We start from the raw sequence: 230,686 nt of genomic DNA on the forward strand, positions 1-230,686 counted from the left end.
ATGATATGCCGAGTAAAATCCCGATGGCGATCAATATCGGAAAACAAACTAAAAAAATAGTTTGGCAGAATATTATTTTGGCTTTTGCAATCAAAGCAATTGTACTTGCTTTGGGAGCGGGAGGATTGGCAACGATGTGGGAAGCTGTTTTTGCCGATGTGGGAGTTGCATTATTGGCTATTTTAAATGCTGTAAGAATTCAACGAATGGAATTTTAAATTTATCTCTCGCAGATTGCACAGATATCGCAGATGATTGCGCATATTTTCTTTTATTAAAAATTAAAACATAAACATCTGCGCAATCAGCTAAATGTGCGAGAGAAAAAAATATCTGTATTATCAATCAGAAAAATGACTTTCATCATAAATCAATCGTAAAAACAAAATTCAGTAGTATATTTGTAGAAGAGAATTGATTGTTGAAGTTTTTCATTTCCATATTTATTATTTTCACGATTGCAATACGTCCGGTTTTGCCATTGATTAATTACGCGGTAAATTATGATTACATCGTGAAAAATCTTTGTGAAAACAGAAATGTTGCTCAATCAACCTGTAAAGGAAAGTGCTACGTTGAAAAAGAATTGGCAAAAACGGAGAAGCAATCCAACAACAATCAAAATATAAAAATCACTGGATTAGATGTATTTTTATCTAACGACATTCTTTCACTTTTTGGTAAAGATAAGTTGGAAACTCTCATGAAAAATCCAAATTCGGATTACATCAATTCTCATACTTCGGAATATTTCTCCAGAATATTTCATCCTCCTTTAGCTTAAATTTTATTTTAAACTAAATTCTTAGTTTGTTGTTTTTGCAAGTATTCTGTATTTGCTAAGTGTTAACGCCATTGCGAACGAAAGAAAAGTATTTTGGATTATAAAATCCTAGTGGGCTTTGCGTTTAAATAAAACAAAATCAATAGAATTAGTTTAAAATCTATCAATTTTCATTCAATACTAGTATTAATTTCAATTTAAAATTAAAATGAAATCAAAAATTATTTTAACGGCATTATTGTCAGTTTCATTAATGGCCTGTGCTCAGGAAACGCCTAAAGTAAAACATAAAAAATCAACTCCGTCTGCAAAATCAGGTACAAAAACAGTGAAGTTTGCCAATGCTGTAGATCCTATTTGTAATATGCCGACAGAAGCAGATATGAAAGATACGGCAGTGTATAAAAATAAAACGTACGGTTTTTGCAGTGCTTACTGTAGAGACGAATTCAAAAAGAATCCTGAAAAATATGCCAAAAAATAAAAATAAAGTCAAAGCGAAAAACAAAATAATCATTCCTTTGGCGGTTATGGCTTTGCTTTTCTTAGGGATTGGTGTAGGAATGGGATATTTTAAAAAGAACCTGTACACCGTAATGAAAGTTCCGGATTTTCAGCTGACGGATCAGAATAATAAGAAAATAACCAATAAAGAGATGCTTGGAAAAGTATATCTGGTAGAATTCTTCTTTAGTAAATGTCCAACGATTTGTCCGGTGATGAATACCAATATGAGAGCGATTGAGGATGAAATCAATAATCCCGATTTTGGAATTGTCTCCATTAGTATAGACCCGACAAATGATACTCCTGAATTGCTGAAGGAACATGCGAAAAGAATTGGAGTAAAATCTCCGAACTGGCATTTTCTGACGGGGGATAGAGATTATATTGGGAAATTGGCAGATCAGTTTAATATCTACGTTGGGGATAAAGAAGATGAAGGCGAAAGCTTAAACCACAGCGGGATGATTGCTCTTGTTGATAAAGAGGGAAATATCCGTTGCCGATACAATAAAGATAATATGCCGATTCTTTATTACTCAGGGCTCAACTATGGAGATCCGGAAGGAAAAACACCACAATTGACGGGGAAATACCATCCGGATAGAGAAATACTCATTGAAGATATCAAGAAGCTATTAAAGTAATAACAAACACCTAAAAACAAAACGTTATGAAGATTATGAAAATTGCTGCTTTAAGTGCAGTATTTGCGGCGCAGTTTGCGTTTGGACAGTTTAAGCAGACGGCTTTACCGTACGCTTATAATGCGTTGGAAGGAAATATTGATGCGCAAACAATGGAAATTCACTATTCAAAACATGCAGCAGCGTATGTGTCAAATTTGAATAAAGCCATTGCAGGAACGCCACAGGAGAAGCAGACCCTGTTTCAGATTATGTCGAATGTTTCAAAATTGCCACCTGCGGTGAGAAATAATGCAGGAGGTCACTACAACCACGAATTATTCTGGACGGTTTTAACCCCTGAAAAAAATACACAACCCTCTGCAAAATTGGCAAAAGCCATCAATGATGCTTTCGGAAGTATGGAGGCATTTAAAGAAAAGATGAGCAAAGCAGGAGCAGACCGTTTTGGTTCAGGATGGGCTTGGTTATCTGTGGATAAAAGCGGAAAATTATTCGTTTCGTCAACCCCAAATCAGGACAATCCTTTGATGGATGTAGTGGAAGAAAAAGGAACCCCGATTTTCGGAATTGATGTTTGGGAACACGCTTATTATCTGAAATATCAGAACAAAAGAGCAGATTATTTGACAGCGATCTGGAACGTAACGAACTGGAAGGAAATCAGCAGAAGATACGAAGAAGCGATCAGCAAAAAATAATGATTGAATGAACTTAATTTGCAGCATATTTCTCACTTTATTTGTGGTATTCAGGCCCCTGATTCCACTGGTGGAATATGCTGTAAATTATGATTATATCTCTGAAGTATTATGTATCAATAAAAGTAATCCTGAGCTTCACTGTAACGGAAAATGTTACCTGGGCAAAGAAATTGCGATAACGAATGATACGGATTCTTCCCCTTTAAATAAAACAAAAAACTCAGGACAGAAATTACTGGATATTTATGTTCTTCCTGAAATTACCGAAATCGACCCGACAGAAAGCGCTTTCTTTTCAAATTCTGATTTTCTTTACGAAACCGCGTATTCCTTTCTGTTTTTACAACACATTTTCAGACCTCCGGTTGTTTAATTTTTTGTAACCACAAAAGATACAAAAGCTTTTATAGCCTTGTTAATAATTCGTTTCTAAGCTTATCTATTAAAGATAAAAGCTCACAAAAAAAAGAAAATCTTTGATTTTCTTAAAACTTCAGTGTGCTTAATCAGTAGCATCTTTTTACTTAAAATATTATATGCTTGAGTAAAAAAGCTTTTGTGACTTTTGTGGTTATACATGAATGATTTTTCATTCAACTTACTTTCTATTAAAAATTTCAACTTAAAAAATCAACAATGAAAATCTATAAATTTTTGTCATTATCCCTTATTGTCTTTACTTTTCTCACTTTTATCTCCTGCCGTAGCAACGATGAAGACGATTCATCCACAGATACAAAAGGAAATCTTCAGCTCAAATTTGAGAATGGGTTTAATAATCTTGGGGATATTGTTTTGAATCAGACGATACAAACGTCTTCACAAGGACAAAAGCATCAGTTTTCCAATATAAAATATGTGATCAGTAATATCAGTCTGATCGATGAAAACGGAAACGAATTTAAGTATAATGAAAATAATCCCGATAAAGGCGCCTTCATTATCGATCAGGATGATGCCGTTGCAGGAATTATCTACGTTAATCTCAATGAAGTTCCCAAGAACAATTATAAAAAAGTAAAATTCGGGTTGGGAATCAGCCAGAATGCTTATTTGCTAGGACAGGACGGACAGGCCGAGTTTTGGAATAAAGCCAAACAAAAAGGAATGTCGTGGTCATGGGCGGCAGGATATGTTTTCGTAAAACTGGAAGGAAAGTTCGGAACAACTTCTCCCGATACAGAATTCATGAACCATACCGGAAATATGGGAAATGTAACGGCCAACGGAACTCCGGATCTTTACCGGGAAATTACGTTGAGTCTTCCGACAACAGCCAGAGTAACCGGTCAGATTACCCCTTCTGTTCATATTTTGGCCGATCTTAATCAATATCTGAGTGGAGAAACTCCGTTGGTTTTAAGCTCTGCGAATGATATGATGATGGGTTCTAACCAACATTTAGTGAATGTGACGAATAATCTAACGAAAATGTTTAAAGTAGATCACGTTCACAATGATTAAAATAATGAAAACAGGTTTATTGCTCTTATTCTTTCTAAGTTTTATATCGTGTTCAGATGAGGTGATGGAACCGTTGGAAAAAGATGAGGCGTACAATCTCTCGTTTCCTTCTTACTTTCCGGAAATGACCTTTGACACTTCGGGAAATCCTATCACAAAAAACGGAGTGGAGCTGGGGAGAAAGCTATTCTACGAAGGAAGACTTTCGCGGAACAATACCATTTCCTGTGGCTTCTGTCATATTCAGGAAAACGCTTTTACCCATCACGGACACACCGTGAGCCACGGAATAGACGACAGAATAGGCATACGGAATGCACCACCGGTTCAGAATATGGCTTTTTTAAAAAGATATATGTGGGACGGAGTGATTCATAACCTGAATGAACAGCCGATCATCCCGATCACCAATGAAGATGAGATGGATAGCTCGATGCCGGAAGTAGTATCAAAATTGAGTTCGGATGCCAAGTATAAAAAACTCTTTAAAGCGGCTTATGGGGATGAGACCATTACAGGAGAAAGAGTGCTGAAAGCATTATCTCAGTTTATGGCTGCCATGATCTCCGCAGACTCCAGATATGACAGGGTAAAACAGGGAAAAGAAAGTTTCTCTTCAGAAGAAGCACAGGGAATGAGTTTATTTCAGCAGAAATGTGCTTCCTGTCACAGTGGAGAGCTGTTTACGGATGAAAGCTTCAGAAATACGGGAATGTATTACAATACACAGTTTAAAGATGCAGGACGTTACCGCGTAACGCTTGATCAGAATGACTGGATGAAATTCCGGGTACCAAGTTTACGAAATATAGAATATACGGCGCCTTATATGCATGACGGAAGATTTTACACGTTGGATGCGGTTCTTAATTTCTACTCAGATAATGTAGAAGACAACGCAAATCTTGATCCGCAGCTGAAACAGAACGGACATCTGGGAATTGCCATGACCACACAGGAAAAACAATTAATCATTGCTTTTCTGAAAACGCTTTCGGATAAAAATTTTATCTCTAACCCCAAATTTGCAGAATAAATGAAGAAGATATTTTTAATGATAAGCTTATTGCTATTGAATCTATTTCAGGCTAAAGCAATGAATGACAGCCTTTATATTTCCCATCCTTTTAATCCTATGGTTTTTGATGACTGTGATGCCTGTGGTTGTGCCGCAGGAAACGGCTCGTCCGGTTTTGAATCTTTACTGAATCCCCAGTTTGTGGGGATCAAATATTTTGCCCAGCATTACAAAGCGAAGGAAAATCTGTTTGTAAAAGACTTAACACAGGATCAGTATTTCAATACCATTCAGCTTTGGGGTAAAATTCCTGTGACGAAAAAACTGAGCGTGTATGCAAGTCTGCCGTTTCATTTTCATGAAAAGAAAACCTTGCAGGGCAATATCAATATCAGCGGAATCGGAGACCTGAACCTGATGGGGATTTATCAGTTTCTGAATTCAAAAGAGAATATTCACCAGCTGAACGGTGGAGTTGGGGTGAAAGTTCCGTTTGGAAAATTTGATGAGAAGGGAATTTCGGGTGTCAATCCGAGTTTTCAGCTGGGAACGGGAAGCTGGGATTATCAGATGGTGCTGAACTATAAATTTCAGAAAAATAAAGTCGCTGTTTTGCTAAATACGGATTACACGGTAAAAACTGAAAATAAAAAATATTACCGTTTCGGAAACCAGTGGAATTATGCGGCAACAGGATTTTATCAGCTCTTTGGAAATGATAGAATGATCTTCTCCGGAAAAGCGGGTTTGCAGGGTGAAGTGTATGACCGGAATAAACAGTTTGATGAGGTTTTGCCCAATACAGCAGGAAGTGCTTTGTATGGGAAATTGGGATTTGAGGCTTCCTATAAAAAATTCAGTCTGGGAAGTGAATTGATGCTTCCTGCGTATTCACATTTGGCGGGAGGGGATATTGAAGCGAAGTCGCGTTTCAGTGTTTTCCTGAATATCGGGATTTAGCTGAATTATTTCAGGATGAACGGAATAAACAGTTTGATGAAGTTTTGCCCAATACGGAGGAAGTGCTTTATAGGGAAAATTGAGATCTGGCTGAATTATTTTAAACGCAAAGATTTTATTTAAAGGTCTTTTTATTGAAGTGAGCAAAGAGAAACAGCGATGCTGTTTGATGAAGCTATGTCTATTGTGTACGCTTCATCGAATCCATTTTAAATGGATTCATTCTTTGCTCCCTCAAAATATCCAGAACAGAAATAAAGTCTTTGCGTTAAAAAAGAGAATAAAGCAAATTAAGATTTATGTTTATTTAATTGAAAATCATAGTGTTAAATTTAATTTTGATGCTGTGATTTATTTTCTATCTTTGCCGCAATCTGGTGAGCCATAAAAAGCGCTTAAAAGGGAATCCGGTGAAAATCCGGAACAGACCCGCTGCTGTAAGCTCCACAAAACAAGTTTTTGATAAGTATATCCACTGTTTTTTAATGGGAAGGATTTCAAAAACGGAGTAAGTCAGAAGACCTGCCAGAAGATTTAACGTTTGACGCTTTCGTGGAATAAAGCTTAGGACATCATTGATTCTGTGCAGTATACAGCTGTACTTTGTCGTTGTATTCTTATATCCATTAGCGTCATCATTATTCGAAATGAGCTAATGGTGACAACATTTTTTACATCTCAACTTCAGAAGGTTGTTTTCGCAGTTTTTGTGTTAACATCATCTCTTATATTTTCACAATCTAAAAAAGATACGGTGAAGGAACAGTCGATTGTTCCCGTACATCTTCAGAAAAAGAACTTTAAAGAACTTCTTCCCGCCCAGACATTGGCAGGAGAACAGCTTGAAAGACTGAACAGCCAGTCTGTAGCCGATGCACTGCGTTATTTTGCCGGAGTTCAGATCAAGGACTACGGAGGAATCGGCGGGCTGAAAACGATCAATATCCGGAGTATGGGAAGTCAGCATGTCGGGGTTTTCTATGACGGGATAAGAATCGGTAATGCTCAAAACGGTATCGTGGATCTGGGAAGATTTTCTCTGGATGATCTGGAAGAGATTTCTCTGTATAATGGTCAGAAAAGTGAAATTTTTCAGCCGGCAACCGATTTCGGTTCTTCGGGGTCGATTTATTTGCAGCCTAAGATTCCCAGCTTCAAAGGGAACAGAAAGACGAATCTGGTTGTTAAGTTTAAAAACAGTTCGATCGATCTTTTTAACCCTTCTTTCCGTTTAGAGCAGAAAATTTCAGATCAAATTTCGGCAAGCTTCAGTTCCGAATTTCTTCAGAGTGACGGTATTTATAAATTCAGATATAAAAAGAAATATCCTGACGGTGCCGTTGCGAATGATACGATCGCCAAAAGATTTGACTCTGATATAAAATCTAAACGTTTTGAAACCGCCCTCAACGGAAAAATGAAAGACGGCGAATGGTCTGTAAGAGGATATGGATATCTGTCTGACAGGGGAATTCCGGCTGCGATTGTTAACAACCGTTTCGGAGGTCGCGGACAGCGTCTTACGGATGAGAACTATTTTGTTCAAGGAAGTATCAGAAAAAAAATATTCCCCAAATTCGAAACTCAGCTGAAGGCAAAATTTGCTTACGATTATACTTTTTATGCCGATACGCTTTCTAAGGAAACGGCTTATCCGGTTCGTAATACCTATATTCAGAAGGAACTCTATGTTTCTTCTTCCAATTTGTATTCGATCACTAAAGATTGGGATGTAAGTGCAAGTGCCGATTTTCAGTATAATACGCTGGATGCGGATCTTTATAATTTTTCTTATCCGGTACGCTATACTTCTCTGGTTGCGTTTGCAACAAGATATCAGATCGGAAGATTAAAATTCCTTGGGAGTATTCTGGGAACTTTTGTACATGAAGAGGTGGAAATCAATTCTAAATCTCCTGATAAAAGGGAATGGACACCTGCTGCTTTTCTTTCTTATAATCCTTTTAAAGCCAAAGATTTTACGGTCAGAGCTTTTTACAAAAGGATTTTCAGGATGCCGACTTTCAATGATCTGTATTATACGGTTATCGGTAATGTTGCGCTTAAACCTGAATTTACTAATCAGTATGATGTAGGTTTTACGTATGAAAAGCAATTTAAGAGTGGAATCTTAAAACTACTCTATGCCAAAGCCGATGGTTATTTTAATAAAGTAGAAGATAAAATAGTTGCTTTTCCTACAGGAAGTCTTTTCCGTTGGCCGATGATCAATCTCGGGGATGTTGAAATTATAGGAACCGATGTTCATGTTCAGGCCAATCTTGAGCTAGGCAAGGTGACTTTGAAGCCACAGATCAACTATACTTTTCAGAGTGCAAGAGATTTTTCGGACAGACTTGAATCTTATTTCGGAGATCAGATTCCCTACACACCGTGGCACAGCGGAAATTTTGTCATGATGGCAGATTATAAAGACTGGAGTTTCAACTACAGTTTTATGTATGTAGGAGAGCGTTACGACGGGCAGCAGAATAATATCCAGTTCAATCATATCCAGCCTTGGTACACTCATGATCTTTCTGTTCAGAGAAAAATAAAATGGGGTGAACATTTCATTAAAGCAAGTTTTGAAGTAAACAATGTGCTGAACCAATATTATGATGTGGTCAATAATTACCCGATGCCCGGAAGAAATTTTAAACTGATTGTAAGCTTTACATTATGAAAAAATTAAATTTTTATCTGCTGATCATTGCCTTGTTTTCATTAATGTCTTGTAGAACGGATGAATACATTCCGCGTGAAGAAGTTGTGGCAGGTCTTGCACAACCGGAAAATACAGCAATCAAAGGATTCTATGTGCTGAACGAAGGAAATATGGGAAGCAACAAATGTACGCTTGATTTCTTTGACTATACAACAGGAACCTATCACCGGAATATTTATGCAGAGATCAACCCGACTGTGGTAAAGGAGTTGGGTGATGTAGGAAATGATATTCAGATCTACGGAAGCAAATTGTATGTGGTCGTGAATGTATCCAACAAGATTGAGGTTATGGATGCCAAAACTACAAAGCGTATCAAGACCATTCCATTGCAGAATTGCAGATACATGGTGTTCAAAAACGGAAAAATGTATGCAAGTAGTTATGCGGGTCCGGTTGACATCAATCCTAATGCACCGAAAGGAAAAGTGGTGGAAATCGATACTGTTTCCCTTTCTATACAACGTGAAGTGACGGTAGGTTATCAGCCGGAAGAAATGGATATTGTGGGGAATCAGTTATTCGTTGCCAATTCCGGAGGGTATATGGTTCCGAATTATGATAAAACTGTTTCTGTCATCGATCTTACTTCTTTCACCGAAACCAAAAAAATAGACGTTGCCATTAATCTTCACCGTCTTAAAAAAGATAATTACGGAGATCTGTATGTAAGCTCGAGAGGGGATTATTATACCGTTCCTTCAAGCTTATATTTAGTGGATGCAGCCACCGGAGCAATCAAAAAAGATTTTCATGTCTCTGTAAGTGAAATGACGATCGTAAACGACAAGCTGTATTACTACGGAAACGAATTCAATTATAACACCCATACCTACACAAAAACTTTTGGAATTATAGATGTGAAAACGGAACAAATCATTTCCAATAAGATTATTGATCAGGAATATGTGGATGCTATAAAATCACCTTACGGAATTGCCGTAAATCCCATTACAGAAGATATTTACCTTACCGATGCCAGAAACTATGTGTCGACAGGATATGTCTATTGCTTCGATAAATACGGACATTTTAAATGGAAAACCGAAGGCGGGAATATCCCTGCGCATTTCTCCTTTTTATACAAATAACCAGCATTGAAATATGAAACGAAATACAACAAAATTCTTAAAAATAACTTTTGCTTCACTTGCTTTTGCGAGTGCAGTCGTAGCCTGTAAAAGTGATAATGATGAAGATGATTCCGAATTTATGGGTCTGAAAGAATCCTATACGATCGACCGTTTTAAAGTATTGAATATAGATCCTAAAGTTGGCGGAAATTTTACCTGGAGCATCAATGATTCTATTATTTCTCAGGACTCTCAATTAGAATTTATCAGTCCGGTAGTGAAGACTTATCCTCTTACCTTAAAGATTGAATCCAACGGAAGTACCAAAACGTACAATTCAAAAATTATCGTTAACCATGAAGCAGGAAATTTCAGTAAATATATTTCTAATGTTTTCGATTTCCGTCCGGCGGTTGGTCAGTTCATGAATGAAATTCCTGAATATATAAACGGGGATACTTCGGATAAAATGCTTCAAAAAGCTAAAGCTTCTCTGGTAGGAGAGAACTCTTCTATGATCTCTTTGGGAGGTTTCGGAGGATATGTGACTTTTGGCTTCGATCATACCATTCCGAATATGGAGGGAAGAGATTTTAAAATCCTTGGAAATGCATTTTGGGGAAATGATGCCAATCAACCCCGTTCAGGATCTTGCGAACCGGGAATCATCATGGTTGCCTATGACCGTAATAAAAATGGAAAGCCCGATGAAGACGAATGGTACGAAATCGCGGGAAGCGAATATTTTAAAAACACAACTGTAAAAAATTACACCATCACTTATTATAAACCCAATGAAAACAAAACGCCCGTTCCCGGAAGTGAGTTTTGGCAAACCGATGTAGAATATCTGAAATGGGAAGATAATCTGGGGAATTCAGGATATAAAACGAAGAATACCTTCCATGCTCAAAGTTACTATCCACAGTGGCTTTCGGGGACTTCTTACGCGCTTACTGGAACAAAACTTCTGAACAATTTTTATGATCAAAGCGGAACGGGCGCTTATTGGGTTGGGAAATCCTATGATTTCGGATATGCAGACAATGCTCCGAATAATGATGAAGCCTCGAATATTGATATTTCGTGGGCGGTTGACAGAAACGGAAAATATGTAAAACTTCCGGGAATTGATTTTGTGAAAGTCTATACAGGAACGAATCAGGAAGCGGGATGGCTGGGCGAAGTTTCTACGGAAGTTGCTGGAGCTTATGACCTGCATTTTAATTAAAATTCAACAATCAAAATATTTATAATACCTCAAAAAATGAAAAAGTTTTACCTTTTAACAATACTTTTTCTGTTCGCATTTTTTACGAATGCCCAGATAAAAGTACAGGGAGTCCCCCGAAATGACATTCAACAGAATTCCGGTAATAAGAATCTGACAGCTAAAAATGCTGCGACCATCAACTTTTCCGATATCCAGTATTGGGTAGGAACTGGAACCAACGAAGCAGCTTTTGTCGTACAATGGAACGACAGCAAAAATCCTGATGCTTTGGTTTGGGGATTCAGATGGAACGGAACGGCAACCGGTGAAGATATGCTGAAAGCAATTGCCAGTGCAGATCACCGATTCTTCTCTCTGCTTTATCAGGGAACCCAATTTGGAACAGCTATCGGAGGTTTAGGTTTTGATTTAAACGGAACCGGAACCAATGCTCTTTATAAAAGTGGAAATACAACGTACCCTTATTATCCGGTTGGAGGAATTGTCAATACTACTTCTTACGATTTTGATGATTATACAGCTGCAGATGCTAATGATCACTGGCAATCGGGATGGACAACCAACGGATATTGGTCGTATTGGGTAAAAGATCCTACCGATCCGGATTTCGGATATTCGGGAGTTGGGGCAACAGGAAGAACGTTGGTCAACGGTTCTTATGACGTTTGGAATTATAATCCGTCATTCAATTCTGAACCTATTGCTACTACTTTTACTCCGGTTTCACCTTATGTGGCTTCAACTAACTTTACAAGTGGATATTTCATGGTAAATGAAGAATGGTTTGGTCATACCAACGGTTCTGTAAATTTCATCGATAGCAATGGAAATGTAAACTACAGAGTCTACAGCAATGCTAATAACAATCACGCTTTTGGTGCAACTACCCAATACGGAACTATTTATGGAGATAAATTTTATTTTATTTCAAAACAAGCAGCAGATGGAGGAGATACGCAATATACTCCTGGTGGAAGATTAGTTGTTGCCAATGCTCAGACAATGCAGAAAATTGTAGGATTTAATACGATCGGTGGAGGAGACGGAAGATCTTTTGTTGGAGTAAACGAACACAAAGGATATATCGGAGCTTCTACAGGAGTTTTTACTTTTGATATAGATAATATGACGGTTGGAACTTTAATTCCTACAACGGGAGGGGGAAGTGCTTATGCAGGACAGATCGGAAATATGATTAGAACCTCTCAATATGTATTTGCGGTAAAACAGACTACAGGAATTTTGGTCATTAACCCAAATACAGACATGGTGGTTGCAACGATTGCCGGAGCTTATCATTCAGTGGTTCAGGCGAAGGACGGAAGTGTTTGGGCAATTCAGGATCAGAAGTTGGTAAATATCAATACATCAACTTTTGTAACGACCACTTACAATATTCCTACGACAAAGTATCTAGGATCTTGGGGAGCTTGGAATGCGGGAAGCTTTACGGCAAGTAATCAGAACAATACCTTATACTGGATCAATTCTGTCAACAGTTTCGTTTCAGGAATTCAGATTGTAAAATTTGATGTAACGAATAAAACCTTTAACGAAAGTTTTGGTGTACTTCCAGGACAAACAGGAACGTACAAGCAGATTCCTTACGGAGCAGGATTGAGAGTAAATCCTGTAACTGATGAAATCATTGTGAATACAACAGAAAGCGGTTACGGAGCACATTATCAGAAAAACTGGATCCATACGTATGACAGTAATACAGGAGCGATCACCAATACAAAATCTTTAAATGATTACTACTGGTTCCCTGCGATGGCAGTATTCCCGGATAATACATTGCCTACGATTAAGAACACGCTTCCTTCACAAGTAAGTGCTAATTCTGTAACAACAATAGATTTGAAAAACGAAATTTCCGATACGGATAACTTATCGGCAGCAATCGTGAAAACAGTAAAATCAAACAGTAATTCTAGTATTGTCTCTGCAGTAATTAATGCAAATGACGAACTGGTAATCACTCCGCTGGCAAACGGAACATCAGATATTGTTGTAAGTTTTAATTCAAACGGAAAACTGGTTGAAAAAATAATAACAATCGCAACTACAACTTCTGTGTTGGCAACTACTGAAGTGAAAAAATTAGAATTCAGCATCTATCCGAATCCGGTGACTGATATTCTGAATATTCATACTCAAGAGAAAGTTTTAAACATTTCTATGTATGATATGTCTGGTAAATTGGTTAATGTACAGTTCAGCAATGGACAGGTAAAGGTGAGTATGCTTCCTAAAGGAATGTATCTCCTAGTTGCAAAAACCGATAAAGCAGTCTATCAGCAAAAAGTGATTAAAAACTAAATCTTAAGTAGCATATCCTATTTTTTGTTGACCTCCACCTATTGTCTTTGGTGGAGGTTTTTTATTAAATTAACCACAAAAGATATTTATACAAATACTATCAGAGAGTGAAAGCTCTCAAAAGAATAAAAATTAAAGATTTTTAAAAGCTTTGGCGTTCTTTTTTAGCTCAATGATAAACGATAAAATCTTTTGTGCCTTTTGTGGTTAAATAAACAGTTTAAAAAGGTTTATTTCTTAAGATTAGGTAACAATGCCGTGATGATTCCCATTAAGGGTAAAAAAGCACAGATTTTAAAAATATATTCAATACTCGTGTCGTCTGCAACCGCACCCAATACGGCAGAACCAATTCCTCCCATTCCAAACATAAACCCAAAGAATAATCCGGCTACCAATCCTATTTTGTTAGGTAAAAGATCCGTGGCAAATACTAGGATGGCAGAAAATGCTGAAGCAATAATTAACCCGATGATAACGGCAAAAGCGATTGTCCAGAATAATGAAAGATAGGGTAGGCAAAGCGTAAATGGAGCTGCTCCCAATATTGAAATCCAAATGATTTTCTTTCTTCCGTATTTATCGCCTAGTTTTCCTCCTAAAATTGTTCCTATTGCAACGGCTGCAAGAAACATGAATAAATACAACTGGGAGTCTTTTACCGAGATGTGAAATTTATCGATCAGGAAGAACGTAAAATAATTCGTCATTGATGCCAGATAAATATATTTCGAAAAAACCAATGCCAATAAAATCGTAATTGAAAAAATAACTTTTTTACGGGAAAGATTGATATGGATAATATCACTTGGATGTTTTGCCGATTTTTTAAGACTTAATCTTTCCGCATACCAATTTCCTATTCTCCAGAGAACGACTATTCCTATAAATGCAGCGATAGCAAAAAGTCCGACATAGCCTTGACCCAGCGGAAGGATAATTAAAGCCACCAATAAAGGTCCAATGGCACTTCCTGAATTTCCACCGACCTGAAAGATCGATTGTGCCAAACCTTTTTGTCCGCCGGAAGCTAACTGAGCAACTCTGGATGCTTCAGGATGAAAAATAGACGATCCCATTCCGATTAATCCGACAGCGATTAAAATCACGTAATACTGATGAGCTGCTGCCAACAATAACAAACCTGCCATAGAGAATCCCATTCCAATAGCCAGTGATCTTGGATTGGGTTTCTTGTCCGTGTAAATTCCGACAAATGGCTGTAGAATTGAAGCCGTGAGTTGGAATACCAATGTAATAATTCCAATCTGAGCAAATGATAAATTAAATTCCCCTTTCATAATCGGGTAGAGGGATGGAATGGTAGATTGGATGAGGTCATTTAAAAAATGTGAAAAACTGATCATAAATAAAATTGGGTAGACAATTTTAGTTGTGTCAATTGTTTTTGTAGTAATATTTTCCATAATAAATTTGTAATTCATCAGGTCATCTGATGAATTTTGTTAAAAGTTTAATGTTTAATAAACCTGGTCAACAATTTGTTGAGCAATAAATGCTGCTTCTTCCGCATTTTGAGTTTCTATAGCTAAATAAAGACGGTGGTGAATATTCTGAGAAACAATAAAAGATTCTGTGTCATTGTGACGACTTTCAAAAGATCTCAAAATATGTGAACTTGCGATGGTATAGATTTCCTGTAAAAGAATATTACCACAAGCTTCTGCAATAGCTACGTGAAAATTAATATCCGCCTGATAGCATTCTGATACTTTATTTTCTTCTGCTAATGTATTTCTTTGATCCAGATAGGTCTTAATGTTTTTTAGCTGCTCATCATTGCGGTTTATGGCTGCTTTAGCGGCAATCTTAGCATCCAGTAAAGAACGGACTTCCTGTACATCTTCTATCTGTGCTTTATCCATCTGAGATTCCAAAGACTCATGAATGGTATTTGAAACCACAAAAGTTCCCACACCTTGTTGTACATCCAATATCCCTTTGATCGAAAGTATTTTAATCGCTTCACGAATACTCGAACGACCAACGCCATAGATTTTCATTAATTCAGGTTCAGTAGGCAATTTTTCACCCACGACAATTTCGCTATTGACGATTCCTTCAGTTAATCGATCTGCTACTTCCTGTGCTAATGTTTTTCTTTGGATCTGCATATGCATATGTTTAATACATCATATCATCTGATGAGTTGCAAAGGTATATATTTAAATTCAATTTCTTTTAATCTGGGAGAAAATTTTTAATGATTAAAGATTCTATTGAATTTTTTCCAATTAATTTTATCTGTATTAATGAAGGTTTAAAGAGTAGGTACAATAAAAAAGAGATTCAAAAATGAATCTCTTTAAGTAGCCCGTAGGGGAATCGAACCCCTCTTACCAGAATGAAAATCTGAGGTCCTAACCGATAGACGAACGGGCCATCTACCAAACTGTAAAATGAATTACAGGGTCAGTGTTTTGTTTTTATAAGTTTCAACTCTTATATCAATTACTCGGTTAGTAGTAATTAATTTTAGTAGCCCGTAGGGGAATCGAACCCCTCTTACCAGAATGAAAATCTGAGGTCCTAACCGATAGACGAACGGGCCAACTATATTTATTAAGCTAGTTTATTAACGTGCTTAGTTAATTTGCTTTTCAAGTTAGCAGCTTTGTTTTTGTGGATAATGTTTTTCTTAGCTAATTTATCCAACAAAGAGATAACTTTTGGCAATTGCTCTGCAGCAGCAGCTTTATCGTCCTCATTTCTCAATACTTTCATTGCTGTTCTAGCAGTCTTGTGATAGTATCTGTTACGAACTTTTCTAACTTCGTTTTGTCTAATTCTCTTTAATGCTGATTTATGATTTGCCATATCGTTCAAATGTGAGTGCAAAAGTATAAACTTTTTTTTTATCTACCAAATTTATTTTTAAAAATTTTAAAATATTTTTTGGTTTTTCAAATTTATCCTCTCGCGAGTTAATATATATCTTATTTGGTAGCCTATAGGGGAATCGAACCCCTGTTGCAAGAATGAAAATCTTGAGTCCTAACCACTAGACGAATAGGCCAAATTTTGAGGTTGCAAAAGTATAAATAAACTTCTAAACTTCAAAATTATTTTTTAAACTATTTGTAAACTTTCTGAATGACAGTGTTTTTAATTCCTTTCTTTTCAAGATCCTTCTGAAGTTTTACAGCGCCTTCCAAAGAATCTTCTTTTCCGTAGGTGTAGTAGAATGTTCCGTTGGTTTTGGTTCTTTCCACATCTTTCAGAGACTGAAGAATGAATGAATTACTGCTCAGTTTGTCAGAACCTACATACAGTTCAATAGTATAATACCCTGTGCTTAATTTCTGATTAGGCATAAATCCGACTGCGTATGCGTTTTTAAATCCGGCATCTTTAGCGGTTTTTAGGTTGATGTCTTTAATTGAAGCCATATTCGTAACTCCATAGTAGTATTTGTAGATACCGCCTTCTTTGATGGTCAGAATATAATTAAGTCCTTTTAAAGCAGGATCATCCTCATTATATTTTACAGAAGAAGTAATCAGAAGTATTCTGAAATCATTTTTAAGGGCTACTTCGGCTGGTTTTTCTGGTTCCGGTTTTTTTACAAGAGTACCTGAAGATGTTTTTCTGTCGACTGCTTTCTTGTAATCTATGATCGCTTTGTAAATATTTTCTGCCGTTTCCATTTGTCCTTTTTCAGAATATAAAAAAGCGGCGTCGTCATAATTGTTAACAAATCCGGTTTCAATTAAGATGGAAGGCATGGCACTTCTTCTTAAAATGTGTAGGTTTTCCTGTTTTACTCCACGAGAGAATCTCCCCGTTTTGGCAAAGTTATCTTCCACAAAGGTTCCTAGGATAAGACTGTTTTCAAGATATTTACTTTGTTGTAATTTAAGGGCAATCAATGATTCCGGTGAAGAAGAATCATAAGAAGAGAATGTTTCTTTATCTTTTTCATCCAGATAAATCACATTGTTTTCTTGTTTGGCTACTTCTAGATTTTCTCTGTTTTGAGCAGGTCCTTGTACAAAAGTCTCGGTACCTCTTGCCGTAGCAGTTTTACTCGGAGATGAGTTGACGTGTACAGAAATGAATAAATCTGCCTTACTTCTGTTGGCAGTATTTGTTCTATCCGTTAAAGACGGATACTCATCAATCTTACGGGTATAAATGACTTTGAAATCTTTATTTTTTTCAAGCATTGCTCCCAGTTTAAGAACGATGCCGAGCGTAACGTCTTTTTCTTGTACAAGACCTATATCAGAGTAATTTCTATTGGCTCCTATATCGCTTCCACCGTGACCAGCGTCTAAGACTACGGTGAATTTTTTTTGAGCAAAGGAAAAGTTGAAAAGGAGTATCGCAAGAAATGCTAAAATTATTTTAAAATTTTGTTTGTACATCTTACAGTTTTAAAAATTATATTAATTTTGAACCTTAATTATATAACATAAAATTGGCCAAAACCGTCTCCAAAAATATATTACAAATTTTAATTATCCTAATTTTTAACAATTTTTTAGCACAGAAAACGCCTGAAAAATTGCCTAGAAGTGCGGTTAATGATACTATTATCCAAAAGGATACCATTGTTGTAAAAAAAGAATCTTTAGATGATGTTCTGAGAACAAAAGCTGATGAAGAGCGATCAGATCCTCAGAATAAAATGACCTATCTATTGAGAAATGCCCAGGTGAAATACCAGGATATGCAGATCGATGCGGATTATATTTCGATAGATCATAATAGAAATCTTATTTACGCAAGAGGGAAACAAGATGCTTCCGGGAAGATCATAGAAAATGTGATTACCAATCAGGGCGGTAAAACATACGAAACGACCGAGTTTAGTTATAATACAAAAACAAAACAGGCTATTGCCTATAATGCACGTACAGAGGAAAGTGAAGGGGTAATTATAGCGCAAAAGACAAAAAAGTACAGCGATACTGTATTTGCGATGAAAAACGGTGATTATACTACCGATGATTTTTTTATCAAGAAAAAAGATACATTGCCCGATTATAAAATGAGGGCTTCCAATATTAAATTAATTAAAACTAAAAACAATTCTCAGATTGTAACAGGGCCAATCAGAATGTATATTGAGGAGATTCCTACTCCGCTTATCATGCCTTTTGCAATTCTTCCATTCTCTTCTAAAAGATCGGCAGGGATATTAATTCCTAGTTTTGGAGAACGACAGGATGTAGGGTTCTTTTTAAATGGTATTGGATATTATCAACCGATCGGAGAGCATTTCGATTTGAAAGTTTTAGCAGACATTTATACAAAAGGAAGCTGGAACGTTCGTCCGGAGATGCATTATCTTAAAAAATACAGATACTCAGGAAGTTTCTCCGCAGATATAGGAAAGACAATCAGAGGGATAAAAGGGCTTGATAACTACAGTGAAACAGGGACTTATAGAATTGCCTGGACTCACACGCAGGATACAAAAGCAAATCCTTTCTTAACATTTTCTGCTTCGGTAAATGCTACGAGTGAAACATTTTATAATAATACCGTCAACAATAATTATATAATGGATCAGAGTGTGTTGAGAACACAGCAGAACTCTACGTTGACATTAACTAAAAGATTCCTTAAACTTCCGGTTACCATTACGGGAACGGCTTCATATTCTCAAAACTTTGCAACAGGGCTTGCGGATTTAAGATTGCCGCAAATGAACGTAGCGGTAAATCAGTTTTATTTATTCAAGTCAAAAACGGGAATGAGAAGTGGGCTTCTTGAAAATATTACGGTGAATACAAGTTTGAACCTTAATAACTATGTTCAGACGGATAGCGGAGAATTGTTTAAAAAAGAAATGTGGGATAAAATGGAGACTGGTGTAAAAAATAATATTACGCTGGGAACTAATACTACTTTTGCAAAATATTTTACGTTCAGTTTAGGAGCTAATATTGATAATGCATTAACGACTAAAACGCTTACCAGATATTATGATCCGATTGAAAATGAAGTTGTAGACCAGATTAATAAGAAGGTAGCAGGATTTTCTACTTTCTCAACGACAGCGAGTATTCAGACTACATTGTATGGACAGGCCAACTTTAAAAAGGGTTCTACTATTGAAGCAATAAGACATATGATGACGCCGAGTATAGGATTTACTTATTCACCGGATTTTGGAGACTCTAAATATGGGTATTACAAAAACTATTATACGGCCAATGGAGCACTTACTCCATACTCAATTTTTGAAAAAGGAATTGTAGGTTCTCCGACTACAGGAATGGTAGGAGCGCTTGGTTTTAATATTGGAAACAATATTGAAATGAAAGTGAAATCAAAAAGTGATTCTACAGGAGTAAAAAAGATAAAAATATTTGAATCATTAAGCCTTTCAGGGAACTACAACTTTGCGGCAAAAGATCACCCTTGGTCGATTCTTACGATCAACGGACAATCATCTTTTTTTAATAGCAAGTTGAGCGTAAATACAAGTTTATCTTTAGATCCATATAGAATTTTATTTGCACCGGGAGAAGAGACAGGGATCAGAACTGAAGAATTTGGACACTTTAGCTTACAAGGTTTCAATGTGCAGATGTCTTATCCTTTAAGTAGTGAAATCTTTGGTGGAAAAGATGAAAAAGGTAATAAAGAAGACTATTCGAAAAAATACTCTTCCAAAGGAGAGATCCGAAATGAAGTGTATTATTTTGATGATGATAATTATTCCCGTTTTGAGCAGCCTTGGACATTGAATGTGAGTGCGAACTATCAATACTCAAAAGGATTATCCAGGACACCAACTAAAATGGCTTCGGTAGGACTAGACGGAAGTATTAAATTAACGCCATATTGGAACATTACCGGAAGTACTCATTACGATATGGTGACGAAAGATCTTGCCTATACCCGTATTGGTTTTTCAAGAGATCAGAGAAGTTTTACCATAAACTTTAACTGGGTTCCTTTTGGACAGTATAAAGTATATGACTTCTTTATCGGGATAAAAGCGAACATCTTAAGTGATGCATTAAAGTATAAAGACAGAAGCTTTACACAACCAAATGCACCTTTCTAAGATAGAAATGATATTGGATAAGAGAAATAGAATATAAATTTTATATTTGCACCCAAAATAAATTCTAATGAAAAAAATAATCAACACGGTGAATGCTCCTGCAGCTATCGGTCCTTATTCACAAGCTAACTTTGCAAACGGAGTTTTGTATATCTCTGGTCAGATCCCTGTAGATCCTGCAACGGGTAAATTGGTAGAAGGAATTGAAAAAGAAACGCATCAGGTAATGAAAAACCTTGAAGCTATCCTTACTGAAGCAGGAATGACATTTAAAAATGTTGTAAAAGCAACAATCTTCCTTAAAAGTATGGATGATTTTGCGGTAATGAATGATATTTATGCTTCTTATTTAGACGCAGACAGCTATCCTGCTCGTGAGACGGTTCAGGTTTCTTGCTTGCCAAAGAATGTTGATATCGAAATTTCTATGATTGCACATCAGGACTAAGAATTAATGAACTTTTTAAGAAATACATTGGCGGTTATTGTAGGGCTCGGAATTGCGGGGCTTATTATTACTCTTGGTATAAGAGTGTTTCCACAATGGGTTACTTTCGAGGCTTTTGCTCCGTTTGAGCATTGGCAAAGATTTCTTCAGAGCATGCAGGATAATAATGCGTTCTTCGGTTTCCTTTTGTTTATTTCCGGTTTAGGAACAACAGTAGGAGGAGTAGCAACGGCAATTATCGTTAAATATGCAAAAGTAGCTTATGCTATTCTTATTGGTTTCATTATGCTGTTTATAGCGATGTTGGATGTTATTGTTTTTCCATATCATCCTACATTTTATAAGATTTCGATTTTTCTTACCTTTTTCCCATTCTCTTGGATTGGAGGAAAGATTGTTGAAGTTTTTTATGAACGAAATAAGAAAAAAAGGGTTGCTGAAAAAATGAATAAATCATAAGTAGATAAAATAAAAAACCGCTGCAGTTTGCAACGGTTTTTTTTCTTTAATAAAGAGAATGTTTGAATTGATGGAAGTGTGTTTTTAACGCAAGAATGATGCTTTATTCAGCAGTATTTTAGAAGATAAAAGCAAAGAAAATTTCCTTCATAAAGCTTGAACATACGCTTCATCAAATCAACTCGTTGATTCTTCTCTGCTCACTTCATCTTAATTGTATTTTAAATAAAACTTTGCATTAAAAAGCGTTTGGGTTTAAATAAAAAAGACGCTACAAATTTATTTGTAGCGTCTTTTTTGATATGAAGTTTAAGTTTAGTTCTTCAATTAAGGCATTTTAAAGCCTCTTGTGTAAATCTGTCCGTAAGCATCCACAAATTTCACCTGTACATTTCCTGAATATTTATCAAGGATTTTCTCAACATCTTTTTGTGAATTGATCGGTTTACCATTGATTTCGATAACGATATAATTATCTACAATTCCGATTTTGGCAATCTCACTTCCTTCAGTTACATTTTTAGCAACAACACCACTGTTTAATCCATAGTCTGTTTTAAATCTATCACTTAAAGGTTCAAACTCAGCTCCGATTCTTTCGGTAACACTAAGGTCGGCTTTTGTTCTTGTAGAAGTACCTCCTTTTTGGTCTCTAAGAGTTGCTGTAGTTACATTTTCCTTACCGTTTCTTACATAAGTTACCTGTACTTTATCTCCAGGTCTTTTGCTTCCGATTGCTGCAGAAAGATCAGCGAAATCTGTAATCGCATAAGTGTCAATTTTAGTGATGATATCTCCTTTTTTGATACCTGCATCTTCCGCACCGCTATTTTCTCCGAATCCGGTAACATACATTCCTGATCCAGCCTTAATATTGGTTTTCTGATCCTTATTGTAAGCTGCTACCAATTGATCGTTAGAAAGGTCTATGGTTGTTACACCAAGGAATCCTCTTTGTACAATACCGAATTTCTTAATGTCTTCAACAATTTTTCTCGCTAAGTTCGCAGGAACAGCAAAGCCATATCCCTGATAATAACCGGTCGTAGACTGGATTGCTGAGTTAATACCAATAAGGTCACCGTTTGTATTTACTAAAGCTCCTCCTGAGTTTCCTGGGTTAATAGCGGCATCCGTCTGAATGAAACTTTCAATTGGGTTGGCTGCTTTCCCTTGTGAACTTAAAATTCCGATTCCTCTTCCTTTAGCAGAAACGATTCCTGCAGTTACGGTTGAATTTAATCCAAGTGGATTTCCTACCGCAAGAACCCATTGTCCTACATCGATATTATCAGAATTGGCAAAATTTAAATAAGGCAATCCTTTTTCTTCGATTTTTAATAAAGAAATATCCGTATTAGGGTCAGTTCCTACCAATGTTGCGATATAGGACTTTTTGTTACTTAAAACTACTTCAAGTTTATTTGCTCCGGCCACAACGTGGTTGTTGGAAATGATATAGCCATCCGGCGAAATAATTACCCCTGATCCCATTCCTGATGGCATATTGTCAGGAGCCTGTTGCTGCTGTTTTTGTTGACCTCTTCCATTTTGAGGACCAAAGAAGAAATCAAAAAGATCCTGCTCTGAGGCTCTGCTCGTAGATCTTGATTGATAATTCTTGATGGTAACGACTGCTGGAACAGTTGTTTTCGCTGCTTTTACAAAATCTTCACCTACTGCTGCAGAATTCATTCCCGCAAAAGAAACGTTTGAAGCCGATTTTGTGAAGTATGATTGATCTCCGTTATTGGAATCATGATTGAAATATTGTAATGCTCCAACGGTAGTAGCTCCGGACATAACGCCTACTACTGCAAATGGTAATAGTTTTTTTAAAGTACTCTTCATTGTATATCTTTCTTAATTATTTATATTATTTATCTTTTCGTTTTATTGTAAACAAATTTAATGCTAAATAGGTATGCAATTGGTATTAAATGTTTCAGTTTTAACTAAAATTTAACTACAATAACATTATTTTATGTGTTATGTGGTAATTATTTGCCAGTATTAACTAATCTTAAAATTTTATTAAACGCCAATATGGCATATTGTAAGATAAATAAAGACATCTAAAAGTTAAATTGAAATAGTAATCAATAAAATTTCGTTCCAAAATCTATTGTTATTACATGAAATTCCCTTGATATTAATCATTGAGGAATCAAAGGTGTTTAATTTTAAAATGTTTACCTTTGCAGAAATTTTTCTCACTTAAAACGTTTATAGCATGCAACTGTACAACACCTTAAGCGCAGAAGAAAGAGCTCAACTTATTGATGAAGCTGGTAAGGAACGTCTTACATTGTCTTTCTATGCGTATGCCAAAATTGAAGATCCCAAAAAATTTCGCGATGATTTATTTATAGCCTGGAATGCCCTTGATGCATTAGGTCGTATTTATGTTGCTCACGAAGGGATTAATGCTCAAATGAGTGTTCCTGCGGATCAATTTGATGCATTTCGCGAGACTTTGGAAGTATATGACTTTATGAAAGGCATTCGTTTGAATGTAGCCGTTGAGCAAGACAACCACTCTTTTTTAAAATTAACCATTAAAGTTAGACACAAAATCGTTGCAGACGGGTTGAATGATGAGACTTTTGATGTTACCAATAAAGGAATTCACTTAAAAGCACAGGAGTTTAATGATATGCTTGATGATCCGAATACGATTGTAGTGGACTTTAGAAATCACTACGAAAGTGAAGTAGGGCATTTTGAAGGGGCGATTACTCCGGATGTAGAAAATTTCAGAGAAAGCTTACCTATTATCAATGATCAATTACAGGATTTTAAAGAAGATAAAAACTTGTTGATGTATTGTACAGGGGGAATCCGTTGTGAAAAGGCGAGTGCTTATTTCAAGCATCAAGGTTTTAAAAATGTTTTCCAATTAGAAGGCGGAATTATTGAGTATACCCGTCAGATCAAAGAAGAAGGAATAAAAAGTAAATTCATCGGGAAAAACTTTGTATTCGATCATCGATTAGGAGAAAGAATTACGGATGATATTATTTCACAATGTCACCAATGTGGTAAACCTTGTGATAATCATACGAACTGTGCCAACGATGCTTGTCATTTATTATTTATCCAATGTGATGAATGTAAAGCGATCATGGAAAATACCTGTTCTACAGAATGCCACGAAACAATTCATTTGTCTTGGGATGAACAAGTTAAATTGAGAAAAGGACTTCAGGTGGGTAACAAAGTATTCAGAAAAGGGAAATCTGATGCTTTGAAATTCAAAAATTCAGGAGATCTGTCTACGCAAACTTTGGCAAAGGCGGCACAGGCAGAAACAAAAGATATCCGTCAGAAAATTAAAGTTAAAAAGACTTTGATCGGAAAAGCTGAACATTACTATTCAAAATCAAAAATTGCTCAGTTTTTAATCGAAAACAAAGAGCTTTCAGTTGGAGATAAAGTATTAATTTCCGGACCAACAACAGGAGATCAGGAAGTTACAATTACTCAGATTTTTGTGAACGGAGATTTCAGTGATACGGCAAAAGTGGGAGATCAAATTACTTTTGAATTGCCTTTCAGAGTTCGTTTGTCAGACAAATTATACAAAATTCTAGAAGCTTAAAACGCATAACTGCTATGTTAAAAGCCGAGCTTAGAAAAAAATATACCCAAAAAAGAAAAGCCTTGTCTACTGATGAGGCTTTCTTGTTATCTGAAAAAGTTTTTGAAAATTTCATTGCTTATTTCAATCCTAAAGAAGGAGAGAAAGTGCATGTTTTTATCCCTATTCTGGAAAGAAAGGAAATCAATACGCAACTATTCATTGATTTTTTTTTAAAGCAAAAGATTCGTGTTTTTGTACCTAAAATTGTGGAGAATAAACTGATTAATATTGAAATTTTTGCAGATACATTATTTGAAACCAGCAATTGGGGAATTCCGGAGCCTGTTTCTAATGAAGATTCCGGAGAAACATTTTTTCATTACGTAATCACTCCGCTTTTATATTGCGATGAGAAAGGCAATAGAGTAGGCTATGGAAAAGGTTTCTATGATGGTTTCTTTGAAAATACTTCAAAAGATGTAAAAAAAATCGGAGTTAATTATTTTAACCCCGATGAGAATATCGATGATGTCTGGGAAAATGATATTCCGCTAGACTATTTGGTAACTCCTACTGACGTGCTGTCCTTCGGTAAAGGTTTAGAATAGAAATCTAGAAAATAGAATTTAAATTCCTTTTTAAATTTCACCGGTGCAGATTGTAAAATATACTGTGCGTTTTTCTCAAATACTCCTATAGATTTGTTCTTGCTGTCGAAATATTCAACACTGAATTTTGCAAAATCTAAGGTGTCTTTCTTGTGAATATCTTTATAAACTTCCAGATTGTTTACTTTCACCGTTTTTACCTTTAAGCTATCCAATTCATGGAATAATCTTTTGAAGGTAAGACTGTCCGGTTTTTTGAAATAACTTCCCATTTGAGAGTAAATAACAGTGTCGATTTCGGTGTCTTTATTTCCGGAGAGATAAAGCGTAGAAAGATCCAACAATTCCTGAACTTTTTGTTTGGTAATGAAATTAATAGCCTGTGCGCTATCCATCTGCACCGCAGGATATGTCTTTCTGTTGTTACTGTTTCTTAATTTATCTAAATCGCTTACTTCTGTGTTTTTTTTGTTACATGATGCTAAACTAAAAAGCATTACTGCCAAAACTAAAAGATTATTTGTTATTTTCATCTGTATTAGCAATTTTAAATTTAATAGATACTATTTTCCCTTTTTCTCTTTTCATCTCAATTACGCTTAGGTTTTTAAGAGAAGTGGTAGGAGTGGTTACTAGAGTGATATATTTCTGCTTGTCTAACGTTTCAATACCGTAGGTTGCGTTGTCGTAAACCTGATAAATAATAGCGTTGTTGCTAATCAAATTATCTAGCTGCTTACGTTTTTGTTTTAAAAGTTCTGGATTTCCATTGGCGTCTTTTATGGAAAAATAATTAACCGCCATTTTGTAATCATCAGGTTTCAGTTCGATCATCTCTTCTTCCGGTGCATTCTCCAGATTTCTGTTGACTTCCAGATCCTCATAGAAAGGAGCACTTATCTGTAATTTCAGATTTTTATCCTTAGTAGAATAGCGAAAACATTCACCAGGCTTTATTTTATAAAGAATAGGAGATTCATTTTCTTTGATGACTTTGATCTCAATAGTGTTCATGACAGAAACGGCACGATCTGCATCCGTGAAACAATAAGTATAAGTTTTTTGAAAAATTGCATCCTTGAATCCAAGTAATCCAGTGATAAGGATCAAAATGGATGTAATTATTGCCCAAGCATTCTTTTTGAAGAAGTTTTTCTTTGGTTTCTGAACTTCCAGATCGGAAGGTTGTGAAATTTGCTTGTTTTTATTAATTAATTGATTATCAGTATTTGATTTTTGTAAATCACCAGTTTTTGGAGTGTTAGACTCTGTTTTTTCAGGTGAAATTTCCAGTTTTGGTAAATTAAGTGACGCGGAGATTGTTTTTTCCAATTCTTTAGTGTCATCTTCACTCAAATCTTCATCGTCTGTGAGTAATTCTCCGGCAAAAAGATGTTGCTTTTTGAAATCGTACCAAGACTCGTAACCCGTATAAATACTCAATAAATTGAGCATATCGATTCGGGGAAGTTTAGTGACAGGAGAAGTTTTGAAATAAGTATAAAAAGACTTTTCGCTGATGTTGCCTTTTGCTTTTTTGCGAAGATCTTCCTGGAAATATATGATGTCAATACCCTTCCATTTTGAAATATCATCAAAAGAAGGGGTGTGTTGTTCTAAATATTGAGCCTGTACGTCCTTTTTTAACTGCTCAAAATGCAATAGATCTAAATCTGTCAATTTTCGTTTAAATGATTAAGTTGTTGAAATTCAGTTGTGTTTATTTGTAAAATTGTTTTACAAAAGTATTACAATTATTTTTCATACACAAATTTTCTATCTACTCTACCTTTGTCTTGTTCAAATAACAGAACAGAAAAGAGTTTTATAAAACAATATTAACAAAATTAAATTTAATTTATTATGAAAAAGTCATTATTCGTAGCTGCTATCGCTGCTATTTCTTTGGTTGCTTGTAAAAAAGGTGAAGCTACAACTACAACTACAGATTCTACTGCTGTAACTACAGATTCTACTGCAGTTGCTCCTGCTACAGATTCTACAGCTGTTGCTCCTGCTGCTGATTCTACAGCTACTAAAGCTGCTGATTCTACAGCTACTACGACTACAACTACTGAAGTTAAAAAAGAAGAAGTTAAGAAATAATTCTAACTTATCTTACAATAAAAGAACCGCCTCAGAAATGAAGCGGTTTTTTTATTGTTTAAAATTGATGATTACGTTTTTTAAATCATCTTTTGTCTTAATGCTTCGTAGCAGGTAATGGCAACAGCATTACTCAGGTTTAAGGAATCAATACTTCCGCTCATAGGAATTAAAGTATTTTGTCCTTTCTGATACCAAAACTCACTTAATCCTGAATGTTCTGTCCCGAAAATTATAGCTGACCTCTGTGTGAAGTCTCTCTGTGGGAGATTTGCTGCATTCTCGTCCATAATAGTTGTATATATATTGAACTGATTTTTCTCCAAGAATTCCAGTGTTTTCTGGTTTTCTGACTGGAATACATTCATGCCGAATAAACAGCCTACACTTGATCGGATAACATTTGGATTGTAAAAATCTGTTTTCCCGTCAGAAACAATCAATGCGTCAATTCCGAAAGCTTCACAGCTTCTTAAAATAGCACCCAAATTTCCGGGCTTTTCTATACCTTCTACGATAATGATGGTAGAATCTTTTTTAGGAGTGAATGATTGCAGATCTTCATCTTTAGTTTTGTAAATACCGATGATTCCTTCGGAACTTCCTCTGTAAGCTATTTTTTCATATACCTTTTCATTCACAAAGTGGATTCTTCCATTGGGAGTTTTTCCTTTGAAAATACTTTCACAGATATAGAATTCTACAGGTTCGAAATTGAATTTCTGAGCCCTTTCATTTTCCTGATCACCTTCGACAACAAAAACATTCGATTTTTTTCTGTGACGGTTATCTGTAATCAGTTTGGTTAGACCTTTTATTTTTTCGTTTTGAAAACTTTCTATCATATTGTTTAAGATTCTAATGGATGTTGTGAGTTGTCAATCAAACTTTGTGGAAGTTCTTTTTTATTTTTAATTCCTAAAGATTTCAGTTTTTGTGTCTGAACGATTAAATTGTCGTTTCCTGTGTATAACTGCTTGAAGGCGTCATTGTAAACATTTTTTGCTTGATCAATATTTCGGCCTACTTTTTCAAGATTTTCCACAAAGCTGGAGAATTTATCGTAAAGTTTTGCTCCGCGTTCTGCAATTTCAATAGAATTTCTGTTTTGGTATTCTCTTTTCCAAAGATCGGCAATGAGTTTTAAAGAGGTGATTAAATTACTCGGATTTAATAGTAAAATTCTTTTTTCATAAGCAAAATTCCATAGGTTTTGATCTGCTTGCATAGCTGCAATATAGGCTGGCTCACTTGGAATGAACATCATGACAAAATCCAAAGATTTACCGTAATCGTCATATGCTTTTTGGCTCAGCTGTGTAATGTGATTCTTGATGGAATTTAAGTGCTGATTGATCTTTATCTGATAGATTTCAGCGTCAGTTTCATCTACCAATTCCGTGAAAGCGGTTAAAGAAACTTTAGAATCGATAATGACGTTTCTTTCATCCGGATATTTTACAACGGCATCGGGACGCATCTTTTTACCCGAGAATTCTGAGAAAAGAGCTTTGTTGTCTTCGTCACGAAGCTCATGCTCAAGGAAATATTCACGTCCTTTTACCAATCCTGATTTTTCTAAAATACTTTCCAGGATCATTTCGCCCCAGTTTCCCTGAGTTTTACTTTCTCCTTTTAATGCTTTCGTTAATTTTTTAGCATCTTCGGAAATTTGCTGATTGAGTAAGGCGAGTTCTTTTACTTTTTCGGCCAAAGAAAAACGTTCTTTGTTTTCCTTTTCATAGGCTTCATTGACTTTGTTTTTAAGATCGTTGATTTTTTCCTGAAAAGGTTCAAGAATCATTTTTAAATTGTTTTGATTTAAAGAAGTGAATTTCTCACTTTTCTCTTCTAAAATTTTATTGGCTAGGTTTTCAAACTGTAATTTTCCTTCTTCCTGAATTTTTGAAATTTCTTCTTTTTGAGTCTCCAGAGAGCTTTTTAGATTCAGATTTAAAGCTGAAAATTCTGCATTTTTAGCAATAAGATCTTGTTTTTCAGTTGAAAGCTTTTCAATTTGATTAGCTTGAACAGAAAGGGTTGATTTTTGATTTTCAAGTTGTGACTGAATAGAATTGTATTCTGCAGATATTTTTGTGAATTCACTTTTGAGATCATTTAAAAGATCGGTTTGAAGCAAATAAGAATCTTTTTCCTCTAAGAGTTGAGTTTGAATATTTTGATTTTTTTCCTGTAAGTTCTCAATTTCTGAAGAGAATTTGATGTTCTGATGTGCAATTTCATCATGAGAAGTTCTGGAAACCATCGAAGATTTCATCATAAAATAAAGGATGATGCTTCCTAAAATTCCTCCAACAATAAATCCGATTATCAAATAACTCATTTCCATTGCCCAAAATTACAAAAAGAAAAGTAAAATATATTTGTTTGAATTTTCTTAAGTATTTTTTGTGGATTGCAAAATTTCTATGTTTTTAACAACATCTGTGCTTTCACATTTTTTTAATTCTTTTAGTAAAACAGGAGTAAGAATTTTCGGGCTTAAAATTTGAGTAGCAACTTTTGCTGCGGCGTAATCTACAATTCCAATAACAGATTCTCTTAAAAAGTTGGGTGTGTTTGAAGCGATTACGGCTGTTGCCCAAGATGTGTCTCTTGCTTTGGAAATAGCAAAATCTAAAATAACATTGTCTTTGCCGTTTGATATTTTATCGATTAATTCTACCGGATAACAGATTTTATTTAAAGAATCCTGAACTTTTTGATTGATGGAAGCGATGACATTGTTGATGTTTTCAAAGTCCTTTTTCAGAGGAGTGATTTTTCTGTATGACATTATAGAGGCAGCGGAAATTCCCAAATCTAAATTGATGTGAGCATTCATTCCAAGGAAGATATGTTGTAGAATAAGAAGATCCTTGTTTTTTGTTGCTTCAAAAGCTAAAAACCATGCGTTGGTACATTTTTTACCTTTTTGGTAGTTTTCCCAGGCTTCAAGATATCTTTGAGCGAAAGCAATATCCAATACAGTCATTCTTGGATTATCTTCAAATTTTTTCTGCTGTATTCCTTTCAGAACCTGAGCGGTCATAATTCTGTACGTACAGGCAAAATATCCGGCTGGACTTTTGTTTTCTTTACACCAAATGATGATTTCGTCTAATTTTTTAAGAACTTCTTCAATGGTTTTCATATTGGTTTTGTTTTTATAAATATAATAAAACCTCACAGATTTTTATGAGGTTTTAAGAAGGTTAATTCCTGTTTGAAAATTATTAATTAATTGAAATTATAAAAAACAAAAAATTTAAAACTGTTGCTAAAAAAGTTGCGATAAAAACAGCTAGATTATCTCTGGTTTTCTTTGTAATCAAGCGGATGATAAAATAATTAATGATGTAAGCTGGAATAAGAAGAAAGAAATGGAATACTATAAGTGCGTTGATAAAATAAATAAGCAAAGTAATAACTAAGGAGCTGATAATTGATGAAACAATTATTCCTACGAAACTTTTAAGTATAGTATCCGAATCAACAATTAAATTTTCAATATTTTGCTGAATGTGTGTGTATTTTGTTTCTACGAGAATTTGAATTTCTTTTTTAGAAATCAATTCTGAACTTATTAATGAAAAGCATTCCTGTTTTGAAGATTTATTTAAATAATGTTGATGGATTTCTCTAATGATTCTGTTTCGTTCATTTAATAAGGTTTTCTGATTTTCAATTTTAGTCTGAAAATCTTTGATAGAACCTCTCGATGTAATTTCCTCTAAAAGCTCTTTTGTTGCTTTACCTTGATAGTCAATTTGATTATTGTAAGATTCTATCAAATCTTGGTCAGAGAATTTGCTGTAAAATCCCATTTTTAAGGATTTTCTTTAGAAATCTCAGTATGATGTTTTAAATACATTGGCAAAGCAGCCGATCCATACCAAGGGAAAATTTCATACCCAAAAACTCCGGCTTGAACAGCTGGATCAGATTTTACCCATTGCTCAGCTTCTTCTTTTGATTTGGTGTTAAAGATGAACATTCCTTCAAAATTTTGTTTGTTGTCTTCTCTGAATGGTCCTGCAACGATAATCTTTCCTTCGTCTGCTAATTTCCCAATGTTGGTCATATGTCCTTTCATTAATTCGCCCATTTTAGCTTTGTCTTCAATTTTGGTAGTTCCGGTTGTCAGCATTACAATAGTATACGCTTTCATACCATATTTATCAGCTCCTAAAGAATCTGCAAGTTTTTGGTTGAAACTTGTTTTTGAATTATTAGAATCACCATTTTTTCCGGGCGCTCCGGGTTTTCCATCTTGCCCCTTTGTGTAAGTGATACAAGAGGTTAAAGTGAAAATAACTGTAAGGTAAAGTAATAAATTTTTCATTTGGTTCAGTTTTTAATCTTTTATTCTCAAAAATTCTTTTGCCAATTCAATCATTTTAGGATCTCCTGTGTATTTTCCATGTTCGTCAGACAGTTTTACTGTTGGGATCCATTCTTTATTTGGTGCTTGTACGCCAATAAGTTTCATTACAATATTCATAGGTTTCAACCCTACATCATTGGTGAGGTTGGTTCCGATACCGAAAGATATTCCAATTTTTCCTCTGCAGTAATTGGTGATTTCTTCTACTTTTTCCAAATTTAAAGCATCAGAGAAAATGATATATTTAAACAAAGGGTTTATTCCGTGCTTTTGATAATGAGCAATGGTTTTATCTGCAAATTCCAATGCATCACCGCTGTCATGACGAACTCCATCGAATAATTTTGCGAATTTTTTATCAAACTGTTGGAAGAAAACATCTGTAGTATAAGTGTCGGAAAGGGCAACTCCTAAATCTCCTCTGTAAACATCTACCCAATGTTCCAGTGCTAATTCGTTGGCCATTTTAAAACCGTATTCAGCTGCATGAAACATAAACCATTCGTGAGCGTGGGTTCCGATTGGTTTTACTCCGTATTTCATTGCGAAATGTACATTCGAACTTCCGATAAATGTTGAATCTTTTTTCTGATTGAGCGCTTCCATTACTAAATTCTGAACTTTGTAAGAGTGTCTTCTTCTTGTTCCGAATTCTGCGAAATTGACTCCTAGATTAGTTAATGATTCTGCTTTCTCGGCGGTTTTGCTTATAACGGTTTCGTTAGAATCTCTTTCCATGTGATTCATCTCATAATGAAGTTCACTGATGAGAGCTAATAAAGGCACTTCCCAAAGTATAGTTCTATACCAAAGTCCTTCTACAATTACGGAGAGGTCACTTCCGGTCTGAACAATTTTTACTTCGGATGGGTCGTAATGATAGCCTTCAAGGAAATCAAGGTAGGGAAGATCGATGTATGGGCAGGTGAGTGCCATGAATTTTTTCTCATCTTTTGTCAGTTTAAGTTCGGCCATTTTATTTACGGCTTCTCTTAATGCTACATCAAAACCTTCCGGAAACTCATGTTTACCTCTATTAATGAATTCATACTTTACAATAGAGCTGGGAAATAATTTCACGACAGCATTCTGCATTGTTATTTTATAAAAATCATTATCTAGAATAGAGTTTAATCGTACATCGTGCATAATTGTGTTGTTTTAACGCAAATTTACTAATTAAAAATAAAAATCGTCTAAATGTAAGACGATTTTTTGTAATATTTTTAGGTTTTTGAATGGGTTATTTCCCTAAATAAGAATTATACATCCAAACTTCTTTTTCCTGTTCGGTGATGTAATCGCTCATCTGAGAGTTTGTACCTTCATCTCCTGCTTTGTCTGTAATGTCTAAAAGTTCTCTTTGAAGGTCAATGACTACTTTAAATGAATTTAAAATGATTTCTACACTTTTAGTTCCGTCACTTACTTCCTGGCTTTCTTTAATGGTTGCAACTTTTAAGTAGTCTGAATAATTATGTGCAGGTGTTGCGCCTAATGTTAGAATTCTTTCAGCAATTTCATCTATTTTAAGAACTAAACTATTGTAAAGCTCTTCAAATTTCGGGTGTAGCGTGAAAAATTGTTCTCCTTTAATATTCCAATGAGAACCTCTTGTATTTTGATAAAAAATAGAATAATTTGCCAAAAGAATATTTAATTTTTCGGCAATTTTTTTACAATCGGCTTCTTTTAGTCCAATGATACTTGCGTTTTTCATAGATTTATTATTTATATATGGCAAAGGTAGAAAATACTGTGCCGAACTGTGGTTGAATCTAATAGATGTTGGCTATTGCAGGTTTTCTTAAAATAATTTGAATAATTTTTCTTATTATTGCCCGAAACGATGATGTATCAAATATGCTTAAATATAAAATCTTAGCCGTACTTTCTGTTGTTATTTATTTTTTTCAACCGTTTTTTATTGCGAATGGAGGAATTGGAGCAGATAGTTTGTCCTATTTTGAAATTGCTACAGATTTACCTTATCCTGAAACTAATTTATTTCCGATTGGCTATCCTGTATTGTTAAGATTGCTTTATGAATTTTGTAATGACTATTTCTTAGCATCAAGAATATTAAGTCTTTTGTTTACCATGATTATTTTAGGATTTTCCTATTATAAAAGATTTTATTTTAGAGAAAGTGTTTTGCTGTTTACAGGGAAAACACTTTTTTTTGTTTTTATCCAGGCGATGTCTGAAGGGCCATTTATTTTCTTTTTGTATTTCTTGTTTTATTTCTTGCATGAACTTTTTCAAAATGATAAAGGGAAGTATGCTAATGCTCTGTATGCTTCTTTAATGCTGATTAGTATGCTTTTGATAAGGTATTCCGGAGTGTATATCTTTTTAGGCTTTCTTATTGCGATTGTATTGCTTTTCAGTAAAATAAAGAAAACGAATTGTTTTAAACCTATATTGCTTTTTGTGTTCTTTTCCGGGGTGGGAATAACAAGTTATTTGTTATTTAATTATTTATATTTTGGCAGTGTAGTAGGGGAGAACGAAAGAGCACTTCCTGAAAGTGGTCTTTCTATTTATACGATAAGGAATATTTTTGGATTGGTCAATTTGGTGAATCCATTTATAGGGCTTAAGCCGGCTTCTGTTAGCTTACCAAGTATGATTTTTCAATTGTTAATTTTTATTCTGGACGTTGGGTTAATTGTTTATTTATTCAAATATTATAAAAAAGCAAAGGCGGGGCGGTTGTATTTTTTTCATGTTATATTATGGATAACAGCCTTAGTGTACGGAATCTGTTTGTGGGTGTCGGGCTGGTTTCAACAAATAGAGGAAATGAATGTTCGAATGATGGCTGCGGCAAATATTTGTATATTTTTTTCATTCCTGATTTTATATTTCGAGAATGAAAGCTCAGATAAATGGATATGGAGAATTGCTTGCTTGTTTTTTGTGTTTCATACATTATATAATTTAAAAGATCCCGGAGACTATTTGAAAAATAGGAGTATTATTAAATCTCAGATGTTCAAGTTTAAGGATAAAAAGTATTTATATAATGATGAGAAGAATTTGGTAACCAAAACTACATATCACTTTCCTCTTATTCGTAAATCTTTTGAATATAAACATACTAATAAACAGAAAGGAAGCTTGAAAGAGAGTGTTGCTGGTTCCTTGAATCCTAAAATAAAATGGTTGCTAAATGATACTGTGAAGATTAAGTCAAAGGTTTTATATACATCACAGCTGAAAATAGATTAAATAAATTAATTATTCAAATTCATTTAATTTAAAAGGATTCAAGAAAGAAAAGATTCGATATCTGTAGCTTGTAAATTAATATTTCTTCATAACTACTTGTTAATTAAAAAAATATTACTATTTTTGCACCCTAAAATAAAAAGCAATTAAATGCCTACTATTCAACAATTAGTAAGAAAAGGAAGAGCCACGCTTGCCAAGAAGAGCAAATCGGCTGCCCTTGATTCTTGTCCACAAAGACGTGGTGTATGTACGAGAGTATATACTACTACACCTAAGAAACCTAACTCTGCACTTAGAAAAGTAGCGAGAGTAAGACTTTCTAACGGTAAAGAAGTTAACGCCTATATCCCGGGCGAAGGACATAATCTTCAAGAGCACTCGATAGTATTGGTTAGAGGCGGAAGGGTGAAAGACCTACCGGGAGTACGTTACCACATCGTAAGAGGTGCATTAGACACTGCAGGTGTAAATGGAAGAACTCAGAGAAGATCTAAGTACGGTGCTAAGAGACCTAAACCAGGACAAGCTGCTGCAGCTCCTGCAAAAGGAAAGAAAAAATAATCATTAAATAAGGTACAGAAGCAATGAGAAAGACGAAAGCGAAAAAAAGACCGTTGTTACCAGATCCAAAGTTTAATGATCAATTGGTAACGAGATTCGTAAACAATTTAATGCTTGACGGTAAGAAGTCAATCGCATTCAAAATTTTCTATGATGCATTAGATATCGTAGAAACTAAAAAAGGAGAAACTGAGAAAACAGCCCTTGAAATTTGGAAAGATGCATTAACAAACGTTATGCCTCACGTAGAAGTACGTTCTAGAAGAGTAGGTGGAGCTAACTTCCAGATTCCTATGCCAATCAGAGCTGATAGAAAAATTTCTATGGCAATGAAATGGTTAATTAGCTACTCTAAAAAGAGAAATGATAAGTCTATGGCTTTGAAATTGGCTAATGAAGTTGTAGCTGCTTCAAGAGAAGAAGGTGCTGCTTTCAAAAAGAAAAGTGATACTCACAAAATGGCGGAAGCTAACAAAGCGTTTTCACACTTTAAATTCTAATCTGAAATGGGTAGAGATCTTAAATTTACAAGAAATATTGGTATTGCTGCGCACATTGATGCAGGTAAAACTACCACTACAGAAAGGATTTTATTCTATACAGGTGTAAACCACAAAATTGGAGAAGTTCATGATGGTGCTTCTACAATGGACTGGATGGAGCAGGAAGCAGAAAGAGGTATTACTATTACTTCTGCTGCAACTACTTGTTCTTGGAACTTTCCAACAGACCAAGGTAAAAAATTACCTGAAACTCAACCTTACCACTTCAACATTATCGATACACCGGGACACGTTGACTTCACAGTAGAAGTAAACAGATCTTTGAGAGTATTGGATGGATTGGTATTCTTATTCTCAGCAGTAGATGGAGTAGAGCCTCAGTCTGAAACAAACTGGAGACTTGCTGACAACTACAAAGTTGCTAGAATGGGATTCGTAAACAAAATGGACAGACAAGGTGCTGACTTCCTTAACGTGGTAAACCAGGTTAAAGACATGTTAGGATCTAATGCAGTTCCAATCGTTTTACCAATCGGTGCTGAAGAAGATTTCAAAGGTGTAGTTGACTTAATTAAAAACAGAGCGATCATCTGGGATGAAGCTGGACAAGGTGCTACTTTCGAGGTAGTTCCAATTCCAGACGATATGAAAGATGAAGTTTTAGAATACAGAGAGAAATTAGTAGAAGCTGTTTCTGAATATGACGAAACTTTGATGGAGAAATTCTTCGAAGATCCGGATTCAATTACAGAAGAAGAGATCAATGCTGCATTGAGAGCTGCTACTATCGATTTATCCATTATCCCAATGACTTGTGGTTCTTCGTTCAAGAACAAAGGAGTACAGTTTATGTTGGATGCAGTATGTAAATACTTGCCTTCTCCATTGGATAAAGATGATATCAAAGGTACTGACCCAAGAACTGACGCTGAAATCACAAGAAAACCATCTGTAGATGAGCCTTTCGCAGCTTTAGCATTTAAGATTGCTACTGACCCATTCGTGGGAAGATTAGCATTCTTCAGAGCTTACTCTGGAAGACTAGATGCAGGTTCTTATATCTTGAACACTCGTTCAGGTGATAAAGAAAGAATCTCTAGAATCTATCAGATGCACGCTAACAAGCAAAATCCAGTAGAATATATTGAAGCTGGTGATATTGGTGCTGCTGTAGGATTCAAATCTATCAAAACTGGTGATACGATGTGTGATGAGAAAAACCCTATCATTCTTGAATCTATGGTTTTCCCTGATCCGGTAATTGGTATCGCTGTTGAGCCTAAAACTAAAGCTGACCAAGATAAAATGGGTAACGCTCTAGCTAAATTGGCTGAAGAAGATCCAACGTTTACGGTAAGAACTGACGAGGCTTCTGGACAAACGATCATCTCTGGTATGGGTGAGCTTCACTTGGATATCATTGTAGACCGTATGAAGAGAGAGTTCAAAGTTGAAGTAAACCAAGGACAACCTCAGGTAGAATACAAAGAAAACTTAACAAGAGTTGCCAACCACAGAGAAGTTTACAAAAAGCAATCTGGAGGTAAAGGTAAATTTGCTGATATTGTATTTGAATTAGGACCTGCAGACGAAGGTAAAGTTGGTTTAGAATTCATCAATGAGATCAAAGGTGGTAACGTTCCTAGAGAATTTGTTCCTGCAATTGAAAAAGGCTTTAAAGCTGCAATGAAGAACGGTCCTTTGGCTGGTTTCGAAGTTGAAGGTATTAAAGTTACTCTTAAGGATGGATCTTTCCACGCGGTGGATTCTGATGCTCTTTCTTTCGAAATGGCTGCAAAATTAGGATTCAAAGAGGCGGGACGTGCTGCTAAGCCAGTAATCATGGAGCCTATTATGAAATTGGAAGTTGTAACTCCAGAAGAATATATGGGTAACATCATTGGTGACCTTAACAAGAGAAGAGGTACAATCAGTGGACAAGAAGAAAAGAACGGTGCCGTTGTAATCAAAGGTTCAGTTCCATTATCTGAAATGTTCGGATATGTTACTACTCTAAGAACACTTTCATCAGGAAGAGCTACTTCTTCTATGGAATTAGAGAAGTATCAAGCTACTCCTCAAAACGTTGCTGAAGATATTATTGCTAAAGCAAAAGGTTAATTTTTAAAGTACAAGAAATGTCACAAAGAATCAGAATAAAACTAAAATCTTACGATTACAACTTGGTAGACAAGTCTGCTGAGAAAATCGTAAAAACGGTAAAGGCTACTGGTGCTGTTGTAAACGGTCCAATTCCATTGCCAACGAATAAGAGAATCTTCACTGTGTTGAGATCTCCGCACGTAAACAAGAAAGCAAGAGAGCAGTTCCAATTATCAGCTCACAAGAGATTGATGGATATCTACTCTTCTTCTTCTAAAACTGTTGATGCTCTAATGAAATTAGAACTTCCTTCAGGAGTTGACGTAGAAATTAAAGTGTGATAATTGAGCCTTTGGCTTATCATATTATATAAATCCCTTTTCGAAAGAAGAGGGATTTTTTGTTGATGTGATATTATTAAAAATAGGTTATAATATTTTACGATAGGTATTGGAACAAGTATATTTGGAGGAAATTAATTAGTACTTAAAATATATAATAAAAATCTATGAATAAGCCATTGTACTCATTTCTATTTTTTCTTTTAAGTTTTACTTTTTATTTATCACAAAGTCCAAATAATCTTGAATATTTATTTGATGGTGATGTAAAACTAGAGAATACAGTAGAAGAAATATTTCCGGTAGGAAATACGGATAATGGCTTATTCGTAGTAATAAATATTAAAGATAAAAATTATAAATTTTTGATAGATACAGGAGCTTCTGTTTCTGTACTTGATGACCAAACTTTTAAAGATATAGTTGATTCCAAGAAAAAGATAATTAAAATTCAAGATTTTGTAGGAAATGAAGAAGGAAAAGATTTGTATTATCTTGATTTTAAAATTGGAAATAATCAATTCTCAAATTTTGCTTTTACTAAATTTGATATGACCAAACTTTTTAAAATTAATTGTATAAAATATGACGGAATTTTGGGAGCCAATGTGCTTAAAAAGCTAAATTGGAAATACGTAAAAAAAGAAGATAAATTATTTTTTTCTCAAACTCCTTTTCCCTATGATGGTTATAATAAGCCTGTTCAATTGCAATGGTATGGAAGTGTCCCAATTGGTGAACTCAAAATCAATGAATATAAATTTTTAGCACTTATTGATACAGGATATTTCGGAACGATTATTATACCTGAACAGGTTTATATAAAAGAATTTAGTTTTGGGTCCCATTATAATTTGGTGAGAGGAAAAGCAAATAATAATACCATTTATACCATAAATGGAGGACAAGATATAGAGTTAAGAAAAGAAACTGATATTGAGAATCTTAGTTTAGGTAATTATGATTTTAGTAAATATGAGGTTATTGTAGCAGAAATGAAACCGAATATAGGTAACAGAGTAATTTTAGAAAATGGTTTTATTTTTAATTTTTTTAAAAATGAGATTGCATTTGGAATAAGTGAAGAAAAGAGCAGGTTTACTTCACTGCCGAAAATAAAAATTTGTAAGTCAGAAACTAATAAAAATCAAATAGAACTATGTTTTTTTTGGAAAGAATCGGCAAATAAGACGCTTAAACTTCACGATCAGGTTATTAAGATTGATTCAATAAATACAACAAATGTAGATCATGATCAATATTGTAATATTTTGGACTATTTAAATAGTAAAAAGAATCAAATAAAAGTAACTTTTAAAAGAGGTAATAAGGAGTTTGATTATATTTTAAATTAATACTATTGTTATTTAATTTTTAAAATAAATCCATGTTTCCTTCAGGTGTAGACGTTGAAATTAAAGTGTGATAATTGCACACTAATGATTATAAAAAATCCGTTCCTTTTTGGGACGGATTTTATTTTGTCTTTAATTCATGTTTTCATAATTTTCAGCTTGAAGACTCAGGATCCAATTTTATTTTTACATTGATTAAAAATAAAAAATTGAAAGAGACGTATAATACAGTCGGGTTTATAGAAACATATTATATCGAAAGGGATAAAGCAATGAAATATGAATAACCAACCCATACAATTGACTCAAGCTCTGCCAACTTCGGCGGAGTTTTTGATGTTGATACTCTGCTAAAACTAATACAAATGGCTACATCAGATAAAAGCGTTTTTGAAAAATTTTCCGATTGGGCAACCCGATTTACCGGAAGTCCATTTGCTTTCATAGGAGCTACACTCATCGTAGTGGTATGGGCAGCTTCCGGACCTGTTTTTGATTATTCCGAAACATGGCAGTTGGTGATCAATACAGGGACAACTATTATTACATTTTTAATGGTGTTCCTGATTCAAAAATCACAGAATAAAGATTCAAAGGCTATTCAAATAAAGTTGAACGAATTAATTGCAGCCAATGAAAAAGCAAGTAACCGGATTGTAGATATTGAAGACCTTACAGAGAAAGAACTTGATCAGCTTCATTGTTATTACGAAAGATTGTCTCAGTTTGCCAAAGAAGATGCTGACATTCACACTTCCCACTCAATAGATGCGGCACAAAGAAATCAGGATTATAAACATGAATTTTTCAAAAGGAAACATGAAGAGTGGCTGCAGAAACAACAGCAAAAAAATATCTAGATTTTTCATTGGGAAAATTTTTATCTTTAATTATCCAAAATTATAAATATGAAAATCTATTCCATTTTATGTTCTCTAATCACCTTATCCCTTTCCCCCACAGTTGTAAAAGCACAGGAAAAGAATGAAGAACAAATTATTTTTTCCAATGTTCGTATTTTTGATGGGAATTCCCCGACACTTTCAAAACCCCTTAATGTCTATATTAAGGAGAACAAAATCGAAAAAATTGATGCTAAACCTATTGCCGTAAAAGGAAAAGTAATTAACATTAACGGGAATGGCAAAGTTTTAATGCCTGGCCTGATTGATGTGCATGTACATCTTACCTTTGGTGCCTTGACCATGGAGCAGATGATGTCTCCGGATTTCAATATGACTACAGCAATGAAGGAGGTTGGGCAATCTGCTGAAGCGACTCTGATGCGTGGGTTTACGAGTGTAAGAGATGTAGGAGGTCCTATATTTCCACTGAAAGCAGCTGTTGATAAAGAGCAGATAAAAGGACCGAGAATTTGGCCTTCCGGAGCCACTATCAGTCAGACATCGGGGCATGGAGATTTTAGAACACCGGATGAAAAATCCAGGAGATTTTTTGGAAAGCCCTCCAGAGCTGAAGAGTTCGATGCTACTTTTATTGCCGATGGGAGAGATGAAGTGCTTACAGCAACTCGTGAGAACTTAAGATTCGGAGCCAGTCAGATCAAGGTAATGGCAGGAGGTGGAACTTCATCTATTTATGACCCGGTAGATGTTACGCAATATACTCTTGATGAAATGAAAGCTGCAGTAGATGCAGCTGAAGACTGGGGAACTTATGTCACTGTACATGCTTATACACCGAGAGCCATAAAAAGAGCCATCGATGCGGGAGTAAAATGTATTGAGCATGGGCAATTATTGGACGAATCAACGTTGAAGCTGATGGCGGATAAAGGAATCTGGCTAAGTACTCAAAATCTGTTGGAGTCTTCTCCTGAAATGGCAGAAATGCGAAGAGAAAAAAGAAAGCCTGTTATTGAAGGTCAGAAAAAGCTATGGCCAATGGCAAAAAAGCTTGGAGTAAAATTGGCTTGGGGAACGGATTTTCTTTTTGAACCTGAATTAAATAAAGAACAAAATGAATACATTCTAAAATTAAAGCCATGGTTTAATAATGCTGAAATACTGAAAATGGTCACCCATGATAACGGAGAACTTTTACAGCTGTCGGGTTTAAGAAGTCCATATCCTGGAAAAATTGGTGTGATAGAAGAAGGAGCATTGGCGGATGTCTTATTGGTAGATGGGAACCCGATCGAAGATTTATCAGTTATTGCAAAACCCGCTAAGAATTTTTTAGTGATTGTAAAAGATGGGAAGATATATAAGAATATTATAAAGTAATTTCAACGAATCATTTAAAAAGACATGAAGAGTGTCACAGAAAAATAAAAAAAAAAGGAATCAATTTGATTCCTTTTTTATTTTAAAAACTACTTCATAAAGTAACCGAAATAAGAACAGCTTCCCAAGAGGTTTTTCGAGGTTTCTGTATTCGCATACTGTGTTTTCAGTAAGGCAAAGTAAGTTCTGTATTTTTGGTTTTTAATATTATCCAGTTCTTTTTGGTGAGCATCTGTTTTTTCAGACCATTTAGGATCAGAATAATCAATGTTCGCTTGGTTTTTGGCTTCATACTGATAGTATTTTCCCTGTTCGGCACTTGCCATTTGGAAGAGTATTCTGGCTTTCTCTTCTTTTTTTGTGGAAAGATTCAATGCTTTTTTATAATAATTAATAGCCAAATCAAAATTATCAGGTTCAATGAAAGACCTGTCTAAGAAATTTTTATAATAATACTGATACGGATTTTTCTGTTCAGTTTGCCAGAAGTCATATTTTCCTCCGTTGCTGTTGTCAATATCCATCACGAACAATTCTCTGTAGTAACCCAAAATAGAAGTATTGTACAAAAGATTTCCTATCAGCTGATTGGCTTTTGCAGATTTCTCATCTTTTCCGGATCCTATTTTCTTAAGCTGAATTAAAGCATCGGCAAGTTGCAGTTTATTCATCTTAGGTTTAATAAAAGGAAATGCGGTGTAGTTTTCATTTTCCATACTTTGATCATCCGGACTACCAAAACTTTCCCAGACATTGTGCCCGAAAACATAATCGGAAATGTTATTGAAACCATCATAGTTGGTTCCGTTATACACTAACTTCTCGTATTTCCCGGTTGTCGGATTATACTTCTCATAATCCTCCCTCGGAATTCCGGCGAAACTCTGTGCTTTCTGATAATAAGATTTCGCTTTCTCAAAATCAGCAGTTCTCATGGCTCTGTCACCATAAATCGTGGCGAAAAACGCTTCAATATTACCTACGTTATCCATATTCTTAGCAATGATTTGTTGCTCGAACTGAGTTTTATTCGGTTTTCTATAGAAATCTTCTACACTCTTTACCAAACTCGAATTCGGATTGTATTGTAAGTCAGAAAGTTTATTATTCATCAGGAACGATTTTCCATCTTCTCCCTGAAGGAAATAGCGATTGGCTAAAACATCTTTCAGAAAATCAGCTGTTGAAGGAACAGAACCATAATAATCATATTCATTAGTATTCGTACTGTCTTTTTTTACTTCTTTTTCCATAAAATACTCTGCATAATCTTTCATGAGATGATCTTCATATTCTGCGTCTATTTTAGGTTGAGAAACAATATCATTCAGCACTTTCATTCTCTTGATCTGTTCAAGATATTCCGGATTGTTGGTTTTAATATCTTCTAAAATTTTGGTACTCTCTTTATAGTCTTTTTTCAAGAATTTCAGATAAGCATCTGCAATCTGCCAATATTCATCACTGGATTTCTCTTTGGTCTTATTGGTGAATTTTTCCAGATCATCCAAATAGTCTTTGGTCTTTTCATCATACCAATAATTGTTTTTTGTGAAAACAGGAATTCTGTTTGGGTTTTCCAATAAATCATCATCACTTTGGTCAGCTTTGTTTTCAGTTTTATCTTTATCAGACTCCGAGCCGCCAAATAGATTTTTAAAAAAGCGCACAATTTTCTGCCAGAAAGAAAGTTTCTCTTCTTTCACCACCGGAGCTTCTGATGAAGTTTTATCAGTTGGATTTTTCTGAACAGTAGTATTCTTATTGTCGGAATAATAATAAATCGGAAGATAGCTTCTTTCAAGTTCATTGATGCTTCTTACTGCCATCACTTTCAGGATTTCAGAATTCGGATCAATCTCAAACATCTTTTCCATGATCGGAATCGGATTGTTGAAATCTTCATATCCTAAAAGAAAATAAGCCATGTTTTTCTCTTCATTCGTTCCTGCTCTTTTCATAATATTATTAAAAGATGCGGTATCCGAAAGCTTCATAGAGACAAACGCAGATTCCTTACGGTTTTTACTGTTCATGAAAACCTGAAAGAAATTCCAGTTGGCGTCGGAATTCATTTCCAATCCTCTTTGTGCTCCCGCAAGTTGATCAAGAGCCATAAAATAAGGCGCGCCTTTCAGTTGAATCGGCTGAACATATTTTTTGAAAGCGAGTGTCGCTGCATCGTAATTTCTTGTGTAATGATTGAAACGGACAAGTTGGTACCCGTATCTTTGTTTGATTTCAGGATTCCTTGCAGCATTGTATAATGAAGTTAATGCTGCAATTGTTTTATTGTAATCAAGATTCGTAGCATTCTTATCATTGCTGCTCCCGTTGTAGTAAAATGAATTTTCATTCTCTACAAAATTGATACTCATATAAGGCTCCAGATATTTAGCTTCAATTAAGTAATCAATTGCTTCCTTGTATTTCTGGTAAAATCCAAATCCTAGTTTTTTCAGTAAAGGATTATTTGGAGTTCCTTTTTTTAAATCATTAAGATCATTCAGGCTGATCTTATGAACAAGATAATCTGTTTCTGAATAAGAAAGCTGATTATTGAAGAATTTTTTCCAGGAATCTATATTTTCATCTGGAATCAACCCCTGTTTGTACTGATCATAAAATCGGGTAGAGTAACTCAGCAGAAAAGGTAAATATGATTTGTCCTTAATAATACTCTGTGTAAATAAGTTGAAATATTCATAATCCGGATCAGACCATGCACAGGCGTTTGATTTTGTATAAAAAAGCGCCAAAACGGAGAGTGAAAGAATATACTTTTTCATTATAATGTGGTGTTTTTTAATGTTGATTTTAAAAATTAAAATCCTGATTGTATACAAATTTACTATCTAATTGATAATATATAATGTTAAAATTATGGATTTTGTTTTGAAGGAAGTCAACGACTTCTTTGAATTGGTCATCAGAAATCTCTTCAACTTTTATGGTAAAGCCTTTATTGAGATAATGCCCGAAATAGAAACCATCTTTCAGAACTTCGGCCGTGTTCTCTGTAATCTTTTTGAAATTAGGGTTATTAAGATCTTTTTTAGATAAAGCATTAATCAGTTTATGCTTTTCCAAATGATTGGTAACAATTCCCCACGAATAAATAGGAAGAGCAACTTCAATTTTTTTGATGGGATATTCATCAATTTTTGAAAGATAGCTTTTCAAAATACTGACATCCAGAATAGAATTCTTATCAGAATTTTCCAATGGCGAAGAAGTGGAGTAGCACATGAGGTAGACTTTTTCTACGGGAGGAATTCCTGTCTGGCTTTTATCTTTTACCTGATGAAGCCGGAGTGTGCAGGTAATTTCTTTCCCTGATATTTTTTTTAATTCTTTTAAAAATTTAAAATAATCATCCCGTGTTCCGGCAGTCCAATCACAGTCAATCTGGATTTCATTATTTGTGATAAAATGATATTCGGCAATTTTCTTTTGAATAAGGTTGTGTACACTTTTGGCCAGGAAAGCGGTTTCGTCTTTTTTAATGTAAAGAAAAGTGCGGTTGGTGATAAAAACTGTTGGGACAATCTTCTTTCCAGTTTCAAAACTTTTGTCTTTTGTAATAACGCCTACAGGCTGAAACTTATTATCAATTTTATCTACATCAAAAAAACGGGTATATAAATAAGGCGATGGAGATTGATTCAATGTTTTCTTTTCGGTTTCATTTAAAGCAAGCCTTGTTTTCCAGTAATAAAAACCATAGGAATGATTTTCCTTCTTACTGCAGGAAGCGATAAAGAAAAATATAAATAAAAGTTTTACTATTTTCATTATTTGTATAGTATTCCTTCGCATTCACAACTTGAGTTATCTGATTCTTCTGCAGAACAGCAATCCTCAGACTTCATGATTTTTCCGGCATCATCAGTAAAATATATTTTATCTTTATTAAACTTGAAATCCCATTTTTCATTAAATTTTTTAAAATGTACTTTCATTACTCCCGTATGATATTTTCCTACATTAATATCTTCTGAAGTTTCCGTACCGTCTGCCTGATTTACCTGTACATATCCGAAATGGACATCACCGTTTTTCTTTACATCAACATAATAAGCCGGAGTTCCGCTTCCGCTAAATCCTTCCAGAATATTAAAACTTCTTTTCCCTGTAAACGGTACTTTGGTCTGAGCAAATGATAATGTGCCAATGCACAGAATGAATAAATAAAATAGTTTTTTCATCTTAAATTTTTTTCAAAATTAAAAATAACTCAGCAAAAATTAAACCGTAAAATCACGGTGATTGCTTTTGGAAAAGGACTTTTAGCTAATTCCAAAAAACAAAAAAACACCTCAAAAAGAGATGGTTTATGAATTACTAACAATTTGTATTTAAAATACCGTTGCTGCCAACTGTATTCTTGCAAACTTATTCGACGGATTCCACATGGCCATCATAGCAACCGGAAGGCTGTAATGATCCGTAATTTTTAAAGTTTTGGTAGCCTTTACTCCAACGTTTACAATATCAAAGCTGTTTTCCCCGTTTCCGTAAAGAAATTTTTTGTCATTTAAAGCAAAACCTGCTCCTACAAAAGCATCAAGATTTACTTTTTTATCTTTAATTACTGGATAGCTTGCCTGAACGTATGTTGAATATTTATTCTTTTTATAGCTTCCATCCGGTTCCAAAACAACTTCTCCTGCATTGGCTCCCCCGTACAACATGATGTCTGCTTCAATATTTAAAGGAAATGAGGCACCGAACGTATAATTCGTTCTCAAGTCAATAATATGAGCCGTTTTTCTGTTGGAATAATTAAAAATATCATCCGAAGCAATGGCTGTATTGATGTTTCTTGAATTAAACAGATCCCATAATCCGATGTAAAATCTTCCGTTGGAAAACTGTATATAATAATTGATTTCTTTGTAATGGGTGTTGTCTTTGTCATCTGCCAAAGCTGAAGCTCCCCAAATTCCGACTTTCCATTTTTTATCTTTATCCAAAGCGTAGGAAAGATTTCCCATTACAACAGGTTTATCCGTAATAATTAAACCTCTCCAAAGGTGATTGTTTTGAATATTTGCTGTGAAATCCAATCTGCTGTCTTCCTTTTCTTCGGTATTTTCCTGGGCAAAAAGATTCCCTGTGCCTAATACAATCAGGCATATATAAAAGAGTTTTTTCATTGTTTAAACTGTCGATTAAGTTATGAGGCAGTAGAGTATTGCTGCAAGAGCAGCTCCGATGATTGGTCCTGTAATGGGAATCCAGGCGTAGCCCCAATCACTATTTCCTTTTATGGGAAGAATAGCATGCATAATTCTTGGTCCAAGATCTCTGGCCGGATTGATGGCATAACCTGTTGTTCCTCCTAAAGACAAACCAATTGCCCAAACTAAAAGGGTAACAGGTAGAGCACCAACGCTTCCTAAACCTATTTTTGCGGTAGGATCATTATGTAAAGTAACACTTGGATCTGCAAAATGGAAAATCACAAATACCAAAACGAAAGTTCCGATAATTTCACTAATAATATTGGAAAGCGGTTTTCTGATCGCGGGACCTGTACTGAAACAAGCCAATTTTGCACCTTCATCTTCTGTGATGGCAAAATGGTCTTTATTAAACAGCCAGACAAGGAAAGCTCCCAACATGGCACCAATCATTTCTCCTGCGATATAAGTAGGAACCAGATCCCATGAGAATTTTCCTGCAAAGGCTAATCCTAAAGTCACGGCTGGATTCAAATGCGCTCCGCTGACGGGTCCTGCAACCGTTACGCCAACGAAAACGGCCAAAGCCCAAGCTGTGGTAATCACGATCCATCCGGAATTATTTCCTTTGGTATCTTTCAAAACAACGTTTGCCACTACGCCGTTTCCTAAAAGTATCATCAGCATGGTGCCGATTATTTCTGCTACAAATGGAGTCATAGTTTTAATTTTGTTTTATATGTGATTAATCTTCAATCCAGCTTTGAGAACGCTGAACCGCTTTGTTCCAGGTGTTGACCATTTTATCAACTGCTGCTCTTTCCAATTGTGGATGGAAATCTTTATCAACGATCCATTGAGATTTAATTTCATCAATACTTTCCCAATATCCAACGGCAAGTCCGGCAAGGTAAGCTGCTCCCAATGCTGTTGTTTCCAATGTTTTTGGTCTTGTAATTTTAAATCCGAAAATATCTGACTGAATCTGCATTAAAATATCACTTGCAGAAGCACCACCGTCTACTCTTAATTCTAAACTTTCTCTTCCGGAATCTGCTTCCATTGCTTTTACAATATCATAAACCTGAAAGGCAATTCCTTCTAGAGTTGCTCTTGCGATGTGCCCGTCTGTTGTTCCACGAGTTACGCCAAAGATGGTTCCGCGAGCGTACTGGTCCCATTGAGGAGCACCTAGACCTGTGAGAGCAGGAACAAAATACACACCACCGTTATCATCAACAGATTGTGCTAAAGCATTTACTTCTTCTGCCGACTGAATCAATTTTAATCCATCTCTCAACCATTGAATTGCGGCACCGCCTACAAATACGCTTCCTTCCAAAGCATAGTTGACTTCTCCATTAATTTTCCAGGCAACGGTTGTCAATAAATTGTTTTTTGATGCAACGGCTTCAGTTCCTGTATTCATTAAAAGGAAGCAGCCGGTTCCGTACGTGTTTTTTACCATTCCGGGAGTCGTACACATCTGTCCAAAAAGTGCCGCCTGCTGATCTCCTGCAATTCCTGCAATCGGAATTTTTGTGGAAAATAGAGTAGTGGCTGTTTCTCCGTAGATTTCACTGCTTTGCTTCACTTCCGGTAAAATCGCCCTTGGAATATCAAATAATTCCAATAAATCATTATCCCAATCCAAAGTATGGATATTCAAAAGCATGGTTCTGCTTGCATTCGAAACATCGGTAATGAACATTTTTCCGCGTGTAAGTTTCCAGACTAAGAAAGTATCAACTGTTCCGAAACACAGTTGTCCGACTTCTGCTTTTTCTCTTACACCTTCTACATTATCTAAAATCCATTTTAGTTTTGTTGCTGAGAAATAAGCGTCTAATACCAGACCGGTTTTTTCTTTAATGGTTTCAGCATGACCTTGTTCTTTTAATTCATCGCAATATTTCGCAGTTCTTCTGTCTTGCCATACAATTGCGTTGTAAACAGGTTCTCCTGTTTCTTTATCCCAGACGACGGTAGTTTCACGCTGATTGGTAATCCCGATGGCAGCAACTTCTCTTCCGGAAATTCCGGCTTTGGCAATTACTTCCGCCGCTACGGAAACCTGAGAAGACCAAATTTCATTAGGATCATGCTCTACCCAACCCGGGGTAGGAAATATTTGTTCAAAACTTTTCTGAGAAACAAATTCTATTTCTCCGCTGTGATTGAATAAAATGGCTCTTGACGACGTTGTACCTTGGTCCAGAGCGAGAATTAACTTTTTACTCATGCTATGATAGTAATTAAGATTAAATGGATCTTGGAGAGTAAGGAGTCAATAAGTATCCTCTCGCCAATTCGATAAACTCATTTTCCTGTTCACGTGCCCATTCTTCAGAATGTCCGTTTTCTTTTGCGATGATGAGAGCAATCTTATGCGCACTGTCGATTGCTGCTCTTGCATCTAAAAATAAAAGTCGGACTCTTCGTGCTAAAACATCTTCAATGGTTTGCGCCATTTCGCTTCGGATAGCCCAAATTGCTTCCGCGACTGTGAATGGATGATCAGGGTGTATCTTTTCTGAAAATTCAGGATTGTTTTGCTGTAGTTTTTTAATCTCCGGAATATCTGCTCCGTAAACATATAAATGATTGGTTCTGTCAACTGTTTCTGGTTTCACATTTCCATGAATCGAAAGATGTTCTGTCTTGGAAGTCGTAGTTCCTAAGTTGTGAACTTTCATTGCTTTATCAATGGTGTCTTCTGCCATCTTACGATAAGTTGTCCACTTTCCTCCGATAATGGAAACCAATCCGGTGTCGGAGGTTACCACTTTATGACTTCTTGAAACTTCTTTTGTGCTTTTGCTTCCGTCTTTTGGAGCAGCAAGAGGTCGAAGTCCTGCGAAAACAGATTTTACATCTTCGCGCGTTGGTTTTTTAGCTAAATATTGTCTTGCTGTATTTAAAACGAATTTAATTTCATCTTCCAAAGCTCTCGGCTCGAAACTTTCGCTTTCCAACAAAGTATCGGTTGTGCCTACCAAAGCTCTGTCATGCCACGGAACGACAAATAAAACTCTTCCGTCTGACGTTTTCGGAATCATGATCGCGTCGTCACTTTTTAAGAAAGATTTATCCAAAACCAAATGAATTCCCTGACTTGGAACTACGAATTTTCCATGTTTCGGATTATTCATATTTAATATGTCATTCGTGAAAACTCCGGTAGCGTTGATAACCACTTTTGTTTTGATTTCGAACTGCTCTTTTGTGAACTGGTCTTCTGCAACAACTCCTGTGATGATATTGGAATCATTTTTAATTAAATTAATCACTTTAATGTAATTAACTACAGTTCCTCCTTTTTCGGTAATTGTCTGTGCTAAATTGATGGCCAGTCGTGCATCATCAAACTGTCCGTCCTGATAGACCACTCCGCTTGCCAAACCTTTTTGTTCGATAGTAGGAAGTTTTTCAGCGGTTTTCGATTTGCTGATGTATTTTGTTCTTCCCAAACTTAGCTTTCCGGCAAGGAAATCATAAACAGAAAGTCCTATTTTATAATAAATTCCTCCCCACCAAGTATAATTTGGGATAATAAAAGATTGGTTTTTAACAACATGTGCTGCGTTTTTTGCCAGTAAACCTCTCTCTTTTAATGCTTCTTTTACCAAACCGATATCTCCTTGTGCTAAATATCGTACTCCTCCGTGTACCAATTTGGTACTTCTGCTGGAAGTTGCTTTCGCAAAGTCATGCGATTCCAACAGTAACGTTTTAAATCCTCTGCTTGTAGCATCTAATGCCGAACCTAAACCACTCGCTCCACCACCTATTATAATGAAATCCCATTCTTTGACGGTTGTTAATTTGCTGAGTTCTTCGTTTCGTTTCATAATATTTCGTTATGTTTCGTTTCCAAATGTATAAATTAAAATCGAAACCAAAAAGAAAATAAATGAAATTTTTCGAATCAAAATAAAAATGGTATTTTTGATGAAACGAAACAAAATGGAAAAATTACTGCCGAGACATAATGATATATTGAAGGAACTGGATCATAATGATCATGTTCTTGTGCAGGATTTGTGTGAAAAGTTTAATGTTTCGTCGGTTACGATTCGAAAGGACTTAAACTATCTCGAAAGTTTAGGACTGCTTTTCCGAAATCATGGGGGAGCAAGTAAGCACGTAAGATATGCTTATGAAAAAAACGTTGATGAAAAAGAAAGTATTAATGTAGAAGCGAAACAGAATATTGCGAAAGGGGCTTTGTCTTTAATTCAGGAAAATGATTGTATTATTCTGGCTTCCGGAACAACAATGCATTATTTAGCAAGGATGCTGGTGAATTTTGGTCCGCTAACGGTTTTGACCTCTTCTTTGCGTGTTGCAATTGAACTTTGCAATAATCCTAACATTAATATTATACAACTGGGAGGGGAAGTAAGAAAAAGCTCGACTTCAATTGTGGGGTCTATTTCTGAAGGTATTCTGAAGCAGTTTTCGTGTAATAAATTATTTCTTGGGGTTGACGGAATCGATATGGATTTCGGGATTAGTACCTCCAATGCTGCAGAAGCTCATTTGAATCAATTGATGATCGAGTGTTCTGATAAGGTTGTCATTCTTGCAGACTCTTCCAAATTAAATAAAAAAGGCTTCGGGAAAATTGCCGATCTGGATAAAATCGATTATCTCATTACGGATAATGACATTTTAGAAGAAGATAAAAATAACCTTGAAGAAATTGGAGTAAGTGTAATTGTTAAATAAAAATCAACTTATTTTTAAATTTTCCGTAATTCAAAAATATTTCCACTAAAATTTAGTCTCATTTTTCCTAAAATTACCTAATTGATTAAAAATCAAAATATTTTGCATTAAATATTTGTAGGTTTGAAAATTATTCATACATTTGCACACTCATTTTAGGGGCGTAGTATGCCTATATCAAAAGTAGAAATTACTTCAGACCTCCGAAAAATGGTGATAAATAAAGGATAAATTTTATTATAACATAAACAATGTCAGGTATTATTGGTAAAAAAATCGGTATGACGTCTTTGTTTAACGAAGAAGGAAAAAACATTCCTTGTACAGTTATTCAAGCAGGTCCATGTGCGATTTTACAGGTCAGAACCTTAGAAGTTGACGGTTATTCAGCTGTTCAATTAGGTTTCGATGACAAGAGTGAGAAGAACGTTGGTAAAGCGTTAGCTGGTCATTTCAAAAAGGCTGGTTCTACTCCTAAAGCTAAATTAGTAGAATTCCACGATGGATTCGCTGAAGCAAAAGTAGGAGAGGAAGTGAAAGTTGATCTATTCATCGAAGGTGAATATGTAGATGTAACTGGTACTTCTAAAGGTAAAGGTTTCCAAGGTGTTGTTAAAAGACACGGATTTGGAGGTGTAATGCAGGCAACTCATGGTCAGCACAACAGACTTAGAGCTCCAGGTTCTATCGGTGCTGGTTCAGACCCTTCAAGAGTATTCAAAGGGATGAGAATGGCTGGAAGAATGGGAGGTAAGCAGGTAACTGTTCAAAACCTTCAAGTATTAAAAGTGGATCAAGAACAAAATCTTTTAGTAGTAAAAGGTGCTGTTCCGGGAGCTAAAAATTCTTATGTAATTATCAGAAAATGGAACTAGTAGTATTAAATACATCAGGAAAAGAGACCGGAAGAAAAGTAACTCTAGACGAAACAGTATTCGGAATTGAGCCAAATCAGCACGCGGTTTACTTAGAAGTTAAACAGTACCTTGCTGCACAAAGACAAGGGACTCATAAAGCAAAAGAAAGAAGCGAAATTACTGCTTCTACTAAAAAACTTAAGAAGCAAAAAGGATCTGGTTCTGCTAGATATGGTGATATCAAATCTCCAACTTTCAGAGGTGGAGGTAGAGTATTCGGACCAAAACCAAGAGACTACAGATTCAAATTGAACAAAGCTCTTAAGAGATTAGCTAAAAAATCTGTTTTATCTCAAAAATTGAGAGACAACAGCATTAAAGTATTAGAGGCTTTCAATTTCGAAACTCCTAAAACTAAAGAGTTTATCAACATCAATAACGCTTTAGGATTCGAAGGTAAAAAATCTCTTTACATCTTAGATGAAGCAAACAAAAATGTTTATTTATCTTCAAGAAACTTACCTAAGACTAAAGTTCTTACTTACAACGAAATTAGCTCTTATGACCTAATCAATGCAGGTGAGATCGTATTCTTAGAAGGTGCTATCGAGAAATTCCAAGAAAATTTAAAGAAATAAATCATGTCAGTTATTATTAAACCAGTTATCTCAGAAAAGGCTAATTACCTTACAGATTTGAGAGGTTCTTATTCTTTCTTAGTAAACACTAAGGCGAATAAAATCGAGATCAAAAAGGCTGTTGAAGCAGCTTACGGTGTAAAAGTAGCAGACGTTAACACAATGATTTATGCTCCGAAGGTTTCTTCGAAATACACTAAAAAAGGTCTTCAAGTAGGAAAGACAAACAAATTGAAAAAAGCGGTAATCAAACTTGCTGAAGGTGAGGTTATCGATATTTTTGCTGTAAATTAATTATTAATTATAAATAATAGTAATGTCTGTTAGAAAATTAAAACCTATCACCCCGGGACAGAGATTCAGAATTGTTAACAATTTTGAGGAAATTACTACCAACAAACCAGAGAAATCTCTAACAGTTGGTATTAAAAAGTCAGGTGGACGTAACCAAACAGGTAAAATGACCATGCGTTACACCGGAGGTGGACACAAAAAGAAATACAGAATTATTGACTTCAAAAGAAACAAAGCAAACGTTGAAGCAACTGTAAAATCTGTAGAGTATGATCCAAACAGAACTGCATTTATCGCTTTACTAGAATACGCAGACGGAGAGAAGAGATATATCATCGCTCCAAACGGTATCAAAGTTGATCAAAAAGTAGTTTCAGGTGAAAGCGTTGAACCAAATGTTGGTAACGCAATGAAGTTGAAAAACATTCCATTAGGTACTGTAATTTCTTGTGTTGAAATGAAGCCTGGTCAAGGTGCAATTTTAGCAAGAAGTGCTGGTTCTTCAGCTCAACTTACTTCAAGAGACGGAAAATATGCAATCATCAAATTGCCTTCAGGAGAATCTAGAATGATCCTTACTGAATGTTATGCAATGATTGGTTCAGTTTCTAACTCTGATCACCAATTAACTGTATCAGGTAAGGCTGGTAGAAGCAGATGGTTAGGTAGAAGACCAAGAACTAGAGCGGTAGTAATGAACCCTGTAGATCACCCAATGGGAGGTGGTGAAGGACGTTCTTCTGGAGGTCACCCAAGATCTAGAAACGGTAAACCATCTAAAGGTTACAAAACTAGAAAGAAAAACAAAGTGTCTAACCGTTACATCGTATCTAAAAGAAAATAATTATGGCAAGATCACTTAAGAAAGGACCGTTCATTCATCATACTTTAGATAAGAAGGTTCAGGCAAATATAGAAGCTAACAAGAAAACAGTTATCAAAACTTGGTCTAGAGCATCGATGATCTCTCCAGACTTCGTAGGGCAAACTATTGCTGTACACAACGGGAAATCTTTTATCCCTGTTTACGTTACAGAAAACATGGTTGGTCACAAGTTAGGCGAATTTTCTCCAACAAGATCTTTCAGAGGTCATGGTGGTAACAAAAACAAAGGAAGCAGATAATCATGGGATCAAGAAAACAAGATAGCGCAATCGCAAGAAAAGAAGCTAACAAGGACGTTGTTAAAGCTTCATTAAACAACTGCCCATCTTCTCCAAGAAAAATGAGATTAGTTGCTGATATCATTAGAGGAGAGCAGGTAGATAAAGCTCTTTACATCCTAAAATATTCTAAAAAAGAAGCATCTAACAAGTTAGAGAAATTACTTCTTTCTGCTATGGCAAACTGGCAGACTAAAAACGAAGGTGCAGACATCGAGGAAGCAAACCTTATCGTTAAAGAAATATTCGTGGATAGTGCAAGACAATTGAAGAGACTGAGACCAGCTCCACAAGGTAGAGGGTACAGAATCAGAAAAAGATCTAACCACGTTACATTAATCTTAGGTAATAAAGAAAACTAAATCAAGGTATGGGACAGAAGACAAATCCAATTGGTAACAGATTAGGTATCATCAGAGGATGGGATTCTAACTGGTTTGGTGGAAACGATTATGGAGACAGAATCGCTGAAGACTACAAAATCAGAAGATACCTTGAAGCTAGATTATCTAAAGGTGGTATTTCAAAAATTTATATTGAGAGAACACTTAAATTAGTAACAGTTACAATCACTACTGCTAGACCGGGACTTATCATCGGTAAAGGAGGTCAGGAAGTTGATAAATTGAAAGAAGAGTTGAAAAAACTTACTGGTAAGGATATTCAAATCAATATTTTCGAAATCAAAAGACCTGAACTTGATGCAGTACTAGTAGCTGATAGCATTGCTAAGCAAATTGAAAACAGAATCTCTTACAGAAGAGCTGTTAAAATGGCAATGGCAGGTACAATGAGAATGGGTGCAGAAGGTATCAAAGTTCAAATCTCAGGAAGATTGAATGGTGCTGAAATGGCAAGAAGCGAATCTTTCAAAGAAGGAAGAATTCCATTGTCTACTTTCAGAGCGGATATCGATTATCATATCGGTGAAGCGTTAACTCAATACGGTAAGTTAGGAGTTAAAGTTTGGATCATGAAAGGAGAAGTTTACGGTAAAAGAGAACTTTCTCCACTAGTGGGACAACAGAAGAAAGGGCCATCAGGAGGAGGAAACAGAGAGAGAGGCGATAGAGATAACAGAAAACCAAGAAGAAACAATAATAATTAAAAATTTTAGATCGAAAATTTTGAATTTTAAATTGCCGTTACTTTTTTAAAATCTAAAATCTAAAATCTAAAATCTAAAATTTAGAAAATTATGTTACAACCAAAAAGAACCAAATTCCGTAGAGTTCATAAGATGAAGATGAAGGGGATTGCTCAAAGAGGTAATCAACTTGCTTATGGAACTTTCGGAATCAAAGCAACAGAAGGTGCTTGGATCACTGCAAGACAAATTGAAGCAGCTCGTATCGCTGCAACAAGATATATGAAGAGAGAAGGTCAGCTATGGATCAAAATCTTCCCAGATAAGCCAATTACTAAAAAACCAGCGGAAGTACGTATGGGTAAAGGTAAAGGTGCTGTGGAATATTGGGTAGCTGTAGTAAAACCAGGTAAAATCATGTTCGAAATCGGAGGAGTTCCTTACGAAGTAGCGAAAGAAGCTCTTAGACTTGCGGCACAGAAATTACCAGTAGTTACTAAATTCGTAGTTGCTAACGATTTTGTTAAACCTCTATAATCTTTGAATACAATGAAAAAAGCTGATATTAAAAATTTAAGCGCGGGAGATATTCAAACTCAGTTGACTGAAGCTAAAGCTCAATACCAAAAATTGAAATTGGCTCACAAAATCAGCCCAATTGAAAACCCGATTCAAATCAGAGATTTGAGAAAGACAATCGCAAGATTAAACACAGAGTTAACTAACAAACAATAATTTCATTTTACAATGGATAGAAATTTAAGAAAAGAAAGAATCGGAGTGGTTTCCAGCAATAAAATGGAAAAGACTATTGTTGTTAGTGAAACGATGAGAATCAAGCACCCGATGTACGGTAAATTCGTATTGAAAACGAAAAAATATACTGCACACGACGAGAACAACGAATGTAACGAAGGAGATACAGTTTTAATTTCTGAAACTAGACCTTTGAGCAAGAACAAAAGATGGAGATTAGTAAGAATCATTGAAAAAGCTAAGTAATAATGTTACAAACAGAATCAAGATTAAAAGTTGCTGATAACACAGGTGCTAAAGAAGTATTGGTTATCAGAGTTCTGGGAGGAACCAGAAGAAGATATGCTTCAGTTGGTGATAAAATCGTTGTTACTATCAAAGATTCTACACCATCAGGAAACGCTAAAAAAGGTCAGGTATCTAAAGCTGTAGTAGTAAGAACTAAAAAAGCAGTGAGAAGAAAAGATGGTTCATACATCAAATTCGAAGACAATGCTTGTGTATTACTAAACGCAGCGGGAGAAATGAGAGGAACTCGTGTTTTCGGACCAGTTGCTCGTGAGTTGAGAGACAAAGAATATATGAAAATCATTTCATTAGCTCCTGAAGTACTTTAATATTTAAAATTTTAAAAAAAATGTCAAAGTTAAAAATAAAAAGAGGAGATAACGTAATCGTAACTACAGGTAAGAAAGGTCTTAAAGGTAGTACTGGTGAAGTTATTGAAGTGATCAAAAAAGAAGGAAGAGACCCTAGAGTAGTTGTTGCAGGACTTAACATCATCAAAAAGCACGTTAAGCCTTCAGCTTCAAATCCTCAAGGAGGAATCGTTGAAAGAGAAGCTTCTATTCATATCTCAAACGTAGCTTTAGTTGGAAAAGACGGAAAAGCTATCAAAATCGGTTACAAAATCGAAGGAGATAAAAAAGTAAGAATCAACAAAAAAACGGGTGAAACTTTATAATTTTAAATAACACATGGAATATATAGCAAGACCCAAAAAAGCATATAAAGAAACGATTGTTCCAGCAATGATGGAAGAATTCGGATACAAATCAGTAATGCAAGTACCGAAACTTGAGAAAATCATTTTATCTCAAGGTTTAGGAGACGCTACTGCTGATAAAAAGATCATCGATTATGCTGTTGAAGAATTAACAAACATCACTGGTCAGAAGGCTGTAGGTACTATCTCTAAGAAAGACGAAGCTGCTTTCAAATTGAGAAAAGGTATGCCTGTAGGTGCTAAAGTTACTCTTAGAGCAAACAAAATGTATGAGTTCTTAGATAGATTAACTTCTTCTGCATTGCCACGTATTAGAGATTTCTCTGGTATTAAAGCTGACGGATTTGATGGTAGAGGTAACTATAACTTAGGTATCACTGAGCAAATCATCTTCCCTGAGATCGTAATCGACAAAGTGAAAAAAATCCAAGGGATGGACATCACTTTCGTTACTACTGCGAAAACAGATAAAGAAGCAAAAGCATTATTAACTCACTTCGGTTTACCATTTAAAAAGAACTAAGAAATGGCTAAAGAATCAATGAAAGCGCGTGAGCGCAAAAGAGAAGCACTAGTTGCTAAATACGCTGCTAAAAGACAAGCTCTTAAAGAAGCTGGTGATTACGAAGGACTTCAAAAATTGCCTAAAAATGCTTCTCCTGTAAGATTACACAACAGATGTAAACTAACAGGTAGACCAAGAGGATACATGAGAACGTTCGGTATTTCCAGAGTAACTTTCAGAGAAATGGCAAACAACGGTCTTATCCCGGGAGTTAAAAAAGCTAGTTGGTAATAATTACTAATTAAAAAATCGGAACAATTAAGTTGTTCAGATACTAAAGATAAAAAATATCAGACCGAAGATTTCTGAAGTCTGATATTTTACTCTTCAAGTCTTTGCAAAACTGATTGTTCTTTAACCAATAATTTATAAAGAAAAATGGTAACAGATCCAATTTCAGATTTCCTAACTAGAGTAAGGAACGCACAAAGCGCAGGCCACAAAGTGGTGGAAATTCCTGCATCAAAAATCAAAAAGGAGATTACTAAGATCTTATTTGATCAAGGGTATATCTTAAACTACAAGTTTGAAGATAGCGCTGTTCAAGGAACGATCAAAATCGCTTTGAAGTACGATAAGCAAACTAACAAACCAGCTATTAAGTCTATCCAAAGAGCTTCTAGACCAGGTTTGAGACAGTACAAAGGTTCAGCTGAGCTTCCAAGAGTACTAAACGGTTTGGGTATTTCTATCATCTCTACTTCTAAAGGAGTAATGACTGACAAGAAAGCTAGAGAAGAAAAAGTAGGTGGTGAAGTAATCTGCTATGTTTATTAATTTTTAATCAAAGGAAAATGTCAAGAATTGGTAAAGCAATTATAACAATTCCAGCAGGAGTTACAATCACTGAAAATAACGGTGTGGTAACTGTAAAAGGTCCTAAAGGAGAACTTTCTCAGGAGCTTACAGCAGGAATTACTATAGAACAGAAAGATGGCGAACTTAACGTTAACAGACCATCTGATACTAAACAACACAAAGCGCTTCACGGTTTATACAGAGCGCTAATCAACAACATGATTGTTGGTGTAAATACAGGTTTCGAAAAGAAATTAGAATTAGTAGGGGTAGGATACAGAGCTTCTCACGCAGGTCAAAAACTTGAGTTAGCTTTAGGATTCTCTCACGGTATCGTACTAGAACTTCCAAACGAAGTGAAAGTTGATACATTGACTGAAAAAGGTAAAAACCCAATTATTACTTTAACGTCTCACGACAACCAACTTCTAGGGATGGTAGCTGCAAAGATTCGTTCTTTCAGAAAACCTGAACCATACAAAGGAAAAGGTGTGAAATTCGTAGGGGAAATTGTTAGACGTAAAGCTGGTAAATCTGCTTAATAAATTATAAGTATTATGGCATTAAGTAAATTAGAAAAAAGAATAAGAATAAAAAGAAGAGTAAGAGGGAAAATCTCTGGATCTTCTGAATTGCCAAGATTATCTGTATACAAAAGTAATAAGGAAATTTACGCTCAGTTAATCGACGATAACAGTGGAAAAACTTTAGCTTCTGCTTCTTCTAGAGAGAAAGGAGTTGATGCTAACGGAACAAAATCTGAAGTTTCTGCTGCTGTAGGTAAAGCTATTGCTGCTAAAGCTATCGCTGCAGGAATTGAAAATATTGTATTTGATAGAAACGGATTCGTATATCACGGGAGAATTAAAGCTCTAGCTGATGGTGCGAGAGAAGGTGGACTTAAATTCTAATCATTAAATTTCGGAAATATGTTAGGACTAGATAATATAGAAAGAGTAAAACCGGGAGGATTAGAACTTAAAGATCGTCTCGTAGCTGTTAACAGAGTAACAAAAGTAACTAAAGGAGGTAGAGCTTTCGGATTCTCTGCTATCGTAGTTGTAGGTAACGAAGAAGGAGTTATCGGTTACGGATTAGGAAAATCTAAAGAGGTTGCTTCTGCAATTGCTAAAGCAGTTGAAGACGCTAAGAAAAACCTTGTGAAAGTTCCTGTAATGAACCACACAATCCCTCACCAAACTACTGCTAGATACGGTGGTGCAGATATCTTCTTAAGACCTGCTTCTCACGGTACAGGGCTTATCGCCGGAGGTGCGGTAAGAGCGGTACTTGAATCTGCTGGTATTCACGATATCCTTTCAAAATCTAAAGGATCTTCTAACCCTCACAACGTAGTGAAAGCTACTTTCAAAGCGTTATTAGACATCAGAAGACCTGAAGAGATCGCTAGAATGAGAGGAGTTTCTCTAACTAAAGTGTTTAACGGTTAATAATAAGACAATGGCAACAATTAAAGTAAAGCAAGTAAGAAGCGCTATTGGAAGAACAAAAACCCAAAAGAGAACGCTTGAAGCATTAGGATTAAAGAAACTTCACCAAGTTGTAGAACACGAAGCTACTCCTTCTATCTTAGGAATGATAGCTGCAGTTAGTCACTTACTTGAAGTTCAAAAATAATTTTTAAAATAATTTTAAAATGAATTTAAACAACATAAAACCAGCTGCAGGATCTACTTTCAATTCAAAAAGAATTGGTAGAGGTCAAGGTACTGGAAAAGGAGGTACTGCTACTAAAGGTCACAAAGGACAGAAAGCAAGAGCTGGTTATTCTCAGAAAATCGGTTTTGAAGGAGGTCAGATGCCTTTACAAAGAAGATTACCGAAATTCGGATTCAAAAATGTAAACAGAAAAGAGTTTAGAGGAATTAACCTTGATACAATCCAAACTTTAATCGAGAATAAATCTATCACTGGAGATATTACAAGAGAAGTAATGATTGAGAACGGATTAATTACTAAAAACGAATTAGTGAAAATTATGGGTAGAGGAGAGTTGAAATCTGCGGTTTCAATCTCTGCTGACAAATTCACTAAATCTGCTGAAGAGCTTATTGCTAAAGCAGGTGGAAAAGCAATTACCTTATAATAGTAACTAATGAAAGAATTTATACAAACATTAAAAAATATTTGGAGCTTAAAGGAACTTAGAGATAAAATTATCTTTACTTTAGGTATTATCCTTGTGTATAGATTCGCATCTTATATCTCTTTACCTGCAATTAACCTTGCAGAAGTAGGAGATCTCTTAGAGCATTATAAAAATCAAGGCGGTAACAAGCAAGGAGCAGGTCTCCTTGGCTTGCTTTCGTCGTTTACGGGGGGAGCTTTCAGCCACGCTTCCGTAATGGCGTTAGGAATCATGCCTTATATTTCTGCTTCTATTATTGTTCAGTTGATGGGGATGGCTATTCCTTATCTTCAGAAACTTCAGAAAGATGGAGAGTCAGGTAGAAATACATTGAATCAAATTACTAGATGGTTAACGATCGGGGTTTGTCTTGTACAGGCGCCATCTTATTTAACTTCTATTACTCAATTGTTTTTACCTTATGCTCAGTTCTCGTCTGCATATTATGTAGAGCCAAATTCTATTATGTTCTGGTTACCAAGTATTGTAATCTTGGTAGGTGGTTCAGTATTCGCAATGTGGTTGGGTGAGAAAATCACCGACAAAGGTATCGGAAACGGTATTTCTATCCTTATTATGGTGGGAATCCTTTCAAGATTACCAGAAGCATTCGTACAGGAAATGGCAGTGCAGAACGGAAAAGGAGGAATGGGATCTATCATGATCCTTATTGAAGTAATTTTCTGGATGTTAGTTGTTCTATTGGCAGTAGTACTATCTGTTGCTGTTAGAAAAATTCCAATTCAGTATGTAAGCAGAGCTCAAGCAAGAGGAGGTGTAAACAGAAATCTTATGCAAGGAGCAAGACAGTGGATTCCATTGAAAGTTAATGCAGCCGGTGTAATGCCGATTATCTTTGCTCAGGCATTGATGTTCGTACCTGGTTTATTAACGAAAGTAGATGAGTCTAACACTTTTCTTGCAGGTTTCAAGAATGTTTTTAGCTGGCAGTACAACGTATTGTTCGCGCTATTAATTATTATCTTCTCGTTCTTCTATACTGCGATTACAATTCCGGTAAACCAAATGGCTGATGATTTGAAGAGAAATGGAGGTTTAGTACCGAAAGTAAGACCCGGAAAAGAGACCGCTGATTATTTAGATGATATTTTATCAAAAATTACCTTGCCTGGTGCAATATTTTTGTCTATCTTTGCAATCCTTCCGGCAATTGTGCATGGAACCTTTGTTCAGACAGATGCGTTCGCCCTATTTTTCGGGGGAACATCACTATTGATTATGGTGGGAGTAATTTTGGATACCGTTCAACAGATTAATACATATCTGCTGAACCATCATTATGATGGCTTAATGCAGTCTAAATTATCAAGAACGACTGGATATTAATTTATGGCAAAACAAAAACATATTGAACAAGACGGCGTTATAACGGAAGCACTTTCGAACGCTCAGTTCCGTGTAGAACTAGAGAATGGGCATATACTTATTGCTCATATTTCTGGTAAAATGCGAATGCATTATATTAAACTTTTGCCTGGTGATAAGGTGAAATTAGAAATGTCTCCCTATGATTTAACAAAAGGGAGAATCACATTTAGATATTAAAAACAATCTGCCAAATGGAGCGTATGTTCCATTTGGCTATTGTTAAAAAATAAATACTATCAAAATGAAAGTAAGAGCATCAATTAAAAAAAGAAGCGCTGATTGCAAAATCGTACGCAGAAAAGGTGTACTATTTGTAATCAACAAGAAAAACCCAAAATTTAAACAAAGACAAGGCTAAAATTAAATTATGGCGAGAATTTCAGGTATTGATTTACCAAAAAACAAAAGAGGCGTTATCGGTTTAACTTACATCTACGGAGTTGGAAGAAGTACTTCTTCTGAAATCCTTAAAGCTGCCGGTATCAGCGAAGACAAGAAAGTCAACGAATGGAATGACGATGAATTGGCTGCAATCAGAACTTATATCTCAGAAAACGTAAAAGTAGAAGGAGAACTTAGATCTGAAGTGCAATTGAACATCAAGAGATTGATGGACATAGGATGCCAACGAGGAATACGTCACAGACTTGGATTACCTTTAAGAGGCCAGAGAACGAAAAACAACTCTAGAACCCGTAAAGGAAAGAGAAAAACTGTTGCTAACAAGAAAAAAGCTAGTAAATAATCGTTAGGAATTATGGCAAAACAAACTAAAGTAGTTAAAAAAAGAAAAGTAAAAGTTGAAGCTATTGGTGAAGCGCATATTCAAGCTTCTTTCAATAACATCATCATTTCTTTAACAAATAAAAACGGAGAGGTTATCTCTTGGGCTTCTGCCGGTAAAATGGGATTCAGAGGTTCTAAAAAGAATACTCCATTTGCTGCTCAAATGGCAGCTGAAAATTGCTCTGCTGTAGCTCACGAAGCTGGTTTAAGAAGAGTAAAGGTGTTTGTGAAAGGTCCAGGTGCAGGTAGAGAATCTGCTATCAGAACTATTCACAATTCAGGAATTGAAGTTAGCGAAATCGTTGATGTGACTCCAATGCCACACAACGGATGTAGACCACCAAAAAGAAGAAGAGTTTAATTTTTAGAATTTACCCATTATGGCAAGATATATTGGACCTAAAACTAAGATTGCTAGAAAGTTTGGTGCTGCAATCTACGGAGATGATAAAAACTTCGAAAAAAGAAAGAACCAACCGCCAGGACAACACGGTCCTAACAAAAGAAGAGGTGCTAAAAAATCAGAATATGCAGTTCAGTTAGCTGAAAAACAAAAAGCTAAATATACTTACGGTATTTTAGAAAGACAGTTTGCTAACCTATTTGATAAAGCACACAGAAGTAAAGGTGTAACAGGTGAAGTTCTATTGCAACTTTGCGAATCAAGATTGGATAACGTAGTATACAGATTAGGTTTTGCTAAAACTAGATCTGCTGCTAGACAGTTAACTTCTCACAGACACATCACAGTGAATGGAGAAATTCTTAATATCCCTTCATATTTGGTAAAAGCTGGTGATGTAATCGCTGTAAGAGAAAAGTCTAAGTCTCTTGATGTTGTTACAAACGCATTAGCTTCTAAATCAAATTATGAGTGGTTACAATTCAACGATGAGAAGAAAGAAGGTACCTTCATTTCTGCTCCTGAAAGAATCCAAATTCCGGAAGACATCAAGGAGAACCTTATCGTCGAACTTTACTCTAAATAATTTTTTAATCAAATTTTTGCTCAACCCAATAATATGGCAATTTTACAATTCATAAAACCCGATAAAGTAATTTTACTTAACTCTGATGAATTTAAAGGTCAATTCGAATTCAGACCTTTAGAACCAGGTTTCGGGCTTACAATAGGTAATGCTTTGAGAAGAGTGTTGCTTTCTTCTCTGGAAGGATATGCTATTTCATCTATCAAAATAGAAGGTGTAGAGCACGAATTTTCAACTATTCCAGGAGTAATCGAAGATGTTACCGAAATTATTCTTAACCTTAAGCAGGTAAGATTAAAAGCTACAGCAGAAAACCAGGCTAATGAGCAGGTAGTTGCTAAAGTTTCGGGGCAAACAGTGATCACTGCCGGAGATTTAGGAAAAGCGATCAGCGGATTTGAGGTGTTAAACCCGGATCTATTAATCTGCAACCTAAATTCTGATGTTACTTTCGAAATTACTTTCAATATTGAAAAAGGTAGAGGATATGTTCCTTCAGAACAAAATAAATCAAACAATGCACCTGTAGGTACTATTGCTATTGATTCTATTTTTACGCCAATTAAGAAAGTACAATATAGCATTGAAAATTATCGTGTAGAGCAAAAAACAGACTACGAAAAACTTGTATTAGATATAGAAACTGACGGATCTATCAGTCCTCAGAATGCTTTGACAGAAGCTTCTAAGATATTAATTTATCACTTCATGTTGTTCTCTGATGAGAGAATCACTTTGGAGACTGAAGCAGTAAAAGCATCTATCCAATATGATGAGGAAACTCTTCATACAAGACAACTACTTAAGTCTAAATTAGCAGATATGGATCTTTCTGTAAGAGCCCTTAACTGTCTGAAAGCAGCTGAAGTAGAAACTCTTGGAGAATTAGTTTCTTACAGTAAGTCTGATTTGATGAAATTCAGAAATTTTGGTAAAAAATCTTTGACAGAACTAGAAGAATTAGTGCATTCAAAAGGTCTTAACTTCGGTTTCGACGTTGCAAAATATAAGTTAGACGCTGATAAATAATTAATAATGAGACACGGTAAAAAATTCAATCACTTAGGAAGAACAGCTTCTCACAGAAGTGCTTTACTTTCTAATATGGCTTGTTCTCTAATTGAGCATAAAAGAATCAACACTACTGTAGCTAAAGCGAAAGCTTTAAGAGTATATGTTGAACCTCTATTAACAAAAGCAAAAGAAGATACTACACACAACAGAAGAATTGTTTTTTCATATCTTCAAAATAAAGAAGCAGTTACTGAATTATTCAGAACTGTAGCTCCTAAGATCGCTGAGAGAAATGGTGGTTATACAAGAATCATCAAAACAGGATTCAGACCAGGTGATGCTGCTGATACTGCTCTTATCGAATTAGTAGACTTCAATGAGCTTTACAACCCTAATGCTGAAGAGAAGAAGACTACAAGAAGAAGCAGAAGATCTACAACAGCTACTAAGAAAGAAGCTGTAGTTACTGAAGCTCCTGTAGTAGAAGAAAAAGCTGCTGAAGCTGATTCTACAGAGGAAAAAACTGAAGAATAATATTCATTCAGATAGAAATAAAAAACCGTTCAGATTTCTGAACGGTTTTTTTATGCTTTAGATTTTGGTTTTTGCCAGCTCAATAATATTATTGCCCTGATCCAAAATAAGACTATCTTTCTTTACAGTGGCTTTCATATCCATTTTCTCATAAGTTGTCTCGTTTCCTTTGGATTCAACTTTATTTAGGATGAAAGTTTTATTGTTACTTCTTATGCTGACTGTGTTTTCTTTGTAGTTGAAGACAACCTTTACCAAAGTTCCATCAGTCGCTTTATACACATAATCCGTTTTTAGGCTTTTCTTTCCGTTGATGTCCGTATTATAATTGATTGTAGAATCAACTTTTCCGTTGTCAGCCAATATAGTAGTTGAATCGTCTGCTTTTAATACATTTTTATTTCCACCGTCATTCTTTTTACAATTTACAACTAATAGTGCAATAGCCGGAATTGCCATGATTAACCCTTTTTTCATAATTTTTATTTTTAATGTTTAGATACCTAATTGTTTTCTTATGGTAAGAGATTTTTTGTTAAATTTAATAAAAACAAAAACTAAACCAATACCCGAAAACTCAAAACTTTAATATTACCCAAACGTGTAATTGTTTCAGTTTTGTTTTCTGTTGAAATTTGTTCTAAACAAAATTGCAAAATATGAGTATTTCCATAGCAATAGTAGAAGATGAAAAAAACTACAACAATGCGTTGAAGAAGGTCATCGATTATCAGGATGACATGAAAGTTATTGCCCAGTTTTTTGATGGAAATGATGCCTTGAAAAATCTTTCCGATATTTCTCCGGATGTGGTGATGATGGATATTCAATTGCAGGATATGCTCGGAATAGAAATCATTGAAAAATTGCGAAAGGAAATGCCAAAGACACAGTTTATCATGTGTACAAGTTTTGAAGATGATGATAAAATTTTCAATTCTCTAAAAGCCGGAGCAACCGGTTATCTTATTAAAGGAGAAAGCATGGATAAAATACTGAGTTCCATTCGCGATGTCTATAATGGAGGTGCCCCCATGAGTTTTGCTATTGCCCGTAAAGTATTGAACCATTTTGAAAGAGAATCATCCGAAATAAAAGGTTTTGATGAACTCACGAGTCGCGAAAAAGAAATTCTTGAACTTTTATCGCTAGGCCTTCTTTACAAAGAAATCGCGGATAAAACATTTATCAGTATCGACACGGTAAAAAAGCACGTGGGAAATATCTACAGAAAACTTCACGTCAATAATAAAGTGGAGGCTATTAATAAATTTAACCATTTTAAAAACTAAGAACCATGGACAAAAATGATTTAAACTCAGTCGTTGATATGAACGAAGGGAATCGCACCCATAATCCCAATAGAATTGATTGGAAAAAAATGAAAGTGTATGAACAGGTCAACGATAAAGAAGCTGACTTTGATGTTTACAAAAAAAATGGAGGACAGAAAGGAAATTGGGGAGATCCCGTAACAGGTAATATGGCTGGGGAAGATGGTTTCCAAATGAATCGGGAATATTATTCGGCAGTTTCCGATCACTACGAGAAGCATTTATTTATAACGGGTAATGTAATGCGTGATCTTTTTGAAAATAATGAAAGTGTAAATGTATTTTTAGGAGAAGATAATCAAGGCTTACTTTTCATGTCTCAGGATATTGCTAATGGAAATTATTTTATCATTAGTAACCGTGAATCAAAAATAGAAATTACTGAAGAAGAGTTTTTAAACTATAAATCTGCTTATGATGAAGGTTTAAAATCAATCTTAGATGAATATATTCAGGCAAAACGAAATGATGGGTCTGCTCGTAATACAAAACGATTTGTTTTAGGAAACATTGTTTATAACGAATTGTTAAGACAGCAGGAAATAAATACGGCAGCAGATATTGTTATTTCCTTTTATCCAGCGATACATATGAGAGATATTATTTCAGAAGATATTACTTTATCATACAGAAACAGATTCACATTTATTATGATATTGGAAAAACGTGAAGGAACACAGTTAACTCCAATAGTGGATACAGGCGTTTTTGACAGAAACGGACTTTGTCCTCCTCCGAATGAATCAAACTGTTAAAAAATGAGTTTGCTAGATACTTTATATTATATAGTTATCTTAACGAGTTTAGCTGTTTCCATAGTTTTTAAAAAATTATGGAAACACTATTTTTGGCTTTACTTTGCTGTAACAATAATTATAGAGCTTCTTGTACTGTGTAAAGCTCCCTTTATTACATCAAGAATTTACAATTATTTAGATCTATTTTGTATTGGCTATTTTGGCTTTATTTTTTTTCGAGAACTAAAAAGAGATAAAATCATTAAAATAGCATCCATCTCATGTATTGTTTTAGGAATTGTATTCATGTTTTTTTCCCAAACACATTATTCCATATTAACTGGTTTTTTATATTCTATCTATTTGATTTTCGTGTCCTTGTTTTGGTTTTACAGAAAAATATCAGATGAAAATAGAGAGAATAATATGTTGAGACTTGCATTTTTTTGGATAAGTAGTTCTTTATTACTCTGGGCTATATTTTATATTTTCAGGATGTTCCCAATGTACTTTTTTGTCGTGTCGGATTTAGAATTTTCAAATATGCTGAAAACCATATTCCAAATCGCTACTATTGTTTCTTATATGATTTTTTTTAAAGGTTTAATGTGTGAAAAATGAAAGAATTACCCTTTGAAATAAAATTTATATACCTTACAGCTATCGTTATCATGATATGCTTTGTCATTTTTATTGTATTTGTTATTCTCATGTACAATAGAAAACAACTCCTTTTCTTAAAAGAAAAACAACTCAAAGAATCCGAATATCAAAACCAGCTTCTTCAAAAAGAACTTGAAAAACAAAAGTCAATAGAGAAAGAACGGGAAAGAATTTCTCATGATATGCACGATGATCTTGGGGCCGGAATTTCAGCACTAAAACTTCAGGCAGAATTTTTAAAACAACGAGCTGAAGATGAAGATTTAAAAAGTGATATCGATGAACTGTTAAAAACCTCCGAAGAAATGAATCTTTCCATGAGGGAAATGCTATGGAGTCTGAATTCAGGAAATGATACCTTAGGAAGCTTCGTTGATTATTCAAAAATGTATGCCTATAATTTTCTTAAGAAAACAAAAATTCAGTTGAGTACAGAAAATGAAAATGTAGTTTCGGAAACAATGATTTCTACAGAACAAAGACGAAACTTGTTTTTATGCTTAAAAGAAGCTTTGAATAATGCCTATAAACATAGCCTGTCTACTCAACTAAAGCTTTCGTTTATTCAGAAAGACAAAGAATTTATCATGAAAATTTCAGACAATGGAATTGGAATTAATCATGAAAAATCCGAAGGAAATGGACTTCGAAATATGAAACGGAGAATGCAGGAACAAAACGGACATTGTGAAGTTACAACTGAAAACGGAACTCATTTGTTTTTCAGGATAAATTTATAAGAAGACTACATTCTAAATAAAAGCAGCATCATAAAAATGATGCTGCTTTTTTGTTATAAGAATCACCCTTTCGTGTAATTGACATGGTTTCTTAATAAGCGGAACTTTGAAGTAGAAAATTAAAAACTAGTAACCATGAAAACTACAATTGAAAACACGTTTGATGACTTCAAGACGGCATTAAATAACAACCCGGCCCTTCAGGAACAATTTAGAGAAAATCCTGTTAAGGCTGCAGAAAATCTGGTGACTACAAATCCAAAAGATACAGATTACTGGATATACAGGATTATTGTAATAGCACTAGGATTAGCTGTTTTAGGTATTATAACCGGTTTGATCCTTATTACTCTAAGTAACCTTCGTTTTGATACCCAGTTGATTACCATTTTTACAGCCATTTCATCGGGTGCAATAGGTGCTTTAGCAGGTCTTTTAGCGCCTTCACCAAGTAAACAATAAATAAACTAATAATATAAAAAATAATAATCATGAAAAAAGATATTAGAATAGAACCATTACATGGAAATGTGAGTGTTAATATTAAAATTACAGGTTTAATTGGAGCAGGATATTATTTGGATGTTTTTGAGAAAAATAGCAACAATGTTGTTTTTAGCTATTCTGGGACGAACGTTTTTGATTATGATGATATGCGAGTTTTGCCAAATTCATCTGATATGAACCTAGGTAGAGTTCTGATGTTGAATACAACTGTAGTTTCAATTGATGATAATCAGGACGAAGAAAAAAAATTCACAATACGTCTACAAATTATTCAGAACGGAAATATTGTTGATGAAGCAGTGATTTCGGATAAAATTAAAAAGCAGCATAAAAATTTTTTAACATTAGTAAAACTCATTTGAAAATGAAAACAATAATAATTTTAGTACTGTTGTTTCCCATATTTGCTTTTGCTCAGATTCCATCTGATAGTCTGGTTAAAAATTATAAATTAAACTTTGCGCTTCCGGATAATCCCGCATTTAAAGCATTAGGAACAGAACCGAGTAATATTTTAAGACCTTCAGTAGCTCAGGATTTTTCTTTTGTCTCTTCAGAGTTCTTCAATGGTAAAAATTTAGTTATTCCCGATTCTTTCGGAGTTGAAGTAAGTCCAATATTACTAATGAATACGGAAAAAATGACCTTAAGTGATTTCAGAAAACATAATGTATTTAAGACATCGCGTTTTTCTTTAGGAACATTCAAAGATTCTTTAAAAACTAGAAACATATCTTTAGGATATAGAATAACAGTAATTAACAAGGGAGACTTACGAACAGATACTAAAGTTTTAAATGAATTTCTTGTGAATGCTGAGGAAAGAGCAAAAAAACGTGCAGAATTAATGAAAAGATTTATGTTTGAAAATAAACTTGTTTCCTCAAATCTTACTAAAGATGATATTCAAAGAATGGAAGATTATGTAAATCTTAATATTGATGAAACGGAAGAAGAATTTGAAAATAGATTGGAAGAATTCAAAAAACAATATAAAAATAATAACTGGAATGCTCAAAAGCTTGATTTTGCAGCTGCAATTGTAGGACAGTCACCGGATTCTTTATTATCAAATGTTTCCTTTCGGAATTTATCGGTATGGGGCACATATGCAATACCAATTAAAAAATTCGCTCAAATATTATTGGGTATGAATTATCAGTTAAATAGTATCCAGGATAAAGATTATCATTCTATCAGTTTATCAAATAGAAATTATTTTGGAAGTAACAGAATTAAATTCTTTTTTGAAGAACAGTTAAAATATGATAAATTTCTGGGTGAAAAAACAAACCTTCTTTTAAACGTTGGTGCAGAAGCAAATTTAAATAAAGGATTTTGGATTGATTTAAATGCAGGGCTTACAAAAAATTACAATAACAATACATCAGATTTTGTCTCTCAGTTAAGATTTAGGTATACTCTGCCTGAATAAATTTGAATAAAATATTATTTCAACCACCTTTAATAAAATTTTAAGGTGGTTTTTTATTTAAAACAAAGTTTTTTTTAATGTAAAAATAGAAAAACTTGCTTTTTACATATATGGACAAACGGATCATTTAAATTAACTAAAATTTAACTTGGAATAAGCAGATAAATTCCCTCTCTATTGCCTCTAAAAGTTAAAAATTAACTAAATTTGTCTGAACTATAAAATAAACAAAAATGAGTTACATTTCTTACATAGAAGCGAGACAAATTTTGGATTCAAGAGGTAATCCTACAGTTGAAGTAGATGTATTTACAGAAAGTGGTGCGATGGGTCGTGCTGCGGTACCTTCTGGAGCATCTACCGGAGAACATGAAGCAGTTGAATTGCGTGATGGTGGTTCAGAATGGATGGGGAAAGGTGTTTCTAAAGCTGTAGAAAATGTAAGAGAAGTAATTGCTCCTGAATTGGTAGGTCTTCCGGTTTTTGATCAGAACCTTATCGATCAGATCATGATTGATCTTGACGGAACTAAAAATAAAGGAAACCTAGGTGCTAATGCTATTTTAGGAGTTTCTTTGGCTGCTGCTAAAGCTGCTGCAACAGAATTAAGATTGCCATTATACAAATATGTAGGAGGAGTAAATGCAAATACACTTCCGGTTCCAATGATGAACGTAATCAACGGAGGTTCTCACTCAGATGCTCCGATTGCTTTCCAGGAATTTATGGTAATGCCGGTAAAAGCAGATTCTTTCTCTCACGCATTGAGAAAAGGAACTGAGATCTTCCATAATCTTAAATCTATTCTTCACTCAAGAGGTTTATCTACTGCAGTAGGTGATGAAGGAGGTTTTGCTCCTACATTTACAGGAACAGAAGATGCTTTGGATACTTTGCTTCAGGCAATTGAAAAAGCAGGATATAAGCCAGGTGATGATGTGATGATTGCTTTAGATTGTGCGGCTTCAGAATTCTACAAAGACGGAGTATACGATTATAGAAAATTCCAGACTCCGGATGCGGCTCAGTTTACAAGCAGCGAGCAGGTTTCTTACCTAGCTGAATTGGCAAACAAATATCCGATCATTTCTATCGAAGATGGTATGCAGGAAAATGATTGGGAAGGATGGAAAATGTTAACTGAAAAAATCGGTGACAGAGTACAGCTTGTGGGTGATGATTTATTCGTAACGAATGTAGACAGACTATCAAGAGGAGTAAAAGAAGGAATTGCAAACTCAATCCTTGTAAAAGTAAACCAAATTGGTTCTCTTTCTGAAACAATGGCTGCAGTACAGATGGCTCAACACAACAAATTTACTTCTGTAATGTCTCACAGATCTGGTGAAACTGAAGACTCTACAATTGCTGACTTAGCGGTAGCAATGAACTGTGGACAAACCAAAACCGGTTCTGCTTCAAGATCTGATAGAATGGCTAAATATAACCAGCTATTAAGAATTGAAGAAGCTTTAGGTGATACTGCAATTTTCCCAGGATTAGAAGCATTTAAAGTAAAAAGATAATTGAATTTATAAATAACGGCAAGCGAAATTTTTTGTTTGCCGTATTTTGTAATAAGTAGTATATTTAGAAAAAATTATATAAATAATGTCAGACAACAAAGTAATATTGAATTACGCAGGTAATTCATATGAATATCCAATTGTAGACAGTACAATTGGGGACAGAGGAATAGATATTTCAAAATTAAGAGACCAAACAGGTCTTATCACTCTAGATCTAGGGTACAAAAATACCGGAGCAACACTTAGTGATATCACTTATCTTGACGGAGATAAAGGAGAATTATTCTACAGAGGATATCCTATTGAACAAGTTGCTGATAAATCAAACTTCACAGAGGTAATGTATTTGTTATTGCACGGTGAGTTGCCAACTCAGAATCAGTTCAGTGCATTCGACAACAATATCAAAAAATATAACTTTGTAGCAGAGGAGATGAAAAAAATCATCGATGCTTTCCCTCGTTCTGCTCACCCAATGGGAGTTTTATCTTCTTTAACATCTGCTTTGACGGCTTTCAATCCTAAGGCAGTAAATGTAAACTCAAAAGAAGAGATGGATCATGCTGCTGAATTGATGATTGCTAAATTCTCTCATCTTTGTGCATGGACTTACAGAAAAACTTTAGGTTTACCACTTAACCACGGAGATAATAGCTTAAACTATGTTGAGAACTTCTACAAAATGGCATTCAGAATGCCAAACCAGGAGTTTGAAATCGATCCGGTTGTAGTTGGAGCTTTAGACAAATTATTAATTCTTCACGCAGATCACGAACAAAACTGTTCTACATCTACAGTAAGAATGGTAGGTTCTGCTCATACAGGTCTTTTCGCTTCTATTTCTGCAGGGGTTTCTGCACTTTGGGGACCACTTCATGGTGGAGCAAACCAAGCGGTTATCGAAATGCTTGAATTGATCGAAAAAGACGGTGGAGATGTTAACAAATGGGTAGCGAAAGCAAAAGATAAAAACGATAGCTTCCGTTTAATGGGATTCGGACACAGAGTATACAAAAACTTCGACCCAAGAGCAAAAATCATCAAGAAAGCTGCTGATGATATCCTTAACGCATTAGGAATTCAGGATAAAGCTCTTGATATTGCAATGCAATTAGAAAAAGTAGCTCTTGAAGATGAGTACTTCGTAGAAAGAAAACTATATCCAAACGTAGATTTCTATTCTGGAATTATTTACAGAGCATTAGGAATTCCTACAGAAATGTTTACAGTAATGTTTGCATTAGGAAGACTTCCGGGATGGATTTCTCAATGGAAAGAAATGAGATTGAAAGGAGACCCAATCGGAAGACCAAGACAAGTTTACCAAGGAGCTCAACAAAGAGATTATATCGATATTGCTAACAGATAATCGAGCTTTCAAATATAAAAATCCCAAAGTAAAAACTTTGGGATTTTTTTTATTAAGAAACTAAAAATTTCTTTTTCTTAAGATCTTTAACGAATCTTTTTCAGAGCTATAAATCACATCTCCGACATCTCTTTTCTGAAATTTGATGGCCTCACTTGTACTTTTGTGTTTTACTTTATGATCAAGTTTCCCATCTTTATTATAAAACTTCCACGTCCTGACATTCTGCCCTAAATAATACCTTCCGCTTTCCATTAAAATCCCATTTTTATAGTATTGTTTATATTTTCCATGATTTTGAAAATAGAGAAGACTGTAAGTTTCTTTAATGCTTCCATCGGGGTAATAAGTAGTAGTATGTATTTCATTAGTATCTTTTATATGAAGATGAGTTTCTTTAAGATTTCCCATACTGTCTGTTATTTTCCATAATCCTATTTTATGACCATTATTGTCATATAGCCCTTCTTCAAAATAATCATCTACAGCGCGTCTCCATTTTCCGGTTTCATTTCCGTCTAAATTATAATTTCCATATTCTATTTGTCTGCCAAGTGGATCAAGCTTCTGAAAAAGACCAATATTTTTACCGTCTTTATAGTACCAAATACTTTGAGTTTTTCCATTTTCGTAAAAAGACTTCCATACACCATCTTCTTTATCATTAATGTATTTCCCGACAATAAAAAGCGTCCCATTTTCATTATATCTTTTCCAAAGCCCTTCTTTCTTTCCATCAATACGTACCCCGGTTTCAGAAATACTTCCATTATAGAAATAAAAAGTCCAGATTCCGGTAGATTTACCATTAGCAATTGTACCTTTGGTTAATAATTTACCATGTTCATAACCAAGCCATTCACCATTTTCAATACCGTTTTGATAATCTTTTTCTAGAGACAATTCTTCATTGATATCATAGAACTGCCATCTGCCTTCCCTTTTTCCATTTCTTTCAAAGCCTTTTTCCCTCAACCGACTACTGTAATCATATATTTTTCTTTCTTTTAAGTCCTGACTATGATAATTTTTCATCATAATCAAAAAAATAAAAAAAGTAAAATAGACTCTCATATTATGTATGGATAAAAAAGTTAATTCGTTTTTGTTTCACTTAAATTTAAATGCTTGCTGCTGAAAAAAGATATGAAATATTAGACGAATTTTATATAAAATTAAGGTGGAAATAATAGGTTGATAAATAAATATCTGAAAAATCTCATGGAACTAATAGTATAAACTGTGTTTTTGAAATTAACATGAGTAAACAACTGTATTTAAGTCAATTCATAGTTAAAATTAAATTCGGGCTGAAAATATTTGAAAAGTTTCGCAAATACAGACCTTTACTTATATTTGTAGCATTGCATAAATCTTTATGAGACTAAATATAAAAAATGAAACGGGAAGGCTAAAATCTGTAGTTCTTGGACAGCCTAATTCAATGGGAGCTGTTCCTACCTTGGAAGAAAGCTATGATGCCAAATCTTATTATACGATAGAGCATAATATGTACCCGAAGGAAGCAGATATTATTAATGAAATGAATGCTTTTGAAGCAGTCCTGAAAAAATACGATGTAGAAGTTCTGCGCCCGGAAATCATTAAGGATTATAATCAGGTATTTGCCAGAGATGTAGCGTTTGTGATAGATGATAAAATGATCATTTCAAATGTAATTGCCGACAGAGCAGATGAACAGGGAGCTTATAAAAAAGTGTTTGAAAAAGTGGCTTGGAGAAAGATTATCAATCTTCCAGAAACGGCTCATATTGAAGGAGGTGATGTGATTGTCTGGGACGATTTTATCTTTATAGGAACTTGCTTTAGCGAAGATTACAGAAGCTATAAAACAGCAAGAACTAACGAATATGCCATCGAAATTCTTAAAGAATATTTTCCTAAAAAAAGAATTATCGATCTTGAATTAAAAAAGAACGATAAAGTTCCCTATGAAGGAATTTTGCATCTGGATTGTACTTTTAACCCAATTGGAAAAGATAAATGTATCATTTATAAAGATGGTTTTGTAGACGAAAGTGATTATCGACTGATCATAGATATTTTTGGTGAAGAGAACTGTTTCCATGTTACTGCTGAAGAAATGTTTGAGATGGTTCCCAATGTATTCTCAATTTCACCGGAGATTGTGGTTTCAGATAAAGCATTTGCAAGAATGAATAATCATCTTAGAAATGAATGGGGAATGACTGTGGAAGAGATTCCTTACCGAGAGATTTCTAAAATGGGTGGTTTGTTGAGATGTTCGACAATGCCTTTAGTAAGAGAATAATAGTGTTGAAGAACAGAAGGTAATTCAAAATCAAATTAAAATGCAAACAACAGATACCGTATTAATGATAGAGCCGATTGCGTTCGGTTATAATGCAGAAACAGCAAAAAATAATTATTTTCAGATTGAGCAGACAGGTTCTGATATTCAGTCTAAAGCTTTGGCTGAGTTTAATACTTTTGTAGGAAAACTAAGATCTAAAGGAATTAATGTTATTACTATAAAAGATACGCTAGATCCACATACTCCGGATTCTATTTTTCCAAATAACTGGGTGAGTTTCCATAAAGATGGGAAAGTGGTGCTATATCCGATGTTCGCTTCAAACAGAAGAGTTGAGAGAAGAGATGATATCATAGAAAATATCCAGAATCAAGGTTTTGAAGTAACTGAAATCGACGACTGGTCATTTCCGGAAACTCAAGGACACTTTTTGGAAGGAACGGGAAGTATGATTTTCGATCATGATAATAAAATTGCTTACGGCTCAGTTTCTTTAAGATTAGATGAAAATCTATTCAGAGAATTTTGTGAAAAATACGGCTTTACACCGGTCGTTTTCCATTCGTATCAAACGGTGGGAGAAGAAAGGCTTCCGATTTATCATACCAATGTTATGATGTGTGTAGCTGATAAATTTGTTGTCATTTGCCTAGACTGTATTGATGATAAGCAGGAAAGAGAAAATGTGGCTGAAACCATTAAAAACTCAGGAAAAGAAATCATTGAAATTTCTGAAGAACAAATGCAGCAATTTGCAGGAAATATGCTTCAGGTTCAAAATAAAGAGGGTGAAAAGTTTTTGGTAATGAGCCAGACTGCCTATCAGTCTTTAAATTCAGATCAGGTAGCTGCAATAGAGAAATATTGTGAAATTATTTATTCAGATCTGAATACCATTGAAGTAAATGGAGGAGGTAGTGCACGCTGTATGCTAGCTGAAGTTTTCTTACCGAAAAAATAATTTATATTTGTGTAAAATATAATAATCAATTGGAATCATCAACCAGTAAAGGTTTACATATTCTTCTGACTTTGGAAACGGAGTCAGAAGCTTTGTTATTAGACAGTAACGGTTTTTTGGAATTTACTAAAAGCATTCTTGCGACAAAAGACGTGGAAATTGTAGGAGTTACAAATCATGTTTTTGAAAATCAGAGTTTTACTTCTGCTGTTTGTCTTAAAGAATCTCATCTTTGCATTCATACCTGGCCGGAATTTAAACAATTAACTTTTGATATATTTCTATGTAATTACTTACAGGATAATACGGAAAAGGTTGAAAAAATTGCCGATGAAGTTGTAGGATATTTTAAAGCTAAAACCATTCAGAAACACAAAATTTATAGATAAAATGCATTACGTTTGCCCGGTCTGTAAAGTTGAAAATAAACATGAGCTTACATTTTCCATTCAGGAATATGTGTGTAAATCCTGTTCAAATCTTATCAGTACTGATAAAAATATTGTCAGACAAGTAGTAAAAAAGCCCATTGAAAATGTAGTTCTCGAGACAGGTCAGAAAGGAATTATTGATGGGGTAGAATATAATGTTGTTGGAATTGTTATTCGAAAATACGGATCACATACTTTTTGGAGAGAGTATTATTTAAAAGATACCAAAGGAGAAGATGCTTTTTTAAGTGAAAGTGATGGACATTGGGTTTTGTTGCACTCGATTAATAAAGAGGATGTAAATACAAAGTCGGGGAATACCATATTTGCTGAGTACAAATCTAGAAGATATCGAAGGTATGAAACTACAGAATGTACCATTCATGCAGCAGCAGGTTTCTTTGAAGATCAACTGGATTTTGGAATTGCCACTTACAAAGAGTATGTAAATGGTTTCCAGATGATTTCTGTAGAAAAATCAAAAGGGAGTATTCAATGTTTTTTCGGAGAACATATCTCGAAATATAAAGTAAAAAGGGCTTTTAATATTTCTAACCTGCCTAATTATTCAGGAATTGGGATTGTACAGCCGTTTTATGTCAATTTTAAACAAGCTTTGAATATCATGGCTATTGCAGCTTTGATGGTTTGCTTAGTCCAATTATATGTCGTGGTTTCAAGAACCAACAAAACGATTTTCTCACAGGAAGTAAATTTTGCAGATGTAAAAGACAAAGAATTAGTGAGTAAAAGCTTTGAGCTTTCAGGAGGTTCCGCACCCTTGAAAGTCGCAGTATCTTCTGATGTTGATAATTCATGGGCAAATGTGGGGTTAGGCTTAGTGAATGAAAGGACTAATGAAATTACTTTTGCTTCGAAAGATATTGAACAATATCATGGGTATGAAGATGGTGAAAGCTGGAGTGAAGGAAATAAAAACGAAGAATTTAATTTCTGTGGGGTGGCTCCGGGAAAATATCACTTCTTAGTTTCTGCCGAAAGGCAAGAACCTTTACAGACCTTTGCTGTATCTTCATTCCTTTCTTCAGATGGTCAATTGTCTTTATCAAGAGATATGTATGGAACAATTAATGTTACCAACAATAATACTGCGACAACAACGGCTTTTGGAGATTCAAAACTCATAAAAAAAGATACGGTAAGCGAACTTGGAAGATTGGTTTATCAAACTTTGGGAAAAGCAGATATAGACTCTTTGTTAAATGCGAATGCTTCTTTAGGGATTTCAGATTCTGTTCTTTCAGATAACAAATCCGTAAAAATAAAAGCGGAATGGTTTCCCGTTTCCTTCTGGAATTTCGGAATTATTCTGGTACTGATTATTGTATTCGTAGGAGCATGCTATTTCGGAAGAAGAATGTTTGAAAGATCAAAATGGTTTAACAGCTCAAATTCACCTTACACCTATTCATAAAAATGATAACTATTATTAACTATATAAAAGAAAATTGGATTCTGTGTCTTATCGGAGTTTTTTTTATAGGGTGGTTTACCTATCTTACTTTCGATGGGAATCAGTTCTGTGACTGTGAAAAAACAGAAACCTATCGCGACGGAACCACAAGAAGACATCACTCCTCTGGAGTAGGATATTACAGATATTATCACAAATAAAAATATAAACTATGGATCAAATAAACCTTTTACCCATCATAAACTCTGTGATTTACTCGTTTTTAGGAATCGCAATTTTACTTGTTTGTTATCTAATCATTGAGAAATTGACCCCGGAAAAAACCTGGCAGGAAATTGCCCGAAATGGAAATACAGCGATAGCAATTGTTTTCGGAGCTTTTATCATCGGAATTTCAATTATTATAAGCGCGGCCATCCATGGATAATAAAAAGAGGATTCCTCTTGAGTTATTATTAATGTTTTCAGTGTTTGTCATTGCAACTTGCGGACTCATTTACGAATTGGTGGCAGGAGCTTTGGCAAGCTATCTTTTAGGGGATTCTGTAAAACAGTTTTCCTTCATCATCGGAGTCTATCTTTTTTCGATGGGAGTAGGATCATATTTTGCAAAATTCATTAAAGGAAATTTAATAGATAAATTCATAGAAATTGAAATTTTAGTCGGAATTATCGGAGGAATAAGTTCTGTGGTTTTATTTATTCTGTTTAATACCTTAGCTCATTTTGAAGCCGTTCTGTATCTTTTTGTCTTCTTCACAGGATGTTTAGTCGGAGTAGAAATTCCGCTTTTGATGAATATTTTAAAAGACAGAGTTCAGTTTAAAGATTTAGTTTCAAATGTTTTTGCTTTCGATTATATTGGGGCTTTATTGGCTTCAATTTTATTTCCTTTGGTGTTAATTCCTAATCTGGGAATTGTAAAAACACCCTTGTTTTTTGGGCTCATCAATATTTCGATTGCGATATTTTTATGTTTCTATCTTCAAAAAGAACTATCAAAGCCTTTTTCTTTAAGAATAAAAGCGATCGGAGCATTTATCCTGCTTGTTGTTCTTTTCGTCTTTTCGGACAAGATACTCTCATTTTCCGAAGAGAAATTATATGGTGAAAATGTAGTTTACACTAAAAGTTCTCCTTACCAAAGAATTGTTTTAACAAGAAACAACCGGGAGTTCAGATTATATTTAAATAATAATTTACAATTCTCTTCCGTTGATGAATATCGCTATCACGAAGCTTTGGTTCACCCTGCAATGTCGATGGCAAAAAAGATCGATAATATTTTGATTTTGGGAGGAGGGGATGGTTTTGCCGTTCGTGAAGTTTTAAAATATAAAGACGTTAAAAATATCACCCTTGTTGATTTAGACGGAGAAATGACCAGATTTTTCAAAAATAATGAAACGATGCGTCAGTTAAATCAGCGATCTTTATCTAATCCTAAATTAAAAGTAATTAATAAAGACGCTTACATTTGGGTAAAAGAAAACACGAAAAAATATGATGTGATCATTATTGACTTTCCAGATCCTTCCAATTACAGCTTAGGAAAACTCTATTCTTTGCAGTTTTATAAAGAATTAGAAAGATTGACTACTTTAGATACTAAGATCGTAGTACAAACAACCTCTCCTTATTTTGCACCAAAATCTTTTTGGTGTATTGAAAAGACAATTAATCAGATTTTTCCGTTTACTTCGGCGTATCATACTTATGTTCCTTCTTTCGGAGAATGGGGATTTTCAATGGCTTCTTTTGAACCGATTAATAATAAGATTTACAGAAAAATTCCCGATTTAAAATTCTACGATTACAATTTCTCACAATTTTCCTATTTTACCAAAGATATGAGAACCAAAGATATTGAAGTCAATCGTCTGGATAATCAAATTTTAGTACGTTATTTCGATGAAGAGTGGGGGAAAGTACAGTAGAAAGGATTTCCTTAAAACAATAGCTTTAGGGAGTCTTATGCTTCCTTTCTTACAGTATTGCAGTAAGAAGGGGAAATCATTATTGCTCAAAATTACCGGAACCAATCATATTCTTGGGCATCAACTCTGGGCAAAAGATTTTCCTAAACCATCAGAAGAAATTCATACAAAATATCTCATTGTAGGTGGAGGGATTTCCGGACTTTCGGCATGTCGTTTTTTGAGTCAAAACAATGAGAGTGATTATCTTTTATTGGAGATGGAAAATCATTTAGGCGGAAATTCGTCAAGCGGACAAAATAAGTTTTCAAAATTTCCATTGGGGGCTCATTATTTACCATTACCCAATAAGGAGAATACAGAAATTATAGAGTTCCTCCGAGAATCTGGAATTTATCAGGGCAATGATGAAACAGGAGAACCAGTTTTAGATGAATATCAAATGACTTTTCCTCAACAGGAAAGATTGTTTTTCAGGAACTCCTGGCAAAATGATATTGTTCCGCAAAATGGAATTTCCCCAGAAACGAAAAAAGAATTTGAGGTCTTTTTCAAAATGATGGATCAGTTTAAAAATAAAAAAGATTCGGTAGGGAGGTATTGGTTTTCGATTCCGGTTCAGGATTCAAGTCAGGAAGATGAGGTTTTGCAATTGGAAAAAATTATTTTTAAAGATTGGCTTGTACAGGAAAATTTTAAATCTGAAGAATTACTCTGGCTGTTAGATTATTCCTGTCGTGATGATTATGGTTTGGGAATTGATTATGTTTCGGCTTGGGCAGGAATTCATTATTTTGCAGGAAGAAAAAATAACTGGAGCAAAAAATACAAAGAGCAGGTTTTCACTTGGCCGGAAGGGAATGCCCGATTAACAAAGCATTTTTCAATATATACAGAACAGAAATCTTTACCGAATCATTTAGTTTTTGAGGTTAAAATAAATAATAATGTTGAGGTGCTGAGCTTCGATAATATTCAGAAAAAAACAAAAAAAATCATTGCAGAAAAAGTGTTGTTTGCAACACCACAATTTGTGAATGAAAGAATTTTTAATCATAAAAGAGCAAGTGATTTTCATTATGTTCCTTGGCTTTTGACAACTATTACTTTAAAAAATGAATTTGGAGGTGATGAGGAATTGGCTTGGGATAATGTGATTTTTGGTTCCGATGGATTGGGATATATTTACGATCAGCATCAGAATATCGAACAAATTATGGGGGAGAAGGTAATTACGTATTACCGGAGTTTTTCGACCAATGACTGTAAAAAAGCCAGAAAAAAATTATACGCTTTAAAAGAAGATCAACTTAAAACGTTGGTGTTGGATGATTTGAAAAAAGCCCATCCGTTAATTGAAGATTTTATCATTGAAATGCAGCTTCACAAAATAGGGCATGCAATGATTGCGCCTGTTCCTAATCAGATTTTTGGGAATCTTAAGGCTAAAGAACCCATTGATGGAAAAGTTTTCTTTGCCCATTCTGATCTCTCGGGAATTTCAATTTTCGAAGAAGCTTTTTATCAGGGATTAAGAGCGGCAAGTCAGATGATATAATATCGGCTGACCATAAAATATTGGACATTCATTTATGAAACAACCTTGGATACATAATGCAAAAATAGATGGCTGGTTTATTCTGTCACCACCTTTTTTGATTTTGCTGATTATTTTTCTTTTTCAAAAACAGGTTCAGGGATTGGAAAATCATTTTTCTTTTTATACCTGGCTTTTTTTGATTGTTTTTGTTGATGTTGCCCATGTGTATTCCACTTTATTTAAAACCTATTTTGTAAAAGCAGAAGTCAATAAAAGAAAACTTTTATACTATGGAATGCCTGCTTTAAGTTGGATTTTAGGGTTGCTTTTATATCAATTCGGAAGCTTGACTTTTTGGTCTGTTTTAGCTTTGGTTGCGGTCTTTCACTTCATTCGTCAGCAATATGGCTTTATGAGAATTTATGCAAGATTTGAACCTAATCATTGGAGCAAAAGGATTGATGAGGTTGCTGTATATTCAGCGACAATTTTTCCCATGTTATATTGGTTTAAAACACCAAGAGCCTTTACATGGTTTGTTGAAAATGAGTTTCACTGGCTTCAGAACTTACCGAATTATACACAATGGATCACGGTTGTATACTTTATGATTTTAATGGTTTGGATTTTAAAAACAGTGTTTGAAATTTTCAAAACAGGGCAATGGAATATTCCTAAAATTGCTTTAATTGTAGGAACATATTTGTCATGGTATTTTGGAATTGTGTATTTTAATAATGACTTACTTTTTACTTTCTTAAATGTGGTTTCACACGGGATTCCCTATGTTGCATTGATTTACATTCGGGAAATTAAACAGAAAAAAAGAACGGAGCTTAATAAGCTTTCTATATTTCAATCTACTTTCGGAATATTTTTGTTTGTTGCCGTTATCATTGCCTTTGCATTCTTTGAGGAGTTTTTGTGGGAAGTTTTGGTGTGGAACGAGCATTTTTCATTGAATCTCAGTCTTTCAGGACGTTGGTTTCAGTTTTTAGTTCCATTATTGGTTGTTCCGCAACTCACACATTACTTATTAGATGGCTTTATTTGGAAAAACACCAAAAAAGTTAACTAATTTTGTCCCATAAATTAAAACGTATGAATATGCAGAAGCTCTTTCTTTCATTAATGGTGCTGTTTGGAATATTGGGTGTAAAAGCCCAGCAAAAAACATTCTGTAATCCCATCAACATCGATTACGGATATACTCCGTTTGAAGTTTTTTCAAAACAGGGGAAACACCGTGCTACTGCCGATCCGGTAATTGTCAATTTTAAAAATAAGTTGTTTCTTTTTTCGACCAATCAGGAAGGATATTGGTACAGTGATGATATGCTCGACTGGAAATTTGTAAAAAGAAAATTTCTAAGGGATAATAAATATACCCATGATCTGAATGCTCCTGCAGTTTGGGCAATGAAAGACACGTTATATGTTTTTGGTTCTACCTGGGAACAGGATTTTCCTATCTGGAAAAGTACAAATCCGACAAAAGATGACTGGAAAATAGCAGTCGATACCTTGAAAGTAGGAGCTTGGGATCCAGCCTTCCATTACGATGAAGATAAAAACAAATTGTACCTGTATTGGGGATCAAGTAATGAATGGCCGTTATTAGGAACTGAGATCAAAACAAAAACATTACAGTCGGAAGGATTTGTAAAACCTATTTTAAGATTGAAGCCTGAAGATCACGGTTGGGAAAGATTCGGGGAATATAATGATAATGTTTTCTTACAGCCTTTCGTAGAGGGAGCCTGGATGACAAAGCATAACGGAAAGTATTATATGCAGTATGGAGCTCCTGCAACTGAGTTCAGTGGATATTCTGATGGAGTGTATGTAAGTAATAATGCTTTAGAAGGTTTTGAATATCAGCAGCACAATCCGTTTTCGTATAAACCGGGAGGTTTTGCAAGAGGAGCGGGACATGGAGCAACTTTTGAGGATAATTACAAAAACTGGTGGCATATTTCAACAATTTTCATTTCTACTAAAAATAATTTTGAAAGACGTTTGGGAATTTGGCCGGCTGGATTCGATAAAGATGATGTCATGTATTGCAATACCGCTTATGGTGATTATCCGACCTATCTTCCACAATATGCACAAGGAAAAGATTTTTCAAAAGGATTATTTGCAGGCTGGATGTTGCTGAATTATAATAAACCGGTTCAGGTTTCATCAACATTGGGAGGATATCATTCCAATTATGCGGTGGATGAAGATATTAAAACCTATTGGAGTGCAAAAACTGGTAATTCAGGAGAATGGTTTGAGACAGACTTAGGAGAAGTTTCTACCATTAATGCCATTCAAATCAATTATGCAGATCAGGATGTTGAGTTCATGGGTAAAACCTTAGGGAAAATGCATCAGTATAAAATCTACGGTTCAAACGATGGAAAAAAATGGAATGTGATTGTAGACAAAAGCAAAAATACAAAAGACGTTCCTCACGATTATGTAGAGCTTGAAAAACCTGCAAAAGCAAGATTCTTGAAAATGGAAAATCTGAAAATGCCGACCGGAAAATTTGCATTGAGCGGTTTCAGAGTATTTGGAAAAGGAGCGGGAACAGTTCCTCCAAAAGTTCAGAATTTTGTTCCGTTAAGAGCTGATCCAAAAAAATACGGTGAGAGAAGAAGCATCTGGATGAAATGGCAGCAAAATTCCGATGCAGACGGATATGTGATTTACTGGGGGAAATCTCCGGATAAATTATACGGAAGCATCATGGTGTATGGTAAAAACGAATACTTCTTTACCGGAGCCGACAGAACAGACACTTACTATTTCCAGATTGAAGCTTTCAATGCCAATGGAGTTTCGGAAAGAACGGAAGTTTTTAAGTCAGAATAAATTAAAAAATAAAAACGCTTTGATTATTTCAAGGCGTTTTTGTTTTTTCATAATATTAAAACAAAACCCGCCAATTTCTCGACGGGTGGTTGTACAAAATAATTTATATGAAGAATGATTGTGTATTATCGTGTTCTGCTTTTGATGGCATCTGAAGCGCTCTCAATATTTCTTACTTTTTTCACTTTTTGGTTTCCGAAATTGTAAGTAATACTGAATGTTCCTCCTCTTCTGAACTGGTCGTTTCTTACATAGTTGTAGTTTCCGTTTGCTTGATAATCTTCGATTTCTACGATGTTGGTTCTTAAAACATCGGTCAGATTCAATGCAAAAGTCCAGTCATTCCAGTTTTTCTTTAAACTTAGATCTAAGCTCATTAGATTTTTAAGAAGCCCCAATTCAATCTGCTGCTTGTCTACGAAGAAATAATTTACTCCTAAAAACCATGTTTTCTTTTTATCTAATCTGATGGTGTTGTTGGTTTGGATGACAATACTCGTTGAGCTTACTTTATTTTCGTAAGTTGGAAAAACATCTCCTGAAGTTGGATCTACGCTTAAACTTCCGTCATTTATATTTCTTTGAACTCCAATATTAAAATTGGTAGTCAGATATTGATTAAAGAATGATCTTTGAACTCCTACCATTGCAGACATTTCCTGCTTGTCACCAAAATTGGTTCGGATATATCTCAATTGTTTATGCTTATCCATAATAGGTTCATTAGTAATAGGATCAAAAACAATATCTCCGTTGGCATCTCTTCTTGGTTTCAGAATATCTCTTTGTAAAGGAACTTGTGTAATAACATCTTTAAACAATGAATGACTTAAGATCAAGAAATATGAGTTTTTAAACATATAAGTCAGTTCCTGATTGTAGGTTGAAGAAGCTTTCACAAATGGATTGTTTTGGGTGTAATTATCTTCGGTAAGAATATTTCTTACAGGATTAAGTTCCCAAAAGCTAGGTCTTCTCATTCTGCTAGAAAACGCATACGAAATATTGTTTTTATCATTGATAGCATAATTTAAACTTACATAAGGAAGCAAATTATTGTAGTTTCTTTCAATTCTTCTGTATTCAGGAGCTGCATTGTCAGAAGTTCCTAAACTATTGGTGATCTCATATCTTGTTCCAATTTTTCCTGAGAATTTATCAGAGAATTTTTTTTCTGCAGTTAAATAAAATCCATAAATGTTTTCATCATATACAAAATGATTAGGATTAAATTCGGGATCTTCACCCTCTCTATAAGTATCGTTCTTGGTATCATTATCGGTTTTTGTTTTGTTATAATTTCCACCGATTGATAGGGTAAAGTCATTTTTAAACTTCTGAATATAATCTACCATTCCGGAGAAATTATTGATTTTCTGAGGGAGATTTTGATAAATAGTCTGTGCTGGATCTACACTCAGATTATTTCCTAAAGCATCGGCATAAAAAGTTTTGTTGTCTGTAAACTGGAACCTTTTATAATTAAGATATGCTGCATTTAGGTTTAATTTACTTCCCAAAGAATCCGTTTTTAACTCATAATTTAAGTTGACAGAATTGTTGTAAGAACGCGCATCTTCTTTATTTCTCGAATTAGTATAATTGATATTGTATTGGTTAGTATCTGGATCTAAAGAACGTATTGTGTTGAATAAACTTACTGTTGAATTATAACTTTTATTAGCTGAAGAATTCCATGTTAAGCCCAAATTACTCTTTTCTGTTAGCTGATAATCAATATTCAGATAGCCTCCAATAAATTTATTAGGGTCGTCAACATTTCCTGTAGATTGATTGGAGGAGGAATCGTTACCATTTCTTAAAATATATTCTTGCGCATCAATATTCTCTCCACCATTTAAATTAGCACTAATTCCCAGTTTATCTTTTCTGTAGTTTACTGAAAAACTAGCAGAACTTGCATTATATTTATTTTGAGAGTTGGCCATTCTCATATTACCATTCAATCCATCACTCATTTTCTTTTTCAGGATAATGTTGATAATACCGTCTGAAGACTCTACCTGATATTCACTTCCCGGAACAGTAATCACTTCAATCTTCTGAATATTTTCTGCAGGCGTATTCTTTAGAAATTGCGTCAAAGATTCTGCATCCATATTGGTTTTTCTACCATTGATGTAGATCAGAGCATTATTTTTTCCTGCAATCTTCAGAGCCTTATCATCAGTTGTAGAAAGAAGAGGGGTTTGTTTCAAAAGATCAAATGTTGTATTTCCCTTCGCTACAGGAGAAGCAGCTACATCGTACACAAAACGGTCACTTTGTTTTTTGAATACTTGTTTTTTTAAAGTAACAGCTTCTATATTTTGAGTCTTTGCAGTATCCTGCTTTTTCTGTTGGGCGAAAGTTAATCCGCTGAAAAATAGGGCTGCGATGAGAATGGGCGTTTTCATAATTATATTATTTAGAGTGATTTTAATTTTAATAGCTTGTATTTGTTATTATTTAACATTGCAAAGATATATAATAAATTAAGTATTATGCAATACAAAGTACTATAAATGTTTTTGAATTAATTTTAACTATATGGTTTTCAATAGTTAAAATTTTAGTTTAATTTTTTAAATTCTTTGATTATCTATATAATAAGACAACTGTACCATAGATTTTGTTACAGTTAATAAGATGGAAAATGAAAAAAATATTTAAATAATAGAAATATCTCTGAAAATAGTATAAAAGTTTCACTAGAAAAATTAATAATTTAGTTTGATTTTTAAATTAATAACATATGAGGAAATTTTACTTTTTATTTTTAATGTTATCATTAGTATTTTCATGTAAAGAGGAGTCTTTCGTGGAAATGGGTAACGAAACTGCAAATCCCCAATCAAACTATAATTTTGGGAATACTGCTCAAAAGAACTTTCAGGGAATGGTTCTTGATACCAATGGACTTCCGATTTCAGGAGCAACGGTCACCATTGGTGCAAATACGGTGACAACAAATCTTAAAGGTTTTTTTACCTTTAAAAATGCTTCGGTAAAAGAAAACTTTGCCCATGTAAAAGTTACAAAATCAGGGTATGTAAATGCTTCCCGAGTTGTAGTTCCGACAAACGGAATGAATCAGGTAAACATTATGATGATTCCTGTAACAACAACTTCTACGATTTCTGCAGGTTCTACATCTACCGTTTCATTGCCAAACGGAACAAAGGTGAAGTTTGATGGAAGCTTTAAAGATTCTAATGGAAATGCTTATTCAGGAAGTGTAAATGTTGCTTTATTCCATTTGGCTCCCTCCAATAAGTATTTAAATGAACTAATGCCGGGTTCTTTCTTGGCAACTAATGCTGGAGGAAATGCTCGTGTGATGGAAACTTTTGGAATGCTTCATGTACAATTAACCGGAAGTGGGGGACAAAATCTTCAGATCGCAAATGGGCATACAGCAGAAATTACAGTTCCTGTAGATGCCACCCAAACAGCTACTTCACCCAATACGATTCCATTATGGTCGTATAATGAAGATACAGGAATGTGGAATGAGGAAGGTACTGCGACAAAGATTGGAAATGTATATGTAGGAACGGTAAGTCATTTTTCCTGGTGGAATTGTGATGTACAATTTACACAGGCAACGATGAAGGTGACTTTAAAAAATGCAGCAGGGTCAGTTTTGCCGAGTATTAAAGTAACTTTAAAAAGAAGCTCTCAAGCCTACGAAACGTATGGGATGACAGATAATACAGGAGTGGCTTCAGGAATTGTCCCTGCAGGTGAAATCCTTACTTTAAAAGTTTATGATGTTTGTGGTAATGTAATTTATACTTCTAATGTGGGGCCTTTTTCTGCAGGAGTATTGACAACTCTTGCAGATATTACAGTAAACCCACCTTCATCAACGAATTATACTATTCAAGGGAGTCTGAAAACCTGTTCCAATACGGATGTTACAGACGGATATGTGGTGTTGAAGTCAGTGGGAACTAATTCAAATTATTTTAATTACCTCTCAGTTCCGGTTAATGCGAATGGAAGTTTTACTTTTAATACCTATTCATGTACAACTAATCCTCAATTTATTTATGAGGCGTTCGATTATGCGAATCTTAAAACAACGGGTGAAATTACTTTTACAGCATCGACAAATAACGTAAACTTGGGAAATATTTCTGTTTGTAACTCAACTATCGAATTTGTAAGTTATAAAATAGACAATCAACCTGTTGTGTATCTTATTGTTTTTGCCAATGCACAATGGTCTGGTCCTTCATCTACTCCTAATACGTTATCTAATCAACTCTCTGTATTCGCTGCAAATGGACCTGCGGTACCGCTTTTTCAAATGACACAAAATAATATGATGGGAGTAGCTGGAAGCTTTACCACTGATTACTCTATTAATCTCAGCTCAGTAATAATTACTCCAAGTAATGGAAACTTGATTAATACAATCTCTACATTTGGATCTGTAGGAGGTTATATTGATTTTAATATTACGGGTACTTTTACAGATGCCTCTGGAATCCATACGGTTTCTGCTTTAGGACACGTTAGAAGAACCTTATAATCACGATTAATAAATAAAAAAAGGACTTTGAAAAAAGTCCTTTTTTTATTTATTCTCTATCGAAACGAGCTAGTTTTTTATCAATCCAGATGGTAGCAAAAGGAAAGAAAGCAGAGATGAGTGAAAATACAAAGTCTTCATCATCCCAAACAAATATTTTCCTCATAGAAGGTAAAAATATAAGATATATTGTAAAAAACAATCCGTGAATGCTACCAATAGTGCTTATGTAAACAATAGGAAGTATACCTGTAGGATCTACACGAATCCAAATCATAGCTGAAAAAAGAAAAAACCAAGACAGTGCTTCAGCTAAGCAAATTCGTTTAAACCATCTAATAACCTGTTCTTGGGTATATTTTGCGAAAAATTTTTCGAGAAATTCCATTGTATAATTTATCTAACTTCTATTTATAAAAACTGCTGCCATCCAAATAGTCAAAAACTTCTGGAGGAAGCATAGGTCTTACGTTTTTATTTTCTTTAATCATATTGCGGATTTCAGTAGCAGAAAGCTCTATGATAGGTGCTTTAATTAAAGAAATATTTTCATGCTGCTGATATTCGTATGTTTTTGCTTCACTTTCAGAAACTCTTGGATAAACTATGATGTGATAGTTTTTAATTAAATAATCCGCGTTTTTCCATTTATGAAGACTTTTTAAGTTATCTTCTCCCATGATTAAACTGAAAGAATACTTCGGATACTTTTCATTAAGATAGGCTAAAGTATCAACGGTATAACTCGGCTTTGGAAGAGAAAACTCAACATTCGAAGCTTTTATATTTGGATAATTTTTAAGAGCCAGTTCCACCATATCAAGTCGATTGTGATCATTGAGCAATGTCTTCTTATCTTTAAAAGGATTTTGAGGACTTACAACAAACCACACCTCATTCATATCTGAATTTTCTAAAATATAATTAGCAAGAATCAGATGACCAATGTGGATAGGATTAAAAGATCCAAAGAAAAGACCAACTTTTTTCATGGTACATGGAGTGATTAATTATCTCTGAACTTTACGTCTTTAATATTTAAATAGTGGGTTACATTACCTTTCCAATGGTTTTCTTCCAAAGTAAAGGCGATATCAAAGTTTTTATTTTTAAACTCTTCTGCAAATTGTCCCAGTTTAAAGCCTACACATTCGATATTTCTGTTGGTAGAATCCTGTCTAATATAAAATTTAAGATGATTATTATCTTTCCCCATTGTTTTTAAATAACCGGAAAGCTTCTGGTTACTCATCGAAAATATAGGTTTCATATTGTGAGGTCCGAATGGAGCTAACTTTCTATGAAAGTTGATAAACTCACGATTGATATCTTCAATCTGAACTTCAGTATCGATACTTATAGATGGTTCTTTTTGATGCTCCTGAATCTTTTCCGAAACTATTCTTTCAAACTTTTCTTTGAAAGCTTCAAACTTTTCTTTTTCCATTGATAAACCTGCAGCGGCGTGATGTCCTCCAAATTTTAAGAAAAATTCAGAACACATATCCAAGGCTTCATGCACATCAAAATCGGAAACAGATCTTGCAGAAGCTACCATTTCTCCATTATTTCCGTCAGTAAAGACTAGGGTAGGTTTGTAGTAAGTTTCAATCAGTCGGGAAGCAACAATTCCTATAACGCCTTTGTTCCATTCAGGATGATACACAATCGTACTATGTTTTGCTTGTTGCTGAGACTCTATAATCTGATTAAGCGCAGAAAGAGTAGAATTCATATCAAGTTCTCTTCTTTCATCGTTGAGGTTCATAATGTCACTTACAATTTGATGCGCATGCTTCAAATTATCTGAAACCATAAGCTCTACAGCAGCTTTTCCATGAGAAATCCTTCCTGCGGCGTTTATTTTGGGAGCAATTTCAAAAACAATATTTGAAATTTCAAAGTGTGATAATTTATCTTCAGGAATTAATAATCTTAAACCTAAATTTCTAGTTTTACGTAAAACTTTAAGCCCCATTTTTGCCAGAACTCTATTTTCTCCGGTCATGGAAACAATATCGGCTGCAATAGAAATTGCCAGTAGATCTGTTAATTCAAATAATTCTGCTTCAGGAATTTTATAAATGGTATTTAATCCCTGACAAAGTTTAAAGCCAACTCCACAACCCGAAAGTTCTTTAAAAGGATATCTACAATCATTTCTTTTAGGATCAAGAACAGCCACTGCGTTTGGGATTTCCTCTCCCGGTAAATGGTGATCACAAATGATAAAATCAATATCCAAACTCTGGGCATAGCTTATCATATCTAAAGCCTTGATTCCACAATCGAGAGCGATGATTAACGAAAATCCGTTTTCTTTAGCGAAATCAATTCCTTCTGTTGAAATTCCATACCCTTCAGAATTTCTGTCGGGGATATAATAATCCAGATATTTTTTTTCAACGATTTTACTAAGATAAAGGTACATCAACGCAACAGCCGTAGTTCCATCTACGTCATAATCACCATATACCAATATTTTTTCACCATTTTCAATAGCGGTAGCAATACGCTCAACAGCCTTTTGCATATCGGCCATTAAAAACGGACTGTGAATGTCATTGAGATTAGGTTTGAAAAATTCTCTGGCTTTTTGATAATTGTCAATGCCTCTAAGAACGAGAAGTTTAGATTCAAAAGTCCCAAAACCAAGTGACGAACTTAATCTGTCTACAATATCTTCATCCGGTTCGGGCTTGTAAATCCATTTTTGACTCATTTCACAAAAATAGGGAATTATATTTAAAACTAAGATTTATTGTTGAGAGTGGCATTAAAAAAAAACCGTTCAGATGATGAACGGTTTTAATTATTTTAAGAATACATTTTCTCTCTTAATTCTTTGACTTTTTTATCAGCAAGATATTCGTCATAAGTCATTTCTCTATCAATGATTCCGTTTGGAGTCAACTCGATGATTCTGTTACAGACAGTTGAAAGCATTTCGTGGTCATGAGACGCTAACAAAAGATTTCCTTTGAAATTAGACAATGAATTGTTCAACGTTGTGATACTTTCAAGGTCTAAGTGGTTCGTTGGTTCATCTAATAAAAGGATGTTTGCTTTCTGAAGCATCATTCTACTGAACATACATCTCATTTTTTCACCTCCTGAAAGTACTTTACAAGATTTCAACGCTTCATCACCTGAGAAAAGCATTCTTCCTAAGAATCCTCTTACAAATTCTTCGTGACGCTCTTCATCATTTTTAGTGAATTGTCTCAACCAGTCAACCAAGCTCAAATCTTCCTGGAAGAAGTTTGTATTATCTAAAGGCATGTGAGATTGGTTTGTTGTAACTCCCCAAGCAACAGTTCCTTTGTCTGCCTCAACATTTCCAGCTAAAATTTCGAAAAATTCTGTAATGGCCAATGAATTTTTAGACAAGACAGCAACTTTATCTCCTTTTTTAAGGTTCAAATCGATGTTTGAGAACAATAATTCTCCATCTTTTGTTTTCTCAAGACCCTTTACATCTAAAATCTGATCACCCGCTTCTCTTTCCATTTCGAAAATGATGGCAGGATATCTTCTTGAAGATGGTTTAATATCATCGATGTTCAATTTATCGATCATTTTCTTTCTTGCTGTAGCTTGTTTAGCTTTTGCAACGTTTGAACTAAATCTTGCGATGAAGTCCTGAAGTTCTTTCTTCTTTTCTTCTGCTTTTTTGTTAGCTTGAGCTCTTTGTCTTGTTGCTAACTGTGAAGCTTGATACCAGAAAGAGTAGTTACCTGTGTAAAGGTTTAATTTAGCATAATCCAAGTCACCGATGTGTGTACAAACCGTATCCAAGAAGTGACGGTCGTGAGATACAACAATTACGGTGTTTTCGTAGTCTGCCAAGAAATCTTCTAACCAAGAAATTGTATCAATGTCAAGGTCATTCGTAGGTTCATCTAGAATAAGTACATCAGGATTTCCGAAAAGCGCCTGAGCCAAAAGAACTTTTACTTTGTCTTTGTTCTCTAGTTCGCTCATCATTTGCCAGTGCATGTCATCTTTAATACCAACGTTTGAAAGCATGGTCTGTGCATCAGATTCTGCAGTCCAACCTCCCATTTCATCATAGATTACACCTAGTTCACCAGCTTTAATTCCATCTTCGTCAGAGAAATCTTCTTTTGCATATAATGCATCCATTTCCTCTTTTATCTCGAATAGTTTCTTGTTACCTCTTAAAACAGCTTCAAGAACATTATATTGATCAAATGCAAAGTGATCCTGCTCAAGAACAGACATCCTTTTTCCGGGTTCCAAAGATACATTTCCAGTTGTAGGATCCTGCTTTCCTGTTAATATTTTAAGGAATGTAGACTTTCCTGCACCATTTGCTCCGATAATCCCGTAGCAGTTTCCTTTCGTAAACATAATGTTTACCTCGTCAAAAAGAACTCTTTTCCCGAATTGTAAAGATAAGTTAGATACTGTTAACATATAGTTTTGTAAATTTGGCGCAAAAATACGAAAAGAATTTGGGTATTTCGTAATAATGTAATAGTCAAGTTTTTAAATATGGGGTATTTTTTATATATTTCATTAATCAAATTTAATAAAATGCAGGGTCTGGATTAGACCGCTTAATGAATTTATTAAGTATAGCTATATTAAATTCTTACATCATCTCTTATATACGATCTAAAAATGAAGATTGAAAAAACAGTCAATATATTAAATAAAAGAGCCAGATTTGAATACGAAATCCTCGAAGAATTTGAGGCTGGAATGGTTTTAACAGGTACAGAGATAAAATCTTTACGATCATCTAAAGCTTCCATTACCGAATCGTTCTGTCAGTTTATTGATCGGGAATTATATATTATTAATATGATGATTGACGAATATAAATTGGGAACTTTTTATAATCATAAAACAAAAAGGGAACGGAAATTGCTCTTGCACAAAAAAGAATTGCAAAAACTCGAGAAGAAATTAAAGGATGTAGGAAATACAATCATACCTTTAAAATTATATATCAATGACAAGGGAAAAGCCAAGGTCTTAATTGCCTTAGGAAGAGGGAAAAAACTCTTTGATAAAAGGGAAAGCATAAAAGATAGAGAAAATAAACGAAACCTAGATAGAATATTAAAGAAAAGTTAAAAATCATCCAAAAAACTTTGTATATAAAGAAAAATTATATTTATTTTGCATTATCAATTATTTAATCATTTAATTCTATGAAAAATCTAAAATTAGGAATTTCAGCATTGGCGCTTACTGTTGCTTCTACTGTGTTCGCTCAGACGACCAACAACCCTTGGTTGATCGGAGTAGGTGCTCATGCAGAGAACCACTTGGCACAGAGAAATAACTTCAGTAATACGTTCGCTGCTCGTAATTTGACGAAGACAATGTTCAATATGAACAACTTCTCTATTACTCCACCATTGTCTAAGCTTACTGTAGCTAGAAATGTTGGTAAAGGTTTAGTTATCGACTGGCAAACTTCTGTAGGAAATGTTGAGAACAAAAGACTTAACATGGGTAAAGAATTCATGTTAATGACAGGTCTTGGTTTCCAAGCTCACGCTGCAGGTCTTTTATGGAAGAATGAAGATTCTTGGTTCGATCCATATTTAAGAGTTGGTGCTAACTACTTGAGACACGACTATACATCTCTTTCTTTCCCAAGAACAGATGCTAACGGAGAAACTGTAGTAAATGGAGAAAATGGTAATGAACAAGGTAAAGCAAACCACTTTACAGTTTCTACAGGTGCAGGTGTTAACTTTTGGGTAACTAAAAACTTCGGTTTAGGTGTTCAAGGTGACTATGTTTCAACTCCTGGAGATAAAGCAAACTATGCTAACTTCTGGCAAGCTTCAGCATCATTGAACTTTAGATTTGGTAACAGAGATAGAGATAAAGATGGTATCTTAGATAAAGATGATCTTTGCCCAGATACACCAGGTTTACCAGAATTCCAAGGATGTCCTGATACAGACGGTGACGGTATTCCAGATAAAGACGATCAGTGTCCAGAAGTTGCTGGTCCAGTTGAAAACAACGGTTGTCCTTGGCCAGATACAGATGGTGATGGTATTATCGACAAAGATGATGCTTGTCCTACAGTAGCAGGTCCTGCTGAAAACAACGGTTGTCCTTGGCCAGATACAGATGGTGACGGTATCTTAGATAAAGATGATGCTTGTCCTACAGTTCCAGGTTTACCAGAGTATAACGGTTGTCCAAAACCAGCTGATCCAACTTATGTTACTGTAACTAAAGAGTTGAAAGATATCTTATTTGATTTCAACAAAGCTACAATCAGACCTGAGTCTAGTGGTAAATTAGATAAAGCTGCTCAAATCATTAAAGAAGCACCAGCTGAAAACTTTGTTATCGTTGGTATGACAGATGCTAAAGGTTCTGCTGCTTACAACTTGAACTTATCAAGACAAAGAGCTGCTTCTGTAGTTTCAGCTTTAGAAGCTAGAGGAGTTAATCCAACAGTATTGAAGTCTATCGGTATCGGTTCTCAAGAAGCTACTGTTCCTGCAACTGCAACTGATGCAGAAAGACAAGCTGACAGAAAAGTTATCGTAAGAGCTATCTCAGGTGCTGAGTGGGAAACTTACAAGAAAAATGACATTACTGTAGCTAAGCCAACTAAAAAAGCTCCAGCTAAGAAAGCTCCAGCTAAAAAGAAAAAATAATTAATTTTTCTAAATAATAAATACCTCCAATTTTTTGGGGGTATTTTTTTTTCGTTGACTTTTAATTAATTTTGTGGAAAATTTAAAATAAAAATGGGAAGAGCGTTTGAATATAGAAAAGCTTCTAAAATGGCCAGATGGGACAAGATGGCCAAAACTTTCTCTAAAATAGGTAAAGACATTGCTTTGGCAGTTAAAGCAGGAGGAACTGATCCTGAATCTAATCCGGCATTGAGAAGATGCATCCAGAATGCGAAAGGAGCAAATATGCCTAAAGACAATGTGGAAAGAGCAATCAAGAAGGCAAGTGGTGCAGATGCGGAAAACTACGAAGAAGTTACTTATGAAGGCTACGGACAAGGTGGTGTTGCTTTTTTTGTAGAATGTACTACAAACAATACAACAAGAACAGTTGCTAACGTAAGAGCTGTTTTCAATAAGTTTGATGGAAACCTTGGAAAGAATGGTGAATTAGCATTTATTTTTGATAGAAAAGGAATTTTCACCATCGATTTAGCTCAAATTAAAATGGACTGGGATGATTTTGAAATGGAAATGATCGACGGTGGAGCAGAAGATGTGGAAAAAGATGAAGAAGAAGTAATGATTACTACTGCTTTTGAAGATTTCGGATCTTTATCTCACAAACTGGATGAACTGGGTATAGAAGCAAAAAGCGCAGAATTACAGAGAATTCCAAATAATACAAAAGAAGTAAACGAAGAGCAGTTCAAAGCAAATATGAAAATGCTTGAGCGTTTCGAGGATGATGATGATGTACAAAACGTATATCACAACATGGAAATTACAGAAGAGTTGATGAACTCTCTATAAAAAATAACATAGCATTCATATACAGTTAATTTTCAATTAGTTTCTTTGCATAAAATCATCTATGAAGAGAAACATTGAATTGGTTGTCATTTCGGATGTTCATTTGGGGACTTATGGATGTAAGGCTAAAGAATTATTAAAATATTTGAATTCCATTCAGCCTAAAACTTTAGTTTTGAATGGAGATATCATAGATATTTGGCAGTTCAAAAAGTCTTACTTTCCTAAACCTCATTTAAAAGTCATCAAGAAAATTCTTTCTTTGGCTACAAAAAATACTGAAGTATTCTATATTACCGGAAATCACGACGAAATGTTCCGGAAGTTTACAGATTTCGAGCTAGGTAAATTAAAAGTCTGTAATAAAATCTGCTTAGACATAAACAACAAAAAAACCTGGATTTTTCACGGAGATGTCTTCGATGCATCAGTACAGCATTCTAAATGGATTGCAAAACTGGGCGGGAAAGGCTATGATTTACTGATTGTAATCAATAATGTTGTAAATTGGTTTTTGGAGAAAATGGGTAGAGAAAAATACTCGTTTTCCAAAAAAATTAAAAATAATGTAAAAAAAGCAGTCAAGTATATTGGAGATTTTGAATTAACGGCTTCTGAGCTTGCCATCGACAACCATTATGATTATGTGGTTTGTGGTCATATTCATCAACCTCAGATTCGTGAAGTGGTGACTAAAAAAGGATCTTGTACTTATCTTAATTCCGGAGACTGGATAGAAAATCTTTCTGCTTTGGAGTATAACGATAATGAATGGAAGATCTTTTATTACGAAGAGCACAAGCATTTGCTAACAGATGACGAAACGGAAGAAATTCAAGATATTCCTAATGAAGAGCTTTTGAAACTGGTAACCAATTTTTCTAAATGAGAATATTATATGCATTTCAGGGAACAGGAAACGGACACGTAGCAAGAGCACAGGAAATTGTTCCTATCTTAAAGAAATACGCACAGGTTGATACATTGATCAGTGGGCATCAATCGCAATTAAAGGCTGATTTTGATGTTAATTTTCAACATAAAGGTATTTCGTTGCTTTACGATAAAACAGGTGGTTTGTCGTATAAGAAAACGTTTTTTGATAATGATTTTTTTAAAGCGATAAAAACGATCAGAGAGATTGAACTTTCACAATATGATTTAATCATCAACGATTATGAACCTTTAACGGGTTGGGCATGTAAACTGAAAAAACTTCCGATGATTGAACTCAGTCATCAAGCTTCAATGTTGTTTAAAGAAACACCTAAACCTGAAAAGAAAGATTTCTTTGGAGATTTGGTTTTGAAATATTACGTTCCAAGCGAACGAAAAATCGGTTTTCATTTTGAAAATTATCACCCGCAAATTAAAAAGCCTGTTATCAGAAAGAAAATAAGAAATCTTAATCCCGATAAAAAAAGGTTTTATTTAGTCTATCTTCCAAGCTTTTCAGATGAAAACATTATTAAAGTTTTAAAACAGATTCCTGTAGAATGGAAGGTGTTTTCTAAATACACAAAACTTCAGTTCAGAGAAAATAATGTTGAAGTTTTCCCGATTGATGAAATTCAGTATTTGAAATCTTTCGAAAATTGTGACGGAATTCTTTGTAATGCGGGATTTGAAAGTCCGGCAGAAGCTCTTTTTATGGATAAGAAATTATTCGTTATTCCTATTCATAATCAATATGAACAGGAGTGTAATGCTTGTGCATTGGACAAAATGGGAATTCCTAATTCAAAAGTTTTACAGCTTGAAGAAATAGAAAAATGGGTGAATGCCGACCAACATCTGAAAGTGGATTATCCGAATGATATTGAAGAGATTTTGGTGAATGAGGTTTTAGTTCTTTAAAAAAATATCTTCCACATCATTCATTCTCATCATTACAGATCTTGCGTAAGAACAGTGAGGATAGACTTTCCAGTTGTTTTCTCTTGCAAATTTTATGGCTTCTTCTACCAGAAATTTTCCCATTCCACGACCTTCAAATTCAGGGTGAACCAGTACGAAAGAAATGATGAATTTATTTTCTTCAGGGAAAATAGTGTAGGTCAGTCTTCCGATTTCTTTAGTTTCATTGTTCAAGGTAAGAACTCCACCGTTTCCTGATTTATTGTTTTCGAATCTCATAATCTAGGTTTTAATGATATGTAAAAGTACAAAAACCACACCGATGGTGTTTTGATGTAGATCAAGAAAAGAAGATGAGTTGTGAATGGTCAATTCGTTTAACTTGTCAATTTTAAAATTGAATTAAAAATTCACAATTCACTTACGAAGTAAAATTCACAATTGATATTAACTGTCTTTTCCGGTATAATAATTATAATCCTTAATGATAATTCCTATAAACTGCCTTTCAGTCATTTTCGGATCTGTTTCCAGTTTAAGAATGCTTTTTATTTTTTCGGAAAGTTTATTAATGATATGTCTGTCGTCTATTCTTAATGCCTTTTGATAATTGTCTTTAATGATTCGCATATCGTTGTCACTTAAAGCAATTACCTGTGGAAAAGAGGGAATGTAGTCTTCTTGTATATTTTCAAGAATGGTATGGGAAATGTTGATGCTGTTTTTAAGGGAAATAACCGCGGTTCCTGAAGCAATATCACCCAACCGCTGATTATTTTTAGAAATAATCATAGAAATAAGACCAATGACTCCTACAAATAAAGTGTCTACAATTCTAAATACCCAACGAATCATATAATCGCCAAAACTTGCTTGATATCCATCAATTTTTACCACTCTTATTTTTAAAGCTTTTTTACCGGGAGTTTGTCCTTCCATAAGACTTTCTAAAACTAAAGGATAAATATATACAGGAAAAGTAATGGCGATATAAATTGCCATTTGAGACCATTGATCAAGCCCATCCAACAAATAGCCTAAATCCAGAACGTTGAAAAATAAATAAAAGATAACGATCACATAAGCAATTTTTATCAACAAGTCGATGATAAAAGCAAGCATCCTTTCGCCCACGCTCGCAACATTAAAATTAATATTGACATTTTGTGAGGTATTAATCGCAATTTGAGACATATTTTTTATTATTTTAGCTTTACAATTATGAGAGAAGTTTATTTCATTAAACAAAATAAAGAAAAATGGTTTGGAATTGAGCAGGTTATTCAGGGGAAAATAAAAAAAAATCCGGACGACCTTTCTTCGCTGTACATTAATCTCATCAATGATCTTTCTTTTGCACAAACTTATTATCCTAAAAGTAATACAACGGTTTACTTAAATCATCTCTCTTCTCAGATTTATCAGAAAATTTATAAAACTAAAAGAGTAGAAGAAAATAGGATTACCTATTTCTTTAAAACCGAGGTTCCTCTTTTGGTGTTTCAATACAGAAGGTATCTTTTGTATGCGTTCCTCTTTTTTATTCTTTTTACTTCTATGGGAGTCGTTTCGGCTATTTATGATAAAGATTTTGCCAATATTATTTTGGGAGAAGACTATGTCAATATGACCATTGAGAATATAAAGAAAGGAAATGCGGTAGGAGTGTATCAAAGCGGTTCTACATGGGGAAGTACTATCGGAATTATTTTCAATAATATCGGAGTTGGGGCAAAACTTTATTTGTACGGTATTTTTGGTGGAGTAGGAACTTTGTTTGCTTTGTTGTCAAACAGTATTATGTTGGGTTCTTTTCAGTATTTCTTTTCAGAATATGGAGCTTTACAGGACAGTGCAAGAGGAATCTGGCTTCACGGAGTTTTTGAAATTTTTTCAATGGTTGTTGAGGCAATGTGCGGTTTGATTTTAGGAGCTTCTATTTTATTTCCAAAAACGCTTTCTAGGTTCAATTCCTGCAAAATAGGATTTAAAGATTCATTTAAAATATTTCTGAGCACGGTTCCTTTTACGATATGTGCCGGAATTATTGAAGGATATGTAACGAGACATGCTTTGAAGATGCCTTTGATTTTGAATATCATTATTATTTTCGGTTCACTGGCGATCATAGGAGGGTACTATTTTGTGTATCCGTATATTGTAAATAAAAAAATTAACAAACACATACATGATGCAGTTTTATAAAAAAAGAGACTTTGGAACTTTCATAAGTGACAGTTTTTCTTTCTTTAAGCTTTATGGTAAAAATTATTTCAAAAATTATATTTTACTGAACGGTCTGCTTCTTATTTTGATGGTAGTCGTTTTTATTTTTGGTTTTAAAGAGCTTTTTGGGCAGATTTTAGGATCAAATATAAGTGGAGATAGTTACTACTTCGAAAATTATTTTGAAGATAATCTGGGGATGTTTTTTACAGTCGGAGCGATTACGTTTGTACTGTTCATGATTTTGATGATCATCAATTATCTCTATCCTGTTTTTTATTTAAAAAGATTGGCCGCTGGTGAAACTAAAATCAGAACCGATGATATTTTAGGTGATTTTAAACAACATTTGAAAAAAATAATCATCCTATGCCTAGGAATGACTTTTATAATGGTGCCGTTGTCATTCATTATACTCGGGATTTCTTATGCCCTTATGTTTATAATAATAGGCTTTTTTATTATGCTTTTGGTGGCTCCTACAATGTTTAATGTGATTACATTTTTGATGTATGATTATTTCAATTCAACGAGAGGGTTCTTTGAAAGTTTAAGCTATTCGATAAGAACTCAGTTTTCATATGCTAATGCAAGAGAAGGCTCTCCTTATTGGAAATATTGGGGAAGTACTATTGTGATCTCCATTATTTTGTACATCATTTCGATGATCTTTACGACCATTCCGATGATTATATTTTTTGCTTCACTAACCACGAGTGCTCCGGATGGAAATTTTGAGCAGAATCCTCTTGGAAGCGGATTTGGAGTGCTGTTTTTTATACTTTACGCAATATCGGTATTGGTTTCGTTTTTTACCTCAAATATGCTTTATGTCAACTCAGGATTGATGTATTATGACAGTAGAACAGATCTTCATCAAAAAGTAGAATTGGCAGAAATTGATACGATCGGAATTAATGAATAAAATCATTCTTTTTTTTCTCTTTATTACGTCAGGTTTTTCTTTTGCACAGGAAAGCGAACCTTCGGCTACCATTGAAACAGTAGTGGTAGATTCTTTAAGTGAAGAACATTATAAAGGAATGAACCGTGCAGATTCCGTATTGCTGAAAAAGCCTGTTACGGAAAATACGGTGTACCCAAAGAAAATTAAAGAAAATATACAGTCGAGATATAAAGGAAGTGAATTTGACTATTCCGTATCAAAACCCAGAGAATCTTTTTGGGAAAAACTTCAGCGTAAGATCATCAGATTGATAGAAAGTATTTTTGGGAAAACAAGCTTAAGCAGTTCAGCAAAATTTACGGATGTTTTAATCCGTTTGTTTGCCATTGTTCTGGTAGGATTTCTATTATATTTCATTATTAAATATTTACTGGGGAAAGATGGCCGCTTTATTTTCGGCAGAAAAAACAAGAAACTGAATATTGCAGAAAAAGAACTTCATGAAAATATTCACGAGATCAATTTCCCGGAAAGTATCGCGCAGTTTGAAAACAATGGAGAATACCGTTCAGCCATTCGATATCAGTTTTTATATATCCTAAAAAAGCTGAGCGACAAAAAAATCATCGTCTGGAATCCTGAAAAAACTAATAAAGATTACGTAGCCGAATTAAAAGATCAGCATCTGAAAAATGAATTTTCAAAACTCTCTTATATCTTCGATTATGTGTGGTATGGTGAATTCGGGATCGATAAAGAAGATTATTCCAGATTCAAGCAACAATATCAATCTTTCAAACTGTAATTAATTTTAAGAGAAATGAACAAGACTTTCAAAATATATGCTTTGGTATTCATCATTATTATGGTGATATTGGCATTGCTTGAAGTAAACAAAAAAGAAGTTACAGATTGGCGCAAGAATTTTGATGTAGATGAAAAGTCTCCTTTCGGTCTCTTTGTTTTTAACCATGAAAGTAAAGATCTCTTTAAAGGGAAGCTTAAAAAAGTGGATGTTTCCGCCTATGAATACTACAATCAGAATAAAAATAAACCTGCCCATAATATTCTCGTAATCGAAAGTGAAATCGATATGGAATCCTGGAAAAAAATAATGGATCAGGTTTCTAAAGGTTCGGATGCGATGATTATTGTAAGCCATCTTCCCAAACCTGTTTCAGATAGTATTGGGTATTATAATTCTCAGATTTCTTTTGAAGAAGAAAATTATATAAAGCTTACCGATAAAAAATACCAGGGAGATTTTATTCATTTAGACAAATTTCCTTCTGGAAGAGGCTTTTCTTATATAAAACCTGAGATTGAAGTTCTTGGGAAAACCGTTGAAAAAAATAATACAGATCAGGCAAATTTCATTAAAGCAAAATTTGGAAAAGGTACCTTTTATGTACATTGTGAGCCCTTGTTTCTCACCAATTATTATTTGCTGAAAAAAGGAAATGTAAAATATTTTCAGGATGTATTTTCTTATCTTCAGGATAGAGATACACTTTGGTTTGTAGAAAGCAATACCAAAGAATCACGATTCTTCATGAGATTTATCCTGTCAAAACCTGCGTTGAAATATGCATGGTGGATATTTTTAGGAGGACTGGTGTTATTTATTTTCTTTAATGCAAAAAGAAAACAGAGAATAGTTCCAATAGTAGAACCATTAAAAAATACGTCGGCAGAATTTGTAAAAAGCATAGGTAATTTATACCTACAGGAAGGAGATTTTCATGATATGATGGCTAAAAAAGCACAGTACTTTTTAAATAAAGTAAGGCTTGATCTTTTAATAGATACTCAGAATTTGGATGAGGATTTTGCGAAAAAACTTCATTTAAAAACCGGGAAACCTGTAGAAATGATTAATGAGGCAATTACGCTGATCAAAAAAGGACAAGATCCTTATGCTAATGTAATGAAGGAAGATCTTGCAAGAATGAATAAGCTGTTAGATGAAATAATTAAAATATAACAAATCTAGTAATCTGATACTATAACAATGTTGTTGTCATTCTGAGCAAAGCGAAGAATCTTATTGCGAACGGTTATATTATTAGATTGAAAAACATAATAGTATGGATAATTTTGAAAACCCAAATTTAGACAATCAGACTTCTATACATCTTGAAAAAAAAGAAGGGGATTTTCAGTCGCGTTTAGACATGATCGAACTTCGTGCGAGTTTAGAGAAAGTAAAAACTGAAATCGCTAAAGTGATTGTCGGTCAGGAAGACATGGTAGAACATCTTTTGGCAGCATTATTGTCGAACGGGCATGTTCTTATAGAAGGAGTTCCGGGAGTGGCAAAAACCATTACGGCAAAATTACTGGCAAAAACGATCGATGTAGATTTCAGCAGAATTCAGTTTACTCCGGATCTGATGCCTTCAGATATTTTGGGAACCTCTGTTTTCAGTGTGAAAAATTCAGAATTTGAATTTAAAAAAGGTCCTATTTTCTCCAACTTTGTTCTGATTGATGAGATCAACAGATCACCGGCTAAAACACAATCGGCTCTTTTTGAAGTAATGGAGGAAAGACAGATCACCATGGATGGAACCCGTTATACAATGGATGAGCCATTCTTAGTTGTGGCGACTCAAAACCCTATTGAACACGAAGGGACTTACAGGCTTCCCGAAGCGCAGCTGGATCGTTTCCTTTTCAAGATCAATGTAAAATATCCGAACCTTGAGCAGGAAATAGCGATCATTAAAAACCAGCACGAAAGTAAAAAAGAAGATAAAACAGAAGTTGTAGAACGCGTCATTACAGCTCAACAGCTTAAAAACTATCAGCATTTGGTAAAAGAGATCATTGTAGAATCTCAGCTCATAGAATATATTGCTAAAATCATTATCAACACCAGAGAAAATCAGTTTTTATATTTAGGAGCTTCTCCAAGAGCAAGTTTAGCATTACTGACGGCTTCAAAAGCTTTTGCTGCACTGAGAGGAAGAGATTTCGTAACTCCGGAAGACATCAAAGAGGCAAGCTATGCCGTATTGAGACACAGGGTGATTGTTTCGCCTGAAAGAGAAATGGAAGGATTGACTGCCGATGAAATTATCAGACAGATTTTAGAAGGAATAGAAATTCCTAGATAGGTAATAGAAATTTAATCAATGAATAAAATTAAAATTTTACTACTCTTTGTTCTGGCAACTTTAACTTTTAGTTGTCAAAAGGGATACAAACAAGAGTATAAAATATTTGATGAATTCAATAAAAAGAATGAACGAAATAAAGGATGGTTTCCTTCAATTATTTATAATGATGCAACTGAATTGAGGAATGTCTCGTATTTAGATCCTTTATGTGCATTTGGAAAATTTAATTATAAAAAGTCGGAATTTTATGATTCAATTTTCTCAGCAAATGATAAAATTAGTTTTGAATTGTTTAACAATAAAGTTGAACAAAATGTAAAACTAAAACCAAATTGGTTTTTAGATTTAGAACAACTTGACAAATCAAATGTTGAGGTAATTAAAAAAGAAGAATTTTACATATTGAAAAATAATAAAGAGAAAACTATATATTTTATTCTTTCAAACTAATTCCTAAAAACATTAAGACCTGCAACCTCACAAATGAAAAACCTATACATCAATACACGATTTTTCTTCACACTCATCGGAGTGGGGATGATCTATGTTTTTGCATTTTTCTTTCCTTTTCTGATGATTCTTGCACATACTTTGTTGTTGATCTGTTTTCTGGCGGTGATGGTAGATTACCTGTTTGTTTTTAATAAAAAAGAAGGTGTTCAGTCACAGAGAATATTGCCCGAGAAATTATCGAACGGTGATGAAAATCCTGTAAAAATTGATATTAAAAATAATTACAGATTTAAAATTTATGTCAAAGTGATCGATGAGATTCCTTTTCAGTTTCAGAAAAGAGATTTCATGATCGAAAAAAGTATTGACACAGGCAGAAATTCATTTTTTGAATACATTTTAGAGCCTAAAGAAAGAGGAGAGTACAGCTTTGGAGCCCTAAATATTTTTGTTTCTTCCCCTTTAGGGTTGGTTGCCAAAAGATTTACCTTTCAGAAAGATGCGATGCTTCCTTCCTATCCGTCATTTATTCATTTAAGAAAATATGAATTGATGGCACTTCAAAACGAGTTTTTATTGGGAGGAATCAAAAAAATAAGAAAACTGGGACATACCATGGAATTTGAGCAGATCAAAGAATATGTTCCCGGAGACGATGTAAGGACTATCAACTGGAAAGCGACTTCCAAAGCCAATCGATTGATGGTGAATCAGTTTCAGGATGAAAAAGCGCAACGTATTTTTATGCTAATCGATAAAGGAAGAACAATGAAAATGCCGTTCAACGGATTAAGTCTTCTTGATTATTCGATCAATGCAACAATGGCTTTATCACATATCATTCTGAAAAAGGGAGACCGAGCAGGCATGATGACTTTCTCTAAAAAGGCTGAAAACAGAGTGGCTGCAGATAATAAATCCGGACAGCTCAAGAAAATTTCTGAAGCTTTATATAACGTTAAAACAGATTTCTTTGAAAGTGATTTCAACAGGCTGTATCAGGATGTGAAATTTTCTCTTAACCAAAGAAGCTTGGTTTTACTGTTTACCAATTTTGAAACATTGGACGGGCTGAACAGACAGCTAAAATACCTTCGTGGAATTGCTAAAAACCATTTGTTGGTTGTAGTGTTCTTTAAAAACTCCGAAATACAGGCATTGATGCATAAGAACCCTGAAAATATGCAGGAGATCTATGATGAAATTGTTGCAGAGAAATTTGAGTTTGAGAAAAAATTAATCATTCAGGAGCTTAGAAAATATGGTATTTATTCAGTATATACACTTCCGGAAAATTTAAATATTGATGTGATCAATAAGTATCTTGAGATAAAAGCCAGAGGAATTTTATAATTTTGCATAAATATGCTTAAGTGAAAAAGCTGGTTTTACTTTTTCTAATAATACTTTCAACGAATTTTTGGTGTCAATCACTATACGGAACAATTAACGATACGCTAGTTAAGAAAATATATTTACCTCAGTTTATTTTAAAATTAGTAAATATTTCTAATAAAAATATTCACGAAACCAAAACAGACAAAGAGAGAAAATTTGATTTTGGAAAGATAGAGAAGGGAAAATATAAACTAAACATTATTGAAAATGAAGATTACATCAAAAATGAAATTTATAATATTTTTTCTTGGAATTTCTACCTTTTGCTTCTCACAAAAATTTAGTTTTATTTACGAAGCAAAATACAAACTGAATTTAGAAAATCCAGATTATGTTATTTCCGAAATTATGATTTTGGATTTAAAAAATAATACTTCAATTTTTAGAGATTCACAAGACAAAAAATCTGATTCAGTAAAGTTGAATAATGGAAATGGAAGGTATAAAATGGGTGTTGAAAACCACTTCTATGTCAAAAAGAATCTTGCTCAAAAAAGGATTGAAAAATTAATAACATATTTGGGAACAGATTATTTTCTTCCGATTGAGGAAATATTAGATTGGAAAATAACGTCCGAACAAAAAATTATTGGAAAATATAAATCTCAAAAAGCAGAAACCAATTATGGAGGAAGAAACTGGATTGCTTGGTTTACTACGGAATTACCTTTCGGTGATGGTCCCTATATTTTTAATGGTTTACCTGGCCTGATTATTTCTATTCAAGATTCAAACAATGAATATTCATTTAATTTGATAGAAGTCAAAAATGGCGGGAATATTTTTGACGTACGCAAAAAAGCAATAAAAATTGATTGGAATAAATATGAAACACTTGCAAAATCATATTTTAATGATCCTTATGATATAAATACAAAGTTGGCAATGGGAAAAACGGTTACATTTACCAGCCCGAATGGTATTACAATGGATATTTCAGTAAAGACTAAAGAAATGCAAAAAAGTATTTTGCAAAAAAATAATCCAATTGAATTAAATCATAAGATAAACTACTAGTAAAAACTTCCGCTAACATTGCATTGGCAAAATGCTGGACTACGGTTTGAATTGAAAAGTAGAAATATTTATCCACAAATGCTTTTTCGAGATAAGAATAAATATCTAAAAATTAAAATTATAAAATGAAAATAACACTTAACAGACTCAACGACGATTTTTTATTTGAATGTACCAACTCACAAGGGAATTCAATTTTACTGGATAATACTTCTCAGCCGGGAGCAAAAGGAGTTTCTCCAATGGAAAGTGTTTTGATGGCAGTTGCAGGATGCAGCGGAATCGATGTAGTTTCTATCCTGAAAAAACAGAGACAGGAAATTACAGGTTTTAAAGCTGAGGTAGAAGGAGAGCGTGTTCCTGTTGAAGATGCAAAACCATTCAAAGCGATTAAGGTGAAATTTCTAATAGAAGGAAATATTGATCCTAAAAAAGCACTGAAAGCAGCTCAGTTATCTTTTGAAAAATACTGTTCAGTTTCTAAAACATTAGAACCTAATGTAGAAATTGGGTACGAAGTTTTTGTAAACGGAGAACAGGTTACTAATTAGAATACGATTACTAATATTTTAGGGTATTAGAATTTGAACAATTTGTTCGGTTCTAATACCCTAATTTTTTTATTTACATTAATCTCGGTTTCATTAGCTTTGCAACCGTTGCAGTCCATCCCGTCTGATGCGACGCACCGACTCCACGACCATTGTCACCATGGAAATATTCAAAGAAGGTGATATAATCTCTAAAGTTTTCGTCATAATTAAACTTAGGATTTCCGCCATTGAACGGACGTTGCCCGTGTTCATCCTTTAAAAAGATAGAGCATAATCTGTTGCTTATATTCTGAGCAACTTCATCAAGGTTTCGTTTATCACCACTTCCTGTAGGGAATTCTACTTTCAGACTATTTCCATAATAATAATGGAAACGCTGTAAACTTTCCACAATCAGGAAATTAATAGGGAACCAAATCGGGCCTCTCCAGTTGCTGTTGCCACCAAACATTCTGCTGTCACTTTCTGCAGGAGTATAATACACTACATTTTCAGTTCCATGCACTGAAAATATAAACGGATTTTCTTCATATACCTTCGACATTGCACGAATTCCGTAAGTACTTAAAAACTCCTTTTCATCAAGCATTCTTGATAAAACTTTCGTCAATCTGTTCTTACGGAGAATACTCATCAAATGTTTTCTTCCTTGTCCTTCTTCGTCCCAGTGAGAAACAAGTTTGGTAAGCTCAGGTTTGTTTTTTAGAATCCATTCCATTCTTGCGGTGAAGTTGGGCATGTTTTCTAATAATTTATGATCAACAATTTCTACAGCAAACATTGGAATCAGTCCCACAATACTTCTTAATCTTAGAGAAACACTGTTGCCGTTTCCAAGCTGAAGTACGTCATAGAAAAATCCGTCTTCTTCATTCCACAAACCTTTTGTTCCTTCGCCCAGGTTTTCCATCGCTTCTGCAATATAAAGATAATGCTCGAAGAATTTGATGGCCATATCTTCATACACTTGGTAATATTGAGCCAGTTCCATAGCAATTCGCATCATATTCAATGCATACATTGCCATCCAGCTTGTTCCATCAGCTTGTTCCAGATGTTGTCCGTCCTTTAAAACCATATTACGGTCAAAAGCACCGATGTTATCCAAACCAAGGAAACCGCCTCCGAAAATATTTTTACCATTTTTATCCTTTCGGTTCACCCACCATGTGAAATTCAGAAGAAGCTTTTGGAAAACTTTTTCTAAAAATAAAAGATCGGGTTTTCCATTTTGTTTTTCATCAATTTTAAAAACACGGAAACAAGACCATGCATGTACAGGTGGATTTACATCACTTAAATTCCATTCATAAGCAGGAAGCTGCCCGTTTGGATGCATATACCATTCCTTCGTCAGCAAAAGAAGCTGTCCTTTTGCAAATTCCGCATCAATGATGGAAAAAGGAACACAATGAAATGCTAGATCCCAAGTTGCATACCACGGATATTCCCATTTGTCAGGCATGGAAATAATGTCTTTGTTATGCATGTGATTCCATTCCGTATTTCGGACATAATTGTTGAAATCTCTTGGAGCATCAAAATTAGGATCACCTTTCAGCCATTTTCCAACATTGTAGTGATAGAACTGTTTATTCCAGAGCAAACCTGCAAAAGCCTGTCTCTGAACGTTTTTTTCATCATCATCTACAACATCGCTCTGAATTTCATTATAAAACTCATTGGCTTCCTCAATTTTCTGTGCAAATATTTCGTCAAACTGATCAAAAGGTTCATCCAGATCATTTGGTGAGAGTCTGAAATCAAAAGTTTTAGATGCTCCGCCTTCAATCGTTTCATCAAGCAGGAAAGAAGCTTTCGTCCCTGTTTTCTCAGGATTGATCGTGTTAGTTCCATGAACTATATAATCATTGATCCCGTCTTTGAAATAAGTATTTCCTGAAAAAGGAGTTCCGTATAATTTAGGATTGTTAGTTTCATTATCACAAAAAACACTCTTCGTATTATTATTTCTTGAATAAAACTTTTTAATAGAAATACTGTCATGATTGATGTCGATAGTTCCGTCATTAACTGCATTTAACTGAGCTTTATACGTATTGTATCCCCATTTCCAATTGTTTCTAAACCAGATGGTAGGAGCAATTAAAAGAGGAGCATTGAAAGTACTTCTGTTGCAAACCGTGATTCTTACTAGAATATCGTTGTGATCGGCTTTGGCATATTCAATGAAAATATCAAAATATTCATTCTGATCGAAAATTCCGGTGTCGATGATTTCGTATTCAGGTTCTTTATTGCTTCTCTTGGCATTCTCAGAACGGATTTTATCATAAGGAAAAGCATTGATAGGATATTTATACACCATCTTCATATAACTGTGTGTTGGTGTATTATCCAGATAATAAAAGATTTCTTTGATGTCTTCCCCGTGATTTCCTTCAGGATTGCTCAGCCCGAAAAAACGTTCTTTTACTATTTTATCTTTCTTATTCCAAAAAGAAAAAGCAAAACAGAAAAGCTGTTTTACATCAGAGATTCCGGCAATTCCTTCCTCTCCCCATCGGTAGGCATAGCTTTCTGCAGCATCATGACTGGCGAAATTCCATGCATCCCCGTTAGAACTGTAATCTTCACGCACATTTCCCCATTGTCGGTTACTTACATAGGGACCCCAGTTTTTCCAATTGGTATCTCGTAATCTTTGTTTTTCAGCACTCATAGTTCAGCATTTTTCAATACGAAGGTAGTTTTTTTGAGAAAAAATTGCAACATCCTGAATCTGAATAAAATTTAATATTCACAGACAAGCCTTTATTAAATAGGGTTTCTGAGCTTTAAAATAATTTATTTTAATATATAAAAGAAATGTTATACCTTTGCACCATTCGATCATTCAAATATTGAAAATGTTATCAAGAAAGGTTGAGGGATTAGACCCTGTGAAACCTTAGCAACCCTTTGCGAAAGCAAAGAAGGTGCTACGTTCTACCAGATTTATTTTTGGACAGATAACTTACTGAAGTTCTTTTCAGCCATTTCCTGTGGCATTTTCAATTGTATTAAAATATATAATAGAATTGAAAACAGAACTCAACTATATTAACTTTACCTATCAAACAGATTCCCATAAGGAATACAATATTTCGTTGAGCTATCAGCTTTTCGGGAAAGACCTGTTTTCAGCACCGATCATTTTAGTTAACCATGCCTTAACCGGAAATTCTAATGTTTCAGGTGAAAATGGATGGTGGAAGCAACTGATTGGAGAAGGTCAGGTAATTGATACAAATACATACACGGTTCTGTGTTTCAATATTCCCGGAAACGGTTACGATGATTTTTTTATTGATGAGTACGAAGATTTCACGCCTTCAGATATTGCCAATATCTTTTTAAAAGGGCTTGAAATATTACATATTAAAAGTGTATACGCCATTATTGGAGGCTCTTTAGGTGGAGGAATCGGTTGGGAGATGTTGGTGAAAAATCCACATTTAGCCGAAATTTTTATTCCTATTGCCTGTGATTTTAAAACTCATGATTGGCTTCATGCACAATGTCTGGTTCAGAAATTTTTGTTGAATCAAAATGATGAGCCTTTACAGAAAGCCAGAATCCATGCGATGCTCTGTTACAGAACACCAGAATCTTTAAACGACAGATTTCAAAACAAATATAATCAGGAAAAACAGCGATTGGAGTCAGAAGACTGGCTTGTTTATCATGGAAATTCACTAAACGAAAGATTTAGTTTAAAATCTTATAAGCTGATGAACCATTTACTGATGAATATCAATGCAGATGAAAAAAAACTGGAAAAAATAGAAGCACGAATGCACCTGATCTCAGTAGATACAGACTTATTTTTTCCGGCATCAGAGATTCGAATGTGCTTTGAAAAGCTGAAAACGAAAAAAGAAAATGTTTTCTATCACGAGATACAGTCAATTCATGGGCATGACGCCTTTTTAATGGAGTACAAACAACTAAATAATATAATAAAACCTATTCTGAAAATATGACAACATCAGATATTATAAACATCTATCGAAACAAAGCATTGGTAAATTTTGAGGGAAAAGATTTCCTCGGACAAATTGGAGTGGATTCCAGAATTTTTAGAGTGCTGAATGATGCCGGGATAAGCGTAGGAGTGATTTCTCAACAGGCGATTGAGAACGGAATTTCTGTTTTGGTAGATGAAAATGATGCGGAAGATGCAGTACGTGTTCTTTCTGAAGAATTTAAAAATGAAAAAGTAAAAGGAACGGTAAGTAATATCTACAGTATCAATAATGTAGCGGTGATCGGATTTGTATCTGAAAATTATAATAAAATCCTTTCCGAGCTTCAAAGAAACAAGATCTTCCCTTTGCTGTTAAATCAAATTGCATCTGCTGGAAGAGTAAATATAGTGGTGACAGATAGCCAAACGGAGATTACAAAAAATATCATAGAAACTGAAATCTATGGAAAACCGAAAGTGGTACATTTAGCTTTAATCGGGCACGGAAATGTAGGCGGAACTTTGGTAGAGCAGATCTTAGATTCTTCACACGATATTTTAACGAGAAAAAGACTACAGCTGAAAATCGTTGCCATTGCCAATTCCAAAAAAATGGCTTTAAACAAAGGCGGTTTTGGAAGCGACTGGAGACAGAAAGTGAATTACTCTCAAACAGAATCTAGCGTAGAAGGACTCATCAATTATGCAAAAGAACACCATCTGGAAAATCTGGTGATGGTAGATAATACGGCCAGTAAAGACTTTGTAAAACATTACGATGTGTTTGTAGATAATGGTTTTGATATTGTTTCATCCAATAAAATCTACAATACACTTCCTATCGCAAACTATAGAAGTTTAAGAAAAGCATTAGAGAAAAATAAAAAACAGTACCTGTACGAAACCAATGTTGGAGCTGGTTTGCCATTGATTGACACCATAAAATTATTACACCTTTCAGGAGAAAATATTACAAGAATCAAAGGGGTTTTCTCAGGAACATTGAGCTATGTTTTCAATAATTTTTCTTTGAGAAACGATAAATTTTCAACCATTATCAATGAAGCGTTGGAAAAAGGATATACAGAGCCGGATCCGAGAGAAGACTTATCAGGAAACGATGTAGCGAGAAAATTATTGATCTTGGCAAGAGAATTAGACTTAATCAATGAATTTGAAGATATCAATATTCAGAATTTAGTCCCTGAAAGTCTGCTTTCGGTTTCAAAATCTGAATTCCTTTCGAGACTGGAAGAGCTGGATGAAGAATATCAGAAAATTAAAGAAAGTCAGGAGCCAGGACATGTGTTAAGATATGTTGGAGATTTACACGGAGACTTGCAAAAAGAAAAAGGAGAGCTTGATGTAAAATTGGTTTCTGTTCCTGCAACGTCTGCTTTAGGACAGTTGAAAGGTTCTGATTCTATTTTTGAAATTTATACCGAAAGTTATGGGGAGAACCCAATTGTGATCATGGGAGCCGGAGCCGGAGCAAAAGTGACGGCAAGAGGCGTTTTCGGAGATATTTTAAGACTAAGTGAAAAAAAATAAATTAATATAACAATTTAATAATGTAGAGGTTGGGTAGTATTGATTATTATTGTCATGCTGAGCTTGTCGAAGCATCTCATTATCATATTGCTAAACTCATACATTACTACATATTAAAACTCTATGGAAAATTTTGAAACCTTCGCGATAAGAACCCAGACTGAAAGAACTCAGTTTGATGAACATTCAACGCCTTTATACCTTACATCCAGCTTTATTTTTCAGGATGCAGAAGATATGAGAGCTAGCTTTGCAGAAGAAAAATCTAAAAACCTTTACAGCCGGTTTTCAAACCCGAATGTAACTGAATTCACAGATAAGATTGCTAAAATGGAAGGCGCAGAAGCAGGATATGCTTTTGCGACAGGAATGGCTGCGATTTATTCAACATTCGCTACTTTGTTAAATGCAGGAGATCATATTGTAAGCTGTCAGTCGGTTTTTGGTTCTACCCATACCTTGTTCACCAAATATTTCCCGAAATGGAATATTGAAACAACTTACTTCAAAGCCGAAGATGCGGAAAACGTAGAAAAATATATTCAGCCGAATACGAAAATTTTATACTTAGAAACACCTACCAATCCTGCGATTGAAGTATTGGATTTAGAATTTTTCGGACAGATTGCTAAGAAACATAATCTGATTTTCATTGTAGACAACTGTTTTGCAACACCGTACTTGCAACAACCGATAAAATACGGCGCAGATATCGTGGTTCATTCTGCTACAAAGTTAATTGACGGTCAAGGTCGTGTTTTAGGTGGAGTAGCAGTCGGAAGAGAAGATCTCATTCGTGAAATTTATCTTTTTGCAAGAAATACAGGACCTGCAATGTCTCCTTTCAATGCTTGGGTTTTGTCAAAAAGTTTAGAAACTCTAGCGATCCGTGTTGAAAAGCACTGTGAAAATGCCTTGAAAGTGGCTGAGTTTTTAGAAAGCCATCCGAATGTAGAATTGGTAAAATATCCATTTTTACCGTCTCATCCAAGTTATGAAGTGGCAAAAAAACAAATGAAATTAGGAGGAAATATTGTTGCCTTCGAAATCAAAGGAGGAATTGAAGGCGGAAGAAACTTTTTAGATAACATTAAAATGTGCTCTCTTTCTGCAAATCTGGGTGATACAAGAACAATTGTGACACATCCTGCATCTACAACACACTCCAAACTATCAGATGAAGAAAGAAATGAGGTTGGAATTACGGCAGGTCTGGTTCGTTGCTCAGTTGGTTTGGAAAATGTAGAAGATGTTATTGCAGATTTAAAGCAGGCATTGGATTAATTCAATAAGAACGGGCTTTAGCCCGTTTAAAAATAACGAAATACAAAATGGGCTTTAGCCCAAACATACAATGAAAAATTCAGAACAACTATACAAAGCATTATCCGAAAGAATTTTAATTCTTGACGGGGCAATGGGAACAATGCTTCAGCGATATAAATTTGAAGAAGAAGACTATCGCGGAGAACGTTTCAAAGACTGGGAACATCCGGTAAAAGGAAACAATGATTTGTTGTCATTAACGCAGCCTCAAGCGATTGAAGAAGTTCACAGAAAATACTTGGAGGCAGGAGCAGATATTCTGGAAACCAATACGTTCTCCGGAACAACGATTGCGATGGCAGATTACCACATGGAAGATTTAGTGTATGAATTGAACTATGAATCTGCAAAAATTGCAAGAAAAGTATGTGACGAATTCACCGCTCAAAATCCTGATAAACCAAGATTCGTAGCGGGTTCTATTGGTCCGACTAACAGAACGGCAAGTTTAAGTCCGGATGTAAATGATCCGGGTTATAGAGCTATTACATTTGAAGAACTGAGAGTGGCTTACAAACAGCAATGTGAAGCTTTATTAGATGGCGGATCAGATATTCTTTTAGTAGAAACCATTTTCGATACATTGAATGCAAAAGCAGCATTGTTTGCGATTGATGAAATTCAGGACGAAAGAGGGATCAAAATTCCAATCATGGTTTCAGGAACCATTACTGATGCTTCCGGAAGAACGTTGAGCGGACAAACTGCAGAAGCTTTCTTAATCTCTGTTTCCCACTTGAATTTATTGAGTGTTGGTTTCAACTGCGCTTTGGGAGCAAACCAATTGACACCATATTTGGAAACATTGGCTCATAATTCGGAATTCAACGTTTCTGCTTATCCCAATGCGGGGTTACCAAACGCTTTTGGAAAATATGATGAAACACCTGAAGATATGGCAAGCCAGGTAAAGGAATATGTGGAAAAAGGATTGATCAATATTATCGGTGGTTGTTGCGGAACAACACCGGAGCATATCAAAGCAATTGCAGATTTGGTAGCCCAATATCCGCCAAGAAAATCGAAGGAATTTGTATAATTTGATAGAATTTTTTCATTGAATTGATAAGAAAAGGAACGGTTTTTTATATTATCTTTAATTACATCACAAAATGTACGATAATGGAAAAGCCGATTTATTTCAAAGATTCAGAGGATGCAAAACTGTTTAATGAACTAAGAAAAAAAGTGAACCAGCGCGTAGAAGCCATTCCCGAAAACAGGGACCTGTATATCCAGATCAAAGCCATTATTTTGCCTTTGGTCTATTTTGGGTTATATGGGGTTGCTCTTTTTAATGCTGAAAAACCTTGGATTTATATCTTAAGCTTTGTATTGTTGGGAATTTCTTTGGTGTTGATTTATTTAAATCTGATTCACGAAGCTGCCCACAACAATATTTACAAAAGCAAGAGACTAAACAACTTGGTTTTACAGATTTTCGATTTTGTGGGAGCTAATTCCTACATCTGGAAAAAAAGACACATCGCAGCACATCACGCTTATCCGAATGTGGATGGATGGGACACAGATATTGAACAGAGCGGACTTCTGTTAATCGTTCCATGGATTAAAGCAAAAGGAGTTCAGAAATACCAGCATTTCTTTTTCTTTTTAGTCTATCCTTTATATCTGTTCAATTGGATGTTTATTCGGGATTTCAGAGACTTTTTTGATAAAGAAAGAGTCATTCTGAAAACTCAGGGAGCCATTCCAGTAAAAGAAAAAATTAAAATGGTCGCTTATAAACTGTTTTACTTTTTTTATCAGATTGTAGTTCCTGTTTTGTTTTTTAAAGTATCTGTCGGCTTGGCGTTGGGAGCTTGGTTTTTGCAGGTGATTTCGGCAAGTATTTTTGCCCTTTTTGTGCTGTTGCCTTTACATCCGCTTCCGGATAATGCATTTCCGAAACTGGATGAGAAAAACGGACTGCCTTTCAGTTGGCTTCATCATCAGTTTGAGGTCACCAATGATTTAAAAGAAAATAACTGGTTTGTGCGAAATGTGTTGGGAAATTTCAACTTTCACGTTGCCCATCACCTTTTCCCGAATTACAGCTATTTATATTATAATGAAATCACAGAGGAAATCGAAGAATTTGCTAAAGAACATAACTTGTCTTACAAACGGTTTCCGATTTTCACAGCTTTGGGCAAACATGTGAATTTGCTGAAGCAGAATGCGAATAACGCATACTATATTTTAGAAGAATAAGTTGATGAAATATTTAAGATTATCGGGGCTTGAGCCTTTGATTATTACACCGGAAAGTAATTTTATCAATGTTGGGGAAAGAACCAACGTTGCCGGGTCGAAGAAATTTTTAAGATTAATAAAAGAAGAAAAATTTGCAGAAGCATTAGATATTGCACGCCATCAGGTTGAAGGCGGAGCTCAGATTCTTGATGTCAATTTCGATGACGGATTGATTGACGGAAAAGCTTCCATGATCAAATTTTTAAATTTAATTGCTTCCGAACCGGATATCGCAAGAATCCCTATCATGGTTGATTCTTCGAAATGGGAAATTTTAGAAGCTGGATTACAGGTTGCTCAAGGTAAATGTGTGGTGAATTCTATCAGCTTAAAAGGAGGTGAAGAAGAATTCATCAAGCAGGCAAAAGCAATTAAAAGATATGGTGCTGCGATGATCGTCATGGCATTTGATGAGGTAGGGCAAGCCGATACATATGAGCGTAGAATTGAAATTTCAAAACGTTCTTATGACCTTTTGGTTAATAAATTAAATTTTCCTGCAGAAGATATTATTTTCGATTTAAACATTTTCCCTGTCGCAACGGGAATGGATGAACACCGAAGAAATGCAATCGACTTCATTGAAGCTACAAGATGGGTTCGTCAGAACTTACCGTATGCTTCCGTGAGTGGGGGAGTTTCCAACGTTTCTTTCTCATTCCGTGGAAATGATACGGTAAGAGAAGCAATGCATTCAGTTTTTCTGTACCATGCAATTCAGGCGGGAATGAATATGGGAATTGTAAACCCTGCAATGCTGGAGGTTTATGATGAAATCAATAAAGAACTTCTCGAATTAGTTGAAGATGTAATTCTTGACAAAAGAGAAGATGCTACAGAGCGACTTTTGGATTATTCCGAAAAACATAAATCTGTTAAAAAAGAAAAAGTTGAGGATCTGGAATGGAGAACAAAACCATTGCAGGATAGAATCACTCATGCTCTGGTAAAAGGAATCGACCGTTTTATCGAAGAAGATGTTGAAGAAGCAAGACAACAGGCTGCAAAACCACTTCACGTTATTGAAATTAATTTGATGACTGGAATGGGTGTTGTAGGTGATTTATTCGGAAGCGGAAAAATGTTCTTGCCACAGGTTGTAAAATCTGCGAGAGTAATGAAAAAAGCGGTTGCCTATCTACAACCATTCATTGAAGCGGAAAAAGACGGTTCAAAACCAGCCAACGGAAAAATTTTGATGGCAACCGTAAAAGGTGACGTTCACGATATCGGTAAAAATATTGTGAGCGTAGTTTTAGGCTGCAACAATTACGAAATTGTTGATCTTGGAGTGATGGTTCCTGCCGAAAAAATTATCCAAACTGCAATTGAGGAAAAAGTAGATGTCATCGGACTGAGCGGTTTGATCACGCCAAGTTTGGATGAAATGGTATACATCGCTTCAGAATTGGAAAGACAGAATTTAGATTTTCCTTTATTAATTGGAGGTGCGACAACTTCAAAAGCACATACCGCCGTGAAAATCGATTTAAAATATAAAAATGCCGTAGTTCACGTAAATGATGCTTCCAGAGCAGTAAATGTGGTAAGTTCATTATTGGGAGACAGAAATAAAGAATATGTCGAAGATTTAAAAAATGATTATTCGGAGTTCAGAGAAAAATTCCTGAACAGACAGGTTGATAAAGACTATGTTTCGATTGAAGATGCCCGAAAAGATAAGTTTAAAATCGATTGGGAAAATGAAGAAATTTTTACTCCAAATCAATTGGGGATTACGGTTATCGAAAATCAGGATCTAAGAGAATTATTACCCTTCATTGACTGGTCTCCGTTTTTCAGAAGCTGGGATCTGCATGGAAAATACCCGAATATTTTGGAAGATGAGGTTGTTGGAGCTCAGGCAAAAGAATTATTCAAAGATGCTCAGGTGATTTTAAAAAGAATTTTAGACGAAAAATTATTAACTGCAAAAGCCATTTTCGGAATTTTTAAAGCTAATTCTAATGAAACAGATGATATTTTGATCTTCGATGAAAATAATGAACAGAAAGTAAAATTCTTAACATTGAGACAGCAGGCTCAACGTTCGAAAGGAAAAGATTATTTGGCTCTAAGCGATTTTATTGCTCCGCAAAGTTCAGGAAAAACCGATTATATGGGGGCTTTTTGTGTAACCACAGGTTTTGGAACAGATGAATTGGCAGAAGAATATGAAAAAGCAAATGACGATTACAATGCCATCATGGTAAAAGCTTTGGCAGACCGTTTTGCAGAAGCTTATGCCGAATTTTTACATAAAAAAGTAAGAACTGAATATTGGGGGTATGCGAATCAGGAAAATCTTACGAATGAAGAACTGATCGCTGAAAAATATAAAGGAATTCGTCCGGCTCCAGGTTATCCGGCCTGTCCTGATCATTTAGAAAAACACGCTATTTGGGATTTGCTGAAAGTGGAAGAGGAAATCGGAGTTTATCTGACAGAAAGTTTAGCGATGTTTCCTACAGCTGCCGTTTCGGGATATTATTTCGGAAGCCCACATGCGAAGTATTTTGGTTTGGGGAAAATTGCAGAAGACCAGTTGAAAGATTATTCGCAAAGAAAAGGGATTTCCTTACAAGAGGCCAGAAAATGGCTGAATCCTAATTTGGCAGATGGAATTTAATTATGAAAAAACTAATCATCATTTTATTGTTAACAATAAACATTTTTGCATATGCACAGAAATGTAATTATCTGATTGCTGTAAATGCTGAACATGTAAAGCAGACGGGCAAGTTTAAATTATTGATTAAAAACAAAGATGATAGATCTTTCAAAATTCGCAAAGAAGTTAATTTTTGCAATATGAGAGTAACAGAATTAGAATTGTACAATGAAAAAACTCAGTCTTTTGAGGCTTTTTCGTTAGCAAAAAAAGATGTTGACTGTTTTACTTATAAGGATAAATCTGTATCTCTTAAACCAGGTCAAACCTATATTTATGATGTAAATATTAAATCTGATTTTGAAGTAGTGCAAAGCAATAAATTCTTTGAAGCTTTTAATGATAGAAAGTATAGATTTAAAATTTCATTTTCTCTTGACTCCTATGATGAGTGCGGAGATTCAAATACGCTGATCACAGACTGGATCTATAAAAACTAAACATATAAAAAATATATTAATAATATTTAAATGAAAATTACCGACCATATAAAAAATGCCAATGGCAAAACACTTTTTTCTCTTGAAGTAGTTCCGCCACAAAAAGGAATAGGGATTGAGGACTTATATACCAATATCGATCCTTTAATGGAATTCAAACCTCCATTTATTGATGTGACGACTTCCAGAGAAGAATATATTTACATTGACAAAGGAAATGGTTTGATGGAGCGCCGTCTTACAAGAATGCGTCCCGGAACATTGGGTATTTGTGCCGCTATTCAACATAAATATAATGTAGATACGGTTCCGCATTTGCTTTGCGGAGGTTTTACAAAGGAAGAAACCGAATATCTTTTGGTAGACTGTATGTACCTTGGAATAGATAATGTAATGGCTTTGCGTGGTGATGCAATGAAGGGACATCAGTATTTTGAGCCAACAAACGGAGGTCACGCAAGTGCGATGGATTTAGTGCATCAGATTAATGATTTAGGAAGAGGAAAGTATCTTCATAATCAGGATGAGGTTTGCGATGAACATAATAAATTCTGTATCGGAGTTGCCGGTTATCCTGAAAAACACATGGAAGCACCTTCTATGAACTATGATCTGAAATGGCTGAAACAAAAAGTGGATGCAGGAGCGGATTATATTGTTACCCAAATGTTCTTTGATAATAAAAAATATATTGAGTTCGTAACAAAGGCCCGTGAAATGGGAATTACTGTTCCTATTATTCCGGGAATTAAACCAATCGCCACAAAAAAACATTTAAAAGTGTTACCACAAATCTTCAAAATTGATTTGCCGGAAGAGTTGATTAACGAAGTGGAAAAAGCAAAGAATAATGAAGCTGTAAAACAAATCGGAATTGAATGGGCAATTAATCAATGTCGAGAATTATTAGATTTTGGAGTTCCTGTTTTGCATTTTTACTCAATGGGAAAAAGTGATAATATTAAGAAAGTAGCGGGAGAGCTATTTTAAAATAAAAAGCCTTGTAATTTTACAAGGCTTTTTATTTTAGTTTTGATTTAAAAAAGTAACTAGTTTTTTTAGATCTTCTTCTTTATCAAATTTTATCTTATTTTCTTTAAAAAATGTTGTTAGAACATCTTTTTTATCAGGAATTTGTTCTATTATTTCTTTTTGGTTTTTCGGTTTTTTTATGAATCCTTTTTCAGTTTGTATATAAAAAATAGGATCGAACCTATGAAAATTTGCAGGTTTATCCATCGCATAAGAATTTGGAGCAGGAACAAAATCATTAAATTTCATTTTTATTTTCTTATAAAGAGAATATTTACCATTTACTAGCTCAAAGAAATAGCCGCTTAATTCATCACCGCTATTTAATTTTATTAATGTCTCTCCAGTATTTGTAAATACAATTTTTGTAAAGGGACTATCTGGAGGTACGGCATATGTTTTATTATCTTTTATAAACTCTACTTCATCTAAATAAATATTATATCTTGCTGGAGCTGTTTCTGTGTTTTCTGGAATTATAAATTTAGCCAACGAAAAATTTTTGTCATAGTAAGGAGAACCTTGTATCTCTTCGTAGGTTAAATTACGTTTTGCATTATTTGAAGGAACCTGATAAACTGTTCGTTCAGCAAATACTCCTCCATTGTAGGAAAATGCATTGGTTTGTTGTGCCGAAAGAGTGACATATAATATACTGAAAATTACCGTGATATTTTTTTTCATAATGATTATAAATTTTCTATAACATTCAAAATTACGAAAATAAGTGTAATTAATTTCTAAATATTAATAGTGATTGGTTAAATAGAGATATTTTACCCAATTGTAATAAATTTAGGCTATATCCCATTTTTATTTGTTATCTACAAATAAAAAATCGAAGAATAATTTAGAAATGAAAAATTAATTTGAATAGATACGAATAAGGTTTATTTCTAGTCATAATTCAGGATGTCTCTCAAATTCCTTATTCCTATCAAACAAATAACGATAAGTAGCTAATTTTCTTGTCACAGTCGTATCTAAATTCTCCGCAATCTTTATCATTTTAGGGTTAAAATCACCGATCCACTGCATTTCAGTGACTTTAAAATCAGTATGTTTTCTAAGATGTTGCGTTCCTTCCCAGATCATATATCCTTCAATTCCTTTCTTTTGCCATTCGGGAATGACCCCAAAAACGATTCCTATCATTTTTTCATTTTTCTTAAACTTTTTTATCCAAAGAAATTTAAGTTTTTCCCAAATCCCGAATTTCCCATTTAAATATTTCAACCATTGGTTGGTGTCCGGAAGATTCATCCACATCGCAATGGGTTTTTCATTTTCATACACAAACCAGGAAATATGCTCGTTAATGATAGGCTTCATGGTGTTGAACATTTTCAATGTCTTTGCTTCATCCAAACATTTTCCTTCACCGTGTGCCGCCCATGCTTTATTGTAAATCTCAGTAAAATCTTTGGCAAATTTTCCCAGATTATTTTTCGTCATTGGCCTTGCAGAAATATCAGGATTCTTGCTGTGTTTTGCATGCATGACAGTAAATACTCTCGAAACTTCTGCAAAAATGGGTCTTGAAAAGCAAAGCTGTTCAAAATAAATTTTAAAACCATAGTTTTCAAAAAGCTCTTTATAATAAGGGAAATTATAATTCATGCTAAACAAAGGCTCAATATATCCTTCAATGACAAGTCCCCAGAATTTATCACGCTCGCCGAAATTTATCGGTCCATCCATAGCTTCCATTCCTCTCTGTTGGAGCCATTTTTTACAATGGTCAAAAATAAAATTTGCTGTTTCCTGATCATTAATACAATCAAAAAATCCAAATCCGCCTGTCGGTTGCTTTTGTTGATAAGTCTCGTTAATGAAAACCGCAACTTTTCCTACTGTTTCATTGTTTTTATTTTTAAATAAAAATCTTGTACATTCTCCATTTTTAAAGAACTTATTTTTCTCAGGATTGAAAACATCTTCAATGTCGATATTTCTGGGTCTGATGTAGTTTTGATCATGCTGATAAAGTCGTGCCGGAAATTCTAAAAATTCCTTTTTTTGAGTTTTGTTTTGTACTTCTTCAACAATAATCATAGCCTATAATGAAAGTGTGGGTTAAAAGATAATTTTTTCGGCTTGATTCAAATAAATGGAACCGATTTTATCCGTATTTTTGTGCAAATTAAATAAAAATGGTTGATTTTACTGATAACGACGATGATATTTTCACTGGAAAAGAACATACGCCTATAAGGGAAGATGCTTTTGATAAATCGCCAGAAGAGAAGATAGAAAAAATTACGGAGCTTTTTGGACAAATTATGGAAACCTTAGGGATGGATATGACTGATGATTCATTAAAAGATTCTCCGAAACGTGTGGCAAAGATGTATGTAAATGAGATTTTCGGAGGACTTCTTCCTGAAAATAAACCGGGAATTTCTACATTTTCAAATAAATACAAATACCGCCAAATGTTGGTGGAGAAAGATATTACCGTATATTCATTCTGTGAGCATCACTTTTTACCTATTATTGGTAGGGCGCACGTTGCCTATATTTCCAATGGAGAAGTAATTGGACTTTCAAAGATCAACAGAATTGTTGATTATTATGCAAAAAGACCGCAGGTTCAAGAAAGATTGACGATGCAGATTGTGGATGCTTTAAAAGAAGCGTTGGGGACAAAAGATGTCGCTTGTATTATTGATGCAAAACATCTTTGCGTAAATTGCAGAGGAATTAAAGATACAGCAAGTTCTACGATAACAGCAGAATTGAGTGGTATTTTCAGAACCAATCCAATTACAAGACAGGAATTCTTACATTATGTAGGAAGCCATGCTAAACTGGATTATTAATTAAGGTAATTATGGACTATCAGATTCTTAAAAATATTGTTGGAGAAGAGCTGCAGAGGTTTGAAAATATTTCAGAAGAGCAATGGTCAGCTAAAATTTCTCCCGAAAAATGGTCAAAAAAAGAAATTTTAGGCCATCTTTGTGATAGTGCTTTATCAAATATCAGAAGATTTGTAATTACTCAGTATAAAGAAAATGAGAATATTGTCTATGATCAGAATTTTTGGGTGAAAGCGCAGAATTATCAGAATGTTCCAACTTCGGATATTATTAATCTTTGGAAATTTTTAAATCTACAGATTGTAAACGTTGTTGAAAATATTCCTGATGAGGATCTGCAAAGAACCTGTGATATGACCAAGACAGAAACTAAAATATTCACATTGGAATATGTCATCAATGATTATATTGATCACTTACAACATCATTTAAAAGCAATTTAATAATGATAAAATTTAAAAAAGTTTCAGATAAAATTTTTGTAACCACAATTATTTGTTGTTGCTGTAAATGCTGTTGCTAAAAGGTGAAAATCTTTTTCTCATTAAACTTTCAACTAAATTTATAAATCATTAAATCTTTTAATTTAAATCAATGCAACTAAAAATATACAACTCGCTTGCAGGCGAAAAAGAAATATTTAAACCCATTTTAGAAGGAAATGTTGGGATGTACGTTTGTGGACCTACCGTTTACAGTAATGTTCATTTGGGAAATGTAAGAACTTTCCTTTCCTTCGACTTTATTTACAGGAGCTTAATGCATCTTGGGTATAAAGTAAGATATGTAAGAAATATCACCGATGCAGGTCATCTTACCGATGATGGAGATGTGAATAACGATAGATTCGTAAAACAAACCCGTCTTGAAAAACTTGAGCCGATGGAAATCGTGCAAAAATATACGGTTGATTTTCATAAAGTTTTGGATTTATTCAATTTATTGCCTCCGAATATCGAACCGACTGCAACAGGTCACATCGTTGAGCAAATTGAATTAACTCAAAAATTAATTGAAAGAGGATTCGCTTATGAAAGCAACGGTTCCGTATATTTCGATGTGTTGGAATATAACAGAAGAGGCTTGAATTATGGTGAGCTTTCAAAAAGAAATATTGAAGAACTTTTCGCTAATACCCGTGATTTAGACGGACAAGGAGAAAAGAAAAATCCACAGGATTTTGCACTTTGGAAAAAAGCCTCTCCGGCGCACATCATGAGATGGAATTCGCCTTGGGGAGAAGGTTTCCCGGGATGGCATCTTGAATGTACAGCGATGAGTACGAAATATCTGGGCGAAACTTTTGATATTCACGGAGGAGGAATGGATTTAAAATTCCCTCACCACGAATGTGAGATTGCTCAGGGAAAAGCTTGCAATGATACCGCTCCGGTAAATTACTGGATGCATGCAAATATGTTGACGATGAATTCTCAACGTATGAGTAAGTCAACAGGAAATTACATTTTACCAATGCAATTGATGACTGGTGAAAATGATTTCTTTGAGAAACCTTTCCATCCGTCGATTGTTCGCTTTTGCTTCTTGCAGGCTCATTACAGAAGTGTTTTAGATATTTCTAATGATGCGATGTTGGCAAGTGAAAAAGGATTTATCAGATTAATGGAGGCGATTAAAGTATTGAATTCAATCACTCCTAATGATGAAAAACAATCAGGTTTCAGCTTTGAAGAATGGAAAAATAAAGCTTATGAGGCTTTAACAGATGATTTTAACTCTCCTGTTTTGATTGCTCATTTATTTGAAGCGGTAAAATATATATTTGCTTTAAATGATGCTAAAGAAACCATTTCAACTAAGGATTTAGAGGAGTTGAAATCTACCTTAAATGCTCTTGTTTTCGATGTGTTAGGATTGCAGGCAATTGAAGAAAATAATAACGAAAAGCTTGACCAAACATTGCAGGTTTTAATTGAATTGAGAAATCAGGCAAGAAAATCTAAGAACTTCGAACTTTCAGATCAGATCAGAGACAGACTTCTTGCAGAAGGAATTGAGCTGAAAGACGGAAGAGATGGAACTTCTTACGTTTTGAATTAAAGTTTAAAACTTTTAAATATATCTCTCGTAGATTTTACAGATTACGCAGATCTTTAATGATGATCATCTGCCAAATCCGCGAAATCTGCGAGAGTTTTTTTATGCATTACTGTCATTCTGAATAGCCTCTTAGTTGTCATTCCGTAGGAATCTAGATTTATTCTGTAAAATCCTTGCTTAGATTCCTATGGAATGACAAAGTGAGTAGAATAACTATTAATTAAAAATTTTTCAAATTCAAACTATAAATTATGTAACTTAGTCATAATAAAATGATTAAAACAAAATTTATATACTATGAAAAAACATTTATTCCCTTTGTTTCTACTGTTGGTAGGAGCAAATGTTTCCGCACAGCAAGATTTTTTTGCATTGGTAGGAAAAGATACCCCAAATATTGTTTTCAATGATTTCCGTGCCATTGATGGAACGAACGGTATTTCTGGTGACAAAATTTTTACAGACATTTCTTCTGCGAAAGTTTTTTCACAGGGAAGAAACGGATTGGTGACGGAAGACAAAAATGCTTACAATAATTCTCAGACTGCTTCCATTGCAACATTAGCATATGACGCGTTCAATAACAATTTGGTGTATATGCCAATGTTTTCTTCTAATATTTATGTTTTAAACGCTAAAACACAGGAGATCACCTTGGTAGAAAATGATATTGTAAGAGTAACTTCTTGCGATATCAATTCACATATCACGAGAATGGCAACCGGATACGACGGAAATATATATGCGATTAATAATGCTGGAACTCAGTTTCTGCAAATCAGCAAAAAAGGAAATCAATATGTAGTTAATGATCTCGGTATTATTAAAGATGATCTTGATAACGGAAAGAATGCTTTTACAGCAATTGAAACAGGTTTTGGAGGAGATATGATTGCGGATGCGGATAATAATTTCTACGTTTTTTCCGCTTCAGGTAATGTTTTCAAAATTTCAACTAAAGACTTAAAGGCAAAATTTGTAGGCAAAATCTCCGGAATTCCTGAAAATTATTCAGTAAACGGTGCTGCTGTGAATTCACAAGGGAAAGTGGTGGTTGCAAGTGCAAAAGGGGCTGCTTTGTATGAAGTTGATTTAAAAAGCTTACAGGCAAAAGCTCTTGCGGGAGAGCAAAATCTGCATATTTATGATTTAGCGAGTAAATATTTTGCCAATGACAGAATTGCATCAAATAATATATTGACCAATCTGGATATTTATCCGACTCGTGTAGACGAACATTATATTACTATAAATGTGAATGATAAATCGGTAAAAGGAACGTTAAAAATGACTGTTTTTGATCTGTCAGGAAAAAGTATCATGAAGCAGAATTTATCAGTAAGAGACGGCTCTCTGAATCAGCAGGTTTATCTTAAAAATCTAGTGAGTGGTGCTTATTTGGTAAGCATTGCTGATGAGTCAGGGAAAGTATTATTAAATAAGAAAATTTTAGTTACAGAATAATCTTTAACTTTGTTAAAACTTAGAAACCTTTTCAAGCATTTTGAGAAGGTTTTTTTAATGAATATTTGATATTCAAGAAATTTTATTTTTAGAGATTATAACGTATTTTTATAAAAAAATATAAATGAAGCTATACTTTAATGTAGGTTACAGTGCAAAAGTTGGAGAAAAATTACAAATAGTGATTAATGAAGGGGGTGCTGTGTCTAAGACTCATACTATGTTTTATACAGAAAATGATTTGTGGAAATGTGAAGTAGACTACTTTTCCAAATCGGCTTCTTATCAATATCAGCTTATAGATGAAAAGGGAAATCTTCTGAGAACAGAGTTTGTTCAGCATCATCTTAATTTTCCGCACAACTATAAAGAATTTATAATTTTTGATGAGTGGAATAATAAAAATTTCCCCGAAAATTATCTTAACAATAAAATCCTTTACAATAAACTGAATCAGTTTGTTCCTGAGAAAATTTCAGTTTTAAAAAAACATACCCATTTATTCAGAATAGAAGCTCCGATTTATAACCCGGACTGGAAAATTGTATTATTCGGGAGTACGGCTTCTTTAGGAAATTGGGAGTATGAGAAAGTAATCCATTTATCTCAGACAGAGATAGGTATTTGGGAAGCTTCAGTAGAGATTCCGGAGAATGAATTTATCCAGTTTAAATATTGTATTTATGATACCAATGAAAATAAAGTAATTGATGTAGAAACGGGAGAAAACAGGTTTACTGTTCCTAATCAGTCAAAGGAAATTTTGCAGGTTGTTTCGAATCATTATTTTAAATTCAAATCGTATCAGATGTATCATGGTGCAGGAGTAGCGGTTCCTATCTTTTCACTGAGAACAGATGATGGTTTTGGAGTTGGTGAATTTTCCGACATGAAAAAACTGGCAGATTGGACCAAAGAAACCAATTTGGGAATCATTCAGATCTTACCGATCAACGATACCACAGCGAATTATTCGTGGACGGATTCTTACCCTTACGCGGCTGTTTCTGTTTATGCTCTACATCCACAATATATTTCTTTAGAGAATCTTGATTTTGAATTACCGAAGGATTTAGTTGAAGGGTATGAGGCTGAAAAACAATCATTAAATTCATTAGAATTAATTGATTACGAAAAAATGATTTCCGGAAAATGGAAATATTTGAAAGCTATATTTAACGAAGATAAAGATCAAATTTATAAAGACAGAGGCTTCAAAAAATTTATTAAAGACAATGAAAGCTGGCTTCTTCCATACTCAGCGTTTTGTGTATTGAGGGATAAATATAAAACCCCGAATTTTAACGAATGGAAAACGCATAAAAAATATATTGCAGGAAAAATAACTCCTTTTTTTAGTGTAAAAAGTAAGGATTATGATGCTTCAATGCTGCATGCATGGGTGCAATATCAACTTCATAAGCAGTTGAAAGATGCGATAGACTATACGCATAGTTTGGGAATTTCAGTAAAAGGTGATTTACCGATCGGAATTTATCGACATTCTGTTGAAGCGTGGACAGAACCTGAACTTTTCGGGATGGATTTTCAGGCAGGAGCACCACCGGATCAGTTTACAGAGCTAGGGCAAAACTGGGAATTCCCTACATATAATTGGGAAGCGATGAAAGCAGATGATTATACATGGTGGAAAAACAGATTCAAAGCATTGGAACAGTATTTTGATGCGATGAGAATCGACCATGTTTTAGGTTTCTTCAGAATCTGGAGAATGCCAATTTCTGCGACACAGGGAATTTTAGGATATTTTTATCCTGCAGTTCCTGTTACAGAAGACGAATTCAAAGCTTGGCAGATTCCGTTTGATTTTGATAGATATTGCAAACCGTTTATCAATGATCAGATCCTTTGGAATTATTTCGGTGAAGGTAGTGGAAAAGCTCTTGAGTTTATTGATAATAACAATGACGGAACCTATTCATTTAAAGAAGAATTTGACACTCAGAGAAAATTAACCGATTTTTTCAAAAAAAATCCTCAGGGTTCGATTGAAAAACCATTGATTTCACTTTGTGCGAATGTATTGTTTTTAACGGAAGAAAGGGACGGGGAAACGGTATATCATCCGAGATTTAATATCTATGGAACTGATTCTTATAACTATTTGTCTGAAGAGGAAAAACAACCGATTTACGATTTGTACCACGATTATTTTTTCAGAAGACAAGATCATCTTTGGTATGAAAAAGCAATGGAAAAACTTCCGATGATATTGAATGCAACGGAAATGCTGATTTGCGGTGAAGATTTAGGGCTGGTTCCGGACAGTGTTCCTGTGGTGATGGATGAGTTGGGAATTATTGCCCTGAAAGTTCAGCGTATGCCTTCGGAGAATATTCCTTTTTATAATCCTAAAAATGCAAATTATCTGAATGTGGTTACGGCTTCTTCACATGACAGCTCTACATTGAGACAATGGTGGGAAGAAGATCCTGAGTTAACTCAGAAATATTATAATCAACAACTGATTCAATACGGAAAAGCTCCTGAAAAATTGGATTCTTATTTAGCGGAAATTATTATGAAGCAACATCTTTATAATGATGCTGTGTTGGCGATTTTCCCTATTCAAGAATTCTTAGCTACTGATGAAGCGCTTACAAACCCTAAAAAAGACAATGAAAGAATTAATATTCCTGCGGTATTTCCACATTATTGGCGCTATAGAATGCACTTGAATCTGGAGGATCTAAAAGAAAAGAAATCGTTCAATGAAAAAATTGCAAGTTGGGTGAAAGATAGTGGAAGAATGTAAATTTAACATTTGATTATCAAATGCTTAACAATAAATTAAAAGAAGTTTTATCGTAAGATTTAACTTCTTTTTTGTATTCCTATCCAAAAGATAGAATAAAGATATTCTGCTATATTTTAACCAATTAACAACTATTTGAAATGAAAAAAATATTAATCGGTTTTGCTATGAGTTTTGCGACTTTGTCGTTTGCACAGCAATATCCAAATAACGGATGGGGAGATGATGACGGGTATTCTCAGAATGACGGATACTATAGTGATCAGGATGATCAGAGCTACTTCCCTGATGATTATTATTACAACTATCCTCAAGATTATTATCCTAGCGATTATTACCAAAGTAATTATAATGACTACAGGAACAGTGTTGTTAGCATCAACTGGAATGTCTTTTTTACACAGAACAGATTATCCCGTTGGCAAATTGATCAGGTTTTAAGATTGAACAATCTATATGTAAGCTTCTCTGCATGGAATAACTTTTACAGATACAATCCGGACAGATGGTATTATGACAGATTCTATGCATTGGAAAGAATTTTAGGGCCTAGAGTTTTTGTGGTTTTCAGAAACAATTATTACAGAGGATATAGTCCGGTGGTATATTTCCAAAATTACAGAAGAACTCATTATGCTTCCATTTGCAGACCTATGCCTAGATATAGAAGTGTGAATATTAATGTTTACAGAGTGGATAGAGCTAAGTTCAGAAGAATGGATAATCCTACGATTAATATTGTAAGAAGTCAAAGACCTAATAATGGTTTCAGAGGAAACAATAATAATGGAGTTGTGAAAAATAATGGAGGTTTCCGTAATCAGACCGAATATAGAAACGATAATTCAGGAGGTTTCAGAAATGATAATAACGGAGTAAGAAATAACAACGGTGGTTTCAGAGGAAATAATGATAATGGAGGAGTGAGAAACAATGGAGGATTCCGTAATGAAAGAGCCGAAAATAATGGAAACAACGGAGGATTCAGAGGTGGTGAAGTGAGAAGAGAAAGTACTCCAAGAAGAGAAAATAATGGTGGTGGTTTTAGAAATGAAGGAGGTTCCAGAAGAAGTGAGAACTCAGCGCCAAGAGAACAAAACAGAGGGAATGAAAACCGTGGAAACGGAGGTTTCCGAAGCGGATTTGCGAAAAATTAAATTTTCATATATTTATATTTAAGTGGTGTGAGGGCAGATTTTAGGATCTGCTCTTTTTTTATTTCTTAATTTATTATTTAATAATAAAATTTAACATTATTTATGTGTTTTTCAATTTAACTTTAATTTTAACTAATAATCAAAAAGGTATAAAATAAATAATTAAATATTTTTAAAGATGAAAAAATTAGTTTTAGCGATAGCATTTATCGGAATGGGAAGTTTTGCGATGGCACAACAGACAACTACAACTCCACAAGAGAGAGAAGCAAAAAGAGCAGAATTTCAACAAAAAAGAGCTCAGAAAGAACAGGAGCATATTGATCAAATGCAAAAGGATTTGAACCTGAATCAGTCTCAGGTAACTCAAATTAAAGCATTACAGGAGAAAAGAAAAGCTGAAATGAAAGCTGAGTTTGATAAAAATAAAGAAGCAAGACAGGCTAAAATGGAGGAGATGAAAGCTAAAAGAGCACAAATGGATGCGGATATGAAGAAAATCTTAACTCCAACTCAGTATGATAAATGGCAGGCTGATAGAAAAGCTAAGATGGAGCAAAGAAAAGTAGCGATGAAGGACAGAGGAATGAAAGGCGGAAAAATGATGAAAAAGCCGATGACTACGGCTGCTCCCGAAGCGAATTAGTCGTTTATAATTTTGATTTTTTAGTGTTAGAAGGGCAGATGTATTTCTGTCCTTTTTCTATTAATTTTAATTAAAATTTTTGATTTCGGGCTTTTATTCCCTAATTTTGAATATAAATTTATTACTTATGGTTAGCGAGAAAATTGCAAAATTAATTAACGAACAGATAGCCCACGAACAATATGCTGCACAATATTACCTTTCAATGTCTGCTTGGTTTTCAAGTAAAGATCTTGATGGGATTGCCAATTACTTCAGAGTTCAGAGCAAAGAAGAATTGATGCATGCGGATAAAATGTTCGACTATTTAAATGATGTTGGAGGTGAAATTATTATCGGAGAAATTGCAAAGCCACCTCACGAATTCGAAAATGCTACAGATATTTTTGAAAAAGCATTGGCGCATGAGAAAATCGTAACGAAAAGTATTTTTAATATTGTGAAAAATGCTAATGAAGAAGGAGATTTTGCGACTACTTCATTCTTACAATGGTTCATCAACGAGCAGGTAGAAGAGGAAGCAAGTGCATCACAATTGGTGACTAAAATCAAAATGGTATGCGATAACCCTTCTGCATTGTATCTTTTTGATCAGGAATTGGCTCAGAGAGTTTTCACTCCGGATCCAACAGCTTAATTTGGCTTTAATGTATTAACGATAATAAGTTTCGGCGGCATCGAAGATGCCGCCGAAACTTTTATAAGTAGTTTTCCCAAAACCAACTTGGATAAGGTATTTGATCTATTTTCTTTTTAAATTCAGTATTGCTTTCAATAAGTTGTTTTAATTGAATTTCATTCATGTTCTTCGAAACAGGAATTGAAACGTATATTCTGTTTATGTAAACATTGCTTTTTAGATAGACAACCAAGAAAGTTTTGTTTTTAAATAATTCTACTTCTCGGATATTTAACTTTCCAACATCAGTTTTAGATTTGTATTCTTTACCATTGGTTTGAAAAGTATAAACAAAATGATATCCAGTTCCTCTTCCATACCCTTCTATTTCTTGATTTTTCCAACAGTATAAACTCCTTCGGTTTTATAAAGTTTTGGATATAAGTTTCTTGAATAATTATCGTAAACTAAAAGTCCAATAATCAAAATTATCCAAAAGTAGACATGAAATTTCTTAATGAAGTCAATCATACTACAAATAAATCAGCTGCGTCTTCAAAACCTTTCTTCCCAAGCTTTCCAGAATTCGTTTATAATTCTCAACCTGCTTCTCATTTTTTTCTGTTTCTTCTCCGGTTTTAAAATCGACTATAATATAACCTTTGTCACTCTTTAGCATTCGGTCGGGACGGTACATTCTGCTTTCTCCGTTTTCTGAAATCATAATATCTTTTTCATTGATGACTTCCCATTTTTCATCAAAAAACTCGGAATAGGTTCTGACAATTTGTTCTAAGGTATTTTGAATCTCGTCTTTTTCTTTTATGGTAATTTGCCCTTCCAAAACATAACTTTCCAAGACTTTGATAATATCTTTTTCAGTGTTGATTTTTGATAATAATTCATGAACGAAAAGACCAATTCTTACCTTCTCATTTCTTACCTGATAATTTTTGGAAGGTGTCGCAATTTTGATTGATGTGCTTTTTTCGTTGATGTTTTTTAGGTTATTGATATTTTTCGTTTCAAATTGTGAGGTTTTATCCTTCGTATGCTTTTTCAGCATTTCAGGATAGGTTTCATACAAGTCGAATTCATCAAGATTTTCGGTATTCTTAGATTGTAAGAATTCCAGTAGCTCAAGATTGTTCGAGGTTTTATTGGCCTTTTGAATATAAAAAAACAATTGTTCTACAGGACGTGTTGTGGCAACATACTGTAAACACAATCGGTCAACAAAATTTTTATAGGCATTTTGTTTGTTGAATGTTTGAATCTCCTCATCGTAAACTTCAAGATTCTTACTGAATTGATTAATATTCACAGATTTCAAAGCAGAATTATCGCTTGTTTCAAACCAGTTGGTAAATTCAGTATCACGATTTTTATTCATCATCGGAATAAAAACAATCGGGAATTCCAACCCTTTTGCTTTGTGAATGGTCATGATCTGAATCGCGTCAATATTTTCCGAAGCCTGAATGGTATAAGCTGAAGCTTCCTCATCCCAATATTTCAAAAATTCTTTTGTACTTGCACCTGCATTTTGGGTGAAATTGAAAAGCATTTCCAAAAAGTTCAACAGGAAATCCGTTTCTTTATTTTCGACCGAAAACTCATTGATATAATACTCTACAAAATTATAAAGGTTAAATCTCGGGAAATTATCCTGTTTGAGTTGTAAAGCATATTTCTGCTGAATGAACTGCAAAATTTCTTCATGGGTTTCAATCTCCAGAATTTCTTTCATTTCCAGTGTGAAATCAGCCATTTGGATTCTTCCCAGTTTATTCAGATGATACATCATCATGATTAAATTAGGTTTGTTCTTTGGGTTGGTTTCCCATTTCAGAAATTCAATGACAGCTTTCAGGGTACTGGATAATTCCAGAGTAAGTCCTTTATCGGAAATCGTTTTAATATTGGTTTCCTCACCTCTGTAATTGACTTTCAGACTTCCTAATTTCTGAGAATAACTGAAAATATCAAAATTTCCTCTGCAGAGAATGGTGATGTCAGAAAATTTAAAACCATTATTCAAGCTTTCCTGGACGTCTTTCTGCATTTTTGCAGAAGTATCGTTGTAGAAATCTTCGTTGGTAAGGTTTTCTATTAAATTAACCTTTACACGACCGTCAATTCCTGATTTTGGATTCTGCTTCCCGTCTGTTCCGAAAATATTTTTATGTTCTTCATTCAGTTCTCTGGAATGAAATTCATACAATTCATTATTAAATTGTACAATGTTTTTGGCACTTCGCCAGTTATCTTTCAGTACTAAAAGCTCAGCTTCCTTAGGAGCGATTTCTTTTTTGTTGATAATATCCAACATCAGCTTACTCTCACCACCACGAAAACGGTAAATAGACTGTTTAGGGTCGCCAACTAAAGTAAATGAAGTATTTTCCGTAGAAACAGAGTGGTCTCTTAGCGGAACGAAATTCTGCCACTGCAGTTCAGACGTATCCTGGAACTCATCAAAGAAATAATGCTGAAACTGAGAGCCCACTTTTTCATAAATAAAAGCAGAAGGCTCATTTCTAAGGTTTTCATTAATAAGAATATTGAATTTTGAAAGTAAAACCAGATCGTTTTCCTCCTCAATCTTTTTCAACTCATCCTGAATATCTTTGTTTACTTTTAAAGGAAGAAGAGCAGATAAAATTTTCTCCTTTTTCTGGGTTTCAATATAGAGAAGAATCAACTGCATTCTGTTTTCAAGCAATTGTCCCAGAATTTCTAAGATTTCAGCTTCTTTATTTTTCGATTTTGTAGCGGCTCCTTTTCTGTAATTATTGACAACAGATTCTTCGGCAGTAGTAGGAAAAGGAAATCCTGCTCTTTTCTGATTGTAAAAATCTAAAACTTTAGTGAAAAATCCACCAATTCCGTTTTTTCCCTGTGCAAAATCTTCAATCTCAATATTTCTTGATTTAAATAGATCAATAGATTGAGTTGCAAGTTCCGTAGCTTGTTTTTTATTTAGGATAATCTCTTTTCGGAGTGTATTCTTGATGTTATCATAATTCGTGTTGTCGAAATCTTTGTTGTTTTTAAGATGTTCATAATGAATATCTTTTACAAACTCTTTCGCCGAATCATAAAGGTTTTTATTTAAATTAATTCTCTCATTGTTTTCTAAACTGTAATCTACATAATCCATGAAAGAATTAGAGATCACCTCATTTTCTCCAATTTGATCAAGCATTTTATCAACGGCTTCTATCAAAAATGGCTCAGCTTCGATTTCAAGATTGAAATTTTTTGCCAATCCCAATTCATAAGAAAAACTTCTTACCAAGCGCGAATTGAAACGGTCGATTGTTCCGATATTCAATGTAGAGTAATTGTGAAGAACATAATCCAATAATTTTTTTGCTCTATGATGCAGTTCATCAATGGTGATTTTTAAGCCTTCTTCTTCAAAAGCTTTTTGAATATTTTTTAAATCCCCATTCTCAGCAAAATTTTCAGAAGCAAAATTTCCCAACCATGACAAAATTCTTTCTTTCATTTCATTGGCAGCTTTATTGGTAAAAGTCAACGCCAAAATATTCCTGATCGACTGCTGCTGATTAGGATATCGAAGACAGATCATCAAAAGACGCTGAACGAGGGCGTACGTTTTCCCAGAGCCCGCTGAAGCATTGATAACTGTATAAGAATTTTGCATTTTTTGAGTAGAATTGAACCTGCAATTTAGTTAAATATGACTTAAATTTTAACAAATTTCTAGGGCTATTTTAACAGTTTTGAATTTAAAACTCTAAAAGAAGTGCTAAAACGAGTTAACTGTGGTTAAACTTATGGTTTGCATTAAAAATAGCTTTAGATTTGCTTTATAAAAAACTGTCCGTGAAAATAAAGCTACTTTTTACTTTTTTCGTCTTATTTTTCATCAACATGAACGCCCAAAATTATATTTTCGGAAAAATAAATACTGAAGATGGGCTAGAGTTAACAGATGCTACAGTAATCAATATCAGAACTAATGAACGCGTTTTTTCTAACAGCGACGGTCATTTCATGATTTCCGGAAGAACGGGTGATGAACTACGTTTTGTAAAGGCTGGTTATGAAAGAGTAAATAAAAAAGTGAATGAAGATAATCTAAGTTCTTCTATGCAAATTACTTTAATAAAAGCGGCTACATTAATTGATGAGGTAGAGATTAAAAAAGGGATCACCGGAGATCTGGCTATAGATGCTAAAAACTTAAATGAACAGAAAAAAGTTCAGAAACTGAAAAATGAGCTGGCTCTTTATATTTCCAGGAAATCTGATCCCAGAATTTTGGCAGCGAAAGGCGGGGAGTTTGTTCAGCCTAAAGGAGAAGGGTTTTCTGTTGGAAAAGTTAAAAATAAATGGGATGATGTAGATTTGATGAAATATCTGATTTCTGCATTAGGAGAACAGTATTTTATAGATTTGAAAATTGAAAAAGCATACATCCAACATTTTATCTATTATGTTTTTGCAGGAGGTTTTGAAAGAAAAAATATTTTAAAATATGGTTTTTGCAGCGATGCGGATCTCATGAGATTTCAACGTGCAATATTGGTGAGAATATCTTCTTATCGTGCTCCTCAAACCCAACGATAACGGATGAAAACGATTTTAGGGGTATTACTATGTTGTATCGGAACAGTTATTTTTGCTCAGCAAAAAATTTCCGGGTTCATTTGGGATGAGCAGAACTTTAATGTAAATAATGTTTTAGTCATCAATATGTCTGACAATACGCGTGTTTATAGTGATGCTTTCGGGAAATTTATCATTGAAGCGGGTTTGGGAGATGAAATAAGGTTTGTAAAAGAAGGTTTTTACCGCACTCAGATTCATGTTTCGGAAGAGAATTTTAAAACGAATACCAATATCTTTCTCAAACGCTCAGAAATATTGATCCCTGAAGTAAAAATTGAATATAAACCTACAGGAGATATTAAGAAAGATACTAAGTATCTGGATGATTCCAAAAAAGTAGCTTCTTTAAAATCTTCAATGGAAAGTTATATGAAATCTCCTATGACTGAGGTTGTTCCCAAAAGTACAATTCCGAAAAGTTTTGGTGGGCATGATTTCAGTGCAGGGCAAGTGAATGTTCTCGGAATACTTGCAGGAGCTATAGGATTGGTAAATAAAGCAACAAAGCCGAAAATCACAAAAGCCAATTTCTACGAAACCCAGAATTTTATTCAAAGAGTGAAAAATGAAGTCGATTTAAACTTTCTGAAAAAATATGGAATGGATGAGGAGCAGATTGATAAGTTTCTTGCTCATGCAGAGACAGTAAAAATGCTTTCGAAAAGATACCGTAAAGACTTTAAAGTGGGTGCTATTTCTTATGAATTACAAGCTGTTTTCGCTGAATATAAGAAAACAAATAAGTTAAGTGATTGATTTGTATTTGGGTAACTGGATTTCGGAATAATAATTGATGATTTTGTATCAATTCAAATCACAAATCAAATGAACAAAACAATTATTACGATCACCATTGCTGCTTTTGGCTTCATTATTGGTCTTGGACTTCTAGGAAATGCCATTAAAAACAGAAATAAATCGGAAAATACCATTTCGGTGACCGGTTTAGGAACTAAGCAATTTACATCAGACTTGATCACATGGTCCGGAAGTTTTTCAAAAAACAATATTGATTTAAAAGCTGCTTACGACGAGCTTACCGCCGATAGAAAAATGATTAATGATTATTTGCTGTCAAAAGGAGTGAAGCAAAATGAAATCGTTTTTTCTTCAGTCGATATTCAAAAACAGTTTAGAAATTATACCGATTCAAACGGAAATAATGTTCATGGAGAATTTTCAGGATATAATTTAGCGCAAACTGTTTCCATCGAAAGTAAAGAAGTGGCTAAGATTGAAAACCTTTCCAGAAACATCACGGAAATTATCAATCGCGGAATTGAATTTACGTCTTCATCACCCTCTTATTTTTATACAAAATTAGCCACCGTAAAGCAGGAAATGATTGCTTCTGCAACGAAAGATGCTAAAGAACGTGCTGAAAAAATTGCTGAAAACTCTGGAAGTGGTCTTGGAAATCTTAAAAAAGCGACGATGGGAGTTATACAGATTACTGCACCGAATTCGAATGAAGATTATTCGTATGGAGGAACTTTCAATACTTCTTCCAAAGAAAAAGAAGCGAGTATTACAATAAAATTAGAATATGAAGTTAACTAAAAAGGCGGAAATTAATTTCCGCCTTTTCTTATTTAGTGATAAACAATATCGTAAATTTCTTCTTTAATTTCTTTTACATTTTCGGGAGAATAATTTGCCAGAAGCCAAAGTTTAAGAGCGTTTTTTCCTTCTCCGTAGCTTGGCTGCACATACATTTCATCAATTAATCTGAAATTATTTTTCTGGTAAAATGTATAACGTCTTTTGGCATCATCGCTTAAATGTTCAGGTTCTATTTCTAAAATGATTCGAGGATAATTTTCGAATAGATATCCCGTAATATAAGAACCCAATTTCTTGCTTCTGAATTCTTCGAATACCTCAAAATGCTCTACAAAAACAAAATGACTAAGCTCCCAAATAATTAAATAGCCAATATTTTGACTTTCGTGTAAAACTGAAATCACTTTTACATTGGGATGGCTGAAAAGATGGGTAAAAGGAATCCAGTCTCTTCTCTCATCTTCAGGAAAGGTGGTAGAATAAGACTTATAGATTTCCTGAACCCTATAATCATCAGGAGAAGTAATTTGCAGAAATTCCATAGTTATAAGTCAAAAACATTAGGTCTTCGGGTAATGAAAATGTCTTTAATCCAAATGGTAAAGCCTAATCCTAAATAAATTAAAAAGAAAAAACCTGCCGTTGCAAAAGTGGAATAAATGAAAAATACTCTTAATTTTGAAACCGGAATTCCTAGTTTAGCTCCTGTTCTTGTAAGAACACCAAACCATTCTCTTTCCATCTTATGTCGGATGTTGCCCAGCATTTTATATCTCTTTTAAAATTTTAAAACCAATACCGCAATTTAAGCAATTTTTTGCTTCACAGTTGTTTTTGAAATGATAAATCATACTTTGGCTTTCGAGAGCTGTTTTGATGTTGACTTTTAGTTTTTCCCAGTTTTTAATCACTGAATTTTTTTCAGGTGGGATGTGTTTATAGAAGTTAATGATTTCGTCAGAAATTTCTTCACGATGAAATTGATGATAGGTATATTTTATCGGTAAAACAGTATTGAGAATAATCAAATCAATAAATTCTTTGCTTAAGATCTTCGGTTGATGATGAGACGATGTTTTTCCAAAATTAAATTTGTCATCCCAATATTCAGAAGCTTTGACCTCTTTAAAAATATCATATAACTCGTCAGAATTTTGAGCCGAAATAATTTTTGAAAAAAGATTCTGATGTTGAAAATAAAGATCTGCCAATTGAGAAAGACGGATAGTTGGAAAATTGGGAGGTCTTAATCTTAGAAACTTAGGACGAATCTGAATTTGTGGAAGGTGAAATTTTAAAGTCAAAAAATCAAACTCTCGTTTCCAGATCTTCATTTGGTCATCAACAGGATTTTCTAGCCAGTCTGAAATTCCGAAAAATAAAGCTTCAAGTTGGGTTTTATTTTGTCTGATTTTGTTGATAATCATGAAATCTATGCTTTCCGCGATCTGTTTAAAAATGAAAGCATTCACTTTTAGTCCGAAAGAGTAGGCGAGATGATGAAAAAGGACAGCTTCAAAATTGTTTTTTGATCTCTCAAGATCTTCCTGAATAGAAGTGGATTTTTCCTGAAGCTTTTTCAATACATTTTCTTCATGAAAATGAAAAGGGATTTTGACTGGATCAAAAAGTTTTTCACAGGAAATAAATTGATCTCCATTGACTAATTTTTCATATTTGCCGATAAGATTTTCATCAATGTAGTTTCTAAGCTCTAAAGTGGGGATATTTTTAGCATTAAATTCTTCCAGTTCCAGATCATGCTGAAAAACAACATGAAGAATAATATTCTGATAATTGGGATCATGAGAATGCTGATGAAAGATCCAATCGGAAGATTTTACATGAAGCTCAATATTTCCGAAAAGAGTTACATTTTTAGTTTTAATGGTTGCCATCAGAAAATCAGGTCCGGAATCAGTGTTCCATTTTCCGAAGTTCAGAATTTCAATAGGATTTCCATGGGTATCTTTAAAATCAAAATTGCTGAAAACCTTGAAATTCCAAAGATATTGGAAGAGCTTTTCATTCATAATTTGTGTTTGTGTTCCAACTAAGTTATGAATTTTAAGTGATTAAAAATAAAAAACTGCTCAGCATTACTCCTGAACAGTTTAAATTTTTATGTGAAAACGAATACTATTGAGAAATAGATTCCTGCTTGGTTAGCTTGAAGTTTTCAATAGTTGTTCTGTACATTTCTTCGTAAATCGGAAGGATGTTTTTTAAATCAAATTTTACGGCTTGCTCTTTTGCATTCAATTTCAGTTGTGCCAAAAGTTCATCGTTGCTTAATAATTTGATGCAGTAATTACTCATTGCTTCTACATTTCCAATCTCTGCTAAAAATCCTGTTTCTCCCTGAATGTTTACTTCCGGAATTCCTCCTGCGTTGGAGCTGATCACCGGAGTGTAAGCTGCCATTGCCTCCAATGCTGCCAAACCGAAACTTTCCTGCTCAGAAGGCAATAAAAACACATCTGAAAGTTGAAGGATTCTGTAAAGATCATTCACTTTTCCTAAAAGACGTATTTTTGAAATCAACTCAGGATTTTCTTCCAAAAACTGATTGATTTTCTCCATATCTGGACCTTCTCCAATGATGATTAATTTCGATTTTACTTTTTTCTCAACATTTTTAAAGATCTGTAATACTTCTTCAACACGTTTTACCGGTCTTAAGTTGGAAACGTGAATCAAGATTTTTTCATCAGGATTGGCAAACTGTGTTCTTTGGCATTCATTGCATTCATCAAATTCAGAATTATCGATGAAGTTGGTGATCACCTGGATTTCCTTTTTGATATTGAAAAACTGTAGTGTGTCTTTTTTTAAACTTTCCGAAACCGAAGTAATTGCATCAGATTTATTGATGGAAAATTCTACGGCGTGTTTATAGCTCGGATGTTGTCCTACTAGAGTAATATCAGTTCCGTGAAGCGTAGTTACCAACGGAATATCATTATTATCTTCACGAAGCATCTGTTTTGCTGTAAATGCTGCATATGCGTAAGGAATTGCATAATGAGCATGCAATAAATCCAGTTTATATAAATTAACAACACGGTAAATCATCGAGCTTAATGCAATATCATAAGGTTGATATTGAAAAAGAGGGTAGGTCTGAACATTCACTTTGTGAAAGAAAATGTTCGGATTGGTAATATCTAATCTTGCAGGCAGTGCTGAACTGATAAAGTGTACTTCGTACCCTTTATTAGCAAGTGACATTCCGAGTTCTGTTGCTACAATTCCGCTTCCTCCGTAGGTTGGATAGCAAAGTATACCTATTTTCATTTTATAGTTTGTTTGGTAGGGGCTAATTATTTGATTTTGCTTTCAGGTCGATTCCCATTCCAGGTTTTAGTTTGTCATTGACTAAAACAGGAAGTCTGCCTGAAATTTTTGTTTTTCCGTTAAGAGCATTTGCTGTTGCTGTCATAGAATCGTCATTGTTTTCATAAGAAACCAATACGGTTGAAATCTTTGAAATATCTATATCTTTCAATGCATAGGCACTTCCGAAAACATTCAGAATTACATTTTGTTTTTTTGCTAAATCTTCTACGATTTTTTTAGATTCTGCTGAGATTTTATAAGGTTTGTAAGCGGTAGAATTATCTTTATGAAGACCTACAATTACCGTTGAATTAGCTGGAATTGTATTGATTTCATTTGATTTCTTAATCGTTACATTTGAACCTAATTGATTGGCAAAAGTCTGATAAGGTGCTTCTTCCAATGGAACATAATAGATCTGTTTTCCGTTTAATGGAAGGAGTTTTTTATCATCTTTTAATAACGTTAAAGCGTTTGAATATAAATTCTGAACTAAAACTTTATGAGAATCATTATTTATGTCTGAATTTACATTTTCAGTACTTTTCGGTGAATAAGTAGTCAGTCCTAAGAAATATTTTGTCAAAAGAATTTTCTTTACACTTTCTTCTACTCTTGATTGCGGTATCTCTCCGTTGTCAATCGCTTTTTGAATCAATTTTTTTCCTTCTGCAACACCTTGAGAGAAAAGCATAATGTCATTTCCTGCTTTAAAAGCCATGGCATCCAATTCACCCGGATTGTATTTATTGGCTACAGCTCCCATGTTTAGAGCATCGGTGATAATCAATCCTTTATAGCCTAATTTTTCTTTAAGTAATCCGGTAATAATATTTTTTGATACTGAAGCGGGAATTCCTTTTCCTGATTCTAAGCTCGGAACATATAAGTGAGCAACCATGACTCCGCCAATTCCTTTATTCATTAAAGCTTTAAAAGGAGCAAGTTCAATAGAATTAAATCTGTCTAAATTATGTGAAACAACCGGAAGATCAAGATGTGAGTCTGTACTGGTGTCTCCATGTCCCGGAAAATGTTTGATGGCGGCAAGAATATTATTATCCTGAAGTCCGTTGGAATAGGCCAAAGCAGAACTGATTACATTTTGAACTTCAGAGCCAAAGCTTCTGTTACCAATAATCGGATTGTTTGGATTGGTGTTGACATCTACAACAGGAGCAAAATCCCAGTTGATGCCCATTCTCTTACAATCTTCTGCAATTTTTGATGCCATTTGATAAATAAGATTTTTATCCTGAATCGCTCCCAATGTCATGGCCCAAGGAAATTTGTGTGCAGCAGCAATTCTTTGATACAATCCCCATTCAGCATCCATTCCAATCATTAATGGAACTTTAGATTTTTGCTGAAATTCATTAACAAGATTTATTTCCTTTGCTGCATCATCCTGCATTAGGATTAAACCTCCGATTTTATCGTTTATGACAATATTTCTTACCTGATTGATATGATTATCATCTTTATTGGTATATAATGCGACAATAAAAAGCTGTCCCAGCTTTTCGTCTTGTGAAAGGCTATTGTAAGTTTTATTTACCCACTGTTGTGCTTTGTCCAAATCAGCCTTTGAAGTGTTCTTGGGTTGATATTGAGCATGGGTTGCACAACTTATAAATAGAAATATGAAGAGTAAATTAAATACTGATTTGTTCATAATTTTTGAATAAGAACAAAAATACAATTAAAAAAATCACCCTAAAGAATGTTTTTGAGTTTTTTGGTATATGTTTTGAATACGCTTTATAGATAATAACTAAACTTTTGTAAAATGAAAAAATTCTTTCCGCTTTTAATGTTAGCTTTTGTTAGCTTATTCATATTCAGCTGTGATAACAATGATAATGATGTTCCATATCAAGATAATGACACTTATCCTATCATGAGAGATGCTACAGGAACATTTTCTTCTGGTGGTAATAATCCTTTTACACTTATTATGGATATTAATATTCAAAATTCAGATGTGGTTTTAGTATATAGAAAAGTGGGGAACTATTGGCAGAGTGTGCCTAAGACCTATTATTTAGATGATGTACAAAATTTGCCTGCAGGAAGAGAACTAGATTATAATTTTCAATTTAGTACAAGTGAGGTAAGGATCAGTACAGCTGCTAACTTTAATCAGTCTACTCAAATGACATCTGGAGAAACAAATCAGTATTTGGTTAATCAGACATTCAGAGTTGTACTAGTTCCGGCAAGTCCAGCAAAAGGAACAGCTCCAGCAGTAGACTATAACGATTATAATGCAGTAGTAAAATATTATAATCTTGACGAATCTAAAGTGATGACAACAAAATTTAATTAATCACTTAATCAAAGAAATATCTTTTCAGTTTTTTATAAATAATTAAAAAAGAAAGCTCCGGGAGAAATCTCGGAGCTTTTGATTTTATTAGTTATCGTTATCATCAAGAAGATGACCAAAATAATCTTTCTTTGTTTTTAAGTATCCCTTACTTGTTTCATTTGCCGGAATCTGTAAAGGAATTCTTGAGTTGAGATGTATATTACTTTCCGTAACATATTTCACTTTTTCAGGGTTGTTGGTCAAAAGATTAATGTCTTTTACATTTAAAAGGTTTAATATTTCTATCGCAACCCCAAAGTTTCTGTCGTCTGCAGGAAGACCTAGTTGCAGGTTAGCTTCCACGGTATCAAAACCTTTTTCCTGAAGGGAATATGCTTTTAATTTATTGATGATACCAATATTTCTCCCTTCTTGTCTCAGGTAAATAATGATACCTCCATTTTCGTGAATGTACTTCATTGCAGCGTCTAATTGCTGCCCACATTCACATTTCTTGGAATGGAAAACTTCTCCGGTTATACATTCTGAATGAAAACGTACATTAACTGGTTTTGAAAAATCTGTATTTTCCGCTAAAATAGCCATATGCGGCATCCAGTCATTTTCGTTTTCTGAGAATGCAATCATTCGGAAAGTACCATGTTCGGTAGGAACGTTGGCTTCCGCCTGAATTTTAATCATTAATAATTCTCATTTTAATTTCCTTTCAAAGAGTCTTCTATTACAGAGATATTAGTTTTAAGTCTTACTAAGTATCTATTCAGAACTTCATCATCATCTTTACCAAGATTGGATCTTAATTTCTGAATTTTTTTATAGGATCTTTCAAAGCTTTTGATGGCTCTGTTTTTTCCTGCTGTATTATTAGCTTCAATAGCGTATAAATAATTTTGTAGGCTATATTTCAAGCTAGTTACTTCTTCATTTATACTATTGCTCTTGAATGTAGGAAAGGTTGAAATTAGATTAGATATTTCTGAGGCATTTACATTTTTCTTGATATTTATCTCGAAGGATTTGCCGGATTCTGAATGGTTGTCAGAACCTTTAGATTCGCTATAGAAATTGCTTGTGAGCGGAGATAGATTAAGCTTTTCCGTTGCACAAGACGAAATCGTCGTGATTAATATTCCAAAAAAAAGTAATTTTTTCATTTTTGCTGCCCCTTTTGATAAAGGATTGGGTTAAGACTTTCATCGTTGTACATTTTCATTTGTTTGTACACTTTCATCTTAACATTACCGTTCTCAATATCAGTAAGCAACTGAGTGATAGAAGTTGATAAATCTTCTTTTTGCATAAGAAGAACGTTTAATTTTTCCTGACAATTTAAACGATGCTCCTCAGATGCAGATTCTCTGTTTGCTTCTAACGACATATGATAAATCTTTAATGCAAGTATTGATAATCTGTCTACTGCCCAAGCGGGAGTTTCCGTGTTTATTTTTGCATCAGATTTTGGAGTTATACTTTCATATTTTTTTAGAAACCAGCTGTCTATAAATTCAACTAAATCAGTTCTTTTTTGATTTGATTGATCAATAGTCCTCTTCAGTTGAAGAGCTTCAGCCGGATCAATATTTTCATCTCTAATTATATCTTCCAAATGCCATTGAACGGTATCAATCCAGTTTTTTGCATACAAAATTCGTTCCAAACTGTCTTTTTCGTATGGATTGTTAATTAGAGTGTTGACATTGTCAAGTACGTGGTAGTCTTCAATAGATTGATTGAAGATATTCCATGCAATATCTGTAAAATTCATTTAAAAATGAGTTAGAATTTAGTTGCTAGAAGTTGTATTATCGTTTGAAGACGAGTTTTTGTTTTCAGAACCCGGTTTGTCTTCTTCTTTTACAGCATCTTTAAATTCTTTAATACCAGAACCAACTCCTCTCATTAATTCAGGAATTTTCTTACCTCCAAAAAGCAATACAAGCAATACTGCTACGATTAAGATATGTTGCCATGATAAGGCTAATATTGTTAGTGTGTTCATTTCTAATTTTTTTTACAAAGTTAAACTTTTTTAATAAGAAACCCAACCTAATGGATCAACGGGTGTGCTGCCGTTCCATACCTGGAAATCAAGAGTATATGTGCCGTCAAAATCCTGAGCTACCGTACCTACCGGAGTCCCTGCGGAAACTTGTTGGTTTTTAGATACAGAGTTGCTGCTTAGGTTAGAATAAAGGGTAAAGTAATCCCCGTGTTTTATAATTACTGTTTTCGTTCCGTCCGAAGCCGGTAATATAGAAGAAACAGTTCCCGGGAATACACATCTTGCAACAGCTCCTTTTGATACTGAAATTTTAATCCCATTATTTTCTTCCATAATGTTCTTAAATACAGGGTGAGGCTGTCTTCCGAATCGGTGCGTGATAGTTCCGGCAATTGGCATCCCAAGTTTACCTTTGTTTGCTGCAAAATTATTTCCTGACGCTGTAGAAACTCCGAAGTTGGTCATTGCTTTTGATTCTGCAGCTTTTTTATCTGCTTCTTTCTTTCTGGCTAATGCATCTTCGGCAGCTCTTGCTGCGTTTAATTTATCGGTTGCTTCTTTAGCTTTTAGTGCTGCTTCATCAGAGGCTTTCTTTGCTGCAATTTTTCTAGCTTCATCTCTGCTGTTTGCTTCCGCTTTTGCAGCATCTTCAGTACGTTTTCTTTCTTCTTCAGCACGTTTAGCGGCTAATTCTGATGCTTTTTTCGCTTCAGCTTCAGCCAGTTTTCTTTCTCTCTCCAGAGCTTCGGCTTTTGCTTTTGCTTCGGCTTCTATTCTTGCTTTTTCTCTTTCTGCCGCTATTTTTGCCAGACGAATTTTTTCTGCTTCTGCTTTTTTTCTAGCTTCTTCTTCCGCTTTTGCAATTCTTATTTCCTCGGCAATGATCGCTCGGATTTGGCCTTCTAAAGCTTTAGATTGAGTTTGTTTTTGTTTCAGTTCGGCAGTAATTCTAGCTTCATTCTTTTTGAAATCTGCAACTAACTGCTCTTTTTGTACACGTTCTACATTAATTGTTGCCAGATCTTTTTTCTGATTAACCAAAAGGTTTTCTTTTTCAGTCGCAGATTTCTTTTTCTGAGCGATAGATTTTTGGATCTCTGTTGCCGCTGTAGTAATTTCAGCTGCTTTTTTATCCTGATAGTCAGAGTACTGTTTTAAATACTGGACTCTTCTAAGAGCTTCACCCAGATTTTTGGAAGAAAGGATAAAGGTTACTTTATTTTGTACCCCTTTGTTTTTGTAAGCATTTACTAAAACTTCCGCATAGTTTTTTCTTAAAATAGCAAGTTCTCTATTTTGGCGGTTGATTTCTAACTGACGCAGATAGATCTCGTCTTCAATAAATCTTTTTTCTTTTTGGGTGTTGTTGTAAACCTTTTCTCTTAAGACTAATTTCTTATTAACATTGGTAAGATAAGCAATAGAGAGCTTTGATTCGCTTCTTGTTTTTGCTAAATCGGTATTTATCTGTGCAATTTGTTTTTTAAGGTCGGCGTTTTGTTTCTGTAGCTGTTCTTTCTTTTGCCCTTGTCCGTAGTGCAATCCAAACAACAAAATACCTATTAAAAAGCTAAATTTTTTAATCATTGAATCTCAATTTTCTTATAACTAGATGGTACAGAATAGCGCGTATCCATCCTCGAAAAATCAAATTTCGTATTTTCAAGTAGAATTTGACTGTTTTTTGATCCTTTTATAATTATTTTAACATTTTTTGGAAGGCGAATTTCATTCTGGTAAGTTTCCCATCCATCATATAAAATTTCTAAAGAATCATCGGAATTAGCATCCTGAAGTTTAGCCTGAATAAGATCATAATCCGGAGAATACTGAAGAACTATTTTATATTCTCTGGTCGTTTCTCCAGTTTCTATTTTGATGTTGGAAATTGATGCAAGCTGATATCCCTGCATATTTTGGGTAAGGCGAGAGTTTCGCCCTTTAATGGTAAGGAAAGTTCTTCCTATAAGAAGGTTTTCCAGATTTTTATAATCTATAAAATTTACATTCAACAGATTATTAAGGTAATCGAAATCAGAATCGATATAATTTTTATTGTATTTATCCATTGCTTTTATTCCTTCCGGAGTAATCAAGGCGCGAGCGGCATTAATGAATAAAAAGTTGATGGAAGCGAATATTTTTTTGTCTGTTTCTATATAAATAGTAGCATCCAAAGGACTTACCTTAATATCATCAGAGGTAATTTTACTGCTTATTTTTAGAGCTTCAAATTGAGGATGAATGTATACTTTTTCATAAAAAGTTACAGGATCATATACGTTTTCACCAACATCGATGGGTTTGTCATTTTTAGGTTTTTCTACTTGAATACTATCTTTCCCTTCCGTGCTTTGTTCAACGGTTTTTCTGGTTTTACAAGAAAATAAAACCAGTATAAAAAGTATTGAGGCGATCCATTTGTTCATATTCAAATTTAAATAAATGCTTTGCAATATTAACGCCAAACCACACAAAACATTTTGTGTGGTTTGGTTATCTTGTTAAATCAGAATGATTATTTAGACAAAAAATCCAATACAGAATAATCTCCTAAAGAAATTTCTCTTGCTACACCGAAGTATTGAGCCGAATTTCCGATCATCGAATTGGATAAGTTTCCATGATTGATTCTCGTATTTTCTTGGATCAATGAGTTTTCGATGTTAGAATTGTTCACTATAGTATTGTTTCCTAAAGAAACTCCTGGACCAACTTTAGAATTTGAAATTTTTACATTTTCACCAATAAAACATGGTTGAATAATCAAAGAATTTTCTATTTGAGCAGAAGCAGGAAAGTGAGACATTTCCTCTTTTTCGTATTCTAGAATTTTGCTGTTGGTTTCTACGGTTGCATTTTTATTTCCGCAATCCATCCAGTCGTTTACCTTTCCTAAAGTAAACTTTGCGCCTTTGGATCTAAGGTTTTCTAATGCTGTAGTCAATTGATATTCGCCACCGTTTTTAATATCATTTTCCATGATATAGTTAATTTCGTCCATCAGTTTTTCAGCACTGTTGAAGTAATAGATACCAATAATTGCTAAATCTGAAACGAAAGTGGTCGGTTTTTCTACAAAATCCGTAATGAATCCGTAGTTATCTAATTTTACCACCCCAAAAGCAGAAGGATCTTCTACACTTTTTACCCAAATTACACCATCTGAGTTTTTATCTAGTTGGAAATCTGCTCTAAATAATGTGTCTGCATATGCCACTACAACATTTCCTGTCATTGATGCTTCTGCACATTTCAAAGAGTGAGCGGTTCCTAAAGGTTCTAATTGATGATAAATGCTTCCTTTTGCGCCTAATTTTTCTGCAATTTGCAATAAAGATTTTTCAATTTCGGAACCAAAATCTCCAATAATAAAAGCTACTTCTTCAATTTCTTCTCCAGCAACTTTAGCAATGTCTTCCACCAATCTTTGTACAATCGGCTTTCCTGCGATAGGAATAAGAGGTTTTGGAACGGTTAATGTATGTGGACGCAATCTGGAACCACGTCCAGCCATCGGAACAATAATTTTCATAAACTATATAAGTATGTTTTTTTTGTTAGTTTTAATAATAAGGCTAAAGATAGGAATTAAAATCATTGATGAAGCATGATTTATATCTTTTTACTATTTGTTTAAATCGAAAAAGAATTTGAATAATATTAACTAGAGGCTAAGTTTTATTTTTTAATTCTTGATAATAACATATTCTTTTCAGAATAAATTAAAGCTCCTGCATAAACTAAGAATAATAAATTTCCGATCCATAAATTATAATCGAAAAACTCTACGATTACATAGCTGAAAACAGCTAAAAGTAAAATGAAAAAAGAAATTTTCTTCATTCTATATGGGATGGGATAATATTTCTGACCTAACCAATATGAAATGATCATCATCGAAAAATACGCAGCTAAAGTTACCCAAGCGGATACCATGAAACCATAGGTTTTTAGAAGAGCTAAATTTAAAACAATGGTGATAATAGCACCAGTCCAGGAAATATAGGTTCCGACTCTTGTTCTGTCAGTTACTTTATACCAAGTGGAAAGATTGTAATAAATTCCGAAAAATAAATTTGCGATGACGATAATCGGGATGATATTAATAGCAATCCAGTATGAACTGTTTGGAACCAATAAAAGCTTTATCCAAGAAACATTTGCAATAATTCCCAACGCTACTATGGATGCAAAGAATGAAAAATATTCTGTCACTTTTGCATACGTGTTTTTTGCATTTTCATTATTCATTTGTTTGAAGAAAAACGGTTCTATTCCCATTCTGTAAGCCGTTACGAAAAGGGTCATCAGAACTGCCATTTTATAACATCCACCATAAGCACCTGCATCGGAATCATCAATTAAAAACCGTTGAATAAATTTATCGAAATTTTCATTGACCATAAATGCCAAACCGGCAATCATAATTGGCCAAGAATATTTGATCATTTGAAGAAAAAGATCTTTTGAAAACTGGAATTTTACTTTTAAAATAACGGGAATAACCAATAAAACACCGACAAAACTTGCCGCCAGATTACTGTAGAAAGGATATGACACCTTTTCTTTCATTCCTAATTTCAGAGAAAACTCCTGAGGAATATAAAGGAATAAAGCAATGGCAAAAGCACTTTGGAAAACGGCTTGTATAACCCTTACTGCCGTATATTTTATAGGTCTGTTATGGAATCTAAACCAAGCCAAAGGAATCACTAGGATATTATCAAAAAAAGCAATCCAGGCAAACCATCGGATAAATTCCGGAGTATTTGAATAATCAAAAAGATCGGCGATAGGTTGATTAAATAATAAAACTAAGATTAAAAAAACAGTTGATAAGCCAGTTAAAAACCAAAAAGAAGTATTGAAGACCTTTTGTTCATTTTCTTTATCTGATGAAAATCTAAAATAGGCTGTTTCAAAACCGAAAGAAAGAACGATATTAACGAATGATATCAGTGCATACAGGTTTGTAAAGATAGCAAACGCACTGTTGTCAATATTTTTAATAAATAAATAATTCAGCAATACAACAATTATCCTCGGCATTATTGCCCCAATTCCATATATAATAGTCTCGTTGAGAAGTTTTTTCAAGATGTGAAATTTTATGCAAATGTAAATATTTAGAAATTGATTTTTTATCAGAGATATTAAAATTCATTCATAAATCTTAATTTTGCTTAAAATGAAAATCCGCCGGAATCTTGGAGTTAGAATCTGGTATAAAAATCTAAAAAAGTAAAATGAAGACCTTAATCAAAAATGTAAAAATCGTCAACGAAGGCAAAATTGTTGAAGGTGATATTTTAATTGAAAATGATTTAATTTCCAAAATAGATTCCCAAATTTCTGAAGACGCAGATCAAATCATCGATGCTTCAGGAAAATATCTTTTGCCGGGAGTTATTGATGATCAGGTGCATTTTCGTGAACCGGGTTTGACACATAAAGGGGACATTGAAAGTGAATCTAGAGCTGCAATTGCGGGAGGAACGACAAGTTTTATTGAACAGCCGAATACTGTTCCGAATGCGGTAACTCAGGAATTATTGGCCGATAAATATGAAATTGCTTCTCAAAAATCATTTGCCAATTATGGTTTTATGATGGGAGGAACCAATGATAATTTGGAAGAAGTTTTAAAAACAAATCCGAGAAATGTTCCTGGAATCAAATTATTTCTAGGTTCTTCTACCGGAAATATGTTGGTTGACAATCCTGAAACATTGGAAAATATTTTCAGTAATACCAAGATGCTGATTGCGGTTCATTGTGAAGATGAAGCTACGATTAGAGCTAACACTCAAAAGTATCTGGATGAATATGGAGAAGATATTCCTGTGAAATTCCATCATTTAATCAGAAGTGAGGAAGCTTGTTATAAATCTTCTTCAAAAGCGATTGAACTGGCGAAAAAAACAGGAGCAAGACTTCATGTTTTCCATTTGTCAACGGCTATTGAAACAGAACTTTTCAGAAATGATATTCCTTTGAAGGAAAAGAAAATAACAGCAGAAGTTTGTGTTCATCATTTAACATTCACGAATGAAGATTATGAAACCAGAGGAGGATTAATTAAATGGAACCCTGCTGTAAAAACTCAGAAAGATAAAGACGGACTTTGGGAGGCGCTGCTTGATGACCGAATTGATGTCATCGCAACGGATCATGCTCCTCATACTTGGGAAGAAAAACAGAATGTGTATACAAAATGTCCTTCAGGAGCACCATTGGTACAACATTCTTTGGTCGTAATGTTGGAAAATTACAGAAATGGAAAAATTTCTTTGGAAAGAATTGTGGAGAAAATGGCTCACAATCCTGCGATTCTGTTCAGAATTGAAAAGAGAGGATTTATCAGAGAAGGTTATAAAGCTGATTTAGTTCTGGTAGATCTGAATGAAGACTGGACGGTTGAAAAAGAAAATGTTCTTTATAAATGTGGTTGGAGTCCACTGGAAGGAATGAATTTCCATTCTAAAGTAACGCATACTTTTGTAAACGGAAATCTGATTTTTGAGAACGGAAATATTAATGAAGAAAAATTCGGAGAGCGTCTGCTTTTTGAAGTAGAAGAATAATATCAATAGAAGCGGGCTTTAGCCCGCTTTTTTATTTTGAAATCTTTGTTCTGAATTTAAATCTCACAGATTGAGCAGATTAAGCGGATTTTTTAATAGTATCATCTGCAAAATTTTCGGAATCTGCGAGAGAAAACTATCTGACAATTAATTAAGCAATTACAATGCTTTCAATACCTTTTTCTAATGCAGTATCCTGAAGATGTGGCAATCCTAGCCCTTCTGCACGGAAAACACTTATGTCAGTAATTCCGATAAAGCCAAGTACGCTTTTCAGATATGGAACCACGAAATCATAAGACTGATAATCGCCTTCAGAAAAAACGGAACCGCTGGCAACCGCGATATACGCTTTTTTGTTTTTTACCAACCCTTCAAAACCGTTTTCAGAATATTGGAATGTCATTCCGCCACGCGCAATGTGATCAATATACGCTTTCAAAGCTGAAGGAATTCCAAAATTATAAATAGGAACAGAGATCACGATAATATCGGAAGCGTGAAGTTGTTCAATTGCTTCATCAGATCTTTTTACGGCCTCATTTTGTGCCGGAGTTCTGTTTTCTGCTGGAATAAACCATGAATCAACCTGCTCTTCTCCCAAATGCGGAAACGGATTTTTGAGTAAATCTAATGTTGTAATAGCATGTTCTGGATAGGCTGCCTGTAATTTTTCTTCGATAGCAGTTCCTAATGTTCTGCTTGCTGATCCATTTGTTCTTGGACTTGAAATAATGTGAAGTATGTTTTTCATTTTTTTTTGATTAAAATTTCTTCAGCAAAATTATGTACATTTGCTTTTGAAAAGTTAGTAGTTAACAAAAGGTTAGTAGTAACCTTTTGGTTAGTTGTTAAAAATAAATCCTATGGAAAATCCGGTCAATAGTTCTGTTGAAATTCAAGACGCTCCTTGCAGAGCCAATTGCAGCGAAAATCTTTCAGCTGTAGAAGATGCAATTTATGTAATCGGAGGAAAGTGGAAGCTGAAAATCATTATTGTTTTACAGGAGCTGGGAAATGTCCGTTTTAATGAATTACAGAGAATGATTTCAGGAATTTCAGCAAAAGTCTTATCAAACGAGTTGAAAGATCTGGAGTTGAATGGCTTTGTAAAAAGAGTAGTACATGCGGAACAGACACCTGTTGTGGTAGAATATATTTCCACAGACTATAGCCGGACTTTAAAAACAGTAATCATGTCACTTTCTGAATGGGGCAGAAAGCATAAGAAGAATATCAGAGAAGATGTTTTCGAAAATACTTCGGTCAGATAAAATAGAGTGAAGTTTTTTAGGTGGAATTTAATTTAAACTCTCGCAGATTGAGCCGATAACGCAGATTTTTTTAATATTATTATCTGGAAAGCTTTTTAAATCTGGAAGAGGGAAAATATTAATTAAAAGACTGTCTAAATTCTAAAGGGGACATATTCGTTTTCTTTTTAAACAGCGTACTGAATGATTGTGAATGTTCAAACCCTAGTTCATAAGCAATTTCGCTCACCGATAATTCTGTTGTCGAAAGCTTTTCTTTTGCCTTGCTGATCAGTTTTTCATGAATGTGTTGCTGGGTATTTTGTCCGGTGTGAACCCGTAACAAATCACTTAAATAATTTGGTGAAAGATTCATTGCTTCGGCAATCTGATGAACCGTTAACAGACCTTTTTCAGAAGATCCTTTATCAAAATACTCATTAAGATAAGTTTCAAATTTTGTCAGCAGCTGATGGTTTCCACTTTTTCGGGTGATGAACTGTCTCTCGTAAAAACGTTTGGAATAATTCAGTAACAATTCAATTTGTGACAAAATAATTTCTTGGGTGTGATGATCGATATGTTGACATTCTTTGTCAATTTTATACATGATTTCAAGCAGGTCATTTTCTTCATCTTCAGATAAATGTAAAGCTTCATTTACCGCATAAGAGAAAAACCCGTAAGAAGAAATCGTTTTAGCTAAAGTATGTTTGAGCAGAAAATCTTCGTGAAAAATCAAAAGATAACCCGTGTTTTCACATTCCATTGTCTTCAGATCCAGATACTGAACCTGACTGGGAGCGGTAAAGCTTAAGACTCCTTTATCGTAATCATAATGCTGTTGACCGTATTTTATTTTTCCTTTGGCGTTCCGTTTCAGGGCGACACAATAATATCTGCTTACAAAACCTTTCCAGATATCATCTTCAATAAAAATACTTTCAGAAAGATTGATGACACTTACCATCGGATGCTTTGGCTCAGGAAGAGAAAGCAGTTTGTGAAATGCTGAAATAGATTGTATAGTGTTCATTATTGTTAGATTTTTTATTTTTTTGCGCCTGTTTCCGTCTTCCACTCCCGCTTTTTTTGCTTCGCAAAAAGAGCTCCGTTCAAGCCGGGGCGTGATCGTATTACGTTTATAAGCAGTCTGTCATTCTGAACAAAATGCAGTGGAGTGAAGAATCTCTAAAAAATCAGCCAGAGATTCTTCCTTCGTCAGAATGACAAACTACATGGATAATTTATTTTTTAACAATTAAAGTTACACATTAATAATCCAATAATCCCATACTGAATTCATCATAAGGTGCACCTGTATCTGTTCCCAAAGGGACGATGCTTTCCAATTTCTGAAGTTCTGCTTCGGTTAATTCGATTTTTGAAGCTTCAATATTTTGCTCCAGATATTTTCTGCGCTTTGTTCCCGGAATAGGCAGAATGCCTTTACTGATAATCCAAGCCAAAGCTAATTGAGAAGATGTGATTTCTTTTTCTTTCGCCATATTTTCAATCGCTTCTACCAATTCAATATTTTTTTGGAAATGTTCTCCTTGAAAACGAGGAATTCCTCTTCTGAAATCATTTTCCGGCAAATCATTTATGGTCTTGATATTTCCGGATAAAAATCCTCTTCCTAGTGGAGAATAAGCCACAAAGCCAATTCCTAATTCGTTTAATGTTTTAATAACTCCTTTCTCTTCAACGGTTCTTTCAAATAAAGAATATTCACTCTGTACGGCAGAAACCGGATGAACGGCGTGTGCTCTTCTTACCGTTTCAGAAGACACTTCCGACAATCCGATATAACCGATCTTTCCTTCTTTTACCAGATCGCTCATTGCTTCTACGGTTTCTTCGATAGGGGTGTTTTTATCGAGACGGTGCATATAATACAGATCAATATAATCTGTCTTTAAGTTTTTCAAAGAACGTTCGACAGATTTTTTCACATAATCTTTATTCCCTTTGATTTTCCACGTGATCTGATCGTTGTCATCAATTTCCCATCCGAATTTTGTAGCGATGATATATTGGTCACGATTTCCTTCAATGGCTTTCGCAATTAATTGTTCATTTTTGAAAGGGCCATACAAGTCTGCAGTATCCAGAAAATTTCTACCTAATTCCAAAGAACGGTGAATGGTTACTATAGCTTCTTTCTCGTCGGCTTTGCCATACATATCCGCATCGCCAAAACCTGTCATTCCCATACATCCCAAACCAATATTGGGAACTACTAATCCCTGACTTCCTAATTTTACCTGATTCAATTTCATATCGTTAAATTTTATTGATACAAAATTCAACAGAAATTAAAAACCTGATGTATGCAAAACGATGATTGTCGTATGCAAATTACAGATTGTGTATTTTCTCTGAATTGTTATCCGGAAAATTTATACCATAATCATCTGCGTAATCAACAAAATCTGCGAGAGATAAAACTTATAAATAAAAATTCTTCCTTTGTCAAAATAACAAATGCGATATAATTATCTGTGAAGATCTGTGAAATCCGTGATAGATTAAAATAAATTCTTCACTCCACTTTCGTTTCATTTAGAATGATAATCGATAGTTTATTTTCTTGGTTTCGAGCTCATATAAAAACTCAACTTTCCACCATTCATAATATCAGAATGTTTCAATGTAAAATTTTTAATCTCTTTTCCGTTCAAAAGAATTTTCTGAACATACACATTTTTCGGACTTTGATCGATGGCTTCAATTTCAAATGTTTTTCCGTTTTCCAGATTTAAAACGGCATGATCAATTGCCGGACTTCCAATTGCGTAATCTTCGGATCCGGGAGCGACTGGATAAAAACCGAGTGAGCTCAAAATATACCACGCACTCATTTGTCCTGTATCATCATTTCCTCCCAATCCATCAGGAGTTGCTTTGTATTGCATTTCCAGAATATGACGAATCTGTGCCTGTGTTTTCCAAGGCTGTCCTGCCCAGTTGTAAAGGTAGGCAACATGATGTGCCGGTTCATTTCCGTGAACATAGCCACCGATAATTCCTTCTCGCGTAATATCTTCCGTATCTGCGAAAAATTCGTCCGGTAAATGCATGGTGAACAGTTCATCCAACTTTGATGCGAATTTTTTCTTTCCACCCATTAAACCAATAAGTTCATCTGGATTTTGAGGAACGAAGAAACTGTAATTCCATGAGTTTCCTTCAATAAAACCTTGTCCGTGAGTGCTTAATGCATTGAAATCTTTCTTAAAATTTCCATCTGCCAAACGTGGTCGCATAAATCCGGTTGTTTTATCAAAATTGTTTTTCCAGTTTTCAGAACGTTTGATAAATTGATTGTAAATTTCAGTTTCACCCAAATGTTTGGCTAATTGAGCAATCGCCCAGTCATCATAGGCATATTCCAACGTATTGGAAACTGATGTTCCGTTTTTTTCGGCAGGAATATATCCCAGATCGATATATTGTCCGATTCCTTCATAGTCTCTTTTGTTGGCTGTTGCGACACAGGCTTTCAACGCTTCTTTTGTATTACCATCATAATTCCCTTTAATAATAGCATCTGCGACCACACTTACACTATGATAACCGCTCATGCACCAGTTGTCATTCGCATAATGCGACCAGATCGGAAGCATTTTCATAGAAAACTGATCATAATGAGCCATCATCGATTTTACCATATCTCCATTTCTTTTAGGTTGAATGATATTGAAGAAAGGATGAAGCGCACGATATGTATCCCAAAGAGAGAACGTCGTATAGTTTGTGAAATTTTCTGCTTTATGAATGTTTTGATCCAAGCCTTTATATTCTCCGTTTACATCATTATAAGTGGTCGGATTGATAAAAGTATGGTACATGGCGGTATAAAAGTTTGTTTTTTCAGTTTCAGAACCTTTAATGACAATTTTATTTAATTCTTTATTCCAGGTTTCCTGTGTTTGTGCTTTTATCTGATCAAAAGATAGATTTCCGACTTCTTTTTCCAGATTTTCCAATGCGTTGGTTTGGCTTACCGGTGAAATTGCCAGTTTAACTTCAATCGCTTCATTCTCGTTGGTGTCAAAATCAAAATACATTTTCAGGTTTTTTCCTGCGATTTCCGGAAAGTTTTTGCTCTGATCGAATTTTCTCCAAAACCCATTATATACTTGCTTTCCATCGTAATTTTTCTGACCGTAAGATTTAAAAGGCTTTGAAAACTTCATCGCAAAATAAACCGTTCTCGTTCTCGCCCAACCGTTGGTCTGTCGGTATCCGGTAATAGTGTTTCCGTTCTCTATACAAACATAGGTCCAGACATTTTTGCCGTCATAATTATAAATTCCTGCCATCAGATCCAGAATAATGTGCGCCTGATCAGATTTCGGGAAAATATAGCGATGAACTCCGACTCTTGTTGTTGAGGTAAGTTCTGCTAAAATATTGTAGTCATCAAGTTTTACTTTATAATATCCTGCTTCTGCTTTTTCGTTCTGATGAGAAAACCTACTTCTGTATCCGTTTTCAGGATGAGTTGCTGTTCCCGGATTCAATTGTAATTTTCCAACGGTTGGCATTACTAAGAAATCTCCAAGATCAGAGTGACCTGTTCCGCTAAAATGAGTTGAGCTGAAACCTGTAATCGTTTTGTCTTCGTAACGGTAACCTGCACAATATTTATACACTTCGCCATTATATTTTCCGTTCAGCTCGTAAGAAATGGTATCTGTTTCTGGACTTAACTGTACGGCTCCGAATGGAGCTGTTGCACCGGGATAGGTATGACCCATTTTTTCTGTCCCAATCAAAGGATTTACATATTGATAAAGTTTTTCGAATTTTTGTGCTTTAACGTGTAAACTAAAACATAGTAAAAGAAGAAAAATAGGAGTTCCTGACCTTTTCATGGGTGAATATTTTTTTGGAAAGTAAATGTATATTTATTTTTCGGAAAAGCGGAAACCGATTCCGTGAATATTTTCAATCATGATATTAACTTCATCAGCGAAAATTTTTCTTAATCTTGAAATAAAAACATCTAGGCTTCGTCCCATAAAATAATCGTCATCGCCCCAAATGGCTTTCAGAATATCCTGTCTTTTAAGCACTGTATTTTTATTACGGATAAAATATAAAAGCAATTCGGATTCTCTTTGGGTGAGTGTTATTGTGTTTTCCGAAGTTTGTAAAGTATAGTTTTTGGGATCGAAATCATATTGCCCCACTTTATATTTTTGAGGAGCGGGTTCTGTTTTTTTCGAACGTTTCAGGAAAACTTCAATTTTCAGGATCAGTTCTTCAATACTGAAAGGCTTTACCAAATAATCATCTGCACCGATTTTCAATCCTTTAATTCGATCTTCTTTTAAAGCTTTCGCAGAAATGAAAATAATAGGAATTTCAGAATTTTTACTTCGAATATACTCAGCGAGTTCAAAGCCGTTCATTTCCGGCATCATAATATCTAAAAGGCAAATATCGAAACTTTCTTTATTAAATGCCTCCATTGCAGATTTTCCATCGGGGTAACAGGAAATGTCATAATAACTTTCCAGGCTGTCCTGAACAAGAAAAGCGATTGTGTTGTCGTCTTCGGCATATAAAATTTTAGATTTCTCCATGAATTGCACCTTATTATTTTAAAATGGTAAAAACAGAGTGATGGTAATTCCTTTATCGCTGTTATTTTCAACTGAAATTTTCCAGTTGTGTTGCTGAACAATCTTTTTTACATAAAATAAGCCCAGTCCGAAACCATTTACCTCGTCACTTTTCTTTGTATTGATTCTATAAAATTTATCAAAAATATGAGGAATGTTTTTAGCAGGAATTCCTATTCCGTTGTCTTTAAACTTTAAATATAAGCCTTTTGAATCTTTAAACGAAGAAATACTAATAATCGGGTCAGTTTCACAATATTTAATGGAATTGTCTAAAATGTTGTAAATGATATTACTAAAGTGAAATTCATCAGCAATAATTGAAATACTATCGTCAATATTTATTTCAATGGAAAGGTTTTCATTCTTGTGTTTTACATTGTCGACGATTTCCTGAATGAAAGGAAACAAAACGATTCGCTGAGGTTTCAATGACAATCCTGAAGCATCATTTTTAGCAATATTCAGTATTTTTTCAATGTGATTATTAAGCTTATGACTTTGATCGGTGATGATGGAAGTATAAGTCTGTAGCTTCTGGTTTCCTTTAATCTGATCTTGTTTTGTTAATGCTTCTGAAGCTAACAGTATAGATGAAAGAGGAGTTTTGAATTCATGCGTCATATTATTGATAAAATCCCTCTGCAATTCCGAGAATTTTTTTTGTTGAATGATCGTATAGATTGAGTACACATATACCAGAAGAATAATAATAAGAGCAAATGTAAGGACGTACCAAAAACGCAATGAGCTGATTAAATACGTTGTCTTATCAGGAAACCGGATAGAAAAATAATAGACCAGATTTTTATGTTTTGGAAACTGGATCACTTTATAATTAGGAGGTTCCTGATTTTTGGAAATAAATTTCCCATACATCATTTTATCACTATGGCAATTGTATAAAGCGTATACGTAATTGGTATTAATTTGAAAACGGGTAAATTCTGTTTTTAAATAATGCTCTAAAACAGCAGGATGAAATTCATTGTTGATATTAACGACATAATAATCATTAGAAATATTCTGAACGGGATTTTCTGCAAAAGAAGTTTTTCCGCCGGAAAGTTTTTCCACCACTTCAAGTAAAGCAATATTTACTTTTTGATTGAATTTTTGATTTTCCAGATTATAAGCTTGCCGGGTCCATAAGAGTTGGGTTATCAGAATTCCGATAATCGCTACAAACCCGAGAGTTATGATAATATTAAGTCTTTTTATTTCCATTTTGCAGAAACAATATTATCCAAAAATATCTATTAAATTTTTATCATTAACAACTTATTAACAAATGTTTGAAAGCAATTAACAAGTTGTATTCATATTCATCTTACATTTGCTTCATCGAAAGATATTAATCGGTTCTTTTAAATATTAAAATTTATACTCATGAAAAATTTAAAAATTACAGCACTTTTAGCAGTTTTAGCATGCTCTCCGTTTTATGCAAACGTATTACCAACTGACAATTCACCAGTGGTAAGAGTACTTGCAGATGCTATCAAATGGAAATCAGAATCTATTGATGTAGGAAATATTCCTCAGGGAAAACCAAAAGTAATCAGATTCGAATTTACAAATACATCTAATAAGCCAATCGTTATTGAAAATGTAGCGCCATCTTGTGGATGTACAACTGCTGATTATACAAAAACTCCGATCCTTCCAGGGAAAAAAGGATTTGTAGAAGCTAGCTACAATGCAGCAAATGCAGGAGCGTTTATGAAAACGGTAAACGTTACAACTAGTGACAGCAAAACTCCAAAGACTCTTTCTTTCAAAGGAACAGTGGTTGCTTCTTAATTAATTTAATCTTGTTCAATATAAAACAGCCTGATGAATTTTCGTCAGGCTGTTTTGTTTTTTATCAGTAGCGATTCAAAAACAATTATTTGTTGCATTATTTCTTGACATATTTTACAGGTTGGCGTTTCAATATTTATTATTTTTAAGAAAAAATAAAACGTATGAATCTTTATACACAACCAATGTTGCGTGAAGACGCGCTGAAAGATAAAGTGGCTATCGTCACAGGAGGAGGAAGCGGTCTTGGAAAAGCAATGACTAAATATTTCCTTCAACTGGGTGCAAAAGTAGTCATCACCTCAAGAAATTTGGAAAAACTACAAGTAACCGCCAAAGAACTGGAAGATGAAACCGGAGGAAAAGTTCTTTGTGTTGCCTGCGATGTAAGAAACTGGGAGGAAGTAGAAGCGATGAAAGAAGCTACTTTGAAAGAATTCGGAAAAATTGATATTTTATTGAATAATGCGGCAGGAAATTTTATCTCTCCAACTGAAAGATTAACCCATTCCGCATTCGATTCTATTTTAGATATTGTTTTAAAAGGAACAAAAAACTGTACCCTTTCTATCGGAAAACATTGGATTGATTCAAAAACTCCGGGTACGGTTTTAAATATTGTAACCACGTATTCTTGGACGGGTTCTGCATACGTAGTTCCCTCTGCCTGCGCAAAAGCAGGAGTGTTGGCAATGACCAGATCTCTTGCGGTAGAATGGGCAAAATATGGAATCCGTTTCAATGCAATTGCTCCTGGACCTTTCCCTACAAAAGGAGCTTGGGATAGATTGCTTCCGGGAGATCTGCAGGAAAAATTTGATATGAAGAAAAAAGTTCCGTTGAGAAGAGTAGGAGAGCATCAGGAATTGGCCAATCTGGCGGCTTATCTGGTTTCAGATTATTCTGCTTATATGAATGGTGAAGTGGTGACAATTGATGGAGGAGAATGGCTGCAGGGAGCAGGAGAATTCAATATGCTTGAAGATATTCCTCAGGAAATGTGGGATGCTTTGGAAGCAATGATTAAAGCTAAAAAATCAAATTGATTTAAAAGTGATATTAATTTCCCGGATTTGTAACGATTCCGGGATTTTTTTTACCAATTATATAAAATAAATTCAATGAACTTTAGACTCCCAACTCTTATTTCAGCCGTTGCTGTTGCTCTTTTTGCTCAGCCAACGTATGCACAGGAAGCCCCAAAATATGATTATGTAGAAACATTTAAACCATTTTTCTATCCGCAAACCGGGACTGCAACCCGATCGGCAAGCGGACAGCCGGGACATGCATATTGGCAAAATTCTGCAGATTATCATCTGAATGTTAGTCTTAATGAAGCTAAAAATGAAATTGCCGGAACTGCAGAGATTACTTATACAAACAACAGTCCGGACAGAATGGGCTTTCTATGGCTGCAACTGGATCAGAATTTATTTGAAAAAAACTCAAGAGGAAATGCCATAGTTCCTATGTCAGGAAGTAGAAACGGAGCTCATGGAGAAGAATTTGACGGAGGATATAAAATAAAGTCTGTAAAATATAACGGGAAAGACGTAAAATATACCATTACGGATACGAGAATGCAGATCGATCTTCCTGAAGAGCTTAAATCTAATGGTGGCGTTGCAAAAATTAAAATTGAATATACTTTCCTTTCTCCACAATACGGATCTGACAGAATGGGAATACAAGATACCAAGAATGGGAAAATCTTTACGATGGCTCAGTGGTATCCGAGAATGTGTGTATATGATGATGTTTTAGGGTGGAATACACTGCCTTATCTGGGAGCTTCAGAATTCTATCTGGAATATGGAAATATTACAGCGAATATCACCGTTCCTGCCAATCAGTATGTAGTTGCTTCCGGCGAATTGCTGAATGAAAAAGAAGTCTACACAAAAGAGGAAAATAAGAGATGGGAAGAAGCCAGAAACAGTGATAAAACGGTAATGATCCGACCAGAATCAGAATTGGGAAAAAATCAATCTACGGGAACAAAAACTTGGAAGTTTAAAATTAATCAGACAAGAGATTTTGCTTGGGCATCTTCTTCAGCGTTTATTTTAGATGCAGCGAGAATTAATCTTCCAAGCGGTAAAAAATCTGTAGCAATTTCAGCATACCCTGTAGAAAGTACCGGAGATAAAGCTTGGGGAAGATCTACGGAATATACAAAGGCAGCGATTGAGCATTATTCATCAAAATGGTACGAATATACGTATCCGGCTGCAACCAATGTTGCAGGAAATGAAGGAGGAATGGAATATCCGGGAATTGTCTTTTGCCATATGGACTCTAAAGGAGGTGATCTTTGGGGGGGTACAGATCACGAGTTCGGACACAACTGGTTCCCGATGGTCGTAGGTTCTAATGAAAGACTATTTGCATGGATGGATGAAGGTTTTAATACTTTTATCAATGAACTTTCAACGGAAGCTTTTAATAAAGGTGAGTATTATGAGAAGAAAAATATTGCTCAGATGGGAGGTTTTCTGATGAACGATAATTTCGAGCCGATCATGGTAGGACCAGATAATATGAAGGAAAGAAGCATCGGAGTTTTAGCATATTATAAACCGGGTCTTGGATTGGAAGTTTTAAGAAATTCGATTCTAGGCCCTGAGAAATTCGATAAAGCATTCAGAACGTATATCAATCGTTGGGCTTTCAAACATCCTACTCCTTGGGATTTTTTTCATACGATGGAAAATGTTTCCGGAGAAGAGCTGAGCTGGTTCTGGAGAGGTTGGTTTATTAATAAATGGAAAATAGACCAGTCTGTAAAAAATGTGAAGTATGTAAACGGAGATTTTAAAAACGGAGCGCAGATCACCGTTGAAAACCTGGGACAATTACCGATGCCCACAACTGTTCAGGTTAAATTTAAAGACGGAACGGAACAAATTGTAAAATTACCGGTAGAAGTCTGGAAAAGAAATACTGAATGGACTTTTAAAATCGATTCAAAAAAAGAAATTGCTCAGGTGAAACTGGATCCTAATTCTCAGATTCCTGATGTGAATCCTAACAATAACAGCTGGAGTTCCGACAATCAGTCTGGTAAATAAAAAGCTATTTAAAAAAAGGTTCAAAGGAATTTAATTTACCAAAGAAAAATAATTCAGATATTTATGCTCCGGAAAATTTTCCGGAGTTTTTTGTTTCAATAATAAATCAGGATTCATTGCTTCTTTATGAAACATATGTTTTATTTTTGTTTAACTTTTTAATTAAGAATAATGAAATTTAAATTTTCAGGACTATTGGTATTACTTTTCATCCTCAATTTTTCTCAGGATCTGAAAGTAATGAGTTTCAACATCAGACTTCAGGTAGAATCGGATAAAGATAATGCCTGGACGCAGAGAAAGCAGGATGCCATCGACTTATTGAGCTATTATCACCCCGATTATTTCGGAGTACAGGAAGCCCTTCCTGAGCAGATGAAAGACATTAAGAACGGGTTGAAGAATTATGATTATGTAGGAGTAGGAAGAGATGATGGAAAAGAAAAAGGGGAGTTTTCCGCTATTTTCTATGATACCAACAGGCTTCAGGTTCTCAATTCCGGAACATTCTGGTTGTCTGAAACTCCTGAAAAACCTTCAAAAGGTTGGGATGCGGCCTACAATAGAGTGTGTACGTATGCTGTTTTCAAAGATAAGAAGTCTAAAAAAGAATTTATGGCGCTTAACCTTCACTTCGATCACATAGGAAATGTAGCAAGAGTGAAATCTGCAGATTTAATTTTAAAGAAGATCAAAGAAATTAATCCTAAAAACTTACCGGTAACGTTAAGCGGAGATTTCAACTTAACTGATGATAGCGAGCCTATTAAAATACTTTCTCAGAATTTAACGGATTCTTTTTATCATTCTGAAACCAAACATTATGGTCCTGTAGGAACGTTTACCGGATTCAACGTAAATGAAGTTCCAAAAGATAGAATAGACTATATTTTTGTAAAAGGATTCAAAATAAAATCTCACAGACATATCAATGACAGAAGAGAAAATCTATTGTATCCGTCGGATCATTTCCCAGTATTGGTAGATATTTCTTTTTAAATAAAGATTAGTTTGTCGGAAAATCTATTTCAAATCCAATTCCTCTCAGGGATTGGATTTTGATTTCAGGATCATTGATGAAATATTTTCTTAATCTGCTGATAAAAACATCAAGGCTTCTTCCCGTAAAATAATCATTGGTTTCCCACAGATTATTCAAAATATCATCCCTTTTTATCGTTTTTTGATTGTGCTTCAAGAGATAAAGCAAAAGCTGCTGTTCACGGATCGTTAAACGAATATTTCCGTCTTTATGGGAGAGCAGAAGTTTTTCCGTATCTAAAAAATAATTTCCAATCTTTATTTGTGTTTCTGCGGTTGTGGGCAACGTTCTTTTAAGAATATTCTTAATTCTCAAAATAAGTTCTTCAGGATCGCAGGGCTTGGAAATATAATCGTCGGCTCCGATTTTTAGTCCTGTTAACCGATCAATTTTTTGATTTTTTGCGGTTAAAAACAAAATAGGAAATTCAGGTTTCTCCTTTAAAATCATTTTAGCTAATGAAAAGCCGTCAATATGGGGCATCATGATATCCAAAATCCCAATATGAAAAGAAAAATCTGACTTTAAAATCTCTGTAATATCTTGAGGGTTCTGAAACCAAACAACTTCAAAATCCTCCAGTTCTAGATACTGCTTCAGGATCATTCCAAAATCGGAATCGTCTTCTGCTAAAATGATCTTAATTTTCATAGGGTAAATTTATTTTAAAGAGCGTTCCTTCTTTGGGCTGAGAAATGACTTCAATTTTTCCTTTATACTGATCAATAATTTTTTTCACGAAATACAGTCCTAATCCCAATCCTTTCGTATTATGAATATTGTTGGATTGGATTCTGTAGAATTTTTCAAAGATATTTTTTAGCTCTTTTTTCTCTATACCTTCACCATTATCGGAAATCTCTATCATAAGACTCTCATGCAGATCCATGATATTTACTTTTACTAAAGAAGCGCCATATTTTACACTGTTTTCACAAAGATTTTTGATGATGGTTTCCAGAAGGCTCTTATCAAACGGAAGCTTTTTGGCAACATTGATCTCAGAATTAAATGTAATCTCCGGATAAGTAAAGGCTAAATCCTGAACAAAAAAGTTCCAGTCTTCAGGTTTAATTAAAAAGATTTCCCCTTCTTCATCCTTGTGGAGCTGTCGCATAAGATTTTCGAGGCGGCTAATCTGTCGGTCGATCAGAGGGAGGGTTTCAGGATTCCAGTCTTTTTTCAACGCTTTTGATGCAATTTTCAAAGTGGCGATAGGCGTTTTAAATTCATGCGAAATATTATCGACTACCGTATGAAGAACTTCTACCTGCTTCTGTTGTTTGATTAAATTCTTGACTGTGAAAATAAAGAGGGCTAAAACACTTGCGAGCAGTAAAAAACAGCATAAAAATAAAAGAATAAGCTCTTTAAATACGATGGTTTTAATATTTAAAATTTCAAACTCAGTAATACTTTCAACAAGAAAAGAATCTCTTTTGTTCAATTCACCATCTGTAGTAGAAGTAGAAGAGGTCTCCCATTTTCCTGAACTTGCAATCCCAGTTTTTTTCAATTTATTCTTTGTTTCGTATAAAACAACAGGCTTCTCGATGAGAGGTGTTTTGTCTGGAAGAGAAAGGATGGAAGTATATTGAATTTTGGCAGCAATTTTATAGCCTTCCTTTTTAAAATGATTGTCTATATACTTACTTATTTGGGGTTCTGTGTTTTTTTTGTTTTGCTCAAAATATCTCAGAAACTCTTCTTTGCTTATTTTTTTGTCACGGTATTTAATGAAAATCCTTTGTAGATCATCCTCAATAGAAACATCTTTTGCTTTACTTACTTCTTCCAGTTTGTCGGTGTAGTTTGTTAAACCTTGATGGATCGTTCTATAGATATCCCGCTCTTTTACCAGATACGTTTTATACATGAAATAGACCTGAATCCCCAACAACAGGAGAAAAAGGAAGGCAAACAGCGAAATAAGATATTTACTTTTGGAGATCATCAAAACAAAGATAAAAATTTAGTCTTTTCCTAATGGACATTAACCTGTCATTAACCTTCTGTTAACCGAAATTCTTGGCGACAATATGGAGTTTTGCTTCGTAATAATTCCGTAAAAAATTAAAAGATGTATAAATTTATTTTATTTCTGTGTTTCCCTGTTGTACTGTTTTCACAAAAACAAAGAATTGAAGGAACGGTTTCCAATACTGAACAGAAAAAGCTCTCCTCTGTAAGTGTTGAGGTGTATGATTCTCAAAATGTATTGGTAAAAACGCTGAATACCGATACTAATGGAATTTTTATATTGGAAGGAATTTCCGCAAATCCAATAAAAATAACGGTCAAAAATCCCGAATACGAATATTTCGAAAAGAGTTTTGATACAGGAAAACAACAAGTACTTGATATTGTTTTAAAAAGCAATCATAAAGATATTGAAGAGGTTACGGTAACGAAAAAGAAACCTGTAGTGAAGAGAAAGGTAGACAGATTAGAATTTAATGTGGAAAACAGTAACATTTCTTCACTTAATGCCTGGGAAATTTTGAAAAAAACACCAAATGTAACTGTGAATAACGATGTGTTGACAGTGAAAGGAAGCACTGGGATTTTAGTTACGATCAACGATAAAAAAATAATGTTGACGGGCGATGAACTGAAAAATTTGCTTGAAAATACTCAGGGCGATGAGGTGAAATCTGTTGAAGTCATCACAAATCCGCCGGCAAAGTATGAAGCACAGGGAAGCGCAGTGTTGAATATTGTAATGAAGAAAAACAAGATTGAGGGGTATCGTGGCGTAATTTCTTCAAAATATATTCAGACGCAATATGCAAAAGGAGTTTTTGGAATTTCTCAGTACTATAAAAAGAACAAATTCTCTGTAATGGGAAGCTATTACAGAGGAGCAGGAACGTATTTCAGGGAAGGAACAGATTATGTAAATTATCAGGAAGATCATACGAGGTGGATCAGTACCATGAACAGGAAGGATAAAAATAACAATCAGAATACGGTTAATTTTAATATTGAATATGAAGCAGACAGTTTAACGAATATAAGTCTCAATTATTCAGGATATTTCAGCCCGAAATCTTTCGGAACGTATAATGTGCCTACTTTGATTTACAATAATCAGAATATAGCAGAATCTAATTATCTCACCATTAATGATCACTATTCCCGAAGTATTAATAATTCTTTGAGCTTTCAAATTGATAGAAAATTAAACAAAAACAGCAGTCTGAGTTGGGTTAATTATTTTACGGGAAATAATTCCCGAAAGTATCAGAATGTCCTGACGTATCTAGATTTTGTTAATCAAGCTCCTGAAGAAAGAAATTTTTTAACGAATAATAAAAGTAATATTCAGCTTTATTCCACACAGTTTGACTATCAGTGGAAGAAGAATAAATTGGAACTGGAATCAGGGGCGAAATACAGTTTTGTGAAGACGAACAGCCAATTGGATTTCTCGGATAATGAAAACGGACAGCTTGAATACAGACCGGAAAAAAGCAATATTTTTGATTACAAAGAGCAAAACTTAGCACTTTATTCCTCTCTTGCCTACAATCTTGATAAATGGAGTTTCAAAGGCGGGCTTCGTGCGGAAATGACAGATTTGGAAGGGGTGGTTTCAGAACCTCATGAGATCAATAAAAACAATTACTGGAGCCTATTTCCAACAGCTTATGCACAATATATGACTGAAAATAAGCAGGAATTTGGGTTTTCATATGGAAAAAGAATTGGCCGTCCTTCCTATTCTTGGCTGAATCCAGCCAAATCTTATTATAATCTGTTCTCTTATTTTCAGGGAGATCCCAAACTGAAAGCGACAATCATCCATAATTTAAACCTAACATATTCATGGAAAGAATGGAATGTAGATCTTTATTACAGAAAAGAGCTGTATCCGTCAATGGAAATTTCTTTTCAGGAACCCAGCTCAAATAATCTGATCTACTATTTTACCAATATTGAAAAAGGACAGGCTTACGGATTGAATTTATATAGAAATTTTCAGATCAAACCTTGGTGGAATGTAGTTCTTTCAGAGAATCTGGAACATAATGAGAATTATTTCAAAGGAGTAGATAATATTCTTTATAAGAACAAAGTCTGGAACTGGGTTTCCAATATTTCCACTTCTTTTACGCTTGATAAAAATAGTGACTGGAAAATGGAAGTGGGGCACAATTATTATTCTCCCGGAATACAGGGAACATTCAGGATTTCAGAATGCTGGTCTGCTTATTTGGTGATGAACAGAAAATTCTTCAATAAAAAGCTGGAAGCAAGTTTCGTATTTAATGATATTTTCAGAACCATGGAGCAAAAAATAAGTACCCAATATGCGAATCAGGATAATTACTTTTTGGATTATCAGGATACACAAGGTTTTACATTTTCTTTGAAGTTCAATTTCGGGAATCAATCTGTGAAAAATGTTAAGACCATAAAGAAAACTGACGAACAGGAGCGATTGTAAAATTTAAAAATAAAATTATTTTTCATTAAATATTATCTGTACCTGAATGAATATCATTTCTCTGTCACATTTTCCTTAATTTTGGCACTAATTAATAAAATTGGGAATATGAAACAGTTTCTTTCGGGGCTATTAATGATTGTTACCTTGCAGCAGGTTTCTGCTCAGGAACTTTATATGCCGAGAAATATAAAGAAGGCGTATGAAAACGGAACAAGAAGTATATCGGGAGCACCGGGAAAAAACTATTGGCAAAATAAAGGAGTTTACAATGTTGAGGTAAAAGTGGATGGCGCAACGAAAATAGTTTCAGGGAAAGAAACGATCGTTTACAACAATAATAGTCCGAATGATCTGAATGAACTGGCCATACGATTTGTGAATAACTTGCACAAACCTCAGTCGCCGAGATCAGGATTTGTTTCCAAAGACTTTTTATCATCAGGATTAGACATTAAATCATTTACTGTAAATGGTGAAAAATATAATATCAATAGCGATGATTGGGGAACGGTAGAGAAAGTAAAACTGAATTCTGTTTTAAAATCTAAGTCAAAAGCTGAAATTAAAATAGAGTGGGAGTATCCTCTTTCTGTGCAGAGCGGAAGAGAAGGGCAAATAGATCCTGAAACATTTTATGTGGCTTATTCTTTCCCTAGAGTTTCTGTTTATGATGATTACAATGGATGGGATATGCTTCCTCACTCAGACAGACAGGAGTTTTATAACGACTTCAATGACTATTCGTTTGCGATTACAGCTCCAAAAAATTATGTAGTTTGGGCAACCGGAGATTTTTTGAATCCAGAAGCGGTTCTTCAACCGGAATATCTGAAAAGATATAAAGCTTCTTTAAAAAGTGATAAAGTTGTGAATATTGCTTCTGAGCAGGAAATGAAATCAGGGAAAGTCACGAAACCGAATAAATGGAATGTTTGGAAATTTAAAGCCAATCATATCACAGATTTTTGTTTTGCTTTAAGTAAGCATTATACATGGGATGCAGCAAGTGTACAGCTGAAAACAAAAAGAGTGAGTGTTCAGTCAGGATATAAAAACGGAGCCAAAGATTTTGAACATTATGTAGACTGGATGAGATATAATCTGGACTGGTTTTCGAAAAACTGGCCGGGTGTAGAATATCCTTATAATGTAATGACGGCTATTCAGGGATATGCAGATATGGAATATCCTATGATGATCAATGATACAAGTATTCCTGATGATCTTAAGGATGCAAGATTGACGGCAGATCACGAAATTGCACATACCTATTTCCCTTTTTATATGGGAATCAACGAAACGCGCTATGCTTTCATGGATGAAGGTTGGGCGACTACTTTGGAGTATCTGATCGGAATCGATGAAAATGGGGAAGCTGCAGCACAGGAATTTTACAAGAACTTCCGTGTAAAAAGATGGATCAATGATCCTTCTTCAGAACAAGATCAGCCTATCATTACGATGAGTACGCAGGTAAGCGGAGCGGGGTACGGAAATAACTCTTACGTAAAATCTTCTTTGTCTTATTTAGCCTTGAAAGATTATTTAGGAGATGAATTATTTAAAAAAGCACTTCATCATTATATGGATAACTGGAACGGAAAACATCCTATTCCATGGGATTACTTTAATTCAATGAGTACAGGTTCCGGTAAGAATTTGAACTGGTTCTTTAATAACTGGTTCTACACCAACAATTATATTGATTTAAAAGTTGAAGCCACCGCTCAGCAAAATAATCTGCTTTCCATTAGTGTAAACAATGTTGGTGGTTTTGCGATTCCTTTTGATGCTAAAATTAATTATGAAGACGGAGAAACTGAAAAAATACATTTCTCACCTTCTGTTTGGGAAAAAGATCAGAATAAGACGGTTCTTACGATTCCTATTAAGAAAAAAGTAAAATCGATTAATTTAGACGGAGGTCTTTTTATGGACTATACACCGGAAAATAATTCAAAAAATTTATAAATAAAAAGCCTGAGAATTTCTCAGGCTTTTTTAGTATTGAGTAAGGTTAATTTTAATATACCCTTAATCCTGCTCTTGCTCCTGATGTAGCGACCACAGACTGCATTCTTGTTTTTTGTCCTGCAGAGAACATGAACATCGCGGCATCATCTACATAATCCATATAGTTCATAAACATTACAGATCTTTGTACGCCTGAACAGGTATTGTAAAGAGGATAGCTTGGTTTTCCGTAATTAGCTGTTGTTTGAGTAGGAGTATCAGCAACTAAATCGTTTCCGCAGTTTGCATCTCCCCAAATATGTCTTAAGTTCAGATAGTGTCCTACTTCATGAGTCGCTGTTCTGCCCAGATTAAACGGAGAAGAAGCTCCTGTTTTACCAAAGAAAGGAGCGGCAATTACCACACCGTCATTCCATAATCCTGCTGACTCAGGGAATGTTGCATAGCCTAAAATCGTACTTCCCTGACTGGTCATTTTACCCACTACCCACATATTAAGATAATTAGTAGGGCTGGTTGCATCAATTCCTCCTGAAGAAGCTTTTTTCATGGCATCGTTGGTTCTCCAGCTCTTCGTATTGGTTTTTTTTCTTATTGTATTGACTAACCTGAATTTGACTTTAGTGTCTCCAGAACTTACCACTTGAAACTCAGTGGGAATTTTATTAACATCACTGTTGGTAGCAGTATAATCTTGATTCAGTACAGCAATTTGCTCTGCAATTCTTGCGTCAGAAACATTTTCAGCGGTTGTATTATAGAGAACATTGACAATTACCGGAATTTCTACCGTTCCATCGGCAAGTACTTTTCCTATTTTTAAATCATTGGCAAATTTTTCTGTATTGGCTTCCAAAGCTGCGAATCTCTGTCTTAGTTCAGAACTGTTTTTTAAAGCTTCCTGTCTTATTTCTTCCGAAGGGCAACCTCTTTTAACCAGATCAGAAGATTCTGTAGTACTGGATACATCTTCAGATGGATTGGTGATATTATCACTATTACAAGATGAGATAGATCCTATAACCAGGATCCCTAATAATAATTTTTTCATAACCATTATCTTTTAAATTTCTGTAAGTGAATTTAGAGTATTTGAAATTAGTATGCAATAATAGTTTGTAATATATCGTGTTGATTTAATAATATTTTTGTTGTAAATTTGTGATATATGTATTTGTTTTAAGGTTTTTGTAAATTGTATATTTCGATTATTTCAAGTGTAGAATAAAAAACCTTTCCCTAATTATAGAGAAAGGCTTCCTTGAGTTAAATATATAATTGAATGTGTTTTGTGTAAGATTTAAGATTCTGCAAAACCATTTTTAATTGCATAAATAGCTAGTCCTACCCTTGTTTTCAGCTCTAGTTTTTCGCAAAGTTGATCGCGGTAGCTTTCTACTGTTCTTGGGCTGCAGAACATTTTTTCTGCAATTTCTTTATAGCTAAGCTCTGTGACTGTATATTTTAAAAATTCTTTTTCCCTTTCCGAAATTTTTATATTCGTATCAGCATCATGATGATTGTTCAGGTTAGAAAGAATGATTTTTGAAGCCCATTCCGGATAAAAATAACCGTCTTTATTAAGCCTTGTCAAAGCTTCCTCCAAATCTTTCGGGTGAGTGTTTTTCAGCAAATAGCCTTTTGCTCCGTTCTTCACCATTTTGATCACACTCTTATCATCTCCCTGCATACTTAAAGCCATTACTTTGATGTCCGGATGATTGTCCTGAAGCCATAAAACCGTTTCAAAACCATCCATAATCGGCATACTGATATCTAAAAGGATGATATCGGGAATAGCATTGTTGGCTTCAAACTTTTGAATAAGATCTTTCCCGTTTTCTGCAACATAAATCACTTCGAAGTCGTTAAAATTATCAATAATTCCCTCCAAAGCCTTTGCAATAAGCACGTGATCGTCTACAATTACTATCGTCTTTTTCATGGATTTCTTTTTAAAATTATTTTAACTTGTGTTCCTTTATTTTTCTCACTTTCTATTGTGAAATCTGCATTAATGATTTTGGCTCTGTTCTTCATATTGGTAAGCCCAATACCATGGTTAAGTGTTTTTGATGTATCAAAACCTATTCCGTCATCATTAATTTCCAGTTGCCATAGAAAATCCTCTGACGTATTTAATTTGATGTAAATATTCTTACATTGAGAATGTTTAATACTATTTTGAATGAATTCCTGAGTAATTCTTAGCAGTACATTTTTGTGTACAAAACTTAGATCTAATCGGTCAAAATTATGCTCAAAAACAATATTACATTTTTTAAATGAGTTTGTATTATCTACTTCCTCCTGTATAAGAGTTACAATTTCTTTTTTATTAATATTATCGTCTGTCAGTGTCTTTGAAAGACTTCGAAGATCATGTAACGACTGATTGATGATTTGTGAAACCTGTTCAATTCTTTCACTCGCTTCCGGAACTTTATTCTCATACAACATTTGCTGAGTATAAAGACTCACTAAGGTAAGTTTTTGCCCTATATTATCATGCAGCTCTCTCCCGATTTGCTGCATGGTTGCTTGCTGAATTTCTAATTGGGTAGCAAGCAATTCTTTTTGATGAATCTCGTTATTTATTTCAATTTCATTCAGGTATTCTTTTTTTCTCTGCTGATATTTTCTAATATAAATCATCACGGCTACAACAAAGAATACAAAAAATAAATTGAATAAAACAATCGTTAAGAATAATTCTGTTTTCCCCATATAAATGAACTTGCAAATAATAGATACATAACAATTCCCGACATCAGAAAGTAGCTAAAATATATATTCCAGATTTCTTTGTGTTCATACAACTCAAAGTAAAATGACCAAAACGGAAGTGTACCGATATAAAACAAAGTTACTCCGATATTGATGTAAAACATTCTGTTTTTCGCAAAATGTAAAATGTTGTCAGAGTTAATTTGCTTGTAATATTCCATGACGACAAGAAACATAAGTAGTAAGCTTCCAAGGGTATAAGAAAATGAATAAATCACTTTATTTTTTATCAAATTAAAATACAACTCATGTGGAATAAATGACAAAAGATATAGAGCTGTAAATAGATAAAAGATATTTTTCTTACCTAAAGATTTCCATGCATACAACCAATAGAAAAATATAAACTCTATTGGGATAACAAAATAATTGAAAAAGGAAACTTTTGAATAGGAGATAAAATGGTCTCCATATTTTCCAAATGTTTCACAGATAAAAATGAAAATAAGAAAAAAAGAAAAATAACGATAATGGCTTTCTTTTATTCTTTTGAAATAGAGAATTGAGACTAATGCAGCGATGCCCTCGCTCATTCTCATACAGTGTTGGATGAATATCTGGAAATCGGTCATTAAAAAATCAATTAAAAAGACTCAACATTTGTTGGACCTGGTGGAACTAGATCGCCGTGGTTTTGTGCTAAAGCCATTCTTCCGGTTATTGCCAAAGCATTTTCTTCTTCGAAAGGATTAAAGTCATAATTCAAACCATCTACTTTTTTTGTCGGAACCATCACTAATGTATGTTTTTTTGAAAAACTCTGCGGTATTGGTTCTTGGGGAACTTCAGGATATGCCGCATAATAAAAACGTACACCTAAATCTTCTTCAGAAATTGAACTGTCAAGACTCTGAGCAGCTTCTTCGATCTCTGTAATAAATTTTTTTAGCGTTACAAAATCAAACCAAATCGAATGGGCATCATCAGTTCCTAGATTCTCGTTGATATATTTTAGTTGGTTTGAACGATAGTTATCAACCAGATTTTGGATGATTTCGGATGATATTTTAGCGTTTAAAGATTCCATTTTATTAGTGTTTATAAATGATAGGTACAAATCTCTGAAAAAAAAATGTAATGCGACATGGTTTTTTCCCGAATTAAAAATCCGTGTTTTTACGGATTGCGTTTATTGGATAGATTGGATATGACTTATCATAAAAAATAAGTTCTGCAGACCAGATCTACAGCACTTCTTACAAAATTTCTAAAATTTGATATCAGAAAAAAATAAAATATAAAAATATGAATGATGGATTTTCAATGAATTACAGCCTATATGATAATTTGAAAAATTTATACGAGGAAAAATTCTGTAATAAATGATAGATTTGCAAGCGATTATTTAATCAGTTAAACATAAAAAAATTATAAAATGAAAAGACAGACTATCGCATTATTTTGCATAGCAACATTTAGTATTTCATGTGCTCATAAAGATGACAAACAAGACGACAGCAAATATACAGATGATCAGAAAGCGTCTTATTATATAGGTTTAAGTATTGCTAAAAACATGAAACAAGAAGGCTTCAAAGTAGATGCAGATCTTTTGGCTCAGGCTATTAAAGAAGAAATGGATGGAGGAAAAAAGCTGATGCCGGCTGAAGAAATGGATGCCTTTATGCAGGAGTTTATGCAGAAGCAACATGAAAAAAAGCAAGCTGCAGCAGGGGTACAAGCAGATGAAAATAAGAAAAAAGGTCTGGAGTTTCTTACAAAAAATAAAAGTAATCCTAAAGTAAATACCACAGCTTCAGGTTTACAATATGAAGTGTTGCAGGAAGGTGATGGTAAAATACAACCAAAAGCGTCAGATGTTGTACAGGTAAAATATACTGGAAAGCTTCTGGATGGAACTGTTTTCGACTCTACTGACAAAAATGGAGGCGAACCAATGGATATTAATCTGGGCGCAGTAATCAAAGGATGGACAGAAGGTATCCAACTCATGAGCAAAGGATCTAAATACAGATTTTATATTCCTTCAGATTTGGCTTATGGAGATAACGGTGCCGGACCGGCAATTCCTGCAGGCGCTACCATCATTTTTGATGTAGAATTAGTGAATATAAAATAGAGACATTATTGATTGTAAGGTGGGTGACAATAGGGTTTGCTTATCTTATAGCTGATGTATTAAAAATAGAATTTCCGCAGATTTTTTGTCTGCGGAAATTCTTCAAAAATAATATATATGAAAAAAACTACTTATTGTTCAGCAGGTCTGAAAACCAAACCTGTTTCCTCGAAATAATCTAAAGTGATTCTGTCACCATCATTCACCGTTCCTGCAAGGATTTCTCGAGATAATTTATTGAGAACTTCCTGTTGAATCACTCTCTTCAATGGTCTTGCTCCGAAAGCAGGATCATACCCTTTATTCATCAGATAATCTACAGCATCCTGAGTTGCGGTCATGATGATATTGCGTTTTGCTAACATCTCATTGAATCCTCTCAACTGATACGTAACAATTTTTCCGATTTCTTTTTTTCTTAAAGGCTGGAACAGTACAATTTCATCAATTCTGTTTAAGAATTCAGGGCGTAATGTCTGTTTCAATAGATCAAAGACTTCATCCTTTGTTTTATCAACAATTTCATCCTGATTTTCATCCGTAATGTTTTCAAAATTCTCCTGAATCAGGTGTGAGCCTAAATTCGAGGTCATAATGATAATCGAGTTTTTGAAATTCACAACTCTACCTTTGTTATCTGTCAAACGACCGTCATCCAAAACCTGTAATAAGGTGTTGAAAACATCCGGATGTGCTTTTTCAATTTCATCCAAAAGCACTACAGAATAAGGTCTTCTTCTCACGGCTTCTGTCAACTGACCTCCTTCATCATATCCTACGTATCCAGGAGGCGCACCAACCAATCTCGAAACTGAATGACGCTCCTGATATTCACTCATATCAATTCTCGTCATATTGTTTTCGTCATCGAATAAAAACTCTGCTAATGCTTTTGCTAGCTCAGTTTTTCCGACTCCGGTTGTTCCCAAGAATAAAAACGAACCGATTGGTTTTTTATCGTCACTTAATCCTGCTCTGTTTCTTCTAATTGCGTCTGCAACAGCAGTAATCGCCTCGTCTTGTCCTACAACTCTGTGATGAAGTTCAGTTTCAAGACTTAATAATTTTTCTCTTTCGGATTGCAATAGTTTCGTAACAGGAATTCCTGTCCATTTTGCAATCACTTCAGAGATATTATCAGAAGTTACTTCTTCTTTTATGAGTTCATTCTGATGATTTTGCATCTCCAGTTCCAGTTTCTGCAAAGCATCTTCTTTCTCTTTTATTTTTCCGTACTGAATTTCAGCAACTTTTGCATAATCTCCTGCTCTTGAAGCTCTTTCTGCTTCCAGTTTCAGAGATTCTATATCTTTTTTAATCTGCGTTAAATCCTCAGATTTTTGTTTTTCTTTCAGCCATTTAGCATTAATTTCATTTCTTTCCTCAGAAATTTTCGAAATATCTTCTTTTAAATGGTCAATTTTCGTTTGATTTCCTTCTCTTGAAATCGCTGCCAATTCAATTTCCATCTGCATCAACCTTCTGTCCAGAACGTCAAGCTCTTCAGGTTTTGAATTGATTTCCATTCTCAACTTAGCAGAAGCTTCATCAATTAAATCAATTGCTTTGTCTGGTAAAAATCGGTCTGAAATGTATCGTTGAGACATTTCTACCGCAGCAATAATTGCTTCATCTTTAATTCTTACTTTGTGATGAGCTTCATATTTATCTTTAATTCCACGAAGAATGGAGATTGCCGATTCAGTATCCGGTTCTTCCACCATTACTTTCTGGAAACGTCTTTCCAACGCTTTGTCTTTTTCAAAATATTTTTGATATTCATTCAAAGTGGTTGCACCGATCGCTCTTAATTCTCCTCTTGCTAAAGCAGGTTTCAAAATGTTTGCAGCATCCATTGCTCCTTCACCACCTCCGGCTCCAACCAATGTGTGGATTTCGTCGATGAAAAGAATAATTTGTCCGTCTGATTTAATCACTTCATTTACCACAGATTTTAAACGCTCTTCAAACTCACCCTTATATTTTGCACCGGCGATCAAAGCTCCCATGTCTAATGAATACAAAGTTTTATCCATCAGATTTTCTGGAATATCTCCACTGATAATTCTGTGGGCAATTCCTTCAGCGATCGCGGTTTTACCAACTCCGGGTTCTCCAATTAAGATCGGGTTGTTTTTTGTTCTTCTCGAAAGAATTTGTAAAACCCTTCTGATTTCTTCATCACGTCCGATTACAGGGTCAAGTTTCCCTTCCGCGGCTAATTCATTGAAGTTTTTAGCATATTTATTTAAGGATTGATACGTCTCTTCTGAACTTGCAGAAGTAGCTTTGCTTCCTTTTCTTAATTCTTTAATTCCACCTTCTAAAAGGTTTTTCGTAACGCCCATATCTTTCAGCATCTTCGAAACCTCTGAATTGGTTTCCAATAATGAAAGCCATAAATGTTCGATGGTTACGAATTCGTCACCCATTTTTTTAGCGATGTTGGGAGCATCAAGCAAAACTTTGTTTGCTGATTGTGATAGATAAATATTTCCTCCCTGTACTTTCGGAAGTTTTTCTAAATTTTCACGATTGCGCTCTCTTACCAAAGTAGCATCTGCTTCAGATTTTTTCAATAAGAAAGGCGATATATTTTCATCTACCTGGAAAATTCCTTCCAATAAATGTTGAGGTTCAATTTGTTGGTTGCCAAATTCCATTGCCACTTGTTGTGCTGCTTGAATGGCCTCTTGTGATTTTACTGTATATTGGTTTAAGTTCATATTTGTATATTTTTGATTCTTTACTTTTTAGTTTTCATTATTAGATTGTAGACATCAGATTTCAGACCATAAGAGTCAAATGAATGTTAATTTTTTGATCCGATTTTCTAATTTCTGATGTCCTCAATCTTATTTAATCATTTAATTCGGTTACGTTATCGCAAAAAGTGTTCAATTGTTGAATTTTTAAAAATATTGGACAAAATTTCCGAATTGTGTATTTTTAATGAATGTTGAAAAGACATTTTTTCCGATTCTTTGAGTTTTGAATAAAAATTATCGGTAGAACAGTCAGTTTTGAGTTAAATTATAAAGCTATGATAAGGCAAAATCTCTCTTAATTCATAGCGATTTGTTAATGAGATTAAGATTCCCCTCCTTTGGAGGGGTGGCGAAAATTCAAAGAATTTTTGACGGGGTGGTTTAAAAAGAAGTATTAAAGTGAGTTCCCATTAATAGTAAAAATCATCCCTTCAAAATCAAGATATTAAAATCAAAATAATTACTTTTGCGTTTTACCAGATGGAGCTTAAAGAAAAACAAAAGAAAATATTAGACGTTGCTGTAGAACTTTTTAAAGAAAAAGGCTATATGGGCAGTTCTGTGAGGGATTTGGCAACAAAACTTAATATTAAGGCTGCATCTTTATATGCGCATATTCGTTCAAAAGAAGAAATTCTGGAATGGATTTGTTTTGGAATAGCCCAAGAGTTTTTTGATGAGCTTCAAGAAGTAAAAAATACCAACATTCCACCTAAAGAAAAACTGAATCTCTTTATTGATAAGCATTTATCGGTTGTTTTGAAAAACCGTGATGTTACTCATATTTACTCCAATGAATGGAAACATTTGGAAGAAAGATTACCCGAGTTTGTAGAACTAAGAAAAAATTATCAGCAGGAAGTTGAAAACTTAATTTCTGAAATTTACAACGCTGAAAACTGGGAACTTAAATCTTCGGCTTTTACAACAAGATTTATTCTTCATACCCTAAACAATTCTTATTTCTGGTTTAAACGAAACATTGAATCTGGTTCTGAAATTACAGATGAAATAAGAGATAAAATCCTTTTTGGATTGTTGGGAAATCAGAAGAATAGTTAATTTATCTTATTCAAAACAAAGATTTCCAGAGCATTTGTCATTCCGTAGGAATCTCGACAACTACAACAAAAATTTTGTTTAGATTCCATGCTTCACTTCGTTTCGCTCTGAATGACAAACTTTGTGGTTAGTTACTATGCATCAAATTATTATTTCGGCGGTGGAGAAATCTATATTTAAGATGTTAAAAGTAAATTCTTTACTCTACTTTGTTTAGAATAATGAAACCAGTATAAAACCAACCTGAATCTTAATCTCAACCTTTATCCTAGTTATTTAGAATCATTCAAAATATGATAAAAATCATAAAAATCTTTGTCAACTTCCAAAATCTTTTTAATTTTACCTAACAAATGTTAGTTAGTTAAAGGTATGGATTTTTCAGTTGAATATTTAAAGCTCGACCAATTGAGAGGGCTTCAATCTGAGCGATTGGCTAAATTGGTAGACTATCTTGGAGAGAAGTCGGAATTTTATAAAAGAAAATTTAATGAATCAGGAATATCTCTACAAGATATAAGGTCGATTGAGGATATTACGAAACTTCCGATTACTTACAAACAGGATTTGAGAGATAATTATCCGTTCGGATTATTTACCGTTCCAAAGAATGAATTGCAAAGAATTCACTGTTCAAGCGGAACTACAGGAAAACCGACAGTTGTTGGATATACAAAAGAAGATGTTGATTTATTCAGTGAAGTAGTAGCAAGATCTTTGAATGCTGCGGGAGCAAAACCGGGAATGCAGTTGCACAACGCTTACGGTTACGGAATTTTTACGGGTGGACTTGGACTTCATTACGGAGCCGAAAAATTAGGAATGAGCGTTCTCCCGATTTCAGGAGGAATGACAGCGAGACAGGTCGATTTAATTATGGATTTTAAACCGGAAGTAATTTGCTGTTCTCCTTCTTATGCACTAACAATAGCTGATGAATTTGCAAAACGTGGAGTTTCTGCAGATGAAATCAGTTTAAAATATGCTGTTTTAGGTTCTGAACCATGGACAGAAATTATCAGAGAACATATTGAAGAAAGATTAGGAGTTCACGCTACCAATATTTATGGGTTGAGTGAAATTATCGGACCAGGTGTTTCGATGGAAGATTTTGAGGAAAAAGGAGGAGCTTACATTTGGGAAGATCACTTTTATCCAGAAATTTTAGATCCGATTACCAAAGAACCGGTTCCTTTTGGAGAAGAAGGTGTTTTGGTGATTACAACATTAACGAAAAAAGCAATGCCGCTTTTACGTTATTGGACAAATGATATTACAAGTCTTTATTACGACGAAAATGCCAAGAGAACCATGGTGAAAATGAGACCCATTCTTGGAAGAGCCGATGATATGCTGATTGTAAGAGGAGTGAATGTGTATCCAAGTCAGATTGAAGAAGCGTTTTCTCATGTGGAAGGAGTGGTTCCAAACTATTATTTAACACCGATTGAAAAAGAACAGATGTGTGTTGCGCTGGATATTGATGTTGAAATAGATGATGAATTGATAGCTTCAAAAAATTTAAATCAAAATACCGATGATTATGCTATTTTTGTCGGAAACTTTGGAAAAAACATCGAAAACGAAATTAAAAAAAGGGTAGGAATCACTACAAAAGTGAAAATTCATGCTCAAGACAGTCTTCCGAAATGTGAAGGCGGAAAAATTAACAGAATACTTAAAAAATAAATGAATTCATTTTATAAACTTAAAACTGTAAAAGTTCAGAAAGATACCAGCGATGCAGTAAATGTAGCCGTTGAAATTCCTGAAGAGCTGAAAGATAAATTCAGGTTCAAGCAGGGGCAGTATCTTAATTTCCGAATGATGATCAACGGAAACGAAGAGAGACGTTCTTATTCTATCTGCAATGCACCAAGTGAAAAAAGCAACACGCTGGAAGTATTGGTGAAATTGTTAGAAAACGGAAAGGTTTCCGGGTATTTCAACGAGCATCTTCATATGGATGAAATTCTTGAAGTAATGCCTCCAATGGGTGGTTTTAATACCTCTTACCACCCGACAAACGTAAAAACGTATATCGGTTTGGCAGCAGGAAGCGGAATTTCTCCGGTATTGTCAAATATTAAAGAAAGTCTTTATCAGGAACCAAATTCAAATGCTTATTTGTTTTACAGCAACAGAAGCATGAATCATGTAATGAAAAAGGCTGAAATCGATAAATTGGTTGAGCAGTTCAACGGAAGACTGAAAGTTGTTTATTTGGTAAGCCGTGAACAGCATGAAGATCCGATTTTTGAAGGAAGAATTTCTCCTGAAAAATTAGATCAGTTGTTCGAAAGATATGCAGATATCGATGTTAAAGAATCTACATTCTTTATTTGCGGACCTTCGGAAATGATCAAAGGGATTGCAGACTATCTAAAGAAAGATAAAAAAGTACCGGCAATTCAGGTTTTATTTGAATACTTCACGGCTCCTGACGAAGAAAATACGGAGGAGATGAGTGATGAATTTAAAGCCATTGCCAACATCGAAAGTATGGTAACAGTAATCATTGATGATGATGAATATTCGTTCCACTTGAATTCAAAAAAAGAGAGTATCTTAGATAAAGCATTGAAAGACAATCTTCCTGTGCCTTTCGCATGTAAAGGAGGAGTTTGTTGTACGTGTAAAGCCGAGGTTTTAGAAGGTGAAGTTTTCATGGAAAAAAACTATGCGCTTACCGAAGAAGAAGTAGCCAGAGGCTTCGTTCTTACTTGTCAATGTCACCCGACAACGAATGTGGTGATGCTTAATTATGATGTTTAAGACAATTTGAAAATGTGCTAATTTTGAAATTTGAAAATGGGTAACTGCTTATTTTCAAGTTCACAGATTAATTTTCAAATTAACTAATTCTCAAATTTTCAAATTTAAAAAGATGGATTTAGAAAAATTTGTACAGTACGTACACGACGAAAATAAAGTAGAACCAAAAGATGTAATGCCGGATGATTACAGAAAGCTATTGGTTCGTCAGATTTCACAGCACGCACATTCTGAGATTGTTGGGATGTTGCCGGAAGCGAACTGGATTTCCAGAGCACCTTCATTGAGACGAAAAATGGCTCTTTTAGCTAAAGTTCAGGATGAAGCAGGTCATGGTTTATACCTTTATTCTGCAACGGAAACGTTAGGAAACGGAACCATCAGAGCGGATAGAGATGCGACTTACGACGATATGTTGGAAGGAAAAGCAAAATATTCAAGTATCTTCAATTACCCAACTCTAAGTTGGGCAGATATCGGCGCAATCGGTTGGTTGGTTGATGGTGCGGCAATCATGAATCAGGTAATGTTGATGGGGAATTCTTACGGGCCTTATTCAAGAGCGATGGTGAAAATCTGTAAAGAAGAATCTTTCCACCAAAGACAAGGTTACGAAATTTTGATGGCACTTTGTCGTGGTACAAAACAACAGAAAGAAATGGCTCAAGCTTCGTTAAACCGTTTCTGGTGGCCGGCTTTGATGATGTTTGGTCCAAATGATGACAGCTCGCCAAACTCTAAAATCTCTATGAACTACAGAGTGAAAAGAGAAAGTAATGACAGTCTTCGTCAGAGATTTATCGATGTTACTGTTTCTCAGGCTGAATTCTTAGGATTAACCGTTCCGGATAAAGATCTGAAATGGAATGAAGAAAGACAGCACTATGATTTCGGAGAACTTCCTTGGGATGAGTTCATGGAAATCTTAAAAGGAAACGGTCCTGCCAACAAAAAGCGTATCGAAACCAAAAGAAAAGCTCAAAGAGAAAATTCTTGGGTAAAAGAAGCGGCAGCAGCTTTTGCAGAAAAACAACAAAAAGAAGTAATATAAAATAATGAGTTAATTTGAAAATGTGATAATTTGAAAATGCCATTACTGTGTATTATTTTCAAATTGCCAAATTCTCAAATTGTCTAATTCTCAAATTTTCAAATTAAAATATGGCAAATTTAGATATGTGGGAAGTGTTTATTCAGACTAAACCGGGATTATCTCACAAACACGTTGGAATTGTACAGGCACCAACAGCTGAAATGGCTTTGCAGAATGCAAGAGACGTTTATACAAGAAGAAAAGAAGGAACCTCTGTTTGGGTGGTTCCAAGTAAATATATCGTGACTTCGGAAGGAGTAGATAAAGAAGCATTCTTCGATCCGGCTGATGATAAATTGTACCGTCATCCGACGTTCTACGACATTCCAAACGACGTAAAAAATATGTAGATTAATTCAATTTGAAAATGAGTTAATGTGCTAATTTGAAAATGCCAATACGGTGTATTAATTTTCAAATTGCCTAATTCTCAAATTTTCAAATTGCCTAATTTTCAAATTAAAAAATAATGAACCCATTATATAATTATTTATTAAAACTAGCAGACGACAGTTTCATTATGGGACAGCGTTTGTCTGCGTGGTGCGGTGAAGGTCCTTATTTGGAGGAAGATATTGCATTAACGAATATCGCGTTGGATGAGCTTGGTCAGGCGAATAACTTTTACGTTTACGCTTCAAGAGTGATCGATAACGGAAAAAGTGAAGATGATATCGCATTTCTGAGATATGAACACGAATATGTAAATGCACACTGGACAGAACTACCGAATGAAGATTATGCTCAGACGATTTTAAAAGTCTATGTTTTTGCAGTGTATCAGAAATTGATGTACGAAGCATTATCAAATTCTACAAACGAAGAGCTTTCTGCTATTGCTCAAAAATCTTTAAAAGAAGTAAGATATCACTATACTCACGCTGCTTCTTGGATGAAAATTTTCTCTCAGGGAACGGAAGAAAGTAAGTCTCGTTTAGAAAAAGCAATAGAAAATATTTGGGAATATACCAAAGGCTTATTCGCAAAAACAGAAGGAGAAGACGATTTGGTAGCTTTGAATATTGCTCCAAATACAGATGCTCTTTATGAAGAATTTGTTGCGATTACACAGAAAGATTTTGCAGGTTTCGGATTAGAATATCCTACGAATCCTTTTATGCAACCTAAATCAAGAACGGGATATCATACAGAATATTTCGGGTTCATCCTTTGTGAACTACAGTATATGCAGAGAGCGTATCCTGGTTGTACGTGGTAAAATGCTAATGAGTTAATTTGAAAATGTGCTAATTTGAAAATGGCGAACTGCTTTTACATTTTCAAATTTTCAAATTTTTTAATTCTCAAATTAATCAATGAAAGATCCTTTAGAAATATTAGAACTCGTTCCCGACCCGGAAATTCCGGTAATCAATATCGTGGAGTTGGGTATTGTAAGAGAAGCGAAAGTTACCAGCGAGAATTCTTGTGAAGTAACCATTACGCCTACTTATTCTGCCTGTCCTGCTATGTTTACCATTGAAGTAGACATCATCAAAATGATGAAGGAAAACGGTTGGGAAGCGAAAGTTGTCACCAAAATGTTTCCGATTTGGACAACAGATTGGTTGACAGATGAAGCGAGAGAAAAGCTTCGTGCTTACGGAATCACACCTCCCGAAAAAGGAGCGGACGAACATCATATCGGGAAACCGAAAAAATGTCCTCGTTGTGGTTCTGAGCATACGAAGCAGATCAGTAGATTCGGATCTACTTTATGTAAGGCATCTTATCAGTGTTTAGATTGTTTAGAGCCTTTTGACTATTTTAAATGTCATTAAAAATGATTAATTTTATAAAACAATCATTTTTAATATTAACCTATTAATAGCCAGTATAATATGTATACACAAATTGACATTGAAACGCATTTTGACGGAAAACTTAAAATTGCTTACCTGAATCAGCAGGAAACTATGAACGCGCTTACAAAGCCGTCTTTATCAGATCTGAAAGATTTTGTTAAAGAATGTAGTGAAGATCCCACAGTAAGATGTGTGGCAATTTCTGGAAGAGGAAGAGCTTTTTGTTCCGGTCAGAATTTGGATGATGCTTTTGTACAAGGTAATGAGCATCATGACAATAACATTATCAGAAAAATTGTAACAGATTATTACAATCCATTGGTAACAGAAATCACTCGTTGCAAAAAACCTGTGGTAGCATTGGTAAATGGTCCTGCAGTAGGAGCCGGAGCAATGTTAGCTTTAATTTCTGATTTCGTTTTAGCAGTTGATAAATCATATTTTGCTCAGGCATTTTCAAATATTGGATTAATTCCTGATACGGGAGGAACGTATTACCTGCCAAAATTATTAGGAAGACAATTGGCAAATTATTTAGCATTTACAGGAAAAAAATTATCAGCTGAAGAAGCAAGATCTTATGGTTTGGTAGCAGAAGTTTTTAATGAAGAAGACTTCCTTCCAAAATCAATGGAAATTCTTGAAAAAATGTCAAATATGCCGACTGCCGCAATTAAATTGACTAAAAAAGCATTTGCTCACTCATACAATAATACATTGAAAGAGCAATTGGAGCTGGAAGGAGATTTACAACAGGAAGCTGCAGAAACAGAAGATTTCATAGAAGGAGTAAACGCCTTTTTACAAAAAAGAAAACCTAATTATAAAGGAAGATAATTAATTTGAGAATGAGTTAATTTGAGAATTTGAAAATGAGAAATGACAAAGAAAATATTATTGTAAATAAGACTTTTGATTTTGCATTGAACATTATTGAATTTTCTGAAGAATTATATAAAGCCAACAGATTTCCTTTAGCAAATCAGATTTTTAAATCGGGAACCTCAATTGGGGCAAATGTGAGAGAAGCTCAAAATGCAGAAAGTAAGGCAGATTTTATTCATAAATTGAAAATTGCAGCCAAAGAAGCTGATGAAACAGAATATTGGCTTTTATTGTGTTTAAAGTCTCCACATTTGAAATCTCCTAATGAAAAATTAATATCAGATTTAAAAGAAATTCTACTAATTCTGTCTAAAATTATTTCAAGTTCAAAGGGGAAATAATTTTCAAATTAACTCATTCACAAATTTTCAAATTTAAAATATGAATGTAGGAATTATCGGTGCCGGAACAATGGGAATCGGCATTGCACAAGTAGCCGCAACGAACGGATGCAAAGTTTGGGTGTATGACGCCAACGCAAAACAAGTAGAAACGGCAACTGTAGGGTTGGAAAAAACATTGACCAAATTGGTTGATAAACAAAAAATTTCGGCAGAAAAAATGACTGAAATTTTAGCTAATATTTCCATTGCTACAGAATTGAAGGATTTCAAAGATTGTGAATTAATCATTGAAGCCATCATCGAAAACAAAGAAATTAAAACCAAAGTTTTCACAGAATTAGAGAAACATGTTTCAGAAAGCTGTGTTATTGGTTCCAATACATCATCCATTTCCATCACCTCTCTGGGTGCGGAATTACAAAAACCGGAGCGTTTCATCGGAATTCACTTTTTCAATCCGGCTCCATTGATGCCTTTAGTAGAGGTTATTCCATCATTATTAACAGAAAAATCATTAGCGGAAAAAATCTACAACCTGATGAAAGATTGGGGGAAAACTCCGGTAATTGCTAAAGATATTCCAGGATTTATCGTTAACAGAATTGCCCGTCCTTACTATGGGGAAGGGTTGAGGATTGTTGAAGAGAACATCGCAACCGTAGAACAGGTTGATGAAGCCATGAAGACAATTGGGAACTTTAAAATGGGACCTTTTGAATTGATGGATCTTATTGGGGTTGATGTAAATTTCTCCGTAACCAAAACAGTGTACAACGAATATTTCTACGATCCGAAATATAAACCGTCGCTTCTTCAACAAAGAATGTCGGAAGCAAAACTTCACGGCAGAAAAACAGGAAAAGGTTTCTATGATTATGCTGAAGGAGCAGAAAAACCAGTTGCTGAGAAAAATGATGCACTTTATCAACAAATCTTCTTGAGAATTATTTCTATGTTGATTAATGAAGCGGTTGAAGCAAAAAGATTAGGTGTTGCCAACGATGAAGATCTGGAATTGGCAATGCAAAAAGGAGTAAATTATCCAAAAGGATTATTAGCTTGGGGAAAAGAGATCGGATATGCAAAAATCTCTGAAACTCTTCAAAATCTTTACGAAGAATATCAGGAAGAAAGATATAGACAGAGCCCTCTATTACGTAAACTAAATTAAACAATTTGAAAATGTGTTAAGTTGAACATGAATTACAACGGTTTTTCATTTTCAAATTCTCAAATTGATCTAATTTTCAAATTAATAGTATGAATATAGATGCATTCAGAGCCGAACTAGAAACAAGGCTTATGATTGAAAAAGAATATATAGTTCAGGAGCTTACCATGATAGATGACTATCAGGAAAAACTTGAATTATTAGGAGAGTTTAATGACAAATATCGTGGGCTGATCAAAAGATTGGCTAATGAGCATGGTATTGATTTAAATGCACCTTATCCATCTGAAAATCCATCAAATTCTGAACATCTTACGTACGAGCAGATAATTCTTGGTAAAACCATGAGTATTTATGACAAATTGGTTGATGAATTGTATGAAGAAATAACAAGCATAAATTAAAAATGAATCCAAGACAGGTTGCAGAATATATGTTCGATCAGGATTATTTTTCCCAATGGATGAATATTAAAATGATCGAAATCAAAGAAAATTATTGTTTACTGGAAATGCCCATCAAAAAAGAAATGCTGAATGGGTTAAAAACCGTTCACGGAGGCGTTACGTTTGCTTTTGCAGATTCTGCATTGGCATTTTCGTCCAACAATTCCGGAGATGCTGCGGTTGCATTGAATTGTATCATCAACTTTACAAAGGCAGGAAAAGAAGGGGATATTTTCAAAGCAGAAAGCATTTTGGTAAATGATACAAGAAAAACCGCTGTTTATGACATTAAAATTACCAATCAAAACGAGGAACTGATTGCAAAATTTGTAGGAACAGTTTATAAAATCGGTAAAAAAGTGACCGATTTGTAAAAACACTAACCAAACATCAAAGTACATAATATGAGAAAAATGTTTTTACTGCTTTTCACGCTTTCGACCTTTCTGATCAATGCTCAGCAGAAAGTAAATGAAACTCTGAAAAAAGAACTCGATGAGATCATGAAAGTCGATCAGGGCTACAGAATGCTTTTTGATTCTGAAATAACTCCGGAGAAAAGAGAGAAGTTGCTGAAGGATTTGAATATCGACAAAGAAGAGTTTGAAAAGAAAAATTGGCAGTTGGTTGCAGAACATGACAGCCTGAATATGCAGAAAATTGAAAACATTATTTCCAAGTATGGCTATCCAGGAAAGACGCTTGTAGGAGAGCCAACTAATCAGGCGGCATGGTATGTGATTCAACACTCAACCAAAATTGGAAAATATCTGCCTCTTATTAAAGAAGCAGGGAAAAAGAAAGAAATTCCTTTTACATGGGTGGCGATGATGGAAGACCGGTATCTGATGAATGAAAATAAAGAACAGATCTACGGAACACAGGGGAAAGGAGAAATGACAAAAGATAAAGACGGAAAACAACTTTTCATCAATTTTGTATGGCCTGTGAAAGATCCTAAGAATGTAAATAAAAGGAGAAAAGAGGCCGGATTTGATTCTACCGTTGAAGAAAATGCTCAAAGAATGTTCGGAAAAGACTTCAAGTACGAAACTTATACTTTACAGCAGGTTTTTGAAATAAGAAATAAAAACAAATAAATAGAAAAGAGAGTATGATAATTTTAAATTGTCTCATTCTCAGATTTTCAAAGTAAAATTATGAACAACGTATACATTATAGACTATGTCAGAACTTCCATTTCAAAATTGCAGGGAGGATTATCGGAAGTAAGAGCAGATGATTTAGCATCAATTGTTATCAAAGAAGTAGTAGCGAGAAATCCAGAAGTTCCTGTTGAGGAAATTGAGGACGTTATTTTCGGATGTGCGAATCAAGCAGGTGAAGACAACAGAAACGTAGCAAGAATGGGACTTTTATTGGCTGGACTTCCATACAAAATCGGAGGAGAGACGGTAAACAGACTGTGTGCATCAGGAATGTCTGCTGTAGCCAATGCTTTCCGTTCGATTGCAGCGGGAGAAGGTGAGATTTATATTGCAGGTGGAGTAGAACACATGACACGTTCTCCATATGTAATGTCAAAACCAAGTGCAGCTTTCGGTAGAGACAGTCAGATGTTTGATACGACTTTCGGGTGGAGATTCATCAACCCGAAAATGAAAGAATTATACGGTGTTGACGGAATGGGAGATACTGCTGAAAACTTAGCAGATATGCACAACATCAGCCGTGAAGATCAGGATAAATTTGCGCTTTGGTCTCAGCAAAAAGCGACTAAAGCTCAGGAAAGTGGAAGATTGGCAGAAGAGATTGTAAAAGTGGAAATTCCACAAAGAAAAGGAGAACCGAAAATTTTCGATACAGACGAATTCATCAAACCGACTTCTTCCATGGAAGGATTGGGAAAACTTCGTCCTGCTTTCAGAAAAGAAGGAACGGTAACTGCCGGAAACGCCTCTGGAATGAATGACGGAGCAGCAGCACTTATTTTAGCAAGTGAAGAAGCTGTAAAAAAATATGGTTTAAAACCTAAAGCTAAGATTTTAGGATCATCTGTTGCCGGTGTTGAACCAAGAATTATGGGAATCGGACCTGTTGAAGCAACTCAGAAATTATTAAAAAGACTGAATCTTTCATTAGATGATATGGATATTATCGAATTGAACGAAGCATTTGCAGCTCAGGCTTTGGCAGTAACAAGAACATTAGGATTAAAAGATGATGATTCAAGAATTAATCCAAACGGAGGAGCTATTGCAATCGGTCACCCACTTGGAGTTTCCGGAGCAAGAATTGTAGGTTCCGCAGCCATAGAACTTCAGAAACAAGATAAAAAATATGCATTGTGTACCCTTTGTATCGGTGTCGGACAAGGTTATGCAATGGTAATTGAAAGAGTATAAATCAATTTGAAAATGGATTAATTTGAGAATTTGAAAATGTTTCAGGACACTATCAGTTTTCAAATTAGTTCATAAATTTAATGTTTAGCCTTTGCTAAGTGAAACGCCTTTGCGAACCAAGGTATAAACTTATTTATTAGAATAAATCTTTGAGGACTTTGCGTTAAAAAATAGACGTTTAAAATTAAATTTTCAAATTAACTCATTCTCAAATTTTCAAATTAAAATTATGAACATTTACTCATATCACGGAATTCGTCCCATCATCAAACCTTCTGCTTACGTTCATCCGCAAGCGGTGATTATCGGAAATGTGGAAATCGGTGAAGAAGTTTATATCGGTCCAAACGCGGTAATTCGTGGAGACTGGGGTAAAATTATCATTAAAGACGGTGCGAATGTTCAGGAAAACTGTACACTTCATGTTTTTCCGGGCATTGAAACTATTTTAGAAGAATCTGCTCACATCGGTCACGGAGCGATTATTCATTCCGGGCATATCGGAAAAAACTGTCTGGTTGGAATGAACTCGGTGGTGATGGATAAAGCGGTTATCGGTGATGAATGTATTATCGGAGCATTAGCTTTTGTTCCTGCCAATTTCAAATGTGAACCAAGAAAACTGATTGTTGGAAGTCCTGCAAAGATCATTCGTGATGTTTCCGATGAAATGATCAAATGGAAAACTGAAGGAACAAGGCTATATCAGGAATTGGCAAGAGAAGGAAAAGATGCTATTCTTCCGTGTGAACCCTTTACAGAGTATGTTCAGCAAATCCCAACCAAAATTGTTGATTATAGTATTTGGGATGATGTGAAGTAAACCAACAAATTAATTTGAAAATGATTAAAAGAATATTTAACGTTAAAAACTTTGTTCGGGCTACAGTGTTTGCAATAATTACTTTTTTGTTGTATTGGGTAACCGGATTTTTATTTAAGTCGGAAAGAGATTTGAATTTTAATTTAATGATGGCTTTATCGTTTTTCTTGATCAATTTCATTTTGGGTACAGAAGAGGTAACTTGGAAAGAACTTTTTTTCGGAAAGAGAAATAAGAAAAAAGTTAGTAATTAAATAAAGATTTTATATAAAAAGGAAATGATTAAGAAGCTGTTGATTTTTTGTACGATTCTCTTTACGTTTCAATCTATGGTTTTTGCCCAGACCGGAAATACAAAACCATTGACGATTGGAGAAATCAGAACCGTAAAGTCTAAAATTTTAAATGAAGACAGAACTTTAAACATCTATCTTCCGCAAAATTTTGACAAAAAGAAATCGTATCCGGTTATTTATCTCTTGGATGGAAGCATGAATGAAGATTTTATTCACGTTACAGGTTTGATCCAGTTCTTTAATCAAATGTATTCCATGCCGGAAACCATTGTAGTGGGAATTGCCAATGTGGACAGAAAAAGGGACTTCACTTTTCATACGGATCTAAAGGATTTACAAAAAGATTATCCGACAACAGGACATTCAGATAAGTTCATCGGTTTTTTAGAAAAAGAATTAAAACCTTATATCGAAAATCAGTTTAAAACAACCGATAGCTATCTATTCGGTCAATCATTAGGCGGACTTTTAGCGACTGAAATTTTGCTTAAAAAACCTGAAATGTTTAATAACTATTTTATCATCAGTCCGAGTTTGTGGTGGGATGATGAAAGCCTTTTAAAACAGGCTCCTCAATTATTAGCCAAAATTCCGGACACTAAGAAATTTATTTATGTTTCTGTCGGAAAGGGCGAACATCCGGTGATGGTAAAAGATGCAGAAGATTGGTATGATATTCTTAAAAAATCCAATAAGAAAAACTGGACGGTAGAATATAAAATGATGGAAACAGACAATCACGCAACGATTCTTCACAGAAGCTTGTATGAAGGTTTGGTAAAGTTGTTTCCATATCAGGAACCAAAAAATTAAAAATATAACAACATAAAAATGTATCATTTATGGCAATTTTGTGCTTGTCATTCTGAACAAAGTGAAGAATCTCATTCATAAACTGTTAAACAGATACATTATTAAAGTAAAAACTATATGGAAAAGTTAAAAAATTACATCTACGGTGAATGGGTAGAAGGAAACGGAAACGGAATTCCTTTGTACAACGCTGTAAATGGTGAACAGGTTGCTATTTCCGATACGGAAGGTCTGAATTTTGAGCAGGCTCTTGATTACGGAAGAACAATTGGTTACAAGAACCTTTCATCGATGACGTTCTACGACCGTGGAGAAATGTTAAAAAAAGTAGCCCTTTATTTATTAGAAAGAAAGAAAAAATATTACGATTTATCTTACAAAACAGGAGCAACTCATGTTGATTCTTGGGTAGATATTGAAGGAGGTTTTGGTACTTTCTTTACTTATTCCGGATTGGCAAAAAGAATGCTTCCAAATACTCCGTTTTGGGTAGATGGAGAAACTCAGAAGATTTCGGCTAACGGAACTTTCTTAGGAACTCATATTTTAACTCCGAGTGAAGGAGTTTCTGTACAGATTAACGCCTATAACTTTCCGGTTTGGGGAATGTTGGAGAAATTGTCAACATCGTTATTGGCAGGTGTTCCTTCGATCGTAAAGCCATCTCCATACGGTTCTTATTTAACGAACGCAGTGTTCCAGGATATGATCGAAAGTGGAATCCTTCCGGAAGGAGCGGTTCAGTTGGTTTGTGGTGAGCCTGGAAATATCTTGGATTATATTCAGGATGGAGACTCTGTATTATTCACAGGTTCTGCAACAACAGGGAGAAAATTAAAATCTTTACCATCAATTGCAGGAAACGCAGTTCGTTTCAACATGGAAGCAGATTCTTTGAACTGTTCAATACTTGGGCTGGATGCAAAACCGGGAACTCCTGAATTTGATTTATTCATCAAAGAAGTTCGTAACGAAATGACTACGAAAGCCGGACAAAAATGTACGGCGATCAGAAGAATTATCGTTCCTGAAAACTTAATCGGGGATGTTCAGAATGCTTTATCTAAAGCTTTAGACCAGACAAAAATCGGAAACCCGTTGAGCAGAGAAACAAGAATGGGTTCTTTGGTTGGAAAACAACAGTACGATGAAGTTCTAAGAAAAGTTAATTTATTAAAAGCTGAAACGGAATTGGTTTATGACGGACAGCACGAATTGGTAGATGCAAACTATGAAAATGGTGCATTTATGAGTCCGAAATTGTTCTTAAACGATGCTCCGTTTACTAAAAATATCTCTCACGATGTTGAAGCGTTCGGACCGGTTTCTACATTGATGCCTTACAAAGATGCGGAAGAAGCTGCAGCGTTGGCAAAAAGAGGAAAAGGAAGTTTGGTAGGATCTATCATCTCTCATGATGACAATTTCGTAGCAGAAACTTCTTGGAAAATGGCTTCTCAGCACGGAAGAATTTTCGTATTAAACAGAGATAATGCAAAAGAAAGTACAGGTCACGGTTCTCCTCTTCCTACTTTAATGCACGGTGGTCCCGGAAGAGCAGGAGGTGGTGAGGAAATGGGCGGTTTAGGCGGTCTTCATTTCTTCCTTCAAAAAACAGCGATTCAGGGTTCTCCGGATACATTGACGGCAATTACAAAAATCTATCAACAAGGAGCTGAGAAAAAATTCTCAGATAAACATCCTTTCCAGAAATACTTTGAAGACGTTGAGGTTGGTGATTCTTTAGAAACAGCAGGAAGAACGGTTACCGATGCAGATATCGTGAATTTCTCTAATGTTTCTTGGGATCATTTCTATGCACATACCGATGCAACAAGTTTAACGGGAACTATCTTTGATAAAACGGTTGCTCACGGATATTTTATCCTTTCGGCAGCGGCAGGATTGTTTGTTTCAGGTAAAAAAGGACCGGTTATCGCAAACTATGGATTAGAGAACTGTTCATTCTTCAAGCCTGTGTATGCGGGAGATACCATTACGGTTTATTTAACGGCAAAAGAAAAAATCAACAGAGGAGTGAAAGGAAGAAATATTCCTTCAGGTGTGGTAAAATGGTTGGTTGAAGTGGTAAACCAAAGAGATGAGGTAGTTTGTGTAGCAACAATTTTAACATTGGTGGCAAAACATTCTCCTTTCATTGATCTGAACTTAAAAAATATTCAAAAAACATTAAATGGCTTAACTGATTCTACTCAGCCAAGTTGGGGTAAAATGTCTCCTCAGCAAATGATTGAGCATTTAGAGCACGGAGTGTTGGTAAGCTTAGGTGAGCCTGAAGCAGACAAATGCTTTACTCCTGAAGAGCAGTTGGAAAAATGGCAGGATTCTCTTTACAATCACAGAAAAATGCCGAAAGATTTCCCGGCGCCGTTCTTGGCAGAAGATGAAAAGTTATTAGAGCTAAGACATAAAAATCTTGAAGCGGCAAAAATTTCTTTCATGGATAACCTGAAAAGATTCTCTATTTATTACAAAGAAAATCCACAGGCAGAACACATGAATTTTGTTTTCGGAAAATTAAATAAAGAAATGTGGGAACTGATGCATAAAAAGCATTTTACTCACCACTTCGAACAATTTGGATTGATTTAATTCAAAATATAAGAAATCCCTTTTAGACTTAGTTTAAAAGGGGTTTTTATTTAAAACTCTAATCTTTAATAAGATAAATTTTCTTAAAGCATTTGCAAGATGACTTTTAAGGAAAAAAAGCTTTATTAGGAAAATATAAAGCATGAGAATGTTAAAAAAAACGATATCTATTTCAAAAATAATATAGATATTTGATGAAGCTACTTTTTATAAATAAAATACTATGGAATTAAGGTTTTTCAAAGATTTTGACTTTACAAATTTTTGGAGTGAGTGCAGTTACTCATCAAAAGATTATATAGAAGATTTTCCAAGCGACGAAACAATTACAGAAGTTGAAAATAAATTGGGATACCAACTTCCGGGATCATATATCGAATTAATGAGAATACAAAATGGAGGATTAGTGAATAAACCATGTTTTCCTACCACAGAAAGTGTTTCATGGGCAGAAGATCATGTTGCCATTACGGGAATTATGGCGATTGGAAAAGAAAAAAAATATTCCGTGTGTGGCGAATTGGGAAGTCAGTTTATGATTGAGGAATGGGGATATCCTGCGGATGGTATTTATATTTGTGATTGTCCTTCAGCAGGGCACGATATGATTCTTTTGGATTATTCTGAATGCGGAAAAAATGGAGAACCTCAAGTGGTACATGTAGATCAGGAGAGTGATTTCAAAAAAACTTTTCTGGCAAAAGACTTCGAAACATTCATTAGAGGATTAAAGCAGGAAGAAGAATTTGACGGAGAGTAATATCCTACTCATATGAAAAATGAAACTTTTGCAGATAGGGTCATTGAGTTTAATAAAAACTTACACTATTCAGGATCGCTGCCGGAAGACTTTCAGGTGTTAAATCCATATCTGGACAATCCCGAAACAATGATCGTTATGCAAAAGTTTTATCATAAATATTATAACGATTCAGACAGAAGGAAATTTATTATCGGGATCAATCCAAGTCGTCATGGAGCAGGAGTTACCGGAGTTCCTTTTACTGATACCAAACGTCTGGAAAGTGTTTGTGGAATTAAAATGAAATCTGCGTATACTCATGAAGTTTCTTCGGTTTTTATGTACGATATGATTGAGGAATATGGAGGAGCACAGGAATTTTATAAAAATATCTATATCAACTCTCCCTTTCCTTTGGCCATTGTAAGAAAATCCAAAAACGGCTGGCTGAATGCCAATTATTACGATGACAAAGAGCTTTTTAAGGATGTCAAAGAATTTATGATCCAATCCTTAAAGAAACATATCAGTTTAAACCTGGATATATCAGAGGTTTTTGTTTTAGGAAAGAAAAATGCAGATTTTATTTCAAAATTAAATCAGGAAGCTCAACTTTTCGAAAAAATGACGGTGTTGGAACACCCAAGATATATTCAACAATATAAATCAAAAGAAAAACAACTCTATATTGATAAATATATTCTGGCTTTGAATAACACCTAAATCACCAAATACAATATTAATATGCCTTGGAATCCTGAAGTCTATAACCAGTTTAAAGATGTACGTTACCTTCCTTTCTTCGATTTGATGAAGCTTATCTCGCACGATGGGCTAAAAAAAGCCATTGACATCGGTTGTGGAACCGGAGAACAAACTCATATTCTTTCTGAAAAGTTTCCAAATGCAGAATTTCTAGGAATCGATTCCTCTGCGGAAATGTTGGCCAAATCTCAAGCATTTAAAAATGAATACTTAAGATTTGAACAAAAAACAGTTGAAGAACTCTATGATTCTAACGAGACATGGGATTTGATTTTCAGTAATGCCGCCTTGCAATGGTCGGATAATCATGAAAAGCTATTCCCAAAACTACTATCTTTATTAAGTGAAAACGGGCAGTTTGCCGTACAAATGCCGTTTCAGGCAGAAAACCTTCTCAATCAGATTCTATTTCAGCTTGCTTCAGAAGAACCTTATAGAACAGCACTTCAAGACTGGAACAGAGTTTCTCCTGTGCTAAATCTGGATGAATATTCAAAAATGATGTTTGAATATGGCTTGAAAGACCTTCAGATCTCTATCAGAGTGTACCCAATCATTGCTGAAGATGCTGAAAAACTTTTTCAGTTTATTTCCGGTTCAGCACTCATTCCATACCTGGAAAGGCTGGAAGGAAATAGTAAACAACAATTCATTGATGATTATAAAAAACGCATAGAAAAAAGATTTAAACAGTTTCCTGCTATTTATGCATTCAAGAGAATATTGCTGTACGGAAGAAAATAGAAACTCTGCATAAAAACAGCTCTTTTTGAACACTAAAAATGTTGCTTTAGTTTTCTCAAAAGCCCTTTATTTAGTATTTTTGTATAAATCAATAGATACTAAAAATGAGTGATTTTGTAACATCAGAAATTAAAAATAATATTGCCGAAATTACATTCGGAACTGCAAAAAGTAATTCTCTTCCCGGAGCAATTCTTGAAAAACTGGCTCAGACTATTCTTGACGAAGGCGCTAAAGCAGAGGTAAAAGCTATCCTTGTAAAAAGTGAAGGTGAAAAAGCGTTCTGTGCAGGAGCAAGCTTCGATGAGTTATTAGCTATTGAAGAACTGGAAGCTTCTACTCAATTTTTTGGAGGATTTGCTAAAGTATTGAACGCGATGAGAAATTGCGGGAAAATAGTTGTGGTAAGAGTTCAGGGGAAAACAACCGGTGGTGGAGTAGGTATTGCTTGTGGTGCAGACTATTGTTTTGCAACAAAAGACTCAGCTTTAGCATTAACAGAAATCAATTTAGGAATTGGGCCTTTCGTTATCGGTCCTTACGTAGAAAGAAAAATAGGAAAATCACAATTCTCAGCAATGGCAATCGATGCAGATTTCAGATCGGCAGCATGGGCAGAGCAACACAATATTTACCATTCTGTTTCTGAATCGATAGAAGAAATGGATGCTCAGCTTGAGAAATTTTTAAATACATTGTCTTCAAGAAGTGAAGAAGCACTAGCGTTAATTAAAAAAGTTTCCTGGGAAGGAACAGATCATTTTAATGAATTGATGCCTGCAAGAATTCATATGAGTGCAAGTCTTATTTTAGAAGATTCTGCTAAAAAGAATATTGAAGCAATCAAAGAAAGACTGAGAGCAAAGTAAGATTTTGTTTTTATAAATAAACTTGAAAAGCCGTTGAGATTTCAACGGCTTTTTTGATTCATAAAATGGGCTCATTTCATTATTTCAGTAGACCTATTTTTAAATCCTACAATTTATCAAATGATATTGGGTAATTTTTAAGACATTTTTCGTGTTATTTTCAGAAATTATAGGTAAAATGTTTGATGTTAAAATTTTTTCTTTCGATTTGGACTCATTAATTCATAGGTTATCTTATGCAAAAAATAAGGCTTTTTGAATTGTCCTGTAAATGTTATACTTATGATCTTCTTGATACTTGTTTTTACTTAAAATAAATCACGTTAAAATGATAAAATTGTTAATTTTTTACGGTTGTTTTCTGAAATAATGCTGTGTGTTTTTTGTGAATGAGGAATTGAGGTGGAAAAATGTATTTCCTTTGCGGTCATGAAAAGGTCACTGTTTTTTTTCTACTTTTTATTTTTCCAAATTTATTTTTCTCAGGTTGGTATCAAGACAACAAACCCATTAGGAGTATTTCATATCGATGGTAGTAAAGACAATTCTAATACCCCCACTGAAACCGAGGCGCTCAATGATTTTATCGTTGATAGCAACGGGAAGGTAGGGATAGGAAGTGTGAGTCCGCAAAATAAATTACAGATTGTAGGGAATACTATAGATTCTCCGGTTCAGATAGGACAAGCCTTGAATTTATCTTCTGCAAATAATAATCTTGAGCGACTTGCTATTGATGATCGGGGAAATGTAGGAATTAAAAGTAGTGTTGGTGTTATTGCAGGAATATTCACCATTCAGTCTGAAGTAAGAGGGCTGAATATGACAAGTGGCAGCTCCAATGTTAATATCCCATTTTCAGAAAGCGATATGGTATTTAATACCCTTTCTTCGGAAATCGGAGTTGATAATATTAGCGGAACAAAATATCATTATGTTTCAATACCTGCAACAGGATCCTATGAAATACAGGTCGTTGGAGCTTTTAATTGCTCTACATCCGGAATCTGGGGAATGAACCTGCAAATGAACAAAGGGATAGTTTCAGGAAATACGGTTACTTATTCAATAATCGAAACCAGAAGAATGGCATCTACATTTGTGGAGACTACCAATGCAATTCCCGGAAGTATCTATGGAATCTATGCTTTGAACGCAGGAGACAGACTGAATTTCAGATTAGCTGCAGGAAAGACTTATACCTCCAGTACAACTCCGGACTGTGGATCGGTAAATGTTTTTGGTGCCTCATCCGGAATAAAAATAATTATTACCAAGGTTGATTAATGTTAATGAACATTTTTTGAAATGAAAAATTTAAAATATTTATTTGTTTTTGTTCTTGCCCTGAGCAAGGCTCAAGTCGGAATTAATACTTCCAATCCTTTACAGACTTTTCATATAGATTCTAAAAAAAATACTTCAGCTTCAGGATCTGCAGTTAATAATACTGAAGATGATTTTGTTGTTACCGATCGAGGGAATGTAGGAATTGGGACAACCAATCCGAGTACAAAACTCCAAATTATAGGTGATGGAATTGATCATCCGGTAAATATTCAGAACATTAAAGTATTAAGTACCACAAGTTCTTTATTATACATTGACAATTCTGGAAATGTAGGGAAGTCTAGTGAAGTTGTTGTTGCTGCCACGACAAAAAACTTTGCTAAAAGTCTGAATATTTCAACTAAAAGTCCCGGAATGGCTTTAAATGTTGCAAGTAATAGAAACTTCATTCCCATTGTAGGAACTACTTCCGCGCCCGGAACAATCATTGTGAATTCATTGAATGTTACTCAAATTGCAAATGACAGTTCGGCAGGAGATTATATCACCATTCCTTCTTCCGGATTTTATAAAATTCAATTACAGGGAGCTTATCAGTGTGGTAAAAATTCAGCAAGCATAGCAAGTGAACTATATGCAATGGATATGGTGTTGTACAAAAAAACATCTTCCGGAAGCTCTTTTTCTGAAGTGGAAAAACAAAGACTAGTTTCGGGGCTGAATGATGAAACATCCTATAGCGCGAATTTCTTTACTATTGTAGAATTGAACAGTGGGGATAAAATTGCTTTTGCATTAGCTCCGGGTCTAAAAAGTGATAATACGGTAATCTCATCAAGCAATGTTACCAAATGTGGAGTAGGAACACCTACAGGAGCAAGTTATTATACGTTATTATCTGTTTCTCTTTTATAAAAATATAAGCGGTTGACTCAAGAAGAGGCAGCCGTTTTTTTTATTTTATTATTGAAATAAGTAATTTTGTTAGCTATTGATAATTTTATCCAAATACAACCTAATAGCTGAAATAATATGAAGAAAACAATATTCTTATTGGTTTTACTTTTGAGTCAAATTCAATATGCTCAAGCCCAAAAAATAGATTTTAAATGGGAAAAAGACTCTCTAAATGGAAAGTTAATTGAAAAGATCGCGATGAGTGTTCCATTTTTCATTGAAAATAAAGAATACAGGTTTCAATTTGATTTAGGTGCAAACACAACTTTAATTTATGATAAATGCTTTGAAAAAACTCAATTCATTAAAAATCGTAAAATTGATAAAAATTCAGAAGCAGCGGGACATCAAGTTTTTTCCATTGAAAATCAAAATATTAAAATTGGAGATTTTAAAAAGAATAATTATAAACTTTCTGGGCTGTTAAATTTTGATCAGGATGAAGCTTGCGGAGTTGTTGGAGCAGATATTTTCCAATATAAAATCCTTATCATTGATTTTCCTAACAACCAAATTTTAATTACTGACAAGCTTTCTAAGAAACAGATTGAAAAGGCAAATTTAATTGATATTAAAATCATTAATAACAAGCCTATAATTCCAGTGAAAATAGACGGACTAACATATCATTTTCAGTATGATAGTGGAGCAAGTATTTTTCCGGTGTTCACTTACTTGAAAAAGTTTGAAAAACTAATTAACAGTTCAAAAACGAAAGATAGCTTAAACATTAAAAACTTTAATAATCCTTTAATCGTTAAAGCTGTTGAAATTGACAAACAGGTTATGATTGGGGAGAATAAGTTTAATACAAGAGAACTATGGTATTCTGACAATGATCTTTTTGGATTAGAAAATGATCAAATTGACGGGATTATCGGAAATGTTTTTTTTCTTGACAAAAAGATCGTTATAGATTTTAAAAACAAGAAATTTGGAATCTTATAAACAACATTTAATAATTAGTTTAATCAATTTTTTCTTTGTCTAAAATCTATTCAAGTTTATAAAATAAAATATCCAAATTTTTATTTGGATATTTCTTTTTCTTTTTTAACTTTGTAATTCAAAGTTCTTTATATGGAATCAAAAAACTATCAGGAAGACTTATCTCATATCCGTTCTATGATGGAACGTTCTTCAAGATTTATTTCTTTGAGCGGACTATCGGGAGTATTTGCCGGATTGGCAGCTATTTTAGGAGCTATATATGTGTACTTTGCTTTTCAACGCGAAGGAATTGATTATTTTGCCGGACAGCGAAATGTTTTCAAAGCAGGTTTGGTAAATGAATTAATTATTACAGGGACTGTTATTCTTGCCGTAGCTCTTTTAAGTGGGTATGTTTTTACCGCTAATAAAAGCCGTAGAAAAGGGTTGAAAATTTGGGATGCTACCACTAAAAGACTTTTGATTACCTTTGCGGTCCCTTTAGTTTCGGGTGGAGTTTTCTGTTTGGGACTTTTGTATCACCACCTTTTTGTATTCATCGCTCCCGCAACGTTGATTTTTTATGGATTAGCATTGGTGAGTGCAGAACGATATACATTAACCGATGTTAAATATTTAGGATATTGCCAGATTGTATTAGGGCTGTTTTCTCTTTTCTTTCTTGGATGGGGATTGGTGACTTGGACAATAGGTTTTGGGGTACTTCATGTTGTGTATGGATTGATTATGCATAAGAAGTATAAGTGATGGATATTGCTGTTTTAATCAGTGTTTTAGTTTTAACCATAATTATTTATGCAATAGTTAGTAATTATTTTAAGACGAAAATTAAGAGCAATAAATATAGGATATTAGTAAGTATTATCATTTCGTCTTTTCTAGGAATAGTATTATATTTTATATCTGTAACGGCTACAATCTATTTTTTATTTAGAGAAAAATCTAGAGATTTTGAGCGAAAAAATTGGATTCTTTCTGGTGAAGATATGGAAAAAAGATTAAGCCGATATGAAATGATAGATGATTTGATTGATGAAAGAATATTAGATGGAAAAGATAGCCTACAAGTAAAAGAAATTATAGGTAATCCGGATTTAAGAAATAAAGAAAATAATAGTTGGGAGTATGATTCCGGAACAGGAGGGGGGGTGGGGTTCGTTGATCATTATTTGGAAGTATATTTTAAAAATGGAAAAGTATTTAAGGTTATTCATAAACGCATACAGGATTAATTAAAATGATCAAGATAAATCAGCTCAACAAAGAATTTGAAAGTCGTGTAAGATTAGGCATTATGTCTGTTCTTATGGTAAACGATTGGGTTGATTTTTCGGAAATGAAAAGCCTTCTAGAGATTACAGACGGTAATTTGGCGAGCCATAGCAGTGCATTGGAAAAGTCTAATTATATAGAAGTAAAAAAAGAATTTGTAGGTAAAAAGCCGAAGACGTCTTATAGGGTAACACAATCCGGAAGATTAGCATTTACCGAACATCTAAATGCACTGGAAAAATTATTGGGTAGATAAGAATAAATTTTTTTTGAATTTAAACTTTGTATTTCAAAGTACTTTTAAATTTTAATATTATGAAAACACTAAAACAAACAAACATTCTGATTTTCGCTGTCCCTGCATTATTGTTGGCAGTGGCTTTTTTCTGCAATCTTTTTGTAGAAGGTTTCAATTGGTCTTTACCGGATTTTATCATCGCAGGAGCTTTACTTTTTGGAACAGCATTCGTCATTAATTGGGTAGTTAATTCTAAAAAAACGGTTATTGCTAAACTGATCATTTGCGGAGTGATTCTATTGGTGTTGATTTTAATATGGGTTGAACTGGCCGTGGGAATTTTCGGGAGCCCGTTTGCAGGAAGTTAATTTAAGAGAGCAATGACTAGAAAAGATTTCTTGAAAAAGCTTTTGAAAGTTTCAGTTATTGGAGCATTTCCGGTACTATATTCTTGGCAGATAGAACCGTTTTGGGTAGAATTTGTCCAGAGAAAACTTCCGATAAAAAATTTACCGGAAGAGTTGAATGGAAAAGTTTTGATGCAGATTTCAGATCTTCATGTGGGGGACCGATTTGATTATCATTTTTTGATAGAATCATTTCAGAAGGCCAAACAATTTACTCCTGATTTTGTAGTGTACACGGGAGACTATGTAAATCATGGAAGTAGCGAAGATCATGAAAAACTGAAGAAAGTGATGAGTAATGCCGTCATGGGAAAACTAGGAACTTTTGGAATTCTTGGAAATCATGATTACGGAAAGAAGTGGAGAGATCTAGGATCATCAAAAACGATTTGTCAGATTCTGGAAAACAGCGGTGTTTCAATGCTAAACAATCAGCAGCAGGAATCTCACGGACTTACTATTATAGGTTTCGATGATCTATGGTCTCCCAACTTTGATCCAATGAGTGTAATGAAAGATTATGATGCTTCAAAAGCAAATCTTGTTCTTTGTCATAATCCGGATGTTTGTGATAAAGACATCTGGAATGGGTATCAAGGCTGGATTTTAAGTGGACATACCCATGGAGGACAATGCAGAATTCCCGGAGTCATTACCCCTATTCTTCCGGTAGAAAACAGAAAGTATGTCTCCAGTGAAATTGACCTTGAAGACGGAAGAATGTTATATATCAATCGTGCATTGGGACATTCTTTTCAGGTAAGGTTTATGGTGCGTCCAGAAATAACGGTTTTTACTTTAACTAAAGCTTAAAATTTTTATATGAAAAATGAATCTATAATTTATTTCGCGAAATCAGTTTTTGGACTTTTTCTCGCACTCGGAAATATTTGTTTATTCGGATATCTTTTGTCAAAAAATGACGATTTTGCTATTGGTGGATTTTTTCTTTTAGTTTTTGGAACAGTAATTAATCTTTTGCTCATTATTGCTCTTGTAATCTATGGTGCAATCAAGAAAGATCAATTTGAATATTGTATGAAGGCTATTTTTATTCTTCTTATTAATATTCCTATTGCCATTATTTATGCTGTGATAGGTATTAATTTAAATTGATCGTAACCATGTTCACAAATTCAAATTTATCTGAGTCACAAATTAGAGATTGGTGGAGCGAAAGAAGATTGTATTATAATGTAGGGTTAATTGTATCAGGAATTGTAGCGTTTATTGTTTACCTGATTTTAGGCGTTATACTGATCATGCCTTATGATGATGATTTTGAAATTACATTATTTACAATTGTTTTTCAAGGAATGGGTTATGTATTTATGATGTTGTTTGCTAATTTATTTTATTCATTCGGAGTTCGTACTGATTTGAATTTAAATAAAGGAAACTCTATGAAGTTTAGAAAAGCGCTTTTCAATTTTGGTTTTCGCTTTTCAATAGCATTACCTTTTTTAGCTCCTACAATGCTCCTCATTACATACTATTTGAAATTTTACTAAAACACATAAACTATGAAAAAACTACGGGTCAAATTCTTACTCTTCATTTACAATAAAACACAAAAACTCTATAGAACTTATTTTAAAAAGAAAAAAAGACAATGGCAGTTTAATGAGAAACAATTGCTGGAGTTTCATAAAGACTCTTTAGGCAGAAAGTTGGGCGAGTTTTATAAGAAACATGGCTTTTCAATGATTCCAAAGATGGAAAATCACGATGTTCATCATTTGATAACCGGTATGGGAACTCAGTTTGAAGAAGAAATTGCGATACAGTATCTTCTGTTAGGAAACGGAAAGCTCAATGCTCATCTTTTAGCTGCTATTGTACTGGGAACCATTATTCTTCCTGAATATACCGGAATGTATATCAAAGCTTACCGAAAAGGACAAAATATGAGAGCGTTTCATCATTTGGATTTTGAAGAACTTCTTTGGCAGAACTTTGAACATCTTCAGGATTTTTTCAGACAAAAAGAAACTCCAGTACTTTATTAATTTCAACTTTATTAAAACTTTCCATATGAAAACATATCATCTTATTCTTTTAACAACCGTTCTTTTCGTAGTTATTTTTTACGGTGAAACGATGGGAGTCAATCTCGGGATTCTCGGAATTATCTATGCTTTGCTCACGTTATTGGCAACCCCGAAAAAAAATAAAACCCAAACGTTTTATATTCTGTTTGCTACTTCTGTTGTATCCAGTTTGGCATTTGCATGGTTCCGTGATTTTCCTTCTCTTTTAGCAGTAGGAACCTCCCTTTTATTTTTAGGTCTTAAATCAAAAACAAGAAAGCTGAAATCTCTATTTATTGTTCCGGTTTTCGTGACGAATTTCTTTACTTTCTTTTGTCGTTTTTTCAGTTTTGAGAAATGGCTTCCGAAATTCAATACTTCAGGAATGCTGCAAAAGACCATAGCAATCATTCTGATTCCCTCCATTTTTATCATCGTGTTCTTCTGTATCTACACCTATGGAAGCGATCATTTTGCCACTCTTTTCGAAAATATTGAATTTGACTTTAATTTCCTTGATTTCTTCGGACTTGCTATTTTAGGATTCTTTATAGCCTTCAATTTCTGGAATTTTTCTGTAGAACGATTTATTTATAAGCAAAATCATTATTTGAATAATACGTTTTCAGCTCAGCAAAGATCTCAGAAAGCATCTTTTAGTTTTATGACATTTGATCTGGAAAGAACCAGCGGAATCATCACATTTCTGGTTTTGAACGTAATGCTTTTATTCTTTATTATTACGTACAATTACGAACAGTTTTATGAAATCCCGAAAACACCTTCACAACTTTCAGACGAAACCCATGAAAGAGTAATTGCCGTTATTTTCAGTATTGTTATGGCCATCGCAGTTATTATGTTTTATTTCAAAGGAGCTTTTAATTTTGATAAAAATGCCGGAATATTAAAAACATTAGCTAAAATCTGGGTGGTTCTGAATGCTGTTTTAATCTTTTCTGCCATTGCTAAAAACACAGAATATGTTCAGCAGTTAGGATTGACATATAAAAGACTGGGTGTCTATGCATTTTTAATTGTGAGTATTATTGGATTAGTGATTACGTTCATCAAAATCCAGATGCAAAAGACCAATGCTTTTCTCTTCAATCAGATGTTGTGGTATTTCTATGGAATGATTTTGGTTTGCAGTTATTTCAATTGGGGCAGAATGGCAACACAATATAATATCAGAAATCACAAAGGGAATTTTGAATTCCTGCATTCTCTGAATTATAATGATGAGATTTTAGAACAGGCTTTTCCGAAGGAGATGAAGACAAAAATTAATTATGACAGGGTGGAAAGCGACAAAACAACATTCCTGTCCAAAATTTTATACTACGAATCCATTAAAAAATAACATATGAAAAAGCTGCTATTCATCATCCCACTTGTATTATTCTCTTGCAAGAAGGAAGTAAACACAACAGAAATAAAAATTTCTGATTCTGTAACTTCAAAAGAAGTTCCTCTAAACAAAGTAGATTCTACAATAAATAAAGAAGAAACAAAAATTGCGGATACCATAACTACAGGAGACAATAGCATTACCGCTGAAGAAAAAGGGAGAGTATTGGTAAAAACAATTGAAGGAAACCATTTTCCGATGGTGATACAAGAAGAATTCACGAAAGAACAAGATAAACTTATTCTTAAAATTTCAAACTATTCAAAACCTCAGTTTAAAGCGAAAATTATTACGACTCAAAATGATTTCAATATAAGAATTAACCAAATAAAACTTCCGGACGGAAATATGGATGGTCCTTTTGGAAGAGAGATTACTTATGATATTCCTGAAAAAGGAGAAGTTTGGCTCATTATCGGGAAAAACAATATGGCAGACGGTAAAATTACCGGAACCTTTTCTGTAAAAATAGAATAGATTTGGTATAATTTATGCAAGTGAAACTGTAAATAAGTTATTATGAAAAATATATTTTCAACAGCTATAATTGCTTCTGTAGCTTTGGTAAGTTGCGGAACAGTACAGTCTCTTGTTCAAAATACATTTCCGTATACAGCAAATGTGCTGGTTTCTACGGGAGTACCTGCCAATAAAGAAGTTTCTTCCACTGCAACAGCAACCAATGTTCAGACTTGGTTTGGAGGGAATAACAATGCGAAAATAAAAGATGTCAGAATCTCTGACGCAAAAATATCAGTGGTGACTCCTTCCGGAGGAAATCTTGGAGATTTTAAATCGGTAAAAGTATATATTTCATCGAGCGGAACCGGAGAAAAATTGGTGGCATCAAGATCAGATATTAGTACAGGTTCATCAAGTTTAAATCTTGATTTAAATGATACGGGTTTCTTAGATGAGGTGGTAAAAAGTACAGGTCTTACTGTAAGAACGGTTTATGAATTGAAAAATCAGACAAGTTCTGATATGAATATAAAAGTAGCTCTCAATTTCAGCAGTGTACCTGCGAAATAATTTTTGTAAAAGAAGCGGCCTTTCAATTTTTTGAAAGGCCGCTTTTTATTTTAGTGGAAGATCTTATTTAAAATCTACCAATTCGATATCGAAAATAAGTGTGGCTCCAGGAGGAATTACCCCACCTGCTCCAGAATCTCCGTAAGCTAAATCTGAAGGAATATAAAATCTGTATTTTGCTCCTTTAGTCATCAACTGAATACCTTCTGTCCAACCTTTGATTACACTAGAAAGACCCATCTCCATCGGTTGCCCTCCGTGATTATCTGTACTGTCAAATACAGTTCCGTCCATCAATTTTCCTGTGTACTTTACATTGGCAGTGCTTGAAGCAGTAGGTTTTGTTTTACCGTCTCCGGCTTGCAGAACTTCATATTGTAAACCACTTGCAGTAGTTGTTATCTTTTTATTTAACTTGTTTTTAGCTGAGAATTCTGCTCCTTTTTTCTTGTTTTCTCCAGCTTTTACTTGTGCTTCAGCTTGCTTTTTTTCATTTTGCTTCTGCATAAAACCTTGTAAAAAAGTACCCATTTCTTCCTTTGGGAACAATTTTGCTTTATCTGAAAACTCATCTTTTAAAGCTTGCGCCATCAAATCCGGATCTACAGTGAATCCTTGTCTTTTCATATTCTGAGCAATATCAAGACCTATATAATAAGACGCTTTTTGTTCATCAGTATAAGACTTCTGAGCGAAAGAAATACCAAATCCGGCAAGAAGAGCTACAGTAGCTAACGTTTTTTTCATTTTTGAGATAAATTATATTTTGTTGTAAAATTAGGCTTTTGTAACGGAATCCATCACAATAGTAACGGGACCGTCATTAATTAAAGAAACTTTCATATCTGCTCCGAAAATTCCGCTTTCCGTTTTGAGTCCTGATTTTGAAATCTGTTCCTTAAAATAATCAAAAAGAGGAATCGCTTTATCAGGCTTTGCAGCTTTAATGAAAGAAGGGCGGTTTCCTTTTTTATAATCAGCGATTAAAGTAAACTGGCTTATGCAAAGAATTTCGCCTTTAATGTCTTGTACGGAAAGATTCAGCTTGTCATTTTCATCCCCAAAAATTCTAAGATTTAAAATTTTCTGAACCAGCCAGTCTGCATCCGTTTTCTCATCATTCTCATCTATTCCTACTAAAAGCATGAATCCTTTTCCAATTTCACCAACAACTTTTCCGTCCACTTTTACACTCGATTCGGAAACTCTCTGTACAACAACTTTCATACTAATAATAAATGTTTAAAATATTCGTTGAAGGATCATAGTTGTAAGTATACGTTTTAGGAGGAAGCCCGGTAATCTGATTGGCAGGCTGCCCCGTAAGAAGAATCCATTTGGCATCGTCTTTAGGACAAATAATGCTGATATCATCTTTTACCTCCAAAGTTGTGTTGGTATCTGGACAAAGATGAGGTGCATTTCGGTCGTATATTTTAAAAGAAGAACCGGAAGTTCTTACAGCGATTAATCCTCTTGTTCCGGATTGCTGTTCGTTGATGTAAATCCATCCTCCGGTGTTGTTAAGATTATAGTATGCGGGAAGATTCAGGTTTAATGTAACGTTGATTGGGTTGCTCGGAAAACAACTCACGGTATCCTGTGTTCTTCCACAAGAGTTTAATGATAAATTACTGATTATCAGTATTTTTAAAATAAATAGGATTGAAAAAGTTTTTTTCATTTCAATTTAAATTTTTATATATTTGTAAAAATTAAACGATTATTACACGAAAACATTGTCCGGCAAATGTCGGATTATTTTTTTATACTAAAACTAAATTTTGAAAATTATGGCAAGCTATGTTACAAAGGAGGGATTAGACAAAATGAAAGCTGAGCTAGAACAGTTGGAAACTATAGAGAGACCTAAGATTACTCAGCAGATTGCAGAAGCCAGAGACAAAGGAGATTTGTCAGAAAATGCAGAATATGACGCGGCTAAAGAAGCGCAAGGTATGCTTGAAATGAGGATTTCCAAACTAAAAGACGTAATTTCTACTTCTAAAATTATAGATGAAAGCCAATTAGATACTTCTAAAGTTTCAATTTTGACAACGGTGAAGCTTAAAAATAATGGCACAAAACAAGAACAGGTATTTAAGTTGGTTCCGGATAACGAAAGTGATCTGAAATCGGGAAAAATTTCTGTAAATACACCTATCGCTAAAGGTTTATTAGGTAAAGTGGTAGGAGAAACGGCTGAAATTACTTTGCCGAACGGAAACAAACTGTCTTTCGAAGTATTAGAAATCACTCTGTAAGAAATTAAATCCTTAGAAAAAATGAGCACAATATTCACGAAAATAATTAACGGAGAAATACCGGCTTATAAAATTGCTGAAGATGAAAACTTTGTTGCATTTTTAGATGCAATGCCTTTGGTAAAAGGACATACTTTGGTAGTTCCTAAAAAAGAGGTTGATTTGATTTTTGATCTCGATAGTGAAGAATATAAAAATCTTTGGGGGTTTGCTCAGGAAGTGGCTAAGAAAGTAAAAAATGCAATTCCTTGTATAAGAGTAGGAGTTGCTGTGGTGGGACTTGAAGTTCCTCATGCACATATTCATTTGATACCATTAAATAAAATGGAGGATATGAATTTCAGAAATGAAAGACTGAAATTATCTGTAGAAGAATATACAGAAATTCAAAATTCAATTATTAATTCTTAACAAATAAATGAGATCGTAAAAAAGCAATTTTTTACGATTTTCTTTAATAATATACATTTATATATAATGAACTCAAATCAATGTTCATTCTGCGGCAGAAAAAGAAATGAAGTACATATGCTGATTTCCGGGCAGAATGGTTTTATTTGTGAAAACTGTATCGAGCAAGCACATTCAATTGTAAAAGACGGTGCTTCGAAAACGGGATATTCTCCTGCAGAAGACATCAGTGAACTGAAAAAGCCTAAAGAAATTAAAGGATTTTTAGATCAGTATGTCATCGGGCAGGATCAAGCCAAAAAACAACTTTCTATTGCGGTGTATAATCACTACAAGAGATTGCTTCATGCTAAAGATGAAAACAGAGAAGTTGAGCTTGAAAAATCGAACATCATCATGATCGGTGAAACAGGAACTGGGAAAACCTTACTGGCAAAAACCATTGCCCGTGAGCTGAATGTTCCGTTTTGTATTGTAGATGCAACCATTCTTACAGAAGCAGGATATGTTGGGGAAGATGTAGAAAGCATTTTGTCTAGGCTCTTAATGGTGGCAGATTACGATGTTGAAAAAGCAGAAAAAGGAATTGTATTTATAGATGAGATTGATAAAATTGCCAGAAAATCTGATAATCCAAGTATCACGAGAGATGTTTCCGGAGAAGGAGTTCAGCAAGGTTTATTGAAATTGTTGGAAGGAAGTATTGTTAACGTTCCGCCACAAGGAGGAAGAAAACACCCGGATCAAAAATATATTCAGGTGAATACTCAGAATATTTTATTTATTGCAGGAGGAGCTTTCGACGGTATTAAAGAAATTATTGAGCGAAGAATGAACAAACAGGCGATTGGTTTCAGCTCAGAAAAAATAAATAAAGTAGATGAGAATGAATATGTATTAAGAAATATTAATGCAATAGATTTAAGATCTTTCGGATTAATTCCTGAACTTTTAGGAAGATTTCCGATCATTACTTATCTGGAGAAGCTGACCAAAGAAACCATGGTGAGAATCATGAAAGAACCTAAGAATTCTATTGTGAACCAATTTGTTGAACTTTTCAAAATGGATGGTATTCAGCTGACGTTTACAGATGAAGCAATTGAAAAAATCGTAGAAGAGACTATGGAAAAAGGATTGGGAGCAAGAGGACTTAGAGGAACAACGGAGAAAGTCCTTGAAGATTATATGTTTGATATAGGAGAACAAAACGAAATCGTATTAACTGCTGATAATATTTTGGTAACTAAATGATTTTTATAGTTTTTTGTTAAAAAAAATTATATATTTGCATAGAGTATTTTATTATATTAACACATAAAAATATTATACAATGAAAAAAAATTTATTAACTATAGCACTTTTGGCCACGATGTGTTCTGTTCAGGCGCAGCTACTACACGTCGACAATACGGCAAATGTTTACGTAAGTGAAGGTACTTTGGTCTATAGTGGAGGTGGTGTACAAACGAAAGGAACAGGAGTCGTTGAAAACCACGGAAACTTCATGATTCAAGGAACAACAACTGATGTTTTCAGAAATTTGGATGCATCAGGTACTGAAATTACTACAGGAAATGCAGGTGGGTCTTTTGTTAATAAACTTAACCAACCTACTGCTTACGCTTCTGTAAATACAAATTCATCTTCAGCAACTCCGGTTTATACGTATGGTCAGTTATATATATCTGGATTACCTCAAACTGCAATTACAGGAGTAGTTAATCAAGAATATAGAGGCGTTGACCACGGAGACTATCAGCAAATGGGTATGCCTTTCTACGGAAAGACAGTTGCTTCTTTAAATGCTAATAGTGGTGCTGAACTAGGAAAAACCTTTACTACAACAAGAGGTTCCAAAAACGAAATTCTTTATTGGGATAATACCAATGTGTATTTCCCAAATCTGCCTTCAGGACTGAATACCACAATGGGAGTTGATATAAATCCTTACGCTTATTATATTATGGGTGGTAATGGATTAGATGTATCTAATAACACCCGTACTATGGTAGGAAGACCGGTTTCTGATGCTAATATGACAGTTTCTTTGGCAAATGCCGGAGCAAACGTTAACTTCGGAACAGGAGGTAATGGTATAAACCCAGTTAACGAAAAGTATTATACTTATCTTCAAGATGGCTTCAGTGCATCGGCTGGTGTTTGGACAGGGAACTTTGGTAAAAATATTTATCAGTTCGGTAACCCGTTCATGACTAACTTAGATTTAAGTAATCTTGGTGTTAATCAAGTAAACTCTGACGGTAACTTTTTAAGTAATATCTACGGAGTTAGATTAGAATATCAAGGAGTACAATATTCAACCGGTGGAGGAGGTGGAGCTTCTGCTTATAAATTCATCACTTTTGGTGGAGGAGCTTTAGCAGGAGATGTTGACTATGCTATGATTAGACCTTACGGAACATTTGTTGTTAAATTGAATGACAATGTTACACAGCCTAATTTAAACTTAGCAAACCTTCGTAGATTCAACTACTATTCTAGAAATGCTGCTACAACTCCATATTCTGTAAGTGCTAATAAAAATGGCGCAAGCGGTTCATTGAAGCAATTAGGAGTAATTGGTTTGGACGCTAACGGAAAAGAGGTAGCAAGAACATATTATATTGTATCTCCAACTACTATTTCTGGACACTCATCTACAGTTAAAGCACAGGTAATTACATCAAGTAGCTCTTTAGGAACTTTTGAAGAAGATCCAGTAAACGGAGGGTATGACTTGAATAATGTTAATTATTGGATGTATATTAACGAAGCGAATGAGGTTAACTTTAAAGGAAAGAATATCAAGTTGGTAAATTATGATCCAACAATTGTTTCTTATAAATTTGAAATTAGAGAAAATGCAGCATTAGTTGCAAATGGAACACATCTTCTTTCAGCGGGAGAAGGGTTCTACTATAAAAAATCTACTGATGCTAACGTAACAGCAGCTACTCAGGGGGCTACGGTTACTGCAATCGGTACTACAAACGGAGTAGAGTACGACTTATACTATGGAGTTCCTAATTCTGGAACATTGGCAACTTCAGAAACGACTAAGTCTGTAAAAACAATGGTTATTTATAATCCTGATAAAGACGGATATTTCGTAAGATTTGATCCTTCATGGAAAACAGCAGAGATTAACGTGTTTGATATGAGCGGCAAATTGGTCTTCTCTCAAAAAGGAGTGAATGCAAAAGGAGACTTTGATTTAAATTTAGATAAGAAAGTTAAAGTAGCTTATATTGTAAACGCGGTATCTGAAAAAGGTGAAAGAGTAACCTCAAAAATTGTTAGATAATATGAAAAAGATTTATTTAAAAATAGTATTCCCGTTATGTTTGCTAATGAATGCCGTTTTTTACGCGCAAACACCGTCGAATCCTAATCCTCCGGGAGGGGTTGGTGGAGGTACTCCGGGAGCTCAGGCTTCACCCATTGATATGTATGTTTATGTACTAGGAATTGTAGCCATGTTGCTTATTGTATTTTTTACAAAAAAGTACAAAAGTCAAAAAATATAAAATTTTATTAAAATAATAGTAAACTCTCTGATTAGTCGGGGAGTTTTTTTATTTTTACCATATGAAAAAGATACTTTTATTGTCTGGGATGATGACAGCGTTATCTATCCATGCTCAGTTTTCTGTAACTATTCAAGCACCGGAAGGATTTAAAGAAAATGATGCTATTTTATATACACTTAACGGATCCAAAGATATAATTGTTACCAAAGAGCAGAAAAAAAATAATGTATGGACATTTAAGTACCCTAAAGCTTATTCAGGGATGATGAAGGCTTATTTCCCAAATACGAACAATTCTGTTACATTTATTTCTGAGAATAAGAATGTAAGTATCAAGCTTGATGCAGATGGGACAAAAGTAAAAGACATTATTTATCTTGATGATGCTAATATTTTGATGAGTAGCCTTCAGGAATCTTCTCAAAAGAAAGAATTGATACTTCCTGCATTATCACAAATAAAAGAATACTATAAAGATAATACTGATTTTGGAAAGGCTTTAAAAGTGGAAATCGGAAGATTGTCAGGAAATGATACTTCCGATGCGTCTAAATATCCATTTGTAAGTTATTACAATACGAATTATAATAAATATTTATCTGCTGAAAACACTAAAAAGCTATCTCAGGATGATATTATTAATTTTATTGATAAGTCGAATGATATGTTGGAAACTTCTTCCTTGCTAAGACCATTATTGGTAGCTTACTTAAATACGGGAGGAAACACTAATGTTACTGCTTCTGTAGATAAGTTATTAGATCAATTAAAGGTTGAAACTCCGCGTGGACAGACTGTTTTATCTGAATTAATCGACATTTTTGATGTGTATGATATGTCAGAGTTTAAAAACAAGTATTTAAGCCTTGCAAAGAACCTTAAATGCACCATTACAGACAGATTAGCATCTACATTGAAGTCTAATGCCAATGTTGAATTAGGAGCTGTTTTTCCTAACTATAAATTCCAGTCAGCGGTAAATACGGATGCAAAGTCTATTCATGATGTAAAAGCAGATAAGAAAGTCATTATTTTCTGGTCATCCACTTGTTCACATTGCGAAAGTGAGCTTCCGCAATTATTAGCAAAATACAAAGAATTACAAGCTAAGAAAATTCAGATTATCGGATTGTCTTTGGATACCGACAAAAACTCATATACAAGTAAAATAGCTGCATTTCCATGGATCAATGATACAGAATTGAAAGGATGGAACAGTTCTTACTCGGAAACGTACAATGTTCATGCTACACCGACGTATTTTATTTTAGATGCTAACAATAAGATTATCAGTAAGCCAGAGCACGTGGGAAATGTTTTAGAATATTTTAATGCAAAATAATTTTGGAGGGAAAGAAATAATTTATATATTTGCACCACGAAAAAGGCGAGGTAGCTCAGTTGGTTAGAGCGCAGGATTCATAACCCTGAGGTCACGGGTTCAATTCCCGTCTTCGCTACAAATAGTACTTTCGGTAGGTACTTAAAAAATACACCGCGGGATGGAGCAGTAGGTAGCTCGTCGGGCTCATAACCCGAAGGTCATCGGTTCGAGTCCGGTTCCCGCTACTAAAATCGCAACTAGAAATAGTTGCGATTTTTTTATGAAGTGAAGTCAATTCTTTATACAGGTTTTTAAAATTTATTTTTTATATTTCCTCCTAGCTCCTCAAATCTGGTATTTTGATTAATAAAATAAATCTAAGCGAATCTTTCTCTATAAACTAAGTATACTTCTTTAAATAGAAAATCTTGAGGTTTTGCTAAAATAAATAAGTATCTTTATTGTGAATTATTTAAAATTCTAAAAAAAACTTAAAATAAATTCAATAAATCTTAAAGTTTTCATAAAACTTGATAAAAAAAAGAAATTAATTTTTTTTTTGTAAATATTGTTGTACTTTTACAACGCCTTGAATGAGGGAACAAGTCAAGGTAATAAATTTTTTTTCATCATTTGTGTTTTTAGAATCGTATCGCCTGATACGATTCTTTTTTTTTATGGGATTATTTTTCGTAATTCAACAGTAAGTCGATAAAGTAAGAATAGGTGATAGAACCTTCTTGCTGATTGCTTTTAAGAAATAGGTTGTTGGTAAACCCAAAGAAATCATCCAACCAGCTTTGATGTCTTAAGACAAATGCCTTTTCAAATGCTCTGTCTCTTTTCATTCCTTCAGAATAGTTTTTTAGTACCGTTTTTACAAAAGCTGGATCTTCTTCTATAATAAACCTTAAAAGGCTTTTTAAAGTGAAATATTCGGTGCTGTAGCGAAGTTCTACATTCGTAGAGTTAACGCCTATCAGATAGCCTATAAAATTAGCTTCCTGTTCTCTGGCAAAGCCTAATTGATGTGAGCTTTCATGAGCAGAAGTAAAAGGGATTGATGTTGCCGGCATTTGTGAGTTATACTGGGCTTCAGCAGTGAAAGGATTGTAATATCCGAGTATGCCGGTAAAGCTCATTACATTTTTAAATAAACTAGGTTTAAAAGAATTAATCTGTGGAGCCTTCTTAGAAGAAATAAATGGAGGGATGGTTTTCTGCCTTTGTAAAATTTCTGTTTGAATAGCATTGAGATCTGATAGAATAAAGACTCCGTTTGCATCTTCTTTTACCCTTTCTCTGCTTGCTTTGCATTTCTCAAGGTATTTTAATGCCAATGTTTTTGCTTTGCTTATTTCAGGGTCTTTTTGGCTTGAAAGCTTGTAAAGAATCGGTGTTTGGAAATAAAGCATTCCCCAAAATATCTGGTAGCAGAAATAAAAGATATTAATGACAAGGAGAAGTCTTATTACAGTTTTATTTCTCTCCTTCTTTTTAAAAAGTTTAATAATGGAATATAAAATGAAAATTCCTAAGACGACATATAAAACATCTCCCATTGAAAATGGAATCCATGAAAAAAGAATCTGATGAGTTTTTTTCTGAATTTCAAAAAGACTTTCAAAAAATGAAATCATGAATTTCAATTTCGAAAAAATAAAAAACAAAAGAAATTGGGCAAGTAATAAACCCGCCCAAAATCTTTTCTTCGTATAAATTTTACTAGTATTAATGACCACTTCCTTTTGTAAGTTTATCAAGGTCTATCCCTTGAGATTTTAAAATACCGCTTACTCGAACTGCATAAAATGCTAAATAAGCAAAACAGAAAACGCCTACAATATAACTTGCGTGGATTGTGGTTAAATCTGCAATGTATCCTTGAAGAAGACTAATAATTCCACCCCCCATAATCATCATGATTAATAGACCGGAACCTTGGTTTGTATGTTTTCCAAGACCGTTGATAGCAAGAGCAAAAATACAAGGCCATAAGGTAGAACAAAATAGACCTACACTTGTAAATGCATATACAGAAACCATTCCTTTTGTGAACATTCCGGTAAGTAGAGCAATGATTCCTGCAGTAGAGAAGATAAGCAGCATTCTTGCAGGATTACCTTTACTCATTACATCACAGATAATCATTACAATAATAATTAAACCATACACATAAAAAGGAGTAAGATCATGCTTTGCAATTGCATTCACTAATAAGAATACTCCGAATGCTAAATATGGTGCTAAAAATCTTAAAATCTTTTTGAATCCTGCGCTGAAATCAAAAGCATCAACAGCTCCTGTCCAACGTCCGATCATCATAGAAGCCCAGTAAAGAGAAATATAAGGCGCTACATCTTTAGTTTCAAAATGTAGATCTTTTTCCATATAAGCAGGTAAGTTACTTGCAGTAGATACTTCCACTCCTACATACACAAAAATAGCGATCATCCCCATAATAAGCTGAGGGTAGCTCAATGCTGATTTTCTGTGTTCACCCGGTGTGGCATCATCAGTACTTTCAGTATTGGTAGGTGTTACAGTAGGAAGTGACGAAAACTTCAACATGATAGCCACTAATACAAAAGCAGCTCCTAAAATAAGATAAGGAATCTTTACACTTTCTACACTTACTTCAGTAGTTGCTGCAGTAGCAGATCCGAAAATTGCGAAAGAAACAATCAGAGGTCCGATGGTAGTTCCTAAGTTGTTGATTCCACCTGCCATTGTTAATCTTTGAGAGCCCGTTTCTACTGGTCCTACTTCAATTGCAAGAGGGTTCGCAACAATCTGCTGTAAGGAAAATCCTAAACCTACAATAAATAATCCTGAGATCATCAATGGGAAAGAACCCATATTGGCAGCCGGATAAAATAATAATGTTCCCGCTGCAGAAATCAATAATCCGGTAATTAATCCGTTTTTATAACCAATCTTATTGATTAAATCTTGTTTCAGCCCTTTCGAAATAAACATATAAATTAATGAACCTACCGTATACGCCACGTAGAAACAAATCTGTACGAGCATACTTTCGGTTTGGGTTAAATTAAATGCTTTTTTGAAAACCGGGATTAGGATATCGTTACTGGCTGCAACAAAACCCCAGAAAAAAAATACTGTAACTAACGGAATAAACTGTCCCCAGTTAGTTTGTTTAGAATAGTTTGACATATTTGTTAATAAAAAATTCGCAATAACAAATATAGATTATTTCTTTGATTAAGAGTATTTAACTAAAGTTTTTTTTATTGTCTCAAAAGCTGACAATTTTAAATCTTTTGGAGAATCTGAAGGCTCAAGAATACCATTGTAAAATACCCTTACTTTACCAGGATATCCTTTAGAATTCTCGAATGGAAAAATTTCTTTTAAACCAATAAAGGTGTGAATGACAATTGGTGAGTTGTGCTTGGAAGATAAAGTGAAAGCTCCGTCTTTAAATTCATCTAAAATAATAGAAGTATCATCAGGAACTCCGCCTTCCGGAAAGATAACGATACTACAGCCTTCTTCCATTTTCTCGGCGCATCTTCTGTAAACATCGGCACGGCTTCTTGCACTGCTTCGGTCTACCATTACGCAGATCCTTTTATAGATCGTTCCGAAAATAGGAATCTTTACCAGCTCTTTTTTTCCCACAAAGCAAATAGGATGATGAGGATACAGAATACAGGTAAGCATAATATCCATAATGGAAGTGTGATTGGAAATAATCACATATTGCTTTCCTTTTTCAAGTTGCTGGCTGGAAAGCTTAGTGATCTCATGTCTCAATCCCATTCCGTAGAACATTCCGTAGCTCCAGAAGCGGATAAACTTATAGGCATATTTATAATGCTTTTTATTAAATGATAAGATAAAAACCGGAATCCCGAAAAATATCGTTAAAAAAAAAGCTAAAATCAAAAGCCAAAATCTCCAGAGATAATTTAAAATCTTTCCCACAAGTTATCCATTAAAAATTACTTTTTTCTTGATCGAATAATTAAGTACCGAAACTAATAAAATTGCCGCAATCTTACTAATCATTTCCGGACTTAACGTATAGATAATTAAACTGATATTATCTTTAAAGATAAAACTGTAGAAAAACTGGAAAAAGCTAAGACTTAATAATGTTGAAATAAAAGAGACAATCATAAAATAAGCAAATTCTTTTTTCTTTGAATGTTTCCCTCGCTCAAAAACGAACCAAATACTTAGAAAATAATTGGTAATGATCCCGCAGCTAGTAGATAATATGTTACTTAAAGGATAATGAATACCATGGAAATTAGTTTCCTGAGAAAACATACTAGGGAGTTGGGTACTGAAAATTTTAAAACTTCCAATCTCAACAATAGCACTAAGACCTCCGGCTATGATGAAGAATAAAATTTGTTTTTGGCGTAGTAGTAATTCTCTCATTAAGATGATATAATTTGCAAATTTATAACTATATGTTAAACAGTGAAAAAAGTTGTTAAATATTTTTTTTGAATCAAAAATATTTTTAAATTTAATCTTCTGAACGAAGTAAAAATGACCTGATAATAAATTCATTTTCAACAGCTTGTGTTGGGTGGTTTTTCTATCTTGTAATACAGGTTTGAGAGCATTCTATCAACATTTTTTTATCAAAACTATAATTATATTTGTATGAAAAGTCAAAACAAATACAGAAAATTCCAGCTTCAGCAGAAAAATATTGAGGCTCTTGAGAGAGAGAGTACTCGATTCAAAAGAGTGTATACCGAATACGAAAATATGTCTGATGAGCTATGGAATCTTGAGAATTCTAACGGGGAACCCGTTCCCGACGACTTTATCAATGCGATGATCTTACAGACTTCTTACTTGGAAGATGAAATAGAAGATTGGCTATTACAATTCAATGAAAAAAAAACTGATATAAAACATTCTTAATTTTGTAAAGCTTCTGATGTGTTTGTAACACGGTTTAAAGATAAATTCATAATTTAGCATCCTTAAACTAAAATCTAAAATATGGTTGCTATTGTTGATGGTGGCTCTACAAAATGTGATTGGGTAATTCTAGATGATTTTAACAAAGTCTTTTTAAAAACCGAAACGATTGGTTTTAATCCAAATAATATTGCGGCACATCTTATTGTTCCTGAAATTGAAAAAAACATCAGTTTGGGAGCAGTCAAAAACTCAATAACCAAGGTGTTTTTCTATGGCTCCGGCTGTGGAATACCTGAAAACTGTGCGATCATTGAACGAGAGCTGAAAAAATTCTTTACGCAGTCAGAGGTTCTTGCAAAAGAAGATCTTACTGCTGCTGCATATGCGGCTTACAGAGGAAAGCCGGCAATTGTTTGTATCTTAGGAACAGGTTCCAACTCATGTTATTTCGACGGAGAAAAATTAAAAATTAAACTTCCTTCATTAGGTTTCCTTGTAGGGGATGAAGGAAGTGGAAGCGCAATTGGAAAACAATTGGTGCGCAGATTCTTTATGCAGAAACTTCCTGATGATTTATCTTGCGAGTTCGAAAAAACGTATAAGCTTACGGTGGATGAAGCATTGAAAAATATGTATCATACTTCAAGACCCAATGCTTATTTGGCAAATTTTAATAAATTTGTTGTTGAAAGGAAAGATCATCCTTACTTTCAGAAAATGGTTTTCGATGAAATGATGAATTTTTTCGATTATCAGGTTCTCCCTTACGAAGAATCAAAAGAGGCTGAAATCAACTTTATTGGTTCTATAGCTTATTATTATGAAAATATTCTACGTTCTGCAGCTGCAGAGCTTAATTTAAATGTGGGACAAATCGTACAAAAGCCTATTGAAAGCTTAGTAGATTACCACATTAAATATATACTATAAATAAAAAATAAAATTCTATGTCAAGTAAAAATAACCGCGACGAGAAGAACTTTAACCAGGCCGCGTTAGACTATCATAAAATCGAACCTAAAGGAAAAATTGAAGTTATTCCTTCAAAACCACACTCGTCTCAGAGAGATTTGTCATTGGCATATTCTCCCGGAGTTGCTGTTCCTTGTATGGAAATCCACGAAAAACCGGAAGCAGTATATGATTATACAGGAAAAGGAAACTTGGTGGCAGTTATTTCCAATGGTACTGCGGTTTTAGGACTAGGAGATATCGGAGCGGAAGCTTCAAAACCGGTGATGGAAGGAAAAGGTCTTTTATTTAAGATCTTTGCGGATATTAACGTTTTTGATATTGAAATAGACGAAAAAGATCCGGATAAATTTATTGAAATTGTAAAAGGTATTGCCCCAACTTTTGGAGGGATCAACCTTGAAGATATTAAAGCACCTGAAGCTTTCTATATTGAGCAAAGATTAAAAGAAGAGCTGGATATTCCTTTGATGCACGATGATCAGCACGGAACTGCGATTATTTCTGCTGCGGCATTAATTAACTCTTTACAAATTGCGAACAAAAAGATTGAAGAAGTAAAAATGGTCGTGAATGGAGCCGGAGCGGCTGCAATTGCTTGTACCAATTTGTATATTTCTTTAGGGTTGAAGAAAGAGAATGTATTGATGTGTGACAGTAAAGGTGTGATTAATCACAAGAGAGAAAATCTTACTCCTGAAAAACTAGACTTCATCGCTAATACAGATATTGAAACATTAGAAGATGCTGTAAAAGGTTCTGATGTTTTTGTTGGATTATCAAAAGGAAACGTAATGTCGCCTGAAATGTTGTTAAGCATGAATGATAACCCGATTGTTTTCGCATTGGCAAATCCGGATCCTGAAATTGCTTACGATTTGGCATTGGAAACACGTAAAGATGTGATCATGGCAACAGGGAGAAGTGATTATCCTAACCAGGTTAATAATGTTCTTGGTTTCCCATATATTTTCCGTGGAGCATTAGATGTTCAGGCGAAAGGAATTAATGAAGAAATGAAATTGGCTGCCGTTCATGCGATTGCTAATTTAGCAAAAGAACCGGTTCCTGAAGCTGTTATTTTAGCATATAATGTTCAGAATCTGCAATTTGGAAGAGAATATTTTATTCCGAAACCGTTTGATAGTCGATTGATTACAAAAGTATCAAGTGCAGTTGCTAAAGCTGCAATAGATAGTGGAGTGGCAAGAAAAACCATTACTGATTTCGAAGAATACGAACATCACCTTCTTGACAGAATGGGAAGAGATGAGAAATTGGTAAGAATGATGCAGAGCCGTGCTAAAGCAGATCCGAAAAGAATTACGTTAGGAAATGCTGAAGAATATAATGTATTGAAAGCTGCTCAGATTCTTTACGAAGAAGGAATTGCTTACCCAAGTCTTTTAGGAAACAAAAAATATATTCAGGAACAAATGGAACGTTTCGGAATCAATTTAAATGTTCCAATTATCGATCCGAGTGATGACGATCAAAAAGAAAACAGAAAGAAATATAGAGAAACACTTTGGAAACTTCGCCAGAGAAAAGGGATGAACGAGTACAAAGCAAAAAGATTCGTTCGTCAAAGAGATTATTTTGGTCCTTTGATGTTGAAGCATGGAGATACTGATGGATTGATCATTGGTTTCTCTAAAAATTATACTTCAGTTCTAAGACCGGTTTTAGAAGTGATTGAAAGAGAAAAAGGAGTAGATAAAGTGGCGGCAATGATGATGATCTTATCTGAAAAGAAACCTATTTTCTTCGCTGATACTTCTATCAATCAAAATCCAACTGCGGATGATTTGGTAAATATTGCTAAAATGGCTGAATTCACAGTGAGGTCTTTTGCGATTGAACCAAGAATTGCCATGTTAGGATTTGAAAACTTTGCGGCGATTTCCGATACTTCTAAAAAAGTGGCAAAAGCGGTAAGTATTCTTCATGAGAAATATCCAAAAATGATTGTAGATGGTGAAATTCAACCGGACTTTGCCATGAATGCAGATCATTTGAGTGATTATCCTTTCTCAAAATTAGAGACAACACCAGCAAACACATTCATTTTCCCAAATCTTGAAAGTGCAAACTTATCCTACAAAATTCTTAGAGGGATGAAAGTAGCACAGGTTATCGGACCAATCTTGATGGGATTGAAACAACCTGTTCACGTTTTACAAATGCGTTCAAGCGTAGATGAAATTGTAAATCTTGCTACCGTTGCAGTTCTTGATGCTCAAAGAAGAGAGAAGAGAGACAAAAAATAATATTTTTAGATGCCTTTTAGGTATTTATAAAGAAATACAAGAAAAAAGACTCCAGATTTTGGAGTCTTTTTTCTTTTAGAGATTCCATTGATTTTTTTATAAAAGAATGGGTTAAACTCATTAGTCCGTGAAATGAAAACATTACTTAGTTTAAATTACTATATTTGGGAGTTTTTAAAAATTAATCATGATATTTTCTTTACAAGGAACTGTTCAGGAGCTTACCCCTACTTATGCCGTAATTAATGTGCAAGGTGTTGGGTACTACGTGGGAATCAGCATAATGACTTCACAAACTCTTCTTCTGAATCAGGAGACAACTCTTTTTATTCAACAAATTATTCGGGAAGATGCACATTTGCTTTTTGGGTTTAACACTCGTTCTGAAAAAGAAATGTTTAATTTGTTAATAAGCGTTAATGGAGTTGGGGCGGTATCTGCTTTAATTTTACTCTCTACTTTTAGCCTTAATGAGATTGCTTCTGGAGTACTTTCCGGTAACAGTGCTTTGATTCAAAAAGCGAAAGGAATAGGGGCAAAAACAGCTGAAAGAATTATTGTGGATTTGAAAGATAAAGTCCAAAAATTCAACACTTCAGAAGAAAATATTTCTACATTTGTAAATAATAAAATTAAGGAAGAATCGTTATCTGCATTAGAAGTTTTAGGGATTCCTAAACGAATGAGCGAGAAGATTGCAGATAAAATAATTAAACAAAATCCAAGTATTTCGGTAGAAGAATTGGTAAAACAAATTTTAAAAAACATTTAACATTTGGTGACAACTCATAAATATTTCAATATATTCTTGTTCCTATCTTTTCTGTGTATTTCCATCAATACATTCGGACAAGAAAATCCTGTGACTGGTTCTACTGTAAAGAAGGATTACGAATTACCCGATCCTACTCAGTATGAAGCATTTTATGATATAAAAACAGGGATGTATTTGGTATATCCCAAGATTGGAAATATCGTAACAGGAGTTCCTACGGCTATGTCTCCGGAAGAGTATAAAGAATTTATGCTCGCAACGCAGTCAAAAGCCTATTACAAAGAAAAATCAGACCGATACAGCTTACTTTTCAGAAAAGATAAAAGCGATGCGTTAAAGAAAGGATTAATTCCTGCTTTAACGATCAGAAACAGACTTTTTGAAACTATTTTCGGAAGTAACAAAATAGAAATTATCCCATCAGGATTTGCTTCTTTTGACTTTGGAGGATTATATCAAAAAATTGATAACCCATTAATTCTTCCACAAAACAGAACCAGTTTTACTTTTGATATCAACCAGAGAATTCAGCTAGGACTTTTAGGAAAAGTAGGTGAAAATCTTCAGTTGAAAGCGAATTACGATACCCAAAGTGGTTTTGCATTTGAAAACAGAATGAACTTGGTTTGGCAGGCAAAAGGAAGCTGGAAAGACCTTCAATCTAAAGGACTTGGAGATATTAATTCTCCGGGAGCAGGCGGAGAAGACAAAATCATAAAAAGAGTAGAATTCGGTAATGTTAACATGCCACTGTCTACCAGTTTGATACGTGGTTCGGAGTCTTTGTTTGGGGTGAAAACAGAGTTTCAGTTAGGCAAAACGTATGGAACAGTAGTGCTTTCTCAACAGCAGGGAGAGGCTAGAAATATTGTCGTTCAAGGAGGTGGAGTAATGAATACCTTTAAAATGAACGCAATAGATTATGAAGACAATCAGCATTACTTCTTAGGACATTACTTCTTAGACGGTTATGATAATGCATTGCTTAACTATCCTCAGATTAATTCAAGAATCAACATTACAAGACTAGAAGTTTGGGTGCTGGATCAAGGAAACAGTAATCTTGCTTATCAAAAAAGTTTAGTCGGAATTCGAGATTTGGGAGAAGGAGCATCCGGAACACCGGACAACTCTCAAAACGGATTGTATAATGCGATCTCCACGACAATGGGAACCAGAGATCCGGGAACCAATTATGGTGATGTTTTACAAGGAGGAACATTCCCGGGAAGTACACAGCCTTATGCGAATGGAGAACAGTTTATCTTTAATAAAAAAGCAAGAAGATTAAATGCAAATGAATATACCTTCCAGCCGCAATTAGGATATATTTCATTAAACCAAAAACTAAATGATCAGCAGTTATTGGCTGTTTCATATTCATATACGGTAAACGGAACCAATCAGGTTTATAAGGTCGGGGAATTTTCAGAAGAAAGCTCTGTTTTGGTTGCTAAACTTTTGAAATCGAATACTACGGTGAATGTAGAATCTCCTATGTGGGATTTGATGATGAAGAATATCTATGCTTTAGATGGTGCACAGATTAGTCAGGATGGGTTTATCTTAAATGTATATTATAGAGATGCACAGACTGGAGGTAAGGTTAACTACCTTCCTAATACGAATGTTCAGGATACGAACTTACTAAAGTTGATGAACTGGGATCGTTTAAATACCAATGGTGACCTTCAGTCAAATAGTGGAGGAACAACAGGTGATGGTATTTTTGACTTTGTCAACGGAATTACCATCAGGCCGGAAACCGGAAAAGTTATTTTTACTAAAGTACAGCCGTTTGGAAGTAATATACAAAACCTTTTAGGAAGTAATAATCCTCAGTATGTATTTAGTGATTTGTATGATAAACAGAAACAAGCGGCTACATACAGTAATTTGTCACAACGATATACAATGGAAGGTCGTTACAAAGGAACGACAGGACAAGGTATTTCTTTAGGAGCAGTAAACGTTCCACAAGGATCTGTAAAAGTTACTGCGAATGGAGTGCAATTAACGGAAGGAGTAGACTATACAGTTGATTATATGCTGGGAACAGTGACCATCATCAACGAACAGGTAAAACAGTCTGGTCAGGCAATTAATATTGCTCTAGAAAATCAGTTAACATTCAATACGCAGAGAAAAAGATTTTTAGGGTTGAATTTAGAAAGAAGATTCAGCGAAAACTTCATTTTAGGTGGTACGGTTGTTAATTATTCTGAATCACCGCTTACCCAAAAGGTAAACTACGGACAAGAAGCCGTAAACAATACAATGGCAGGAATCAATTTGATGTACAACAATCAATTACCATTCCTGACAAGATTAACGGATAAAATACCGTTGGTAAATACCGAAGCTCCTTCTAATTTAAACTTTAAAATGGAAGCTGCTTATTTGTTGCCTGGGCTTAATAAAGGTACGAACGACCAGTCTTATATTGACGATTTTGAACAGACGACTTCAAAGATTTCATTAAAAGAACCTGCGGCATGGAGCTTGGCTTCAAAACCGGAAAAAAATACTCAAATTCCATTCAACATAGCTCCACCGAATGATGACATTACAAGTGGATATGGAAGAGGATTGCTATCTTGGTATAATATTGACCCTAGATTCTGGGGAGTAGGAGGTAAAGCGCCAACAGGAATTACAGCTCAGTCTGTTTCCAACCACGCATCAAGAAGAGTACAGCTTTCTGAGATTTATAATAACAGAGATTTTGTAGCGGGTGAACAAACCTTTACCAATACATTTGATATCTCTTACTACCCTCAGGAAAAAGGACCTTACAACGTAAATCCGGGTTCTGAAAGTACACAGCAGAGATGGGGAGGTATCATGAGACCGATCAGTGTTTCCAACTTTGTCAATTCAAATATCGAATATGTCGAATTTTGGTTAATGGATCCTTATGCAGATGGAAAACAGTTGAGTAATCCTGGAAATACACCTAAGTTATTATTCCAGTTAGGAAACGTATCTGAAGATGTTTTAAAAGATGGGTTCATGCAGTATGAAAATGGTCTTCCAACACCTTCTTCAACTTCTACTACTACGAATTCAAACTGGGGAACTCAGCCAAAACAACCACCTGTTCTATATGCGTTTTCTAGCGAGGGTACAGACAGAACAGTACAAGATGCGGGATATGATGGTTTAACATCTGATCAGGAAGCA

At 34.4% G+C, this 230,686-nt stretch carries 231 protein-coding genes, 5 tRNA genes and 2 riboswitches (2 of these 238 cut by a window edge); of the genes, 166 read left to right on the forward strand and 70 right to left on the reverse strand.

What is annotated here, in order from left to right; genetic code table 11:
• From RM51_RS00725 to RM51_RS00785, 13 genes are all read left to right on the forward strand, one after another.
• Positions 1-218 carry the 3' end of a heavy metal translocating P-type ATPase gene (locus RM51_RS00725; RefSeq protein WP_394330992.1) on the forward strand. The gene continues 1,432 nt to the left of window position 1, outside the view, so 218 of the gene's 1,650 nt are visible here — the last part of the coding sequence; its start codon lies beyond the left edge, outside the window; it ends in the stop codon at positions 216-218.
• A gap of 203 nt (positions 219-421) precedes the next feature.
• The gene (locus tag RM51_RS00730; RefSeq protein ID WP_039363927.1) at positions 422-784 is read left to right on the forward strand and encodes a hypothetical protein; all 363 of its coding nucleotides are present in this window, start codon (positions 422-424) and stop codon (positions 782-784) included.
• Positions 785-992: 208 nt separating this feature from the next.
• Entirely contained in the window at positions 993-1,268 is a 276-nt protein-coding gene (locus RM51_RS00735) for a YHS domain-containing protein (protein WP_039363930.1), read from the forward strand.
• On the forward strand, positions 1,255-1,935 hold the full coding sequence (locus tag RM51_RS00740; RefSeq protein ID WP_185094988.1) for an SCO family protein: 681 nt from the start codon (positions 1,255-1,257) through the stop codon (positions 1,933-1,935). The genes RM51_RS00735 and RM51_RS00740 overlap by 14 nt, the downstream gene beginning before the upstream one ends.
• Positions 1,936-1,961: 26 nt before the next feature.
• Positions 1,962-2,636, forward strand: a complete 675-nt coding sequence (locus RM51_RS00745) for a superoxide dismutase (RefSeq protein ID WP_039363932.1) — start codon at positions 1,962-1,964, stop codon at positions 2,634-2,636.
• A gap of 7 nt (positions 2,637-2,643) precedes the next feature.
• Positions 2,644-3,012, forward strand: a complete 369-nt coding sequence (locus RM51_RS00750; protein ID WP_052248343.1) for a hypothetical protein — start codon at positions 2,644-2,646, stop codon at positions 3,010-3,012.
• 263 nt (positions 3,013-3,275) lie between these two features.
• A complete protein-coding gene (locus RM51_RS00755) occupies positions 3,276-4,103 on the forward strand; it encodes an MbnP family protein (protein ID WP_039363938.1) in 828 nt (275 codons plus the stop codon).
• Positions 4,104-4,107: 4 nt separating this feature from the next.
• Complete coding sequence (locus tag RM51_RS00760) at positions 4,108-5,139, forward strand: cytochrome-c peroxidase (RefSeq protein ID WP_394330990.1); 1,032 nt, start codon at positions 4,108-4,110, stop codon at positions 5,137-5,139.
• The gene (locus RM51_RS00765; RefSeq protein ID WP_039363944.1) at positions 5,140-6,081 is read left to right on the forward strand and encodes a transporter; all 942 of its coding nucleotides are present in this window, start codon (positions 5,140-5,142) and stop codon (positions 6,079-6,081) included. It begins immediately after the preceding gene.
• A 358-nt stretch (positions 6,082-6,439) separates the two neighbouring features.
• Positions 6,440-6,625: riboswitch (cobalamin riboswitch) on the forward strand.
• Positions 6,626-6,736: 111 nt separating this feature from the next.
• Positions 6,737-8,767: a TonB-dependent receptor plug domain-containing protein gene (locus RM51_RS00770; RefSeq protein ID WP_039363947.1), complete on the forward strand. Its 2,031-nt coding sequence runs from the start codon at positions 6,737-6,739 to the stop codon at positions 8,765-8,767.
• On the forward strand, positions 8,764-9,900 hold the full coding sequence (locus RM51_RS00775; RefSeq protein ID WP_039363950.1) for a YncE family protein: 1,137 nt from the start codon (positions 8,764-8,766) through the stop codon (positions 9,898-9,900). Before RM51_RS00770 ends, RM51_RS00775 begins: the two co-directional genes overlap by 4 nt.
• 13 nt (positions 9,901-9,913) lie before the next feature.
• The gene (locus tag RM51_RS00780; RefSeq protein ID WP_039363953.1) at positions 9,914-11,113 is read left to right on the forward strand and encodes a hypothetical protein; all 1,200 of its coding nucleotides are present in this window, start codon (positions 9,914-9,916) and stop codon (positions 11,111-11,113) included.
• Between the two features lie 36 nt (positions 11,114-11,149).
• A complete protein-coding gene (locus tag RM51_RS00785; RefSeq protein ID WP_039363956.1) occupies positions 11,150-13,438 on the forward strand; it encodes a DUF5074 domain-containing protein in 2,289 nt (762 codons plus the stop codon).
• Positions 13,439-13,668: 230 nt separating this feature from the next.
• On the opposite strand, the gene RM51_RS00790 is transcribed toward RM51_RS00785, so the two are convergent.
• From RM51_RS00790 to RM51_RS00820, 7 genes are all read right to left on the reverse strand, one after another.
• A complete protein-coding gene (locus tag RM51_RS00790; RefSeq protein ID WP_039364557.1) occupies positions 13,669-14,865 on the reverse strand; it encodes an MFS transporter in 1,197 nt (398 codons plus the stop codon).
• 54 nt (positions 14,866-14,919) lie between these two features.
• Positions 14,920-15,573: a FadR/GntR family transcriptional regulator gene (locus RM51_RS00795; protein ID WP_165584975.1), complete on the reverse strand. Its 654-nt coding sequence runs from the start codon at positions 15,571-15,573 to the stop codon at positions 14,920-14,922.
• A gap of 196 nt (positions 15,574-15,769) precedes the next feature.
• Positions 15,770-15,841: transfer RNA gene (locus RM51_RS00800), tRNA-Glu, on the reverse strand.
• A 97-nt stretch (positions 15,842-15,938) separates the two neighbouring features.
• Positions 15,939-16,010 (reverse strand) — tRNA-Glu (locus RM51_RS00805).
• An 11-nt stretch (positions 16,011-16,021) separates the two neighbouring features.
• A complete protein-coding gene (gene rpsT, locus RM51_RS00810; RefSeq protein WP_039363960.1) occupies positions 16,022-16,276 on the reverse strand; it encodes a 30S ribosomal protein S20 in 255 nt (84 codons plus the stop codon).
• A 124-nt stretch (positions 16,277-16,400) separates the two neighbouring features.
• Positions 16,401-16,475 (reverse strand) — tRNA-Glu (locus tag RM51_RS00815).
• 58 nt (positions 16,476-16,533) lie between these two features.
• Positions 16,534-17,826: an N-acetylmuramoyl-L-alanine amidase family protein gene (locus tag RM51_RS00820; protein WP_052248344.1), complete on the reverse strand. Its 1,293-nt coding sequence runs from the start codon at positions 17,824-17,826 to the stop codon at positions 16,534-16,536.
• Positions 17,827-17,879: 53 nt separating this feature from the next.
• Between RM51_RS00820 and RM51_RS00825 the strand changes: the two genes are divergently transcribed.
• From RM51_RS00825 to RM51_RS00835, 3 genes are all read left to right on the forward strand, one after another.
• Positions 17,880-20,483, forward strand: coding sequence for a putative LPS assembly protein LptD (locus RM51_RS00825; RefSeq protein ID WP_039363963.1), 2,604 nt, complete (start codon positions 17,880-17,882; stop codon positions 20,481-20,483).
• Between the two features lie 67 nt (positions 20,484-20,550).
• Positions 20,551-20,931 (forward strand): RidA family protein, encoded by a 381-nt coding sequence (locus tag RM51_RS00830; RefSeq protein WP_039363966.1) that lies wholly within the window; start codon positions 20,551-20,553, stop codon positions 20,929-20,931.
• A 6-nt stretch (positions 20,932-20,937) separates the two neighbouring features.
• Positions 20,938-21,390 (forward strand): hypothetical protein, encoded by a 453-nt coding sequence (locus RM51_RS00835; RefSeq protein WP_039363969.1) that lies wholly within the window; start codon positions 20,938-20,940, stop codon positions 21,388-21,390.
• Positions 21,391-21,717: 327 nt separating this feature from the next.
• Here RM51_RS00835 and RM51_RS00840 read toward each other — a convergent pair whose 3' ends face one another.
• On the reverse strand, positions 21,718-23,241 hold the full coding sequence (locus RM51_RS00840; protein ID WP_039363973.1) for a trypsin-like peptidase domain-containing protein: 1,524 nt from the start codon (positions 23,239-23,241) through the stop codon (positions 21,718-21,720).
• 382 nt (positions 23,242-23,623) lie between these two features.
• Between RM51_RS00840 and trhO the strand changes: the two genes are divergently transcribed.
• On the forward strand, positions 23,624-24,991 hold the full coding sequence (trhO, locus tag RM51_RS00845; RefSeq protein WP_039363975.1) for an oxygen-dependent tRNA uridine(34) hydroxylase TrhO: 1,368 nt from the start codon (positions 23,624-23,626) through the stop codon (positions 24,989-24,991).
• Positions 24,992-25,005: 14 nt separating this feature from the next.
• On the forward strand, positions 25,006-25,581 hold the full coding sequence (locus RM51_RS00850) for a 5-formyltetrahydrofolate cyclo-ligase (protein WP_039363978.1): 576 nt from the start codon (positions 25,006-25,008) through the stop codon (positions 25,579-25,581).
• On the opposite strand, the gene RM51_RS00855 is transcribed toward RM51_RS00850, so the two are convergent.
• Complete coding sequence (locus tag RM51_RS00855; protein ID WP_039363982.1) at positions 25,530-26,114, reverse strand: hypothetical protein; 585 nt, start codon at positions 26,112-26,114, stop codon at positions 25,530-25,532. The genes RM51_RS00850 and RM51_RS00855 overlap by 52 nt on opposite strands.
• The gene (locus RM51_RS00860) at positions 26,098-27,261 is read right to left on the reverse strand and encodes a hypothetical protein (RefSeq protein ID WP_039363985.1); all 1,164 of its coding nucleotides are present in this window, start codon (positions 27,259-27,261) and stop codon (positions 26,098-26,100) included. Before RM51_RS00860 ends, RM51_RS00855 begins: the two co-directional genes overlap by 17 nt.
• A 183-nt stretch (positions 27,262-27,444) precedes the next feature.
• On the opposite strand from RM51_RS00860, the gene RM51_RS00865 reads away from it, so the two are divergent.
• Positions 27,445-27,687, forward strand: a complete 243-nt coding sequence (locus RM51_RS00865; protein WP_039363987.1) for a hypothetical protein — start codon at positions 27,445-27,447, stop codon at positions 27,685-27,687.
• Positions 27,688-27,767: 80 nt separating this feature from the next.
• Here RM51_RS00865 and RM51_RS00870 read toward each other — a convergent pair whose 3' ends face one another.
• The 7 genes from RM51_RS00870 to RM51_RS00900 form a co-directional block, all read right to left on the reverse strand.
• A complete protein-coding gene (locus tag RM51_RS00870; RefSeq protein ID WP_039363990.1) occupies positions 27,768-28,532 on the reverse strand; it encodes a TrmH family RNA methyltransferase in 765 nt (254 codons plus the stop codon).
• A gap of 5 nt (positions 28,533-28,537) precedes the next feature.
• A complete protein-coding gene (gene rmuC, locus RM51_RS00875; protein ID WP_039363993.1) occupies positions 28,538-30,037 on the reverse strand; it encodes a DNA recombination protein RmuC in 1,500 nt (499 codons plus the stop codon).
• A gap of 48 nt (positions 30,038-30,085) precedes the next feature.
• On the reverse strand, positions 30,086-30,841 hold the full coding sequence (locus tag RM51_RS00880) for a DUF5995 family protein (protein ID WP_039363996.1): 756 nt from the start codon (positions 30,839-30,841) through the stop codon (positions 30,086-30,088).
• An 82-nt stretch (positions 30,842-30,923) separates the two neighbouring features.
• Positions 30,924-31,514 carry a hypothetical protein gene (locus tag RM51_RS00885; protein WP_039363999.1) on the reverse strand — a complete coding sequence of 197 codons (591 nt, stop codon included), beginning with the start codon at positions 31,512-31,514 and terminating at the stop codon, positions 30,924-30,926.
• 2 nt (positions 31,515-31,516) lie between these two features.
• The gene (locus RM51_RS00890; protein WP_039364002.1) at positions 31,517-32,032 is read right to left on the reverse strand and encodes a YciI family protein; all 516 of its coding nucleotides are present in this window, start codon (positions 32,030-32,032) and stop codon (positions 31,517-31,519) included.
• Positions 32,033-32,044: 12 nt separating this feature from the next.
• Complete coding sequence (gene pncB, locus RM51_RS00895; RefSeq protein WP_039364004.1) at positions 32,045-33,223, reverse strand: nicotinate phosphoribosyltransferase; 1,179 nt, start codon at positions 33,221-33,223, stop codon at positions 32,045-32,047.
• Between the two features lie 94 nt (positions 33,224-33,317).
• Positions 33,318-33,794: a Dps family protein gene (locus tag RM51_RS00900; protein ID WP_039364006.1), complete on the reverse strand. Its 477-nt coding sequence runs from the start codon at positions 33,792-33,794 to the stop codon at positions 33,318-33,320.
• A 143-nt stretch (positions 33,795-33,937) separates the two neighbouring features.
• Between RM51_RS00900 and RM51_RS00905 the strand changes: the two genes are divergently transcribed.
• From RM51_RS00905 to RM51_RS00945, 8 genes are all read left to right on the forward strand, one after another.
• Positions 33,938-35,308: a hypothetical protein gene (locus tag RM51_RS00905; RefSeq protein ID WP_039364007.1), complete on the forward strand. Its 1,371-nt coding sequence runs from the start codon at positions 33,938-33,940 to the stop codon at positions 35,306-35,308.
• A gap of 150 nt (positions 35,309-35,458) precedes the next feature.
• A complete protein-coding gene (rpsL, locus tag RM51_RS00910; RefSeq protein ID WP_002983146.1) occupies positions 35,459-35,872 on the forward strand; it encodes a 30S ribosomal protein S12 in 414 nt (137 codons plus the stop codon).
• A 23-nt stretch (positions 35,873-35,895) separates the two neighbouring features.
• Positions 35,896-36,372 (forward strand): 30S ribosomal protein S7, encoded by a 477-nt coding sequence (gene rpsG / locus RM51_RS00915; RefSeq protein WP_034677991.1) that lies wholly within the window; start codon positions 35,896-35,898, stop codon positions 36,370-36,372.
• Between the two features lie 6 nt (positions 36,373-36,378).
• Complete coding sequence (gene fusA / locus RM51_RS00920) at positions 36,379-38,496, forward strand: elongation factor G (RefSeq protein WP_039364014.1); 2,118 nt, start codon at positions 36,379-36,381, stop codon at positions 38,494-38,496.
• 17 nt (positions 38,497-38,513) lie between these two features.
• Positions 38,514-38,819: a 30S ribosomal protein S10 gene (gene rpsJ / locus RM51_RS00925; RefSeq protein ID WP_002661363.1), complete on the forward strand. Its 306-nt coding sequence runs from the start codon at positions 38,514-38,516 to the stop codon at positions 38,817-38,819.
• Positions 38,820-38,986: 167 nt separating this feature from the next.
• Positions 38,987-40,174, forward strand: coding sequence for a retropepsin-like aspartic protease (locus RM51_RS00930; protein WP_039364016.1), 1,188 nt, complete (start codon positions 38,987-38,989; stop codon positions 40,172-40,174).
• A gap of 365 nt (positions 40,175-40,539) precedes the next feature.
• A complete protein-coding gene (locus RM51_RS00940; protein WP_039364022.1) occupies positions 40,540-41,034 on the forward strand; it encodes a low affinity iron permease family protein in 495 nt (164 codons plus the stop codon).
• Positions 41,035-41,082: 48 nt separating this feature from the next.
• A complete protein-coding gene (locus tag RM51_RS00945) occupies positions 41,083-42,420 on the forward strand; it encodes a metal-dependent hydrolase family protein (RefSeq protein ID WP_039364026.1) in 1,338 nt (445 codons plus the stop codon).
• An 89-nt stretch (positions 42,421-42,509) separates the two neighbouring features.
• On the opposite strand, the gene RM51_RS00950 is transcribed toward RM51_RS00945, so the two are convergent.
• The 7 genes from RM51_RS00950 to RM51_RS00980 all read right to left on the reverse strand — a co-directional run bounded on the left by RM51_RS00950 (position 42,510) and on the right by RM51_RS00980 (position 51,457).
• On the reverse strand, positions 42,510-45,209 hold the full coding sequence (locus RM51_RS00950) for a hypothetical protein (protein WP_039364562.1): 2,700 nt from the start codon (positions 45,207-45,209) through the stop codon (positions 42,510-42,512).
• A 28-nt stretch (positions 45,210-45,237) separates the two neighbouring features.
• Complete coding sequence (locus RM51_RS00955; protein WP_039364029.1) at positions 45,238-46,215, reverse strand: hypothetical protein; 978 nt, start codon at positions 46,213-46,215, stop codon at positions 45,238-45,240.
• The gene (locus tag RM51_RS00960) at positions 46,215-46,628 is read right to left on the reverse strand and encodes a hypothetical protein (protein WP_039364032.1); all 414 of its coding nucleotides are present in this window, start codon (positions 46,626-46,628) and stop codon (positions 46,215-46,217) included. Before RM51_RS00960 ends, RM51_RS00955 begins: the two co-directional genes overlap by 1 nt.
• Before the next feature lie 150 nt (positions 46,629-46,778).
• Entirely contained in the window at positions 46,779-47,579 is an 801-nt protein-coding gene (locus tag RM51_RS00965) for a hypothetical protein (protein ID WP_039364036.1), read from the reverse strand.
• A gap of 15 nt (positions 47,580-47,594) precedes the next feature.
• The gene (locus RM51_RS00970; protein ID WP_039364039.1) at positions 47,595-48,326 is read right to left on the reverse strand and encodes an MIP/aquaporin family protein; all 732 of its coding nucleotides are present in this window, start codon (positions 48,324-48,326) and stop codon (positions 47,595-47,597) included.
• 25 nt (positions 48,327-48,351) lie between these two features.
• Positions 48,352-49,848: a glycerol kinase GlpK gene (gene glpK / locus RM51_RS00975; RefSeq protein WP_039364041.1), complete on the reverse strand. Its 1,497-nt coding sequence runs from the start codon at positions 49,846-49,848 to the stop codon at positions 48,352-48,354.
• 19 nt (positions 49,849-49,867) lie between these two features.
• Complete coding sequence (locus RM51_RS00980; RefSeq protein ID WP_039364044.1) at positions 49,868-51,457, reverse strand: glycerol-3-phosphate dehydrogenase/oxidase; 1,590 nt, start codon at positions 51,455-51,457, stop codon at positions 49,868-49,870.
• A 115-nt stretch (positions 51,458-51,572) separates the two neighbouring features.
• Between RM51_RS00980 and RM51_RS00985 the strand changes: the two genes are divergently transcribed.
• From RM51_RS00985 to rplQ, 29 genes are all read left to right on the forward strand, one after another.
• Positions 51,573-52,337: a DeoR/GlpR family DNA-binding transcription regulator gene (locus RM51_RS00985; RefSeq protein WP_039364564.1), complete on the forward strand. Its 765-nt coding sequence runs from the start codon at positions 51,573-51,575 to the stop codon at positions 52,335-52,337.
• A 251-nt stretch (positions 52,338-52,588) separates the two neighbouring features.
• Positions 52,589-53,212 carry a 50S ribosomal protein L3 gene (gene rplC / locus RM51_RS00990; protein WP_039364046.1) on the forward strand — a complete coding sequence of 208 codons (624 nt, stop codon included), beginning with the start codon at positions 52,589-52,591 and terminating at the stop codon, positions 53,210-53,212.
• Positions 53,203-53,832, forward strand: a complete 630-nt coding sequence (gene rplD / locus RM51_RS00995) for a 50S ribosomal protein L4 (protein WP_039364048.1) — start codon at positions 53,203-53,205, stop codon at positions 53,830-53,832. Before rplC ends, rplD begins: the two co-directional genes overlap by 10 nt.
• Before the next feature lie 3 nt (positions 53,833-53,835).
• The gene (rplW, locus tag RM51_RS01000) at positions 53,836-54,126 is read left to right on the forward strand and encodes a 50S ribosomal protein L23 (RefSeq protein ID WP_039364049.1); all 291 of its coding nucleotides are present in this window, start codon (positions 53,836-53,838) and stop codon (positions 54,124-54,126) included.
• Between the two features lie 22 nt (positions 54,127-54,148).
• The gene (gene rplB, locus RM51_RS01005; RefSeq protein WP_039364051.1) at positions 54,149-54,970 is read left to right on the forward strand and encodes a 50S ribosomal protein L2; all 822 of its coding nucleotides are present in this window, start codon (positions 54,149-54,151) and stop codon (positions 54,968-54,970) included.
• A 2-nt stretch (positions 54,971-54,972) separates the two neighbouring features.
• Positions 54,973-55,251, forward strand: coding sequence for a 30S ribosomal protein S19 (gene rpsS, locus RM51_RS01010; protein ID WP_034678015.1), 279 nt, complete (start codon positions 54,973-54,975; stop codon positions 55,249-55,251).
• 2 nt (positions 55,252-55,253) lie between these two features.
• A complete protein-coding gene (rplV, locus tag RM51_RS01015; protein WP_039364058.1) occupies positions 55,254-55,652 on the forward strand; it encodes a 50S ribosomal protein L22 in 399 nt (132 codons plus the stop codon).
• Between the two features lie 8 nt (positions 55,653-55,660).
• On the forward strand, positions 55,661-56,398 hold the full coding sequence (rpsC, locus tag RM51_RS01020; protein WP_039364061.1) for a 30S ribosomal protein S3: 738 nt from the start codon (positions 55,661-55,663) through the stop codon (positions 56,396-56,398).
• A gap of 90 nt (positions 56,399-56,488) precedes the next feature.
• Positions 56,489-56,914: a 50S ribosomal protein L16 gene (rplP, locus tag RM51_RS01025; RefSeq protein ID WP_039364064.1), complete on the forward strand. Its 426-nt coding sequence runs from the start codon at positions 56,489-56,491 to the stop codon at positions 56,912-56,914.
• A 12-nt stretch (positions 56,915-56,926) separates the two neighbouring features.
• Positions 56,927-57,112: a 50S ribosomal protein L29 gene (gene rpmC, locus RM51_RS01030; RefSeq protein ID WP_039364067.1), complete on the forward strand. Its 186-nt coding sequence runs from the start codon at positions 56,927-56,929 to the stop codon at positions 57,110-57,112.
• Positions 57,113-57,124: 12 nt separating this feature from the next.
• On the forward strand, positions 57,125-57,379 hold the full coding sequence (gene rpsQ, locus RM51_RS01035; RefSeq protein WP_039364070.1) for a 30S ribosomal protein S17: 255 nt from the start codon (positions 57,125-57,127) through the stop codon (positions 57,377-57,379).
• A 2-nt stretch (positions 57,380-57,381) separates the two neighbouring features.
• Positions 57,382-57,750, forward strand: a complete 369-nt coding sequence (gene rplN, locus RM51_RS01040; RefSeq protein WP_007839504.1) for a 50S ribosomal protein L14 — start codon at positions 57,382-57,384, stop codon at positions 57,748-57,750.
• 20 nt (positions 57,751-57,770) lie between these two features.
• Positions 57,771-58,097 carry a 50S ribosomal protein L24 gene (gene rplX, locus RM51_RS01045; protein ID WP_039364078.1) on the forward strand — a complete coding sequence of 109 codons (327 nt, stop codon included), beginning with the start codon at positions 57,771-57,773 and terminating at the stop codon, positions 58,095-58,097.
• A 13-nt stretch (positions 58,098-58,110) separates the two neighbouring features.
• Positions 58,111-58,662 carry a 50S ribosomal protein L5 gene (gene rplE / locus RM51_RS01050; protein ID WP_039364081.1) on the forward strand — a complete coding sequence of 184 codons (552 nt, stop codon included), beginning with the start codon at positions 58,111-58,113 and terminating at the stop codon, positions 58,660-58,662.
• Between the two features lie 3 nt (positions 58,663-58,665).
• Positions 58,666-58,935 (forward strand): 30S ribosomal protein S14, encoded by a 270-nt coding sequence (rpsN, locus tag RM51_RS01055; protein WP_029297771.1) that lies wholly within the window; start codon positions 58,666-58,668, stop codon positions 58,933-58,935.
• Between the two features lie 147 nt (positions 58,936-59,082).
• Positions 59,083-59,481, forward strand: a complete 399-nt coding sequence (gene rpsH, locus RM51_RS01060) for a 30S ribosomal protein S8 (protein WP_039364085.1) — start codon at positions 59,083-59,085, stop codon at positions 59,479-59,481.
• A 17-nt stretch (positions 59,482-59,498) separates the two neighbouring features.
• The gene (gene rplF / locus RM51_RS01065) at positions 59,499-60,044 is read left to right on the forward strand and encodes a 50S ribosomal protein L6 (protein ID WP_039364087.1); all 546 of its coding nucleotides are present in this window, start codon (positions 59,499-59,501) and stop codon (positions 60,042-60,044) included.
• Between the two features lie 15 nt (positions 60,045-60,059).
• A complete protein-coding gene (gene rplR / locus RM51_RS01070; RefSeq protein ID WP_039364090.1) occupies positions 60,060-60,413 on the forward strand; it encodes a 50S ribosomal protein L18 in 354 nt (117 codons plus the stop codon).
• An 18-nt stretch (positions 60,414-60,431) separates the two neighbouring features.
• Positions 60,432-60,953, forward strand: coding sequence for a 30S ribosomal protein S5 (rpsE, locus tag RM51_RS01075; protein ID WP_007839495.1), 522 nt, complete (start codon positions 60,432-60,434; stop codon positions 60,951-60,953).
• Positions 60,954-60,963: 10 nt separating this feature from the next.
• Positions 60,964-61,140, forward strand: a complete 177-nt coding sequence (rpmD, locus tag RM51_RS01080; RefSeq protein WP_029297759.1) for a 50S ribosomal protein L30 — start codon at positions 60,964-60,966, stop codon at positions 61,138-61,140.
• Between the two features lie 19 nt (positions 61,141-61,159).
• Positions 61,160-61,609, forward strand: a complete 450-nt coding sequence (gene rplO / locus RM51_RS01085) for a 50S ribosomal protein L15 (protein WP_039364094.1) — start codon at positions 61,160-61,162, stop codon at positions 61,607-61,609.
• Positions 61,610-61,618: 9 nt separating this feature from the next.
• Entirely contained in the window at positions 61,619-62,998 is a 1,380-nt protein-coding gene (gene secY / locus RM51_RS01090; protein ID WP_039364097.1) for a preprotein translocase subunit SecY, read from the forward strand.
• Positions 62,999-63,001: 3 nt separating this feature from the next.
• Complete coding sequence (gene infA, locus RM51_RS01095) at positions 63,002-63,217, forward strand: translation initiation factor IF-1 (protein WP_034684855.1); 216 nt, start codon at positions 63,002-63,004, stop codon at positions 63,215-63,217.
• A 64-nt stretch (positions 63,218-63,281) separates the two neighbouring features.
• Positions 63,282-63,398, forward strand: coding sequence for a 50S ribosomal protein L36 (gene rpmJ, locus RM51_RS19255; RefSeq protein WP_007839480.1), 117 nt, complete (start codon positions 63,282-63,284; stop codon positions 63,396-63,398).
• 9 nt (positions 63,399-63,407) lie between these two features.
• On the forward strand, positions 63,408-63,785 hold the full coding sequence (rpsM, locus tag RM51_RS01100) for a 30S ribosomal protein S13 (protein ID WP_007839478.1): 378 nt from the start codon (positions 63,408-63,410) through the stop codon (positions 63,783-63,785).
• Between the two features lie 12 nt (positions 63,786-63,797).
• Complete coding sequence (gene rpsK, locus RM51_RS01105) at positions 63,798-64,187, forward strand: 30S ribosomal protein S11 (RefSeq protein WP_039364102.1); 390 nt, start codon at positions 63,798-63,800, stop codon at positions 64,185-64,187.
• A 19-nt stretch (positions 64,188-64,206) separates the two neighbouring features.
• Entirely contained in the window at positions 64,207-64,815 is a 609-nt protein-coding gene (gene rpsD / locus RM51_RS01110) for a 30S ribosomal protein S4 (protein ID WP_039364105.1), read from the forward strand.
• A 33-nt stretch (positions 64,816-64,848) separates the two neighbouring features.
• Positions 64,849-65,844 carry a DNA-directed RNA polymerase subunit alpha gene (locus RM51_RS01115; protein ID WP_039364108.1) on the forward strand — a complete coding sequence of 332 codons (996 nt, stop codon included), beginning with the start codon at positions 64,849-64,851 and terminating at the stop codon, positions 65,842-65,844.
• Between the two features lie 6 nt (positions 65,845-65,850).
• Positions 65,851-66,363 (forward strand): 50S ribosomal protein L17, encoded by a 513-nt coding sequence (gene rplQ / locus RM51_RS01120; protein WP_039364112.1) that lies wholly within the window; start codon positions 65,851-65,853, stop codon positions 66,361-66,363.
• Positions 66,364-66,420: 57 nt separating this feature from the next.
• Here rplQ and RM51_RS01125 read toward each other — a convergent pair whose 3' ends face one another.
• Complete coding sequence (locus tag RM51_RS01125) at positions 66,421-66,840, reverse strand: hypothetical protein (RefSeq protein ID WP_039364115.1); 420 nt, start codon at positions 66,838-66,840, stop codon at positions 66,421-66,423.
• Between the two features lie 182 nt (positions 66,841-67,022).
• Here RM51_RS01125 and RM51_RS01130 point away from each other — a divergent pair, with 182 nt between their 5' ends.
• The 8 genes from RM51_RS01130 to RM51_RS01170 all read left to right on the forward strand — a co-directional run bounded on the left by RM51_RS01130 (position 67,023) and on the right by RM51_RS01170 (position 74,677).
• Positions 67,023-67,655, forward strand: coding sequence for a response regulator transcription factor (locus RM51_RS01130; RefSeq protein WP_039364118.1), 633 nt, complete (start codon positions 67,023-67,025; stop codon positions 67,653-67,655).
• A gap of 5 nt (positions 67,656-67,660) precedes the next feature.
• A complete protein-coding gene (locus tag RM51_RS01135) occupies positions 67,661-68,452 on the forward strand; it encodes a hypothetical protein (protein ID WP_039364121.1) in 792 nt (263 codons plus the stop codon).
• 599 nt (positions 68,453-69,051) lie between these two features.
• Positions 69,052-69,837: a sensor histidine kinase gene (locus tag RM51_RS01145; RefSeq protein ID WP_039364127.1), complete on the forward strand. Its 786-nt coding sequence runs from the start codon at positions 69,052-69,054 to the stop codon at positions 69,835-69,837.
• Positions 69,838-69,972: 135 nt separating this feature from the next.
• A complete protein-coding gene (locus RM51_RS01150; protein ID WP_039364130.1) occupies positions 69,973-70,299 on the forward strand; it encodes a hypothetical protein in 327 nt (108 codons plus the stop codon).
• A 29-nt stretch (positions 70,300-70,328) separates the two neighbouring features.
• Positions 70,329-70,706, forward strand: a complete 378-nt coding sequence (locus RM51_RS01155) for a hypothetical protein (protein WP_039364133.1) — start codon at positions 70,329-70,331, stop codon at positions 70,704-70,706.
• Positions 70,707-70,708: 2 nt separating this feature from the next.
• Positions 70,709-71,779 (forward strand): hypothetical protein, encoded by a 1,071-nt coding sequence (locus RM51_RS01160; protein WP_039364136.1) that lies wholly within the window; start codon positions 70,709-70,711, stop codon positions 71,777-71,779.
• A 233-nt stretch (positions 71,780-72,012) separates the two neighbouring features.
• A complete protein-coding gene (gene eno, locus RM51_RS01165) occupies positions 72,013-73,305 on the forward strand; it encodes a phosphopyruvate hydratase (protein ID WP_039364139.1) in 1,293 nt (430 codons plus the stop codon).
• A gap of 85 nt (positions 73,306-73,390) precedes the next feature.
• A complete protein-coding gene (locus tag RM51_RS01170; protein ID WP_039364142.1) occupies positions 73,391-74,677 on the forward strand; it encodes a citrate synthase in 1,287 nt (428 codons plus the stop codon).
• A 60-nt stretch (positions 74,678-74,737) separates the two neighbouring features.
• Here RM51_RS01170 and RM51_RS01175 read toward each other — a convergent pair whose 3' ends face one another.
• Entirely contained in the window at positions 74,738-75,715 is a 978-nt protein-coding gene (locus RM51_RS01175; protein WP_165584976.1) for a toxin-antitoxin system YwqK family antitoxin, read from the reverse strand.
• Between the two features lie 340 nt (positions 75,716-76,055).
• On the opposite strand from RM51_RS01175, the gene RM51_RS01180 reads away from it, so the two are divergent.
• From RM51_RS01180 to RM51_RS01220, 10 genes are read left to right on the forward strand one after another with little or no spacing between them, the layout of a single operon-like run.
• Positions 76,056-76,970, forward strand: a complete 915-nt coding sequence (locus tag RM51_RS01180; protein ID WP_039364147.1) for a dimethylarginine dimethylaminohydrolase family protein — start codon at positions 76,056-76,058, stop codon at positions 76,968-76,970.
• Positions 76,971-77,010: 40 nt separating this feature from the next.
• Positions 77,011-77,934 carry a citrulline utilization hydrolase CtlX gene (gene ctlX / locus RM51_RS01185; protein WP_039364150.1) on the forward strand — a complete coding sequence of 308 codons (924 nt, stop codon included), beginning with the start codon at positions 77,011-77,013 and terminating at the stop codon, positions 77,932-77,934.
• 29 nt (positions 77,935-77,963) lie between these two features.
• Complete coding sequence (locus RM51_RS01190) at positions 77,964-78,323, forward strand: S-adenosylmethionine decarboxylase family protein (RefSeq protein WP_039364153.1); 360 nt, start codon at positions 77,964-77,966, stop codon at positions 78,321-78,323.
• 1 nt (position 78,324) lies between these two features.
• Positions 78,325-79,800, forward strand: a complete 1,476-nt coding sequence (locus RM51_RS01195) for a DUF4178 domain-containing protein (RefSeq protein WP_039364156.1) — start codon at positions 78,325-78,327, stop codon at positions 79,798-79,800.
• Positions 79,801-79,802: 2 nt separating this feature from the next.
• Complete coding sequence (locus tag RM51_RS19260; protein ID WP_228375756.1) at positions 79,803-80,000, forward strand: hypothetical protein; 198 nt, start codon at positions 79,803-79,805, stop codon at positions 79,998-80,000.
• Between the two features lie 11 nt (positions 80,001-80,011).
• Positions 80,012-80,227, forward strand: coding sequence for a DUF350 domain-containing protein (locus RM51_RS01200; RefSeq protein WP_039364159.1), 216 nt, complete (start codon positions 80,012-80,014; stop codon positions 80,225-80,227).
• Positions 80,220-81,737 carry a polyamine aminopropyltransferase gene (locus RM51_RS01205; RefSeq protein ID WP_039364163.1) on the forward strand — a complete coding sequence of 506 codons (1,518 nt, stop codon included), beginning with the start codon at positions 80,220-80,222 and terminating at the stop codon, positions 81,735-81,737. Before RM51_RS01200 ends, RM51_RS01205 begins: the two co-directional genes overlap by 8 nt.
• Positions 81,712-83,295, forward strand: a complete 1,584-nt coding sequence (locus tag RM51_RS01210; RefSeq protein ID WP_052248345.1) for an NAD(P)-binding protein — start codon at positions 81,712-81,714, stop codon at positions 83,293-83,295. Before RM51_RS01205 ends, RM51_RS01210 begins: the two co-directional genes overlap by 26 nt.
• Before the next feature lie 34 nt (positions 83,296-83,329).
• Positions 83,330-84,355, forward strand: coding sequence for a hypothetical protein (locus RM51_RS01215; RefSeq protein WP_039364166.1), 1,026 nt, complete (start codon positions 83,330-83,332; stop codon positions 84,353-84,355).
• Positions 84,356-84,384: 29 nt separating this feature from the next.
• On the forward strand, positions 84,385-86,142 hold the full coding sequence (locus tag RM51_RS01220; RefSeq protein WP_039364169.1) for a discoidin domain-containing protein: 1,758 nt from the start codon (positions 84,385-84,387) through the stop codon (positions 86,140-86,142).
• Positions 86,143-86,267: 125 nt separating this feature from the next.
• Here RM51_RS01220 and RM51_RS01225 read toward each other — a convergent pair whose 3' ends face one another.
• Positions 86,268-88,559, reverse strand: a complete 2,292-nt coding sequence (locus RM51_RS01225; protein WP_039364172.1) for a TonB-dependent receptor domain-containing protein — start codon at positions 88,557-88,559, stop codon at positions 86,268-86,270.
• Between the two features lie 338 nt (positions 88,560-88,897).
• Between RM51_RS01225 and RM51_RS01230 the strand changes: the two genes are divergently transcribed.
• The gene (locus RM51_RS01230) at positions 88,898-90,682 is read left to right on the forward strand and encodes a carboxypeptidase regulatory-like domain-containing protein (RefSeq protein ID WP_117590314.1); all 1,785 of its coding nucleotides are present in this window, start codon (positions 88,898-88,900) and stop codon (positions 90,680-90,682) included.
• 49 nt (positions 90,683-90,731) lie between these two features.
• On the opposite strand, the gene RM51_RS01235 is transcribed toward RM51_RS01230, so the two are convergent.
• From RM51_RS01235 to RM51_RS01250, 4 genes are all read right to left on the reverse strand, one after another.
• Positions 90,732-91,070, reverse strand: coding sequence for a DUF3817 domain-containing protein (locus tag RM51_RS01235; protein WP_039364177.1), 339 nt, complete (start codon positions 91,068-91,070; stop codon positions 90,732-90,734).
• Between the two features lie 19 nt (positions 91,071-91,089).
• On the reverse strand, positions 91,090-91,674 hold the full coding sequence (nadD, locus tag RM51_RS01240; protein WP_039364180.1) for a nicotinate (nicotinamide) nucleotide adenylyltransferase: 585 nt from the start codon (positions 91,672-91,674) through the stop codon (positions 91,090-91,092).
• Between the two features lie 14 nt (positions 91,675-91,688).
• The gene (gene recJ, locus RM51_RS01245) at positions 91,689-93,404 is read right to left on the reverse strand and encodes a single-stranded-DNA-specific exonuclease RecJ (RefSeq protein ID WP_039364183.1); all 1,716 of its coding nucleotides are present in this window, start codon (positions 93,402-93,404) and stop codon (positions 91,689-91,691) included.
• 95 nt (positions 93,405-93,499) lie between these two features.
• Positions 93,500-95,122, reverse strand: coding sequence for an ABC-F family ATP-binding cassette domain-containing protein (locus tag RM51_RS01250; protein ID WP_039364186.1), 1,623 nt, complete (start codon positions 95,120-95,122; stop codon positions 93,500-93,502).
• A 207-nt stretch (positions 95,123-95,329) separates the two neighbouring features.
• On the opposite strand from RM51_RS01250, the gene smpB reads away from it, so the two are divergent.
• The 5 genes from smpB (at position 95,330) to RM51_RS01275 (ending at position 100,035) form a co-directional block, all read left to right on the forward strand.
• Positions 95,330-95,788 (forward strand): SsrA-binding protein SmpB, encoded by a 459-nt coding sequence (gene smpB, locus RM51_RS01255; protein ID WP_039364189.1) that lies wholly within the window; start codon positions 95,330-95,332, stop codon positions 95,786-95,788.
• 77 nt (positions 95,789-95,865) lie between these two features.
• A complete protein-coding gene (locus RM51_RS01260) occupies positions 95,866-97,344 on the forward strand; it encodes an OmpA family protein (RefSeq protein WP_039364192.1) in 1,479 nt (492 codons plus the stop codon).
• Positions 97,345-97,437: 93 nt separating this feature from the next.
• On the forward strand, positions 97,438-98,178 hold the full coding sequence (locus RM51_RS01265; protein WP_039364195.1) for a YebC/PmpR family DNA-binding transcriptional regulator: 741 nt from the start codon (positions 97,438-97,440) through the stop codon (positions 98,176-98,178).
• A 61-nt stretch (positions 98,179-98,239) separates the two neighbouring features.
• Positions 98,240-99,067, forward strand: a complete 828-nt coding sequence (locus tag RM51_RS01270; RefSeq protein ID WP_039364198.1) for a UDP-2,3-diacylglucosamine diphosphatase — start codon at positions 98,240-98,242, stop codon at positions 99,065-99,067.
• The gene (locus RM51_RS01275; RefSeq protein WP_039364201.1) at positions 99,064-100,035 is read left to right on the forward strand and encodes a glycosyltransferase family protein; all 972 of its coding nucleotides are present in this window, start codon (positions 99,064-99,066) and stop codon (positions 100,033-100,035) included. The genes RM51_RS01270 and RM51_RS01275 overlap by 4 nt, the downstream gene beginning before the upstream one ends.
• Here RM51_RS01275 and RM51_RS01280 read toward each other — a convergent pair.
• The gene (locus tag RM51_RS01280; protein WP_039364204.1) at positions 100,024-100,314 is read right to left on the reverse strand and encodes a GNAT family N-acetyltransferase; all 291 of its coding nucleotides are present in this window, start codon (positions 100,312-100,314) and stop codon (positions 100,024-100,026) included. The genes RM51_RS01275 and RM51_RS01280 overlap by 12 nt on opposite strands.
• Positions 100,315-100,482: 168 nt before the next feature.
• Positions 100,483-101,229: an RDD family protein gene (locus tag RM51_RS01285; RefSeq protein WP_039364207.1), complete on the reverse strand. Its 747-nt coding sequence runs from the start codon at positions 101,227-101,229 to the stop codon at positions 100,483-100,485.
• A 27-nt stretch (positions 101,230-101,256) separates the two neighbouring features.
• Between RM51_RS01285 and RM51_RS01290 the strand changes: the two genes are divergently transcribed.
• The 9 genes from RM51_RS01290 (at position 101,257) to RM51_RS01335 (ending at position 109,709) form a co-directional block, all read left to right on the forward strand.
• On the forward strand, positions 101,257-102,240 hold the full coding sequence (locus tag RM51_RS01290) for a stage II sporulation protein M (protein ID WP_039364210.1): 984 nt from the start codon (positions 101,257-101,259) through the stop codon (positions 102,238-102,240).
• Complete coding sequence (locus RM51_RS01295; protein ID WP_228375757.1) at positions 102,227-103,186, forward strand: DUF4013 domain-containing protein; 960 nt, start codon at positions 102,227-102,229, stop codon at positions 103,184-103,186. Before RM51_RS01290 ends, RM51_RS01295 begins: the two co-directional genes overlap by 14 nt.
• Positions 103,179-103,973: a DUF4129 domain-containing protein gene (locus tag RM51_RS01300; RefSeq protein ID WP_039364215.1), complete on the forward strand. Its 795-nt coding sequence runs from the start codon at positions 103,179-103,181 to the stop codon at positions 103,971-103,973. Before RM51_RS01295 ends, RM51_RS01300 begins: the two co-directional genes overlap by 8 nt.
• A 15-nt stretch (positions 103,974-103,988) precedes the next feature.
• Positions 103,989-105,152, forward strand: coding sequence for a hypothetical protein (locus RM51_RS01305; RefSeq protein WP_039364218.1), 1,164 nt, complete (start codon positions 103,989-103,991; stop codon positions 105,150-105,152).
• Positions 105,153-105,255: 103 nt separating this feature from the next.
• Positions 105,256-106,287: an AAA family ATPase gene (locus tag RM51_RS01310; protein WP_039364221.1), complete on the forward strand. Its 1,032-nt coding sequence runs from the start codon at positions 105,256-105,258 to the stop codon at positions 106,285-106,287.
• Positions 106,288-106,305: 18 nt separating this feature from the next.
• The gene (locus RM51_RS01315; RefSeq protein ID WP_039364223.1) at positions 106,306-106,740 is read left to right on the forward strand and encodes a hypothetical protein; all 435 of its coding nucleotides are present in this window, start codon (positions 106,306-106,308) and stop codon (positions 106,738-106,740) included.
• Positions 106,741-106,773: 33 nt separating this feature from the next.
• Positions 106,774-108,096 (forward strand): DUF58 domain-containing protein, encoded by a 1,323-nt coding sequence (locus RM51_RS01320; protein WP_039364227.1) that lies wholly within the window; start codon positions 106,774-106,776, stop codon positions 108,094-108,096.
• 252 nt (positions 108,097-108,348) lie between these two features.
• Positions 108,349-109,158 (forward strand): GLPGLI family protein, encoded by an 810-nt coding sequence (locus RM51_RS18965; protein WP_084110881.1) that lies wholly within the window; start codon positions 108,349-108,351, stop codon positions 109,156-109,158.
• 125 nt (positions 109,159-109,283) lie between these two features.
• The gene (locus RM51_RS01335) at positions 109,284-109,709 is read left to right on the forward strand and encodes an OsmC family protein (RefSeq protein WP_039364233.1); all 426 of its coding nucleotides are present in this window, start codon (positions 109,284-109,286) and stop codon (positions 109,707-109,709) included.
• A 73-nt stretch (positions 109,710-109,782) separates the two neighbouring features.
• Here RM51_RS01335 and RM51_RS01340 read toward each other — a convergent pair whose 3' ends face one another.
• Positions 109,783-112,395, reverse strand: a complete 2,613-nt coding sequence (locus RM51_RS01340) for an MGH1-like glycoside hydrolase domain-containing protein (RefSeq protein WP_039364236.1) — start codon at positions 112,393-112,395, stop codon at positions 109,783-109,785.
• 187 nt (positions 112,396-112,582) lie between these two features.
• A riboswitch (SAM riboswitch) is annotated at positions 112,583-112,691 on the forward strand.
• Between the two features lie 62 nt (positions 112,692-112,753).
• On the opposite strand from RM51_RS01340, the gene RM51_RS01345 reads away from it, so the two are divergent.
• From RM51_RS01345 to metF, 8 genes are all read left to right on the forward strand, one after another.
• Positions 112,754-113,698, forward strand: a complete 945-nt coding sequence (locus RM51_RS01345; RefSeq protein ID WP_039364569.1) for an alpha/beta fold hydrolase — start codon at positions 112,754-112,756, stop codon at positions 113,696-113,698.
• Positions 113,695-115,233, forward strand: a complete 1,539-nt coding sequence (locus tag RM51_RS01350; protein ID WP_039364238.1) for an ACT domain-containing protein — start codon at positions 113,695-113,697, stop codon at positions 115,231-115,233. Before RM51_RS01345 ends, RM51_RS01350 begins: the two co-directional genes overlap by 4 nt.
• Before the next feature lie 123 nt (positions 115,234-115,356).
• Complete coding sequence (locus RM51_RS01355) at positions 115,357-116,517, forward strand: O-succinylhomoserine sulfhydrylase (protein ID WP_039364240.1); 1,161 nt, start codon at positions 115,357-115,359, stop codon at positions 116,515-116,517.
• A 70-nt stretch (positions 116,518-116,587) separates the two neighbouring features.
• Positions 116,588-117,598 carry a homocysteine S-methyltransferase family protein gene (locus RM51_RS01360; RefSeq protein WP_039364243.1) on the forward strand — a complete coding sequence of 337 codons (1,011 nt, stop codon included), beginning with the start codon at positions 116,588-116,590 and terminating at the stop codon, positions 117,596-117,598.
• An 83-nt stretch (positions 117,599-117,681) separates the two neighbouring features.
• Positions 117,682-118,773, forward strand: a complete 1,092-nt coding sequence (locus tag RM51_RS01365; protein ID WP_039364245.1) for a fatty acid desaturase family protein — start codon at positions 117,682-117,684, stop codon at positions 118,771-118,773.
• Between the two features lie 4 nt (positions 118,774-118,777).
• Positions 118,778-121,444, forward strand: coding sequence for a methionine synthase (gene metH / locus RM51_RS01370; RefSeq protein ID WP_052248347.1), 2,667 nt, complete (start codon positions 118,778-118,780; stop codon positions 121,442-121,444).
• Between the two features lie 2 nt (positions 121,445-121,446).
• Positions 121,447-121,926: a hypothetical protein gene (locus tag RM51_RS01375; protein WP_039364248.1), complete on the forward strand. Its 480-nt coding sequence runs from the start codon at positions 121,447-121,449 to the stop codon at positions 121,924-121,926.
• Between the two features lie 30 nt (positions 121,927-121,956).
• A complete protein-coding gene (gene metF, locus RM51_RS01380) occupies positions 121,957-122,916 on the forward strand; it encodes a methylenetetrahydrofolate reductase [NAD(P)H] (protein WP_039364251.1) in 960 nt (319 codons plus the stop codon).
• A gap of 36 nt (positions 122,917-122,952) precedes the next feature.
• On the opposite strand, the gene RM51_RS01385 is transcribed toward metF, so the two are convergent.
• Together RM51_RS01385 and RM51_RS01390 are read right to left on the reverse strand one after the other, a co-directional pair.
• Positions 122,953-123,642: a hypothetical protein gene (locus RM51_RS01385; protein WP_039364254.1), complete on the reverse strand. Its 690-nt coding sequence runs from the start codon at positions 123,640-123,642 to the stop codon at positions 122,953-122,955.
• Positions 123,643-123,858: 216 nt separating this feature from the next.
• Positions 123,859-125,013 carry a hypothetical protein gene (locus tag RM51_RS01390; RefSeq protein WP_039364256.1) on the reverse strand — a complete coding sequence of 385 codons (1,155 nt, stop codon included), beginning with the start codon at positions 125,011-125,013 and terminating at the stop codon, positions 123,859-123,861.
• 98 nt (positions 125,014-125,111) lie between these two features.
• Here RM51_RS01390 and folE point away from each other — a divergent pair, with 98 nt between their 5' ends.
• The 8 genes from folE (at position 125,112) to RM51_RS01430 (ending at position 134,521) form a co-directional block, all read left to right on the forward strand.
• Positions 125,112-125,780, forward strand: a complete 669-nt coding sequence (gene folE / locus RM51_RS01395) for a GTP cyclohydrolase I FolE (RefSeq protein WP_039364260.1) — start codon at positions 125,112-125,114, stop codon at positions 125,778-125,780.
• A gap of 11 nt (positions 125,781-125,791) precedes the next feature.
• Positions 125,792-126,223 carry a DinB family protein gene (locus RM51_RS01400; RefSeq protein ID WP_039364263.1) on the forward strand — a complete coding sequence of 144 codons (432 nt, stop codon included), beginning with the start codon at positions 125,792-125,794 and terminating at the stop codon, positions 126,221-126,223.
• A 151-nt stretch (positions 126,224-126,374) separates the two neighbouring features.
• Entirely contained in the window at positions 126,375-127,841 is a 1,467-nt protein-coding gene (gene cysS, locus RM51_RS01405) for a cysteine--tRNA ligase (RefSeq protein WP_039364267.1), read from the forward strand.
• A gap of 297 nt (positions 127,842-128,138) precedes the next feature.
• Complete coding sequence (locus tag RM51_RS01410) at positions 128,139-129,305, forward strand: T9SS type A sorting domain-containing protein (RefSeq protein ID WP_039364270.1); 1,167 nt, start codon at positions 128,139-128,141, stop codon at positions 129,303-129,305.
• A gap of 124 nt (positions 129,306-129,429) precedes the next feature.
• Complete coding sequence (locus RM51_RS01415) at positions 129,430-132,081, forward strand: 4-alpha-glucanotransferase (protein ID WP_039364273.1); 2,652 nt, start codon at positions 129,430-129,432, stop codon at positions 132,079-132,081.
• 140 nt (positions 132,082-132,221) lie between these two features.
• A complete protein-coding gene (locus RM51_RS01420) occupies positions 132,222-133,238 on the forward strand; it encodes a hypothetical protein (RefSeq protein WP_039364275.1) in 1,017 nt (338 codons plus the stop codon).
• A gap of 178 nt (positions 133,239-133,416) precedes the next feature.
• On the forward strand, positions 133,417-133,884 hold the full coding sequence (locus RM51_RS01425) for a hypothetical protein (RefSeq protein ID WP_039364278.1): 468 nt from the start codon (positions 133,417-133,419) through the stop codon (positions 133,882-133,884).
• 127 nt (positions 133,885-134,011) lie between these two features.
• Complete coding sequence (locus RM51_RS01430; RefSeq protein WP_039364280.1) at positions 134,012-134,521, forward strand: ferritin; 510 nt, start codon at positions 134,012-134,014, stop codon at positions 134,519-134,521.
• A gap of 514 nt (positions 134,522-135,035) precedes the next feature.
• Here the strand turns inward: RM51_RS01430 and RM51_RS01435 are convergent.
• Complete coding sequence (locus RM51_RS01435) at positions 135,036-138,176, reverse strand: UvrD-helicase domain-containing protein (protein ID WP_039364283.1); 3,141 nt, start codon at positions 138,174-138,176, stop codon at positions 135,036-135,038.
• A gap of 230 nt (positions 138,177-138,406) precedes the next feature.
• On the opposite strand from RM51_RS01435, the gene RM51_RS01440 reads away from it, so the two are divergent.
• From RM51_RS01440 to RM51_RS01450, 3 genes are all read left to right on the forward strand, one after another.
• Positions 138,407-139,105 carry a hypothetical protein gene (locus tag RM51_RS01440; RefSeq protein WP_228375758.1) on the forward strand — a complete coding sequence of 233 codons (699 nt, stop codon included), beginning with the start codon at positions 138,407-138,409 and terminating at the stop codon, positions 139,103-139,105.
• Between the two features lie 3 nt (positions 139,106-139,108).
• On the forward strand, positions 139,109-139,903 hold the full coding sequence (locus tag RM51_RS01445; RefSeq protein WP_039364286.1) for a hypothetical protein: 795 nt from the start codon (positions 139,109-139,111) through the stop codon (positions 139,901-139,903).
• A 69-nt stretch (positions 139,904-139,972) separates the two neighbouring features.
• Positions 139,973-140,707, forward strand: a complete 735-nt coding sequence (locus tag RM51_RS01450) for an SIMPL domain-containing protein (protein WP_039364289.1) — start codon at positions 139,973-139,975, stop codon at positions 140,705-140,707.
• A 32-nt stretch (positions 140,708-140,739) separates the two neighbouring features.
• On the opposite strand, the gene RM51_RS01455 is transcribed toward RM51_RS01450, so the two are convergent.
• The 5 genes from RM51_RS01455 to RM51_RS01475 all read right to left on the reverse strand — a co-directional run bounded on the left by RM51_RS01455 (position 140,740) and on the right by RM51_RS01475 (position 145,724).
• Positions 140,740-141,252 carry an N-acetyltransferase gene (locus tag RM51_RS01455; protein WP_039364292.1) on the reverse strand — a complete coding sequence of 171 codons (513 nt, stop codon included), beginning with the start codon at positions 141,250-141,252 and terminating at the stop codon, positions 140,740-140,742.
• A gap of 2 nt (positions 141,253-141,254) precedes the next feature.
• Positions 141,255-141,476, reverse strand: coding sequence for a hypothetical protein (locus RM51_RS01460; protein WP_039364295.1), 222 nt, complete (start codon positions 141,474-141,476; stop codon positions 141,255-141,257).
• A gap of 1 nt (position 141,477) precedes the next feature.
• Positions 141,478-142,743 (reverse strand): DUF2851 family protein, encoded by a 1,266-nt coding sequence (locus RM51_RS01465; protein WP_039364297.1) that lies wholly within the window; start codon positions 142,741-142,743, stop codon positions 141,478-141,480.
• A 106-nt stretch (positions 142,744-142,849) separates the two neighbouring features.
• Positions 142,850-144,007, reverse strand: a complete 1,158-nt coding sequence (gene bshA, locus RM51_RS01470; protein WP_039364300.1) for an N-acetyl-alpha-D-glucosaminyl L-malate synthase BshA — start codon at positions 144,005-144,007, stop codon at positions 142,850-142,852.
• Between the two features lie 22 nt (positions 144,008-144,029).
• Complete coding sequence (locus RM51_RS01475; RefSeq protein ID WP_039364303.1) at positions 144,030-145,724, reverse strand: glycoside hydrolase family 3 protein; 1,695 nt, start codon at positions 145,722-145,724, stop codon at positions 144,030-144,032.
• A 114-nt stretch (positions 145,725-145,838) separates the two neighbouring features.
• On the opposite strand from RM51_RS01475, the gene RM51_RS01480 reads away from it, so the two are divergent.
• Positions 145,839-146,378 carry a hypothetical protein gene (locus RM51_RS01480; RefSeq protein WP_039364308.1) on the forward strand — a complete coding sequence of 180 codons (540 nt, stop codon included), beginning with the start codon at positions 145,839-145,841 and terminating at the stop codon, positions 146,376-146,378.
• Positions 146,379-146,465: 87 nt separating this feature from the next.
• Here RM51_RS01480 and ribA read toward each other — a convergent pair whose 3' ends face one another.
• The 8 genes from ribA to RM51_RS01520 form a co-directional block, all read right to left on the reverse strand.
• On the reverse strand, positions 146,466-147,062 hold the full coding sequence (gene ribA / locus RM51_RS01485) for a GTP cyclohydrolase II (protein WP_039364311.1): 597 nt from the start codon (positions 147,060-147,062) through the stop codon (positions 146,466-146,468).
• Between the two features lie 14 nt (positions 147,063-147,076).
• Positions 147,077-147,535 (reverse strand): hypothetical protein, encoded by a 459-nt coding sequence (locus RM51_RS01490; protein ID WP_039364314.1) that lies wholly within the window; start codon positions 147,533-147,535, stop codon positions 147,077-147,079.
• The gene (locus RM51_RS01495) at positions 147,532-148,146 is read right to left on the reverse strand and encodes a DUF4254 domain-containing protein (RefSeq protein WP_039364317.1); all 615 of its coding nucleotides are present in this window, start codon (positions 148,144-148,146) and stop codon (positions 147,532-147,534) included. Before RM51_RS01495 ends, RM51_RS01490 begins: the two co-directional genes overlap by 4 nt.
• An 18-nt stretch (positions 148,147-148,164) precedes the next feature.
• The gene (locus RM51_RS01500; RefSeq protein ID WP_039364321.1) at positions 148,165-148,380 is read right to left on the reverse strand and encodes a twin-arginine translocase TatA/TatE family subunit; all 216 of its coding nucleotides are present in this window, start codon (positions 148,378-148,380) and stop codon (positions 148,165-148,167) included.
• 30 nt (positions 148,381-148,410) lie between these two features.
• The gene (locus tag RM51_RS01505; RefSeq protein ID WP_039364324.1) at positions 148,411-149,970 is read right to left on the reverse strand and encodes a murein hydrolase activator EnvC family protein; all 1,560 of its coding nucleotides are present in this window, start codon (positions 149,968-149,970) and stop codon (positions 148,411-148,413) included.
• Positions 149,967-150,812 carry a DUF4292 domain-containing protein gene (locus RM51_RS01510; protein WP_039364326.1) on the reverse strand — a complete coding sequence of 282 codons (846 nt, stop codon included), beginning with the start codon at positions 150,810-150,812 and terminating at the stop codon, positions 149,967-149,969. Before RM51_RS01510 ends, RM51_RS01505 begins: the two co-directional genes overlap by 4 nt.
• Before the next feature lie 89 nt (positions 150,813-150,901).
• Positions 150,902-151,918 (reverse strand): sugar phosphate nucleotidyltransferase, encoded by a 1,017-nt coding sequence (locus RM51_RS01515; RefSeq protein ID WP_039364329.1) that lies wholly within the window; start codon positions 151,916-151,918, stop codon positions 150,902-150,904.
• 146 nt (positions 151,919-152,064) lie between these two features.
• Positions 152,065-153,483, reverse strand: a complete 1,419-nt coding sequence (locus RM51_RS01520; RefSeq protein WP_039364332.1) for a lipopolysaccharide biosynthesis protein — start codon at positions 153,481-153,483, stop codon at positions 152,065-152,067.
• A 149-nt stretch (positions 153,484-153,632) separates the two neighbouring features.
• Here RM51_RS01520 and RM51_RS01525 point away from each other — a divergent pair, with 149 nt between their 5' ends.
• Positions 153,633-154,970 (forward strand): dihydroorotase, encoded by a 1,338-nt coding sequence (locus RM51_RS01525; protein WP_039364335.1) that lies wholly within the window; start codon positions 153,633-153,635, stop codon positions 154,968-154,970.
• Positions 154,971-155,121: 151 nt separating this feature from the next.
• Here the strand turns inward: RM51_RS01525 and RM51_RS01530 are convergent, their stop codons facing one another.
• Complete coding sequence (locus RM51_RS01530) at positions 155,122-155,724, reverse strand: FMN-dependent NADH-azoreductase (RefSeq protein ID WP_039364338.1); 603 nt, start codon at positions 155,722-155,724, stop codon at positions 155,122-155,124.
• A gap of 112 nt (positions 155,725-155,836) precedes the next feature.
• Here RM51_RS01530 and RM51_RS01535 point away from each other — a divergent pair, with 112 nt between their 5' ends.
• On the forward strand, positions 155,837-156,244 hold the full coding sequence (locus RM51_RS01535; protein WP_084110884.1) for a winged helix-turn-helix transcriptional regulator: 408 nt from the start codon (positions 155,837-155,839) through the stop codon (positions 156,242-156,244).
• A 118-nt stretch (positions 156,245-156,362) separates the two neighbouring features.
• On the opposite strand, the gene RM51_RS01540 is transcribed toward RM51_RS01535, so the two are convergent.
• From RM51_RS01540 to RM51_RS01560, 5 genes are all read right to left on the reverse strand, one after another.
• A complete protein-coding gene (locus RM51_RS01540) occupies positions 156,363-157,259 on the reverse strand; it encodes a helix-turn-helix domain-containing protein (protein ID WP_052248352.1) in 897 nt (298 codons plus the stop codon).
• Between the two features lie 238 nt (positions 157,260-157,497).
• Positions 157,498-158,505: an aldo/keto reductase gene (locus tag RM51_RS01545; protein WP_039364341.1), complete on the reverse strand. Its 1,008-nt coding sequence runs from the start codon at positions 158,503-158,505 to the stop codon at positions 157,498-157,500.
• 303 nt (positions 158,506-158,808) lie between these two features.
• A complete protein-coding gene (locus tag RM51_RS01550) occupies positions 158,809-161,106 on the reverse strand; it encodes a GH92 family glycosyl hydrolase (protein ID WP_084110887.1) in 2,298 nt (765 codons plus the stop codon).
• 33 nt (positions 161,107-161,139) lie between these two features.
• The gene (locus RM51_RS01555) at positions 161,140-161,820 is read right to left on the reverse strand and encodes a response regulator transcription factor (protein ID WP_039364344.1); all 681 of its coding nucleotides are present in this window, start codon (positions 161,818-161,820) and stop codon (positions 161,140-161,142) included.
• Between the two features lie 18 nt (positions 161,821-161,838).
• Positions 161,839-163,086, reverse strand: coding sequence for a sensor histidine kinase (locus tag RM51_RS01560; protein WP_039364347.1), 1,248 nt, complete (start codon positions 163,084-163,086; stop codon positions 161,839-161,841).
• Positions 163,087-163,248: 162 nt separating this feature from the next.
• Here RM51_RS01560 and RM51_RS01565 point away from each other — a divergent pair, with 162 nt between their 5' ends.
• The 4 genes from RM51_RS01565 to RM51_RS01580 all read left to right on the forward strand — a co-directional run bounded on the left by RM51_RS01565 (position 163,249) and on the right by RM51_RS01580 (position 167,735).
• Positions 163,249-163,662 (forward strand): DUF1573 domain-containing protein, encoded by a 414-nt coding sequence (locus RM51_RS01565; RefSeq protein ID WP_039364350.1) that lies wholly within the window; start codon positions 163,249-163,251, stop codon positions 163,660-163,662.
• A 164-nt stretch (positions 163,663-163,826) separates the two neighbouring features.
• Positions 163,827-164,708, forward strand: a complete 882-nt coding sequence (locus RM51_RS01570; protein WP_039364353.1) for an SDR family oxidoreductase — start codon at positions 163,827-163,829, stop codon at positions 164,706-164,708.
• Positions 164,709-164,783: 75 nt separating this feature from the next.
• Positions 164,784-166,736, forward strand: coding sequence for a M1 family metallopeptidase (locus RM51_RS01575; protein ID WP_039364356.1), 1,953 nt, complete (start codon positions 164,784-164,786; stop codon positions 166,734-166,736).
• A gap of 171 nt (positions 166,737-166,907) precedes the next feature.
• Positions 166,908-167,735, forward strand: a complete 828-nt coding sequence (locus tag RM51_RS01580; protein ID WP_039364359.1) for an endonuclease/exonuclease/phosphatase family protein — start codon at positions 166,908-166,910, stop codon at positions 167,733-167,735.
• Between the two features lie 7 nt (positions 167,736-167,742).
• Here RM51_RS01580 and RM51_RS01585 read toward each other — a convergent pair whose 3' ends face one another.
• Together RM51_RS01585 and RM51_RS01590 are read right to left on the reverse strand one after the other, a co-directional pair.
• A complete protein-coding gene (locus RM51_RS01585) occupies positions 167,743-168,429 on the reverse strand; it encodes a response regulator transcription factor (RefSeq protein WP_039364362.1) in 687 nt (228 codons plus the stop codon).
• Positions 168,419-169,732: a sensor histidine kinase gene (locus RM51_RS01590; RefSeq protein WP_039364364.1), complete on the reverse strand. Its 1,314-nt coding sequence runs from the start codon at positions 169,730-169,732 to the stop codon at positions 168,419-168,421. The genes RM51_RS01585 and RM51_RS01590 overlap by 11 nt, the downstream gene beginning before the upstream one ends.
• 126 nt (positions 169,733-169,858) lie before the next feature.
• Here RM51_RS01590 and RM51_RS01595 point away from each other — a divergent pair, with 126 nt between their 5' ends.
• Positions 169,859-172,228: an outer membrane beta-barrel family protein gene (locus RM51_RS01595; RefSeq protein ID WP_039364366.1), complete on the forward strand. Its 2,370-nt coding sequence runs from the start codon at positions 169,859-169,861 to the stop codon at positions 172,226-172,228.
• Between the two features lie 108 nt (positions 172,229-172,336).
• Positions 172,337-174,202: a M1 family metallopeptidase gene (locus RM51_RS01600; RefSeq protein ID WP_039364368.1), complete on the forward strand. Its 1,866-nt coding sequence runs from the start codon at positions 172,337-172,339 to the stop codon at positions 174,200-174,202.
• 52 nt (positions 174,203-174,254) lie between these two features.
• Here RM51_RS01600 and RM51_RS01605 read toward each other — a convergent pair whose 3' ends face one another.
• The 4 genes from RM51_RS01605 to RM51_RS01625 all read right to left on the reverse strand — a co-directional run bounded on the left by RM51_RS01605 (position 174,255) and on the right by RM51_RS01625 (position 178,019).
• Complete coding sequence (locus RM51_RS01605; protein WP_039364370.1) at positions 174,255-175,256, reverse strand: zinc metalloprotease; 1,002 nt, start codon at positions 175,254-175,256, stop codon at positions 174,255-174,257.
• Positions 175,257-175,505: 249 nt separating this feature from the next.
• A complete protein-coding gene (locus tag RM51_RS01610; RefSeq protein WP_039364373.1) occupies positions 175,506-176,150 on the reverse strand; it encodes a response regulator transcription factor in 645 nt (214 codons plus the stop codon).
• On the reverse strand, positions 176,147-176,932 hold the full coding sequence (locus RM51_RS01615; RefSeq protein ID WP_039364376.1) for a sensor histidine kinase: 786 nt from the start codon (positions 176,930-176,932) through the stop codon (positions 176,147-176,149). Before RM51_RS01615 ends, RM51_RS01610 begins: the two co-directional genes overlap by 4 nt.
• A 643-nt stretch (positions 176,933-177,575) precedes the next feature.
• Positions 177,576-178,019: a hypothetical protein gene (locus RM51_RS01625; protein ID WP_039364384.1), complete on the reverse strand. Its 444-nt coding sequence runs from the start codon at positions 178,017-178,019 to the stop codon at positions 177,576-177,578.
• A 348-nt stretch (positions 178,020-178,367) separates the two neighbouring features.
• Between RM51_RS01625 and RM51_RS01630 the strand changes: the two genes are divergently transcribed.
• Positions 178,368-179,072 (forward strand): FKBP-type peptidyl-prolyl cis-trans isomerase, encoded by a 705-nt coding sequence (locus tag RM51_RS01630; protein WP_039364387.1) that lies wholly within the window; start codon positions 178,368-178,370, stop codon positions 179,070-179,072.
• A 131-nt stretch (positions 179,073-179,203) separates the two neighbouring features.
• On the opposite strand, the gene clpB is transcribed toward RM51_RS01630, so the two are convergent.
• Positions 179,204-181,798 carry an ATP-dependent chaperone ClpB gene (gene clpB / locus RM51_RS01635; RefSeq protein WP_039364389.1) on the reverse strand — a complete coding sequence of 865 codons (2,595 nt, stop codon included), beginning with the start codon at positions 181,796-181,798 and terminating at the stop codon, positions 179,204-179,206.
• A gap of 522 nt (positions 181,799-182,320) precedes the next feature.
• Here clpB and RM51_RS01640 point away from each other — a divergent pair.
• The 35 genes from RM51_RS01640 to RM51_RS01815 all read left to right on the forward strand — a co-directional run bounded on the left by RM51_RS01640 (position 182,321) and on the right by RM51_RS01815 (position 211,040).
• Positions 182,321-182,902, forward strand: a complete 582-nt coding sequence (locus RM51_RS01640) for a TetR/AcrR family transcriptional regulator (RefSeq protein ID WP_039364391.1) — start codon at positions 182,321-182,323, stop codon at positions 182,900-182,902.
• 372 nt (positions 182,903-183,274) lie between these two features.
• Entirely contained in the window at positions 183,275-184,591 is a 1,317-nt protein-coding gene (locus RM51_RS01645; protein ID WP_039364394.1) for a phenylacetate--CoA ligase family protein, read from the forward strand.
• Positions 184,592-185,677, forward strand: coding sequence for a 2Fe-2S iron-sulfur cluster-binding protein (locus RM51_RS01650; protein WP_039364397.1), 1,086 nt, complete (start codon positions 184,592-184,594; stop codon positions 185,675-185,677). It begins immediately after the preceding gene.
• Between the two features lie 112 nt (positions 185,678-185,789).
• The gene (paaA, locus tag RM51_RS01655; RefSeq protein WP_039364400.1) at positions 185,790-186,728 is read left to right on the forward strand and encodes a 1,2-phenylacetyl-CoA epoxidase subunit PaaA; all 939 of its coding nucleotides are present in this window, start codon (positions 185,790-185,792) and stop codon (positions 186,726-186,728) included.
• Between the two features lie 110 nt (positions 186,729-186,838).
• Positions 186,839-187,120: a 1,2-phenylacetyl-CoA epoxidase subunit PaaB gene (paaB, locus tag RM51_RS01660; protein ID WP_039364405.1), complete on the forward strand. Its 282-nt coding sequence runs from the start codon at positions 186,839-186,841 to the stop codon at positions 187,118-187,120.
• A gap of 119 nt (positions 187,121-187,239) precedes the next feature.
• Positions 187,240-187,989, forward strand: coding sequence for a 1,2-phenylacetyl-CoA epoxidase subunit PaaC (paaC, locus tag RM51_RS01665; protein ID WP_039364406.1), 750 nt, complete (start codon positions 187,240-187,242; stop codon positions 187,987-187,989).
• A gap of 97 nt (positions 187,990-188,086) precedes the next feature.
• The gene (gene paaD / locus RM51_RS01670; protein WP_039364409.1) at positions 188,087-188,551 is read left to right on the forward strand and encodes a 1,2-phenylacetyl-CoA epoxidase subunit PaaD; all 465 of its coding nucleotides are present in this window, start codon (positions 188,087-188,089) and stop codon (positions 188,549-188,551) included.
• Positions 188,552-188,611: 60 nt separating this feature from the next.
• Positions 188,612-189,412 carry an enoyl-CoA hydratase/isomerase family protein gene (locus RM51_RS01675; RefSeq protein WP_039364412.1) on the forward strand — a complete coding sequence of 267 codons (801 nt, stop codon included), beginning with the start codon at positions 188,612-188,614 and terminating at the stop codon, positions 189,410-189,412.
• A gap of 35 nt (positions 189,413-189,447) precedes the next feature.
• Positions 189,448-189,801 (forward strand): four helix bundle protein, encoded by a 354-nt coding sequence (locus RM51_RS01680; RefSeq protein WP_039364415.1) that lies wholly within the window; start codon positions 189,448-189,450, stop codon positions 189,799-189,801.
• A gap of 40 nt (positions 189,802-189,841) precedes the next feature.
• Complete coding sequence (locus RM51_RS01685) at positions 189,842-190,975, forward strand: 3-hydroxyacyl-CoA dehydrogenase NAD-binding domain-containing protein (protein WP_039364418.1); 1,134 nt, start codon at positions 189,842-189,844, stop codon at positions 190,973-190,975.
• A gap of 89 nt (positions 190,976-191,064) precedes the next feature.
• Entirely contained in the window at positions 191,065-191,379 is a 315-nt protein-coding gene (locus tag RM51_RS01690; protein ID WP_039364422.1) for a hypothetical protein, read from the forward strand.
• Between the two features lie 2 nt (positions 191,380-191,381).
• Positions 191,382-191,795, forward strand: a complete 414-nt coding sequence (locus RM51_RS01695; RefSeq protein ID WP_039364425.1) for a PaaI family thioesterase — start codon at positions 191,382-191,384, stop codon at positions 191,793-191,795.
• A 30-nt stretch (positions 191,796-191,825) separates the two neighbouring features.
• The gene (locus RM51_RS01700) at positions 191,826-192,521 is read left to right on the forward strand and encodes a DUF6624 domain-containing protein (RefSeq protein ID WP_039364428.1); all 696 of its coding nucleotides are present in this window, start codon (positions 191,826-191,828) and stop codon (positions 192,519-192,521) included.
• A gap of 60 nt (positions 192,522-192,581) precedes the next feature.
• Positions 192,582-193,787, forward strand: coding sequence for a 3-oxoadipyl-CoA thiolase (gene pcaF / locus RM51_RS01705; protein ID WP_039364430.1), 1,206 nt, complete (start codon positions 192,582-192,584; stop codon positions 193,785-193,787).
• Positions 193,788-194,016: 229 nt separating this feature from the next.
• Positions 194,017-194,610, forward strand: coding sequence for an acyltransferase (locus RM51_RS01710; protein WP_039364432.1), 594 nt, complete (start codon positions 194,017-194,019; stop codon positions 194,608-194,610).
• A 278-nt stretch (positions 194,611-194,888) separates the two neighbouring features.
• A complete protein-coding gene (locus RM51_RS01720) occupies positions 194,889-195,719 on the forward strand; it encodes an alpha/beta hydrolase (protein ID WP_039364436.1) in 831 nt (276 codons plus the stop codon).
• 117 nt (positions 195,720-195,836) lie between these two features.
• Positions 195,837-198,332 carry a phenylacetic acid degradation bifunctional protein PaaZ gene (gene paaZ / locus RM51_RS01725; protein WP_039364437.1) on the forward strand — a complete coding sequence of 832 codons (2,496 nt, stop codon included), beginning with the start codon at positions 195,837-195,839 and terminating at the stop codon, positions 198,330-198,332.
• 223 nt (positions 198,333-198,555) lie between these two features.
• Positions 198,556-199,092: an SMI1/KNR4 family protein gene (locus tag RM51_RS01730; protein WP_039364439.1), complete on the forward strand. Its 537-nt coding sequence runs from the start codon at positions 198,556-198,558 to the stop codon at positions 199,090-199,092.
• 12 nt (positions 199,093-199,104) lie between these two features.
• The gene (locus RM51_RS01735) at positions 199,105-199,797 is read left to right on the forward strand and encodes an SMUG2 DNA glycosylase family protein (protein WP_039364442.1); all 693 of its coding nucleotides are present in this window, start codon (positions 199,105-199,107) and stop codon (positions 199,795-199,797) included.
• 21 nt (positions 199,798-199,818) lie between these two features.
• Positions 199,819-200,583: a methyltransferase domain-containing protein gene (locus tag RM51_RS01740; RefSeq protein ID WP_039364443.1), complete on the forward strand. Its 765-nt coding sequence runs from the start codon at positions 199,819-199,821 to the stop codon at positions 200,581-200,583.
• A 104-nt stretch (positions 200,584-200,687) separates the two neighbouring features.
• Positions 200,688-201,452, forward strand: a complete 765-nt coding sequence (locus RM51_RS01745; RefSeq protein WP_039364445.1) for an enoyl-CoA hydratase/isomerase family protein — start codon at positions 200,688-200,690, stop codon at positions 201,450-201,452.
• Positions 201,453-201,881: 429 nt separating this feature from the next.
• Positions 201,882-202,739 carry a hypothetical protein gene (locus tag RM51_RS01750; protein ID WP_039364447.1) on the forward strand — a complete coding sequence of 286 codons (858 nt, stop codon included), beginning with the start codon at positions 201,882-201,884 and terminating at the stop codon, positions 202,737-202,739.
• A gap of 21 nt (positions 202,740-202,760) precedes the next feature.
• Positions 202,761-203,657 carry a hypothetical protein gene (locus RM51_RS01755; RefSeq protein WP_039364448.1) on the forward strand — a complete coding sequence of 299 codons (897 nt, stop codon included), beginning with the start codon at positions 202,761-202,763 and terminating at the stop codon, positions 203,655-203,657.
• Between the two features lie 117 nt (positions 203,658-203,774).
• Positions 203,775-204,647, forward strand: a complete 873-nt coding sequence (locus RM51_RS01760; protein WP_039364450.1) for a hypothetical protein — start codon at positions 203,775-203,777, stop codon at positions 204,645-204,647.
• A gap of 132 nt (positions 204,648-204,779) precedes the next feature.
• Positions 204,780-205,397, forward strand: a complete 618-nt coding sequence (locus RM51_RS01765; protein WP_039364457.1) for a hypothetical protein — start codon at positions 204,780-204,782, stop codon at positions 205,395-205,397.
• Complete coding sequence (locus RM51_RS01770; protein WP_039364458.1) at positions 205,397-205,882, forward strand: hypothetical protein; 486 nt, start codon at positions 205,397-205,399, stop codon at positions 205,880-205,882. The genes RM51_RS01765 and RM51_RS01770 overlap by 1 nt, the downstream gene beginning before the upstream one ends.
• 5 nt (positions 205,883-205,887) lie before the next feature.
• A complete protein-coding gene (locus RM51_RS01775; protein ID WP_039364459.1) occupies positions 205,888-206,178 on the forward strand; it encodes a winged helix-turn-helix domain-containing protein in 291 nt (96 codons plus the stop codon).
• Between the two features lie 59 nt (positions 206,179-206,237).
• Complete coding sequence (locus RM51_RS01780; RefSeq protein WP_039364460.1) at positions 206,238-206,528, forward strand: hypothetical protein; 291 nt, start codon at positions 206,238-206,240, stop codon at positions 206,526-206,528.
• Positions 206,529-206,540: 12 nt separating this feature from the next.
• Positions 206,541-207,380, forward strand: coding sequence for a metallophosphoesterase (locus tag RM51_RS01785; RefSeq protein WP_039364461.1), 840 nt, complete (start codon positions 206,541-206,543; stop codon positions 207,378-207,380).
• Between the two features lie 9 nt (positions 207,381-207,389).
• Entirely contained in the window at positions 207,390-207,683 is a 294-nt protein-coding gene (locus RM51_RS01790) for a hypothetical protein (RefSeq protein WP_039364462.1), read from the forward strand.
• A gap of 8 nt (positions 207,684-207,691) precedes the next feature.
• Entirely contained in the window at positions 207,692-208,078 is a 387-nt protein-coding gene (locus RM51_RS01795; protein ID WP_039364463.1) for a hypothetical protein, read from the forward strand.
• 12 nt (positions 208,079-208,090) lie between these two features.
• The gene (locus RM51_RS01800; RefSeq protein ID WP_039364464.1) at positions 208,091-208,576 is read left to right on the forward strand and encodes a Coq4 family protein; all 486 of its coding nucleotides are present in this window, start codon (positions 208,091-208,093) and stop codon (positions 208,574-208,576) included.
• Positions 208,577-208,601: 25 nt separating this feature from the next.
• The gene (locus RM51_RS01805) at positions 208,602-209,960 is read left to right on the forward strand and encodes a DUF4153 domain-containing protein (RefSeq protein ID WP_039364465.1); all 1,359 of its coding nucleotides are present in this window, start codon (positions 208,602-208,604) and stop codon (positions 209,958-209,960) included.
• A gap of 3 nt (positions 209,961-209,963) precedes the next feature.
• Positions 209,964-210,485: a hypothetical protein gene (locus RM51_RS01810; protein ID WP_039364466.1), complete on the forward strand. Its 522-nt coding sequence runs from the start codon at positions 209,964-209,966 to the stop codon at positions 210,483-210,485.
• 42 nt (positions 210,486-210,527) lie between these two features.
• Positions 210,528-211,040, forward strand: coding sequence for a hypothetical protein (locus RM51_RS01815; protein WP_039364467.1), 513 nt, complete (start codon positions 210,528-210,530; stop codon positions 211,038-211,040).
• Positions 211,041-211,103: 63 nt separating this feature from the next.
• Here the strand turns inward: RM51_RS01815 and RM51_RS01820 are convergent, their stop codons facing one another.
• Genes RM51_RS01820 through RM51_RS01830 form a run of 3 tightly spaced genes read right to left on the reverse strand, consistent with a single transcriptional unit; the run spans position 211,104 to position 212,724 of the window.
• Positions 211,104-211,787 carry an FKBP-type peptidyl-prolyl cis-trans isomerase gene (locus RM51_RS01820; RefSeq protein ID WP_039364469.1) on the reverse strand — a complete coding sequence of 228 codons (684 nt, stop codon included), beginning with the start codon at positions 211,785-211,787 and terminating at the stop codon, positions 211,104-211,106.
• Between the two features lie 30 nt (positions 211,788-211,817).
• Entirely contained in the window at positions 211,818-212,267 is a 450-nt protein-coding gene (gene dtd, locus RM51_RS01825) for a D-aminoacyl-tRNA deacylase (RefSeq protein ID WP_039364472.1), read from the reverse strand.
• A gap of 1 nt (position 212,268) precedes the next feature.
• Positions 212,269-212,724 (reverse strand): hypothetical protein, encoded by a 456-nt coding sequence (locus RM51_RS01830; protein ID WP_039364475.1) that lies wholly within the window; start codon positions 212,722-212,724, stop codon positions 212,269-212,271.
• Between the two features lie 109 nt (positions 212,725-212,833).
• Between RM51_RS01830 and greA the strand changes: the two genes are divergently transcribed.
• The 8 genes from greA to RM51_RS01865 all read left to right on the forward strand — a co-directional run bounded on the left by greA (position 212,834) and on the right by RM51_RS01865 (position 218,817).
• Positions 212,834-213,304, forward strand: coding sequence for a transcription elongation factor GreA (gene greA, locus RM51_RS01835; RefSeq protein WP_039364477.1), 471 nt, complete (start codon positions 212,834-212,836; stop codon positions 213,302-213,304).
• A 21-nt stretch (positions 213,305-213,325) separates the two neighbouring features.
• Complete coding sequence (locus tag RM51_RS01840; RefSeq protein ID WP_039364478.1) at positions 213,326-213,715, forward strand: HIT family protein; 390 nt, start codon at positions 213,326-213,328, stop codon at positions 213,713-213,715.
• A gap of 66 nt (positions 213,716-213,781) precedes the next feature.
• A complete protein-coding gene (gene clpX, locus RM51_RS01845; RefSeq protein ID WP_039364480.1) occupies positions 213,782-214,969 on the forward strand; it encodes an ATP-dependent Clp protease ATP-binding subunit ClpX in 1,188 nt (395 codons plus the stop codon).
• 79 nt (positions 214,970-215,048) lie between these two features.
• Entirely contained in the window at positions 215,049-217,022 is a 1,974-nt protein-coding gene (locus RM51_RS18970; protein WP_052248348.1) for a T9SS type A sorting domain-containing protein, read from the forward strand.
• Between the two features lies 1 nt (position 217,023).
• Complete coding sequence (locus tag RM51_RS19615; protein ID WP_228375759.1) at positions 217,024-217,245, forward strand: signal peptidase; 222 nt, start codon at positions 217,024-217,026, stop codon at positions 217,243-217,245.
• Positions 217,246-217,306: 61 nt separating this feature from the next.
• On the forward strand, positions 217,307-218,590 hold the full coding sequence (locus RM51_RS01855; protein WP_039364482.1) for a TlpA family protein disulfide reductase: 1,284 nt from the start codon (positions 217,307-217,309) through the stop codon (positions 218,588-218,590).
• Positions 218,591-218,634: 44 nt separating this feature from the next.
• Positions 218,635-218,708 (forward strand) — tRNA-Met (locus RM51_RS01860).
• A 36-nt stretch (positions 218,709-218,744) separates the two neighbouring features.
• A tRNA-Met gene (locus tag RM51_RS01865) sits at positions 218,745-218,817 on the forward strand.
• A gap of 438 nt (positions 218,818-219,255) precedes the next feature.
• Here the strand turns inward: RM51_RS01865 and RM51_RS01870 are convergent.
• From RM51_RS01870 to RM51_RS01885, 4 genes are all read right to left on the reverse strand, one after another.
• On the reverse strand, positions 219,256-220,212 hold the full coding sequence (locus RM51_RS01870) for a DUF3810 domain-containing protein (RefSeq protein ID WP_228375760.1): 957 nt from the start codon (positions 220,210-220,212) through the stop codon (positions 219,256-219,258).
• A 91-nt stretch (positions 220,213-220,303) separates the two neighbouring features.
• On the reverse strand, positions 220,304-221,749 hold the full coding sequence (locus RM51_RS01875; RefSeq protein WP_039364484.1) for an MFS transporter: 1,446 nt from the start codon (positions 221,747-221,749) through the stop codon (positions 220,304-220,306).
• 48 nt (positions 221,750-221,797) lie between these two features.
• The gene (locus RM51_RS01880) at positions 221,798-222,523 is read right to left on the reverse strand and encodes a lysophospholipid acyltransferase family protein (RefSeq protein WP_039364486.1); all 726 of its coding nucleotides are present in this window, start codon (positions 222,521-222,523) and stop codon (positions 221,798-221,800) included.
• A 3-nt stretch (positions 222,524-222,526) separates the two neighbouring features.
• On the reverse strand, positions 222,527-222,985 hold the full coding sequence (locus RM51_RS01885; RefSeq protein ID WP_039364488.1) for a GtrA family protein: 459 nt from the start codon (positions 222,983-222,985) through the stop codon (positions 222,527-222,529).
• 231 nt (positions 222,986-223,216) lie between these two features.
• On the opposite strand from RM51_RS01885, the gene RM51_RS01890 reads away from it, so the two are divergent.
• The 5 genes from RM51_RS01890 to sov all read left to right on the forward strand — a co-directional run.
• Positions 223,217-223,483, forward strand: a complete 267-nt coding sequence (locus tag RM51_RS01890; protein WP_039364490.1) for a hypothetical protein — start codon at positions 223,217-223,219, stop codon at positions 223,481-223,483.
• Between the two features lie 81 nt (positions 223,484-223,564).
• On the forward strand, positions 223,565-224,416 hold the full coding sequence (locus RM51_RS01895; RefSeq protein ID WP_039364492.1) for a BadF/BadG/BcrA/BcrD ATPase family protein: 852 nt from the start codon (positions 223,565-223,567) through the stop codon (positions 224,414-224,416).
• A 17-nt stretch (positions 224,417-224,433) separates the two neighbouring features.
• Positions 224,434-226,728 carry an NADP-dependent malic enzyme gene (locus RM51_RS01900; protein WP_039364495.1) on the forward strand — a complete coding sequence of 765 codons (2,295 nt, stop codon included), beginning with the start codon at positions 224,434-224,436 and terminating at the stop codon, positions 226,726-226,728.
• A gap of 187 nt (positions 226,729-226,915) precedes the next feature.
• Positions 226,916-227,500, forward strand: a complete 585-nt coding sequence (gene ruvA / locus RM51_RS01905; RefSeq protein ID WP_039364497.1) for a Holliday junction branch migration protein RuvA — start codon at positions 226,916-226,918, stop codon at positions 227,498-227,500.
• 6 nt (positions 227,501-227,506) lie between these two features.
• Positions 227,507-230,686: the 5' end (the start) of a T9SS outer membrane translocon Sov/SprA gene (gene sov / locus RM51_RS01910; protein WP_039364500.1), read on the forward strand. It continues 3,864 nt past the right edge of the window; 3,180 of the gene's 7,044 nt are visible here — the first part of the coding sequence; it begins with the start codon at positions 227,507-227,509; the stop codon falls past the right edge of the window.

The organism is Chryseobacterium taiwanense, from assembly GCF_000813825.1.
Taxonomy (GTDB): Bacteria; Bacteroidota; Bacteroidia; order Flavobacteriales; family Weeksellaceae; genus Chryseobacterium; species Chryseobacterium taiwanense.

Coding starts and splice junctions, on each gene's coding strand:
- RM51_RS00735 (WP_039363930.1), top strand. CDS start 993: ATGAAATCAAAAATTATTTTAACGGCATTATTGTCAGTTTCATTAATG.
- RM51_RS00740 (WP_185094988.1), top strand. CDS start 1,255: ATGCCAAAAAATAAAAATAAAGTCAAAGCGAAAAACAAAATAATCATT.
- RM51_RS00745 (WP_039363932.1), top strand. CDS start 1,962: ATGAAGATTATGAAAATTGCTGCTTTAAGTGCAGTATTTGCGGCGCAG.
- RM51_RS00750 (WP_052248343.1), top strand. CDS start 2,644: ATGAACTTAATTTGCAGCATATTTCTCACTTTATTTGTGGTATTCAGG.
- RM51_RS00755 (WP_039363938.1), top strand. CDS start 3,276: ATGAAAATCTATAAATTTTTGTCATTATCCCTTATTGTCTTTACTTTT.
- RM51_RS00760 (WP_394330990.1), top strand. CDS start 4,108: ATGAAAACAGGTTTATTGCTCTTATTCTTTCTAAGTTTTATATCGTGT.
- RM51_RS00765 (WP_039363944.1), top strand. CDS start 5,140: ATGAAGAAGATATTTTTAATGATAAGCTTATTGCTATTGAATCTATTT.
- RM51_RS00770 (WP_039363947.1), top strand. CDS start 6,737: ATGGTGACAACATTTTTTACATCTCAACTTCAGAAGGTTGTTTTCGCA.
- RM51_RS00775 (WP_039363950.1), top strand. CDS start 8,764: ATGAAAAAATTAAATTTTTATCTGCTGATCATTGCCTTGTTTTCATTA.
- RM51_RS00780 (WP_039363953.1), top strand. CDS start 9,914: ATGAAACGAAATACAACAAAATTCTTAAAAATAACTTTTGCTTCACTT.
- RM51_RS00785 (WP_039363956.1), top strand. CDS start 11,150: ATGAAAAAGTTTTACCTTTTAACAATACTTTTTCTGTTCGCATTTTTT.
- RM51_RS00790 (WP_039364557.1), bottom strand. CDS start 14,865: ATGGAAAATATTACTACAAAAACAATTGACACAACTAAAATTGTCTAC.
- RM51_RS00795 (WP_165584975.1), bottom strand. CDS start 15,573: ATGCAGATCCAAAGAAAAACATTAGCACAGGAAGTAGCAGATCGATTA.
- rpsT (WP_039363960.1), bottom strand. CDS start 16,276: ATGGCAAATCATAAATCAGCATTAAAGAGAATTAGACAAAACGAAGTT.
- RM51_RS00820 (WP_052248344.1), bottom strand. CDS start 17,826: ATGTACAAACAAAATTTTAAAATAATTTTAGCATTTCTTGCGATACTC.
- RM51_RS00830 (WP_039363966.1), top strand. CDS start 20,551: ATGAAAAAAATAATCAACACGGTGAATGCTCCTGCAGCTATCGGTCCT.
- RM51_RS00835 (WP_039363969.1), top strand. CDS start 20,938: ATGAACTTTTTAAGAAATACATTGGCGGTTATTGTAGGGCTCGGAATT.
- RM51_RS00840 (WP_039363973.1), bottom strand. CDS start 23,241: ATGAAGAGTACTTTAAAAAAACTATTACCATTTGCAGTAGTAGGCGTT.
- trhO (WP_039363975.1), top strand. CDS start 23,624: ATGCAACTGTACAACACCTTAAGCGCAGAAGAAAGAGCTCAACTTATT.
- RM51_RS00850 (WP_039363978.1), top strand. CDS start 25,006: ATGTTAAAAGCCGAGCTTAGAAAAAAATATACCCAAAAAAGAAAAGCC.
- RM51_RS00855 (WP_039363982.1), bottom strand. CDS start 26,114: ATGAAAATAACAAATAATCTTTTAGTTTTGGCAGTAATGCTTTTTAGT.
- RM51_RS00865 (WP_039363987.1), top strand. CDS start 27,445: ATGAAAAAGTCATTATTCGTAGCTGCTATCGCTGCTATTTCTTTGGTT.
- RM51_RS00870 (WP_039363990.1), bottom strand. CDS start 28,532: ATGATAGAAAGTTTTCAAAACGAAAAAATAAAAGGTCTAACCAAACTG.
- rmuC (WP_039363993.1), bottom strand. CDS start 30,037: ATGGAAATGAGTTATTTGATAATCGGATTTATTGTTGGAGGAATTTTA.
- RM51_RS00880 (WP_039363996.1), bottom strand. CDS start 30,841: ATGAAAACCATTGAAGAAGTTCTTAAAAAATTAGACGAAATCATCATT.
- RM51_RS00885 (WP_039363999.1), bottom strand. CDS start 31,514: ATGGGATTTTACAGCAAATTCTCTGACCAAGATTTGATAGAATCTTAC.
- RM51_RS00890 (WP_039364002.1), bottom strand. CDS start 32,032: ATGAAAAATTTATTACTTTACCTTACAGTTATTTTCACTTTAACCTCT.
- pncB (WP_039364004.1), bottom strand. CDS start 33,223: ATGCACGATGTACGATTAAACTCTATTCTAGATAATGATTTTTATAAA.
- RM51_RS00900 (WP_039364006.1), bottom strand. CDS start 33,794: ATGAAAAACGCAAGTATCATTGGACTAAAAGAAGCCGATTGTAAAAAA.
- RM51_RS00905 (WP_039364007.1), top strand. CDS start 33,938: ATGCTTAAATATAAAATCTTAGCCGTACTTTCTGTTGTTATTTATTTT.
- rpsL (WP_002983146.1), top strand. CDS start 35,459: ATGCCTACTATTCAACAATTAGTAAGAAAAGGAAGAGCCACGCTTGCC.
- rpsG (WP_034677991.1), top strand. CDS start 35,896: ATGAGAAAGACGAAAGCGAAAAAAAGACCGTTGTTACCAGATCCAAAG.
- fusA (WP_039364014.1), top strand. CDS start 36,379: ATGGGTAGAGATCTTAAATTTACAAGAAATATTGGTATTGCTGCGCAC.
- rpsJ (WP_002661363.1), top strand. CDS start 38,514: ATGTCACAAAGAATCAGAATAAAACTAAAATCTTACGATTACAACTTG.
- RM51_RS00930 (WP_039364016.1), top strand. CDS start 38,987: ATGAATAAGCCATTGTACTCATTTCTATTTTTTCTTTTAAGTTTTACT.
- RM51_RS00940 (WP_039364022.1), top strand. CDS start 40,540: ATGGCTACATCAGATAAAAGCGTTTTTGAAAAATTTTCCGATTGGGCA.
- RM51_RS00945 (WP_039364026.1), top strand. CDS start 41,083: ATGAAAATCTATTCCATTTTATGTTCTCTAATCACCTTATCCCTTTCC.
- RM51_RS00950 (WP_039364562.1), bottom strand. CDS start 45,209: ATGAAAAAGTATATTCTTTCACTCTCCGTTTTGGCGCTTTTTTATACA.
- RM51_RS00955 (WP_039364029.1), bottom strand. CDS start 46,215: ATGAAAATAGTAAAACTTTTATTTATATTTTTCTTTATCGCTTCCTGC.
- RM51_RS00960 (WP_039364032.1), bottom strand. CDS start 46,628: ATGAAAAAACTATTTTATTTATTCATTCTGTGCATTGGCACATTATCA.
- RM51_RS00965 (WP_039364036.1), bottom strand. CDS start 47,579: ATGAAAAAACTCTTTTATATATGCCTGATTGTATTAGGCACAGGGAAT.
- RM51_RS00970 (WP_039364039.1), bottom strand. CDS start 48,326: ATGACTCCATTTGTAGCAGAAATAATCGGCACCATGCTGATGATACTT.
- glpK (WP_039364041.1), bottom strand. CDS start 49,848: ATGAGTAAAAAGTTAATTCTCGCTCTGGACCAAGGTACAACGTCGTCA.
- RM51_RS00980 (WP_039364044.1), bottom strand. CDS start 51,457: ATGAAACGAAACGAAGAACTCAGCAAATTAACAACCGTCAAAGAATGG.
- RM51_RS00985 (WP_039364564.1), top strand. CDS start 51,573: ATGGAAAAATTACTGCCGAGACATAATGATATATTGAAGGAACTGGAT.
- rplC (WP_039364046.1), top strand. CDS start 52,589: ATGTCAGGTATTATTGGTAAAAAAATCGGTATGACGTCTTTGTTTAAC.
- rplD (WP_039364048.1), top strand. CDS start 53,203: ATGGAACTAGTAGTATTAAATACATCAGGAAAAGAGACCGGAAGAAAA.
- rplW (WP_039364049.1), top strand. CDS start 53,836: ATGTCAGTTATTATTAAACCAGTTATCTCAGAAAAGGCTAATTACCTT.
- rplB (WP_039364051.1), top strand. CDS start 54,149: ATGTCTGTTAGAAAATTAAAACCTATCACCCCGGGACAGAGATTCAGA.
- rpsS (WP_034678015.1), top strand. CDS start 54,973: ATGGCAAGATCACTTAAGAAAGGACCGTTCATTCATCATACTTTAGAT.
- rplV (WP_039364058.1), top strand. CDS start 55,254: ATGGGATCAAGAAAACAAGATAGCGCAATCGCAAGAAAAGAAGCTAAC.
- rpsC (WP_039364061.1), top strand. CDS start 55,661: ATGGGACAGAAGACAAATCCAATTGGTAACAGATTAGGTATCATCAGA.
- rplP (WP_039364064.1), top strand. CDS start 56,489: ATGTTACAACCAAAAAGAACCAAATTCCGTAGAGTTCATAAGATGAAG.
- rpmC (WP_039364067.1), top strand. CDS start 56,927: ATGAAAAAAGCTGATATTAAAAATTTAAGCGCGGGAGATATTCAAACT.
- rpsQ (WP_039364070.1), top strand. CDS start 57,125: ATGGATAGAAATTTAAGAAAAGAAAGAATCGGAGTGGTTTCCAGCAAT.
- rplN (WP_007839504.1), top strand. CDS start 57,382: ATGTTACAAACAGAATCAAGATTAAAAGTTGCTGATAACACAGGTGCT.
- rplX (WP_039364078.1), top strand. CDS start 57,771: ATGTCAAAGTTAAAAATAAAAAGAGGAGATAACGTAATCGTAACTACA.
- rplE (WP_039364081.1), top strand. CDS start 58,111: ATGGAATATATAGCAAGACCCAAAAAAGCATATAAAGAAACGATTGTT.
- rpsN (WP_029297771.1), top strand. CDS start 58,666: ATGGCTAAAGAATCAATGAAAGCGCGTGAGCGCAAAAGAGAAGCACTA.
- rpsH (WP_039364085.1), top strand. CDS start 59,083: ATGGTAACAGATCCAATTTCAGATTTCCTAACTAGAGTAAGGAACGCA.
- rplF (WP_039364087.1), top strand. CDS start 59,499: ATGTCAAGAATTGGTAAAGCAATTATAACAATTCCAGCAGGAGTTACA.
- rplR (WP_039364090.1), top strand. CDS start 60,060: ATGGCATTAAGTAAATTAGAAAAAAGAATAAGAATAAAAAGAAGAGTA.
- rpsE (WP_007839495.1), top strand. CDS start 60,432: ATGTTAGGACTAGATAATATAGAAAGAGTAAAACCGGGAGGATTAGAA.
- rpmD (WP_029297759.1), top strand. CDS start 60,964: ATGGCAACAATTAAAGTAAAGCAAGTAAGAAGCGCTATTGGAAGAACA.
- rplO (WP_039364094.1), top strand. CDS start 61,160: ATGAATTTAAACAACATAAAACCAGCTGCAGGATCTACTTTCAATTCA.
- secY (WP_039364097.1), top strand. CDS start 61,619: ATGAAAGAATTTATACAAACATTAAAAAATATTTGGAGCTTAAAGGAA.
- infA (WP_034684855.1), top strand. CDS start 63,002: ATGGCAAAACAAAAACATATTGAACAAGACGGCGTTATAACGGAAGCA.
- rpmJ (WP_007839480.1), top strand. CDS start 63,282: ATGAAAGTAAGAGCATCAATTAAAAAAAGAAGCGCTGATTGCAAAATC.
- rpsM (WP_007839478.1), top strand. CDS start 63,408: ATGGCGAGAATTTCAGGTATTGATTTACCAAAAAACAAAAGAGGCGTT.
- rpsK (WP_039364102.1), top strand. CDS start 63,798: ATGGCAAAACAAACTAAAGTAGTTAAAAAAAGAAAAGTAAAAGTTGAA.
- rpsD (WP_039364105.1), top strand. CDS start 64,207: ATGGCAAGATATATTGGACCTAAAACTAAGATTGCTAGAAAGTTTGGT.
- RM51_RS01115 (WP_039364108.1), top strand. CDS start 64,849: ATGGCAATTTTACAATTCATAAAACCCGATAAAGTAATTTTACTTAAC.
- rplQ (WP_039364112.1), top strand. CDS start 65,851: ATGAGACACGGTAAAAAATTCAATCACTTAGGAAGAACAGCTTCTCAC.
- RM51_RS01125 (WP_039364115.1), bottom strand. CDS start 66,840: ATGAAAAAAGGGTTAATCATGGCAATTCCGGCTATTGCACTATTAGTT.
- RM51_RS01130 (WP_039364118.1), top strand. CDS start 67,023: ATGAGTATTTCCATAGCAATAGTAGAAGATGAAAAAAACTACAACAAT.
- RM51_RS01135 (WP_039364121.1), top strand. CDS start 67,661: ATGGACAAAAATGATTTAAACTCAGTCGTTGATATGAACGAAGGGAAT.
- RM51_RS01145 (WP_039364127.1), top strand. CDS start 69,052: ATGAAAGAATTACCCTTTGAAATAAAATTTATATACCTTACAGCTATC.
- RM51_RS01150 (WP_039364130.1), top strand. CDS start 69,973: ATGAAAACTACAATTGAAAACACGTTTGATGACTTCAAGACGGCATTA.
- RM51_RS01155 (WP_039364133.1), top strand. CDS start 70,329: ATGAAAAAAGATATTAGAATAGAACCATTACATGGAAATGTGAGTGTT.
- RM51_RS01160 (WP_039364136.1), top strand. CDS start 70,709: ATGAAAACAATAATAATTTTAGTACTGTTGTTTCCCATATTTGCTTTT.
- eno (WP_039364139.1), top strand. CDS start 72,013: ATGAGTTACATTTCTTACATAGAAGCGAGACAAATTTTGGATTCAAGA.
- RM51_RS01170 (WP_039364142.1), top strand. CDS start 73,391: ATGTCAGACAACAAAGTAATATTGAATTACGCAGGTAATTCATATGAA.
- RM51_RS01175 (WP_165584976.1), bottom strand. CDS start 75,715: ATGATGAAAAATTATCATAGTCAGGACTTAAAAGAAAGAAAAATATAT.
- RM51_RS01180 (WP_039364147.1), top strand. CDS start 76,056: ATGAGACTAAATATAAAAAATGAAACGGGAAGGCTAAAATCTGTAGTT.
- ctlX (WP_039364150.1), top strand. CDS start 77,011: ATGCAAACAACAGATACCGTATTAATGATAGAGCCGATTGCGTTCGGT.
- RM51_RS01195 (WP_039364156.1), top strand. CDS start 78,325: ATGCATTACGTTTGCCCGGTCTGTAAAGTTGAAAATAAACATGAGCTT.
- RM51_RS19260 (WP_228375756.1), top strand. CDS start 79,803: ATGATAACTATTATTAACTATATAAAAGAAAATTGGATTCTGTGTCTT.
- RM51_RS01200 (WP_039364159.1), top strand. CDS start 80,012: ATGGATCAAATAAACCTTTTACCCATCATAAACTCTGTGATTTACTCG.
- RM51_RS01205 (WP_039364163.1), top strand. CDS start 80,220: ATGGATAATAAAAAGAGGATTCCTCTTGAGTTATTATTAATGTTTTCA.
- RM51_RS01210 (WP_052248345.1), top strand. CDS start 81,712: ATGAAGAGTGGGGGAAAGTACAGTAGAAAGGATTTCCTTAAAACAATA.
- RM51_RS01215 (WP_039364166.1), top strand. CDS start 83,330: ATGAAACAACCTTGGATACATAATGCAAAAATAGATGGCTGGTTTATT.
- RM51_RS01220 (WP_039364169.1), top strand. CDS start 84,385: ATGCAGAAGCTCTTTCTTTCATTAATGGTGCTGTTTGGAATATTGGGT.
- RM51_RS01225 (WP_039364172.1), bottom strand. CDS start 88,559: ATGAAAACGCCCATTCTCATCGCAGCCCTATTTTTCAGCGGATTAACT.
- RM51_RS01230 (WP_117590314.1), top strand. CDS start 88,898: ATGAGGAAATTTTACTTTTTATTTTTAATGTTATCATTAGTATTTTCA.
- RM51_RS01235 (WP_039364177.1), bottom strand. CDS start 91,070: ATGGAATTTCTCGAAAAATTTTTCGCAAAATATACCCAAGAACAGGTT.
- nadD (WP_039364180.1), bottom strand. CDS start 91,674: ATGAAAAAAGTTGGTCTTTTCTTTGGATCTTTTAATCCTATCCACATT.
- recJ (WP_039364183.1), bottom strand. CDS start 93,404: ATGAGTCAAAAATGGATTTACAAGCCCGAACCGGATGAAGATATTGTA.
- RM51_RS01250 (WP_039364186.1), bottom strand. CDS start 95,122: ATGTTAACAGTATCTAACTTATCTTTACAATTCGGGAAAAGAGTTCTT.
- smpB (WP_039364189.1), top strand. CDS start 95,330: ATGAAGATTGAAAAAACAGTCAATATATTAAATAAAAGAGCCAGATTT.
- RM51_RS01260 (WP_039364192.1), top strand. CDS start 95,866: ATGAAAAATCTAAAATTAGGAATTTCAGCATTGGCGCTTACTGTTGCT.
- RM51_RS01265 (WP_039364195.1), top strand. CDS start 97,438: ATGGGAAGAGCGTTTGAATATAGAAAAGCTTCTAAAATGGCCAGATGG.
- RM51_RS01270 (WP_039364198.1), top strand. CDS start 98,240: ATGAAGAGAAACATTGAATTGGTTGTCATTTCGGATGTTCATTTGGGG.
- RM51_RS01275 (WP_039364201.1), top strand. CDS start 99,064: ATGAGAATATTATATGCATTTCAGGGAACAGGAAACGGACACGTAGCA.
- RM51_RS01280 (WP_039364204.1), bottom strand. CDS start 100,314: ATGAGATTCGAAAACAATAAATCAGGAAACGGTGGAGTTCTTACCTTG.
- RM51_RS01285 (WP_039364207.1), bottom strand. CDS start 101,229: ATGTCTCAAATTGCGATTAATACCTCACAAAATGTCAATATTAATTTT.
- RM51_RS01290 (WP_039364210.1), top strand. CDS start 101,257: ATGAGAGAAGTTTATTTCATTAAACAAAATAAAGAAAAATGGTTTGGA.
- RM51_RS01295 (WP_228375757.1), top strand. CDS start 102,227: ATGCAGTTTTATAAAAAAAGAGACTTTGGAACTTTCATAAGTGACAGT.
- RM51_RS01300 (WP_039364215.1), top strand. CDS start 103,179: ATGAATAAAATCATTCTTTTTTTTCTCTTTATTACGTCAGGTTTTTCT.
- RM51_RS01305 (WP_039364218.1), top strand. CDS start 103,989: ATGAACAAGACTTTCAAAATATATGCTTTGGTATTCATCATTATTATG.
- RM51_RS01310 (WP_039364221.1), top strand. CDS start 105,256: ATGGATAATTTTGAAAACCCAAATTTAGACAATCAGACTTCTATACAT.
- RM51_RS01315 (WP_039364223.1), top strand. CDS start 106,306: ATGAATAAAATTAAAATTTTACTACTCTTTGTTCTGGCAACTTTAACT.
- RM51_RS01320 (WP_039364227.1), top strand. CDS start 106,774: ATGAAAAACCTATACATCAATACACGATTTTTCTTCACACTCATCGGA.
- RM51_RS18965 (WP_084110881.1), top strand. CDS start 108,349: ATGAAGATTACATCAAAAATGAAATTTATAATATTTTTTCTTGGAATT.
- RM51_RS01335 (WP_039364233.1), top strand. CDS start 109,284: ATGAAAATAACACTTAACAGACTCAACGACGATTTTTTATTTGAATGT.
- RM51_RS01340 (WP_039364236.1), bottom strand. CDS start 112,395: ATGAGTGCTGAAAAACAAAGATTACGAGATACCAATTGGAAAAACTGG.
- RM51_RS01350 (WP_039364238.1), top strand. CDS start 113,695: ATGACAACATCAGATATTATAAACATCTATCGAAACAAAGCATTGGTA.
- RM51_RS01355 (WP_039364240.1), top strand. CDS start 115,357: ATGGAAAATTTTGAAACCTTCGCGATAAGAACCCAGACTGAAAGAACT.
- RM51_RS01360 (WP_039364243.1), top strand. CDS start 116,588: ATGAAAAATTCAGAACAACTATACAAAGCATTATCCGAAAGAATTTTA.
- RM51_RS01365 (WP_039364245.1), top strand. CDS start 117,682: ATGGAAAAGCCGATTTATTTCAAAGATTCAGAGGATGCAAAACTGTTT.
- metH (WP_052248347.1), top strand. CDS start 118,778: ATGAAATATTTAAGATTATCGGGGCTTGAGCCTTTGATTATTACACCG.
- RM51_RS01375 (WP_039364248.1), top strand. CDS start 121,447: ATGAAAAAACTAATCATCATTTTATTGTTAACAATAAACATTTTTGCA.
- metF (WP_039364251.1), top strand. CDS start 121,957: ATGAAAATTACCGACCATATAAAAAATGCCAATGGCAAAACACTTTTT.
- RM51_RS01385 (WP_039364254.1), bottom strand. CDS start 123,642: ATGAAAAAAAATATCACGGTAATTTTCAGTATATTATATGTCACTCTT.
- RM51_RS01390 (WP_039364256.1), bottom strand. CDS start 125,013: ATGATTATTGTTGAAGAAGTACAAAACAAAACTCAAAAAAAGGAATTT.
- folE (WP_039364260.1), top strand. CDS start 125,112: ATGGTTGATTTTACTGATAACGACGATGATATTTTCACTGGAAAAGAA.
- RM51_RS01400 (WP_039364263.1), top strand. CDS start 125,792: ATGGACTATCAGATTCTTAAAAATATTGTTGGAGAAGAGCTGCAGAGG.
- cysS (WP_039364267.1), top strand. CDS start 126,375: ATGCAACTAAAAATATACAACTCGCTTGCAGGCGAAAAAGAAATATTT.
- RM51_RS01410 (WP_039364270.1), top strand. CDS start 128,139: ATGAAAAAACATTTATTCCCTTTGTTTCTACTGTTGGTAGGAGCAAAT.
- RM51_RS01415 (WP_039364273.1), top strand. CDS start 129,430: ATGAAGCTATACTTTAATGTAGGTTACAGTGCAAAAGTTGGAGAAAAA.
- RM51_RS01420 (WP_039364275.1), top strand. CDS start 132,222: ATGAAAAAAATATTAATCGGTTTTGCTATGAGTTTTGCGACTTTGTCG.
- RM51_RS01425 (WP_039364278.1), top strand. CDS start 133,417: ATGAAAAAATTAGTTTTAGCGATAGCATTTATCGGAATGGGAAGTTTT.
- RM51_RS01430 (WP_039364280.1), top strand. CDS start 134,012: ATGGTTAGCGAGAAAATTGCAAAATTAATTAACGAACAGATAGCCCAC.
- RM51_RS01435 (WP_039364283.1), bottom strand. CDS start 138,176: ATGCAAAATTCTTATACAGTTATCAATGCTTCAGCGGGCTCTGGGAAA.
- RM51_RS01440 (WP_228375758.1), top strand. CDS start 138,407: ATGAACGCCCAAAATTATATTTTCGGAAAAATAAATACTGAAGATGGG.
- RM51_RS01445 (WP_039364286.1), top strand. CDS start 139,109: ATGAAAACGATTTTAGGGGTATTACTATGTTGTATCGGAACAGTTATT.
- RM51_RS01450 (WP_039364289.1), top strand. CDS start 139,973: ATGAACAAAACAATTATTACGATCACCATTGCTGCTTTTGGCTTCATT.
- RM51_RS01455 (WP_039364292.1), bottom strand. CDS start 141,252: ATGGAATTTCTGCAAATTACTTCTCCTGATGATTATAGGGTTCAGGAA.
- RM51_RS01460 (WP_039364295.1), bottom strand. CDS start 141,476: ATGCTGGGCAACATCCGACATAAGATGGAAAGAGAATGGTTTGGTGTT.
- RM51_RS01465 (WP_039364297.1), bottom strand. CDS start 142,743: ATGAATGAAAAGCTCTTCCAATATCTTTGGAATTTCAAGGTTTTCAGC.
- bshA (WP_039364300.1), bottom strand. CDS start 144,007: ATGAAAATAGGTATACTTTGCTATCCAACCTACGGAGGAAGCGGAATT.
- RM51_RS01475 (WP_039364303.1), bottom strand. CDS start 145,724: ATGAACAAATCAGTATTTAATTTACTCTTCATATTTCTATTTATAAGT.
- RM51_RS01480 (WP_039364308.1), top strand. CDS start 145,839: ATGAAAAAATTCTTTCCGCTTTTAATGTTAGCTTTTGTTAGCTTATTC.
- ribA (WP_039364311.1), bottom strand. CDS start 147,062: ATGATTAAAATTCAGGCGGAAGCCAACGTTCCTACCGAACATGGTACT.
- RM51_RS01490 (WP_039364314.1), bottom strand. CDS start 147,535: ATGAAAAAATTACTTTTTTTTGGAATATTAATCACGACGATTTCGTCT.
- RM51_RS01495 (WP_039364317.1), bottom strand. CDS start 148,146: ATGAATTTTACAGATATTGCATGGAATATCTTCAATCAATCTATTGAA.
- RM51_RS01500 (WP_039364321.1), bottom strand. CDS start 148,380: ATGAACACACTAACAATATTAGCCTTATCATGGCAACATATCTTAATC.
- RM51_RS01505 (WP_039364324.1), bottom strand. CDS start 149,970: ATGATTAAAAAATTTAGCTTTTTAATAGGTATTTTGTTGTTTGGATTG.
- RM51_RS01510 (WP_039364326.1), bottom strand. CDS start 150,812: ATGAACAAATGGATCGCCTCAATACTTTTTATACTGGTTTTATTTTCT.
- RM51_RS01515 (WP_039364329.1), bottom strand. CDS start 151,918: ATGAAAATTATTGTTCCGATGGCTGGACGTGGTTCCAGATTGCGTCCA.
- RM51_RS01525 (WP_039364335.1), top strand. CDS start 153,633: ATGAAGACCTTAATCAAAAATGTAAAAATCGTCAACGAAGGCAAAATT.
- RM51_RS01530 (WP_039364338.1), bottom strand. CDS start 155,724: ATGAAAAACATACTTCACATTATTTCAAGTCCAAGAACAAATGGATCA.
- RM51_RS01535 (WP_084110884.1), top strand. CDS start 155,837: ATGGAAAATCCGGTCAATAGTTCTGTTGAAATTCAAGACGCTCCTTGC.
- RM51_RS01540 (WP_052248352.1), bottom strand. CDS start 157,259: ATGAACACTATACAATCTATTTCAGCATTTCACAAACTGCTTTCTCTT.
- RM51_RS01545 (WP_039364341.1), bottom strand. CDS start 158,505: ATGAAATTGAATCAGGTAAAATTAGGAAGTCAGGGATTAGTAGTTCCC.
- RM51_RS01550 (WP_084110887.1), bottom strand. CDS start 161,106: ATGAAAAGGTCAGGAACTCCTATTTTTCTTCTTTTACTATGTTTTAGT.
- RM51_RS01555 (WP_039364344.1), bottom strand. CDS start 161,820: ATGGAGAAATCTAAAATTTTATATGCCGAAGACGACAACACAATCGCT.
- RM51_RS01560 (WP_039364347.1), bottom strand. CDS start 163,086: ATGGAAATAAAAAGACTTAATATTATCATAACTCTCGGGTTTGTAGCG.
- RM51_RS01565 (WP_039364350.1), top strand. CDS start 163,249: ATGAAAAATTTAAAAATTACAGCACTTTTAGCAGTTTTAGCATGCTCT.
- RM51_RS01570 (WP_039364353.1), top strand. CDS start 163,827: ATGAATCTTTATACACAACCAATGTTGCGTGAAGACGCGCTGAAAGAT.
- RM51_RS01575 (WP_039364356.1), top strand. CDS start 164,784: ATGAACTTTAGACTCCCAACTCTTATTTCAGCCGTTGCTGTTGCTCTT.
- RM51_RS01580 (WP_039364359.1), top strand. CDS start 166,908: ATGAAATTTAAATTTTCAGGACTATTGGTATTACTTTTCATCCTCAAT.
- RM51_RS01585 (WP_039364362.1), bottom strand. CDS start 168,429: ATGAAAATTAAGATCATTTTAGCAGAAGACGATTCCGATTTTGGAATG.
- RM51_RS01590 (WP_039364364.1), bottom strand. CDS start 169,732: ATGATCTCCAAAAGTAAATATCTTATTTCGCTGTTTGCCTTCCTTTTT.
- RM51_RS01595 (WP_039364366.1), top strand. CDS start 169,859: ATGTATAAATTTATTTTATTTCTGTGTTTCCCTGTTGTACTGTTTTCA.
- RM51_RS01600 (WP_039364368.1), top strand. CDS start 172,337: ATGAAACAGTTTCTTTCGGGGCTATTAATGATTGTTACCTTGCAGCAG.
- RM51_RS01605 (WP_039364370.1), bottom strand. CDS start 175,256: ATGAAAAAATTATTATTAGGGATCCTGGTTATAGGATCTATCTCATCT.
- RM51_RS01610 (WP_039364373.1), bottom strand. CDS start 176,150: ATGAAAAAGACGATAGTAATTGTAGACGATCACGTGCTTATTGCAAAG.
- RM51_RS01615 (WP_039364376.1), bottom strand. CDS start 176,932: ATGGGGAAAACAGAATTATTCTTAACGATTGTTTTATTCAATTTATTT.
- RM51_RS01625 (WP_039364384.1), bottom strand. CDS start 178,019: ATGGAATCTTTAAACGCTAAAATATCATCCGAAATCATCCAAAATCTG.
- RM51_RS01630 (WP_039364387.1), top strand. CDS start 178,368: ATGAAAAGACAGACTATCGCATTATTTTGCATAGCAACATTTAGTATT.
- clpB (WP_039364389.1), bottom strand. CDS start 181,798: ATGAACTTAAACCAATATACAGTAAAATCACAAGAGGCCATTCAAGCA.
- RM51_RS01640 (WP_039364391.1), top strand. CDS start 182,321: ATGGAGCTTAAAGAAAAACAAAAGAAAATATTAGACGTTGCTGTAGAA.
- RM51_RS01645 (WP_039364394.1), top strand. CDS start 183,275: ATGGATTTTTCAGTTGAATATTTAAAGCTCGACCAATTGAGAGGGCTT.
- RM51_RS01650 (WP_039364397.1), top strand. CDS start 184,592: ATGAATTCATTTTATAAACTTAAAACTGTAAAAGTTCAGAAAGATACC.
- paaA (WP_039364400.1), top strand. CDS start 185,790: ATGGATTTAGAAAAATTTGTACAGTACGTACACGACGAAAATAAAGTA.
- paaB (WP_039364405.1), top strand. CDS start 186,839: ATGGCAAATTTAGATATGTGGGAAGTGTTTATTCAGACTAAACCGGGA.
- paaC (WP_039364406.1), top strand. CDS start 187,240: ATGAACCCATTATATAATTATTTATTAAAACTAGCAGACGACAGTTTC.
- paaD (WP_039364409.1), top strand. CDS start 188,087: ATGAAAGATCCTTTAGAAATATTAGAACTCGTTCCCGACCCGGAAATT.
- RM51_RS01675 (WP_039364412.1), top strand. CDS start 188,612: ATGTATACACAAATTGACATTGAAACGCATTTTGACGGAAAACTTAAA.
- RM51_RS01680 (WP_039364415.1), top strand. CDS start 189,448: ATGAGAAATGACAAAGAAAATATTATTGTAAATAAGACTTTTGATTTT.
- RM51_RS01685 (WP_039364418.1), top strand. CDS start 189,842: ATGAATGTAGGAATTATCGGTGCCGGAACAATGGGAATCGGCATTGCA.
- RM51_RS01690 (WP_039364422.1), top strand. CDS start 191,065: ATGAATATAGATGCATTCAGAGCCGAACTAGAAACAAGGCTTATGATT.
- RM51_RS01695 (WP_039364425.1), top strand. CDS start 191,382: ATGAATCCAAGACAGGTTGCAGAATATATGTTCGATCAGGATTATTTT.
- RM51_RS01700 (WP_039364428.1), top strand. CDS start 191,826: ATGAGAAAAATGTTTTTACTGCTTTTCACGCTTTCGACCTTTCTGATC.
- pcaF (WP_039364430.1), top strand. CDS start 192,582: ATGAACAACGTATACATTATAGACTATGTCAGAACTTCCATTTCAAAA.
- RM51_RS01710 (WP_039364432.1), top strand. CDS start 194,017: ATGAACATTTACTCATATCACGGAATTCGTCCCATCATCAAACCTTCT.
- RM51_RS01720 (WP_039364436.1), top strand. CDS start 194,889: ATGATTAAGAAGCTGTTGATTTTTTGTACGATTCTCTTTACGTTTCAA.
- paaZ (WP_039364437.1), top strand. CDS start 195,837: ATGGAAAAGTTAAAAAATTACATCTACGGTGAATGGGTAGAAGGAAAC.
- RM51_RS01730 (WP_039364439.1), top strand. CDS start 198,556: ATGGAATTAAGGTTTTTCAAAGATTTTGACTTTACAAATTTTTGGAGT.
- RM51_RS01735 (WP_039364442.1), top strand. CDS start 199,105: ATGAAAAATGAAACTTTTGCAGATAGGGTCATTGAGTTTAATAAAAAC.
- RM51_RS01740 (WP_039364443.1), top strand. CDS start 199,819: ATGCCTTGGAATCCTGAAGTCTATAACCAGTTTAAAGATGTACGTTAC.
- RM51_RS01745 (WP_039364445.1), top strand. CDS start 200,688: ATGAGTGATTTTGTAACATCAGAAATTAAAAATAATATTGCCGAAATT.
- RM51_RS01750 (WP_039364447.1), top strand. CDS start 201,882: ATGAAAAGGTCACTGTTTTTTTTCTACTTTTTATTTTTCCAAATTTAT.
- RM51_RS01755 (WP_039364448.1), top strand. CDS start 202,761: ATGAAAAATTTAAAATATTTATTTGTTTTTGTTCTTGCCCTGAGCAAG.
- RM51_RS01760 (WP_039364450.1), top strand. CDS start 203,775: ATGAAGAAAACAATATTCTTATTGGTTTTACTTTTGAGTCAAATTCAA.
- RM51_RS01765 (WP_039364457.1), top strand. CDS start 204,780: ATGGAATCAAAAAACTATCAGGAAGACTTATCTCATATCCGTTCTATG.
- RM51_RS01770 (WP_039364458.1), top strand. CDS start 205,397: ATGGATATTGCTGTTTTAATCAGTGTTTTAGTTTTAACCATAATTATT.
- RM51_RS01775 (WP_039364459.1), top strand. CDS start 205,888: ATGATCAAGATAAATCAGCTCAACAAAGAATTTGAAAGTCGTGTAAGA.
- RM51_RS01780 (WP_039364460.1), top strand. CDS start 206,238: ATGAAAACACTAAAACAAACAAACATTCTGATTTTCGCTGTCCCTGCA.
- RM51_RS01785 (WP_039364461.1), top strand. CDS start 206,541: ATGACTAGAAAAGATTTCTTGAAAAAGCTTTTGAAAGTTTCAGTTATT.
- RM51_RS01790 (WP_039364462.1), top strand. CDS start 207,390: ATGAAAAATGAATCTATAATTTATTTCGCGAAATCAGTTTTTGGACTT.
- RM51_RS01795 (WP_039364463.1), top strand. CDS start 207,692: ATGTTCACAAATTCAAATTTATCTGAGTCACAAATTAGAGATTGGTGG.
- RM51_RS01800 (WP_039364464.1), top strand. CDS start 208,091: ATGAAAAAACTACGGGTCAAATTCTTACTCTTCATTTACAATAAAACA.
- RM51_RS01805 (WP_039364465.1), top strand. CDS start 208,602: ATGAAAACATATCATCTTATTCTTTTAACAACCGTTCTTTTCGTAGTT.
- RM51_RS01810 (WP_039364466.1), top strand. CDS start 209,964: ATGAAAAAGCTGCTATTCATCATCCCACTTGTATTATTCTCTTGCAAG.
- RM51_RS01815 (WP_039364467.1), top strand. CDS start 210,528: ATGAAAAATATATTTTCAACAGCTATAATTGCTTCTGTAGCTTTGGTA.
- RM51_RS01820 (WP_039364469.1), bottom strand. CDS start 211,787: ATGAAAAAAACGTTAGCTACTGTAGCTCTTCTTGCCGGATTTGGTATT.
- dtd (WP_039364472.1), bottom strand. CDS start 212,267: ATGAAAGTTGTTGTACAGAGAGTTTCCGAATCGAGTGTAAAAGTGGAC.
- RM51_RS01830 (WP_039364475.1), bottom strand. CDS start 212,724: ATGAAAAAAACTTTTTCAATCCTATTTATTTTAAAAATACTGATAATC.
- greA (WP_039364477.1), top strand. CDS start 212,834: ATGGCAAGCTATGTTACAAAGGAGGGATTAGACAAAATGAAAGCTGAG.
- RM51_RS01840 (WP_039364478.1), top strand. CDS start 213,326: ATGAGCACAATATTCACGAAAATAATTAACGGAGAAATACCGGCTTAT.
- clpX (WP_039364480.1), top strand. CDS start 213,782: ATGAACTCAAATCAATGTTCATTCTGCGGCAGAAAAAGAAATGAAGTA.
- RM51_RS18970 (WP_052248348.1), top strand. CDS start 215,049: ATGAAAAAAAATTTATTAACTATAGCACTTTTGGCCACGATGTGTTCT.
- RM51_RS19615 (WP_228375759.1), top strand. CDS start 217,024: ATGAAAAAGATTTATTTAAAAATAGTATTCCCGTTATGTTTGCTAATG.
- RM51_RS01855 (WP_039364482.1), top strand. CDS start 217,307: ATGAAAAAGATACTTTTATTGTCTGGGATGATGACAGCGTTATCTATC.
- RM51_RS01870 (WP_228375760.1), bottom strand. CDS start 220,212: ATGATTTCATTTTTTGAAAGTCTTTTTGAAATTCAGAAAAAAACTCAT.
- RM51_RS01875 (WP_039364484.1), bottom strand. CDS start 221,749: ATGTCAAACTATTCTAAACAAACTAACTGGGGACAGTTTATTCCGTTA.
- RM51_RS01885 (WP_039364488.1), bottom strand. CDS start 222,985: ATGAGAGAATTACTACTACGCCAAAAACAAATTTTATTCTTCATCATA.
- RM51_RS01890 (WP_039364490.1), top strand. CDS start 223,217: ATGAAAAGTCAAAACAAATACAGAAAATTCCAGCTTCAGCAGAAAAAT.
- RM51_RS01895 (WP_039364492.1), top strand. CDS start 223,565: ATGGTTGCTATTGTTGATGGTGGCTCTACAAAATGTGATTGGGTAATT.
- RM51_RS01900 (WP_039364495.1), top strand. CDS start 224,434: ATGTCAAGTAAAAATAACCGCGACGAGAAGAACTTTAACCAGGCCGCG.
- ruvA (WP_039364497.1), top strand. CDS start 226,916: ATGATATTTTCTTTACAAGGAACTGTTCAGGAGCTTACCCCTACTTAT.